The organism is Pilimelia columellifera subsp. columellifera (assembly GCF_039532605.1).
In the GTDB taxonomy this organism is placed as follows: domain Bacteria; phylum Actinomycetota; class Actinomycetes; order Mycobacteriales; family Micromonosporaceae; genus Pilimelia; species Pilimelia columellifera.
Genome location: NZ_BAAARY010000001.1, coordinates 343,098 through 571,602 on the forward strand (window position 1 = coordinate 343,098; position 228,505 = coordinate 571,602).

Annotated in this window: 211 protein-coding genes and 4 tRNA genes (2 of these 215 only partly in view); 117 read left to right on the top strand and 98 right to left on the bottom strand. The window is 70.7% G+C overall.

Going from position 1 to position 228,505, the window contains the following annotated elements:
* Positions 1–684: the 3' portion of a M1 family metallopeptidase gene (locus tag ABD287_RS01610; protein WP_344167037.1), read on the top strand. It extends 672 nt beyond the left edge of the window; the window shows 684 of its 1,356 coding nt (coding positions 673–1,356); the start codon falls outside the window, past its left edge; its stop codon occupies positions 682–684.
* Positions 685–701: 17 nt separating this feature from the next.
* Here ABD287_RS01610 and ABD287_RS01615 read toward each other — a convergent pair whose 3' ends face one another.
* Entirely contained in the window at positions 702–896 is a 195-nt protein-coding gene (locus tag ABD287_RS01615) for a hypothetical protein (RefSeq protein WP_344167039.1), read from the bottom strand.
* Between the two features lie 297 nt (positions 897–1,193).
* Between ABD287_RS01615 and cspE the strand changes: the two genes are divergently transcribed.
* The 3 genes from cspE (at position 1,194) to ABD287_RS01630 (ending at position 5,815) form a co-directional block, all read left to right on the top strand.
* The gene (gene cspE / locus ABD287_RS01620) at positions 1,194–1,397 is read left to right on the top strand and encodes a transcription antiterminator/RNA stability regulator CspE (RefSeq protein WP_344167041.1); all 204 of its coding nucleotides are present in this window, start codon (positions 1,194–1,196) and stop codon (positions 1,395–1,397) included.
* Positions 1,398–1,828: 431 nt separating this feature from the next.
* On the top strand, positions 1,829–4,180 hold the full coding sequence (locus ABD287_RS01625) for a putative bifunctional diguanylate cyclase/phosphodiesterase (protein ID WP_344167043.1): 2,352 nt from the start codon (positions 1,829–1,831) through the stop codon (positions 4,178–4,180).
* A 54-nt stretch (positions 4,181–4,234) separates the two neighbouring features.
* Positions 4,235–5,815, top strand: coding sequence for a GGDEF domain-containing protein (locus tag ABD287_RS01630; RefSeq protein WP_344167045.1), 1,581 nt, complete (start codon positions 4,235–4,237; stop codon positions 5,813–5,815).
* A gap of 19 nt (positions 5,816–5,834) precedes the next feature.
* On the opposite strand, the gene ABD287_RS01635 is transcribed toward ABD287_RS01630, so the two are convergent.
* Positions 5,835–6,455 carry a superoxide dismutase family protein gene (locus ABD287_RS01635; protein ID WP_344167047.1) on the bottom strand — a complete coding sequence of 207 codons (621 nt, stop codon included), beginning with the start codon at positions 6,453–6,455 and terminating at the stop codon, positions 5,835–5,837.
* Between the two features lie 180 nt (positions 6,456–6,635).
* Between ABD287_RS01635 and ABD287_RS01640 the strand changes: the two genes are divergently transcribed.
* From ABD287_RS01640 to ABD287_RS01655, 4 genes are all read left to right on the top strand, one after another.
* Entirely contained in the window at positions 6,636–7,694 is a 1,059-nt protein-coding gene (locus ABD287_RS01640; RefSeq protein WP_344167049.1) for an MBL fold metallo-hydrolase, read from the top strand.
* Between the two features lie 45 nt (positions 7,695–7,739).
* Positions 7,740–8,231 (top strand): DUF5709 domain-containing protein, encoded by a 492-nt coding sequence (locus ABD287_RS01645; RefSeq protein ID WP_425565462.1) that lies wholly within the window; start codon positions 7,740–7,742, stop codon positions 8,229–8,231.
* A gap of 238 nt (positions 8,232–8,469) precedes the next feature.
* Positions 8,470–9,393, top strand: a complete 924-nt coding sequence (locus ABD287_RS01650; protein ID WP_344167053.1) for a helix-turn-helix domain-containing protein — start codon at positions 8,470–8,472, stop codon at positions 9,391–9,393.
* 265 nt (positions 9,394–9,658) lie between these two features.
* Complete coding sequence (locus ABD287_RS01655) at positions 9,659–11,356, top strand: M14 family zinc carboxypeptidase (RefSeq protein WP_344167055.1); 1,698 nt, start codon at positions 9,659–9,661, stop codon at positions 11,354–11,356.
* 92 nt (positions 11,357–11,448) lie between these two features.
* Here ABD287_RS01655 and ahcY read toward each other — a convergent pair whose 3' ends face one another.
* The 3 genes from ahcY to ABD287_RS01670 form a co-directional block, all read right to left on the bottom strand.
* Positions 11,449–12,918: an adenosylhomocysteinase gene (gene ahcY / locus ABD287_RS01660; protein ID WP_344167057.1), complete on the bottom strand. Its 1,470-nt coding sequence runs from the start codon at positions 12,916–12,918 to the stop codon at positions 11,449–11,451.
* Between the two features lie 150 nt (positions 12,919–13,068).
* Positions 13,069–13,359 carry a metal-sensitive transcriptional regulator gene (locus tag ABD287_RS01665; protein WP_344167059.1) on the bottom strand — a complete coding sequence of 97 codons (291 nt, stop codon included), beginning with the start codon at positions 13,357–13,359 and terminating at the stop codon, positions 13,069–13,071.
* Between the two features lie 52 nt (positions 13,360–13,411).
* Positions 13,412–13,834, bottom strand: coding sequence for a four-helix bundle copper-binding protein (locus ABD287_RS01670; RefSeq protein ID WP_344167061.1), 423 nt, complete (start codon positions 13,832–13,834; stop codon positions 13,412–13,414).
* Positions 13,835–14,005: 171 nt separating this feature from the next.
* On the opposite strand from ABD287_RS01670, the gene ABD287_RS01675 reads away from it, so the two are divergent.
* Genes ABD287_RS01675 through ABD287_RS01685 form a run of 3 tightly spaced genes read left to right on the top strand, consistent with a single transcriptional unit; the run spans position 14,006 to position 16,784 of the window.
* Positions 14,006–14,224, top strand: coding sequence for a heavy-metal-associated domain-containing protein (locus ABD287_RS01675; RefSeq protein WP_344167063.1), 219 nt, complete (start codon positions 14,006–14,008; stop codon positions 14,222–14,224).
* The gene (locus tag ABD287_RS01680; protein ID WP_344167065.1) at positions 14,221–14,514 is read left to right on the top strand and encodes a hypothetical protein; all 294 of its coding nucleotides are present in this window, start codon (positions 14,221–14,223) and stop codon (positions 14,512–14,514) included. Before ABD287_RS01675 ends, ABD287_RS01680 begins: the two co-directional genes overlap by 4 nt.
* Positions 14,511–16,784 (top strand): heavy metal translocating P-type ATPase, encoded by a 2,274-nt coding sequence (locus ABD287_RS01685; protein ID WP_344167067.1) that lies wholly within the window; start codon positions 14,511–14,513, stop codon positions 16,782–16,784. The genes ABD287_RS01680 and ABD287_RS01685 overlap by 4 nt, the downstream gene beginning before the upstream one ends.
* Here the strand turns inward: ABD287_RS01685 and ABD287_RS01690 are convergent.
* Genes ABD287_RS01690 through ABD287_RS01700 form a run of 3 tightly spaced genes read right to left on the bottom strand, consistent with a single transcriptional unit; the run spans position 16,777 to position 18,265 of the window.
* Positions 16,777–17,184 (bottom strand): arsenate reductase ArsC, encoded by a 408-nt coding sequence (locus ABD287_RS01690; RefSeq protein ID WP_344167069.1) that lies wholly within the window; start codon positions 17,182–17,184, stop codon positions 16,777–16,779. The two genes, ABD287_RS01685 and ABD287_RS01690, sit on opposite strands and share 8 nt — an antisense overlap.
* Positions 17,181–17,960, bottom strand: a complete 780-nt coding sequence (locus ABD287_RS01695) for an aquaporin (RefSeq protein WP_344167071.1) — start codon at positions 17,958–17,960, stop codon at positions 17,181–17,183. The genes ABD287_RS01690 and ABD287_RS01695 overlap by 4 nt, the downstream gene beginning before the upstream one ends.
* Positions 17,957–18,265, bottom strand: coding sequence for an ArsR/SmtB family transcription factor (locus ABD287_RS01700; RefSeq protein ID WP_344167073.1), 309 nt, complete (start codon positions 18,263–18,265; stop codon positions 17,957–17,959). The genes ABD287_RS01695 and ABD287_RS01700 overlap by 4 nt, the downstream gene beginning before the upstream one ends.
* A 117-nt stretch (positions 18,266–18,382) precedes the next feature.
* Between ABD287_RS01700 and ABD287_RS01705 the strand changes: the two genes are divergently transcribed.
* Positions 18,383–18,853, top strand: a complete 471-nt coding sequence (locus tag ABD287_RS01705) for a cytidine/deoxycytidylate deaminase family protein (protein WP_344167075.1) — start codon at positions 18,383–18,385, stop codon at positions 18,851–18,853.
* A 7-nt stretch (positions 18,854–18,860) separates the two neighbouring features.
* Here the strand turns inward: ABD287_RS01705 and ABD287_RS01710 are convergent, their stop codons facing one another.
* From ABD287_RS01710 to lysS, 3 genes are all read right to left on the bottom strand, one after another.
* A complete protein-coding gene (locus ABD287_RS01710; protein ID WP_344167077.1) occupies positions 18,861–19,559 on the bottom strand; it encodes a 4'-phosphopantetheinyl transferase family protein in 699 nt (232 codons plus the stop codon).
* 75 nt (positions 19,560–19,634) lie between these two features.
* Positions 19,635–21,350, bottom strand: coding sequence for a S8 family serine peptidase (locus ABD287_RS01715; protein WP_344167079.1), 1,716 nt, complete (start codon positions 21,348–21,350; stop codon positions 19,635–19,637).
* Between the two features lie 116 nt (positions 21,351–21,466).
* The gene (gene lysS / locus ABD287_RS01720) at positions 21,467–23,167 is read right to left on the bottom strand and encodes a lysine--tRNA ligase (RefSeq protein WP_344167081.1); all 1,701 of its coding nucleotides are present in this window, start codon (positions 23,165–23,167) and stop codon (positions 21,467–21,469) included.
* Between the two features lie 400 nt (positions 23,168–23,567).
* Between lysS and ABD287_RS01725 the strand changes: the two genes are divergently transcribed.
* Complete coding sequence (locus tag ABD287_RS01725) at positions 23,568–25,247, top strand: VaFE repeat-containing surface-anchored protein (protein ID WP_344167083.1); 1,680 nt, start codon at positions 23,568–23,570, stop codon at positions 25,245–25,247.
* A 123-nt stretch (positions 25,248–25,370) separates the two neighbouring features.
* On the opposite strand, the gene ABD287_RS01730 is transcribed toward ABD287_RS01725, so the two are convergent.
* Entirely contained in the window at positions 25,371–25,898 is a 528-nt protein-coding gene (locus ABD287_RS01730; protein WP_344167085.1) for a GNAT family N-acetyltransferase, read from the bottom strand.
* A 71-nt stretch (positions 25,899–25,969) separates the two neighbouring features.
* Here ABD287_RS01730 and ABD287_RS01735 point away from each other — a divergent pair, with 71 nt between their 5' ends.
* The 6 genes from ABD287_RS01735 to ABD287_RS01760 all read left to right on the top strand — a co-directional run bounded on the left by ABD287_RS01735 (position 25,970) and on the right by ABD287_RS01760 (position 33,645).
* Entirely contained in the window at positions 25,970–26,857 is an 888-nt protein-coding gene (locus ABD287_RS01735; RefSeq protein ID WP_344167087.1) for a fructosamine kinase family protein, read from the top strand.
* A gap of 19 nt (positions 26,858–26,876) precedes the next feature.
* On the top strand, positions 26,877–27,890 hold the full coding sequence (gene moaA, locus ABD287_RS01740; RefSeq protein ID WP_344167089.1) for a GTP 3',8-cyclase MoaA: 1,014 nt from the start codon (positions 26,877–26,879) through the stop codon (positions 27,888–27,890).
* Positions 27,891–28,133, top strand: coding sequence for a MoaD/ThiS family protein (locus ABD287_RS01745; RefSeq protein ID WP_344167091.1), 243 nt, complete (start codon positions 27,891–27,893; stop codon positions 28,131–28,133).
* A gap of 123 nt (positions 28,134–28,256) precedes the next feature.
* Complete coding sequence (locus ABD287_RS01750) at positions 28,257–29,429, top strand: metallophosphoesterase (protein WP_344167093.1); 1,173 nt, start codon at positions 28,257–28,259, stop codon at positions 29,427–29,429.
* Between the two features lie 82 nt (positions 29,430–29,511).
* On the top strand, positions 29,512–32,868 hold the full coding sequence (locus ABD287_RS01755) for a UvrD-helicase domain-containing protein (protein WP_425565463.1): 3,357 nt from the start codon (positions 29,512–29,514) through the stop codon (positions 32,866–32,868).
* 165 nt (positions 32,869–33,033) lie between these two features.
* Complete coding sequence (locus tag ABD287_RS01760) at positions 33,034–33,645, top strand: LuxR C-terminal-related transcriptional regulator (RefSeq protein ID WP_344167095.1); 612 nt, start codon at positions 33,034–33,036, stop codon at positions 33,643–33,645.
* Positions 33,646–33,715: 70 nt separating this feature from the next.
* Here ABD287_RS01760 and ABD287_RS01765 read toward each other — a convergent pair whose 3' ends face one another.
* Together ABD287_RS01765 and ABD287_RS01770 are read right to left on the bottom strand one after the other, a co-directional pair.
* On the bottom strand, positions 33,716–33,979 hold the full coding sequence (locus tag ABD287_RS01765; protein WP_344167097.1) for a Flp family type IVb pilin: 264 nt from the start codon (positions 33,977–33,979) through the stop codon (positions 33,716–33,718).
* A 234-nt stretch (positions 33,980–34,213) separates the two neighbouring features.
* Entirely contained in the window at positions 34,214–34,990 is a 777-nt protein-coding gene (locus ABD287_RS01770; RefSeq protein WP_344167099.1) for a prepilin peptidase, read from the bottom strand.
* A gap of 284 nt (positions 34,991–35,274) precedes the next feature.
* On the opposite strand from ABD287_RS01770, the gene ABD287_RS01775 reads away from it, so the two are divergent.
* The gene (locus ABD287_RS01775) at positions 35,275–35,964 is read left to right on the top strand and encodes an LppU/SCO3897 family protein (protein ID WP_344167101.1); all 690 of its coding nucleotides are present in this window, start codon (positions 35,275–35,277) and stop codon (positions 35,962–35,964) included.
* A gap of 103 nt (positions 35,965–36,067) precedes the next feature.
* Positions 36,068–36,934, top strand: a complete 867-nt coding sequence (locus ABD287_RS01780; RefSeq protein ID WP_344167103.1) for an LppU/SCO3897 family protein — start codon at positions 36,068–36,070, stop codon at positions 36,932–36,934.
* Between the two features lie 70 nt (positions 36,935–37,004).
* Here ABD287_RS01780 and ABD287_RS01785 read toward each other — a convergent pair whose 3' ends face one another.
* The 4 genes from ABD287_RS01785 to moaC are packed head-to-tail and all read right to left on the bottom strand — an operon-like array spanning position 37,005 to position 39,632.
* Positions 37,005–37,427, bottom strand: a complete 423-nt coding sequence (locus ABD287_RS01785) for a molybdenum cofactor biosynthesis protein MoaE (protein WP_344167105.1) — start codon at positions 37,425–37,427, stop codon at positions 37,005–37,007.
* On the bottom strand, positions 37,424–38,632 hold the full coding sequence (locus tag ABD287_RS01790; RefSeq protein ID WP_344167107.1) for a molybdopterin molybdotransferase MoeA: 1,209 nt from the start codon (positions 38,630–38,632) through the stop codon (positions 37,424–37,426). The genes ABD287_RS01785 and ABD287_RS01790 overlap by 4 nt, the downstream gene beginning before the upstream one ends.
* Positions 38,629–39,123 carry a MogA/MoaB family molybdenum cofactor biosynthesis protein gene (locus ABD287_RS01795; RefSeq protein WP_344167109.1) on the bottom strand — a complete coding sequence of 165 codons (495 nt, stop codon included), beginning with the start codon at positions 39,121–39,123 and terminating at the stop codon, positions 38,629–38,631. The genes ABD287_RS01790 and ABD287_RS01795 overlap by 4 nt, the downstream gene beginning before the upstream one ends.
* Positions 39,108–39,632, bottom strand: coding sequence for a cyclic pyranopterin monophosphate synthase MoaC (gene moaC, locus ABD287_RS01800; protein WP_344167111.1), 525 nt, complete (start codon positions 39,630–39,632; stop codon positions 39,108–39,110). The genes ABD287_RS01795 and moaC overlap by 16 nt, the downstream gene beginning before the upstream one ends.
* A gap of 445 nt (positions 39,633–40,077) precedes the next feature.
* Between moaC and ABD287_RS01805 the strand changes: the two genes are divergently transcribed.
* From ABD287_RS01805 to crcB, 4 genes are read left to right on the top strand one after another with little or no spacing between them, the layout of a single operon-like run.
* Positions 40,078–42,588, top strand: a complete 2,511-nt coding sequence (locus tag ABD287_RS01805; protein ID WP_344167113.1) for a putative bifunctional diguanylate cyclase/phosphodiesterase — start codon at positions 40,078–40,080, stop codon at positions 42,586–42,588.
* A gap of 5 nt (positions 42,589–42,593) precedes the next feature.
* Positions 42,594–43,868 (top strand): glycosyltransferase 87 family protein, encoded by a 1,275-nt coding sequence (locus ABD287_RS01810; RefSeq protein WP_344167115.1) that lies wholly within the window; start codon positions 42,594–42,596, stop codon positions 43,866–43,868.
* Positions 43,865–44,251: a fluoride efflux transporter FluC gene (locus ABD287_RS01815; protein WP_344167117.1), complete on the top strand. Its 387-nt coding sequence runs from the start codon at positions 43,865–43,867 to the stop codon at positions 44,249–44,251. The genes ABD287_RS01810 and ABD287_RS01815 overlap by 4 nt, the downstream gene beginning before the upstream one ends.
* Entirely contained in the window at positions 44,248–44,604 is a 357-nt protein-coding gene (gene crcB, locus ABD287_RS01820; protein ID WP_344167119.1) for a fluoride efflux transporter CrcB, read from the top strand. The genes ABD287_RS01815 and crcB overlap by 4 nt, the downstream gene beginning before the upstream one ends.
* A 24-nt stretch (positions 44,605–44,628) precedes the next feature.
* Here the strand turns inward: crcB and dnaB are convergent, their stop codons facing one another.
* The gene (gene dnaB, locus ABD287_RS01825; protein ID WP_344167737.1) at positions 44,629–47,766 is read right to left on the bottom strand and encodes a replicative DNA helicase; all 3,138 of its coding nucleotides are present in this window, start codon (positions 47,764–47,766) and stop codon (positions 44,629–44,631) included.
* A gap of 574 nt (positions 47,767–48,340) precedes the next feature.
* On the opposite strand from dnaB, the gene ABD287_RS01830 reads away from it, so the two are divergent.
* Positions 48,341–50,272, top strand: a complete 1,932-nt coding sequence (locus ABD287_RS01830) for a hypothetical protein (protein WP_344167121.1) — start codon at positions 48,341–48,343, stop codon at positions 50,270–50,272.
* Positions 50,273–50,385: 113 nt separating this feature from the next.
* On the opposite strand, the gene rplI is transcribed toward ABD287_RS01830, so the two are convergent.
* The 5 genes from rplI to ABD287_RS01855 form a co-directional block, all read right to left on the bottom strand.
* Entirely contained in the window at positions 50,386–50,835 is a 450-nt protein-coding gene (gene rplI, locus ABD287_RS01835; RefSeq protein WP_344167123.1) for a 50S ribosomal protein L9, read from the bottom strand.
* A gap of 14 nt (positions 50,836–50,849) precedes the next feature.
* Positions 50,850–51,089 carry a 30S ribosomal protein S18 gene (rpsR, locus tag ABD287_RS01840; protein WP_344167125.1) on the bottom strand — a complete coding sequence of 80 codons (240 nt, stop codon included), beginning with the start codon at positions 51,087–51,089 and terminating at the stop codon, positions 50,850–50,852.
* A 17-nt stretch (positions 51,090–51,106) separates the two neighbouring features.
* Positions 51,107–51,619: a single-stranded DNA-binding protein gene (locus ABD287_RS01845; protein ID WP_344167127.1), complete on the bottom strand. Its 513-nt coding sequence runs from the start codon at positions 51,617–51,619 to the stop codon at positions 51,107–51,109.
* Between the two features lie 96 nt (positions 51,620–51,715).
* Positions 51,716–52,006: a 30S ribosomal protein S6 gene (rpsF, locus tag ABD287_RS01850; RefSeq protein WP_265253751.1), complete on the bottom strand. Its 291-nt coding sequence runs from the start codon at positions 52,004–52,006 to the stop codon at positions 51,716–51,718.
* Between the two features lie 339 nt (positions 52,007–52,345).
* A complete protein-coding gene (locus tag ABD287_RS01855) occupies positions 52,346–53,230 on the bottom strand; it encodes a hypothetical protein (RefSeq protein WP_344167131.1) in 885 nt (294 codons plus the stop codon).
* A gap of 125 nt (positions 53,231–53,355) precedes the next feature.
* Between ABD287_RS01855 and ABD287_RS01860 the strand changes: the two genes are divergently transcribed.
* Positions 53,356–54,132 (top strand): deoxyribonuclease IV, encoded by a 777-nt coding sequence (locus ABD287_RS01860; protein WP_344167133.1) that lies wholly within the window; start codon positions 53,356–53,358, stop codon positions 54,130–54,132.
* On the top strand, positions 54,132–55,985 hold the full coding sequence (locus ABD287_RS01865) for a hypothetical protein (RefSeq protein WP_425565464.1): 1,854 nt from the start codon (positions 54,132–54,134) through the stop codon (positions 55,983–55,985). Before ABD287_RS01860 ends, ABD287_RS01865 begins: the two co-directional genes overlap by 1 nt.
* Here the strand turns inward: ABD287_RS01865 and ABD287_RS01870 are convergent.
* The 3 genes from ABD287_RS01870 to ABD287_RS01880 form a co-directional block, all read right to left on the bottom strand.
* Complete coding sequence (locus ABD287_RS01870; protein WP_344167137.1) at positions 55,932–57,398, bottom strand: glycosyltransferase family 87 protein; 1,467 nt, start codon at positions 57,396–57,398, stop codon at positions 55,932–55,934. The two genes, ABD287_RS01865 and ABD287_RS01870, sit on opposite strands and share 54 nt — an antisense overlap.
* A 101-nt stretch (positions 57,399–57,499) precedes the next feature.
* Complete coding sequence (locus tag ABD287_RS01875; protein WP_344167139.1) at positions 57,500–60,205, bottom strand: transglycosylase domain-containing protein; 2,706 nt, start codon at positions 60,203–60,205, stop codon at positions 57,500–57,502.
* A complete protein-coding gene (locus ABD287_RS01880; RefSeq protein WP_344167141.1) occupies positions 60,202–60,687 on the bottom strand; it encodes a DUF5318 family protein in 486 nt (161 codons plus the stop codon). The genes ABD287_RS01875 and ABD287_RS01880 overlap by 4 nt, the downstream gene beginning before the upstream one ends.
* A 232-nt stretch (positions 60,688–60,919) precedes the next feature.
* Between ABD287_RS01880 and ABD287_RS01885 the strand changes: the two genes are divergently transcribed.
* From ABD287_RS01885 to ABD287_RS01895, 3 genes are all read left to right on the top strand, one after another.
* Positions 60,920–61,531: a PadR family transcriptional regulator gene (locus ABD287_RS01885; protein WP_344167143.1), complete on the top strand. Its 612-nt coding sequence runs from the start codon at positions 60,920–60,922 to the stop codon at positions 61,529–61,531.
* Positions 61,532–61,544: 13 nt separating this feature from the next.
* Positions 61,545–62,624 (top strand): inositol-3-phosphate synthase, encoded by a 1,080-nt coding sequence (locus ABD287_RS01890; protein WP_344167145.1) that lies wholly within the window; start codon positions 61,545–61,547, stop codon positions 62,622–62,624.
* 219 nt (positions 62,625–62,843) lie between these two features.
* A complete protein-coding gene (locus tag ABD287_RS01895; RefSeq protein ID WP_344167147.1) occupies positions 62,844–63,299 on the top strand; it encodes a lamin tail domain-containing protein in 456 nt (151 codons plus the stop codon).
* A gap of 24 nt (positions 63,300–63,323) precedes the next feature.
* On the opposite strand, the gene ABD287_RS01900 is transcribed toward ABD287_RS01895, so the two are convergent.
* Positions 63,324–64,853, bottom strand: coding sequence for a CCA tRNA nucleotidyltransferase (locus ABD287_RS01900; RefSeq protein ID WP_344167149.1), 1,530 nt, complete (start codon positions 64,851–64,853; stop codon positions 63,324–63,326).
* 71 nt (positions 64,854–64,924) lie between these two features.
* Here ABD287_RS01900 and murJ point away from each other — a divergent pair, with 71 nt between their 5' ends.
* The 7 genes from murJ to ABD287_RS01935 all read left to right on the top strand — a co-directional run bounded on the left by murJ (position 64,925) and on the right by ABD287_RS01935 (position 72,700).
* A complete protein-coding gene (murJ, locus tag ABD287_RS01905; protein WP_344167151.1) occupies positions 64,925–66,709 on the top strand; it encodes a murein biosynthesis integral membrane protein MurJ in 1,785 nt (594 codons plus the stop codon).
* A gap of 74 nt (positions 66,710–66,783) precedes the next feature.
* A complete protein-coding gene (locus tag ABD287_RS01910; protein WP_344167153.1) occupies positions 66,784–68,346 on the top strand; it encodes a protein kinase domain-containing protein in 1,563 nt (520 codons plus the stop codon).
* Entirely contained in the window at positions 68,343–69,020 is a 678-nt protein-coding gene (gene sigM / locus ABD287_RS01915; protein WP_344167155.1) for an RNA polymerase sigma factor SigM, read from the top strand. Before ABD287_RS01910 ends, sigM begins: the two co-directional genes overlap by 4 nt.
* A complete protein-coding gene (locus tag ABD287_RS01920) occupies positions 69,017–69,907 on the top strand; it encodes a hypothetical protein (RefSeq protein WP_344167157.1) in 891 nt (296 codons plus the stop codon). Before sigM ends, ABD287_RS01920 begins: the two co-directional genes overlap by 4 nt.
* 177 nt (positions 69,908–70,084) lie before the next feature.
* Entirely contained in the window at positions 70,085–71,017 is a 933-nt protein-coding gene (gene trxB, locus ABD287_RS01925) for a thioredoxin-disulfide reductase (protein WP_344167159.1), read from the top strand.
* A gap of 49 nt (positions 71,018–71,066) precedes the next feature.
* Positions 71,067–71,390: a thioredoxin gene (gene trxA / locus ABD287_RS01930; protein WP_344167161.1), complete on the top strand. Its 324-nt coding sequence runs from the start codon at positions 71,067–71,069 to the stop codon at positions 71,388–71,390.
* 155 nt (positions 71,391–71,545) lie between these two features.
* Positions 71,546–72,700 carry an N-acetylmuramoyl-L-alanine amidase gene (locus ABD287_RS01935; protein WP_344167163.1) on the top strand — a complete coding sequence of 385 codons (1,155 nt, stop codon included), beginning with the start codon at positions 71,546–71,548 and terminating at the stop codon, positions 72,698–72,700.
* Positions 72,701–72,729: 29 nt separating this feature from the next.
* Here the strand turns inward: ABD287_RS01935 and ABD287_RS01940 are convergent, their stop codons facing one another.
* Complete coding sequence (locus ABD287_RS01940) at positions 72,730–73,383, bottom strand: GNAT family N-acetyltransferase (protein WP_344167165.1); 654 nt, start codon at positions 73,381–73,383, stop codon at positions 72,730–72,732.
* 250 nt (positions 73,384–73,633) lie between these two features.
* Between ABD287_RS01940 and ABD287_RS01945 the strand changes: the two genes are divergently transcribed.
* Entirely contained in the window at positions 73,634–74,950 is a 1,317-nt protein-coding gene (locus ABD287_RS01945) for an aminotransferase-like domain-containing protein (RefSeq protein ID WP_344167167.1), read from the top strand.
* Complete coding sequence (locus tag ABD287_RS01950; RefSeq protein WP_425565465.1) at positions 74,947–75,954, top strand: D-alanine--D-alanine ligase family protein; 1,008 nt, start codon at positions 74,947–74,949, stop codon at positions 75,952–75,954. The genes ABD287_RS01945 and ABD287_RS01950 overlap by 4 nt, the downstream gene beginning before the upstream one ends.
* Before the next feature lie 1,316 nt (positions 75,955–77,270).
* Here ABD287_RS01950 and ABD287_RS01955 read toward each other — a convergent pair.
* The 8 genes from ABD287_RS01955 to rpmH form a co-directional block, all read right to left on the bottom strand.
* Positions 77,271–78,542 (bottom strand): ParB/RepB/Spo0J family partition protein, encoded by a 1,272-nt coding sequence (locus tag ABD287_RS01955; protein ID WP_344167171.1) that lies wholly within the window; start codon positions 78,540–78,542, stop codon positions 77,271–77,273.
* 30 nt (positions 78,543–78,572) lie between these two features.
* Positions 78,573–79,715 carry a ParA family protein gene (locus ABD287_RS01960; protein WP_425565476.1) on the bottom strand — a complete coding sequence of 381 codons (1,143 nt, stop codon included), beginning with the start codon at positions 79,713–79,715 and terminating at the stop codon, positions 78,573–78,575.
* A 258-nt stretch (positions 79,716–79,973) separates the two neighbouring features.
* Positions 79,974–80,708 carry a 16S rRNA (guanine(527)-N(7))-methyltransferase RsmG gene (gene rsmG, locus ABD287_RS01965; RefSeq protein ID WP_425565466.1) on the bottom strand — a complete coding sequence of 245 codons (735 nt, stop codon included), beginning with the start codon at positions 80,706–80,708 and terminating at the stop codon, positions 79,974–79,976.
* A 4-nt stretch (positions 80,709–80,712) separates the two neighbouring features.
* Positions 80,713–81,330: a Jag family protein gene (locus ABD287_RS01970; protein ID WP_344167175.1), complete on the bottom strand. Its 618-nt coding sequence runs from the start codon at positions 81,328–81,330 to the stop codon at positions 80,713–80,715.
* Between the two features lie 121 nt (positions 81,331–81,451).
* Positions 81,452–82,369, bottom strand: coding sequence for a membrane protein insertase YidC (yidC, locus tag ABD287_RS01975; RefSeq protein WP_344167177.1), 918 nt, complete (start codon positions 82,367–82,369; stop codon positions 81,452–81,454).
* Positions 82,366–82,644, bottom strand: coding sequence for a membrane protein insertion efficiency factor YidD (gene yidD, locus ABD287_RS01980; protein ID WP_344167179.1), 279 nt, complete (start codon positions 82,642–82,644; stop codon positions 82,366–82,368). The genes yidC and yidD overlap by 4 nt, the downstream gene beginning before the upstream one ends.
* On the bottom strand, positions 82,641–83,048 hold the full coding sequence (gene rnpA / locus ABD287_RS01985) for a ribonuclease P protein component (RefSeq protein ID WP_344167181.1): 408 nt from the start codon (positions 83,046–83,048) through the stop codon (positions 82,641–82,643). Before rnpA ends, yidD begins: the two co-directional genes overlap by 4 nt.
* Before the next feature lie 27 nt (positions 83,049–83,075).
* Positions 83,076–83,213, bottom strand: a complete 138-nt coding sequence (gene rpmH / locus ABD287_RS01990; protein WP_344167183.1) for a 50S ribosomal protein L34 — start codon at positions 83,211–83,213, stop codon at positions 83,076–83,078.
* Between the two features lie 551 nt (positions 83,214–83,764).
* Here rpmH and dnaA point away from each other — a divergent pair.
* The 5 genes from dnaA to ABD287_RS02015 all read left to right on the top strand — a co-directional run bounded on the left by dnaA (position 83,765) and on the right by ABD287_RS02015 (position 89,913).
* Positions 83,765–85,474, top strand: coding sequence for a chromosomal replication initiator protein DnaA (dnaA, locus tag ABD287_RS01995; protein WP_344167185.1), 1,710 nt, complete (start codon positions 83,765–83,767; stop codon positions 85,472–85,474).
* A 672-nt stretch (positions 85,475–86,146) separates the two neighbouring features.
* Positions 86,147–87,280 carry a DNA polymerase III subunit beta gene (dnaN, locus tag ABD287_RS02000; protein ID WP_344167187.1) on the top strand — a complete coding sequence of 378 codons (1,134 nt, stop codon included), beginning with the start codon at positions 86,147–86,149 and terminating at the stop codon, positions 87,278–87,280.
* Between the two features lie 64 nt (positions 87,281–87,344).
* Complete coding sequence (gnd, locus tag ABD287_RS02005) at positions 87,345–88,214, top strand: phosphogluconate dehydrogenase (NAD(+)-dependent, decarboxylating) (RefSeq protein WP_344167189.1); 870 nt, start codon at positions 87,345–87,347, stop codon at positions 88,212–88,214.
* A gap of 12 nt (positions 88,215–88,226) precedes the next feature.
* Positions 88,227–89,354: a DNA replication/repair protein RecF gene (gene recF, locus ABD287_RS02010; RefSeq protein WP_344167192.1), complete on the top strand. Its 1,128-nt coding sequence runs from the start codon at positions 88,227–88,229 to the stop codon at positions 89,352–89,354.
* Positions 89,344–89,913 (top strand): DciA family protein, encoded by a 570-nt coding sequence (locus ABD287_RS02015; protein ID WP_425565467.1) that lies wholly within the window; start codon positions 89,344–89,346, stop codon positions 89,911–89,913. Before recF ends, ABD287_RS02015 begins: the two co-directional genes overlap by 11 nt.
* A gap of 11 nt (positions 89,914–89,924) precedes the next feature.
* Here the strand turns inward: ABD287_RS02015 and ABD287_RS02020 are convergent, their stop codons facing one another.
* Positions 89,925–90,449, bottom strand: coding sequence for a hypothetical protein (locus tag ABD287_RS02020; protein ID WP_425565477.1), 525 nt, complete (start codon positions 90,447–90,449; stop codon positions 89,925–89,927).
* 333 nt (positions 90,450–90,782) lie between these two features.
* On the opposite strand from ABD287_RS02020, the gene ABD287_RS02025 reads away from it, so the two are divergent.
* The 7 genes from ABD287_RS02025 to ABD287_RS02055 all read left to right on the top strand — a co-directional run bounded on the left by ABD287_RS02025 (position 90,783) and on the right by ABD287_RS02055 (position 98,932).
* Positions 90,783–90,989 (top strand): hypothetical protein, encoded by a 207-nt coding sequence (locus tag ABD287_RS02025; RefSeq protein WP_344167196.1) that lies wholly within the window; start codon positions 90,783–90,785, stop codon positions 90,987–90,989.
* Positions 90,990–91,304: 315 nt separating this feature from the next.
* On the top strand, positions 91,305–93,251 hold the full coding sequence (gene gyrB, locus ABD287_RS02030; RefSeq protein WP_344167198.1) for a DNA topoisomerase (ATP-hydrolyzing) subunit B: 1,947 nt from the start codon (positions 91,305–91,307) through the stop codon (positions 93,249–93,251).
* A 225-nt stretch (positions 93,252–93,476) separates the two neighbouring features.
* Positions 93,477–97,127, top strand: a complete 3,651-nt coding sequence (gene gyrA, locus ABD287_RS02035; protein WP_425565478.1) for an intein-containing DNA gyrase subunit A — start codon at positions 93,477–93,479, stop codon at positions 97,125–97,127.
* Between the two features lie 420 nt (positions 97,128–97,547).
* Complete coding sequence (locus ABD287_RS02040; protein ID WP_425565468.1) at positions 97,548–98,399, top strand: DUF3566 domain-containing protein; 852 nt, start codon at positions 97,548–97,550, stop codon at positions 98,397–98,399.
* 177 nt (positions 98,400–98,576) lie between these two features.
* A tRNA-Ile gene (locus tag ABD287_RS02045) sits at positions 98,577–98,653 on the top strand.
* 43 nt (positions 98,654–98,696) lie between these two features.
* Positions 98,697–98,825 (top strand): DLW-39 family protein, encoded by a 129-nt coding sequence (locus tag ABD287_RS02050; RefSeq protein WP_344167204.1) that lies wholly within the window; start codon positions 98,697–98,699, stop codon positions 98,823–98,825.
* Between the two features lie 31 nt (positions 98,826–98,856).
* A tRNA-Ala gene (locus ABD287_RS02055) sits at positions 98,857–98,932 on the top strand.
* A gap of 101 nt (positions 98,933–99,033) precedes the next feature.
* Here the strand turns inward: ABD287_RS02055 and ABD287_RS02060 are convergent.
* Positions 99,034–99,162: a hypothetical protein gene (locus ABD287_RS02060; protein WP_344167206.1), complete on the bottom strand. Its 129-nt coding sequence runs from the start codon at positions 99,160–99,162 to the stop codon at positions 99,034–99,036.
* 823 nt (positions 99,163–99,985) lie between these two features.
* Here ABD287_RS02060 and ABD287_RS02065 point away from each other — a divergent pair.
* Positions 99,986–101,641, top strand: coding sequence for an alpha/beta hydrolase (locus ABD287_RS02065; RefSeq protein WP_344167208.1), 1,656 nt, complete (start codon positions 99,986–99,988; stop codon positions 101,639–101,641).
* A gap of 234 nt (positions 101,642–101,875) precedes the next feature.
* Here the strand turns inward: ABD287_RS02065 and ABD287_RS02070 are convergent, their stop codons facing one another.
* The 4 genes from ABD287_RS02070 to ABD287_RS02085 all read right to left on the bottom strand — a co-directional run bounded on the left by ABD287_RS02070 (position 101,876) and on the right by ABD287_RS02085 (position 103,587).
* The gene (locus tag ABD287_RS02070) at positions 101,876–102,286 is read right to left on the bottom strand and encodes a type II toxin-antitoxin system VapC family toxin (protein WP_344167210.1); all 411 of its coding nucleotides are present in this window, start codon (positions 102,284–102,286) and stop codon (positions 101,876–101,878) included.
* The gene (locus ABD287_RS02075) at positions 102,283–102,561 is read right to left on the bottom strand and encodes a type II toxin-antitoxin system Phd/YefM family antitoxin (RefSeq protein WP_344167212.1); all 279 of its coding nucleotides are present in this window, start codon (positions 102,559–102,561) and stop codon (positions 102,283–102,285) included. Before ABD287_RS02075 ends, ABD287_RS02070 begins: the two co-directional genes overlap by 4 nt.
* Before the next feature lie 128 nt (positions 102,562–102,689).
* Complete coding sequence (locus ABD287_RS02080; protein ID WP_344167214.1) at positions 102,690–103,223, bottom strand: alpha/beta fold hydrolase; 534 nt, start codon at positions 103,221–103,223, stop codon at positions 102,690–102,692.
* Between the two features lie 7 nt (positions 103,224–103,230).
* Complete coding sequence (locus tag ABD287_RS02085) at positions 103,231–103,587, bottom strand: DUF5655 domain-containing protein (RefSeq protein WP_344167216.1); 357 nt, start codon at positions 103,585–103,587, stop codon at positions 103,231–103,233.
* Positions 103,588–103,737: 150 nt separating this feature from the next.
* On the opposite strand from ABD287_RS02085, the gene ABD287_RS02090 reads away from it, so the two are divergent.
* The 7 genes from ABD287_RS02090 (at position 103,738) to ABD287_RS02120 (ending at position 114,225) form a co-directional block, all read left to right on the top strand.
* Positions 103,738–105,528: an HSP90 family protein gene (locus ABD287_RS02090; RefSeq protein WP_344167218.1), complete on the top strand. Its 1,791-nt coding sequence runs from the start codon at positions 103,738–103,740 to the stop codon at positions 105,526–105,528.
* Entirely contained in the window at positions 105,525–108,341 is a 2,817-nt protein-coding gene (locus ABD287_RS02095; RefSeq protein WP_344167220.1) for an ATP-binding protein, read from the top strand. Before ABD287_RS02090 ends, ABD287_RS02095 begins: the two co-directional genes overlap by 4 nt.
* An 89-nt stretch (positions 108,342–108,430) precedes the next feature.
* Positions 108,431–109,027 carry a TetR/AcrR family transcriptional regulator gene (locus ABD287_RS02100; RefSeq protein WP_344167222.1) on the top strand — a complete coding sequence of 199 codons (597 nt, stop codon included), beginning with the start codon at positions 108,431–108,433 and terminating at the stop codon, positions 109,025–109,027.
* Between the two features lie 63 nt (positions 109,028–109,090).
* Positions 109,091–110,428: an acetyl-CoA carboxylase biotin carboxylase subunit gene (locus ABD287_RS02105; protein WP_344167224.1), complete on the top strand. Its 1,338-nt coding sequence runs from the start codon at positions 109,091–109,093 to the stop codon at positions 110,426–110,428.
* Positions 110,429–110,504: 76 nt separating this feature from the next.
* Complete coding sequence (locus tag ABD287_RS02110; protein ID WP_344167226.1) at positions 110,505–111,422, top strand: hydroxymethylglutaryl-CoA lyase; 918 nt, start codon at positions 110,505–110,507, stop codon at positions 111,420–111,422.
* A 94-nt stretch (positions 111,423–111,516) separates the two neighbouring features.
* Complete coding sequence (locus ABD287_RS02115; RefSeq protein ID WP_344167228.1) at positions 111,517–113,046, top strand: acyl-CoA carboxylase subunit beta; 1,530 nt, start codon at positions 111,517–111,519, stop codon at positions 113,044–113,046.
* Positions 113,047–113,070: 24 nt separating this feature from the next.
* On the top strand, positions 113,071–114,225 hold the full coding sequence (locus ABD287_RS02120) for an acyl-CoA dehydrogenase family protein (RefSeq protein ID WP_344167230.1): 1,155 nt from the start codon (positions 113,071–113,073) through the stop codon (positions 114,223–114,225).
* Between the two features lie 315 nt (positions 114,226–114,540).
* Here the strand turns inward: ABD287_RS02120 and ABD287_RS02125 are convergent, their stop codons facing one another.
* Complete coding sequence (locus tag ABD287_RS02125; protein ID WP_344167232.1) at positions 114,541–115,020, bottom strand: MarR family winged helix-turn-helix transcriptional regulator; 480 nt, start codon at positions 115,018–115,020, stop codon at positions 114,541–114,543.
* 56 nt (positions 115,021–115,076) lie between these two features.
* Positions 115,077–115,316: a hypothetical protein gene (locus ABD287_RS02130; RefSeq protein WP_344167234.1), complete on the bottom strand. Its 240-nt coding sequence runs from the start codon at positions 115,314–115,316 to the stop codon at positions 115,077–115,079.
* A gap of 198 nt (positions 115,317–115,514) precedes the next feature.
* On the opposite strand from ABD287_RS02130, the gene ABD287_RS02135 reads away from it, so the two are divergent.
* A complete protein-coding gene (locus ABD287_RS02135; protein ID WP_344167236.1) occupies positions 115,515–116,990 on the top strand; it encodes a glutamate-cysteine ligase family protein in 1,476 nt (491 codons plus the stop codon).
* Between the two features lie 20 nt (positions 116,991–117,010).
* Here the strand turns inward: ABD287_RS02135 and ABD287_RS02140 are convergent, their stop codons facing one another.
* Positions 117,011–118,309, bottom strand: a complete 1,299-nt coding sequence (locus ABD287_RS02140; protein WP_344167238.1) for a hypothetical protein — start codon at positions 118,307–118,309, stop codon at positions 117,011–117,013.
* 239 nt (positions 118,310–118,548) lie between these two features.
* Here ABD287_RS02140 and ABD287_RS02145 point away from each other — a divergent pair, with 239 nt between their 5' ends.
* Entirely contained in the window at positions 118,549–119,316 is a 768-nt protein-coding gene (locus ABD287_RS02145) for a PASTA domain-containing protein (RefSeq protein ID WP_344167240.1), read from the top strand.
* A gap of 9 nt (positions 119,317–119,325) precedes the next feature.
* Here the strand turns inward: ABD287_RS02145 and ABD287_RS02150 are convergent, their stop codons facing one another.
* Positions 119,326–119,811, bottom strand: coding sequence for a hypothetical protein (locus ABD287_RS02150; RefSeq protein WP_344167241.1), 486 nt, complete (start codon positions 119,809–119,811; stop codon positions 119,326–119,328).
* 151 nt (positions 119,812–119,962) lie between these two features.
* Positions 119,963–120,256: a hypothetical protein gene (locus ABD287_RS02155; protein WP_344167244.1), complete on the bottom strand. Its 294-nt coding sequence runs from the start codon at positions 120,254–120,256 to the stop codon at positions 119,963–119,965.
* A gap of 477 nt (positions 120,257–120,733) precedes the next feature.
* Between ABD287_RS02155 and ABD287_RS02160 the strand changes: the two genes are divergently transcribed.
* The 3 genes from ABD287_RS02160 (at position 120,734) to ABD287_RS02170 (ending at position 122,350) form a co-directional block, all read left to right on the top strand.
* Entirely contained in the window at positions 120,734–121,615 is an 882-nt protein-coding gene (locus ABD287_RS02160; RefSeq protein WP_344167247.1) for a helix-turn-helix domain-containing protein, read from the top strand.
* On the top strand, positions 121,579–121,806 hold the full coding sequence (locus tag ABD287_RS02165; RefSeq protein ID WP_344167249.1) for a DUF397 domain-containing protein: 228 nt from the start codon (positions 121,579–121,581) through the stop codon (positions 121,804–121,806). Before ABD287_RS02160 ends, ABD287_RS02165 begins: the two co-directional genes overlap by 37 nt.
* 76 nt (positions 121,807–121,882) lie before the next feature.
* Positions 121,883–122,350 (top strand): hypothetical protein, encoded by a 468-nt coding sequence (locus ABD287_RS02170; RefSeq protein ID WP_344167252.1) that lies wholly within the window; start codon positions 121,883–121,885, stop codon positions 122,348–122,350.
* A gap of 45 nt (positions 122,351–122,395) precedes the next feature.
* Here the strand turns inward: ABD287_RS02170 and ABD287_RS02175 are convergent, their stop codons facing one another.
* The 3 genes from ABD287_RS02175 to ABD287_RS02185 form a co-directional block, all read right to left on the bottom strand.
* Positions 122,396–123,202 (bottom strand): WecB/TagA/CpsF family glycosyltransferase, encoded by an 807-nt coding sequence (locus ABD287_RS02175; protein WP_344167746.1) that lies wholly within the window; start codon positions 123,200–123,202, stop codon positions 122,396–122,398.
* Positions 123,199–124,278 (bottom strand): NAD-dependent epimerase/dehydratase family protein, encoded by a 1,080-nt coding sequence (locus ABD287_RS02180; RefSeq protein ID WP_344167255.1) that lies wholly within the window; start codon positions 124,276–124,278, stop codon positions 123,199–123,201. Before ABD287_RS02180 ends, ABD287_RS02175 begins: the two co-directional genes overlap by 4 nt.
* Before the next feature lie 74 nt (positions 124,279–124,352).
* Positions 124,353–124,438: transfer RNA gene (locus ABD287_RS02185), tRNA-Leu, on the bottom strand.
* A 179-nt stretch (positions 124,439–124,617) separates the two neighbouring features.
* Here ABD287_RS02185 and ABD287_RS02190 point away from each other — a divergent pair.
* The 7 genes from ABD287_RS02190 to pknB all read left to right on the top strand — a co-directional run bounded on the left by ABD287_RS02190 (position 124,618) and on the right by pknB (position 133,434).
* Complete coding sequence (locus tag ABD287_RS02190; protein WP_344167258.1) at positions 124,618–125,406, top strand: FHA domain-containing protein; 789 nt, start codon at positions 124,618–124,620, stop codon at positions 125,404–125,406.
* Between the two features lie 4 nt (positions 125,407–125,410).
* Positions 125,411–125,896, top strand: coding sequence for an FHA domain-containing protein FhaB/FipA (locus ABD287_RS02195; protein WP_344167261.1), 486 nt, complete (start codon positions 125,411–125,413; stop codon positions 125,894–125,896).
* A complete protein-coding gene (locus ABD287_RS02200; RefSeq protein ID WP_344167264.1) occupies positions 125,893–127,323 on the top strand; it encodes a PP2C family protein-serine/threonine phosphatase in 1,431 nt (476 codons plus the stop codon). The genes ABD287_RS02195 and ABD287_RS02200 overlap by 4 nt, the downstream gene beginning before the upstream one ends.
* Positions 127,324–127,395: 72 nt before the next feature.
* Positions 127,396–128,835: an FtsW/RodA/SpoVE family cell cycle protein gene (locus tag ABD287_RS02205; RefSeq protein WP_344167749.1), complete on the top strand. Its 1,440-nt coding sequence runs from the start codon at positions 127,396–127,398 to the stop codon at positions 128,833–128,835.
* The gene (locus tag ABD287_RS02210) at positions 128,832–130,331 is read left to right on the top strand and encodes a peptidoglycan D,D-transpeptidase FtsI family protein (protein ID WP_344167267.1); all 1,500 of its coding nucleotides are present in this window, start codon (positions 128,832–128,834) and stop codon (positions 130,329–130,331) included. The genes ABD287_RS02205 and ABD287_RS02210 overlap by 4 nt, the downstream gene beginning before the upstream one ends.
* A complete protein-coding gene (locus tag ABD287_RS02215; RefSeq protein WP_344167270.1) occupies positions 130,331–131,656 on the top strand; it encodes a serine/threonine-protein kinase in 1,326 nt (441 codons plus the stop codon). The genes ABD287_RS02210 and ABD287_RS02215 overlap by 1 nt, the downstream gene beginning before the upstream one ends.
* Positions 131,653–133,434 carry a Stk1 family PASTA domain-containing Ser/Thr kinase gene (gene pknB, locus ABD287_RS02220; protein ID WP_344167751.1) on the top strand — a complete coding sequence of 594 codons (1,782 nt, stop codon included), beginning with the start codon at positions 131,653–131,655 and terminating at the stop codon, positions 133,432–133,434. Before ABD287_RS02215 ends, pknB begins: the two co-directional genes overlap by 4 nt.
* Here the strand turns inward: pknB and ABD287_RS02225 are convergent.
* The 4 genes from ABD287_RS02225 to ABD287_RS02240 form a co-directional block, all read right to left on the bottom strand.
* Complete coding sequence (locus ABD287_RS02225) at positions 133,354–134,004, bottom strand: aminodeoxychorismate/anthranilate synthase component II (RefSeq protein WP_344167273.1); 651 nt, start codon at positions 134,002–134,004, stop codon at positions 133,354–133,356. The two genes, pknB and ABD287_RS02225, sit on opposite strands and share 81 nt — an antisense overlap.
* Before the next feature lie 74 nt (positions 134,005–134,078).
* Positions 134,079–134,267 carry a hypothetical protein gene (locus tag ABD287_RS02230; protein ID WP_344167769.1) on the bottom strand — a complete coding sequence of 63 codons (189 nt, stop codon included), beginning with the start codon at positions 134,265–134,267 and terminating at the stop codon, positions 134,079–134,081.
* 10 nt (positions 134,268–134,277) lie between these two features.
* Positions 134,278–135,243 (bottom strand): class E sortase, encoded by a 966-nt coding sequence (locus ABD287_RS02235; protein WP_344167276.1) that lies wholly within the window; start codon positions 135,241–135,243, stop codon positions 134,278–134,280.
* The gene (locus ABD287_RS02240; protein ID WP_344167279.1) at positions 135,240–136,049 is read right to left on the bottom strand and encodes a DUF881 domain-containing protein; all 810 of its coding nucleotides are present in this window, start codon (positions 136,047–136,049) and stop codon (positions 135,240–135,242) included. The genes ABD287_RS02235 and ABD287_RS02240 overlap by 4 nt, the downstream gene beginning before the upstream one ends.
* A 222-nt stretch (positions 136,050–136,271) precedes the next feature.
* Here ABD287_RS02240 and ABD287_RS02245 point away from each other — a divergent pair, with 222 nt between their 5' ends.
* From ABD287_RS02245 to ABD287_RS02270, 6 genes are all read left to right on the top strand, one after another.
* Positions 136,272–136,535, top strand: a complete 264-nt coding sequence (locus ABD287_RS02245) for a cell division protein CrgA (protein ID WP_344167282.1) — start codon at positions 136,272–136,274, stop codon at positions 136,533–136,535.
* A 6-nt stretch (positions 136,536–136,541) separates the two neighbouring features.
* Entirely contained in the window at positions 136,542–138,701 is a 2,160-nt protein-coding gene (locus ABD287_RS02250) for a (Fe-S)-binding protein (RefSeq protein ID WP_344167285.1), read from the top strand.
* A 38-nt stretch (positions 138,702–138,739) separates the two neighbouring features.
* On the top strand, positions 138,740–140,074 hold the full coding sequence (locus tag ABD287_RS02255) for a hemolysin family protein (RefSeq protein WP_344167754.1): 1,335 nt from the start codon (positions 138,740–138,742) through the stop codon (positions 140,072–140,074).
* The gene (locus ABD287_RS02260; RefSeq protein ID WP_344167288.1) at positions 140,071–141,117 is read left to right on the top strand and encodes a hemolysin family protein; all 1,047 of its coding nucleotides are present in this window, start codon (positions 140,071–140,073) and stop codon (positions 141,115–141,117) included. Before ABD287_RS02255 ends, ABD287_RS02260 begins: the two co-directional genes overlap by 4 nt.
* Entirely contained in the window at positions 141,104–141,898 is a 795-nt protein-coding gene (locus ABD287_RS02265) for a LamG-like jellyroll fold domain-containing protein (RefSeq protein ID WP_344167291.1), read from the top strand. Before ABD287_RS02260 ends, ABD287_RS02265 begins: the two co-directional genes overlap by 14 nt.
* A 258-nt stretch (positions 141,899–142,156) precedes the next feature.
* Entirely contained in the window at positions 142,157–143,125 is a 969-nt protein-coding gene (locus ABD287_RS02270; RefSeq protein WP_344167294.1) for a C40 family peptidase, read from the top strand.
* Between the two features lie 105 nt (positions 143,126–143,230).
* Here the strand turns inward: ABD287_RS02270 and dcd are convergent, their stop codons facing one another.
* The gene (dcd, locus tag ABD287_RS02275; RefSeq protein ID WP_344167297.1) at positions 143,231–143,842 is read right to left on the bottom strand and encodes a dCTP deaminase; all 612 of its coding nucleotides are present in this window, start codon (positions 143,840–143,842) and stop codon (positions 143,231–143,233) included.
* A gap of 181 nt (positions 143,843–144,023) precedes the next feature.
* Here dcd and ABD287_RS02280 point away from each other — a divergent pair.
* Positions 144,024–144,097 (top strand) — tRNA-Gly (locus ABD287_RS02280).
* A gap of 327 nt (positions 144,098–144,424) precedes the next feature.
* Here the strand turns inward: ABD287_RS02280 and ABD287_RS02285 are convergent.
* The 10 genes from ABD287_RS02285 to ABD287_RS02330 form a co-directional block, all read right to left on the bottom strand.
* Positions 144,425–145,264: a class I SAM-dependent methyltransferase gene (locus ABD287_RS02285; RefSeq protein ID WP_344167300.1), complete on the bottom strand. Its 840-nt coding sequence runs from the start codon at positions 145,262–145,264 to the stop codon at positions 144,425–144,427.
* A gap of 353 nt (positions 145,265–145,617) precedes the next feature.
* Positions 145,618–146,394 carry an ABC transporter ATP-binding protein gene (locus tag ABD287_RS02290; RefSeq protein WP_344167303.1) on the bottom strand — a complete coding sequence of 259 codons (777 nt, stop codon included), beginning with the start codon at positions 146,392–146,394 and terminating at the stop codon, positions 145,618–145,620.
* Entirely contained in the window at positions 146,391–147,488 is a 1,098-nt protein-coding gene (locus ABD287_RS02295; RefSeq protein WP_344167306.1) for a FecCD family ABC transporter permease, read from the bottom strand. The genes ABD287_RS02290 and ABD287_RS02295 overlap by 4 nt, the downstream gene beginning before the upstream one ends.
* Positions 147,485–148,570, bottom strand: a complete 1,086-nt coding sequence (locus ABD287_RS02300) for an ABC transporter substrate-binding protein (protein ID WP_344167756.1) — start codon at positions 148,568–148,570, stop codon at positions 147,485–147,487. Before ABD287_RS02300 ends, ABD287_RS02295 begins: the two co-directional genes overlap by 4 nt.
* A 70-nt stretch (positions 148,571–148,640) precedes the next feature.
* Positions 148,641–149,942, bottom strand: a complete 1,302-nt coding sequence (locus ABD287_RS02305; protein WP_344167309.1) for an MFS transporter — start codon at positions 149,940–149,942, stop codon at positions 148,641–148,643.
* A gap of 85 nt (positions 149,943–150,027) precedes the next feature.
* Entirely contained in the window at positions 150,028–151,314 is a 1,287-nt protein-coding gene (locus tag ABD287_RS02310) for an ATP-grasp domain-containing protein (protein ID WP_344167312.1), read from the bottom strand.
* Between the two features lie 8 nt (positions 151,315–151,322).
* Entirely contained in the window at positions 151,323–152,564 is a 1,242-nt protein-coding gene (locus ABD287_RS02315) for an aminotransferase class V-fold PLP-dependent enzyme (RefSeq protein ID WP_344167315.1), read from the bottom strand.
* On the bottom strand, positions 152,564–153,898 hold the full coding sequence (locus tag ABD287_RS02320) for a pyridoxal-phosphate dependent enzyme (RefSeq protein ID WP_344167318.1): 1,335 nt from the start codon (positions 153,896–153,898) through the stop codon (positions 152,564–152,566). The genes ABD287_RS02315 and ABD287_RS02320 overlap by 1 nt, the downstream gene beginning before the upstream one ends.
* Entirely contained in the window at positions 153,895–155,376 is a 1,482-nt protein-coding gene (locus ABD287_RS02325) for a type III PLP-dependent enzyme domain-containing protein (protein WP_344167321.1), read from the bottom strand. Before ABD287_RS02325 ends, ABD287_RS02320 begins: the two co-directional genes overlap by 4 nt.
* Before the next feature lie 680 nt (positions 155,377–156,056).
* Positions 156,057–156,476 (bottom strand): GNAT family N-acetyltransferase, encoded by a 420-nt coding sequence (locus ABD287_RS02330; protein ID WP_344167758.1) that lies wholly within the window; start codon positions 156,474–156,476, stop codon positions 156,057–156,059.
* Positions 156,477–156,852: 376 nt separating this feature from the next.
* On the opposite strand from ABD287_RS02330, the gene ABD287_RS02335 reads away from it, so the two are divergent.
* The 4 genes from ABD287_RS02335 (at position 156,853) to ABD287_RS02350 (ending at position 159,753) form a co-directional block, all read left to right on the top strand.
* The gene (locus ABD287_RS02335; RefSeq protein ID WP_344167324.1) at positions 156,853–157,341 is read left to right on the top strand and encodes a DUF1842 domain-containing protein; all 489 of its coding nucleotides are present in this window, start codon (positions 156,853–156,855) and stop codon (positions 157,339–157,341) included.
* 10 nt (positions 157,342–157,351) lie between these two features.
* Positions 157,352–157,648: a hypothetical protein gene (locus ABD287_RS02340; RefSeq protein ID WP_344167327.1), complete on the top strand. Its 297-nt coding sequence runs from the start codon at positions 157,352–157,354 to the stop codon at positions 157,646–157,648.
* 165 nt (positions 157,649–157,813) lie between these two features.
* The gene (locus ABD287_RS02345) at positions 157,814–159,082 is read left to right on the top strand and encodes a sensor histidine kinase (protein WP_344167330.1); all 1,269 of its coding nucleotides are present in this window, start codon (positions 157,814–157,816) and stop codon (positions 159,080–159,082) included.
* Entirely contained in the window at positions 159,082–159,753 is a 672-nt protein-coding gene (locus ABD287_RS02350) for a response regulator transcription factor (RefSeq protein ID WP_344167333.1), read from the top strand. The genes ABD287_RS02345 and ABD287_RS02350 overlap by 1 nt, the downstream gene beginning before the upstream one ends.
* A 1-nt stretch (position 159,754) precedes the next feature.
* Here the strand turns inward: ABD287_RS02350 and ABD287_RS02355 are convergent, their stop codons facing one another.
* From ABD287_RS02355 to ABD287_RS02375, 5 genes are read right to left on the bottom strand one after another with little or no spacing between them, the layout of a single operon-like run.
* Entirely contained in the window at positions 159,755–161,707 is a 1,953-nt protein-coding gene (locus ABD287_RS02355) for a hypothetical protein (protein WP_344167336.1), read from the bottom strand.
* A complete protein-coding gene (locus tag ABD287_RS02360) occupies positions 161,700–163,049 on the bottom strand; it encodes a UDP-glucose dehydrogenase family protein (RefSeq protein WP_344167339.1) in 1,350 nt (449 codons plus the stop codon). The genes ABD287_RS02355 and ABD287_RS02360 overlap by 8 nt, the downstream gene beginning before the upstream one ends.
* A gap of 20 nt (positions 163,050–163,069) precedes the next feature.
* Positions 163,070–164,170: a right-handed parallel beta-helix repeat-containing protein gene (locus ABD287_RS02365; RefSeq protein ID WP_344167342.1), complete on the bottom strand. Its 1,101-nt coding sequence runs from the start codon at positions 164,168–164,170 to the stop codon at positions 163,070–163,072.
* Positions 164,167–166,008, bottom strand: coding sequence for a right-handed parallel beta-helix repeat-containing protein (locus ABD287_RS02370; RefSeq protein WP_344167345.1), 1,842 nt, complete (start codon positions 166,006–166,008; stop codon positions 164,167–164,169). The genes ABD287_RS02365 and ABD287_RS02370 overlap by 4 nt, the downstream gene beginning before the upstream one ends.
* A complete protein-coding gene (locus ABD287_RS02375) occupies positions 166,005–167,336 on the bottom strand; it encodes a glycosyltransferase family 2 protein (RefSeq protein ID WP_344167348.1) in 1,332 nt (443 codons plus the stop codon). The genes ABD287_RS02370 and ABD287_RS02375 overlap by 4 nt, the downstream gene beginning before the upstream one ends.
* Positions 167,337–167,785: 449 nt before the next feature.
* Here ABD287_RS02375 and ABD287_RS02380 point away from each other — a divergent pair, with 449 nt between their 5' ends.
* The 3 genes from ABD287_RS02380 to ABD287_RS02390 all read left to right on the top strand — a co-directional run bounded on the left by ABD287_RS02380 (position 167,786) and on the right by ABD287_RS02390 (position 171,245).
* Positions 167,786–168,901, top strand: coding sequence for a PP2C family protein-serine/threonine phosphatase (locus ABD287_RS02380; protein ID WP_344167351.1), 1,116 nt, complete (start codon positions 167,786–167,788; stop codon positions 168,899–168,901).
* Between the two features lie 135 nt (positions 168,902–169,036).
* Positions 169,037–170,896: an acyl-CoA dehydrogenase gene (locus ABD287_RS02385; RefSeq protein WP_344167354.1), complete on the top strand. Its 1,860-nt coding sequence runs from the start codon at positions 169,037–169,039 to the stop codon at positions 170,894–170,896.
* 61 nt (positions 170,897–170,957) lie between these two features.
* Positions 170,958–171,245 (top strand): DUF6458 family protein, encoded by a 288-nt coding sequence (locus ABD287_RS02390; RefSeq protein WP_344167357.1) that lies wholly within the window; start codon positions 170,958–170,960, stop codon positions 171,243–171,245.
* Between the two features lie 23 nt (positions 171,246–171,268).
* Here ABD287_RS02390 and ABD287_RS02395 read toward each other — a convergent pair whose 3' ends face one another.
* A complete protein-coding gene (locus tag ABD287_RS02395) occupies positions 171,269–171,766 on the bottom strand; it encodes a SixA phosphatase family protein (protein WP_344167360.1) in 498 nt (165 codons plus the stop codon).
* Between the two features lie 97 nt (positions 171,767–171,863).
* Here ABD287_RS02395 and ABD287_RS02400 point away from each other — a divergent pair, with 97 nt between their 5' ends.
* Complete coding sequence (locus tag ABD287_RS02400) at positions 171,864–172,088, top strand: DUF6458 family protein (RefSeq protein WP_344167363.1); 225 nt, start codon at positions 171,864–171,866, stop codon at positions 172,086–172,088.
* A 41-nt stretch (positions 172,089–172,129) separates the two neighbouring features.
* Here the strand turns inward: ABD287_RS02400 and ABD287_RS02405 are convergent, their stop codons facing one another.
* Together ABD287_RS02405 and ABD287_RS02410 are read right to left on the bottom strand one after the other, a co-directional pair.
* A complete protein-coding gene (locus ABD287_RS02405; RefSeq protein ID WP_344167366.1) occupies positions 172,130–173,968 on the bottom strand; it encodes an NHL domain-containing thioredoxin family protein in 1,839 nt (612 codons plus the stop codon).
* A 90-nt stretch (positions 173,969–174,058) separates the two neighbouring features.
* Positions 174,059–174,730 (bottom strand): LppU/SCO3897 family protein, encoded by a 672-nt coding sequence (locus ABD287_RS02410; RefSeq protein WP_344167369.1) that lies wholly within the window; start codon positions 174,728–174,730, stop codon positions 174,059–174,061.
* Positions 174,731–175,133: 403 nt separating this feature from the next.
* Here ABD287_RS02410 and ABD287_RS02415 point away from each other — a divergent pair, with 403 nt between their 5' ends.
* Positions 175,134–175,538, top strand: a complete 405-nt coding sequence (locus ABD287_RS02415) for a hypothetical protein (protein WP_344167372.1) — start codon at positions 175,134–175,136, stop codon at positions 175,536–175,538.
* 463 nt (positions 175,539–176,001) lie between these two features.
* Here ABD287_RS02415 and ABD287_RS02420 read toward each other — a convergent pair whose 3' ends face one another.
* The 4 genes from ABD287_RS02420 to pdhA form a co-directional block, all read right to left on the bottom strand.
* Positions 176,002–176,139 carry a hypothetical protein gene (locus ABD287_RS02420; RefSeq protein WP_344167375.1) on the bottom strand — a complete coding sequence of 46 codons (138 nt, stop codon included), beginning with the start codon at positions 176,137–176,139 and terminating at the stop codon, positions 176,002–176,004.
* 260 nt (positions 176,140–176,399) lie between these two features.
* Positions 176,400–177,839 carry a dihydrolipoamide acetyltransferase family protein gene (locus tag ABD287_RS02425; protein ID WP_344167378.1) on the bottom strand — a complete coding sequence of 480 codons (1,440 nt, stop codon included), beginning with the start codon at positions 177,837–177,839 and terminating at the stop codon, positions 176,400–176,402.
* A 6-nt stretch (positions 177,840–177,845) separates the two neighbouring features.
* Positions 177,846–178,835, bottom strand: a complete 990-nt coding sequence (locus ABD287_RS02430; protein ID WP_344167381.1) for an alpha-ketoacid dehydrogenase subunit beta — start codon at positions 178,833–178,835, stop codon at positions 177,846–177,848.
* Entirely contained in the window at positions 178,835–180,004 is a 1,170-nt protein-coding gene (gene pdhA, locus ABD287_RS02435; protein WP_344167384.1) for a pyruvate dehydrogenase (acetyl-transferring) E1 component subunit alpha, read from the bottom strand. The genes ABD287_RS02430 and pdhA overlap by 1 nt, the downstream gene beginning before the upstream one ends.
* 372 nt (positions 180,005–180,376) lie before the next feature.
* On the opposite strand from pdhA, the gene ABD287_RS02440 reads away from it, so the two are divergent.
* A complete protein-coding gene (locus tag ABD287_RS02440; RefSeq protein WP_344167387.1) occupies positions 180,377–180,706 on the top strand; it encodes a hypothetical protein in 330 nt (109 codons plus the stop codon).
* A 12-nt stretch (positions 180,707–180,718) separates the two neighbouring features.
* On the opposite strand, the gene ABD287_RS02445 is transcribed toward ABD287_RS02440, so the two are convergent.
* The 3 genes from ABD287_RS02445 to ABD287_RS02455 are packed head-to-tail and all read right to left on the bottom strand — an operon-like array spanning position 180,719 to position 184,927.
* Positions 180,719–181,438, bottom strand: a complete 720-nt coding sequence (locus tag ABD287_RS02445; RefSeq protein ID WP_344167390.1) for a hypothetical protein — start codon at positions 181,436–181,438, stop codon at positions 180,719–180,721.
* 28 nt (positions 181,439–181,466) lie between these two features.
* On the bottom strand, positions 181,467–183,119 hold the full coding sequence (locus ABD287_RS02450; RefSeq protein ID WP_344167760.1) for a GTPase: 1,653 nt from the start codon (positions 183,117–183,119) through the stop codon (positions 181,467–181,469).
* Between the two features lie 5 nt (positions 183,120–183,124).
* Positions 183,125–184,927 (bottom strand): ABC transporter, encoded by a 1,803-nt coding sequence (locus ABD287_RS02455; protein ID WP_425565469.1) that lies wholly within the window; start codon positions 184,925–184,927, stop codon positions 183,125–183,127.
* A gap of 459 nt (positions 184,928–185,386) precedes the next feature.
* On the opposite strand from ABD287_RS02455, the gene dnaK reads away from it, so the two are divergent.
* The 5 genes from dnaK to ABD287_RS02480 all read left to right on the top strand — a co-directional run bounded on the left by dnaK (position 185,387) and on the right by ABD287_RS02480 (position 189,924).
* Positions 185,387–187,273, top strand: a complete 1,887-nt coding sequence (gene dnaK, locus ABD287_RS02460) for a molecular chaperone DnaK (RefSeq protein ID WP_344167393.1) — start codon at positions 185,387–185,389, stop codon at positions 187,271–187,273.
* Positions 187,274–187,306: 33 nt separating this feature from the next.
* Complete coding sequence (gene grpE, locus ABD287_RS02465; RefSeq protein ID WP_344167396.1) at positions 187,307–187,888, top strand: nucleotide exchange factor GrpE; 582 nt, start codon at positions 187,307–187,309, stop codon at positions 187,886–187,888.
* A gap of 95 nt (positions 187,889–187,983) precedes the next feature.
* Positions 187,984–189,192: a molecular chaperone DnaJ gene (gene dnaJ, locus ABD287_RS02470; RefSeq protein WP_344167399.1), complete on the top strand. Its 1,209-nt coding sequence runs from the start codon at positions 187,984–187,986 to the stop codon at positions 189,190–189,192.
* On the top strand, positions 189,185–189,652 hold the full coding sequence (locus ABD287_RS02475) for a heat shock protein transcriptional repressor HspR (RefSeq protein ID WP_344167402.1): 468 nt from the start codon (positions 189,185–189,187) through the stop codon (positions 189,650–189,652). Before dnaJ ends, ABD287_RS02475 begins: the two co-directional genes overlap by 8 nt.
* Positions 189,653–189,717: 65 nt before the next feature.
* Positions 189,718–189,924: an antitoxin gene (locus ABD287_RS02480; protein WP_344167405.1), complete on the top strand. Its 207-nt coding sequence runs from the start codon at positions 189,718–189,720 to the stop codon at positions 189,922–189,924.
* A gap of 18 nt (positions 189,925–189,942) precedes the next feature.
* Here the strand turns inward: ABD287_RS02480 and ABD287_RS02485 are convergent, their stop codons facing one another.
* Together ABD287_RS02485 and ABD287_RS02490 are read right to left on the bottom strand one after the other, a co-directional pair.
* The gene (locus ABD287_RS02485) at positions 189,943–191,121 is read right to left on the bottom strand and encodes a cation:proton antiporter (protein ID WP_425565479.1); all 1,179 of its coding nucleotides are present in this window, start codon (positions 191,119–191,121) and stop codon (positions 189,943–189,945) included.
* A 62-nt stretch (positions 191,122–191,183) separates the two neighbouring features.
* Positions 191,184–191,675, bottom strand: a complete 492-nt coding sequence (locus tag ABD287_RS02490) for a cation:proton antiporter regulatory subunit (RefSeq protein ID WP_344167411.1) — start codon at positions 191,673–191,675, stop codon at positions 191,184–191,186.
* Between the two features lie 178 nt (positions 191,676–191,853).
* Here ABD287_RS02490 and clpB point away from each other — a divergent pair, with 178 nt between their 5' ends.
* The 5 genes from clpB to ABD287_RS02515 all read left to right on the top strand — a co-directional run bounded on the left by clpB (position 191,854) and on the right by ABD287_RS02515 (position 197,308).
* Positions 191,854–194,463 carry an ATP-dependent chaperone ClpB gene (gene clpB / locus ABD287_RS02495; RefSeq protein WP_344167414.1) on the top strand — a complete coding sequence of 870 codons (2,610 nt, stop codon included), beginning with the start codon at positions 191,854–191,856 and terminating at the stop codon, positions 194,461–194,463.
* Positions 194,464–194,535: 72 nt separating this feature from the next.
* Positions 194,536–195,447, top strand: coding sequence for a hypothetical protein (locus ABD287_RS02500; RefSeq protein WP_344167417.1), 912 nt, complete (start codon positions 194,536–194,538; stop codon positions 195,445–195,447).
* A 1-nt stretch (position 195,448) separates the two neighbouring features.
* Positions 195,449–196,237, top strand: coding sequence for an SDR family NAD(P)-dependent oxidoreductase (locus ABD287_RS02505; RefSeq protein ID WP_344167420.1), 789 nt, complete (start codon positions 195,449–195,451; stop codon positions 196,235–196,237).
* Positions 196,238–196,330: 93 nt separating this feature from the next.
* Positions 196,331–196,873 (top strand): orotate phosphoribosyltransferase, encoded by a 543-nt coding sequence (pyrE, locus tag ABD287_RS02510; RefSeq protein ID WP_344167423.1) that lies wholly within the window; start codon positions 196,331–196,333, stop codon positions 196,871–196,873.
* A gap of 57 nt (positions 196,874–196,930) precedes the next feature.
* A complete protein-coding gene (locus ABD287_RS02515) occupies positions 196,931–197,308 on the top strand; it encodes an ArsR/SmtB family transcription factor (protein WP_344167426.1) in 378 nt (125 codons plus the stop codon).
* A 74-nt stretch (positions 197,309–197,382) separates the two neighbouring features.
* On the opposite strand, the gene ABD287_RS02520 is transcribed toward ABD287_RS02515, so the two are convergent.
* Entirely contained in the window at positions 197,383–198,087 is a 705-nt protein-coding gene (locus tag ABD287_RS02520) for a DedA family protein (RefSeq protein ID WP_344167429.1), read from the bottom strand.
* A 151-nt stretch (positions 198,088–198,238) separates the two neighbouring features.
* Here ABD287_RS02520 and ABD287_RS02525 point away from each other — a divergent pair, with 151 nt between their 5' ends.
* Both ABD287_RS02525 and ABD287_RS02530 read left to right on the top strand, forming a co-directional pair.
* Positions 198,239–199,018, top strand: coding sequence for a CoA transferase subunit A (locus ABD287_RS02525; RefSeq protein WP_344167432.1), 780 nt, complete (start codon positions 198,239–198,241; stop codon positions 199,016–199,018).
* 3 nt (positions 199,019–199,021) lie between these two features.
* Positions 199,022–199,684 carry a 3-oxoacid CoA-transferase subunit B gene (locus ABD287_RS02530; RefSeq protein ID WP_344167435.1) on the top strand — a complete coding sequence of 221 codons (663 nt, stop codon included), beginning with the start codon at positions 199,022–199,024 and terminating at the stop codon, positions 199,682–199,684.
* A 19-nt stretch (positions 199,685–199,703) separates the two neighbouring features.
* On the opposite strand, the gene ABD287_RS02535 is transcribed toward ABD287_RS02530, so the two are convergent.
* A complete protein-coding gene (locus ABD287_RS02535; RefSeq protein WP_344167438.1) occupies positions 199,704–199,934 on the bottom strand; it encodes a hypothetical protein in 231 nt (76 codons plus the stop codon).
* 185 nt (positions 199,935–200,119) lie between these two features.
* Here ABD287_RS02535 and fbaA point away from each other — a divergent pair, with 185 nt between their 5' ends.
* Together fbaA and ABD287_RS02545 are read left to right on the top strand one after the other, a co-directional pair.
* Complete coding sequence (gene fbaA / locus ABD287_RS02540) at positions 200,120–201,142, top strand: class II fructose-bisphosphate aldolase (RefSeq protein WP_344167441.1); 1,023 nt, start codon at positions 200,120–200,122, stop codon at positions 201,140–201,142.
* A gap of 128 nt (positions 201,143–201,270) precedes the next feature.
* Complete coding sequence (locus ABD287_RS02545; RefSeq protein ID WP_344167444.1) at positions 201,271–202,014, top strand: lipoprotein; 744 nt, start codon at positions 201,271–201,273, stop codon at positions 202,012–202,014.
* Between the two features lie 22 nt (positions 202,015–202,036).
* Here the strand turns inward: ABD287_RS02545 and ABD287_RS02550 are convergent, their stop codons facing one another.
* The gene (locus ABD287_RS02550; RefSeq protein WP_344167447.1) at positions 202,037–203,242 is read right to left on the bottom strand and encodes an LOG family protein; all 1,206 of its coding nucleotides are present in this window, start codon (positions 203,240–203,242) and stop codon (positions 202,037–202,039) included.
* A 30-nt stretch (positions 203,243–203,272) separates the two neighbouring features.
* Between ABD287_RS02550 and ABD287_RS02555 the strand changes: the two genes are divergently transcribed.
* Both ABD287_RS02555 and ABD287_RS02560 read left to right on the top strand, forming a co-directional pair.
* Entirely contained in the window at positions 203,273–203,701 is a 429-nt protein-coding gene (locus tag ABD287_RS02555) for a DUF3151 domain-containing protein (protein WP_344167450.1), read from the top strand.
* A 78-nt stretch (positions 203,702–203,779) separates the two neighbouring features.
* Positions 203,780–204,169, top strand: a complete 390-nt coding sequence (locus ABD287_RS02560; RefSeq protein ID WP_344167453.1) for a VOC family protein — start codon at positions 203,780–203,782, stop codon at positions 204,167–204,169.
* Positions 204,170–204,175: 6 nt separating this feature from the next.
* Here ABD287_RS02560 and ABD287_RS02565 read toward each other — a convergent pair whose 3' ends face one another.
* Together ABD287_RS02565 and ABD287_RS02570 are read right to left on the bottom strand one after the other, a co-directional pair.
* Positions 204,176–205,642, bottom strand: coding sequence for a MinD/ParA family ATP-binding protein (locus ABD287_RS02565; protein ID WP_344167456.1), 1,467 nt, complete (start codon positions 205,640–205,642; stop codon positions 204,176–204,178).
* A 40-nt stretch (positions 205,643–205,682) separates the two neighbouring features.
* Positions 205,683–206,642, bottom strand: coding sequence for a diacylglycerol kinase family protein (locus ABD287_RS02570; RefSeq protein ID WP_344167460.1), 960 nt, complete (start codon positions 206,640–206,642; stop codon positions 205,683–205,685).
* A 124-nt stretch (positions 206,643–206,766) separates the two neighbouring features.
* Here ABD287_RS02570 and ABD287_RS02575 point away from each other — a divergent pair, with 124 nt between their 5' ends.
* From ABD287_RS02575 to ABD287_RS02590, 4 genes are all read left to right on the top strand, one after another.
* Positions 206,767–208,062 (top strand): adenylosuccinate synthase, encoded by a 1,296-nt coding sequence (locus ABD287_RS02575; RefSeq protein ID WP_344167462.1) that lies wholly within the window; start codon positions 206,767–206,769, stop codon positions 208,060–208,062.
* 206 nt (positions 208,063–208,268) lie between these two features.
* Positions 208,269–209,183 carry a type IV toxin-antitoxin system AbiEi family antitoxin domain-containing protein gene (locus tag ABD287_RS02580; RefSeq protein ID WP_344167465.1) on the top strand — a complete coding sequence of 305 codons (915 nt, stop codon included), beginning with the start codon at positions 208,269–208,271 and terminating at the stop codon, positions 209,181–209,183.
* A gap of 111 nt (positions 209,184–209,294) precedes the next feature.
* Positions 209,295–210,542 carry a phosphoribosylamine--glycine ligase gene (gene purD, locus ABD287_RS02585; protein WP_344167468.1) on the top strand — a complete coding sequence of 416 codons (1,248 nt, stop codon included), beginning with the start codon at positions 209,295–209,297 and terminating at the stop codon, positions 210,540–210,542.
* 144 nt (positions 210,543–210,686) lie between these two features.
* Entirely contained in the window at positions 210,687–211,205 is a 519-nt protein-coding gene (locus ABD287_RS02590) for a hypothetical protein (protein ID WP_344167471.1), read from the top strand.
* An 87-nt stretch (positions 211,206–211,292) separates the two neighbouring features.
* On the opposite strand, the gene ABD287_RS02595 is transcribed toward ABD287_RS02590, so the two are convergent.
* From ABD287_RS02595 to ABD287_RS02605, 3 genes are read right to left on the bottom strand one after another with little or no spacing between them, the layout of a single operon-like run.
* Positions 211,293–211,748, bottom strand: a complete 456-nt coding sequence (locus tag ABD287_RS02595) for an SCP2 sterol-binding domain-containing protein (protein ID WP_344167474.1) — start codon at positions 211,746–211,748, stop codon at positions 211,293–211,295.
* A 49-nt stretch (positions 211,749–211,797) separates the two neighbouring features.
* Entirely contained in the window at positions 211,798–212,745 is a 948-nt protein-coding gene (locus tag ABD287_RS02600) for a MaoC/PaaZ C-terminal domain-containing protein (protein ID WP_344167477.1), read from the bottom strand.
* On the bottom strand, positions 212,745–214,082 hold the full coding sequence (locus ABD287_RS02605; protein ID WP_344167480.1) for a 3-oxoacyl-ACP reductase: 1,338 nt from the start codon (positions 214,080–214,082) through the stop codon (positions 212,745–212,747). Before ABD287_RS02605 ends, ABD287_RS02600 begins: the two co-directional genes overlap by 1 nt.
* A gap of 141 nt (positions 214,083–214,223) precedes the next feature.
* Between ABD287_RS02605 and ABD287_RS02610 the strand changes: the two genes are divergently transcribed.
* Positions 214,224–215,528, top strand: coding sequence for an acetyl-CoA C-acetyltransferase (locus tag ABD287_RS02610; protein ID WP_344167483.1), 1,305 nt, complete (start codon positions 214,224–214,226; stop codon positions 215,526–215,528).
* A gap of 36 nt (positions 215,529–215,564) precedes the next feature.
* Here the strand turns inward: ABD287_RS02610 and ABD287_RS02615 are convergent, their stop codons facing one another.
* On the bottom strand, positions 215,565–215,915 hold the full coding sequence (locus ABD287_RS02615) for a YbjQ family protein (RefSeq protein WP_344167486.1): 351 nt from the start codon (positions 215,913–215,915) through the stop codon (positions 215,565–215,567).
* 179 nt (positions 215,916–216,094) lie between these two features.
* On the opposite strand from ABD287_RS02615, the gene purB reads away from it, so the two are divergent.
* From purB to ABD287_RS02650, 7 genes are all read left to right on the top strand, one after another.
* A complete protein-coding gene (gene purB / locus ABD287_RS02620) occupies positions 216,095–217,510 on the top strand; it encodes an adenylosuccinate lyase (protein WP_425565480.1) in 1,416 nt (471 codons plus the stop codon).
* 72 nt (positions 217,511–217,582) lie between these two features.
* On the top strand, positions 217,583–218,191 hold the full coding sequence (locus ABD287_RS02625; RefSeq protein ID WP_344167492.1) for a TMEM165/GDT1 family protein: 609 nt from the start codon (positions 217,583–217,585) through the stop codon (positions 218,189–218,191).
* A 176-nt stretch (positions 218,192–218,367) separates the two neighbouring features.
* On the top strand, positions 218,368–218,619 hold the full coding sequence (gene purS, locus ABD287_RS02630; protein ID WP_344167495.1) for a phosphoribosylformylglycinamidine synthase subunit PurS: 252 nt from the start codon (positions 218,368–218,370) through the stop codon (positions 218,617–218,619).
* On the top strand, positions 218,616–219,335 hold the full coding sequence (purQ, locus tag ABD287_RS02635; protein WP_344167498.1) for a phosphoribosylformylglycinamidine synthase subunit PurQ: 720 nt from the start codon (positions 218,616–218,618) through the stop codon (positions 219,333–219,335). Before purS ends, purQ begins: the two co-directional genes overlap by 4 nt.
* A 35-nt stretch (positions 219,336–219,370) precedes the next feature.
* Complete coding sequence (gene purL, locus ABD287_RS02640) at positions 219,371–221,935, top strand: phosphoribosylformylglycinamidine synthase subunit PurL (RefSeq protein ID WP_425565481.1); 2,565 nt, start codon at positions 219,371–219,373, stop codon at positions 221,933–221,935.
* The gene (locus ABD287_RS02645) at positions 221,916–222,689 is read left to right on the top strand and encodes a 2-phosphosulfolactate phosphatase (protein WP_344167504.1); all 774 of its coding nucleotides are present in this window, start codon (positions 221,916–221,918) and stop codon (positions 222,687–222,689) included. Before purL ends, ABD287_RS02645 begins: the two co-directional genes overlap by 20 nt.
* Before the next feature lie 108 nt (positions 222,690–222,797).
* On the top strand, positions 222,798–223,253 hold the full coding sequence (locus tag ABD287_RS02650) for an NUDIX domain-containing protein (protein WP_344167507.1): 456 nt from the start codon (positions 222,798–222,800) through the stop codon (positions 223,251–223,253).
* Between the two features lie 67 nt (positions 223,254–223,320).
* On the opposite strand, the gene ABD287_RS02655 is transcribed toward ABD287_RS02650, so the two are convergent.
* The 6 genes from ABD287_RS02655 to ABD287_RS02680 form a co-directional block, all read right to left on the bottom strand.
* Positions 223,321–224,496 (bottom strand): ABC transporter ATP-binding protein, encoded by a 1,176-nt coding sequence (locus tag ABD287_RS02655; RefSeq protein ID WP_344167510.1) that lies wholly within the window; start codon positions 224,494–224,496, stop codon positions 223,321–223,323.
* Between the two features lie 9 nt (positions 224,497–224,505).
* Positions 224,506–225,333: a carbohydrate ABC transporter permease gene (locus ABD287_RS02660; protein WP_344167513.1), complete on the bottom strand. Its 828-nt coding sequence runs from the start codon at positions 225,331–225,333 to the stop codon at positions 224,506–224,508.
* Complete coding sequence (locus tag ABD287_RS02665; RefSeq protein ID WP_344167516.1) at positions 225,333–226,226, bottom strand: carbohydrate ABC transporter permease; 894 nt, start codon at positions 226,224–226,226, stop codon at positions 225,333–225,335. The genes ABD287_RS02660 and ABD287_RS02665 overlap by 1 nt, the downstream gene beginning before the upstream one ends.
* Positions 226,223–227,497, bottom strand: coding sequence for an ABC transporter substrate-binding protein (locus ABD287_RS02670; protein ID WP_344167519.1), 1,275 nt, complete (start codon positions 227,495–227,497; stop codon positions 226,223–226,225). The genes ABD287_RS02665 and ABD287_RS02670 overlap by 4 nt, the downstream gene beginning before the upstream one ends.
* A 276-nt stretch (positions 227,498–227,773) precedes the next feature.
* Positions 227,774–228,013, bottom strand: a complete 240-nt coding sequence (locus ABD287_RS02675; protein WP_344167522.1) for a phosphopantetheine-binding protein — start codon at positions 228,011–228,013, stop codon at positions 227,774–227,776.
* Positions 228,014–228,029: 16 nt separating this feature from the next.
* Positions 228,030–228,505: the 3' end of a FecCD family ABC transporter permease gene (locus ABD287_RS02680; protein ID WP_425565483.1), read on the bottom strand. 547 nt of this gene lie beyond the right edge of the window; 476 of the gene's 1,023 nt are visible here — the last part of the coding sequence; the start codon falls outside the window, past its right edge; it ends in the stop codon at positions 228,030–228,032.

The window sequence follows — 228,505 nt, forward strand, 5'->3', positions numbered from 1 at the left end:
CCGATCCCGTTACGGGGGGCCGTCCCAGGCCGCCTCGCGGCCCGGTTCCGGCACGACTTCGGCCGCCAGGGGCAGATGATGGCGGTCTTCCAGGACCGCTTCGGGCCGTACCCGTTCGACGAGTACGGCGTCGTGGTCGTCGACGAGGCGCTGGAGGTCCCAGTGGAGGCCCAGGGCCTGTCGGTCTTCGGCGCCAACCACCTCGACGGCCAACGCGGCCATGAGCGGCTCGTCGCGCACGAGCTGGCACACCAGTGGTTCGGCAACAGCGTCACCCCGGCCGACTGGCAACACATCTGGCTCAGCGAAGGTTTCGCCAGCTACGCGGAGTGGATCTGGTCGGAGGCGGCCGGCGGCGAGCCGGCGTCCGTCCACGCCGCCAGGTGGCACGCACGGCTGTCGGCGCTGCCGCAGGACCTCGTCCTGGCCGACCCGGGCGTCCGGCGGATGTTCGACGACCGCCTCTACCGGCGCGGGGCGCTGACCCTGCACGCGTTGCGGACGGTCGTCGGCGACGAGGTCTTCTTCAGCGTGCTCCGCGGCTGGGCTGCCGTCGGCCGGCACAGCGTCGGGACCACAGCGCAGTTCACGGCGCTCGCCGCGCAGCACGCCGGCCGGTCTCTGGACGACTTCTTCGCCGGGTGGCTGTACACCCCGGCGCTGCCGGGGCGCCCGCCACGCTGACGGGCCGCCGGGACCCCTCAGGCGTAGAGGTCGACGCCGCCCGGACGGACCACGTGGGCCATGGCCACCGAAGCCTGCTGGGTGCCCTTGAGCGCCAGCAACAGGTCCGCCTGGGCGTTGGCCTGTGCCTTCTGGGCCTGGGGGTCCGGGGCCTTGCCGACTGCCGGCGTCGTGAAGGCGGCGGACGCGGAGCTGGCTGAGACGGGTGACATGTGACCTCCCGGACTGGCAGTGGCCGCCGCGCGGGGGTGGGCGGCCGATGAGGGAGTGATCGGCGGCCCCGGCGGCGTTCTGAGGGCTTCAGGCGGGGAAACAGTCACCCGGATCGCGCTCGCGGCTGGGCCGGTGGTGGTTCGACGCGACGTCAGGGGCCGACCGCCCGCGTCGCCCGATCGGGCGTCGCCAGAGCTTTGAACCCGATGACTCGCCGTTACTGCGAACCCCGATTCGGCAAGGGAGAATGACTACCGTAGCGTCTGTTACAACACGTTCAACGATTAGGGGTCACCGTGGCAACAGGCACCGTCAAGTGGTTCAACGCTGAAAAGGGCTTCGGCTTCATCACCCCGGACGACGGAGGGGCGGACGTTTTCGCTCACTTCTCCGCCATCCAGTCCCAGGGCTTCAAGGAGCTCCAGGAGAACCAGAAGGTGGAGTTCGACATCGCCCAGGGCCAGAAGGGCCCGCAGGCGGAGAACATCCGCTCCCTCTGACGTTTCGTCAGTAGTTTCACCGAGCGGCGATTTCGGGGCTACGCGACCGCGTGGCCGCCGAGATCGTGCCGGCGTTGCCGGCACGGTGGAGACCAGCAGACGCAGCCCGGCCCGCAGTTGGCGGCCCGGGCTGCATCATGTTGTCCGCACGGGCCCGGCCGTTTGTCCGCCCGAGCCTCTCCAGACGCCACCCCGGCGCGTCAGGATTCACCCGTAAGAGTGAACTTTCGGTCCCGGGCGCTGCGCTACCGAGCCTGGGTCACCGCCAGTGGTCGCGACTCGGGCGCAGACCGGTGTACCGACCAGCGGACTGCCATTGATCAACACCAACCGATATGGTGCGCCCGTGTCAGGGTGATTCATCGGACTTGGACGATGCGGCCGCTCCCGCCCCTCCGGCGCGCGCCGGTCGGGCCGGAGGAGGTCGCGATTTGTCGCAGCGCGTGCCCGCCGTCCGGCGAACCTTTCACCTCGTCGCCGCCGTCCTGCTGGCGAGCGCCGGCGTCGGGTGGGTGCTGACCAGTTTCTGCTCGCCGTGGGCCGCCCCGCTGTGGGGGTGGGCGCCGCCGGTCGCGAGCGCCGCCGTCGCCGCGTCGGCCTGTTGGAGCACGGCCGAATCGCCGGCGCTGGCCCGGACGGGGCGACGGTTCTGGCGCCGGGTCGGCGTCGCGATCGGCGTGATCGGTTGCGGCGGCGTCACCAGCGCGATCGACTGGCTCGGCGGCGCCGACCACCCCACGCTGCACAACCGGCCGGGAACCCTCACCCTTTACGTCCTGGGCGTGCTGATCCTCCTGTTCGCTCTGCTACGACTGCCCAACAAATCCTCGCTGTCGCGGTCCCAGCGGCGGCGGTTCCTGCTGGACATGGCGATCGTCATGACGACGACCGGGTTGTTCACCTGGTACCTGTCGTTCCGTCAGGTCGAGCGGTGGTCGACGCTCACCGGCTGGGCGGCGGCGGCGATGGCGACGCTCCTTCTGGGTTTCGCGGCCACGGTGGCGTTCAGCCGGGTGGCCCTGACCGGTAGTGGCCCGGCTGACCCCCAGGCGTTGCGCGTCCTCGGGATGACGGCGGCGGTGGGGGCGTTCGTCGGATCGTTGTCGCCGCTGATGCAGAACAGCCCGCACCTCAACAACGCGATGCTGTCGATCCCGTGCACCGCGCTGGTGATGGTCTTCGCCGCGGACCGCCAACGGCGGGCGGCCGCGGGGGCGGCGGGGCGGGCAGCCGGACCGCCGCGCGCCTACAGCGTCGTCCCGTATCTGGCGGTGGCCGCGACTGATGTGCTGCTCCTGGCGACGACGTACCACCGCGAGGGCGAGGCGGTGATCGTGGCGTTGTGCGCCGTCGTGATCACCGGGGTGGTGGTGTACCGGCAGATCACCGTGCTGGCCGACAACGCCCGGCTGCTGCGACGGGTGGACGCCAGTATGCGCGACCTGCGCCAGGCGCAGGGGCAGCTGGCGCATCAGGCCCATCACGACAGCCTGACCGGGCTGACGAACCGTCGCCTGTTCGAGCAGCGGGTCCAGGGCTCGTTGACCGCTGGCGAGGCGTTCAGCGTCGCGCTCATCGACCTGGACGACTTCAAGATCATCAACGACCGGCTCGGGCACGGCGCCGGCGACGCCCTGCTGATGACGGTCGGTCAACGGCTCCAGGAGTGTCTGGGGCCGGAACACGTCGTGGCCCGGCTCGGCGGGGACGAGTTCGCCGTCCTGCTGACGGGTGTGTCCACCACCGACGCCTCGCCGGACCTCGACCGGATCGTGGCCGCGCTGCGCCGCCCGATCAGTGTCATCGGCCAGGAGCTCAGCGTCGGTTCCAGCATCGGCGTCGCCGACGGCGCCCCGGGCATCGCCCCCGCCGAGGTGATGCGCCGGGCCGACCTGGCCATGTACGCGGCCAAGGGACGCGGCAAGAACCGCTACGCCCGCTACGACCGGGAGTTGGAGCGGCACGCCAACAAGGAGGCCCGGCTGGCCGCCGACCTACGGCTGGCCCTGGGCCGGGGCGAGTTCTGCCTCGTCTACCAGCCGGTGGTCGCGCTGCCCCACGGCCGGCCGGTGGGCGGGGAGGCGCTGGTGCGCTGGCGACATCCGGACCGGGGCCTGGTGCCGCCGAGCGAGTTCATCGGCGTCGCCGAGCGGACCGGCGTCATCGTCGCGTTGGGGAGCTGGGTCCTACGCGAGGCGTGCCGGGCCGCCAGCGGGTGGCTGGCGAGCCCGGCCGCCGCCTCCGGCCCGTGGCGACTGAGCGTCAACATCTCCGCGCGCCAGCTCCGCGAGCCGACCTTCGCCGCCGAGGTCGCCGCGGTCCTCGCCGAGACCGGACTGCCGCCCGAACGACTCGTCGCCGAGGTCACCGAGACCGCGGTCTTCGACAACGAGCCGGCCGTTGCGGCCCTCACCACGCTACGCGGCCTCGGGGTGTCCATCGCTCTGGACGACTTCGGGACCGGCCACTCATCGCTCGGGCTGCTGCGCACGATCCCCGCCACCGTCCTGAAAGTCGACAAATCGTTCGTGGACAACATCGCCGGAGCGGAGGAGGAGGTCATCGCCACCGCCATGCTCCAACTGGCCAACGGACTACGTATGGACGCCGTCGCCGAGGGGGTCGAGACCTCCGCCCAGGCCGACCGGCTGCACCAGCTCGGCTACCGACAGGCGCAGGGCTTCTACTTCTACCGTCCGGTCGGCGCCGCCGACATGGGGGCGCTGCTCGCCGGGACCGCCGCGATCGCGGCGACCAGCCCGGGAGCAGCCTCGACCCAGTGAGCCAACGCGCCGCCGGGGCTCAGGTCAAGGAGCGGGCCGGCCGATAGACGAGGCATGACAGGACCGCACACGGAGCCGGGCACAGCGGCGCAGCGCCCGGCAAGTCTCGGCGTGACCGAGCTGACGCGGGCGGTGACCGAGCTGGAGCTGGTCCCGTACCACGCCCCACAGGACGCTGAGGCGCCAGCTCAGGACCTGGAGCGACGCGCCCGTGAGCTCGGCCTGGAGTCTCTGGTGGTGCGGGCGAGGCTCATCACCGCGGACGTCCGGGCCCGGATGGGGGACAACGCCGCCCTCGGCCGGGTCGCCCACCAGGCGCTGATCTGGGCCAACGCGCGCGGCGATGTCGAGGTGCAGGTGCGTTGCCAGCGACTGTTGTCGGCCTTCTACGGGCGCCTGGGCGACACGGCGACCTCCCTGGAGCATGCGGTCCGCGCCGTCGAGCTGTTACCGGCGTCCGCGCCGGCGCCGTTGCGGGTCCGCCACTACATGGGCCTCGCCGTCGCGCTGATGCTGGCGCGGTCATTCGACGCCGCCCGGGACCGTTTCGCTGTCACGTTGTCGATGCTCGACGAGCGCGACGACCCCGATGTCCGGGTCGCCGTCCTCAATAATCTCGCGTACCTGGAGCTCACGGCCGGTGACACCGGGGCCGCGATGCGGGCGGCCGACCAGATGCGCGCCGTCGGGCAGCGGCACGGCATCACCATGGACGCCGTGTACCTGGACACCATCGCCAGGGCGCAGATCGGCGCGGGGCGCTTCGCCGCCGTCGAGCTGACCCTGGCCCCGATCCTGGAGTCCGACGACGGGTGCACCGAGCCGCACGACCTGGCAGAGGCCCTGCTCACCCTGGCCGAGAGCCAGCGGCTGGCCGGCGCCCTCGACCAGGCGCTCGGCAGCGTGCGTCGGGCGCTCCACGAGAGCCGACGGCGCGGCATCGAGAGCTTCGTGGTGCGCGGCCTCAGGGAGCACGCCGCCGTGCTGGCGGCGAGGGGCTCCTACGCCGAGGCGTACGAGCAGTTGCTGGCGTTCCACACCGCCCACGAAGCGGTGCAGTCCGCCGAACGTCAGGCCCGCGCCCGCACCCTGCATGCCGCCTTCGCCACCGAGGAGGCGGTGCAGCAGAGCCGCCGATATCGGGAGATGTCGCTGCGGGACCCCCTGACCGGCCTGTACAACCGCCGCTACATCGACGACCGGTTGCCGGCCCTGCTAGACCACAGTCGGCAACGCTTCGGCCACCTCTCCGTCGCGATCATCGACCTGGACCACTTCAAGAGGGTCAACGACGAGGTGTCCCATGACGCGGGCGACAAGGTGCTGGCAAGGCTCGCCACCCTGCTGGAGGCAGCCGTCGGCGGCGACGGCAGCTTCGTCGCACGGCTCGGCGGCGAGGAGTTCCTGCTCGTCCTCCACGCCGACTCGGCCACCGCCGCCCGCGTCTGCCAACAGCTGTGCGACACCATCCGCGCCAAGGACTGGAGCGACCTCGTCGGCACGATGCCGATCACCGCGAGCGTCGGCGTCGCCACCACGTTCGCTGGCGGCGACGCCGCGATCGCGCTGCTGAGCACAGCGGACCGGAACCTTTACCGCTCGAAGGCGAACGGCCGCGACCGGGTGACCGCCTGACCGGCGGCCCCGGCGCGCGTCAGCCTCGGGCCGGCACGTTCAGGCAGGCCAGCCGGGCGCCGGCGGTCCCGGCCTTGCCTGGCTCGGTGCTGGTGGTGGAGGCATGCACGATCACCGACCGGGGCGTGTTGGTGAACGTGCCGCGGTGCTTGGTCGTGACCGTCGCGCCGCCGGTGGCGTCCGTACGGAAGTCCAGCCAGATCTCGTTGGTCGAGTTGGCGTAGCTGGGGTCGACCGACGGCGGCGAAGCGGACGCGGCCGGGTCCGGCGACTGCTGGAAGTGCGGGCCGGCCGCGTCACCGGTCGCCCCGCAGGGCGCGCTGTGGATATGCGCGCCGTAGGCGCGGTTGGCCACGAAGCCGCCGGCGGTCAGCTCGACTGTGGATTCGTCGCCCGCCGGGGTGATCGCCACCGACAGGGTCGCGTTGAGCGGTGCGAGTTTCGGGTCGTAGGTGATGGCAGCGGCGCCGGCGGTGTAGGCGGCGAGCGCCCCGGACGCCACGATCGGCGCCCCGGCGGTGGCGCTGGCGCTCGGCGGCGGCGTGGCGGACCCGGTCGGTTGTGGAGCGTCGTCGTCGCCGCATCCGGCGGCGGCCAGCGGTGCGGCCAGGAGCAGAAGTGCGGCAGTGGCGCGTCGCATGCGATTCTCCCAGGTGTAGAGCTGCTGATGGCGATGCCGCACGGCCCCGGTTGGGGCTCGCGCGGCCGTTGATGACAGTGGGCTACGGCTGTTGAACGACGGTAGCGTGTCGCAGAGATTGTGGCGCGCCGAAGTCCTCCGTGGCGCTCAGAACCCCCGGCCGCGCGCCGATATGGAGGTATGTCCTTGGCCAGCCTGCTCGCCCTCGGCGCTGAGCCCACCGGGGCCCGCGCCGCCCGCATCCGCCACTCCCCACAACACGTCGATGGCAGATTCCGGAACGCGGGCGGGGCCATCCCGTCCGGCGAGCCCGCTGTGAGCGCGTTCGCGGAGTGGCGCGGACGCGGCGCGGCCCGTCCCGACGCCGTGATTCCGGTCGTCCGACCCGACTTCGCCGACCGGCCAGCGGACGGGCTGCACGCGGTGTGGCTCGGCCACGCCGCCGTGCTCGTCGAGATGCAGCGACGGCGGGTCCTCATCGATCCGATCTTCAGCGACCGGTGCTCCCCGGTCGGCTTCACCGGGCCCCGACGGCTGCACCCTTCCCCGCTGCCGCTGGCCGACCTGCCGGAGATCGACGCGATCGTCATCTCGCACGACCACTACGACCACCTCGACCTGCCCTCGATCGTCGCGCTCACCCGCCGGCACGCGGCCCCGTTCCTGGTCCCGCTCGGCGTCGGCGCCCACCTCGAACGCTGGGGAGTGCCGCCGGACCGGATCATCGAGTTGGACTGGCACGAGAGCGCCCGCGTCGCCGGCCTCACGTTCACCGCGACGCCCGCCCACCACTTCTCCGGGCGGGGTCTCACCCGCGACCGGACCCTGTGGGCCTCGTGGGTGATCGCTGGCGGGGAGCGCAAGGTGTTCTACACGGGCGACTCCGGTTACTTCGCCGGGTATGCCGACATCGGCCGTGACCACGGCCCCTTCGACCTGACCCTGATGCAGGTCGGCGCTTACAGTCACGGCTGGCCCGACATCCACATGACGCCCGAGCAGGGACTCCGGGCCCACCACGACGTCCGTGGGGGGCTGCTGCTGCCGGTGCACTGGGCGACGTTCCGGCTGGCTTTCCACAGCTGGGCCGAGCCCGTCCAGCGGCTGGCCGCGGCGGCGGCGTCCGACGCCGTGTCGCTCGTGGCGCCACGACCGGGCGAGCGCCTCGACGTCGACGCGCCGCCGCGGCTGGACGCCTGGTGGGACGCGCTCGTGCCGGCAGGGTTGACGGCCCGTTAGCCGGGGTATCAACAGGTCATGCATTCAGACAGACGCTTCGGCCTGGTGTCTGAGCCGCAGGCCGACGGTCTGCCCGACACCGCCGACCACGACTCCACCGCGTACGACGACATCCACTCGGCCCGCGAGGCCGACGGGCCGAGGCCGGCGGCGTTGCCGGTCGACCACGCCGTCCGGTTGGACGCCTTCGGTGGAACGCCCGCCGAGGCGCGGGCAGGCACGCCGCTGGACCAGCGGCTCGCCCAGGAGCAGCCAGACCAACTGCTGACCGGCCCGGACGCCCGCTGGGACGACGAGGAGCGTCCGGACCACGACGTCCTCGATCCGTCGCCGCGTTTCGACCCCAGCAACCCCGTCTCGATGTACGACCGCCCGTTGGACGATGGCGACGTCGCGCCGATCGGGCGGCTCGCCGCCCCCGACGCCGGCAGCGGCTTCGACGAGGAGAAGGACGAGGTGGCCCGGGACATGGGGCCGTCGGGGGGCGGCCCGACCGTCGAGGAGGCAGCCATGCACGAGACCCACGAGCTGGACTGACCAGACACAGCTCCGCTATCCGCGCACGCCCGGCTCACGCTGACCCGCCCGGGTCGCGCCGAGCACAGTGGACGTGCGATTCCAGAGTGTGGCACCGGTATGGGCCGTCGACAGCGCTTCCGCGCTTCGGCGGCCCCTTTCTGGCGGCGGCCCATGTCTGGCAAGTGCCGTTCCCTCCAGGCTGACAATCCACACCAGTCTATGTAGAGTTCTACGGATAAGTCTGAGGGGGAGTCTGATGGAGCCACATGTGTCGTCCGCGTTGCGCCACGGCCCGTTCCATCACGCGCTGCGCGCCGCCATCAAGGCGCGGGGTCTGCCTCTCGAACGACTGCGTCAGTGTCTCGCCGAGGCGGACATCGCCGTGGGGGTCGCCACCCTCAGCTCCTGGCAGTCCGGACGGCGACGGCCGGAACGGCCCGATTCGCTGCGCGCCGTCGAGATCCTCGAGGAGATTCTCGACCTGCCGGAACGATCGTTGATCGTCCTGCTGGGCGCGCCCCGGCGCCGTGGTCCCGCCCCCCGGCGGGAGCACGGGGCACGGGGCTACGCCGAGCTGCTGGACGCGGCCGATCGGCTTGCCAGGCTTGTCCAGCAGCTCGGCTGCCGGGACGGCCGGCTCCGGGTGCTCAGCGCCCACGACATCGCCTACATCGGCGCGGACAGCTCGCTCGCCTCCCTGGAGACCACCGTGGTGATGGAGGCCGTCGAGGAGACCGACCGTTACGTCGCCTTCTATCAGGGCGGGTCGGGGATCGACCCGACCGGTGGCGGTTCCGTCGAGTTCATCCCGACCGGGAACTGCCGGGTAGGCCGGACCAGGCACGACCCGGCCAACGGGCTGTTCGTCGCCGAGATGCTGCTGGACCGCCGGTTACGGCCGGGCGACACCTCGGTCACCAGGTACCGGGTGACCGACCGCACCGGCGCCGGCGGCGGCGAGTACGTCCGCTTTCTCCGGTTCTCCGCGCAACAGGTGGTCATCGAGGCGCGGTTCAGCGCGGACGCGCTGCCCCTGCGGTGCTGGAGCTTCACTCGCGCCAAGGAAGGCCATCCGGACCAGACCCACGAAGAGGTCACGCTCGGGGCCTACCACGAGGCCCACGTCGTCGGCGCCGACCTGTCCGCCGGTCTCATCGGCATCGGCTGGGACGCCGTCTGAGACGATCGCCGTCCGACGACTGGCGCCGCGTCCGCAGCCGAAGCGGCCGATCGACAGCGGCCGTTGTATTGACATTCGCTCAGCCTTATAGCTGTATAGATGCAGATCGATCGGACTGGGTGTCCCCACCCGGCCGGCCGATCAGTTCCCCAACGGCGAAACACCGCTGAGCGCCTGCCGAAACGACCATCTGTCCCGTCGCCCGCCCCAGGCGTGCCCGGCAGACCGCTCGGCCGACCACAGCGCCTAACCCCCGAGGTAGCTGATGAGCCAGCAACGGAAAAAGTGGTCGCTCGTGGTCGCGGTGTCAGCCGCGCTCACCGCCACCCTCACCGCGCCCGCCGGCGCGGGCCTGCCCCTGCCCGGTATCGACGTCGCCGAACAGCAGCCGGCGAGCGCCGAGCCTGTCACCACCTACGTCTACGGCGTCCAGGCGCCGACCGCGGCCGACGCGGAGAAGCTGGCCCGCCAGGGCTTCGACCTGCTGGAAGACCGGGACGGCGACACCCTGTTCGTCGCCGGCGACGCGGCCGTCGGCAAGAAGCTGGCAGCCGCGGGCTTCCGCGCCGAGGTGTTCGACACGATGCGCCCGTCCTGGGAGAACCCCGGCGGCCTCATCGGCAACCCCGACCCGAAGAACGCGAAGGTCGCCGACACCTTCTACGGCGGCTACCACACCTCGATGGGCCACATGAACCACCTTCAGCAGGTGGCGTCGGCCAAGCCCGACCTGACCAGGATCCACAACCTGGGCAAGACCTACACCGGCAAGTACGACGTCCGGGCGATCTGCATCACCAAGCTCGCCCAGGGCGACTGCGAGCAGCGCAACGACGGCGCCAAGCCGAAGTTCTTCCTGATGACCCAGACCCACGCCCGCGAGATCGCCGCCGGCGAGATGTCGTACAAGTTCATCGACCACCTCACCAACGGCTACGGCTCCGACGCCGAGGTGACCGCGCTGCTGGACTCGACCGAGGTCTGGGTGGTGCCGATCGCCAACCCCGACGGACTCGACATCGTGGCCCAGGGCGCCCGACCGTCGATGCAGCGCAAGAACCGCAACCCCACCGGCGGCAACTGCACCGGCGACAGCGTCGGCGTCGACCTCAACCGCAACAACGACAGCCACTGGGGCGGGGCCGGAACCTCGAAGAACCCGTGCAACGACACGTACCTCGGGCCCAGCGCCAGCAGCGAGCTGGAGAACAAGGCGCTGCACAACGTCTGGGCCAAGATCTTCAAGAAGCAGCGTGCGGGCGGCAACTCTCCCGCCCCGGTCACCGCCACCGGCTACATGCTCTCGATCCACACCGTCGCCGGGATGAACCTGGTGCCGTGGCAGTACGCCAACACGCCGGCCCCGAACGACAAGGCGCTCAAGGCCATCGGCGCGCAGATGAAGTCGTACAACGGGTACCAGACCGGGCAGGCCCCGCAGATCCTCTACGCGGCCTCCGGCGGCCATGACGACTACATCTACGACAAGCTCGGCGTCGCCTCGTCGACCATCGAGCTGGGCGGCGCGGGGCAGTGCGGCGGCACCAACTTCCACCCGCCGTACAGCTGCGTCGAGACGTACTGGAAGGCCAACAAGTCGGTCCTCATGTACCTCGGCAAGATCGCCAAAGCGCCGTACGCGGCCTCGTTCGGCCCGAACGTCCGCTCGGCCGAGATCACCGGCGCGAACCTGTCGGTGACCGTCGACGCCCGCACCTACGAGAACGCGGCGAAGGGCCGGGAGAACGTCGGCGGCGACGCCACGACCGTCGAGTACTCGTTCGATCCGACGTTCGCGTCGGCGTCCCCGCTGGCGCTCAAGCGCTCCGGGGTCACCGCCACCGCGAGCGTGGCCGTCAACGCCGCCGGCCAGCCGGCCGGGCGACGGATGGTCTACGTCCGGGCCAAGGACAAGGCGGGCAACTACGGCCCGACCACCGCAACCTGGATCACCGTGGGCTGATCTCACAACAAGCAAACAGTCAGGGCGGCCGGTACACCCCGGCCGCCCTGACTGTTTTCCAAACCCTGCCCTACGGGGCCTACCTCACTGGATCAGTAGCGGTAGTTCTCCGGCTTGTACGGGCCGTCGACCTCGACGCCGATGTAGTCCGCCTGCTCCTTGCTCAGCTCGGTGAGCGTCGCGCCGACCGCCTTGAGGTGCGCCCGCGCCACCTTCTCGTCCAGGTGCTTGGGCAGCGTGTACACCTCCTTGGCGTACTGGTCCCGCTTGGTGTGCAGCTCGATCTGGGCGATCGTCTGGTTCGAGAACGACGCCGACATGACGAAGCTCGGATGCCCGGTGGCGTTGCCCAGGTTGAAAAGCCGGCCCTCGCTCAGCACCACGATGGAGTGCCCGTCCGGGAACTTCCACTCGTGCACCTGGGGCTTGATCTCGATCTTCTCGATACCGTCGAGCCTCGCCAGCCCGGCCATGTCGATCTCGTTGTCGAAGTGACCGACGTTGCCGACGATGGCGTTGTGCTTCATCCGGGCCATGTGCGTGGCCATGATGATGTCCTTGTTGCCGGTGGTGGTGATGAAGATGTCGCCGGCGGCGACGACGTCCTCCAGCCGCACCACCTCAAGGCCGTCCATCGCCGCCTGAAGCGCGCAGATCGGGTCGATCTCGGTGACGACGACTCGCGCGCCCTGGCCCCGCAGCGACTCCACCGCGCCCTTGCCGACATCGCCGTAGCCACAGACCACAGCCAGCTTGCCCGCGATCATGACGTCGGTGGCCCGGTTGAGGCCGTCGATCAGCGAGTGGCGGATGCCGTACTTGTTGTCGAACTTGCTCTTGGTGACCGAGTCGTTGACGTTGATGCCCGGGAACAGCAGCCGGCGCTCGCGGGCCAGCTTGTAGAGGCGCTTGACGCCGTTGGTGGTCTCCTCGGTGACACCGATGATCGACTTGGCCATCTCGGTGTACTTCTTCGGGTTCGCGACCAGCGAGCGCCGCAGCGTCTCCAGCACGATCCTGTGCTCTTCGGAGTCGTCGGCGGAGTCGGCCGGGACAGCGCCCGCGGCCTCGTACTCCACGCCCAGGTGGATGAGCAGGGTGGCGTCGCCGCCGTCATCGACGATCGAGTCCGGGCCGGAGCCGTCCGGCCAGACGAGCAGCTGCTCGGTGCACCACCAGTACTCCTCCAGCGTCTCGCCCTTCCAGGCGAAGACCGGGACGCCCTGCGGGTCGTCCGGAGTGCCGTTCGGGCCGACGACGGCGGCGGCCGCGGCGTGGTCCTGGGTGGAGAAGATGTTGCAGCTCACCCAGCGGACCTCGGCGCCGAGGGCGACCAGGGTCTCGATGAGCACAGCGGTCTGGGTGGTCATGTGCAGAGAGCCGGCGACCTTCTTGCCGGCCAGCGGCTGCGTCGGACCGAACTCCTCGCGCAGCGCCATCAGGCCGGGCATCTCCTGCTCGGCGAGTTCGATCTCCTTGCGGCCGTAGGAGGCCAGGCTCAGGTCGGCGACCTTGTAGTCGCTGACGCCGCGGGCCACGTCCGGGGTCAGGGTCACGCTCAAGTTCGATCTCCTCCGTCAGCTAGGGCGCCGGGCGCTTGTCGACCTCATCGCGCCCCGTCGTGGAGCCGTCAACCGGGCTTCCCACGCGGGGCGGAGACTACCAGTCTGGGGAGTTGGCCGGCGTTCGTGCCGCGGCGCCGGAACCGCTGTTCAGCCCCGCTTCATGAGCCGGCCGATCGCGGCCATCATCTCCTCGGCGACCTCGTCGGCGCGGCCGGTCCTGGCGCCCTCGTGCATGCAGTGCCGGGCGTGGCCGTCGAGCAGGCCGAGTCCGACCTTGTCCAGTGCGGCCTGGACGGCGCTGATCTGGGTCAGGACGTCTATGCAGTAACGGTCGTCGTCGACCATCTTCTCGATGCCGCGGACCTGCCCCTCGATGCGGCGCAGCCGGGCCGTCAGTTGATCCTTGGTGGCGCTGTAGCCGCGCTGGGGTGCAGTCATGCAGCCATGGTAACGACACCCCGTGGGGGTATGAACGGGGTCGCGAGCGCAGTCAGAGCATCGCTGGTTGGCGCATCGCCGCGAGCAGGGCGCGGCAGGAGCTCGCGCACGCCTGGCAGACCGCGGCGCAGATCCGACAGTGCTCGTGCTGGTCGGCGTGCTGCTCGCACTCGTCGGCGCACGCCACGCAGGCGGCCAGGCACGCCTCCAGCAGGGCGGCGTTGACGACGGCGTCGAAGCCGGTCTGCCGGGAGAGCACGCGAGCGGTGGTGGCGCAGATGTCGGCGCAGATGACGCCGCTGCTGATGCAGCGGGTCAGGTCGGCCACCGACTGTTCGCTGAGGCAGGCGTCCGCGCACGCCGTGCTGGCCTCGCTGCACCCGATGAGGGCGTCGATGGTGTGCGCGAGTTGGGCCCGGTCAAGGTTGACCGGGCCGGGGTAGACGTCCATGAGGCGCAGGGTCGGAGCTGTCATGTCAGGTCCCTTCGGTCCGTGGAGCGTCCGGTCGGCTACCCGCGCCCAGCTCCGAGAAACCACCCAAGGGTGTGTGTGGGTGCAGGGGGGGTGTACCCCTTGGGGGTATTGGTGTTACAGTCGGGTCGAACGCAGGATACCCCCTGTGGGTATTTACCGAAGGAGCACATCATGGATGCGATCACCACTACCTACGCCATCGACGGCATGACCTGCGGGCACTGTGTCAGCGCCATCTCGGCCGCGCTGGGCGAGCTGGACGGGGTCAGCGCCGTCGCCGTGGACCTCGGCGCGAAAAGCGCCACAGTCACCAGCGACCGCCCCCTGGACGTCGAATCCGTCCGCGAGGCCGTCGACGACGCCGGGTACGAGCTGGTCAGCCAGCGATGAACGTGCCGACCAAACTGGGGCTGTTCGGAGCCGCGCTGGTCGTGGCCTTCGGGGTCGGCGCGGGCGCCGGGCGGCTGGTCGGCCCCGTGGACCGTCCGGCGCCCGCCCACACCGGACAACCTCCCGAAATCCCCGGGCACACCGCCCCGCCAGGGCCCCACGACCAGCCCAGCACCCAGGACCAGCCGGACGCCCACAACCAGCCCGGCAGCCATGGCCAACCCGCCGCCGCTGGCCAGGCCGGCGCCGCCGGAGCGGCCGGCGCCCCTGAAGAAGAGGCTCACCGATGAACGCTGGCTCCGCCAGTGACCTGCCCCGGGCAGCGAACCAGATCGAGCTGGCGATCACCGGGATGACCTGCGCGTCATGCGCGTCCCGGATCGAGAAGCGGCTCAACAAGCTCGACGGCGTCGCCGCCAGCGTCAACTACGCGACCGAGAAGGCCACCGTCGCCTACGACGACGTTGTGGCGGTGGACGACCTGGTCGCCACCGTTCACAGGCTCGGCTACCAGGCGCGCGTCCCCACGCCGGCCAGCGCGCCGCCGACTGCTGGCGCGGCGGCGGCCGCCGAGCCTCCGTCGGACGATCTCAGGCCGATGCGGGACCGGCTCGTCATCTCAGCGGTCCTCAGTGTGCCGGTCATCGCCTTCGCGATGATCCCGCCGTTGCAGTTCACCTACTGGCAGTGGCTGTCGCTGACCCTCGCGGCGCCGGTCGTCGTCTACGGGGGCTGGCCATTCCACCGGGCGACCTGGGCGAACCTGCGGCACGGCGCCGCCACCATGGACACCCTGGTCACCGTGGGCACGCTGGCCGCGTTCGGCTGGTCGGTGTGGGCCCTGTTCCTGGGAACGGCCGGTCAGCCCGGGATGCGGCATGAGTTCGCCTTCGCGGTGCAGCGCACCGACGGCGCAGCCAACATCTACTTCGAGGCCGCCGCCGGGATCACCGTCTTCCTGCTCGCCGGGCGGTACTTCGAGCACCGGTCCCGGCGTCGCGCCGGGGCGGCGCTGCGGGCGTTGCTGGAGTTGGGCGCCAAGGACGTGGCGGTGCTGCGCGGCGGTCAGGAGACCCGGATACCGGTGGACCAGCTCGTGGTCGGGGACCGGTTCGTGGTCCGGCCCGGCGAGAAGATCGCCACCGACGGGCAGGTGGAGGACGGCGCGTCCGCGGTCGACGCCGCGATGGTCACCGGTGAGTCCGTCCCCGTCGAGGTGGGCCCCGGTGACCCCGTGGTGGGGGCGTGCGTCAACGCCGGGGGCCGGCTGGTCGTGCGGGCCACCCGGGTCGGGGCCGACACCCAGCTGGCACAGATGGCCAGGCTCGTCGAACAGGCGCAGACCGGCAAAGCCGCCGCGCAGCGCCTCGCCGACCGGATCTCAGCCGTGTTCGTGCCGATCGTCATCGTGCTGTCAGCCGCGACGCTGGGCTTCTGGATCGGGGCGGGCGGGGGCGTGGCGGCCGCGTTCACGGCCGCCGTCGCGGTGCTCATCATCGCCTGCCCGTGCGCGTTGGGCCTGGCCACGCCGACGGCGCTGCTCGTCGGCACCGGTCGCGGCGCCCAACTCGGCATCCTCATCAAGGGACCGGAGGTGCTGGAGTCGACGCGACGGGTCGACACCGTGGTGCTCGACAAGACCGGCACCGTCACCACCGGACGGATGGCGCTGGTGGACGTGGCCACCGCAGACGGCGTCGAGCGCGGGGAGCTGCTCCGGCTCGCCGGAGCTGCCGAGCACGCCTCCGAGCACCCGATCGCCCAGGCCATCGCCGCTGGCGCCGCCGAGGCCGGCGAGCTGCCGGCCGTCACCGGGTTCGCCAACGTCGAGGGGCTGGGCGTCACCGCCACCGTCGATGGGCACGCCGTCGTCGTCGGGCGGGCCCGGCTGCTGGAAGAGCGCGGCATCACGCTGCCGCCGCGGCTGACCGGCGCCCTGGCCGCCGCGCAGGAACGCGGCCACACGGCGGTGGCGGTCGGCTGGGACGGGCGGGCCCGCGGGCTGCTCGTCGTCGCCGACGCGGTGAAGGAGTCCAGCGCGGCGGCGATCGCCCGGCTCCGGGAGCTGGGACTCACGCCGATCCTGCTCACCGGCGACAACGCCGCCGTGGCCCGGACCGTCGGCGCCGCAGTCGGCATCGACGAGGTGATCGCCGAGGTGCTGCCCCAGGACAAGGTTGACGTGATCCGGCGGCTCCAGGGCGAGGGCAGGGTCGTCGCGATGGTCGGCGACGGGGTCAACGACGCGGCGGCGCTCGCCCAGGCCGACCTCGGCCTGGCCATGGGCACCGGCACGGACGTGGCCATCGAGGCCAGCGACCTCACCCTCGTGCGCGGCGACCTCAGGGCCGCCGGCGACGCGATCCGGCTGGCCAGACGTACCCTCCGCACCATCAAGGGCAACCTGTTCTGGGCGTTCGCCTACAACGTCGTCGCCCTGCCGTTAGCGGTGGCGGGGCTGCTCAACCCGATGATCGCGGGGGCGGCGATGGCGTTGTCGTCGGTGTTCGTGGTCTCCAACAGCCTGCGGTTGCGCCGGTTCCGCGCCGACCTCAGGTGACGGCCGGCAGAGTGGCGATGAGGCGCTCGACCCGCTCGCGGATCTGGTCGCGGATGGGGCGGACGGCCTCGACGCCCAGGCCGGCCGGGTCGTCGAGCTTCCAGTCCTCGTAGCGGATTCCGGGGAAGGTGGGGCAGGCGTCGCCACAGCCCATGGTGACAATGACGTCGGCGGCCTGGGCGGTGTCGTGCTCCAGCAGCCGCGGGATCTGGCCGGTGATGTCGACGCCGACCTCACGCATCGCCGCGACCGCGGCCGGGTTGACGGCGTCGGCCGGCGCCGACCCGGCCGACAGCACCCGCACCCGGTCGCCGGCCAGGTGGCGCAGCCAGCCGGCGGCCATCTGGGACCGACCGGCGTTGTGGACGCAGACGAACAGGACAGTGAGCTGGACGGTCATGCGGTCTCCTCGGTCGGGGAGGGGTGCGGGACGACCACGTCGTCGGCGGCGCGGCCGGCATCGGGGTACAGGGCGACGACCAGCCCGAGGCCGACGAGCAGGCCGACGAGTTGGGCGGCGACGAAGCCGGGGACGGACTCCGGGGCGATCCCGGCGAAGGTGTCGCTGAACGCCCGGCCGACGGTGACCGCCGGGTTGGCGAACGAGGTGGACGAGGTGAACCAGTACGCGGCGCCGATGTACCCGCCGACGGCAGCCGGGGCCACCGTGGCCCGCCCGGAGCGGGCCAACGCGAATATCAAGGTGATGAGCCCGACGGTGGCGACGACCTCGCCGAGCCACAGGTGCCCGCCGGTCCGCTCCTTCGTCGACAGGGTGACGGCCGCCAGGTCGAACATGAGGTTCGCCAGCACCGACCCGGCGACCGCCCCGAGGGTCTGGGCGGCGACGTAGCCGCCGAGGTCGGCGGCGTTGAGTCCCGTGCCGGTGCGCCGGCCGAGCCACCAGTCGGCGACGGACACGACCGGGTTGAAGTGCGCGCCGGAGACCGGCCCGAAGGTGAGGATGAGCGCGCCGAGGCCCAGCGCGGTGGCGACGGAGTTCTGTAGGAGCTGGAGGCCGATGTCATCCGGGGAGAGCGTGGCTGCCATGACGCCGGAGCCGACGACGGTGGCGACGAGCATCGCCGTCCCGACGAACTCGGCGAGCAGCCGGCGGGGCAGCGCCGGCGCCTGGGCGGCCGGTAGCGACGCCTGCGGCGCCGGCCGGGTGGTCACGGGCACTCCCGGCGGGCGTCGGTGTTGGCGCGGGCGCGGTCAGCCAGGTCGGTGAGGCGGGTCGCGGCGGCGGCGAACGGCTCGGGCAGCAGACGGTAGTAGGTGAACCGGCCGTGCGGCTCGGCGGTCACGAGGCCGGCTTCGCGCAGGATGCGCAGGTGGCCGGAGATGTTGGGCTGCTTGGCGCCGGTGTCCTCGACGAGGTGGCAGGTGCAGGCCGGGCCGTCGGCGAGCAAAGTGACGATCTGGAGGCGGAGCGGGTCGGCGAGCAACCGCATCAGATCAGGGGCTTCTGATATCAGCACACGATGATACAAGCACGGAGGGCCGCACCTGGCAAGAACGACGCCTGGTGGCGGGCTGGGATACGCTGCCCAGTTCTGGTTAGGCGCCGACTGCCCAACGACCCGACGGAGCCCCCCATGCGGCCACACGACCACGCAGCGGACATCGACGACCGGCGCTGGTTGCAGCGGGCGATTGACCTCGCGCACCGGTGCCCGCCCGCGGACGGCGCCTACAGCGTCGGCGCCGTGATCGTCGACGCCGCCGGCAACGAGATCGCCTACGGCTACTCCCGGGAGACCGATCCTAAGGTCCATGCCGAGGAGTCCGCCATCGGCAAGCTGGCTGGCGACGACCCGCGCCTGGCCGCCGCGACGATCTACAGCAGTCTGGAGCCCTGCTCCCGACGCGCGTCACGCCCACGCCCCTGCGCACAGCTCATTCTCGACGCCGGAATCGGCCGGGTCGTCACCGCGTGGCGCGAGCCCAGCCTGTTCGTCGCCGACTGCCAGGGGGTAGCGACCTTGCGAGCCGCCGGGGCACAGGTCGTGGAGATACCGGAGCTGGCGTCCGCCGCCATGGCGCCCAACCGGCACCTGGGCCTGTAACGGAAGCTCAGCAGATAACCACGATCGCGGTCACCACCAGCCCCGACCCGACGGCGTACCGGCCGGACAACCGGCCCAGGTCCACGCCCTCGAAGCGGGCCGGCGGCGACAGCCGGGCGGTGAAGGCCCCCGCCAACGGGTCGGCGGACGGTGTGAAGACGACCTCCGCCTCCTCGAAGCCCAGCCAGCGCCGGGCCACCGGGAACCACGCCTTGTAGACCGACTCCTTGGCGCTGAACAGCAGCCGGTCCCATGCCGGCGCCGGCTGAGCGGCGGCCATCGCGGACAGGTGGTCCCGCTCGCCGGCCGACGAGACCAGGCCCAGGACGCCGTCCGGCAGCGGCCCGTGCGGCTCGGCGTCGATGCCCACGCTCACTACCTCGGACCGTCGGGCGACGGCGGCCGCCCGGTAGCCGTCGCAGTGGGTGATCGCTCCGACGAACTCGTCCGGCCAGCACGGCTCGCCGCGCTCGCCGCGTGGGATGGGGCCGGGCTCCACCCCGAACTGACGCAACGCCGCACGGGCGCAGGCCCGGGCAGCGGCGAACTCGTCGACCCGTTTGGGCACCGCCTTGGCGACCCACACCGCCTCCTGCGGGAACAGCGCCGCAGGCGCCGGCGGTCCGTACGCCTCGACCGTCGCCACCGATGACGGCAGCAACGCGCGCAGCAACGGCGGACTCTGCCGGGGGAGGTCGTCAGGCACGGCGTCAGCGTAGTCGGAACGGCCGCGCCGCCCGGCCAGACGAACACCGGGCGGCGCGGGTCACTGCGAAAGGCGTCAGCGACGGGCGCCGACCGCCGCGAAAGCGTCCACGATGCCCGAACCGTAGAAGCCGTTGAAGCGTGCCGTGCCCTCGCACAGCGCGTCGAACTCCGGCCCGCGGTCCTCGTTCTTGTATGAGACCAGCGGCGGCGCCGGGCAGGCCCGGGCAGCCGCCGATCGGGTCAGCTGCCGCTCGACGTCGCCGGGTGGCATCGTCAGCCCGCCGAGGTCGGCGTCCCGGGTCCCGAACCGGCTGACGATGAGCGCGGCCACCCCGGCCGCGTGTGGGGCGGCCATCGAGGTGCCCTGTAGATGGGTGTAGTAGCCGCAACGGCCGTCGGCGGCGCAGCGCTTGAAGGCGGTCTCCTCGAATCCGGCGACGATGTTGCCGTCGGCGTCCACAATGCCCTCGGTCTGCAACGCGCCGCGCGGGTACGACGACAGGATCATGTTGCCGGCGGTCCGGTAGGTGGGTGTGCCGAAACCGTCCCGGAAGTGACCGCCGGGCGCCGCGACCGTGACCCGCTCCAGGCCGTAGTTGGAGAAGTCGGCCTTGCGGCTCGACGGGCCCAGCGCCGAGACGCCGATCGCGTGCGGACCCTCCTGCGGCAGCATGAGGCAGTCGGCGTTGTCGACGACCCGCCGGTACGGGGCCACCGGACCGGTGTCCGGGCTGGACTCGTCAACACCCGGCCGGCCCAGGTCGGAATGCTCGTTGCCCATCGCCACGACCATGGTCACGCCGCGGTCGTGGGCGTAGTTCATCGCCCGGGACATCGCGGTGACGATGGCCCGCTGCTCCGCCCGCGCCTCGGCCGAATCGGCCGCGTTCGACCCGCAGTTGTACAGCCACGGGTCGACGAAGAAGGACATGTTCACCACGTCGAGGCCGGCGTCGGCGGCGTAGGTGATCGCGTTGACGACCGGGTCGAGGAAGAAGTAGCCGGAGTCCTGGCCGCCCTTGAGCGCCACCAGGGTGACATTCGGGGCGACGCCGGACAGGCCGAACCCGTCCGCGGCGGCGCCGACGGTACCGGCGACGTGCGTGCCGTGCCCGTTGTCGTCGACGTGCACCGGGTCGACGCAGCCGGCCCACTCGCAGGCGCCGTCGATGGACGGGATGTCCGGGGCGAAGTTGCGCGACAGCGTCGTGTCGAAGTTCGGGGTGAGGTCCGGGTGGGTGGCGTCGACGCCGGTGTCGAGAATGCCGACGGTGACCCCGCGCTCGCCGCGCTCACGCTGGCGGGCCAGGTCGGCGCGGACCATCCTCAGGCCCCACAGCCGCTCGTCCAGCGGGTCCATGCCGACGACCGGGGCGCGCGCCCCGCCGGAGGGGCCGTACCCGGTGGCGCTGCCGGGCCGGACGGCCCCGGGCACGAGGTGCTCGGTCTCGACGCGGTCACGCAGCCGGGGGGCGGCGCCGATGGCCCGGTCGCCGGTCGCGCCGATGAGCGACGTCGCCGCGGCGGCGCGGCGGGCGAAGTCGGAACGACGCGTGGTCACCTGGTAGGTGCCGGCGGCCGCGTTGCGGGCCACCACGGCGCCGCCGGCGGCCTCGATCGCGGTGGTCGCGGCGCTGGCGCTGACCCCGGCCTCGGCGACGACCGTGAAGCGGGTCAGCTCAGCGGCGTCGGTGTGGGTGGGAGCGGCGGCCGATCCACTGGCGCCGGCGAGCACGAGCGCCCACCCCAACGTCCCGGCGGCGATGGCGCGCAGTCGCCTGCCTGCCATGGGTCACGTCCTTCCGATTCGGTGATCACTGACCGAATCGGATACCGCGCGACGGACGCGTCAAACCCACCGTCACCCCCACGGGGCGCCGGTGGGGCCGAAACCACCCGGACGGGTCAGCCGCCGAGCAAAGCGCGCACCCGCTCCGGACCCACCGCCAGCAGCAGGGTGGGCAGGCGAGGGCCGGTCTCCCGGCTCACCAGGAGGCGGTACAGCAGGGCGAAGAACGTCCGCTGCGCGACCTTCAGCTCCGGGGTGGGCCGGGTGTCCAACGGCAGGCCCAGCTGACGCTTGGGCACCCCGTAGACCAGGCTGGTGAGCCCGTCGAGGGACCAGTCGTCGGTGAGGTCGGCGCACAGCATCCGCAATGACTGCCGCTCCGGCTCGCCGAGGCCGGCCAGCAGCGCGACGTCCGGCTCGGCCCGCACGCGGGTGCGCTCCTCGGCCGGGACCTGGGTGAGCATCCAGTGCTGGGCACAGTCCAGCCGGGGGCGCAGCTCGTCGATCGAGCCGATCGGGTTCGCCGGATCCAGGTCGTTGAGGATGCGCAGGGTCTGGGCCTCGTCCCCGGCGGTGACGTCGACGACCGAGGCGATCGTCCGGTACGGCAACGGACGCGGGGTGCGCGGCAGCTCGCCAGCCGCGGTGCCGACCGCCCGCTGGTAGGCCACCGCGTCAGCTGGCGCGGCGGCGCCGTCGGCGACCCTGCGGGCGAGGGTGTCCCACTCGTCGTACATCCGCTGGATCTCGGCGTCGAACGCGATCTTGAAGGCCTGGTTGGGCCGGCGCCGGGCGTAAAGCCACCGCAACAGCGGCGTCTCCATGATCTTGAGTGCCTCGGCCGGGATCGGCACCCCGCCCTTGGAGCTGCTCATCTTCGCCATGCCGGAGATCCCGACGAACGCGTACATCGGGCCGATCGGCGGCTGCCCGCCGAAGACCTCGGACACCAGATGCCCGCCGACCACGAACGACGACCCCGGCGACGAGTGGTCCACCCCCGAGGGCTCGAAGTCGACCCCCTCAAATGCCCAGCGCATCGGCCAGTCGACCTTCCAGACCAGCTTGCCGCCGGTGAACTCCGACAACAGCGCCGTCTCGGCGTGGCCGCAGGCGCACTCGTAGCTCAGCGCCGTGGTGGCGTCGTCGTACGCGGTGATCGTCGTCAGGTCCCGCTTGCAGGCCGTGCAGTACGGCTTGTACGGGAAGTATCCGGCGCCGGCGGCGCCGTCGTCCTCGCTGGCCGCCCCGGAGCCCTCCGCCGCCTCGACCTCAGCCGCCTCGGCGTTCTGTGCCAGCTTCACCCGGCCCTTGGTGCGGTAGCGGTCGAGGACGGCGTCGATGGTCTTGCGCTCGCGCATCGCGAGCAGGATCTGGTCGCGGTACGCCCCGGACGTGTACATCTGCGTCTGGCTGATGCCACGGAACGCGATGCCCAGGTCGGCCAGGGCGGCGATGAGCGGCGCCTTGAAATGCTCGGCCCAGTTCGGGTGCTCGCTGCCCGGCGGGGCCGGCACCGACGACAGCGGCTTGCCGATGTGCTGCTCCCAAGACGGGTCGACGCCGGCCGGCACGCGCCGGAACCGGTCGTAGTCGTCCCAGGAGATGAGGTGCTCGCAGGGCGCCCCGCGGCGCCGGATCTCGTCGGCGACCAGGTGCGGGGTCATGATCTCGCGCAGGTTTCCCAGGTGCACCGGGCCGGACGGGCTGATCCCCGAGGCGCACACGATGGGCGCTCCCGGCTTTCGCGCCTGCGCCCGCTCGATCACCTCGTCGGCGAAACGCGCGACCCAGTCCGCGCCGTTCTCCTTCGTCATGATCGCCCCTAGCTGTGCTCTGGCGGTGCGCCCGCGGCTCCCCGGCCGTCGGGGAGGCGTCCCATTCTCGCGGTGTGGTCCGGTTGTCGTCACGGCGGTATCCGGCCCGTCGCCGTGGGGTCGCCCCGACCGAAACCGGCGATCCGGATACTCCGGGCTGAAGCGGACGGCCGGCGCGCCGTCGGACATCCCGGACCACGGCTGTCGGCCAGCCGGCCCTCGTCCGTCGGGCCGACCGGTGTCGGCCACCTGAGGCGACCGGCGAACAGCCGTGACGAAGTCGTTCGACCGGCCCGGCCAAGGCGACTGAAGCGACGCCGGACCATAGCTTGAACGCGAAACCCTCTCCAAGCTTTGAACCAACACGTCACCCCGTTCGTACCCGGAGAGGTTCTCGAAGATGGCTTTGGCAAACATGATCCGCTCGCGGCACATGGCCACCGCGATGGCGGCGCTGCTGGGCGCCGGGGGCCTGGTCGTCGGTCTCCAGAGCCCCGCCGCGGCCGAGGAGCCCGCCGCCACCGGCAGCGTCACCTCGGGACCGACCCGCTACTCGACCACCACGCTCGGCCGCAAGATGATCCAGATCAAGATGCGCGGCCACTCGACGACCGGCGGCAGCGTCCTGGGCGTCGACACCACCAGCCACGGCCGTCAGCTGGCCTACTGCGTCGAGATGCGCACCGGCGTCCGCAGCGGCAGCCAGATGATCACCGCGCCGTGGTCGTCCTACCCGGGCGCCAACGCCGCCGACCAGTCGCTCTCCCAGATCCAGTGGGTCGTCAACAACAGCATCGACGTCGTCGGCCAGCAGGCGATGGAGAACGCGGTCAGCTCCTGGCTCGCCGCCCAGGGACGTCCACGCCTGGTCAACGGGCTCCAGATCAACGAGGCGCTCGCCGCCACCCAGGCCGTTATCTGGAGCTACACCGAGAGCACCAGCGTGGAGCGGTTCCAGACCACCGACTCGCGCAACACCGCCGACGGCGCGGTCGCCGACTCCATGTCGATCTACCACTACCTGCGGGCGATGGCCGGCAGCAGCAGCGTCAAGACGGGCATGTGGATGTCCGCCGAGGAGATCGCCGGCGCCAGCGGCACCGTCATCGGCCCGGTCACCGTCCACACCACCGGCACGAAGGCCCGGCTCAGCTCGGACCTGCCGGCCGGCGTCACCCTGGTCGACAGCGACGGGAACCCGATCGACGTCAACAACATCAAGAATGGTCAGAAGCTGTACGTGAAGGTGGCCGCGGGCACCGCCGCCGGCAGCGCCCAGATCCAGCTGACCACCGATGACGCGGTCGTCAAGGCCGCCGGTCAGATGTTCAAGGGCCGGTACACCCGGACCCAGACGCTCATCATCGGCACGCCCACCGTCGGCGCGGCGAGCGCCAAGGTGATGGTCCGTTGGACGACCGCGACCACCCCGCCGCCGCCAGCCACCCCGGAGACGCCGACCGCCGGGACGCCGACCGTCACCACGTCGGCCACCGACAAGGCCGATGGCGACAGGCTGATCGCGGGCAAGGGCGGAACCGTCACCGACGTGGTCACGTACACCGGTCTCAAGGCTGGCAAGAAGTACACGCTGTTCGGTGAGCTGATGGACAAAGCCACCGGCCAGTCGACCGGCATCACCGCGACCAGGAAGTTCACGCCGCCCGCCGCCAACGGCACGGTCACCCTGGAATTCAAGGTCGACGCCAACTTCGCCGAGAAGACCATGGTGGTCTTCGAGACGATCCTGCGCAGCGGCAAGGTCATCGCCGAGCACAAGGACATCAACGACGCCGCGCAGACCGTGGTCGTCGACAAGTCGTCCGGCGAGGGCGACGGTGGCACTGACGGCAACACCGGCGGAAATACCGGCGGCGGCTCGGACAACGGCGACGACGGGTCGAACAGCGGCGACAACGACTCGGACGACGACACGTCAGGCGGCCCGAGCCTGCCGGTCACCGGCGCCTCGCTCGGCGGCGTCATCGGCGCCGGCGTCCTCGGTCTGGTGATGGGCGCCTGGATGCTCATCGCGGCCCGCCGTCGCCGGGCCACCTTGGGGGCCGAGCTGGTGCGGTGACGCCACGGCAGGAACTACAAGGCGCGGCAGGAACAGGGACAGCAAGGGGCACGGCAAAGGGCGGCGCTGCCGCGGTCACCACACCGGTGACCGCGGCAGCGCCATGTCCGGCGTCCGGTCGGGTCAGATCCGCAGCATGAGGTCGTGCACGCGCACGCCGTCGCGGCGGTCGGGGCGGCCCGATCCCAGGTCCATCACGAGTTCGAGGGCGGCCAGAGCGTCGAACCCCGCGGCGTGCAGGCAGCGCAGCGCGGCGACGTTACGGGCCGCGGGCGACACTGTCAGGGAGGTCATCCCGCGACCTCGTGCCGCCTCGGCGACCTGCCGCGCCAGAGCCGCGCCGATGCCCGCGCCGCGGGCCGGGGCGGTCACCACGACCGGCCAGACCTCGCCGCCGCGTTCGTGCAGCACCAGGCCGGCGAGGCCCAGGACGTCGCCGCCGGGACCTTCCGCGACCCAGACGCCGGACAGGTCGATCCGGGCCAGGTACTCCTCGATGCCGGCGCCGGCGTCGCCGCCGACCGCCGGGCTGCCCGGGTACTGCCGCTCCTGCTCCTCGGCCAGCTCGGCCCACAGGCGGCGCGCCGCCTGGTGGTCGGTCGGCCGGTACGCGCGTACCGTCACCTGCGCCCGCTCACCAAGCGCGGTCACGCTGCTACCTTGCGTCATCTCGTCATAATGAACCCGATCCGGGCCGCCCGCGCCCGAAGTGGGGAATCGACATGGACCTCGCCTACCTGCGCGCCCACCCCGGCCACCTGCCGACGTTCCTGCTTCACCAGCGGATCCGGGAGACTCCGGTGACCGGCGGCGACACCTGCGTGGCATCCCGCCTGACCCTCGACGACGGGAGCTCGGTCTTCGTCAAGACCTGGCCGGAAAAGTCAGACCGAACCCGGCCGGACGGCTTCTTCGTCGCCGAGGCGGACGGGCTGTGCTGGCTCGCCGACAGCGGAGCCCCCACCCCCGGCCTGATCGCGGGCCTGCCACAACTGCTGGCGCTCGACTGGATCGAGCCCGGGCCGCCGACCGCTGAATCCGCCGCCCGGCTCGGGCACGACCTGGCGGCCATGCACCGCTTCGGCGCCCCCTCGTTCGGGGCAGCATGGCCGGGGTGGATCGGACGACTGGCGCTGGACAACACCCCGTCACCGGGCCCGTGGTCGGTGTGGTTCGCCGAGCGAAGACTGCTGCCGTACCTGCGTGCGTCGGTGGACGCCGGGGCCCTCACCGACGCCGACGCCCGACTGGTGGAGGAGGCCGCCGGGCGCCTCGGCGCCCTCGGCGGCGACGAGTCACCGTCGCGACTGCACGGGGACCTCTGGCCGGGCAACATCCTGTGGGCCGCCGACGGCACGGCACGGCTCGTCGACCCCGCCGCCCACGGCGGACACCGGGAGACCGACCTGGCCAACCTCGCCCTGTTCGGCGGGGCGCCGCACCTGGACCGGCTGCTCGCCGCGTACCAGGAGGCTCACCCGCTGGCCGCCGGCTGGCAGGCCCGCCGGCCGGCGCACCAACTGCACCTGCTGCTCGTGCATACCGCACAGTTCGGCGGCGGGCACCGCGACGCGGTGGTGGCGGCCGCTTCAGCGGCGCTCCGGGGTTGACGCGATACCGTTCAAGGTGATGGCCACCAGTCTGATCGACCAGTACGGCCGCGTCGCCCGGGACCTGCGGATCTCGCTCACCGACCGGTGCAACCTCCGCTGCTCCTACTGCATGCCGGCCGAGGGCCTCTCCTGGCTGCCCGGCCCGGACGTGCTCACCGACGACGAGGTGATCCGGCTGGCCCGGATCGCGGTCCAGGACCTTGGCGTCACCGAGATCCGTTTCACCGGCGGGGAGCCGTTGCTGCGACCCGGGCTGACCGGGATCGTGGCCGCCGTGGCCGCGCTGACGCCACGGCCGGAGATCTCGCTGACCACCAACGCGGTCGGCCTCGCCGGCGTCGCGGACGCCCTCCGGGCCGGCGGGCTGGACCGGGTGAACGTGTCGCTGGACACCCTCGACCCGGACCGGTTCACGACGATCACGCACCGCCGCCGGCTGCCGGACGCGTTGGCCGGGCTGGCGGCCGCCGCGTTGGCCGGGCTGACGCCGGTGAAGATCAACACGGTGCTGATGCGTGGCGTCAACGACGACGAGGCGCCTGAGCTGCTGCGTTTCGCCCTGGAGAACGGTCACCAGCTGCGATTCATCGAACAGATGCCGCTCGACGCCCAGCACGCCTGGCAACGCGACCAGATGGTCACCGCCGACGAGATCCTCGCCTCGCTGCGCTCGCGGTACACGCTGCTGCCCGACCCGGTCGCCCGCGGCGCCGCCCCGGCCGAGACCTGGCTCGTCGACGGACACCTGGACGCCGCCGGGGCGCCCGCCCGGGTCGGCGTTATCGGCAGCGTCACCCGGCCCTTCTGCGGCGACTGCGACCGGACCCGGCTCACCGCCGACGGTCAGGTCCGCTCCTGCCTGTTCGCCCGCGAGGAGACTGACCTACGCGCCGCCCTACGCGGCGACGCCGACGACGCGGAGCTGGCCCGGATCTGGCGGACGGCCATGTGGGGCAAACTGCCCGGCCATGGCATCGACGACGAGACGTTCCTCCAACCCACCCGCCCGATGTCGGCGATCGGGGGCTGAGTGCTCACCGTCCGGTACTTCGCCGGGGCCCGCGCCGCGTCCGGCCGGGCCCAGGAACAGGTCACGGCCGGACGGCCGCTCGACGAGGTCCTCGCCGAGCTGGGCCGTCGACACGGGCCCGCGCTGGGCCGGGTGTTCGAGGCGGCGAGTTTCCTCGTCGACGGCGTCGCCTGCCGTGATCCGCGGGCCCCGCTACCGGCCGGCGCCACCGTCGACGTGCTGCCGCCGTTCGCTGGCGGCTGACCCGGCCAGACCCCCGCCCGCTACCGCGGCGCTGAACAGCGCACCCTGCGCGCAATTGGGGGCAGGTACCGTCTGGGCGAGGCGGCCGTGCTGACGGTCCGCGCGAGAAAGGAACGTTTCCCGGTGCTGGGCTTCGTCGTCTTCATCAGCGTGGTGCTGCTCCTGGTGGCGGGCATCCATCTCTATCTGTGGCAGCGGCTCGTCCGGGACACCACCACTGCGGGCGGACGGGCCCGGCGGGTCGGCTCGTGGGCGGCGTTCGCGCTGGCGGTGAGCGTTCCGGCGTTGCTCATCGGCGGCCGGAGCGGGATCGGCTGGCTGGCCTGGGGGTACGTGTGGATCGCTGTGATGTTCTACCTCCTGGTGGCGTTGGTGGTCCTGGAGCTGCCGATGGCGCTGGCCCGCTGGCAGCTCCGGAAGCGGTCGGCCGGGGCCGCAACGTCGGCGTCGGCGTCGGCGTCGGCGTCGGACCACGATCCGGAGCGCCGGCTGCTGCTGGCCCGTGGAGCGGCGATCGTGGCTGGCCTCACCGCGACCGGCGTCACCGCCTACGGCCTCAGGTCGGCCCTGGGACCGCCCCGGATCGCCCGGGCTCAGGTCCCGATCGGCAAGCTGCCGCGGGGCATGGACGGGTTCCGCATCGCCACCGTCTCGGACATCCACCTCGGCCCGCTGGCCGGACGGGCGCACACCGAGCGGATCGTTGCCATGATCAACCAGCTCGACGCCGATGTCGTGGCGATCGTCGGCGACCTGGTCGACGGCAGCGTCGGGGAGTTGGGTCCGGCGGCGGCGCCCCTGGGCAACCTGCGGTCCCGGCACGGGGCCTACTTTGTCACCGGGAACCACGAGTACTTCTCCGGCGCCCAGCAGTGGATCGACGAGCTGCCACGGTTGGGAATCCGGGTGCTCGCCAACCAACGTCAGGCGATCAACGGCCTCGATCTGGCCGGCGTCCACGACGTGGCGGGCGAGACCGAGGGCATGGGCCCGGACTTCGACGCCGCGCTTGGCGACCGCGACCCGGCCCGGCCGGTGGTGCTTCTCGCCCACCAACCGATCCAGGCCAGCGAGGCGGCCAGCCGCGGCGTGGATCTTCAGCTGTCCGGGCACACCCACGGTGGCCAGATGGCGCCGTTCAACCTCCTGGTGAAGCTCCAGCAACCGGTGGTCTCCGGCCTTGGCGAGGTCGACGGAATGCCGCTGTTCGTCACCAACGGCGCCGGCTTCTGGGGGCCGCCGGTGCGGGTCGGCGCTCCGCCGGAGATCGCCCTGGTGCAGCTACGCAGCGCCTGACCGGCTGGCTCCGAGCCAGGACCGGGACAGGCGTGGGTGTGGCGATCACATGGGCGGGGCGAGCCGTGTGGCAGGATGCGGCGTGCCCCCGCTGCGTGCCGAACCGGTTTCCACTCCCGGCCGCCTCCCCGCCGGTCTCCCGTCTGACGGGTCGCCGCTGGGCCTGGGCCTGCCTTACGTCGCTGACCTGCACATCCATTCGTCCTATTCGCGCGCCTGTAGTCGCGAGCTGACGCTTCCGAATCTTGCCTGGTGGGCCCGGCGCAAGGGGATCTCGCTGCTCGGCACCGGGGATTTCACCCACCCCGCCTGGTACGACCATCTACGCGAGACGCTCATCCCCGCCGAGCCCGGGCTGTACCGGCTCCGGCCACAGGAACAGGCCGATGTCGACCAACGCCTGCCGCCGTCGTTGAGCGCGCGGAGCGAGACCGATGATCCGGCCACCCGGTTCATGCTCCAGGTGGAGATCTCTACCATCTACAAGCGGGACGACCGCACCCGTAAGGTGCATCACCTCGTCTACCTACCGGATCTAGGCGCAGCCGCGCGGTTCAACCAGGCCCTCGGCCGCATCGGCAACCTGGGCTCGGACGGACGGCCGATCCTCGGCCTCGACTCCCGCGACCTGCTGGAGATCGTGCTCACCGCCAGTCCGGACGGATACCTGGTGCCAGCGCACATCTGGACGCCGTGGTTCTCCGCCCTCGGCTCCAAGTCGGGCTTCGACGCCATCGCCGACTGCTACGCCGACCTCGCCGGGCACATCTTCGCGGTGGAGACCGGCCTGTCCAGTGATCCGGAAATGAACTGGCGGGTGTCCAGTCTGGACCGCTACCAGCTGGTCTCCAACTCGGACGCCCACTCCCCGCCAGCGCTGGGCCGGGAGGCGACACAGTTCACCGCGCCCATGGACTACCACGCGATCCGCGAGGCGCTGCGCACCGGCGAGGGCCTGCACGGCACCATCGAGTTCTTCCCCGAGGAGGGCAAGTACCACGCCGACGGGCACCGGGCGTGTGGCGTGAGCTGGTCCCCGGAGCAGACCCGACAGGCCGGCGGGTGCTGCCCGGAGTGCGGCAAACCGCTCACCGTCGGGGTGCTGTCGCGGGTGGAGGCGCTGGCGGACCGGCCGACCGGCCAACCCCGCCCGAACGTCCGTCCGGTGACGTACCTGACCCCGCTGGCGGAGATCCTCGGGGAGATCAACCAGGTGGGGGCACGCAGTAAGACCGTCGCCGGCCGCTTGCGGCATCTGGTCGCCGAGATCGGGCCGGAGCTGACGATCCTCACCGCGGCGCCGGTGGAACGGATCGCCCGCGTCGGCGGCGAGCGCCTCGGCGAGGCGATCGGGCGGCTGCGACGCGGCGAGGTCCAGCGCGTCCCTGGCTTCGACGGCGAGTACGGCTCGATCACCCTGTTCCGGCCGGACGAGCTGCGGAAGGCTTCGGCGGGGCAGACTGAGGCGCTGTTCGACCTCCCGAGCCAGCGCGGCACGACGGCCGCTGGGACCGCGGCGGCGCCCTCCGATTCCGGTGGCGCGGGCACACCGGGTGGAGCGCGCCCGGCGGGCAGCCGCGGCGCGGCTGGCAGCGCGGGAGGCGGTGGGCGCGGGGCGGACGGCACAGGCCGGGGCGCCGGGGTCGCCACCCGGGCACGCTCGACGCAGGAGCACCTCGAACACCGGGCGACGGCGTCAGCGAGGTCGCCGCACGAGCCGTTCGAGCCGATGCTCGCCGGGATGGAGGAGGTCGGCACCGGGCTGCTGGACCGGTTGGACGCCATGCAGCGGGTCGCCGCGTCGGTCCACGGCGGCCCGATGTTGATCGTGGCTGGTCCGGGCACCGGAAAGACCCGGACGCTGACCCACCGCATCGCCTACCTGTGCCGGGAGCTGGATGTCGCCCCGCAGGACTGCCTGGCGATCACCTTCACCCGCCGCGCCGCCGACGAGCTGCGTCACCGGCTGAAGGATCTGCTCGGCGACCCCGCCGACGAGGTGACCGTGACGACCTTCCACTCGCTGGGTCTGGCGTTGTTGCGCCAGCACCCCCAGCGTTCCGGACTGGTCGACGGGTTCGCCGTCGCCGACGACGTCCAGCGGGAGCAGACGCGAGCTGAGGCTGGCGACGACGACGTCCGGTACCGGACCATGCTGCGCGGCCGGAATCTCGTCGATCTGGACGAACTGGTGTCGCTGCCGGTCGCGACGCTCAACGCCGACGCGGACCTGGCCGCCGACGCCCGCGCCCGCTGGCCCTGGATCTTCGTGGACGAGTACCAGGACGTGGACGCCGACCAGTACGCGCTGCTGCGTCTGCTGTGCCCGCCGTCCGGGAACCTCTACGCGATCGGCGATCCAGACCAGGCGATCTACTCGTTCCGGGGCGCGGACGTCGAGTATTTCCTGCGTTTCGGGCACGACTTCACCGATGCCCGGCAGGTGCGGTTGACCCGTAACTACCGCTCGTCAGCGCCGATCGTGGCGGCGGCGGCGCAGGCGATCGGCCCGTGGTCGTTGGTGCGGGACCGCCGGATGGACCCGGCCCGGCTCGATCCGGAGGCGCCGCTGATCGGCCGGTATGCCGCCGCGACCGCCGCCGACGAGGCCGAGTTCGTCGCCCGTGCCGTTGATGAGCTGGTGGGCGGCCTGTCGCATCGTTCATTCGACGCCGGTCGGGTGGACGCCCGAGCGGTGGCGCCGGACGCGGTCTCGTTCGGCGACATCGCCGTCCTGTACCGCACCGACGCGCAGGCGGCGGCGATTGTCTCGGCGTTGGCCAGGGCGAACATCCCGGTACAGAAACGCTCGCACGACCGGCTCCGGGACCGGGCGGGGGTGTCGGCGCTGATCCGGGAGCTGCGCCTTGCCTCCGGCGGCGGTCCGTTGCCGGAGCGGTTGCAGTCGGTGGGTCGGGAGTTGGCCCGCCGGTGCGCGATGCCGACGCTGGACGGCGTGAGCGCTGCCGCGGTGACGGCTGAGCAGGTGTGGAGCGCGGTGGATCTGCTGCTGCCGCTGGCCCGAAGGCGCCGTGACGACCTGGCCGGGCTGCTCACCGACGTGGCGACCGGCGCGGAGGTGGACGCGCTCGATCCGCGCGCCGAGGCGGTCACGTTGCTGACCCTGCACGCGGCGAAGGGTCTGGAGTGGCCGGTGGTGTTCCTGGTCGGCTGCGAGGACGGTCTGCTGCCGCTGCGGATGCCCGGCGACGAGCCGTCCGAGGGCCTGGTGGCCGAGGAGCGGCGGTTGTTCTTCGTCGGGATCACCCGGGCCCGGAACCAGCTGTACGTGAGCCATGCGGCGCAGCGGTTCCGGTTCGGCGCTGAGCGGCAGACCCGGCCGAGCCCGTTCCTGGACGCGATCGACTCCGGCCTGTTCAACCGGCTCGACGACGCCCAGCCGCGCGCCCCGCGGGACCGTCAGCTACGGATGTTCTGACCTCCGACGCGATCCTGCCCCGGATGCCGGCGACCTTTCGGAAATGTCGGTCGTGGGGGTTCTCACGGATTGCGAACAGTGGGATGTCCTCCGGAGGGTCGGAAGCGTTGGTCAACCCGAGCGCGCCGCCCGTCCGCCCCACCGCGCGCCGCCGGAGGAGCTGACATGGTCCGAGTGCTCATCGCCGACCCGCACACGGTGGCCCGACTCGGGTACGCGGCGGCCCTGGCCGCCACCCCGGGCCTGGAGCTGGTCGGCCAGGCCGACCGGGCCGGCGGGGCCCGTCCGCTGGTCGTCACCGTCCAACCCGACGTGGTGCTGCTCGACGCGGACCTGCCTGATGTGGACGGTCTCACGTTCGGCGAGTCGCTACGCTCGGCGCGGCCCAACCTGGGCCTGGTGCTCGTCGGGCCGCCGTCGGACGACATGCTGTTCCGGGCGCTGGAGGAACGGTTCTCCGCATACCTGCCCCGGTCGGCCAGCCTGGACGTGATGATGTCGGCCGTCCGCCACGCCGCCGCCGCGCCCACCTCGTTCACCGCCCCGGACCTGGCCGTCGCCCTCGGCCGTCGGCGCGCGGTGAGCAGCGCGCTCAGCCCGCGGGAGGCCCAGGTCCTGCGGCACCTGTACGTCGGGTCGAACAACGCGTCGATCGCCGACAAGATGCACCTCACCGAGTCGACGGTCCGCACCTACCTGGCCCGGGTGTACGACAAGCTCGGGGTGCGCAGCCGCGCCGAGGCGCTCGTCGCGGCCACCCAACGCGGGTTGCTGTGAGCCATCGTCATCGGTAGGACCCAGGCGGACTCGACGACGGCGCCACGGTCGGGCTGTCTCGCGACGCCGGTCAGGAGTTGAACCCGTCGACGGCGCGCTGGAACAGCTCCGCCACCTGCTCGCCGAAGAGCGCGACGGTGAGGGCGATGACGGCCGCGATGAGCGACGCGATGATCACGTACTCGGCGGCGGTGGCGCCGCGGTCGGACCGCGGTCGTGGTGGAGATCCGGTGCTCATCTGGCCTGTTCCCCCGGCGGTCGGATCGGTTGGGCGGACGTCCCGGCGGGCGGCTGCCCCGCGTTGCTGGTTCAGGTGGCGGGCAGCATCAAGCATGTGGGGAAACCTCCCGAGACGGCCCGGTTTCGGCCGGATGCGGTGGCCGCGACTCAGACGGATGGGGCGTGGCGCTTTCGCCGGCCGCACGTGCCCACCCTGTCGAGAACCGGTCGCGGGCACACTCGGTCAAGGCGGCAGCGATGGCGGCGCTTCGTGCGCGGCGGGTCCGCGGGCTGTTGTCGCCCAACCGCGACAGTCACTGGTCCGAAAGGCCGACGAACGGGTGAGCCGTCAGCCGGCGGGAAGATCGGCCCAGGCATGGGCCGCCACCGCCAGCAGCCAGCCCGCCAGCAACGCCGGCCCCAGCGGCAGCTCAGTGTGGCGGCTGGCCTTCCCCCGCAGCAGGAGCGACAGGGCGACCGGGCCGTTCAGCAGGTGCGGGAGCACCGCGCCCAGCAGGAGCGTCGGCCAGCCGAACCAGCCCAGGGACAGGCCGAGAACCGCCGACAGCTTGACGTCGCCGAGGCCCAGGTTCGCCCCGGGCAGCAGCGCCAACACTAGATATGCGCCGGCCATCACCAATCCGCCCAGGACGGCCCGCTCCAGCGGCGCCCAACCGGCCCCGGTCGCGGCGGCGGCGATGAGCAGCCCCAACTCGGCCACCGCCAGTCTGGCCACGATCGGATCCGGCAGCCGGTGCGCCGCAAGGTCGATGACGGCCAGCAGCAGGCCCACCACCACCATCACCGTTCCGGCGCCCAGCACCAGCAACGACACCACCAGCGTCGGCCCCGTCCCGACCGGCGCCAGCGCCCAGCCGACAACGCCTCCGGCCGCAGCGCCCACAGTTGCGGTCAGCCACCACGGCGCGCCCAACCGGGTCCGGCACCGCCGGCACGCCACGCCCCACCAGCCGCGGGCGCCCGCGGGCAGCGGCGCGGCGCACGCGCCGCAGGCGCCACGCGGCGGCTCCCCGTAAGGCACCGCCAGGCGGTGACCGGGACGGACCGCCAGCGCCCCGGCGACGGCGCCCAGCAGGGCGACGACGAGAACTGACGGCGACGACATAACCGGCAAGGCTAGGCCGCTCCGATGTGGTCAGCCAGCCGCCGCCAGCCCCGGGGTCAGCCCTGCCAACGGGCGCCCGTCGCACGGCGGCGACGTTATCCCCAGGAAAGGGACCAATCGTCAGCCCTTTCTGCTGATGCGGGGAGCCGATCCGTTACGGCCGACGTCCCACCCCCGGGTGACCCACATACGGCGGGAGGACCGCCCCTCGCCTCGCGCACGGCGTCGCGCGGGCACGCTACCGTGACGGGACGCTGGGTCAGACCCGGGAACCAGGAGGACAGATGTCGCACGACGCAGCCTCGCGGGGGGAGCAGCCGAGCGACCTCTCCGACGAGGAGTACCACGAGCCGGCCGACCCCTGGAGCGCCACCGGCGGTCCGATCGTCCCGTGGCCCGCGGCCTCCACCGAGCAGTTTCCCGCCGACGCCGACGGCTACCCCGCCGTCGGCGTCGGCCACCCGTGGCTCGGCGCAGGCCAGGGATCGCCCAGCCAGTCGACGGCGGGCCCCCACCCGACGCCGCCGACCGGCGGGGCGGCGCCGCCCCGCCGCTCAGCCGCTGGTCTCGTCCTGCTCGCGTGCCTGGTGGCGGCGCTGGCCGGACTCGGCGGCGTGGTCGGCCTTTATCTGCTCGGTGATCGCAGCCCCGGAACCGCGCCCGGCGCCAACCCGACCATCGCGGCCAGATACCCGACCGAGGCCACGGTGGAACCGACAGCGTCCGCCACGTCCAGCGTGGATGCCCGGGCCGCGGGCAAGGGCGACTGCCTCGTCAACGACGGCACCGAGAAGCGTCCGGTGATGCGGGTCGCCAAGTGCGGCAAGGGCGCCTTCCAGGTGCTTGCCCGGTTCGACGGCACTAAGGACTTTCGGGGCAAATGCAACGGAAAGGTCAACGGCTACCAATTCTATTATTTCTTCGACACCGAGCCCGACAGCGACGACTTCGTCCTCTGCCTGCGCCGCCGCTGAGTTCGGCAGTACCTGCATCCGCGTGTCGACTCGCCCGATAGCGTTCGCTGAGACGCACACTGTCAGTTCTGCCGGAGCCGGCGACGAGTGAACAGGGAGCCCCATGTCCGAACCGCCTCAGCCGCCGTCGCCGGGTAACCAGCCCGAGGACCCGACAGCGCCGATCCCGCCCCGGCAGGACGAGCCCACCACCCCGTTGCCGCCAGCCGCCGCGGGCGCCGACGAGCCGACGCGGCCCATGCCGCCGCAGCCGCCGCCCAGCCCGCGCGCGCCGCCCATCCCGCCGCAGCCGGCGCCGGCCGCGCCGCCGCTGTACCCGCCGCACCCCGGCCCCCCGCAACCGCCGAGCGCGCCCCAGCCTTACGCCCCGCCGCCCGGCGTGCCGACTGGCCCGCCGCCCGGTAGCCAGCCGCCGGCCTGGGGTGGGCCGCCCCCGCCGGCGGGCCCTCCGTCCTGGGAGGCGCCGCAAGGACAGCCGCCGGGCCAGCCGCCGCTGGGCGCGCCGCCGTTCGGTCAGCCGGACCTGTACGGCCCGCCCGGTCCCGGATTCGGGCCGCCGCCGCAGAAGAGCAAAGCCGGAAAGATCATTCTGATTGTCGGCATCGTCGCGTTGCTGCTGCTCTGCGCCTGCGGCATCGGCGCCTTCTTCCTCATCAGGGAGGGCGCTGACAAGGCCAGCGAGACGATCGACTCGCTGCCATCGCTGGCGCCGACCCCCTCGGCCACCGAGCAGTTCGCAGAGGGCGAGTGTGTCGTCAACGACGGCACACCGACGGACGCCAAGCTCCGGGTCGTGCCCTGCGGACCGGGCGCCTTCGAGATCGTCAAGAAGATCCCGTTCACGATCGATGAGAAGCAGTGCGACCTGCCGTTCCGTGGCGCCGGGCCGGGCAATTACGACTCGACCTACAGCCACAGGGACCCGAACGCCCTGGCCAACTACGTGCTCTGCCTCAAGAAGACGCCCTGACGCGGCGCTGGCCGACCGATAGGCGGACGCCACGGCTGATCGGCCGTGGCGTCCGCCTGTCATCCCCGGATCAGGGGCAGTTGACCCACTCCTGTGTGCCGTCGTTGAACACCTGACGCTTCCAGATCGGCAGCCGCTCCTTGACCAGGTCGACGAGGTCGGCGCAGGCGGCGAAAGCCGCCGCCCGGTGGGCCGTGCTCACCGCCGCGGCCAGCGCCACGTCGCCGATCGCCAGAGCGCCGATCCGGTGGCTGACCGCCACCGCGTAGACGTCGGGGCGGGCGGCGAGCTCCTCGGCGACCTCCCGCAGGATCTGCCCGGCGCCCGGGTGGCCCTCGTATTCCAGCTCGGTCACCGGGCGACCATGGTCGTGGTCCCGGACCACCCCGGCGAAGCCCACCACCGCACCAGCCCGCCGGTCGTTGACGGCGGCCTCATGATCGGCGACACGCAACGGGTCCGTGGTGACCTGACAGATACGGATCTCGCTCATCGCGGCGCCTCCCCTGGCGTCAACGGCAACGGCAACAGCGGAACGGTGTCCCCGGCCCGGCCGGTGGCGCCACCGGCGATAACGGCGAACCCCACCGCCGATGACAGCCCGCGCAGCATCGCCGAGCCGACGTGCCGCAGCGGCCACGCCACCGGCCCGTCCACGCGGACCAGCGAAAGGTGGGTGTCCCCGCCGCGTCCGGGGATCGGCTCGCCCAGCGTGACCTCGCCCAGTGGCGGCGGCGGTCCGCCGCGCAGCCCCGCCAGCAGCGGCGCCACCAGAGTCAGCAGCGCGATAATCGCCGACTGTGGATTACCGGGCAGCCCGGCGACGAACCTGGCCCGCCCGTCCGGTCCGGACACGCTGGCCAGCAGCATCGGGTATCCGGGGCGGACCGCGACGGTGTCGACCAGGTAGGTGGCGCCGAGCCGACGCAGCGCCGGGTGCAGGTGGTCGACCGGCCCGTGCATCGTCCCGCCGGTGGTGCAGACGAGATCGGCTTCGCCCAGGGCGTCGCGAACGGCTGCGACATGGGCGTCGAGGGTGTCGCGGATGGGTGGCGGCGCGGTGGTGGGGTCGGCGCCGAGCCGGCGGAGCCAGGACGGCAGCGCTGGACCCAGGGCGTCCCGGATCCGGCCGTCGCGTGCTGGGCCTTCGGTGAGCAGCTCGTCGCCGAAGACACGGACGGCGACGCGGGGCCGCGGCCGGGCGGAGAGGGTGTCGTGTCCGGCGGCGGCGGCCAGGCCGATGAGGGCCGGCGTGACGTTCGCCCCCGCGGGCGCGAGCTGGTCGCCGAGGGTCGCCTCGTCGCCCGGGACGCGCCACTCGCGGGCGGGTCGTGGGTCTCCGGTGACGCGCCCGTCCGGGTCGCGGTGTGACTCCTCGGTCCGCAGGATCGCCTCGGTCCCGGCCGGGACCATCGCGCCGGTCGCGATCTCCACGGCGACGCCCGCCCCGTCAACGGGCAGCGGCGGCGCCACGGTCCCGGCGAGCACCCGACCGACGACCCGCCACGGGCCTGGCCCGCGGACCGCCCAACCGTCGACGTTGGAGGTGGCGAAGGCCGGAAGATCGGTCCCGGCGCGTAGCGGATCGGCGAGGACGAGCCCGTCGGCGTCGTGGATGGGGACGGCCTCCGCCGCGCCACGGGCCGTAACCCCGGCCCGGTGGGCGAGGTCGCGCGCGCCGGTCCAGTCGACGCTCACCGGGGCTCCTCCGCGTTCGGTGTGGGGTGGTCGCCGCCGCGCAGCTGGTCGACAGCGTGACCGAGCAGCGGTCCGAGGACGGCAAGGCCGTCGCGGACGCCGCCGGTCGACCCCGGCAGGTTCACCACGAGCGTACGGCCGGCCACGCCCGCGATGCCCCGGGACAGCGCCGCGGTGGGGACGCTCGCCCGACTGTGGGCGCGAATCGCCTCCGCGATGCCGGGCAGCTCCCGGTCGAGGACGGCGCGGGTCGCCTCCGGGGTGCGGTCGCTGGGAGAGATGCCGGTGCCGCCGGTGGTGACGACGAGGTCGAAACCGTCGGCGACGGCGGTCCGCAGCGCCTCGGCGACCGGCTCACCGTCCCCGACGACGACTGGCGCGTCGACCTCGCAACCCAGCCGGGCGAGTCCGGCGGCCAGCAGGGGACCACTGCGGTCCTGGTAGACCCCGGCGGCGGCCCGATCGGAGGCGACGATCACCCGCGCTCGCACGGGCGCTCCCACAGTCCGGTCTTGCCGCCTTCCTTGAGCAGCACCCGCACCCGGTCGAGCGTCGCCGCCGGGTCGACCGCCTTGACCATGTCGATGAGGGCGAGCCCGGCGGTGGCCACTGCGGTGAGGGCCTCCATCTCGACGCCGGTGCGGTCGGCTGTCCTGGTGGTGGCGGTGATCTCGACGGTGTCGTCGGTGAGGGCGAGGTCGACGGCGACGCCGTGCAGCGCGATCGGGTGGCAGAGGGGGATCAGGTCCGGGGTGCGCTTGGCGCCCATGATTCCGGCCAACCGGGCGACGGCCAGGGCGTCGCCCTTGGGTAGCCCGTCGCGGCGCAGCAGGGCGATCACCGCGGCGGTGGTGCGCACCTGGCCGGCGGCGACGGCGCGGCGGGCCGAGACGGCCTTTCCGGCGACGTCGACCATATGCGCGGCGCCGCTGGAATCGGTGTGGGTGAGGTGTTCGCCCCGCGCGCTGTCCGGTTCATTCGTCACGTCTTCACTCGTCACGTCGTGATCATACGTACCGGGGCACTGGCGACAGTTCTATGCGACAACGCGTCGTGAACGAGCGGTGACCAGGCGCCCACAAGCCGCGGACGCCCAGGCCACAGCCCAGGAGCTGGGGCCGGGCGGAGGCGTTGTCGGGGTTCCTCTCGCGGACGCGATGGGACCATCTATTGATTACAGGGCGCCATTAGTCGGTAGTCTTATGTAGACAATTTATGACAGATCATGCCGGCTTTATCGGAATCTGTATAAATGGACATTTATCGGTACCCAACGGACCGATCGCCCACTAACGTTCTCCTCGTTGCGAAACAAGGACTTTCCCTTAGCCGCTAACTTGGAGGATTATCATGCGTGGTATTGACTGGGACTGAGCCCGTTGGCTCCCCGCAAAGGAATCTCAATTCCCCGACGAGACACAACCCCTCGGAGCCCGGGCGAGAACGTGACGAGATCGAAAGACGAGGCGACCGACCGGCAGTTACACAGGCTGGTCGGGCTCGTCGCCCTGCTGGCAGTCGTCGTGCTGGGCGACCTCACCCGCCAGTTCGTCAGTCGAGACGTTCACCCACCGTCACCAGCGCTCCTGGCCGCGCTGGTCCTGATTGCGGTTGTGGCGCGCCTAGCGAGCGTACGGGTCCGCCTGCGGACGACCCATTTCTCCATCAACTGGAGTCTTGCCGCCTGTGTTCTCGCACTCAGCACGACGTCGGTGCCGTGGGCAGTAATGACGGCCACGGCCGGTATCCTGATCGCATATGTGGCGCTGCGCCGAAAACCAATTCAGATTCTCTTTGCCGCGTCCAAAGCTGTCGTCGGAACGGCGGCCGGCGGCGCGGTTCTCACCGCTTTCGGAATGCATGCCCCAACAGATCCTCCGCTCGACAACATCGGCGCTGTCATTGCCGCCTACTTCGCTACCGAGATCGTCGACGAACTACTGGGGAACCCCGTTGTAGCACGGGCGAACCGAACCCCGGTATGGCAGTTGTTCGTGTCCTATTGGGACGTCCGCGCGATGTCCCTGGCCGCACGATTCGCCATGGTGATGCTCAGCCTGGCGATCATCACATTCAATAGCGCGCTGCTGTTGTCGCTGCCGCCGCTGGCGTTCAGCCTGCATTTGTGGAATGCGCAGCGTATGCGCGCTCGCGCGGAGAGTGAGACCTGGCAGCGGCTCGCGTCAGCCACCGAAGGCATCAACGACGTCGACCTCGATCGGGTGCTGCGGCTGGGGGTGACCCGGGCCGCTGAGCTGTTCTCAGCCGAACAGGTCGACATCGAGATCCAGCTTCGCGACGCGGCCCGGCTGGTTCGCGGCGACGGCGCCGGAATCATCGTCGACGGTGCAGCGCTGAGCGCCGCGGACGGACTTCCGCACGCCATCGCGGTCGCGCTCAAGGGCAACGACGACACCACCCGCCTGGGGGAGCTACGGCTGCGGTTCCGGGGTGAGGTGAAGCTGTCCGAGCGTGAGCAGTACACGCTGCGCACGTTCGCGTCGGCGCTGTCGACCGCGCTCCGTAACGCGGCCGCGTACACCGAGCTGGAACGGATCGCCGCCGAGCACGCGCACGCCGCCGCCCACGACGCGCTGACCGGTCTCACCAACCGCCGTGCGCTGCTGGACCAGGGCGGCACGATGCTCGCCCGCCGCTCGGAGCACGGCGTCATGGCGCTGCTGCTCATCGACCTCAACCACTTCAAGGAGATCAACGACACCCTCGGCCACGCCGCCGGCGACCTCGTGATCATCGCGGCTGCCCACCGGCTGCTCGCCGCCGCCGGCCCCGACGACCTCGTGGCCCGGCTCGGCGGGGACGAGTTCGCCGTCCTGCTCACCGGCCTGCCCGCGCCCGCCGTCGCCAGCCACCGCGCCGAGGCGCTGCTGGCCGCGCTGCATCATCCGGTGGACATCGAGGGGATGCGGGTCGGCATGGAGGCCAGCGGGGGCGTCGCCGTCGCCACCGGCACCAGCGGCATGGTCGAGCTGCTGCGCCGCGCGGACGTCGCCATGTACCAGGCGAAGCGGGCCGGCGAACGGGTCGCCGTCTACACCCGGCGCCGCGACTCCGTCGAGGTGGGTCGGCGAACGCGCGACGGCGAACGCGTCACCACGACGCTGGACCGACCGTTCGCGGTGAGCTTCCAACCCATTGTCGACCTGGCGACCGGCGAGGTCATCGCCGCCGAGGCGCTGGCGCGGTGGCGGGACGGCGCCCGGCGCCCGGACGATCCCCAGGCGATGCTCGAGGCCGTGGACCGGGGCAGTCTCCTGCCGGAGATGCGTGCGGCGGTGCTCGACCTCGCGCTGCTGTCGGCGGCGAACTGGCGGGACGCCGGCTTCGACATCCCGGTGGCGGTCAACATCGCCCCGCACAGCCTGCTCGACGCCCGCTTCCCGGAACTGGTGCTGTCCCGGATCGCCTGCCACGAGCTGTCCCCGGACCGGCTCATCCTGGAGTTGACCGAGGCCCTGGCCACGACGCAGCTCGAGGTTGTCGGCGGGGTGCTGCGCACCCTGCGCACGGCGGGCGTCCGGCTGGCGTTGGACGACTTCGGCGACGGCGCGGCGTCGCTGTCGATGCTGTCGCAGCTGCCGGTGCACCAGATCAAGATCGCGCCGGAGTTCGTGCACCGGGTCAGCTCGTCTGACGAGGCCAAGGCGGTGGTCCGGTCCAGCGTCGAGCTGGGCCGCAGCCTCAACGTGGCCATCATGGCCGAGGGCATCGAGACGGAGCGCCAGCGCCGCGACCTGTGGGAGCTGGGCTGCGCCGCCGGACAGGGCCAGCTGTTCGGTCGCCCGATGCCGGCCAGCCGGCTGCTCGGCGCCCTGCACCGTGGCTGCGCCGGACGCCCGGGCGCGTTGGCCGAGCCGCTCCACAACGAGGGGTCGGTGGTCCGTATCCCGACCGCACGCCGCGCCAGCCCCCGCGGCGACCGTCTGCCACACTGACCGGCGTGATCCGCAGTGGCTGGTGGCGCCGCGTCGACCGGGCCGGAGGCGGCCTGTGGGCTGACCTGTCGCTGTACGGGGCGGGCGCGGTCTTCGCCCTGGTCACCGCGGCGGCGTCCACCCTCGCTCCGCACCAGGCGTGGGGCCGGATAGCGGCCCCGGTGTACGCGGTCGCCGCAGCGTGCGTGGTGGTCCAACTGGCCAGGCGCGGACCATGGTCCGCGCCGCCGGCCCGGGCGGCGCTGGCGGCGTTGACCTGGATCGGCACGACGCTGGTCCCGCTGGTGGCGCAGGCGGTTCAGCGGTCGGCGGGGAACCCGGCCCGGGCCCAGGAGGAGGTCCCGGTCGTCGAGGACGGTGGCCGCCGCCTCGTCGAGACCGGGACGCCGTACCTGTCCCAGGACGTCATCGCGGGCCTCCCGCCGGTCGAGTGGCTGGTCAGCTACCTGCCGTACCAACCGGGAATGGCGCTGTTCGGACTGCCGCGCGCCGTGGCCGGCGACCTCTGGTGGAGCGATGCCCGGATCTCGTTCCTGCTGGTCACCGCCATCGCGGTCGGCGCCGCGCTGTGGCTGCTACGGGAGGCGCCCGCCACGACGCTGGTCCGGGCCGGTCAGGCGGTGGCGGCGTTGCCGATCTGCGCGCTGACCCTGGCCACCGGCGGCGATGACCTTCCGGTGCTGGGACTGTGTCTGCTGGCCATGGCGCTGCTGGCCACCGGTCGGGTGACGGCCGCCGGGCTGGCGATCGGGGTGGCCGGGTCGCTGAAGCTGCTGGCAGCGCCGGTGATCGTGGTGCTGGCGGTCACCGTCATGGCGCGCCACCGGGCCCGGCTCTGGCGGTTCCTCGCCGGCGCGGTGCTCCTACCCGCTTTCGTCATCGTGCCCGCGCTGGTCGTCGATGCCGGCGCCCTGGTCGACAACGTGATCCGCTTCCCGTCCGGCGACGGTCTGGTCACCAGCCCGGCCCGCTCGCCGCTGCCCGGGCACCTCATCGCCAGCGCTGTCCCGGGGGGTCGGGCGCTCGCCGTCGCGGCCCTGGGCGTCGCCGCCGTGTCCATCGCGGCGCTGCTGTGGCGGCGGCCGCCGCGGGACGCCGCGCAGGCGGCGGCCGTCTGCGCCTGGGGGCTGCTCGCGGCGATCGTGCTGATGCCGGCGACCCGCTTCGGCTACCTGCTCTATCCGGCCGTCCTGGCGTTGTGGGTTCCGGCCCTGGCCGGGGCGGCCTGTCGCGTGACGCCGCCCGGAGGGCGGCCCGCCTCGGCGGCACTGGCGCGATGACGCGTCCGCCGCTGGCGCTGGTCGTGGCTGTCGCCGCCGGCGGCGCGGTCGGCGCGTTGGCCCGTTACGGCGTTTCGGTGGCGGCGCCGGGTCCGTGGGGCACTCTCGGTGTCAACGTGGCCGGTTGCCTGGCGATCGGTGGGCTGCTCCAGTGGCTCGCCGACCATCCGACGTCGTCGTGGTCGCACCGTCTCGCCCGGCCCGCGCTGGGCGTCGGGCTGCTCGGCGGCTTCACCACCTTCTCCACCTACGCGGTGGAGTCGGTGGCGCTGGCCCGGTCCGGGCAGGCGCCGGCGGCGGTGGCGCATCTGCTGGGCACCGCGGTGGCCGCGGTGGTGGCGGTCTGGGCGGGCGCGGCGCTGGCCAGGGCGGGGCGGCCGTGACGTTCATGCTGGTGGCGCTGGGCGGGGCGGTCGGGGCGACGGTCCGCTATCTGGTCGACCAATGGCTACAGGCCGACCGGCCGGTCTGGCTGCCGTGGGGGACGCTGACGGTGAACGTCGCCGGCTCTGGCGTGCTGGGCGCGCTCAGCGGAGTCAGCGCCGCCAGGCCGGGCTGGGTCTGGCCGCTGGTCGCGGTCGGTTGGTGCGGAGCGCTCACCACATACTCGACATTCGGGTTCGAGACGTTGCGCCTGGCCAGACAGGGACGGCTGCTGGCCGCGGTGGCGAACGTGACGCTCAGCCTGGTTCTCGGCGTCAGCGCGGCCGCCGTGGGCTGGTTCCTGGCTTCCTGACTTCGGCGACGGGGAGTTCCCGAATCAGAGTGCCATGTCGACGAAGCGGGACAGGTGCAGCTGCGCCGCCACGGTGATCGTGTCAGTGGGTCCGTTTCGGTGCTTGGCCACGATGAAGTCCGCCTCGCCGGCCCGCGGCGACTCCTTGTCGTAGTAGTCGTCACGGTGCAGCAGGATGACGACGTCAGCGTCCTGCTCGATCGAGTTATGGGCGACGACCCCGTCGGCGATGAAGTTGTGCAGCCCGAGCACCGTCGCGTCGTAGACGTCCTGCTCGCCGATCGGCTCGATCGCGACGACCGGATCCCAGAGCACGTCGTTCGTCGCGTGAATGTCCAGGTCCACGGCGTCCAGAACCTCGACGACCTGTGCCAGGGCGCCGCCGCTGGGAGCGGTCAGCAGCTCCCGCACCCGGTCCCAGGTGACAGCGGCCGGCGCCGCGTCGGCCGGGACGCTGGGTCGGCTCTCCAGAACGGCCCGTAGCGCGACGCACGCCGCCCGGTGGCCGCCATGACCGCCGATCTCCCGGACGAACCTGAGTTGGTCGTCCCGGCCGGAGATCTCCAACGTGGCGCCCGACCGGACCGTCGTGACCCGACCGACGATGCCGAACCGCAGCAGCAGCCTCGCCAGGTCGTCGGCACAGCGACGGCTGGCCGCCCCGTAACGGACCTCGCCGCCGCCGGCCGCCTGGTCGACCGTCACCGACCCGCCCTTGGCCCAGAGGCGCCGCAGGAACAACGCGACCTGCGCGCGGGCAAGACCGAACACCTCCGTCGGCACGCGACCGCCGGTCGTCTCAGCGGCCTGCGCCACCAGCCCGTCCGGGACGATCGTCGGTTCGGTCGGGGCCGGCACGTGCCGGGGCACGGCGATCCGCGACCCGGCGCCCAGCGTCGCCAACGCCCGCCACCCGTCCACGGTGAGGAATCGGTGGTTGGGGGTCGCCTCGACCTGACGTCCGGACGCCAGGCTCATCCGGAACACCGCCTTGCGTCCGCTCGGGAACGCGTGGCTCAACATTCGCGGCACGCAGCGCAGCGTCTCGTCCACCGCCCAGACCGGGATGTTCCGCGCGCCGGTCGCGACCAGCTCGCCAAGGGTGGTCTCGGCGCCGTTGTCGGCCCGCAGCAGCCGGGTCGACGCAGTCAGGCAGCCGGACTCACGGAGGTCGCTGAGCTGCGGACGCTTGTCGGTGCGTTGCTCCGGGCCACGGTTCAGCTGCGACACCGCGATGACCGGGCACTCGACCTCCTTGGCCAGCAGCTTGAGACCACGCGACAGCTCCGAGACCTCCTGCTGACGCGACTCCGTCTTCTTCGGCGACGTCATCAGCTGCAGGTAGTCGACCACGATGAGCTTGAGGTCGTGCCGCTGCTTGAGCCGCCGCGCCTTGGCCCTGATCTCCATGAGGTTCATGCTCGCGGTGTCGTCGACGAACAGCGGCGCCTCGCTGATCTCGCCCATCCGCCGGGCCAGTTTCGTCCAGTCGTCGTCGGAGAGCTGCCCGGAGCGCAGCACGTGCAGCGGCACCCGCGCCTCCGCCGACAGCAGTCGCATGACGATCTCTACCTTGCTCATCTCCAGCGAGAAGATGCAGCTGGCGAGGTTGTTCTTGAGCGAGGCGGAGCGGGCGAAGTCCATCGCCGCGGTGCTGTTGTGGGTCGGAATCATCGATCGTCCGGCCAGGTACAGGTGATCGGCGTTGGCGACGCTGACGCACCGCACCGGCACGCTGGGCACCGGCCGCACCTCGACGATGGTCCGGACGCCGGCCCCCCCGTCGGCCCGGCGGCGGCGCTGGTGCGTGAGCCTTTTGCGCTCCGACCGGAACACGTCGTGGACCGTAGCGAAACTCAGGACGAACGCGGACGTCGACACCGGGCGGCCCCCGGCCGGCGTCGTGTTCAGCGCGCAGCGGTACCCCAGGCCCACGACCAGCTCGTAGACGTCGTCCGCCAGTTCGGCGCAGGTCGTGCGGTACCGGACGTTCCCGGTCGGACCCACCTCCCCGTCGGCGTCGAGCAGTCCGGCGAGCAGGTCCCGGCGCTGGTCCTCGGCGGCGCGCAGGTAGGCGGCCGGGATCCGCCCGCCGCCCAGCAGCGAGCCCACGGCGTACGGCGGGACGGGCAGGTCGTCGCGGCGCGGCAACGCCAGCGGGGCTGCGGTGGGGATGCTGTGGTTGGGCTGGTGGTTCTGGTCGCGCAGCGTCCGCCGGATCTGGGCGGTGGTGCGGACCTGGACGACTGCGGCCCGCCTGGGTCGCCGCGACCGTGTCGACCAGCGGTGGTCCGCGTCCGCGACGATCACCGAACCGTCGGAGAACTCGACCGCGAAACAGGAACGGCCGTGCTGCGTCGCCGTCGCGGCGGTGACTTCGACCGGACGCCCGTCCGCGCCGATCAGCAGGTCCCCGACCCGCACCGCGCCCATCGTGGTCCAGCCGTCCGGGGTCGGCAACGGGGTGTCCAACGCCAGCGCCTTCCCGAGGCCTGGACGGCCGGCGACGATGACCAACTGCCCGGCGTGCAGGCCGTTGAGCAGGCGGTCCAGGTCGCTGAAGCCGGTGGGGACGCCGGTCATCATCCCGCCGGACGCGCCGACCGCCTCAATCTCGTCCAGGGTGGGTTGCAGCATGTCGGCCAGGACGGCGAAGTCCTCGCTGACCCGCTTCTCGGTGACGTCGTAGATGGCCTGCTGGGCCAGGTCGACGATGTCGTCGACATCGCGGCCGTTGTTGCCGTTGGCCCCGTATCCGAGCTGGGCGATCCGGGTGCCGGCCTCGACGAGGCGGCGCAGGATCGCCCGTTCCCCGACGATGCGCGCGTAGTAGGCGGCGTTCGCCGCGGTGGGGACGGCGGCGATGAGGGTGTGCAGGTAGGGGGCGCCACCGATGCGGGCCAGGTCGCCGGCGTCGGCCAGCGACGCGGCGACGGTGATCGCGTCGGCGGGCTCGCCGCGACCGTAGAGGTCCAGGACCGCGTCGAAGACGGTCGCGTGGTGGGGTCGGTAGAAGTCGCCGGGTTTGAGGATCTCGATGACGTCGGCGATGGCGTCCTTGGACAGCAGCATGCCCCCGAGGACGCACTGCTCGGCGGCCAGGTCCTGGGGCGGGGTGCGGTCGTAGCCGGAGTCGGCCGGTCGTCGGCCTTCAGGAATCACCGCTTCGGCACGGTTGCCGCCCGGCTCGTCCCGCCCCGGCGGGCGGCTGGACGGTCGACTCTCTGGTCGGGTCTCGTCGCTGACTGACACCGTGTCCTCCTCAGCCGGCCGGGCTCCAGGCGCGGGCGTCTGAGGCAGTCGCGTCAGACGTGGGGGCGAGTCGAGGACGCGCGTGACCAGGGGTGAGCCGGACCAGGGGTGAATCGCACGAACGCAGAGGCCGCGCGACCACGATAGGAGAGCGACGGCGCCACTGCCAGTCGGGCCCCCGGGCCCCTGTGGGAAAGCTGTGGAAACACGCCGACGAGCCTGTGGATAACCCTGTGCACAACGTGTGGACAAAGAGGTGAACCGCGCCCCACATAGTGGTGTTGACCTGCCGTTTCTTCATACACAGGCTGTGGATGAAGGAAACTTGGCCAGCCTGTGGATAACGTGTCCCCACGATCGGTGGCCGGCGGCTCGCTACCGGCGGCGGTCCGGGCGGACTACGCTTCCCCTCACAGCCAGCGCACCCTGGTTCCTGGCTGTCCAGCCCATTGTCAGATCATCACGAAAGCGAAACGATCCCCTGGTGAGCTACCGAGACTGGGAGGAGGGCCCGTACGCGCGACCGGCCCACCGTTCCGATGACGGCTGGCTCCGCGGTGGCGGCCCGTACTCCACGGATGCGGACAGCACGGACGGCTGGCGACCAACCCGCCGTCCCGGTGACGACAGCTACCGATCGGGCGAGAGTTGGAGCGGCCCGAGCTCAGCTCCCGCCTGGGACGGGCCTGCGCGCCGCGCTCTCTCCGGCCGCGACGAGGACACCGCGTACGTCGGCGAGGTCCTGCCGGCGGTACGCCGCGGCAGCGACGACGGTTGGAGCGGCGGCTTCCGTCCGTCGTCGACCTCCGGCTACCGGGACCCGGCACGCCACGGCGCCGCCGCCTACCAGAGCGACGCCCCTCGCGACGGCGCGCGCGGGCCCTACCGCGCCGACGACTCCTACGACTCCGGCGGCCCCTACGTGACCCCGGAGTCGTACCGGGGCTCGACGCCCCGGCAGGGCGCTGCCCCGTACCAGGCGAGCCCCACGGGTTACCAGTCGGGCGCCCTCGCCGACCCGTACCAGCCGTCCTGGGAGCGTGCGGCGTCGCCACACCCGTGGTCGGACACCGGCGGCCATCGCGCAGCCGAGGACACCTCCACCAGCTACCGCCACCGCGGCCCGAGCCTCGACACCCCGCCCTACCAGGACCGGGGCTACCTGTCCGAGTCGGTTGGTCGAGGCCGTAGCGACGACCACGGCACGCCCGCCGGCTATGCCGAGCCCGGCCACTACACTCCCCGACGCGCCGCGTACGACGATCCCGACCAGCGTGGCGGCCGGTCAACCGACGACTCCGGCGGATACCGTCCGCGCCGGGCCCTCCGCGAAGAGGCCCAGGCGCCGCCGGACCCCGGCTACCGTCCACGGCGCTACAGCGACTCGCCCGACGACTCCCGCGCGTCTGCCTCTTACGGCTCCCGCAACGTGCGGCCGGACGATGGCGGCGGCGGCCCCTACCACTACGGGGTTTCGGACACTGGACCGCTCGCCGAACCGCCCCGGCGGCGTTATCTCCCCGACGACCCGCCTGCCTCGTTTCCCGGGCAGCGGCAGTCGCCTCAGCCAGCGGCTGACTGGCGCACGCCCCCGGTTGATCCGCCGCGGGAGGAGTACCAGCCTCGCCGCCGGCGCCGTGAGGAGCCCGCCCGACCGCCCGAGCCGCCGCCGACGTACCGAGGGTCCTTCCCGCCGCCGGGCCAACGTGCCATCGGCGGCTCGCCCGCGCCCGCGTCCGCTCCCTCCGACGCCCCGACCCGCCGACGTGGACTCCCGGCGCCCCGTGACGGAGACGCCGCTCCGCCTCGTGGCCGCGGCGTTGATCCCACCCGCGGGGCCGGTGGGTACCGCGGCTCGGCCAGCTACGCTCCGGCAACGGACCGACGCGCCGAAGCCCCCGCCGAGCCGCCGTCCCGACGCCCCGACTACCGGCGTGACGCCGGGAGGGCGCGGTCCGCCGCCGCTTCGCCGTCCTACCGTCAGGATGCGGAACGCCGTGCCTCGATGCCCTCGACCCAGAGTCGGATCCGGGCGTACGAGCCGACGGACGAAGCCGCGGCTGAGTCGCCCGGATGGCTGGGTAACTACGGCGCCGCCGTGGCCTACACGGTGATGTGGTTCGCGGTTCCCGTGATCGCCTGGGTGCTGTGGAGCCTCACGCTGGGGCCGGAGGCCCAGGCGAGCTGCGTCAACGGCGCCCGGTGCGCCTCGCAACAGGCAGCGGCGTTGGCCACGCTGGCGGCCAGCCTGCCGAAGATGCTGGGCGTGCTCGTGCTCAGCGCAGGGGTCGCAGTGGTTTTGCGGAAGGTCAGCAGCTCGTGGAAGTCACGGACCGTAGGCTTCGCCGCCGCGGTGGTGGGCGGCGGGCTGGCGACGGTCGCCGTCTCCGTCATCACGGGCCAGCCCCTCGGCTGACGCGGCCGGCCGCCATTGTCCGACTTCGCCCGCTCAGTAATCCCCGTTGCTCACCAGACAGACAGCGGCCGTGTGGAACGGATCCGTTCCACACGGCCGCTGTTCGGCGCTGGTTACTTGGACTTGGTGACGTCCAACGTGAACTTCGCGGTCACCTCGGGGTGCAGCTTGACCGAGACCTGGTAGTTGCCGAGAGATTTGATCGCCCCGGGCATCTCCAGCCGTCGACGGTCGAGCGTCGGGCCGCCAGCGGCGGTGACGGCCTCGACGACCTCGGCAGCGGTGATCGAGCCGAACAGACGACCGCCGTCACCGGCGCGCGCCTTCATGCCGACCCTGAGGTTCTCAAGCTGGCCCCTGACCTCGGTAGCCTGGCCGAGGTCACGGATCTCGCGGCTCTCACGGGCCCGCTTGATAACCGTGACCTGCTTCTCAGCTCCCTTGCTCCACGGCATCGCGAAGCCCTGGGGCAGGAGGTAGTTACGGCCGTAGCCGTTCTTGACCTCGACAACGTCGCCGGGAGTGCCGAGCCCGGACACCTCGTGGGTGAGGATGATCTTCATGTCCGTGCCCCCTCTCAGCGAGCCGTGGTCGTGTACGGCAGGAGCGCCATCTCGCGGGCGTTCTTGACCGCGCTGGCGATCTGACGCTGCTGCTGGCAGGTCACCCCGGTGACCCGGCGGGCACGGATCTTGCCCCGGTCGGAGATGAACTTGCGCAGCAGCGCGGTGTCCTTGTAATCGATGTAGGTGATCCCCTCTTTGTCGAGCGGGTTCACCTTCTTCTTGGGCTTGCGCAGAGCCGCAGCCTTAGCCATGTCGTTTCCTCAGTCGTCTAGAACGGTGGCTCATCGTCAAAGTTTCCACCGGATCCACCGGCTGGTTTGCCGGCTGGCGCGGCGGTCGCCCAGGGGTCGTCGAAGTTTCCTCCGCCGCCGCCCTGGTTGCCACCGCCGGAGGCGCCGAACCCACCGCCACCGGAGCGCGACATCTTCTGCACCTTCGCCGTGGCGTACCGCAGCGACGGGCCGATCTCGTCGACCTCCAGCTCGATGACGGTGCGCTTCTCACCCTCGCGCGTCTCGTACGACCGCTGGCGCAGCCGGCCGGTGACGATGACGCGGGAGCCCCGCTGGAGGGACTCGGCGACGTTCTCCGCTGCCTGGCGCCAGATGTTGCACGCCAGGAACAGCGGTTCGCCGTCCTTCCACTCGCCGGACGCCTTGTCGAGGAACCGGGGCGTCGAAGCGATCCGGAACTTGGCGACCGCGGCCCCGGAGGGGGTGAAGCGCAGCTCAGGGTCGTCGGTCAGATTGCCGACGACCGTGATGGTGGTGTCTCCTGCCATTGCCAACTCCTCAGCACGCTCAGCTCGTTGCTCGACCACCGTTGCACGACGGTCTGACATGAGGCTGATGCTGGTCCGGGGGAGCCGGGCGTCGCGTCAGCGAACGTCCGGCCGGATCACCTTGGTGCGCAGGACGGACTCGTTCAGACGAAGCTGACGGTCCAGCTCGGCGACGGCCTCGGGCGAAGCCTGAAGGTCGATGACGGCGTAGATGCCCTCGGCCTTCTTGTTGATCTCGAACGAGAGCCGGCGACGGCCCCACACATCGAGTTTCTCCACCGAGCCACCCGCGGTGCGGATGACGTTGAGGTACGTGTCCAGCGACGGGGCGACAGTGCGCTCCTCCAGGCTGGGGTCGAGGATCACCATGATCTCGTAGTGACGCAAGACGTACTCACCTCCTCTGGGCTAGTGGCCGCGGCACCTCCGCGGCAGGAGGTCTGGCGTCTGTCCGCCGCACATGAAGCGACGAACCGAGTAAGGATACCGGGGGCCCGGCGCCTACCGCGGGCAGGGCAGTCGCGGCCGGCGACGCCGCTGGCAATGGACGGCGCGCAGTAGGACCGCGGGGCGCTTGGTCCGCATTCCTAGGGTGGGACCTGGGGAGGAACGACCACACCGACGAGCGTGGACACCGCGCCCCGCGGAGACGACAGCGGTCATCGGGAATCGGCGGGACGTGCTCCACGGAACGGAAGCGTCGGCACGAACATCCGATAAGCACCTTTACATGCTACTTGTCCTAGTTGACCGCTGAGCGAGAATAGCACGAATCGCCCCGGTCAGAACCCCTGAGATGCAGATCAGGGCCAGCAGCCCCAGAAGAGTGATCGGCCCGCGGTCAACCACCGGATCCACCGCCGCCATGGCCTCGGCCGGTGGGTTGTTCGGCAGAGTCCGACCAGCCCGGGTCAGCGCGTCACCCATCGGCACGTCCACCGCAGCTCCTCCCGATCCCGCGCCGCCCCCGTTGGACGGTCGCGGACCGCCCACGGGCGCGCGCCCGTCGACAACCTCCGGATTGTCCACGGCGACAGGCGCCGTGTCACCCGCCGTCGGGGCCGGCGACTGCGGCGTGGCGCCCGGCCTGACAGGGCCGCCTCCCGGCGGAGCCGGCGCCGTGCCCTCCGGAGGCGCGCTCCCGGTCGGCCGTGGCGCCGGTGGCTCCACCACCTGCACCCGGACAGTGGCCTGGCTGGTGACCACACAGTGCGGCTTCAGCGACAGCTCGACCGGTCCATGGTGGAACAGCACCTCCGCCACTGCCCGCTTGGCGACCTCGCCGAACGGCTCCCCGTCCAGCAGGAGGGTGGCCCGGTGCCCCGTCCGGTTCCGCACCCGCAGCGTCGTCTCGGCCTGGATGACGACGGTCTCGGTGTCGACGGTCGAGGCGCACCGCAGGCCGAGCAGACTCCCGCCGTTGAAGGTGACGACCCGGCCACCAAGGCCGACCTCGGTCGCGGCGGCCGGGCCGGCTGCGAGGACGAGAAGCACCCCGGCCAGCGACCCGACCGTCGAACGGCCCACCTGACGACGTAACGCGATCCGTGCCACGATCCCACTCCCCAGCTCTGCCTTCTCGTGGAACACCAGCAAGCTGTGCAACGACACGCGTCACTTGCGAGTGACGTGAGAGGGCGTCCGACCGCCCCGGAAAGAAGGGACTTTCTCCGTCGAGCATGGACAAAACACCGGGTTTGGGTACTCCGTCAGTGGGACGCCGTAGGCTCCCAGGCATGCGCATCGGAGCCCATGTCGATTCCGCCGACCCGCTCGCCGAGGCCGCCGCCCGCGGCGCCGACGCGGTCCAGTTCTTCCTGTCCGACCCACAGGGCTGGAAAGCCCCGACGGCCAGGGCCGACGCGGCCGCGCTCACGACCTCCGACGTGGCGATCTACATCCATGCGCCGTACGTGCTCAACGTAGCCACCACCAACAACCGGATCCGGATTCCCAGCCGCAAGCTCATGGTCAGCCACGCCCGGGCGGCCGCCGCCGTTGGCGCCGCCGGGCTCATCGTGCACGGTGGACATGTGAACAAGGGCGACGACCTCGCGGTCGGTTTCGACAACTGGCGCAAGACGTTCGCGTACGCCGCCGACAACGGCGGTCTCGATACGCCCATCCTCATCGAGAACACCGCCGGTGGCGACAACGCCTGCGCCCGGCGGCTCGACGCCCTGGCCCGCCTCTGGGACGCCATCGGCGATCACGAGGTGGGCTTCTGCCTCGACACCTGCCACGCCCACGCCGGCGGGGAGGAGCTGCTCGGGCTGGTCGACCGCGTCAAAGCCATCACTGGCCGGATCGACCTCGTCCACGCCAACAACTCGAAAGACCCGTTCGACTCCGGCCGGGACCGCCACGACAACCTCGCCGCCGGCGTCATCGACCCCGAGGTGCTGGCCGCCGTGATCGCCGCCGCGGGCGCCCCCGCGATCGTCGAGACGCCGGGCGGCGTCGACGGCCAGGCCACCGACATCGCGTACCTGCGCGGAAAGCTCGGCGGCTGATGGCCGACGACACCCCCGACGGACCCCCGGCTGGACCGGTAACGCCCGTGTCTGGCCCTGCCGACCCCAGCGCGAGCGACCCGTTCGCCAGGTTCGCTCCGGCCGCTCCGCAGCCGCCCAACCGCCTCGCCCGGGCCGGCCGCGCCGCCTGGCGGGTGCTCCGACACGAGTGGACCCTGGCCGCGCTCACCAGCCTGGCGCTCGCCGCGCTGATGACCTGGCCGACGTTGCGTCGACCGATGACCACCATCCCCGAGGACGCCATCGACCCGTCCCTACAGGCATGGCAGATGGCCTGGTCGGGCCACGCGCTCAAGACGGATCTGGGCAGCCTGTGGCACGCCAACGGCTTCTACCCCGAGCCGTACAGCTTCGCGTTCTCCGACACCCTGCTCGGCTACGCCCCGGCTGGCCTGGTCGGCGACGGCTCAGTGGCCGCCGTGATGCGCTACAACATCATGTACGTGCTGGCGCACGCACTGGCGTTCCTCGGCGCGTACGCCCTGATCAGGCAACTCGGCGCGGGGCGTGTCGGCGCCGCGATCGCCGGCCTGGCCTGTGGGTTCGCCCCCTGGCGGCTGTCCCAGGCCGGACACCTGCATGTGCTCTCCAGCGGTGGGATCGCCCTCGCGCTCGCGATGCTCGCCCGCGGCCACGGCTGGTCGTTGCGGCACGGTTACCGCCCCGAGCGCCGCCGGCCAGGTTGGGTCCTCGCCGGCTGGCTGGTGGCGGCCTGGCAGCTCAGCCTCGGCTTCGGCATCGGCCTCGGCTTCGCCTACGCGCTCGCCCTCATCGCTGTGGTCGCCGCGGTCTGGTGGACGGTGAGCCGGCTGCGTCGGGGCGCCGCGGCGATGCCGTTCGGCTGGCCGCTGCTCGCCGCCAACCTCGGCGGCGGCCTGGTCTTCGGCGCCGTCGGCGTTCTCATGGCGCTGCCGTACTACGAGGTCGCCGAACTTCACCCGTACGCCAAGCGCACCACCGGGCTGCTCGACATGTACTCACCGCCGCTGCTCGGTTTCGTCACCGCTCCCGAGCACTCCCTGATCTGGGGCCCGGACCACGCCGCGCTGCGGGAGCGGCTGGCCTGGGCGCCGGAGATGGCGCTGCTGCCCGGATTCACCCTGTACGCGCTGGCCCTCACCGGGCTTTTCTTCTCGGTGTGGACGCTGCGACAGCGCCTGTTCCTGGTCGCCGCCGTCCTCGGCACCGGCGCGCTGTCGATGGGCACCCAGTTCTTCGGCGGCGAGTACGGCTACCTGCTGCTCTTCGAGTACCTGCCCGGCTGGGAGGGGGTGCGCACCCCCGGCCGGCTGATGCTGTGGACGACCCTGCTGCTCACCGTGCTGGCCGCCGGCGCCGTCACCGAGATCCTCCGTCGAGCGGCGGCGCTCCGGCACGATCCGGGCACGGCCGGGCTCCATGGCTGGCTACGGCTCGCGACCATCGTGCCGGCCCTCCTGGTGCTCGCTGAGGGCCTGAACACCACGCCACACCCCACCGTCCCGACCGCGCCGGCGGCGCTACGGCAGACCGCCGGCCCGGCGATGGTCCTGCCCAGCGACTTCCGGATCGACAGCTACGTGCTGCTGTGGTCCACCGCCGGCTTCCCGAAGGTCGTCAACGGCAACAGCGGCTTCACGCCCAACAGCCTCGGCACTACCAGGAAGATCATGGAGACCTTCCCGGACCAGCTCAGCGTCGAGCACCTCCGCAAGATCGGCATTCGCTCGGTGGTCGTCCTGCGTGACGAGCTGCCGGGAACCCCGTGGGAACAGATCGCCGAACGGCCGGTCGACCAGCTAGGCGTGAGCCGGACTGAGGTCGACGGCGCGCTTGTCTTCACCGTCACCTGAGCGGTCGTCGGCGCCGTCGCGATCGGCGAGTTCGCCCTCGTCGGGATCCGTGCCGTCGTAGCTGGCCCGAACCGGATCACGCTCCGGCCGCATGATGTCCCGAGCCACCATGACACACAGGACTACCACGGCGCCCATCCGCAGGATCGACGCCAGGACGAAGACCCACTCCGGAAAGACCGTCTTCCCGCCGGCGCCCATGAGCTCGCCGTAGAACGCGGCGAAGTAGCACACCTCGGCGAGCTGCCAGGCCAAAAACGCCGTCCACCGTGGTCGCGCGAGCACCGCCAGCGGCAGCAGCCACAGCACGAACTGCTGCGACCACACCTTGTTGAAGATCAGGAACAGCGCGACGACGAGGAAGGCGACCTGCGCCAGGCGTGGTCGCTGTGGCGCCCGCAGCACCAGCACCAGCACCGCGGCCCAGGCGAAGGCGATGAGCACGTAGGTGAGGAGGTTCAGGGTCGGGATGTCAGCGCCGAGCCGCTTGAACAGCTCCAGCCCGTACTCGCCCGGGCCGGTGGGTAGATGCTCGCCGATGTACCACAGCGTGCCCCAGTCGACGCCGCGCTCGCGGTTGAGCCGTAGGAACTCCGACCAGCCGGTCTGGTTCAACCAGATCACCGGCAGGTTGACCGAGAGCCAGACGACGATTCCCATCGCCGTCGCCTCGATCGCCGGGGCCAGCCGACGGGCCCGTACCGCCAGGAACAGGATCGCGATGAACAGGAAGCCAGGCCACAGCTTCGCCGCGGTGCCCAACCCAAGCAGCAGCCCGGCGAGGAGCGGACGGCGCCTGGCCCAGGCGGCCAGGCCGCCGACGGCGAACACGATCGACAGCAGGTCCCAGTTGACGGTCCCGCTGATGAACAGGGCCGGAGCGAGCGCGAACATCGCCACGTCCCACGGGCGACGTCGCCGCATCCCCAGCAGCAGCGCGATGGTGACGACAGCCAGCACGCTGAGCACGAACGCGTTGACGTTGTAGAACCACATCCCCATGTTGATCTCGGGGTGGCTCTGGCCGTAGGCGTGGATCGGCAGACCGAGCAGGCCCATAAACGCCCCGGTCAGGACCGGGTACTCGACCGGATGGTCCAGGTAGGGGATTTTTCCCTCGTCCAGACCCTCGTTGAAAAACAACGCCAGCACATCGCTGTAGCAGAACCGGGTGTACTGGACATTGTTCGTCCATGCCCCGTCCATGCACGGCGTCTTCTGCACCCAGTGCAGCACCAACGTGAGGCAGCCGAGCGCGAGGACGATCCGCGCCGGAGTCCAGAACCGCCGGGGGGACGGGCCGCCTGGACCGGCGGCGTGCGCGCCGAGCGGACCTCCGATGGCCTCGACCAGCCCGCGGACGAACCCGTCCGTACGCCCCGGATCATCGACTGCCGTACGACGCGCCTTCATTCCCGACATCCTGCCGCATCACCGGCCGCCGCAGCGGAATTGGCGGGCCCGCCGCCGCGCCGCGCGTGGGCACGCGCCCCATCGCCCGTCCCGGGACCGCCTCAGCCGACGTTCCCGTTCCCGTTCCCGTTGCCATTCCCGCCGCCTCCGCCGCCTCCGCCGCCTCCGCCGGGGCCGGGGTCAGTGGGCTCGCCGGGGTTCGGCGCGGGCAGCGTCGGGAACGGCAGCTGCGGCGTTCCGGGGAACCCGGGCTGGTCATCGTCGTCGCCGTCGCCGGGGAAACAGAGCGGCGGGCAAGGGAGCGAAGGCAGGGTCGGACGGGGCGGCTCGATCCCGTCGCCCTTCTTGTCCGGGTTACCGATGTTGGTCGACGGCGGGAACTGCTCGAACGGCTGCCCGGACGACGCCTCGGTCATGAACGCCTTCCAGATCCGGGCGGGGAGCCCGGCGCCAATCATGTTTCCCCCGGTAGCCCGGTCCTTGATGGCGACCCGGGCGCTGTCATCGGTGCCGGCCCAGACCGCCGAGGCGAGTTTGGGCGTGTGGCCGACCATCCAGGCGTCGCCGTTGAGGTCCGGCTTGACGCTGCTGAGTTCCCAGGTGCCGGTCTTGCCGGCGACGTCCCGGCCGTCCTGGAGGCCGTTGCCGTCGTTCCGGGGCACCTGACGCAGGATCTGGTTGACTTCGTCGGCGACCTCGCGGTCGATGCGCTGTTCGGGCTTGAGACGCTCGCCGCCGACGATCTCCTCGAACTTGCCGGTGCTGAGGTTCTTCCGCTCGACCTTGAGCACGAAGTGCGCCTTGTTGTAGACCCCGCGGGCGGCGAAGGTCGCCATGCCGTTGGCGTGGTCGAGCACGGTGACCGGGTACTTGCCGTAGCCCACGTGGTAGTCGAAGAGCTTCCGCCCGGCGTACTCGGTCTCGTTCATGTTGGCGAGGTCACGGGGGCGCATGGTGCCGTCCCGCTCCTGGCTCCACATCGTCCTGATGCCGGCGCGCTTGGCCACATCGACGACCTTGTCCGGGCCGATCTTCTCGGCCACCCCGAAGAAGGGGACGTTGTACGACCGGACGGTCGACTCACGAAGGGTGCAGGCGTTGCTGCCCCGATCGCAGTTCGGACGGAGGGTGCCGGCGTTGGTAATGAGGTTACCGGCGTCGTCCTTGCGTGCGACGCCGCGCCAGAACGTGTTGGCGCTGTAGCCTTCCTGGAGCGCGGCGGCGAGGGTGTAGACCTTGAACGACGAGGCCGCCGGATGCCCGCCGATCGGGTTGCCGTTCTTGTCGAAGTTGAGCCCGGCGTAGTCGGTTTCTGCCCGGTTGGTGTTGGGGCCGCCGTAGTAGGCGACCACCCGGCCGGTGTCAGGGTCGACGGCGGCGAGTCCCACCTTCAGGTTCTTCTGCTGGCTCCTCAGGAAATCGCCCCTGGGGGCGGCCACCCGCTCGGCCGCCTTCTGCGCCTTGTGCTGCAGCGTGGTGGTGACTCGGAAGCCGCCCCGCTGGAGCGCCTGAAGGCAGCCGCCGACCTGGCAGAGGGGCTTCTTGGTCTTCGGATCGCGCATCTCGGACAGCTCACGCGTCACGTAGTTGACCACGATCCCGGACGGGGTCTGCAGCCCACACTCGACGCCACAGGCGCGGTCGTCGAACTCGACCACCTTGGGGTATTTGAGCGTGTTTCGCTGCTCGGGCGCCAGCCAGCCCTTCTGGACCATGCCGTCGAGGACGTAGCCCCAGCGCTCCTGGGCCGCCCCGGGGTTGAGCGTTGGGTCGTAACCCTTGTGCGTCTCGGACGACACCGGCTGCTTGATGACAGCGGCGAGCACGGCCGCCTCGGCCACGCTGATGCGGTTGACCGGCTTTTTGAAGTAGGACTGCGCGGCGGTCTCGATGCTGTAGGCGCCCCGACCGAAGTAGATCGTGTTGAGGTAGTACTCCATGATCGTGTCTTTGGGGAACTTGTCGTTGAGCTTCGACGCGAGGATCGCTTCCCGGGCCTTGCGGGCGTAGGAGATCTCCTTGGTCAGCTCCATCGCGTTCCGGGCGTACTGCTGGGTGATGGTGGAGGCGCCCTGCGTGCTGTCGGTGGTGAGGTTGCTCCAGGCCGCGCGCATGATGCCGACGTAGTCGATGCCGGAGTGCTCGTAGAACTTGCGGTCCTCGGCTGAGGCCACCGCCCGTTCGACATGGTCCGGGATCTGCTTGATCGTGGCGTAGCTGCGGTTCTCCTGCCCGACCTTGGCGATCTCGTTCTTGCTGTCGGAGTACATGAGGGTCGAGGTGAGCGCGAGGTTGTTGAAGTCCTTCGGCACGACCACGGTCGTCGAGTACCAGGTGACGCCCACCACGGTCGCGCCGAGCAGCATGCCGACGACCGAGACGATGCCGATGATCCAGTTGATCCGCCGTCGCCGGCTGTTGGGTTCGCCGCCGAGGCGACGGGCGGCGAGCAGGCTCTGCCCGCTGAGTTTGGTGAGACTGGCGAGTCCGCCGCCGCGGGCGCTTCCAGGGGCGCCGCCGGTCGGACGGCGGCCGACGCTGGCGCGGCCGGCCGGGACCCGCGCCGACGCCCGGGCCGGGCCGTTGGGGTCACCGCCGCGGTCGGCCGCGGGGACGCTCACCCGGGCGCTGGCCCGGGCGACAGCGCGCCCGCCGGCGCCCGGCGCGTAGTTGTTGGGGACGGCGGCGCGCCCGGCGGAGCCCTGCCTGGCGCCGCCGGAGTGGCCGCCGCCGTTTCCTGGCCATGGCTGAGGGTTCTCGGAGCCGTCCGGCCCCGATCTGAACCCGGAGTCACCATAGGAAGTCATTCGTCACACCCTGCCGTCGCGACGGCGCCGTCGCGCCGCGCTGATTGAGAAACCCGGCCGTAGCGTTCAGGCCGTTCATTGATATCTACGTCGATCCGCCGTGGCGAGTTCGATCCGGTCACACGCGTGCCCAGTAGATACTGCTCTATCAGATGATTCCAGCCGCAGCCGCGGCAGACTTCGACCAGGTAGACCTGAAATTCGTCGACCGTCGCGGCGAGCAGGGACAACTCGTCCGGTCGGCGCGCCTGCCCGGCCGACTGTCGAAGCGCCTCCCCATACGCGAATCGGACATATGTCAGGTTCTCGCGGCGGCAGACCGGGCAGCGGAGCTCAGTCTGTTCCCCGTGGAACCTTGCCGCGTTGCGCAGGTAGGGCGAGGAGTCGCAGATCTCGCCCATGGCGACCAGGCCGCGCTGGAAATCCCGCAGCACAGCCCGCTTGGTCAGCGAGTAGTCGACGACCGGCCGCTGCGTGGACATGCGTGAAGGGTACGCGGTCAGAGCACCCGACGCGATATTCGTGACGCTCTGCACGAGACAGGCAACCAGGGGTCACTACCGGCGTGAGCAGGGCCGCTAGTTGCGACATATCTCGACGCGCTCTACCGTGACGATGTATCGGCGCGATACATCGGCCCGCGAGCGTGGGCCGCCGCCGGCCAAGATCACTCCAGCTGTGTCGGAGATGAGCGACCGAGGAGGACCGCCCGCTGTGCTCGAGCTTGCGATCCTCGGACTTCTACAGGAAACCCCGATGCACGGCTACGAGCTTCGCAAGGAGCTGGGCGCCAAACTCGGCGCCTTCCGGGCGGCCATCTCCTACGGCACGCTCTACCCGACGCTACGCCGGATGCGGGACGCCGGCTGGATCGCCGAAACGCCCCCCGCCGCGTCTGCCGGTCCGCTGGACTCGGCCCTCACCAGCAAACGCAGCCGCGTCGTCTACCGGATCACCGCCGAAGGCAAGGAACGCTTCGCCGACCGGCTGTGCGCCGCCGGACCGGAAACCTACGACGACCCCGGCTTCGGCGTCCACTTCACGTTCTTCGCCCGCACCGACACCGCCACCAGGCTGCGCATCCTCGAAGGCCGCCGGCGCCGGGTCGAGGAGCGCCGCGAGGGCCTGCGCAACGTCCTCAGTCGGGCAGCGTCCCGACTCGACGCGTACACGCTGGAGTTGCAACGGCACGGCCTGGACGCCTGCGAACGGGAAGTCCGCTGGCTGGAGGAGCTCATCGCCAACGAGCGCTCCGGCCGCCCCCCGTCGCAACAACCCACAGACCCCACCCCGCCCGGGGACCACCGTGGCGGTCGTCATCAATAAGAGGAGGCACCCGATGGGCTCCGTCCGCGTCGCCATCGTCGGCGTCGGTAACTGCGCCTCGTCCCTGGTCCAGGGCGTGGAGTACTACCGCGACGCCAACCCGAACGACCGCGTCCCGGGTCTCATGCACGTCCAGTTCGGTGACTACCACGTCAAAGACGTGGAGTTCGTCGCCGCATTCGACGTGGATGCCAAGAAGGTCGGCCGTGACCTCGCCGAGGCGATCGTCGCCAGCGAGAACAACACGATCAAGCTGTGCGACGTGCCGCCGAGCGGGATCACCGTCCAGCGCGGGCCGACCTTCGACGGACTCGGCCAGTACTACCGCGAGATCATCCAGGAGTCCGACGACGAGCCGGTGAACGTGGCGCAAACCCTGCGCGACGCTCGGGCCGACGTCGTCGTCGCCTACCTGCCGGTCGGCTCCGAGGAGGCCGCCAAGTTCTACGCCCAGGAGGCGATCGACGCCGGCTGCGCGTTCGTCAACGCGCTGCCCGTCTTCATCGCCTCCGACCCGGTGTGGGCGGACAAGTTCGCCGACGCGGGCCTGCCGATCGTCGGCGACGACATCAAGTCGCAGGTCGGCGCGACCATCGTGCACCGGGCGTTGGCGAAGCTGTTCGAGGACCGGGGCGTCGAGCTGCTGCGCACCTACCAGCTCAACTTCGGCGGCAACATGGACTTCATGAACATGCTGGAGCGCACGCGCCTCATGTCCAAGAAGATCTCCAAGACGCAGTCGGTCACCTCGCAGATCCCGCACGAGATGGGCAAAGGCGAGGTCCACATCGGGCCGTCGGACCACGTGCCGTGGCTCGACGACCGCAAGTGGGCGTACATCCGCCTCGAAGGCCGCTCGTTCGGGGACGTTCCGCTGAACGCCGAGCTGAAGCTCGAGGTGTGGGACTCGCCGAACTCCGCCGGCGTCATCATCGACGCGGTCCGCGCGGCGAAGATCGCCCTCGACCGCAAGGTCGGTGGGCCGATCCTGTCCGCGTCGAGCTACTTCATGAAGTCGCCGCCGCAGCAGTACGCCGACCACGACGCCCACCAGGCCGTCGAGGCGTTCATCAAGGGCGAGATCGAGAGCTGACACCGCACGTAAGGCGGCGGGCGTTCCGGACCGAGCTGGTCCGGGCCGCCCGCCGCCTTACGTGGTGACGGCTTGCGAACGCGGGGTACGTCGTCCGGGGACGGTCGTTCGGCAGCGGCATGGGTCCGACGGCCGGAACAATGAGCATTTTGGTTGATCTGTGCTTTGCCGGGCCGTCAGTAGCGTTAATTCCGTTACGACCTCTGCCGAAGGACTGTCATGCGCCTGCGAACCCTCCTCGCTTCAGCCGTCGCGCTCGTCGCCGCCCTGGGCGGTCTCGCCGCCCCTGCCCCCGCGAGCGCCGCCGCCCCCGTCATCATGATCACAAAGATCTGGTACGACTCGCCCGGAACCGACCGCGGCGCCAACGCCAGCCTCAACGCCGAGTACGTCCAGCTCCGCAACACCACCCGTACGCGACGCTCGCTGACTGGCTGGACGGTGCGCGACACCGCCCGCCACGTCTACACGTTCGGAACCTTCAACCTCAACGCCGGAGCGACGGTCACCCTGCGCACCGGCATCGGCACGAACACGGCGACCAACCGCTACTGGGGGCGTCGGGCCTACGTCTGGAACAACGACCGGGACACCGCGATCCTGCGGAACGCCTCCGGCGTCCAGATCGACTCCTGCGCCTACAACTCGACCCGGTACGACTACCGCAACTGCTGACGGCGTGGCGTCGGCGGGTGGTGGTCAGTCGGCGGTGATGCCTTCTGCGGCGGCCCACCGGCGCAGCTCGGCCTCGGCCGCGTCCCGGTCCAGCGGTCCGTGCTCCAGGCGAAGCTCCTTGAGGTGCTTCCAGGCCCGCCCGACGATCGGGCCGGGCGGCACGCCCAGCAGCTCCATGATGGCGTTGCCGTCAAGGTCGGGCCGGACCCGGGCCAGGTCCTCCTCGGCGGCGATCCGGCTGATCCGGTCCTCCAGCGCGTCGTAGTCGGCGGCGAGCGCCGCCGCCTTTCGCCGGTTACGGGTGGTGCAGTCCGAGCGGGTGAGCTTGTGCAGGCGGGGGAGCAGCTCGCCGGCGTCGGCGACGTAGCGGCGGACGGCCGAGTCGGTCCACTCGCCGCGCCCGTAGCCGTAGAAGCGCAGGTGCAGGGCGACCAGGTGGGTGACCTGCCCGGTGACGTCCTTGGGGAACTTCATCGCCTTCATCCGGGCGCGGGTGAGCCGGGCGCCGACGACCTCGTGGTGGTGGAAACTGACCCGCCCGTCCCCGGTGACGGCCTTGGTGGCGGGTTTGCCGATGTCGTGCATGAGGGCGGCCATCCGGAGCACGAAGTCCGCCGGCCAGCCGTCGGCGCGTTCCAACCGGACGGCGTTGGCCACGACGGTGAGCGTGTGTTCGTAGACGTCCTTGTGCTGGGCGTGCTCGTCGATCTCCAGCTTGAGTCCGGCCAGCTCGGGCAGGAACCGGTCGGCCAGTCCGGTGTCGACCAGCAGCCGTAGCCCGGTGACCGGGTCGGCGCCGCTGAGCAGTTTGACGAACTCGTCCCGGACCCGCTCGGCGGTGATCCGGTCGAGATCGGGAGCCATCGCGTTCATGGCGGCCAGCGTCGCCGGCTCGACGGCGAATCGCAGTTGGGCGGCGAACCGGGCGGCCCGCAGCATCCGCAGCGGATCATCGCCGAATGACCGTTCGGGCGCGTCGGGGGTCCGGATGACCTTGGCTGCCAGGTCTGTGACGCCGCCGAACGGGTCGGTGAACTCGTGCCCAGGCAGGCTGACGGCCATCGCGTTGATGGTGAAGTCGCGTCGGGACAGGTCGTCGTACAGGTTCGTGCCGTACTCGACGAGCGGGTTGCGGCTCACCCCGTCGTAGGACTCGGCCCGGAACGTGGTGATCTCGATCCGCAGGCCGCGACGCATCACGCCGATGGTCCCGAACTCGCGGCCGGTCTCCCAGATCGCCTCGGCCCAGCCGGTGACGACGCGGAGGGTGTCGTCGGGGTGGGCGTCGGTGCAGAAGTCGAGGTCGTCGCCGAGCCGCCCGAGCAGGGCGTCGCGGACCGAGCCACCGACCAGGTGCAGCTCGAAACCGGCGGCGGCGAAGCGTCGGCCCAGCTCGTCGGCGACGGGGGACACCCGCATCAGCTCCGCCACGGCGCCGCGCTGGGCCGCGCTCAGCGGATCGGCGGGGACCGGACGTCCGGCGGCGCCGCGTTGGGGGGACGCCGACCGGGCGGGCGCCGGTGGCGTGGACTGAGGACCGTGAGCGGTGGACATAGAGCATGGAGCCTAATCGGCGCGTCGACCCCGTCACTAAGGTGGGCGAGATCGGCATCAAGGAGGAGCATGTGACCGGCCGCGTTTACCGCAGTGCCCACAGCGACGATCCGGGGCCGATCGCGCCTCCGGCGCGGGGTTCAGGCGCCGGCCCAGCCGGTCCGGCCGGGGCCCCGGCCCCTGGCGTCGGCGGCGCCGGAGCGGTCGGCGGCGCCGGGGTGGACAGCCCCGCCGCCGTCCCGCCTGAGCCGGACGGCGGCGGCACTGCCACCAACAGCGCGGTGATGGCGCTCGGCGGGCTGGTTTCACGTGGAACCGGGTTCGTCCGGACGGTCGCCATCGTCGCCGCGCTCGGCGTCGGTGCCGTCGGCGACGCATACGGCACCGCGCAGTTCTTCCCGTCGATGATCTACGAGTTGCTGCTCGGCGGCATTCTCACCAGTGTCCTGGTGCCGGTGCTCGTCCGACGGCGTAAGGACGACCAGGATGGCGGCGAGGCGTACACCCACCGGCTGCTGACACTGGCGGTGCTCGCTCTCGGCGTCGTCACCCTGCTCGCGGTGATCGCGGCGCCGCTGCTGACGGCGCTGCTCGCTGGCGAGCGCCCGGCGGACTACCAGCGGCTCGTCACCCTGCTGTCGTACCTGATGCTGCCGATGATGTTCTTCACCGGCCTGTCGGCGCTGCTCGGGGCCGTGTTGAACACCCGAGGGCACTTCGCGGCGCCGATGTGGGCGCCGATTCTCAACAACCTCGTCGTCATCGCGATGGCCGGCGCCTTCGTCGTGATCTTCGGCAGCGGTCCTACGATCGGCGAGATGGGCGCGGGCCCGATTCTGCTGCTCGGTGGCGGGACGCTGCTCGGGGTCGCCGGGTCGGCGGCCGGGTTGTGGCCGGCGCTGCGCAAGGTCGGCTTCCGGTGGCGGTGGCGTGGCGGGTTCCGGGAGTTGGACCTGCCCGAGCTCGGCCGGCTCGGCGCGTGGATGTTCTGCTACGTGGCGGTCAGCCAGGTCGGTGTGGTGGTGCTGCTCCGGCTGCTCAACAGCGTCGACAATGCCGGCGACAAGGCCGGCGTCGCCAGCTACAACGTCGTGTACCTGCTGCTGATGATGGCGCACGGCATCATCGCCGTCTCGATCATCACGGCCCTGATGCCGCGGATGAGCGCCGCCGCCCACGACGGACGGTTCGGCGCCGTGGCCGCCGACCTGTCGCGCGGCGCCCGGATGTCGGCGGCGGTGCTGGCCCCGGTCGCCGTCGTCTACCTGGTCCTCGCGCAGCCATTGGTGATAACGCTGTTCCAGTACGGCGCGGTCCGGGCCGACGACGCCGAGCGGATGGCGGCGGTGCTCGTGGTGGCCGCGCTGGCGCTCGTCCCGTTCGCGGTCAGCCAACTGTTCACGTTCGGGTTCTACGCGCTGCCGGACACCCGCACGCCGGCGCTGGTGAACATCCCGGTGGTCGCGGTGCGGGTCCTCGTCCAGTTGGGTCTGTTCTGGGCCTTGAGCAGCAGCCTCACCGCGGTCGGAATCATGATCGGCAACGCGGTTTCCTACGTGCTGGCCGCCGGTCTATCGGCCTGGCTGCTCCGGCGCCGGGTCGGACCGATCGGCCTGCGCCGTGTCGCGGTGACCTTCGGCAAGGTCACCGCGGCCGCCGCCGGCGCGGGGTTGTCGGGCTGGCTGGCGACGATGGCGCTGCCATGGTCCGACGCCCCGACCTGGTGGCAGGCGGTGCTCAAACTCACTGTCGGTGGCGTCGCTATCGCGGTTGGTTACCTCGGTCTGAGCAGGGCGCTACGGATTCGTGAGATCGATGAAGTGGTCAACCTGGTCCGGGCGAAGCTGGGCCGCTGACCGGCTGGAGCGTCCCGTCGGCCGACACGGTCGACCACACGAGTGGACGTATCGACCCCGCCGCGACGGCGGGTATGGTCAGGCAGGACAAAGCGACGCGCCATCAGCGCCGAGGAGGACGGGTGACCCAGGTCGACGAGGGCCACGACGCCACCGAGGCGCAGCAGGCCGCGCCCGGCGCGGGCGCCCCCGCCGCCGGCGACCTGCTGGCCCAACGGTACGAACTGGTCACCCACATCAGCGACGACGCCGCCGGACGCCAGGTCTGGCGCGGTGTCGACGTCATCCTGCGCCGGCCGGTGGCCGTGGTGTTGCGGTACCCGGGCGGGCAGCGGGCAGCCGAGATGCTCCAGGCGGCGGTGGCCGCGAGCCGCGTCGTGCACCCCAACCTCGTCGGCGTGTACGACGCCGTCGACGAGGCCGACCGAGCGTTCGTGGTGCGTGAGTGGGTGGAGGGCGCGTCGCTACGCGAGACCGTCGCCGTCGACGGCACGCTGGACCCGGGCCGGGCGACGACCATCGCGCACGCGGTCGCCGCGGCGGTCGCCGCGGTGCACGCCACCGGAATGGTCCACGGGAACATCCACCCCGGCACGGTCCTCATCGCCCAGGACGGCCGGGTCGTCCTCGCCGACGCCCGGGTCGACCGGGCCACCGACGCCGAGACCGACGTGCGCTGCGTCGCCGGCGTCCTCTACTTCGGGCTCACCGGCCACTGGCCGGAGCGGGAGCTGCCTCCTGCCCCCGGCGCCCCCGACGCCGTTCGGGACACCGCCGGCGCCGTGGTCGCGCCGCGGCAGATGCGGGCCGGGGTGCCCGCCCACCTGGATTCGCTGGCGGTGGAGCTGCTCGACCCCCGCCGGACCCCACCCGCCTCCGATCTGGTCGCCGGCGAGCTGGCCCGCCTCGACACCGTCGGCCCGGACCCGGTCGAGGAGTCCGGGGCGCTGCGGTTCGCCGCCGACACCGGTGAGCTGTTACGGATCCGGGCGGTGCGTCCGGCCGCACTCAAGATCGGTGTCGGGGTGCTGGCCCTCATCCTGCTCGCCACCGTGGGGACGATCGCCGGCCTGCGGCTGTTCGGCAACCGACCAGGCCCGACCGCCGGCGACACCCAGGTCGCCCCGAGCAACGCGCCCTCCGGCGGCGCTGTCGACCCCCGACCGATTCCGCTCAGCGCGAGCCAGGTGCGGATCGTCGACGGGGATCGCGGCGACCGCGGCGAGCTGCGCAACGCGGAGAAGACAGTGGACGGCGATCCGGACAGCGCCTGGGAGACCCACGTCTACCGGAGCCCGCTCACCACGGTGAAGTCCGGGATCGGCATCCTGGTCGATCTCGGCGAGGCGCGCCGGGTCAGCTCCGTCCGGGTGCAGTTCAGCGACGGCGGCGCCACCGCTAGCCTCCTGGCGGGCGACGCCGACCCCGGCAGCTCCGCCGCTGGCGACCAGGAGATTCTGCGGTCGTACCAGGCCCTCACCACTGAACCGGTGGAGGTCGGCGGCGCCTGGGCATTCGGCGACTTCGACCCGCGGGCCACCTACCGGCGCCTGCTGGTGTGGTTCACCGCCCTGCCATCGGACGGTCGCGGCGGGTACTCGCTCGGCGTTCAGGAAATTACGATCGAGGGACCGTGACCAGCTCCGACCCCACTGACGCCGAACTGCTACGGGCCCACGCCGCCGGCGATGGGGACGCCTTCGCGCACCTGGTCCACCGGCACCGCGACCGGCTCTGGGCGGTGGCGCTGCGCACCATGCGCGACCGCCACGAAGCCGAGGACGCCCTCCAGGACGCCCTCCTGTCGGCGCACCGGTCCGCCGCCCGTTTCCGCGGCGACGCCGCCGTGACGACCTGGCTGCACCGGATCGTCGTCAACGCCTGCCTCGACCGGTTACGGCGCCGGCAGGCGCAGCCGGTCGTGCCGCTTCCTGACGGCGCCGACCGACCCGACGGCGAGCCCGGCGGGCCGGAGCCGGCCGCCCCGAGCACCGACCACGATCTCCGGCTGGTGGTGCGCCAGGCGCTCGCCGACCTTCCGGTGGACCAGCGCGCGGCCCTTCTGCTCGTCGACGTCCAGGGCTACTCGGTGGCCGATGCGGCGGCGGTGCTCGATATCGCCGAGGGGACGGTCAAAAGCCGCTGTGCGCGTGGCCGCGCCCGACTCGCCGTCATGCTGTCTGACCTGCGGCCGGGCCAATCCGTGCCGGGCGGGAACCGACCTGCGGCCGAGGGCGTCAGACCAGCATCTGGAGCACGGCGAGGTGGGTCCCCGACCACTGGCGGACCCCACCGGGAGGAGCGGACGTGACGGACTGGGATGTCGAGAGGGGCGAGCCGGCGGCCGGCCTGACCGACGCGCAGTTCGCACTGCTCGTCGACTACGTCGGCGGAGCGCTCGTGGGCACAGCTGACCACGACAGGGTCACGCGGTGGGTGGCCGCCGACCCGTTGTGGCGAGACGCCCACGAGTCGCTGCGCCACGGGACGGCAGCGGTGGAGTCCGCGTTGCGGTCCTGGGGCGCCGAGCCAGAGCCGATGCCGGTTGACGTCACCGAGCGCCTGATGGCAGCGCTCGCGGCGGCGCCTCCCCTTGCCGGCACGGACGCGACGCCGACCGCCCCGATTGTCCCCATCGGGGCGGCCCGGCGTCGCCGGAGGATCACGCCGCTGCGGTGGGCGGCCGCGGGAGCGGTCGCCGCCAGCGTCGCGGCGTTCGGCGGTTTCGTGATGGTCGCCCAGCCCGAGCCGAACGATCAGCAGCCATCGACGTTCGCGGCGCCCAACGCGACGCCGGCCACGACCGAGACGACCGCCGACGCCGGCGTCGCCCCACGGTTCGGGGAGCTGCCAGCCGGCTTGCTGGCGCAGGCCAGCGGCCGTGCGTACCGCGCGGACAATCTCGCCGATGCCGGGCAGGCCGTCCGCGGCGCCACGACCTTCGCCACCGCTGAGGTGGCCCCGCCGCTACGCCGGCTGGCGTCGGCGGGAGGCATGGAGAACTGCGTCCGGGCGCTGGCCGCCATAGTGGCCCCGGGCGCGACCGCCACGGGTGTCGACTTCGCGACCTTCGACGGCAGGCCCGCCGCCGTCCTCGCCCTGGCCGGTCCCGACGGACGGCTCGTCGCGGCGGTGGGCCCCGACTGCGGGCTCGCGGCCACCGGCGCTGATCTGCGCGCGACAGCCCCGCTGAGCTGAGATCGTGCCCGTCCGAGCGCTGAGCCGCGGGCCGGGGCGGTGAAGCGCGCTTGCGTGAGTGACGTCGCCCGCCGTGCGGTGGCCGCGGAAATCCGCGCTCCGTACAGATGACATTTCTGCCCAAGCGCGCCTACGATGTGCGGCGCCAGCCGTGTCACTGACCCAGGGGAGTCGGCATTGTCCGAGATTCGTGACCTGATCATCGTGGGCTCAGGCCCCGCCGGGTACACCGCCGCCATCTACGCGGCCCGCGCCAACCTCAAGCCGCTGGTGATCGAGGGCGTGCAGTCCGGCGGCGCGCTGATGACCACCACCGATGTGGAGAACTTCCCCGGATTCCCCGACGGGATCATGGGGCCAGAGTTGATGGACGCCCAGCGCAAGCAGGCGGAGCGCTTCGGCGCGGAGTTCATCACCGACGACGCCACCGCGGTCGAGCTGGCCGGGGACGTCAAGAGCGTGACGGTGGACGGCGTGACCTACCGCGCGAAGGCGGTCATCCTGGCCACCGGCTCGGCGTGGCGGCCGCTGGGGGTGCCGGGCGAGCAGGAGCTGCTCGGGCACGGTGTCTCCTCCTGCGCCACCTGCGACGGGTTCTTCTTCCGGGGCCAGCACATCGCGGTCGTCGGCGGCGGCGACTCGGCGATGGAGGAGGCCACCTTCCTCACCAAGTTCGCCGCGTCGGTGACGATCGTCCACCGGCGGGAGGAGTTCCGCGCCAGCAAGATCATGGCAGAGCGGGCACTGAAGAACGACAAGATCACCGTGGCGTGGAACAGTGCCGTCGACGAGATCATCGGTAAGGACGGCTCGGTCGTCGGCGCCCGGCTGCGGAACACCGTCACCGATGAGACCCGCGTCCTCGACGTGACCGGTGTCTTCGTGGCGATCGGGCACATCCCGCGCAGCGAGCTGTTCCGCGGCCAGGTCGAGATGGACGGTGACGGCTACGTGATCGTCGAGGCGCCGAGCACCCGGACGAACGTCCCGGGCGTCTTCGCCGCCGGTGACCTCGTCGACCACACGTACCGGCAGGCCATCACCGCCGCCGGCACCGGCTGTGCGGCCGCGCTGGACGCGGAGCGGTTCATCGCGTCGCTGGGCGCCTAGCCCCGCGACGAGGAACATGGGGCGAATGCTCGTCCCGGAGGAGGATTCAGTGGGAGCTATCAAGGACGTCACCGACGCCACCTTCGTCAGCGAGGTGCTTCAGTCGCCGACGCCGGTGCTGGTCGACTTCTGGGCCGAGTGGTGCGCCCCCTGCCGTAAGGTCGCTCCGCTGCTGGAGGAGATCGCCGGCGAGATGGGGGACAAGGTCCGCATCGTCAAGGTGAACACGGACGAGAACCCGGAGACCGCCCGCGCTTACCGGATCATGTCGGTGCCGACGCTGACGGTCTTCAAAGGCGGTCAGCCGGTGCAGTCGGTGGCCGGCGCCAAGCCCAAGGGCGACCTCATCAAGTTGATCGAGTCGGCCTCCTGACGCCTTTCCTGTCGATCGGTTGGGCCCGTCGCGGTGCTTGAGCACCCGGCGGGCCCAACTACATAACGATGCAAAAACGGCCAATTCCTGGGTAGGCCGGTAGGCTGCGGGCACGACGTGCCGCGCGTTGCCGCGCCCGCCGAAGGGAGTGCCGCGTGCGAGTGTTCCGCCTCGGCGACAGCGGACCCGCGATCGTCGAGATCAGCGCCATCCTCGTCAGCCTGGGACTACTGGCCGAACGCGACGCCGACGTCTACGACGCTGAGGTCGTGAACGCCGTGAGCGCGTTCCAACAGGACCGCGGGCTGTCCGTGGACGGCCAGGTCGGACCGGAGACGTGGCGCTCCCTGGACGCCGCCCGGTGGCGCTTCGGCTCCCGGACACTCCAGCACAGCGCCGCGAACCAACCCGTCGGGGAAGACGTCCGCGCCCTGCAGGAGCGGCTGCTGGAGATCGGCTACGACCCGCGCCGCGCCGACGGCGTCTACGGCGCCGACACCGCCCGCGCCGTCGCACAGTTCCAACGCGAGGTCGGACTACCCGCCGACGGCATCTGCGGACCGCACACCCTCACCGCGCTGAGCCGACTCGGGCGCAAAGTCATCGGCGGCCGTCCCCTGTGGTTACGGGAGGCGGAGCGGTTCCGGCAGTCCGGCCCGCACCTGATCGGGAAGACCATCGTCATCGACCCCGGCCACGGCGGGACCGACCGGGGCGTCACCGCCGCCCGCCACGGCACGACGCTCGCCGAGGCCGACCTCACGTTCGACCTCGCCGCGCGGCTCCAGGGCCGGCTCACCGCCGCCGGGATGCGGGCGCATCTGACCCGTGGTCCGGAACCCGGCCGGCCCATCGACGACCTCGCCCGGGCGGACCTGGCCAACACCCTCGACGCCGACCTGTTCATCTCGCTCCACATCGACGGCCACCGCAGCCCCGTAGCCAATGGCGTCGCGGCGTTCCACTACGGCGCCGCGAACGGCATCACCTCGACGGTCGGCGAGCGGCTGGCCGGCCTCGTACAGCGTGAGATCGTGGCCCGTGCCGGGCTCAACGACTGCCGTACCCACGCCAAAAGTTGGGAACTGCTGCGACTCACCCGGATGCCCGCCGTCCGGGTCGATGTCGGCTACCTCACCTCGCCGGTGGACCGCGAACGGCTGGCGTCCGCGCCGTTGCGCGACCGCGTCGTCGACGCCGTCGCCGCCGCCGTCCAGCGGATGTACTACCCGATCGAGCAGGACGTTCCGACCGGCTCGATCGACGTCCGCGCCCTACGAGCCCGCCTCCGGACCCCGCTCAGCAACTGAACCTCGTGCCAGGTTCGCCGGACGCGGCGTCACACCGAGGTGGGGCTCACCGGCCGAACGGGACGCAGCAGCGTCTCGGGGCTCATCGACCCCAGCAGCTTCTCCAACGCGTACTCGACATCGGACTTCCACGACAGGGCCGTCCGCAGATCCAACCGCAGCCTCGGGTAGCGCGGGTGCTGGCGGACCGTCTTGAAGCCCACCGACAGGTAGAAGTCAGCGGGGGCCACGCAGCCAGCCTCCTCGTCGGAGTCGCTGAACTTCGCGTCCCCAAACGCTTCGATGGCCCTGATACCGCGCTTGGTGAGGTCACGGGCCACGCCCTGGATGAGCATCCGCCCCAGGCCGCCGCCAGCGAACGGGCGCACGACGTGAGCGTTCATGAGCAACACCGAGTCGGCGGAGACCGGCGATGTCGGGAACGCCATCGAACGAGGCACGTAGGCCGGGGGCGCGTACATGATGAATCCGGCCGGCATACCGTCGACATAGGCGAGCTTGCCGCACGAACCCCACTCCAGCAGGGTCTGCGAAACCCACGCCTCTTTCTCAAGGCCTGGGTCGCCGTTGACACAGGCGCGCTCCGCGGCCACCGGGTCGAGTTCCCAGTAGACGCACTGCCGGCACGGTCGCGGTAGATCTTCCAAGGTGTCGAGCGTGAGGCTGACTAGTCGACGAGACATTCACGCGTCCCTGTGCAGTAGCGGCGCCTGCGCGTGTTCGGCTGGCTGTTCGGCTGGCCTGCGACCGGCGCCGGCGGGCGACCGGCGCTGGCGGGCCCTTCCACGATGGTACGCCCGCCGAGCCCCTCAGGGGGAGATGTCCAACCGGTCGAACCGGCGCGGTTGCCCGGCCGTGCTACCGACGTGGGAGCGGGCGCGACCCGCATAGGATCGACGGCGCACGTTGGCCGCCCGAGGAGATGACAGTCCTGTGACCGGCACCACGCTCGACGACTACACCGACCGGTACGCCCGCCGGGTCCGGGGCATGACCGCCTCCGAGATCCGTGCCCTGTTCGCCGTCGCCAGCCGACCTGAGGTTGTGTCGTTGGCCGGCGGCGCCCCGTTCGTGGGCGCGCTGCCGCTGGACGCCGTGGGGGAGATGATCGGTCGGCTCGTCTCCGATCACGGGCCGACGACTCTGCAGTACGGCATTGGCCAGGGGACCCCCGAACTGCGCGAGGGCATCTGTGAGGTCATGGCCCTCTCGGGCGTGGACGCCGGGTGCGGCGCATCGCCCGACGACGTCGTCGTGACCGTCGGCGGTCAGCAGGCGCTCGACCTCGTCGCCCGTCTGTTCCTGGACCCAGGCGACGTGGTGTTCGCGGAGGGTCCCACCTACGTGGGGGCGCTCGGCGTCTTCCAGGCCGCGCAGGCCCAGGTACGGCATGTGTCGATGGACGACGACGGACTCGTTCCCGCCGCATTGGAGGAGGCGATCGCAGCCGCGGCGCGGGCGGGCCAGCGGGTGAAGTTCCTCTACACCATCCCGACGTACCAGAACCCGACCGGCGTCACGCTGTCGGAAGCACGCCGCGAGCAGGTCCTCGACATCTGCGAACGGGCCGGGCTCCTGATCGTCGAGGACGATCCGTACGGCCAGCTCGGCTTCGAGACCGAGGCGCCGCGGCCGCTGCGGGCCCGCCGCCGCGACGGCATCCTCTACCTGAGCACCTTCTCCAAAACTTTCGCTCCCGGCCTGCGGGTGGGCTGGATCCTGGCCCCACACGCTGTCCGGGACAAACTCGTCATCGCCAGCGAGGCCCAGATCCTGTGTCCCAGCGCCTTCGCCCAGGCCGCCGTCTCCACCTACCTGCGAACCATGCCGTGGCAGGAGCAGCTCAAAACATACCGGGAGGTCTACCAGGAGCGGCGGGACGCGCTGTTGGAGGCGCTGCTCGAACTCATGCCGCCTGAGATGACCTGGACCCGCCCCGGTGGCGGTCTGTTCGTCTGGGCGACGTTACCGGCAGGTATCGACGCCAAGGCGATGATGCCCCGGGCTATTGCGGCGAAGGTCGCGTACGTGCCCGGCGTCGGTTTCTACGCGGATGGCTCCGGCGCCGGGAACCTGAGGCTCAACTTCTCGTTCCCGACCCCGGAACGCATTCGCGAAGGAGTCCGCCGGCTTGGCGGGGTGATCGAACAGGACCTGGCCACTCGGCGGATCTTCGGCGCCGTCAGCGCTTCCGGACCCGCGCGGCAACGTCGGCCCGGCGCCGACGCCCCCGGGCCGGGCTTGGCATGATCCACCCCGTGGACGCAGCTGAGTGGCTCCCCGATGGCCCGCCGGACCCCGGCGTCGAGGACCTTCGGATCCTGGTTCTGGCAGGCGGACTGTCCTACGAACGCGAGGTGTCGCTCCGGTCCGGGCGCCGCGCCCTGGACGCGCTCCGGGCCGCCGGCTTCGACGCCACGATGGCCGACGTGGACACCAGCCTGCCGACCCGCCTGGCCACCGACCCACCGTCCGCTGTTCTTATCGCCCTCCACGGCGCAGCGGGTGAGGACGGCTCGATCCGCGCGGTGCTGGATCTGTTCGGCGTCCCCTACCTGGGGCCCACCGCGGCGGCTGCCCGCGTCGCCTGGGACAAGCCGACAACCAAGGCGCTGCTGCGGCAGCACGGGCTGCCGACCCCTGACTGGGTCGCCCTGCCGCACGACCGATTCTCCGAACTCGGCGCCGCTGCGGTGATGGATCGGATCGTCGGCCGCCTCGGGTTACCGCTCATGGTCAAGCCCGCCCAGGGCGGGTCCGGCCTGGGGGTCAGCGCCGTACGTGATGCCGGCGCATTGCCGGCGGCGATGGTCGACTGCTTTGCCTACGGCGGCACCGCGCTGATCGAGCAGTTCGTTCCGGGCATCGACATCGCCGTCTCCGTGATTGACCTCGGCGGCGGCCCCCGTGCTCTGCCCGTGGTGGAGATCGTTCCCCACGACGGTCACTACGACTACGCAGCCCGGTACACCCCGGGGCGCACCACTTGGCACGCGCCAGCCAGGCTGAGCGCGGATCTCGCGGAACGCGTCGCCGTGGTCGCCGTCGCCGCTCATGGCGCGGTCAGCCTGCGCGACCTCTCTCGCGTCGACCTCATCGTGACCCCGTCAGGTGCGGTACAGGTGCTCGACGTCAACGTCTCGCCGGGCATGACGGAGACGTCACTGTTGCCGCTGGCGGTCCAGGCCGCCGGGCTGGATCTCGGCGCGACGCTCGGGAGCATGGTCGCGCGCGTGGCAACCCGATCCAGCTGAGCGGTTTCACGTGAAACGCGGCCAGCGGTGTCGGAACAGGGCCACCCGCCTGCGCCAACTTGAGTAGGACAAGCTTGCGCTCAACGCCTGGTTGGGGTTTGGGTGCCGCGGCGGCTGTCTGGGCACCCGCTCGGCCACCACAGCCAAGTTAGTCGAGCGGACCCGCGCGCGAGACGAACAGAGAGCTGGGGCCTTCTTGGCCCGCCGGCGCCTAGCGAGCGACAAGGCTCCGTTTCACGTGAAACGCAACTCCGGGGGCAGCCGATCGGGGTGCGTTACCGCTCCTGCGCTCGCGACCGCTCCGCGCTCGCCGGCAGGCTACCTCGCCCAGCACCTACTTGCCCTGGACATCGAAACTCCGGGAACAGGTCCTTTGCGGGTCGCCCAGCGAAGGGTGGCGCCGACCGCAGTCGGAGCGCGATTTGGCACGCGCGCGCCTGTTCAGCTTGGGGCCAACGCCACCGTTTCACGTGAAACGCAGTACTGCGGCATGCAGCACGTGGACGCCGACTTTGAGGGCGCACCCATGCTTCGCCGATCCAAGGCCGACTCGTTACCGAGGGATGCCGATCTGGGCTGGCCAGCTCGGCCAATCCGACCTCCGACGTCGCACCAACGAGCCTAGGAGCGCGAGGCAGTGCGTCGCAACCCGTCTGAGGTGAAGCGTGTTGGCCAGTCCCAGGCGAAGCAGTAACAGGACCACGGGGGCCGCTTCACGTGAAACGGCCCCCGTCTGAATGGCTACGGCGTGCGCGCCCGATCAAAGCAGCTCTGGAGGCTGGAGCATCGGTGCCCGCACGCATGCTGACTTCACGCCCTGGGTGCGAGCGTCGCCCAGAGTGCGGCGCCCAGAGGTAAGCCCAGCTCTGGCCGTCCATAGTTAGCCTGGCGCTGCTATGCCATCCGCCGGGCCAGCGACGTGTAACTGGTACGAACCTCGTGAGTGTCGACCCCAGCGCTGGACGCCGAGTTTTCGATCGAAGCGTTTCACGTGCAACCGACACCAGCTATGGCCGGAACTCGACGACGGGAAGGTACGACTTTGGGATCTCCGTGGGTTCGTCCACAGCCCCACGAAAGTTATCCACAGGGGTTATCCACAGGGCGAGACCCGTATCCACACCGTGTTTCTCGCAAAACAGGCCTGCCTGTGGATAACCCCTGTGGATAACTTTCGGCTGAGGTCCCAGTGGTGAGCACGACACCAGCCGCCTGGCTGAGGACACTGGGCATGACCCGTGGATCCCGTTCCACGTGAACATCAGACCCCGACACATCGATGTGTCGGGGTCTGCCAGTGGCTGCTGGACGAGCGCCTAGTCGTTGCTGGGTTGCTGGTCCGGGAGCTCCATCACCCGAGCGATGCGTTCGAGATCACCCACCGACCCAAACTCGATCACGATCTTGCCCTTGTTCCGGCCGAGCTCGACTTTGACCTTGGTATCGAAACGCTCGGAAAGCCGATCCGCCCAATCGCTGAGCGCAGGCGCATGAGCCTTTGCCCGACGCCGCGCGGGCGCTGGCCGTGGACCATCCGCGATCGCGAGGGTCACCAGTTCCTCAGTCGCGCGGACGGAGAGGCCCTCGCCCACGATCCGCTGAGCCAACGCCTCCTGCGCGTCGGAGTCGTCCAGGCCCAGGAGCGCCCGGGCATGCCCGGCAGACAGCACTCCGGCGGCCACCCGGCGCTGAACCCGCGCCGGCAGATTGAGAAGCCGAATGGTGTTGGTGATCTGTGGTCGGCTACGGCCGATCTTCCGGGCGAGTTCGTCGTGCGTGGCGCCGAACTCTTCGAGGAGTTGTTGGTAGGCCGCAGCCTCTTCGAGCGGGTTAAGCTGTGCTCGGTGGATGTTCTCCAGTAAAGCGTCGCGCAACATGGCGTCGTCGCGCGTGTCGCGGACGATCGCGGGGATGAACTCCTTCCCGACGGCTTGGGCCGCACGCCAGCGCCGCTCGCCCATGACGAGCTCATAGCGGTCCGGCGCGATTTCACGAACGACGATCGGCTGGAGAAGGCCAACCTCCCGGATCGATGTCTTCAGCTCGTCGAGCGCTTCGTCGTCGAAGACGTGTCGGGGATTGCGGCTGTTCGGGGCGATCGCAGCGACTGGCAGCTCTGCGAACCGCGCGCCAGGAACTGGCGCCAGCTCCACCCGGATCGCATCATCAGGCCGACCCATTTCGGGCCCGCCGAGGCCCAGGGAACCACCAGGGGGCGCATCTTCGACTTGCACCATAAGGCCGTCGGCCTGACGGCCTTCGACTGCCCCGACCTCGGCATGGGTGCCGCGATCGGGGACCATTTGCCCATTGGTCGCCGCCACGGGCCGCGCGCTTGCGGCATCCGCCCTGGCGGCCGACGGCCCACCGTCGCCCGGGGCACCGGCCGACCCGTGGTCGCCCGCTGATGGAACGGCCGCCGGCTCGTCCTCGGGCTCAGCCGGCGTCGGGTCAGCGGCGGGCGCCGGCATCGGATCCACCGAGACCGCCTGCGTGGGCGGTGTGATCACTGAACTGGGCGGGGGCGGCCCGGTCGGGATCAGAGCGCCCAGGCCACGGCCCAGACCACCACGCGGACGGTTTTTCATGCCTTGCCTCCACCTGCCGACCTGACCTGGCTAGTCATTCTTGACGCCCCGCAACGCGATCTCCTGCGCGGCCTCGTAGTAGCTGGTTGCCCCACGCGACGCAGGGTCGTAGGTCATCACGGACTGGCCGTAGCTGGGAGCCTCGGAGACCCGCACGTTCCGCGGAATCACCGAACGCAGGACCTTGTCTCCGAAATGGTTACGCACATCCTGTTCCACCGCGTCGGCCAGTCGGGTTCGACGGTCGTACATGGTGAGCAGAATGGTGGAGACGTCCAGGTGGGGATTGAGGTGCGCCTTGACCAGGTTGATGTTGTTGAGAAGTTGGTTGAGCCCTTCCAGCGCGTAGTACTCGCACTGGATCGGGATCAGCACTTCCTCCGCGGCGACCAGCGCGTTGACCGTCAGCAGGCCCAGCGACGGTGGGCAGTCGATGAGGACGTAGTCGAACTCCTCGGGATACGCCGCGATCGCCCGGGTGAGGCGCTGCTCGCGCGCGACCACGGAGACCAACTCGATCTCAGCGCCGGCCAGGTCAATGGTCGCCGGTACGCACCGAAGGTTGGGAATACCGTCAACCGCCTGTGCCACCTCGATCAACGGCACGTTCTCGATGAGGACCGAGTAGATGTCAGGCACGCCGGCGTGGTGCGGCACATTGAGCCCGGTCGAGGCGTTCCCCTGTGGGTCCAGGTCGATGACAATGACGCGGTTGCCGTGGAGTGCCAGCGCCACGGCCAGATTCACGGTGGTCGTCGTCTTGCCGACCCCGCCCTTCTGGTTGGCAACCGACATGACCCGCCGCCGGGTTGGCCGAGGCATCTCGACGCCGCCACCTGGGTTCCACACCTGCACAGCGCGACGCGCCTCCATCGCCAACGGCGGCTCCTGTCCCGCCTCGGTCGTCGTCGTTTCACGTGAAACACCGCCATCAGTGGCGACGACGGTGGCCGTCGCCTTGGCCGGGGCCGCGGGCCGCAGCGGCAGACCGAGTCCGCGACCGGTCCGGGGCTGGGGAACTGGAACGTCAGCGACCCCGTCCGCCCCGGAGGAGTTCGCGGCGCCAGGGGTAGCGCCCCAGGCGTTACGTCGACGTCCGGTGGCCGCGGGCGCGGTCGCGCTCAGCGACTCGCCATTCGGCTTCGAGACTTTGTCCGATTCATGCACTGTAATCCCTGCCGTTTCGGATGGATCGACACCGCGCTATGCCGGAAGTCGCGCTTCGGGTAGTGGGGTAATGATCGCGACCGACGCGGGTCGGCAGTCGCGGCGTTTTTGCCATCGACGTTCGGCCAGCCTAAGGCTGGCGCCTGGTTCCGGCCATCCTTAGGCCGCCAGACCTACCGGGGCCACAGTCGCGTGGCTCACCAGACATGGAGCGCTCCCTTCTCCCCAGGGCGCTGAGCCGCCCCGGCTGGCCGCGGTCGGTGGTCACCGCCGTCGCCCCCGTCGACCGTCGCGGCCGCCGGACCGCGCTGGCGCTACCAACCGCTCCCGGGCCACTACCACCACCGTTGTCGGTGACGCGACGAGCCCGACGCCGCAGCGCTGGATCGTCGGCGGCCCGCCGCCGAGCCGGGTCACCGCCAACGCGTGCTCGGCGATCTCCCCAGCGGCGGACGCGCCCTTGAGCGCGAGCAGCCTTCCGCCGACCCTGGCCAGCGGAAGACACCAGCCGACCAGCCGGTCCAGCGGCGCGACCGCCCGTGCCGTGACAATGTCCGCGGGGGCGAAGCTGTCGGACAACGCTCCCGATACGCACTCCTCGGCCCGACCACGAAGCACCCGCACCCGCGCGTCCAGACCAAGCGTTGACACCGCCTCCGACAGGAAGGCGGCGCGCCGACCCAGTGGTTCGACCAAGGTCAGATGCAGATCTGGTCGCGCCACGGCCAGAACGATACCGGGCAGCCCCGCGCCCGACCCGACATCAGCAACATATGCCCCATCAGGTAGTAAATCGACCATGACGGCACAATTCAGGATATGCCGGTCCCAGACGCGTGGTGCTTCCCGCGGCCCGATAAGACCACGGAGAACGCCGTCAGTCACCAACAGCTCCGCGTAACGTGCCGCGAGCCGAAGCCGGTCGCCGAACAACTGTTCGGCGACCGCAAGCAGGTCCGCAGGCGGGGCGCCGGGGGACTCCGCGCGAAGGTCCGACACCAGGTCAGGCCGAAGGATGCACGACGATACGCCGACTCGGCTCGACGCCCTCGGACTCGCTGCGCACGCCCTCACTGGCGTTGACGACGTCATGCACGCACTTGCGCTCGAAAGCCGACATCGGCTCCAGTCGGATCGGCTCGCCGGTGGAGATCGCCTTCTCGACCGCCGAACGCGCGACCGTCGCCAGCTCCTTGCGACGGTCGGCACGGTACGAGCCGATGTCGAGCAGGAGCCGGCTCGGCGAGCCTGTCTGCCGGTAGATGGCGAGACGGGTCAGCTCCTGGAGAGCCTCCAGCGTCGCGCCCCGCTGGCCGACGAGGTCGTCCAACCGATCGCCGAGCACCTCGACCACGGGCCGGCCGCTGGAGACAAGCTCGTCGATGTCCCCGTCCATGTCGAGGATGTCGAGGAGCCCCTCGATGTAGTCCGCGGCGATCTCGCTCTGGGCGAACAGCTCAGCGTCGGTGCTGGCGCGACGCGGCCCACCGGCGCCCTGGTCGTCGCTATCCGAGTCATCGGCGTCCTCGCCGTCGATGTCCTCGGCATCGTCTGCGAGCAGATCGTCCTCGGCGACGGCGTCCGGCGTCTCCTCGGCTTGCGCGGCGCTGGTTTCGGTCACGTTGTCATCTCCGTACTCGGTCGGCCGGACCCTCGCCTGGGCTGGTCCGGTTGTCCCCGGGTCGATGTCGCCACCGACGCGGGCAGGTCAGCGTGCCGGTGGACGCCGGCGCGGGCGAAGATCAGCCCTGGCGCTTGCCGCCACCCTTCTTCGGGTGTGCGGGCTTGGCTCCCGGACGAGGCGCCAGCGCCTTGGCCGCCTCGGGATCGGTCGACTTCACCGGGGTCGTGGTCTTGCCGCTGGCCGGCGGCGGGTACTTGCTGAGCACCCACTGCTGCTGCCCGAGCGAGAACAGGTTGTTCACCACCCAGTAAATGATCACACCGATCGGGAAAATTGCCCCGGAGAACAGCAAGGACGCCGGGATGCCGTACAGCATGAGCTTCTGGATCATCCGCTGTTGCGGGTCCTCGCTCCACCCGGTCTTGAGGATCATCTGTTTGCTGGACAGGTACGTGGTGATGATCATGATGGCGACGAGGACCGCCGCGACGATCTTCACAGTCGTGCCGTCGGCGCCGAGCAGGGCGAGGTCGCGCGCCGAGGAGCCGAACTTGCCGGCGATGGGCGCGTTGAAAAGCCTGGCCTGCAACGCGTCCTCAAAGTGGGCGAGGTCCCAGCCGTAGAGGGTCTTGAACTCGTCGCTCTTGCCGGGCTTGAGGAAGTTGAGGACGTGGAACAGGCCGAGGAACACCGGGATCTGCGGCAGCATCGGGATACAGCCGAGCAGCGGGTTGGCCTTCTCCTTGCGGTACAGCTCCATGACCTCGCGCTGTAGGCCCTCGCGGTCGCCCTTGTACTTCTCCCGCAGGGCGGTGACCTGCGGCTGCAATGCCTGCATCGCCCGCTGACTCTTGATGTACTTGACGAACAGCGGGAACATCAGCACCCGCAGCGTGATCACCAGGAAGATGATCGCGAGGATCCACGCCCAGTTGGTGCCCACCACCCGGGTCGCGGGCACGCCGACGGCGTCCCAGAGACCGTGCCACCGCAGCAGGATCCACGAGATGGCCCAGTAGATCCAGTCGAGACTCACTTGACAGCTCCAAATAGATCTGGACGACCACCGGGCCGGGACTGCGGCACAGGGTCATACCCACCAGGGTGGAACGGGTGGCAGCGCAGCAGCCGCCGGAGCGACAGCCCGATTCCGCGAAGCGCGCCGTTCCGGGTGATCGCTTCGAGCGCGTAGGCGCTGCATGTGGGGTGGAACCGACACCGCGCCGGCAGGACCGGACTGATCCAACGACGGTACGCGACGATCGCTCGCACCAGTGGGCCGGCCGGGCGGGTGGCGTCCGGGGCCGTCATCTGCGCCGCCTCCGGGCGCCGCCGGCGAGCGCGGACTGAACGGCCGCCGACACATCCGCTCCCAGCTGCGCTGGCGACGCGGTCGCGGCGGCCGGCAGCGCCCGTACGACCAGCGCCGACCCTGACGGCAGCCATGCAAGCTCGGCTCTGACCAGATGCCGGAGCCGGCGCTTGACCCGGTTCCGGACGACGGCGCAGCCGACGGCCTTGGAGACGACGAAACCGGCGCGCACGTCCGGACTGGTGTCCTGGGTGCACGCCGGTGGCGTCTGGTCGGCGGCGTCGGGCGCTGGCGCGGCAAGCGACAGATGGACGACGACAGCGCCCCGACCGGCTCGGCGGCCCCGTCGGATCGCTTCGGCGAACTCGTCGCTACGCCGCAGTCGTTGCGCTGCGGGCAACACGCTGACTACGCCCTGCCCGGCCGGAGCTTAGGCCGAGAGACGGACGCGGCCCTTGGCGCGACGGGTCGAGAGGATCGACCGGCCGGCCCGGGTCCGCATGCGCAGCCGGAAGCCGTGGGTCTTGGCGCGCCGACGGTTGTTCGGCTGGTACGTGCGCTTGCTCACGTCAGACTCTCCGATTCGTAACCCTGGCGGCGGCGCCTCAGGGTGGTCTGGATCATGGCGCGCGGCCGCTGGCCTGTGGAGGGGGCGGCGGCGCCCGGCTCGCTGCCTGACCGATGCCTCCGGGCGAACCGGGGACAGCGCACAGCAAGCAGGAGACACGATAGCAAAGCCCAGGCAACGCGGGCTGTGCGAGGCGCCCGGACCCTAACGTCCACGCCGCGCCGGCCTGTGGACAACTTTCGACCGCCACGGGCAGGTGCTTCGTCGTGATCGACGACTGCCATGGACCGGCCGGAGGGAATCCGGCGACTTGGCAACCGTAAGATCGGACAAATTAGCCGCGAGAGGTACAAAAATCGTAGCTCACGCGTCGGTCAAAGCACCCGGGCGGACTGCGGTCCCGCCCACCCCCCGCGCCGTGGGGCGCGCCCTGGCCTGTGGATAACCTGTGGACAACAACCAGTGTCACCGCCGATCAGCAGGCGACGACCGCGCCGGGACCGGCGCGTGGCAACACGACTGGCCGGGCCCGACAGGGGGTGGAAAGCGCGGTGACCGACGCCAGAGACCTGGATGCCGTCTGGGAGGCCGCCACCGACACCCTGGCCGATGAGATCATCTCGGCCCAGCAGCGCGCCTATCTGAGACTCACCCGGCTACGTGCTATCGTCGAGGACACCGCGTTGCTGTCGGTCCCCGACGCCTTCACCCGGGACGTCATCGAGTCGCGCCTACGGCCGGCGATCACCGAGGCGCTCTCCCGGATGCTCAGTCGACCGGTCCAGGTCGCTGTCACCGTCCGGTCCCCGGCCGGCCCGCTCGCCGCCCCGAGCGCTCCGGCCGCGGCTGGCGCCGTCGCGCCGCCCAATAGCAGCGTCCGGTCCCAGTCGGGCCGCACCGAACACGGACATCCGGTCGATGCGACCCACGGCGCGCCAACCGGCACCGCTCAGGGCGCCCCCACCGGCCCGACGGGGCAAACCGCGGGAACCGCCCAGGCGACGATGCTCGACCTACCGCAGCAGCAACGGGTCGCGTCGCGCTCGCCAGCCGCCGACACTGCCGCGATCATGGCTGCTGAGCAGGCCCAGGACGTGCTGTTCGGTCCGGGTCTGGTCCCGTCGCAGTCGGGCCGCGACAGCGGCCAGTCCGAGAGCGGCCCGGGCCGGGCGAGCGCTTCGGAAAGGCGGGACGCGGCGATGCGCGAGCTCAGCCGCGGTGGCGCCGACGGCAACCGCCTCAACCCCAAGTACACCTTCGAGACGTTCGTCATCGGCTCGTCGAACCGGTTCGCCCACGCGGCCGCCGTGGCGGTGGCCGAGTCGCCGGCGAAGGCCTACAACCCGCTGTTCATCTACGGACACTCCGGCCTCGGCAAGACCCACCTGCTGCACGCCATCGGCCACTACGCCACGACGTTGGGCAACGCCCGGTCGGTGCGGTACGTCAGCACCGAGGAGTTCACCAACGACTTCATCAACTCCTTGCGCGACGACAAGACCAGCGCCTTCCAACGCCGGTACCGGGACGTCGACATCCTGTTGATCGACGATATCCAGTTCCTGGAGAACCGGGAGCGGACGCAGGAAGAGTTCTTCCACACCTTCAACACCCTGCACAACGCGAACAAGCAGATCGTCATCACCTCCGACCGCGGGCCCAAGCAGCTCGCGACGCTGGAGGACCGGCTGCGGACGAGGTTCGAGTGGGGTCTGCTGGCTGACATCCAGCCGCCGGACCTGGAGACCCGGATCGCGATCCTGCAGAAGAAGGCGGCGCAGGAGCGCCTCTACGCGCCGCCGGACGTGCTCGAGTTCATCGCTTCCAAGATCTCCTCGTCGATCCGTGAGCTGGAGGGCGCGCTGATCCGGGTGACGGCGTTCGCCAGCCTCACCCGCTCGCCGGTGCAGGTGTCGCTGGCCGAGGAGGTCCTGCGGGACTACATCTCCGAGGACGGCGAGTCGCCGGAGACCACCGCCGAGCAGATCATGGCCGCGACGGCTGAGTACTTCGGCGTCAGCCTCGAGGACCTGCGGGGCAACTCGCGGTCCCGGGTCCTGGTAAACGCCCGTCAGGTGGCCATGTATCTGTGTCGGGAGCTGACCGAGCTCTCACTGCCCCGGATCGGGCAGGCGTTCGGTGGGCGGGACCACACGACGGTCATGCACGCCGACCGCAAGATCCGCCAGCAGATGGCCGAGCGCCGCTCGCTCTACAACCAGATGGCCGAGCTGACGAACCGGATCAAGCAGACCTCGTAGCGCGGCGGGCGGCCCGACGGGTCGCCAGGTAGCCCGTTCGGGTGTCCACAGTGTGTCGGCAGTCCCTCCATCAGGCGACGGCCGGTCGTCGCAGGGGCCTGCGCACCAGCCGTCTCGGTGATCAAAAGCTGGCCGACGGGTCTTCACGTTCATGTTTCCGGCCCGGCGACAGGCAGGGTTATCCACAGGTCCTGTGGATAACCCTGTGGATTTCCTGTGGATACAATGTGGATAACTCTGTGGATAACCTGGTGTGATCATGAAAATCGGTTATCCACAGTTGGGGATAAACCCTGTGGATAACCTGTGGATAACCTGTGGACAACCACTGAAGCCTGTGGACAGAGAATCGGCCTGTGGATAACTCGCCGAGTTACCCACAGGATATCCACAGGCTGTCCACAGGCCCGCAACACCTTGACCAGCAAAAACGGCAGTTATCCACAATATCCACAGGCCCTATTACTACGACGTTAGTTTCTTCTAAGAAGAGAAAAGATCAATAACCGGCGTGTGGACAAAGTCGCGGTCGCCGGGATCTTGGGCTTGCCCGGCGACCGAGGGATCGAAACAGACGGGGGGCGACTGGCCGGCCGTCAACGGCTCGCCATAAGGTGCCTAGAGCACCCGGCCCAACCCCGGGAGCGATCACCACCGCAGTCCGGAGGCAGCATGAAGTTCCGAGTTGAGCGCGACGCGCTCGCCGATGCCGTCGCCTGGACGGCCAAGAGCTTGCCCAGCCGCCCGTCCGTCCCGGTGCTCGCCGGCGTGATGCTGCGTGCCACCGACGGCTCGCTCGAGGTGTCAGGTTTCGACTACGAGGTCTCCAGCCAGGTCACCGTCGAGATCCAGAGCGACTCAGACGGCGCCGCCCTGGTCTCCGGCCGATTGCTTGCCGAGATCACCAAGGCCCTGCCGGCCAAGCCCGTCGACATCGCCGCCGTCGGCGCACACCTGGAGCTCCTCTGCGGCAGCGCGAGGTTCACCCTGCCGACGATGCCCGTCGAGGACTACCCGTCCCTGCCGGACATGCCCGCTAGCGCCGGCACCGTCGACGCCGGGGCCTTCGCCACCGCGGTGGCTCAGGTCGCCATCGCCGCAGGCCGGGACGAGACGCTGCCGATGATGACCGGCGTGCGGCTGGAACTCAACGGCGGAACCCTGTCGATGCTCGCCACCGACCGCTATCGGCTGGCGCTACGGGAGATCGAGTGGGCGCCCCAGGACCCTCACATCGACCTGCACGCCCTGGCGCCCGCACGCACACTCGCCGACACCGCGAAGACCCTCGGCCCGGCCGGTGGCGAGGTCACTCTCGCGCTGGCCCAGGGCGGCGCCGGCGAAGGCATGATCGGATTCGCCGGCGGAACCCGGCGCACCACCAGCCGGCTCCTCGACGGCGCCAACTACCCGCCGGTGCGCTCGCTCTTCCCGGACACCCATAACGCCCGCGCCACGGTCTCCGTCGCGGCGCTCGCCGAGGTCGTCAAGCGCGTAGCGCTCGTCGCCGAACGCACCACCCCGGTGCGGCTGAGCTTCAGCGAGGACGGCCTGGTCGTCGAGGCCGGCGGCTCCGAGGACGCCCGGGCCAGCGAAGCGATGGACACCGTCTTCACCGGCGAACCGCTCACCATCGCGTTCAACCCGCAGTACCTGCTGGACGGACTCGCCGCGCTCGGCGTCCCCACCGCCGTACTGTCATTCCTTGACGCTTTCAAGCCGGCTGTTATCTTGCCCGCGGCTGACGACGGCGAGGTTATCCCCGGCTACCGTTACCTGATCATGCCCATCCGGGTCGCCCGCTGACCCGGAGCGCCCAGTTGGGGCGGGTCGCCCGCCGACCCGCCCGGCCCTACGAAGGGAACCGTCGATGCAGCTCGGACTGGTCGGACTCGGCAGGATGGGCGGAAACATGCGCGACCGCCTACGCGCCAACGGGCACGAGGTGATCGGCTACGACCGCAACCCCGCGGTGTCCGACGCGGGTTCCCTGGCCGAGCTCGTTGGGCAGCTTGACACGCCCCGGGTGGTCTGGGTCATGGTCCCGGCTGGCGCCACCGAGGCGACTATCGACGAACTGGCCGAGCATCTGGGCGACGGCGACATCGTCATCGACGGCGGCAACTCCCGGTTTAGCGACGACGCCCCGCGCGCGGAGCGGCTCGGCGCGAAAGGCATCGGCTACGTCGACGTCGGCGTCTCCGGCGGGGTCTGGGGCAAAGAGCACGGCTACGCCCTCATGGTCGGCGGGGACCACGGCCTGGTGAAGCACTGCATGCCGATCTTCGAGTCGCTGAAGCCGGCCGGGCAGTACGGCTTCGTGCACGCCGGCGGCACCGGCGCCGGCCACTACGCCAAGATGGTCCACAACGGTATCGAGTACGGCCTCATGCACGCCTTCGCCGAAGGCTACGAGCTGCTCGACAAGTCCGAGTTCGTCGACAACGTCCCAGGCGTCATCAAGTCGTGGCGTGAAGGCTCGGTCGTCAAGTCCTGGCTGCTCGACCTGCTCGACAATGCCCTCGACGAGGACCCGGAGCTGGCTGGGCTGCGCGGCTGGGCCGACGACACCGGTGAGGGACGTTGGACCGTCGAGGAGGCCATCCGCCTGGCCGTCCCGATGAACGTCATCGCCGCCTCGCTGTTCGCCCGGTTCGTCTCCCGCCAGGACGACTCTCCCGCCATGAAGGCGATCGCCGCGCTGCGCCAGCAGTTCGGCGGACACGCCGTCAAGCGGTAGCGCGCCGCCCGGATGCACGTGCGACGGCTCGAACTGGTCGACTACCGCTCGTACGAGCAGGTCTCGCTCGACCTCGACGCCGGTCCGAGCGTGCTGGTCGGCCCCAACGGCGTCGGCAAGACGAACCTCGTCGAGGCGTTGGGTTTCGTGGCCACCCTGGGCAGCCACCGGGTGGCCACGGACGCCCCGCTGGTGCGGGCCGGCGCCACCTCGGCGGTCGTCCGCTGTGAGATCGCCCACGAGGGGCGGGAGCTGCTCGTCGAGCTGGAGATCGTCCCGGGCAAGGCGAACCGGGCGCGGCTCGGTCGTTCGCCGGCCCGGCGCGCCCGTGATGTCGTCGGGGCGCTGCGCCTGGTGCTGTTCGCGCCCGAGGACCTTGAGCTGGTGCGCGGCGACCCAGCCGAGCGCCGACGCTACCTCGACGACCTCCTCGTCAGCCGCCAGCCGCGCTACGCCGGGGTGCGGGCCGACTACGAGAAGGTCGTCCGGCAACGCAACGCGCTGCTGCGCACCGCCTACCTGGCCCGAAAGACCGGTGGACGGCCAGGTGACCTGTCCACCCTGGACGTCTGGGACGAGCACCTGGCCACCCACGGCGCCGAGCTGTTGGCGGGCCGGCTGGAACTCGTCACGGCGCTCGCCCCGCACATCGGCAAGTCCTATGACGCGGTCGCCCAGGGCGCCGGCGCCGCCACGGTCGCCTACCGCAGCAGCCTCGGCGAGCAGTTGGGCGTCGACCGCGCCCCACTGCGGGCCGCTCTCGCAACGGCGTTGGTCGCGGGTCGGCCGGCCGAGATCGACCGGGGCGTGACCCTCACCGGCCCGCACCGCGACGACCTCGGCCTCCGCCTTGGCGACCTGCCCGTGAAGGGGTACGCCAGCCACGGCGAGTCGTGGTCGTTCGCGTTGGCCCTGCGGTTGGCCGGCTACGAGCTGTTGCGGTCCGAAGGCATCGAGCCGGTGCTCGTCCTCGACGACGTGTTCGCCGAGTTGGACGCCGGCCGTCGGGAACGGCTGGCCCGGCTGGTCACCCCGGCCAGTCAGGTGCTCATCACCTGCGCGGTCGCCGATGACGTTCCGGCTGAGCTACGCGGCGCCCGGTACGACGTGCGTCGCGGCGCGGTGTCGCGTGTCGAGTGATCCCCGCCCGGCGGCCAGGCCCGACCAGGCGACGCCGGAGGCTTCCACGGACCCCGACGCCAGCGGGCCGTCAGGCCCGGAGCTGGCCCGCGCGGTGCTCGACGCGGCCAAGGCCCGCAGGCAGACCACCCCGCGTCCGTCCCGCTACCGAGGCGCGGGCGACTCCCGTCGGCTGCGTGGCTACTCCGGGCCGGGGCCCGACCCGCGGGACCCGGCCCTGTTCGGTGTCGTCCTGCAACGGTTGATGAAGGCCCGGGGCTGGCAGCGGCAGACCGCCGAGGCCACCGTGTTCGGCGCCTGGGAACGGGTCGTCGGCGCTGACATAGCCGCGCACAGCCGGCCGGTCAGGCTCGCCGACGGCGAACTCACCATCGAGGCCGAGTCGACCGCATGGGCCACCCAACTGCGACTCCTCACCGGCAAGATCCTCAAGCAGATCGCAGGCGAGGTCGGCCACAACGTCGTCATCAGACTGAACATTCACGGACCGGCAGCCCCGTCCTGGCGGCGCGGGCCGCTACGCGTGCGGGGCCGGGGTCCCGGCGACACGTACGGATGACCTGACCCCGCTCAGTCCTGAGCGAAGACAGCGAAGCCCTGTTCGGCGCACTGCCGGTAGAACCGGCCGAGGACGGCAAGCTCGGTGCGGGTGAACGCCCAGGTCGGCGGCTCACCGGCCGGGCCACGCATCGCGTCCAGCCTGCCCTCCAGCCAGCGCAGCTGCTGATCCGCCAGCCGCCCCTCGGAAAGCGCCGACCGCATCACCGCGCCGACCGTGGCGAACTCGACGCGCTCCCCGTACCTCTCGTGTCCGGCGACGAAACGTTCCAGACCGCCGGCGATCCAGGCGCATCCGTCCGGGTCGATGACCGGATCCTCGTCCTCGGCCGCCGCCTCGGTCGCGTAGAGGACGCCGTCCAGCCCGAGGAGCAGGTCGACCAGGCCCGTGTAGGCGGCTACCGGCGCGGCCGCCGACCGACCGATGGTCGCCGCGAGCGCCACTGCGGCGTCAGCGCCGCGTCCGACCAGCGCTTCGGCGATCTCGGTGAACTCGGCGAACGCCACGCTGGACGTCGGCAGGTACTGCTCGCCCAGGCGGGGCCAGCGGACGGCGACGTTGTGGAGTTCGGCGGGCGCCGGCTCGGGCCGTGCCTCGGCCGTCGCCGGCGTCCCACCGGCGTTCCCTGACGATGCGGCGGCGGTACTGGAGCTCACCCGGTTCATCCCCTCGACGCGGTTCACGCTGTGCCGCCGGCAGGTTACGACACGGAGCCGACAAACGACAGGCCCGACGACGCGGCACGCCGCAACTCCACGATCGACGACGATTGCCGGAGACCGCGACGGGGTACCAGCCGCGCATCGATCGCGACGCCGACCGACGTCCGGCAGGGCCCGGTCGGCGTCGCGGCTAGAAGGGAGTCCCCCATGCGATACCGCTCCGTCAGCGTCTTCTTCGTCTTGGTTTGGCTGCTCATCGGCCTCCTTGCCGCGGGGCAGCGCGGCTACCTGCGGTCGGCTGACGCCACCTGCGCTGAGGCGTCCACCATCGCCGTCACCGTGCTCGCCGGCCCGCTCAACTACGTCGGGCTTAATCCGGTGATGAAGTGTGAGCTTCCGCAGCCGTCATCTTGATCCGTGCCCGGCCTCCGTGGGGGGTGTTGCGCCCGCGGTCCGCGCGCCGCTACGGCGATCTGAGGTGCCTCGGCACGGGTGCCGCGGGGCGGCAAAGTCCGTCCGGCACAGTAGGATTGCCGAGAACACCAGGATCGTCCGTGCGGGGCTCGTCCCCGCGGGCGTACCACCGAACCCTTACCGCGGGCCTCCGCGTGGTCGGCGCCTGGCGTCGGCCCGGCTCTGTCGGCTCGTCGCCGTCCGCCCGCCCGCCGCCCGCCAAACCCGCACCGCCAGCGGTTGGCCGACGCCGGCGGTACGAGAAAGCGACCGAGCGTGGCAGCGAAGAAGCAGGAGTACGGCGCCGAGTCGATCACGGTGCTGGAGGGCCTGGAGGCCGTCCGCAAACGGCCCGGCATGTACATCGGCTCGACCGGCGAGCGCGGGCTGCACCACCTCGTCTGGGAGGTTGTCGACAACGCGGTCGACGAGGCGCTGGCCGGACACTGCGACACGATCAACGTGGTCCTTCTCGGCGACGGCGGCGTGTCGGTCACCGACAACGGCCGGGGCTTCCCGGTCGACCTGCACCCGAAGCTGAAGAAGCCCGGCGTCGAGGTGGCGCTGACGGTCCTGCACGCTGGCGGCAAGTTCGACGGCAAGGCGTACGCGGTCTCCGGCGGTCTGCACGGCGTCGGTGTGTCGGTGGTGAACGCGTTGTCCACGAAGATGGCCGTCGAGATCCACAAGGACGGTTTCGTCTGGCGGCAGAAGTACGCGTACTCGAAGCCGTCGACGTTGGAGAAGGGCGAGTCGACCACCCGCACCGGCTCCCAGGTGGCGTTCTGGCCGGACCCGGACATCTTCGAGACCGTCGACTTCTCCTTCGAGACGATCTATCGCCGCATCCAGGAGATGGCCTTCCTCAACCGCGGCCTGACGATCATCCTGCGGGACGAGCGGGAGACCTCGCGCGACGATGACGGCAAAACGCGCGAGGTGACGTTCTGCTACCAGGGCGGCATCGCGGACTTCGTCCGGCACCTCAACGGCACCAAGAGCCCGATCCACAGGTCGGTGATCGAGTTCGGCGGCGAGGTCGACGGTATGTCGGTCGAGGTCGCGATGCAGTGGAACGAGTCGTACGGCGAGTCGGTCTACACGTTCGCCAACACGATCAACACACACGAGGGCGGCACCCACGAGGAGGGTTTCCGTTCCGCGTTGACCGGGATCGTCAACAAGTACGGGGCCGACAAGAAGATCCTCAAGGGCGATGAGAAGCTCACCGGCGAGGACATCCGGGAGGGCCTCGCGGCCATCATCTCGGTGAAGCTGGCGAATCCGCAGTTCGAGGGTCAGACCAAGACGAAGCTGGGGAACACCGACGTCAAGGGTTTCGTCCAGAAGGCCGCGAACGAGTGGCTGGTGGACTGGTTCGAGCGCAACCCCGCCGAAGCCAAGATGATCATCTCGAAGGCTTCACAGGCGGCGCGGGCCCGGGTCGCCGCGCAGCAGGCCCGGAAGCTGGCGCGGCGTAAGTCGCTGCTGGAGTCCGGCTCGATGCCCGGCAAGCTGGCCGACTGTCAGTCGACCGACCCGCGCGAGTCGGAGCTGTTCATCGTCGAGGGCGACTCGGCCGGTGGCTCGGCCAAGCAGGGCCGGGACCCGAAGACGCAGGCGATCCTGCCGATCCGCGGGAAGATCCTCAACGTGGAGAAGGCCCGGATCGACCGGGTGCTCAAGAACAACGAGGTTCAGGCGCTGATCACCGCCCTGGGCACCGGCATCCACGACGAGTTCGACATCGAGAAACTGCGCTACCACAAGGTCGTCCTGATGGCGGACGCCGACGTCGACGGCCAGCACATCCGGACGCTGCTGTTGACGCTGCTGTTCCGGTTCATGCGACCGCTGGTCGAGCTGGGGCATGTCTACCTGGCGCAGCCGCCGCTGTACAAGGTCAAGTGGAACAGGCGCGGCGACGACGCCCAGTACGCCTACTCGGACCGCGAGCGTGACGGCCTCATCGCGATCCGACAGGAGACCAAGCCCAACGCCAAACCCGACGATATCCAGCGGTTCAAGGGTCTGGGCGAGATGAACTACCCGGAGCTGTGGGAGACCACGATGAACCCGGGCACCCGCACGCTGCTCCAGGTCACTCTGGACGACGCCGCCATCGCCGACGAGCTGTTCAGCGTGCTCATGGGCGAGGACGTGGAGGCGCGGCGTTCGTTCATCCAGCGCAACGCCAAGGATGTGCGGTTCCTCGACATCTGACGGGTTGTCCACAGGCTGGTGGAGTTATCCACAAGCTCTGTCCACAACGGTTTGCCGATTCCATTGACATTTGTCCGGCTTCTGGTCGGCGTAGAGCGATAAGGGTTCACAGTGACGGAAACACCTGGCGACGAGGAACAGGTCGAGCCGGGCACGGGCGGTCGGCCGAGGGTCGAGCCGGTCGGGCTCGAGGTCGAGATGCAACGGTCGTACCTCGACTACGCGATGAGCGTCATCGTCGGACGTGCGCTGCCTGACGTGCGGGACGGCCTCAAACCGGTCCACCGCAAGATCCTGTACGCGATGTACGACTCCGGTTACCGGCCGGACCGGGGGTACGTCAAGTGCTCCCGGGTCGTCGGCGACGTCATGGGTCAGTTCCACCCGCACGGCGACTCGTCCATCTACGACGCCCTGGTCCGGATGGCGCAGCCCTGGTCGCTGCGCTACCCGCTGGTGGACGGCAACGGCAACTTCGGCTCGCCGGGCAACGATCCGCCGGCCGCCATGAGGTACTGCTTGATCGGAGATGCTCGGGTTCGGACCGTCTTCGGGGGGACCATCCGGATCGCCGACATCGTTCCCGCCGCCGTGCCGGACTCTGAGACCGAGATCGATCTCAAGGTCCGCGACCGCAACGGCGACATCGTCCGTGCCACCCGGTTCTTCCACTCCGGCGAGCATCCGACGCTGAAACTGCGCACCCGGGCCGGTTTCGAGCTGACCGGCACGCACAACCACCCGGTGCTCTGCCTCACCGAGGTCGCCGGCGTGCCGACGCTGCTGTGGAAGCTGCTGGAGGAGGTCGGGCCCGGCGACAGGGTGGCGATGCAGCGGGTGGTGGCGGAGGAGTTCGGCGTCCCACTGATGGAGGACCACGAGGCGGCGATCCTAGCCGGCGCCTTCGTCAGCGAAGGGTGGGTCTCCGAGGGCCGAGCCGGTTTCAACAACGTCGACCCGAGCTTCTTCGGGAGGGTCCTGACGGCCTACGACGCCGTCGTCGGCGGGCCTCGCTCCGTCAGCCAGCGCGTCATCGCGTCCGGGAGCGTCCTGCACGAGCTGGACATCCAGGACCTGACCTCGCTGCGGACCAGCGTCCTCGGAGGCATGGTCGGCTACCGCAGCGCGGACACGTTCGTCCCGGAGTTCGTCTGGCGTGGTTCGGCGGCGATAAAGCGGGCGTTCCTCGCCGCTCTGTTCGAGGGCGACGGCTCGTCTTCGCTGCTGCCCCGTAACACCATTCAGATCTCGTACTCGACGCGCAGCGCCCGGCTCGCCGCCGAGGTCCAGCAGCTCCTGTTGGAGTTCGGCGTGGTGTCGCGGCAGAGCCGCAGCGCCCGGGACGAGATCAAGGTCGTCATCACCAACCGTCGGGACGCCCGGCTGTTCGCCGTGCACGTCGGCTTCCTCGGCCGCAAGCAGGCGAAGCTGGAGAGCGAGCTAGGCCAGGTCCCGGCTTCCAGCACCGCGATGAGCAGCGACCACGTCCCGTACGTCGGAGATTTCGTCCGCGCCCACGGCGCCAGGCGGTGGACCGAACGGGACTGGCTGGTGAAGCACAACGTCGACCGGATCGAGCGGTGGGAGCGCGATCGCGACGAGATCGCCGCGCGGATCACCGAGCCCGGCATCCTCGACGTGGTGGAGCCGTTGGTCGATGGCCGGTTCTACTACGACGAGGTCGTCAGCGTGGCCAACGCCGGTGTGCAGCCGGTCTACAGCCTGCGGGTCGACACCGACGACCACTCGTTCGTCACCAACGGCTTTGTCAGCCACAACACGGAATGCAAGCTGGCGCCGCTGGCGATGGAGATGCTGAAGGACATCGACGAGGACACCGTCGACCTGCAGGACAACTACGACGGTCGGGCCAAGGAGCCCACGATCCTCCCGGCGCGGATCCCGAACCTGCTGGTCAACGGCTCCGAGGGCATCGCGGTCGGCATGGCCACGAAGATCCCGCCGCACAACCTGCGCGAGATCGGCGCCGCCGTCCAGTGGTGTCTGGCGAACCCGGAGGCCGATGAGGAGACCACTCTCGAGGCGCTCCTCGGCATCGTCAAGGGCCCGGACTTCCCGACCGCCGGGCTCATCGTCGGGCAGCAGGCGATCCAGGACGCTTACCGGACCGGGCGCGGCTCGATCCGGATGCGCGCGGTCGTCGAGGTGGAGGAGGACGCCAAGCGGAGGGCGATCCTTGTCGTCACCGAGATGCCGTACCAGGTCAACCCGGATAATTTGGCCGAGCGCATCGCCGATCTGATCAAGGACGGGAAACTCGCCGGCATCGCCGACATCCGCGAGGAGTCGTCGGGTCGTACCGGCATGCGTCTGGTGATCGTGCTCAAGCGGGACGCCGTCGCCAAGGTCGTGCTGAACAACCTCTACAAGCACACCCAGCTCCAGGAGACGTTCGGCGCGAACATGCTGGCTCTGGTCGACGGGGTGCCGCGCACCCTGAACCTGGCCCAGTTCGTCCGGCACTACGTCGCCCACCAGGTCGAGGTCATCGTCCGGCGGACGGCCTACCGGCTACGGAAGGCCGAGGAGCGGGCTCACATCCTGCGCGGTTACGTCAAGGCGCTCGACGCCCTGGATGACGTCATCGCGCTGATCCGGCGCTCGCCGACGGTGGAGGAGGCCCGCGGCGGCCTCATCCAGCTGCTGGACATCGACGAGGTCCAGGCGACGGCGATCCTCGACATGCAGCTGCGGCGGCTCGCCGCGCTGGAGCGGCAGAAGATCATCGACAACCTGGCGGAGATCGAGCTGGAGATCGCCGAGCTCAGGGACATCCTCGCCAAGCCCGAGCGGCAGCGGAAGCTGATCTCGGACGAACTGTCCGAGGTCACCGAAAAGTACGGCAACGACCGGCTGACCCGGATCATCCCGTTCGACGGCGAGGTCTCCATGGAGGACCTCATCGCCCGGGAGGACGTGGTCGTCACCATCACCCGGACGGGTTACGCCAAACGGACAAAAGTCGACCTCTATCGTTCACAGAAGCGCGGCGGTAAGGGCGTGTCCGGCGCGACGTTGCGCCAGGACGACATCGTCAGTCACTTCTTCGTCTGCTCGACCCACAACTGGGTCCTGTTCTTCACGAACAAGGGTCGGGTCTACCGCGCCAAGGCGTACGAGTTGCCCGAGGCCAACCGCACCGCCAAGGGTCAGCATGTGGCCAACCTGCTGGCGTTCCAGCCGGGGGAGCAGATCGCCCAGGTCATCCAGATTCCGCACTACGAGGTGTCGCCGTTCCTGGTGCTCGCCACCCGAAACGGCCTGGTCAAGAAGACCCGTTTGTCGGATTTCGACTCGAACCGCAGCGGTGGCATCATCGCGGTCAACTTGCGCGACGATGATGAACTGGTGGGAGCAGCCCTCATCGGGCCCGAGCACGACCTCCTCCTGGTGTCGAAGCACGCCCAGGCGATCCGCTTCAACGCCACCGATGAGGCGCTGCGTCCTATGGGCCGCGCCACGTCAGGGGTGATCGGAATGCGCTTCGGCGACGGCGACGAGCTCCTGGCGATGGAGGTCGTACAGGACGGAACGGACGTCCTGGTGGCGACTGACGGAGGATATGCGAAACGTACTCCGATGGAGGAGTATCCGTTGCAGGGCCGCGGCGGGAAGGGCGTTCTCACGGCCAAGATCACGGAGCGACGCGGCGCTCTCGTGGGCGCGTTGGTGGTGAACCCGGATGATGAATTGTTCGCTATCACCAGTAATGGTGGAGTTATCCGGACTCCGGTGAAGCCGGTGCGGCGCACGCGCGATCGGAACACAATGGGAGTCAAGCTCATGGACCTTCCGGACGGCGTGAGTCTCGTGGCGATTGCGCGCAACGCCGACGAGCCAGACGAACAGGATTAGTTGATGACGGAGACACAGTCCAAGTCGGGCGCCACCGGGTCCCCGGCTCCCTCGTCGGGGTCGGAGGACACCAAACGCGACCGCCCGAGCTCGGGCCGCGCCCCCGCAGGGGAACCTGCGGAGGCGCCGACCTCGCCCGCGTCCGGCAAGTCCGGCGCGGGCGACTCCGAGGGCGCTGCTAAGCGGCCGTCTCAGCCAGCGCAGTCGAACGGTCGCAACGGCACAGCGGGATCGGACCCCGGGTCCGCGAAGCAGAAGGCGGCCGACCCGTCAGCGACCCAACCGATTCGCACCGGCAACCAGGCTGGCGCAGACCGTCCGTCGGGTGCGGCGTCGGAAGCACCTACCGGCGCTGCCAGGGGGGCAGCGGGTGTCAAAGCCAGCTCCGAGTCATCCGACAAGCCAGCCACCACCAACCCCGTGGCCGCTGAAGCCAAGCCGGGCCCGGCCGAACCTCGGCCGGTGGAACCTAGGCCAGCGGAAGCCGTTCCGACGGTATCTGGAAAAGCGACGGCGGTGGTCACAGGAACCGCTGCCCCTACAGGCGCCGCCGGGAAGCCTGTGACAGCAGCGCCGCCGCCGGGCAAGGCCGCCACGGTCGCCGGGGCGGCCGTCGCCGAGGGACGGGCGAGTGCCACAGCGCCCGCCGCCCCGGCGACCGTCACCGCGGCGGCCACGGCCAGCCCAGCGGCCGGGCCGCGGGCGTCAGCGAGCACCAAGGCGCCAGTCAGACCACCTGGTGAGTCGGTCGGCGCCAGCGTCACCGCGCCGATCCGGATCGCTGCGAAGGCCCCATCCGCGTCGGCCACCATGCCGATACCGACCGCCACATCGACGGCGGGGAGCGCCCGGGTCGCCGAGGCTGTGCGGGCAGCCCGTGGCGCCGCCGGCGCTGCCGCCCGTGGGCCCAGACGGGCTCGGCTGAACCTCAAGCGGATCGATCCCTGGTCTGTGATGAAGCTCAGCTTCGCGCTGTCGATCGTGTTGTTCATCGTCACCATCGTCGCGACATCGGTGCTGTACCTGGTCCTTGACGCCATGGGCGTCTTTGACAAGGTCAACCAGACCCTGGCCGGCCTGGTCAGCGCCAGCGGCGGCAGCGGCGACGCCGGCTTCGCCATCACCGCGAAGGGCGTGATCGGGACCTCAGCCCTCCTCGGCATGGTCAATATCGTGCTGATGACGGCCCTGGCCACTCTTTCGGCGTTCGTCTACAACGTGTGTGCGGACCTCGTCGGTGGCATCGAGGTCACGCTCGCCGAGCGCGACTGATCCACTTCGGGCCGGGGAGTGGTCGCAGTCGGCGACTCCCCCGGCCCGGACCCCGTATCGCCGTGCGGGAAGGCCGTTCGGTAAGCTAGCCTTGCTCGTCGTCACCTGGAAAGCTGCTCGTGACCGGGCAATGTGCGCCGTTGATCCGGACGCCACGGCTTTTCAGGGCGGGTGCAAGGGGCTATAGCTCAGTCGGTTAGAGCGCAGAGCTGATAACTCTGAGGTCGCTGGTTCGATTCCAGCTAGCCCCACCACACACCGCCAGCCAGCGCACCTGACGTTGAGGGGACCCGCGCCATGTGGAAGAAGCTCCTGATCATCGCTGGCGTCATCGGTGCCGCGGCAGCCGTCGCCCGCAAGGCAAAGAACGCGAGCGACGAGCGTGCCCTGTGGCATGAGGCCACGACTGCGCCTGACTACCGCTGACCGTCCGGAGTCCCAGCGCGTTAACTCCATCGGGGCCATAGCTCAACTGGCAGAGCACTGCCTTTGCAAGGCAGGGGTTAGGGGTTCGAGTCCCCTTGGCTCCACCAAAGGTTGCATGGCGCGAAACGCGCTGTCGTCTGTGCTTTACCTGGTCACTGTCGTGTCATCGGTCATCGGTCATCGGTCATCGGTATTCGGAACACGGGCACTACCCGTCGTCGGTGATCTTGATCGCGGCGATGTGCGCTTCGACGGTCGCCTTCTTCTCTGCGGTGGCGCCGCTCGCGATGACCTCGGCCAGGTGTCGGCGAAAACGGGCTCCGTACTCGGTCTGCATGGCGGCCTTCCGGTCGGTGACAGGCTGCGCCGTTGCCGGTTCATCTTGTCGCGTCGGCGGGCAGGGCTGGATGGTGTCGGTGGTTCAGGCGGCGGTGCGGTAGAGGACGACAGGGACACCAACGGCGAGTTCGTCGTGGCCGGTGTGATCGTAGATGACCTGTTGGAGGGCCTTGTCCCAGCGGATCGAGTTGACCTGGTGGCCGGAGGCTTTGCAGGAGCCCTGTCAGCCCACCGCGGGGGTCGGACTCGATCCGGTCAAGGTAGCCGCCGACTTGAAGCCGCGGGCCGGCGCTGTCGGCCGGGACGGCTGCGGCGAGGTCACTGTCGTAGCGGACGGATAGGTCAGTCCGGCGCTGGCGATGGCGTCGTGGAGTGCGGCGGACCGGCTCGGGTTGGGGATTTGCATGTCGGTGTGGCGGGTGGCGTTGCCGACCCTGCGCAGGCACAACCATGTTTGCGAAGATGCAGAGATGTTTCAGCCCGCTCCCACAACAGCACGCGGACCCACCGCACGCGCGAAAACGGCCCCCCTAAGCCGATCCGGCCCACCGGGATCTCACTAGTACACCAAGGATCAAGGCTTTACGGCGATCACCGCGGCCAACACTGCGCGCCGCTGCCACCCAACATGCACATAGCCATGCTCGACGCTCCCAGGTCCCGAAAGGACCCCACCGCGCGCATCAGACTGCAGGGCACCCCCACCGACATGGGGCTGCACAATGACCGGTATCACGATGTCGCATTTCCGACGATCGTCCTGTTGCCAGCTCTTGTCATGGTGTGGTGTGTCCGTCCACTGTTGACGATCCGGAGGAACGATGCGTCCATTCGCTGTCGCACCCGTGTTGGCCGCCGTGTTGGCCGGCACCCTCGCCGCGCCACCGGCCCAGGCCGCCCCACCGCCGACCGCCCACGACACGACCACGGCCGCCGAAGCGCGACGCGTGGACCGGGTGCCCGCGGCGGCGTTGAAGTGGTTCCCGTGCCGGCTCACCTTCGAGTGTGCCACCCTGCCGGTTCCGCTCGACTACGACAAGCCGGAGTTGGGCACCACTCCGGTGGCGCTGATCCGCGCCAAAGCCACCGATCCTGCCAAGCGGATAGGAGCCCTGGTGGTCAACCCCGGCGGACCTGGCGGCTCCGGCATGGACATGGTCGCGCCGAGCTTCCTTGGGCTCCCTCTTGAGCCGTACTTCAGCGAGGCCGTTCGCGAACGTTTCGACATCATCGGCTTCGACCCGCGTGGGCTCGGTGAGAGCGAGAACATCCGCTGTCTGCGCTCGGCCACCGAGCAGAACGAGATGCTCGCTCCGATGAACGCGGGTGAACCCTTGACGCCGGCGGCCGAGCAGGCGTGGATGGGCGCCGCCACGGCGTTCGGAAAGGCGTGCGCGAAGAACGCCGGCAAGCTCGCCGGTCGCATCCACACCGCCCAGGTCGCCCGCGACATGGACGTGCTGCGCCGAGCTTTGGGCGAGGCTAAGCTCAACTACTACGGCATCAGCTACGGCTCGGTTCTCGGGCAGTACTACGCCAACATGTTCCCGGACCGCTTCCGCGCCCTGGCCATCGACGGCATCATCGACGCGGACGACTGGGTGGGCCCGAGAAAGGGCGCGGTGACCCCGCTGATGCCCCGGATGGGCAGCGCGCAGGCGACCGTCGACTCCCACCAGGCGCTGTGGAAGCGCTGCGCCGAGGTCGGCGCCGGGCGATGCCCGCTGCTGGCGCACGGCGACCCGGCCGTGGTCTTCGACCGTGTGGCGAGTCATCTGCGTGTGCAGCCGGTCGAGATCGAAGGCATGCGGATCACCTACCAGAACTTCACCAGCATGGCGATCTTCCTGATGTACGACCCGTCCACCGCGACCATGTTCGCTGAGATCACCGCCGGCCTGTACGAGCTGATCTCCGCCGAGGCGACGGAACGGGGCCGGGAGCGGACCACCCGGGCGCTGCGCACGGCCGCCGAGTTGCGCGCCGGTTACGAGAACGCGATCGACCTGACCGGCGGCGTGGCCTGCGTCGACGGCCGCCACCCCAAGCTGGACACCATGCCGGCTCACGGGGCCGACGCCGAGAAGGCGTACGGGCACGTCGGGCGAAACTTCAGTTGGCGGGTGGCGATCTGCGGCAAGGGCGCCTGGAAGGTCGCAGGCAAGGCCGTGTACGCCGGGCCGTTCGACCGGCGCACCGCCGCCCCGGTGCTGGTGGTGGGCAATACCAAGGACCCGGTGACGCACGTGCGGAACTCAGCGAGCGTCGCCGGCCAGTTGCCTGGCAGCTACCACCTGGTGAGCGACAACTGGGGTCACGGCGCCTACCCGAACTCCAGCTGCGCCGCCGAGCGCATCGACCAGTACCTGATCTCCGGCACGAAGCCGGCGCCGACCGGGTGCGTGGGCGACGTGCAACCGTTCGATGAGGAAGGCGCGCCGAGCAACCGGTTCCGGATGCCGTCCCTGCTCGGCTGATCGTCGGCTCCGGGTGGCCTCGCACAGGCCACCCGGACCCCGAGCACCGGTCACGAGTCGGGTGCTGCCTGGCTTCTGGTTTCTGGTTTCCGTTTAATACCCGGGCGGCGCGGGTGGACGCTGTGGTGCATGAGTAGCGACGATCCGCTGCTTGACCGAGCTGGATTGGCGCGACAGCACGGGCCGATGCTCGGGTTCTAGGCGTCATGTGCGGTATGAAAGCAGAAGGTTCGGCTAGTTTTGTCCGGGGCTTGCCACCGGCAATCCGGCATCCTCCGCGCATGCGAGTAGTCGCCGGTCGTAGGTGACGAAGGCGACTAACGGCGCCCCGGACTCGTTGATCAAGACTTGGGCGGTGGCGAGGTGGATGGCGTCGAGGCTGCGTAGCGCTGGCTCAGCGAAGGCGGCCGCAGTCGCGCGAACCGTGCTGTCGATCTCAAGTCGGAAGAGTCGTCCGACGGTCGCTGGTACGCCGATGAGGGCTTGCGGAGCAGATCGACGTATAGCTCTTGGGACTTCCACCTCGACGAGAGCAGAGCAGACGAGCGGTACGTCGTCGTGGGCGTTGAGCCAGGTCACGAGGTCGGCGCTGTGTGCTTCTTGCCTGACCAGCTTTACGACAGCGGCGGAGTCGAGGTAGATCACCAGCGCTCCTCGTCTCGTGCGGCGGCGAGTGTGGCAGCCACCTCCACGTTCTCCTCGCCAAGCCTCGGTGGAAGAGGAACGGCCCCGCCGCCGGTCGGAGCAATGGCCCGCCCAGCGGCCACCAGTTTGGCGAGCAAGGATCTGTCGTCGCCTACGGGGACGAGTCGGGCGATCGGATGCCCGCGGTCGGTTATCTCCACGGTCTCGCCACCGCTCACCCGAGCCAACACCTGGCTAGTGTTCTGGTTCAGTTCCCGGACCCCGATACGTTCCATGCCAACGAGTGTAGAACGGCGTGTTCTACACCAACAGAGCTGCGGGACCGCTTGTTCTAGCCACGGAGTCCGGCTCGTTGGTCCGGACGCGCTCGACGATCGTCTCCGGCAGGCAGGTCCCCCGGAGCTCACCGGACTCTGCCGGTGGGGTCCGTCTCGACGCGGTCCATCCAGTCGGCGAGCAGTGCGTTGACGATTCCGGGCAGTTCGATGAGGAGCCCGTGACCGCCACGGTCCAGCACTACGTGCGTGGATCGTGGCAGTTGGCCGTACTGACGCCACTGGTCGTTGAAGCCGAGCGCGTCGTCCTGGCGCCCGGTGATGATCAGGGCGGGCCCGGGATAGGTCGAGGCCAGCGGGAACGAGCCGGGATAGTTGGCGGCGATCCGCGCCACCACCACGTCATCGGTCACGGAGCGCTGCACTTCGTTACTGAACCGCCGTACCGATTCGGCGGTCACGACGACCGCTGTATCGGGTTCGCCGGAGACGCTGGGTTCGCGGTAGAGGAGCCGGTGCTCCGCCACGTCACGGCGTCCGGGCGGCAGCACCATCGGGACCAGCAGCGCCAGCCCAGCGAGGCGGTCAGGCTCAGCGGCGGCGAGGCCGGCGGCGAGATATCCGCCGTACGAGCCGCCGCTCACCGCGTAGCGGCCGGGCACGCCGACGTCACCGCGCCGCCTGCTGCGCCTCTCGTATCCATCCCGCAACCTCGTCGTCGACGTTGTCCGGCCCGTCGACTTCGAGGTGGTGCATCCAGACACGGCCGGCGGGATGGGCGATCTGCTTGAAGCGCGTCGAGGCGATCTGCCGGTCCAACGCGATCGCCAGGACCGTCTCGGTCGCCGGCTTCCGCAGGTAGGCGCCCGGCAGCCAGATGTAGGCGAATCCGCGTCGCTGCCGCAGCGACACCTGGCTCTTGCCGACTCTGACCTCGACCGGGCCGTCCCGTCGGGCGATGGCGAGCGCCTTGTCGAACACGGCCCGGCTGGTCGGGTGACCGGCGAAGAACGACTGCAGGTCCATGACTGTCCTCTGTGATCTGGCAGGCTGTTCCGCCCTGCCGGCCGGCCATGGTGAGGTTGCTCTGGCGCCGGAAGCGGGGACGCCGGAAGGTGTCCGGTCCGGGTACTGTCGCCGTCTGGCGAGGACAGTTCGACAGTCAGGACACGGTTTGTGAGCAACACCTTCCAGGTCGACCTGCGTGGGATGGTCGACCTGCTCAGTCACCACCTTTACGGCAGTCCGCGGGTGTATGTGCGGGAGTTGCTGCAGAACGCCGTCGACGCGGTCACCGCGCGTCGGGAGCAGCAGCCTGGCGCGCCCGCCCAGGTGTGGATCGAGCCGGCGGACGGCCCGGGCGCCGGGGTGTTGCGGGTTCACGACACCGGGATCGGGCTCACCGAGGCGCAGGTCCACGAGTTGCTGGCCACCATCGGGCGTAGCGGCAAGAGGGATGATCTCGGTTTCGCCAGGCACGAGTTCCTGGGCCAGTTCGGCATCGGGTTGCTGTCCTGCTTCATGGTTGCCGACGAGATCCGGGTGCAGACCCGCGCCGCTGACGGCCGGACGGTGTTGTGGACCGGCCATGCCGACGGCCGTTACGAGGTGGCGCCCGCCCCGCCTGGCCAGCAGCGGAGGGAACAGGGCACGACCGTGACGCTGACGCCTCGGCGGGACGCCGAGCATTGGTTGACCAGCGCGACGGTCACGGAGCTGGCCCGCCTGTACGGGTCGCTGCTGCCGGTGTCGGTGCGGGTCGGCGATGAATTGGTGACCGGTGGTCCACCGCCGTGGGCGGGTGATCCGGGGGATCGGCGCGAGCGCCTGGTCGCCTACGCGCAGGAGGTCTTCGGTTTCACCCCGTTCGATGTGATCGCCTTGTCGGCGCCGGCCGCGGGGTTGTCCGGCGCGGCGTTCGTGCTTCCCGCGCCGTCGAATCCGGCGTCGCGTTCGGGGCACCGGGTCTACCTGAAGCGGATGTTGTTGTCCGACGGCGCTGAGGGGGTGTTGCCGGAGTGGGCTTTCTTCGCCCGGTGCGTCGTGGACGCTGGCGCGTTGCGGCCGACGGCGAGCCGGGAGGCGTTGGCTGACGACGGGCTGTTGGAGGCGACGCGGGAGGCGCTCGGTGACCAGCTGCGGTCCTGGCTGGTGCGGTTGGCGACGGTCAACCCGTCGAAGCTGGGGGAGTTCCTGCGCGTTCACCACCTCGGGGTGAAGGCGTTGGCGTTGCATGATGACGAGATGCTGCGTTTGGTCGAGCGTTTCTGGCCGTTCGAGACGAACGTCGGTCCGATGACGTTGGCCGAATTCCGGGCCGAGCACGAGGTGGTGCGGTACTCGGCGACGGTGGACGAGTTCCGGCAGGTCGCGGCGGTAGCCGCGGCGCAGGGTCTGGCGCTGGTCAACGCCGGCTACACCTACGACGGTGATCTCATCGCCCGGCTGCCGGAGCTGGACCGGTCGACGTTGGTGGAGCGGCTTGAGCCCAGCGATCTGGCGACCCGCTTCGACAGCATCGACCCCGGTCTGGAGCTGGCGGCGCAACCGTTCCTGGCGGCGGCGCAGTCGGCGTTGGCCGAGCCGGGTTGCGAGGTGGTGTTACGCGCCTTCGACCCGGTGTCGTTGCCGGCGTTGTACCTGGTGAGCCGGTCGGCGGAATTCCGCTCCTCGTTGACGCAGACTCGGGGGCGGGTCGATGACGAGTGGGCGCAGGTGCTCGATGCGATCGCCTCGTCGACCCCGGCGGACCGCCCGCAGTTGGTGCTCAACCACCGCAGTCCGCTGGTGCGTCGGATGGCCAGCCTCGCCGATCCGGCGCTAGTCGGGATGGCGGTCCGTGGGTTGTACGGGCAGGCGTTGCTGATGGGTCACCATCCGATCCGGCCGGCGGACGCCGCGCTGATGAACAGTTCGCTGCTCGGCCTGCTGGAGCGGGCCGTCCTGACCGACAGGGGAGATCGGTGACATCGGACCAGATCAGGGGCCTGCTACAGGAGGCCAACGCGATGCCGTACGGGCCGTCGAAGGTCGCCGCGGTGGAGCAGGCGATCCGGCACGCCGACGCCGACGGCGACGACGAGCTGCGGTTCATGGCCCGGATGCTGGCGACCGACTCGTACGAGCACGGCGGCGAGCCGGCGAAGGCGTTCGTCACGTTCTCGTGGTGTCTGGCGGAGTTCGACGCGAACCCGGGCCGGTTCGACCGGTCCGTCGACGGCCATCTCCGGTGGCAGTTCAAGTACGTGACGAACGCGCTGCCGCGGTTCCCGCAGTTGCCGCTGGCGCGGACGTTCGCGGTGCTCGACGACATGGAGCGGCGGTACCGGGCCGGCGGGCACAGTCTGCACGCGGTGTACGCGCAGCGGTGGTCGGTGGCCCGGCATGTCGGCGACGTGGCTGCCGCCGACCGTTGGTTCGACAGGTGGTCGGCAGCCGCGCCGGACGAGAACTCCGACTGCGCGGGGTGTGACCCGACGGGGAAGGTGTGGCACCTGCGGGACCGGGGCCGGTGGGAGGAGGCGGTGGCGCTCGCGGACCCGGTGCTCGGCGGGGAGCTGACCTGCGTCGAGCAGCCGAAGGCGATCCTCACCGCGCTGCTGCTGCCGTATCTGCGGACGGGGCGGCTGGACCATGCCCGGGTGGCGCACCTGCGTGCCTACCGGTCCATGCGCGATGACATCGGGGATCTGGGCGGCATCGCCGAGCACCTCGATTTCTGCACGGTGACGGGCAACGCGGCGCGCGGGCTGGAGATCGTCCGCCGGCACGTGGACTGGTTGGACCGGGCGCCGTCGCCGTTCAGCGCGATGGGTTTCGCGGCGGCGGCGGCGCGCGTGTTGGCTCTGGCGGCCGAGGCTGGTCAGGGCGAGGTGCCGGTGCGACGTGCTGGCGCGGATGTTCCCGTGACGGAGCTGGCCAGGTCGCTGGCGGCGCAGGCGCGGGAGTTGGCGGCGCGGTTCGACGCCCGTAACGGCACCGGCCACCAGGGCGAGCGGATCGAGGGGGTGCTCACGGCCGTCAAACTTCTCGACCTGTCGTTGTCGGCGTCGGGGGCAGTTGCAGGATCGCCGGGCCGGTCCGCATCGGCGGCGGCGCCGGTGGTGCCGGACGGCGTGGACCCGATGGACCTCATCACCCAGGTTGAGCAGTCGCGGCGCGCTGGTCGTGGTCAGGAGGCGGCGGCCCTGTTCGCGGTGTTCGAGCAGCGGTTCGGCGCTGCGGACCTGGACCGGGCGGTGGCTGCCCGGCTCGAGGACGAACGTGGGTACCGGCTGGCCGGCGTCGGCGACATCGAGGCCGGCGCGAAGCACTGGTCGACGGCGCGGGAGCTGTACCGGGCGGTGGGCGATGAGCCGCGAGCGGCGCAGGCCGCCGGGGCGTTGGCGCTGGCGTGGTGCCTGATGGGGCGCTCGGAGGAGGGCCTGGCGGGCCTGACGCAGAGCGCCGAGTACCTGGCCGAACACGGTGAGCCCAGGGCGCGGGCGGTGTCGCGCCTGCGGCTGGCGCACGCGTACGCGGTGGCGCAGCGGCTGGACGAGTCGTTGGCGGAGTTGGCTCGGGCGGACGTCATCGCTGGCGAGACGGGTGTGCCGTCGGTCCTCGCCGACGTGGCGCTGCTCCGGGCCCAACTGCTGGCCCAGGCGGACCGGTTGGACGAGGCCCGGGAGGCGGCCTTGAAGGCGCGGGACCTCTACCGGACCCTCGGCGACGAGGATCTCGCGCGGGCGTCGCTGCTGCTGGGCGAGTTGGCGCCCGAGGGCGCCGACGAGGAGCGGCTGGCGGCGTTCGAGGAAGCGGTCCAGGTCGCGTCCGGCGAGGAGCTGGTCGTCGCGTTGGTCGCGCGGGCCCGGGCGAAGCGGGCGCTGGACCGGGCCGGGGACGCGGTTGACGATCTGGTGGAGGCGTTGGGCCTGGCGAGCGCCGCGGGTCAGCTGGAGCAGGCGGCGCTGCTGCGGCTGGAGCTGGCGGATGCCTATTTCGCCGCCGGCCGTCCGCTCGACGCGGCTGAGGTGGCCGAGGAGGCGTTGCCGGTCCTCGCGGCCGCCGACGTGACACCTGCCGTCGACCAGGCGCGTTACCTGCTCGTCGGCATCTACCGGCAGCTGGACGAGAACGACCGGGCGTTGGCATTGCTGGAGGTGCTGGCCGAGCGGCTGTCGGGCTTCGACCAGCTCGCCGACGCGGCCCGGATGCGGGAGGAGGCCGGCGACCTGCTGTACCGGGTGGACCGGGACGCCGAGGCGGCCGCGCGGTTCGGCGACGCGGCCGCGGCGTTCGGGGCGGCCGAGGATCGGTTGGGGGTGGCGCGGGCGCTACGTCGGCGGGCGGTGTCCTGGCACTGGGCGCAGCAGCCGCAGCGGGCCCGGGAGGCGCTCGCGGAGGCGGACCGGGCGGCGGCCGCGTTGCCGGTCGAGCTGGCGGACGAACCGCCGGTGGTCTGGGAGCGGGCGATGCTCGGGTATGACGCCGCCCGGGTGCTGGTCGGCGCCGGGGATCTCGCGGAGGCGCTGGAGCGGCTGGCGGCAGGTCCGGACGCGTTGCGGGGGATCGGGGCGTTCGGCGAGGCCGCGGCCACCGAGTTGCTCATCGGCGAGGTCCTGCTGCGGTTGGAGCGGCCGGCCGAGGCGGAGTCGCTGCTGCGGCAGCTCGTGGGCGGCCTGCCCCGCGACGCGGCCATGCTACCGAACGCGGCGTGGCTGTTGGCGCAGGCTATTCAGGCACAGGGCCGGCCCGACGAGGCGGCCCTGCTCCGGGACGAGTACGGGCTGACCGAGTGACCAGAACTTGTTTCACGTGAAACATCGCCGGGCCCGGCGGCGGTGAACGATCGTTTAGTCATCCGGAGGGCAGCCGCTACCCTGGCGGGGTGACCACGACCGATCAGCCCCGCGCCGCCTCGGCTGGCCGGCGACGCTCGCGTCGGGACGAGATCCTGGACATCGCCGTCGGCCTGTTCGCCGGTCGCGGCTACCACGGGGTCTCGATGGACGACATCGGCGCGGCCGCCGGCGTCACCGGGCCGGCCCTGTACCACCACTTCGCCGGCAAGGAGGCGATGCTCGCCGCCGCGCTGGTGCCGGTAAGTCAGGGCCTGCTGAGCGGCGGTCGGGACCGGGTGGTCGGCTGCGACGGGACGCCGCGGCAGACCCTGGAGTCGCTGGTCGACTTCCATGTGGCATTCTCGCTGGCCAACCCGGCAGTGATCGCGCTGCACCTCAACGAGTTGGACCGGCTGCCTGAGGAGCCGCGCCGGGAGATCCGGCGGCTCCAGCGACTCTACGTCGAGGAGTGGGTGGTGGTGCTGGCCGCGCTGCGCCCGGACCTGACACCGGCGGAGGCGCGAGTGTTGGCGCACGCGGCGTTCGGTCTCATGAACTCCACCCCGTTTCTCGGCGGCGAGGTCGACCGGGACCGGCTGGCCGAGCTGCTTCGCGCGGCGGCGCTCGCCGCGCTGCTGGGCTGATGTTCCGGCCGCCGCATCCCCCGCGGCGGCCGGCGGACAAGAAATGACAGGAGAGGCACAAACATGATCGAGTCGGTGCTGGTCGCCAATCGGGGCGAGATCGCCCGTCGGGTGATCCGGACGGCCAGGCGGCTGGGTATCCGGGCCATCGCCGTCTACTCCGAGGCCGACGCCGATCTGCCGTTCGTCGCCGAGGCTGACGAGGCGGTCTGTATCGGCCCCGCGAACCCGGCGCAGAGCTACCGGGACACCGAGGCGGTCCTGGCGGCGGCGAAGAAGACCAAGGCCGCGGCGATCCACCCTGGCTACGGCTTCCTGTCGGAGAACGCCGACTTCGCCCGCACCGTCGTCGAGAACGGCTTGGTCTGGATCGGACCGGACCCGGACGCGATCACCGCCATGGGCGACAAGATCAACGCGCGGAACCTCATGGGCCTGTCCGGGGTGCCGGTGGCCGCCGGCACCGACCACCCGGTCGCCGACATCGAGCACGCCGTCGCGGCGGCGGCCGGCATCGGCTACCCGATCATGGTGAAGGCGGCGGCCGGCGGCGGCGGCATGGGCATGGCGGTCGCCGAGGACGAGGACGGTCTGCGCGCCGAGTACGACAAGATCAAGGGCTTCGCCGAGCGGATGTTCGGCGACGGTTCGGTCCTGCTGGAGCGGTACTTCCCGCGGGTGCGTCACATCGAGGTGCAGATCCTGGGCCTGGCCGACGGCCGGGTGGTGGCTCTGGGCGAGCGCGAGTGCTCGGTGCAGCGGCGGAACCAGAAGGTCGCCGAGGAGTCCCCGTCGCCGGCGGTGTCGCCGGAGCAGCGGGCGGCGCTGTGCGCGGCGGCGGTGCGCGCCGGCGAGGCCGTCAACTACCGCAACGCAGGCACTGTCGAGTGCCTGCTCGACCCGGCCACCGGCGAGTTCTTTTTTCTTGAGATGAACACCCGGCTCCAGGTCGAGCACCCGATCACCGAGCTGGTCTACGGCGTCGACCTGGTCGAGGAGCAGTTCCGGGCCGCGAGCGGACTGGCCCCGAACTTCGACCCCGATGCCCTGACGCCGCGCGGCCACGCCATTGAGCTGCGGGTCAACGCCGAGGACCCGAAGCGGTTCCTGCCTGGCCCGGGCGCGATCAGCGTCTGGACCGAGCCGACGGGCGAGGGAGTGCGGGTCGACTCCGGGTACGTGGCGGGCAACATGGTCACGCCGTTCTACGACTCGCTGATGGCCAAGCTCATCGTTTTCGGCGCCGACCGCGCCGAGGCGATCGAGCGGGCGAAGGCGGCCGTCGAGGGCTTCGTCATCGAGGGCCCGAAGAAGAACCTGCCGTTCTTCGCCGAGCTGCTGGAGAACCCGGAGTTCGTCAGCGGCGACTACGACACCGGCATCGTCGGCCGGATGCGCTGAGCCGGGGAGCCCGGGCCGGGAAGCCGCCCGGCCCGGGTCCGGTTGTGATTGTCAGGCGATGGCGAAGGAGTCGGTGATGTTTGAACTGCCGAGCAGGGTGTCGATCCGCGAGGTCGGCCCGCGGGACGGCCTGCAGAACGAGGCGCCGGTCGCCACCGAGGCCAAGGTCCGCCTCATCGACGCCCTGTCGGGCACCGGGGTGGGGCGGATCGAGGCGGTGTCGTTCGTGCATCCGAAGGCGATCCCGCAGATGGCTGACGCTGACGAGGTGTGGACCAGGGCGACCAAGGCCGACGGGGTGCGCTACTCGGCGCTGGTGCCGAACTCGCGCGGCGCGCGGCGGGCGCTGGCGCACGGTTTCCGTGAGATCGAGGTCGTCGTGTCGGCCAGCGACACCCACAACCGCAGGAACGTGAACCGGTCGACCGACGAGTCGTTGGACGACATCGCCGCACTTATCGATCTCCTGCACGGCGCCGGCGCCACCGCCGAAGTGATCATCTCGACGGCGTTCGGCTGCCCGTTCGAGGGCGACGTCGACCCGAAACGGGTCGCGGCGATCGTCGACCGGGTGGTCGCCGACGGCGCCGACCGGATCGCCTTCGGGGACACCACCGGCATGGGAACCCCGCGCCGGGTGCGGGAGTTGGTGTCGCTGACCCGCGACCGCCAGGCCGACATCCCGCTGCTGCTGCACTTCCACAACACCCGCGGCACGGCGTTGGCCAACGTCCTGGTGGCGTTGGAACTGGGCATCGTCGAGTACGACGCGAGCGTCGGCGGCCTGGGCGGCTGCCCGTATGCGCCGGGGGCGACGGGCAATGTCGCGACCGAGGAGGTCGTGCACATGCTGCACGACATGGGCATTGAGACCGGCATCGACCTCGACAGGCTGGTCGAGGTGGCCGAGTTGGCCCAGGAGATCGTCGGCAAGGAGCTTCCGTCGGGGGTCCTTCGCGCCGGCCCGCGTACTCGGCTGACCGCGATGTCCTGACCAGCCGGTCCGATCCACGTCCGCGAATTGGGGGCCATGCCGAGAAATGGGCTAACCTAACGATCGTTCAAGTCTTTCGGGGAGGGTGGAGCGGGTGACGCTCGACAGGGACGCGCTGGAGCAGTTGCGTAAGCGCATGGTGGCCGGCGGCGCGGAGAAGTACCACAACGCGAACGCGGCCAAGGGCAAGCTGTTCGCGCGTGAGCGGGTGGCGTTGCTGGTCGACGAGGGCAGCTTCGTCGAGGACGGCGTCTACGCCAACGCCATGGCCGAGGGTCTGCCCGCCGACGGCGTCATCACCGGCACGGCGGCGGTCGACGGCCGTCCGGTGGCGCTCATGGCCAATGACTCCACGGTCAAGGCCGGATCCTGGGGCGCCCGCACCGTCGAGAAGATCATCCGAATCATCGAGCGGGCGTACGCGACCGGCGTCCCGATGGTCTACCTGGTCGACTCGGCCGGGGCCCGGATCACCGACCAGGTCGACCTGTTCCCCGGCCGCCGCGGCGCCGGCAAGATCTTCTGGAACCAGGTGCGGGCGTCGGGCTCCATCCCGCAGGCGTGCGCGCTGTTCGGCCCGTCGGCAGCCGGTGGCGCCTACATCCCGGCCTTCTGCGACGTCGTCGCGATGGTCGACGGCAACGCCAGCATGTACCTGGGCTCGGACCGCATGGTCGAGATGGTCACCGGCGAGAAGACGACGCTGGAGGAGATGGGCGGCGCGAAGGTGCACTGCACCGACTCGGGCGTCGGTCACTTCCTGTGCAAGTCCGACGCCGAGGCGATCGAGACGGTCCGGCGCTACCTGTCGTACCTGCCGAGCAACTGGGAGCAGCAGCCGCCGAGCGCCGAGGCGAAGCCGGCCGGCAAGGGCGACCTGGCCGCGCTGGTCCCGCCGACCGAGCGTCAGGCGTTCGACATGCGCCGTTACATCAAGGCCCTGGTCGACGACGGATCGTTCTTCGAGACCCAGGCGCTGTTCGCCAAGGAGCTGACCACCGGTTTCGCCCGGCTCAACGGCGAGGTCGTCGGCGTGGTGGCGAACAACTCGTTCTTCAAGGGTGGGGTGCTGTTCGTCGACTCCGCCGACAAGGCGGCCCGGTTCGTGCAGTTGTGCGACGCGTTCAACGTGCCGCTGCTGTTCCTGTCCGATGTCCCCGGCTTCATGGTCGGCACAGCGGTGGAGAAGCAGGGCATCATCCGGCACGGCGCGAAGATGATCACGGCGATTTCGGAGGCCACCGTGCCGAAGGTCTGCGTCGTGGTGCGCAAGGCGTACGGGGCGGGTCTGTACGCGATGGCCGGGCCGGGCTTCGAGCCGGATGCCACGATCGCCCTGCCCACCGCGAAGATCGCTGTGATGGGCGCGGAGGCCGCGGTGAACGCCGTCTACGCCAACAAGATCGCCGCGATCGCGGACGAGGCCGAGCGGGCTGCGTTCGTGGCGGCCCGGCGGGCCGAGTACGAGACCGACATCGACATCGTGCGGCTGGCCAGCGAGCTGGTCATCGACACCATCACGCAGCCCGAGCAGCTGCGCGACGAGCTGATCGCCCGGTACGCGGCAGCGCGCACCAAGGATCGCTCCTTCTCACGGCGCCGGCACGGCGTCACCCCGGTCTGACGCCAGCAGCACAGGAGGCACCCCATGGATTTCCAGCTCTCCGAGGAGCAGAAGGCGCTGCGCGAGAGCGTGCGCGACTTCGCCCGCAAGGTCGTGGCGCCGGTCATCGCCGAGCACTACGAGAACAAGACCTTCCCGTACGAGATCGTCCGGGAGATGGGCCGGATGGGCCTGTTCGGTCTGCCGTTCTCCGAGGACGCCGGTGGGATGGGTGGCGACTACTTCACGCTGTCGTTGGCGTTGGAGGAGCTGGCCCGGATCGACTCGTCAGTCGCGATCACCCTGGAGGCGGCCGTCTCGCTGGGCGCGATGCCGATCTACAGGTTCGGCACCGCTGAGCAGAAGGCCAGGTGGCTGCCCAAGCTCATCGCCGGCGAGGCCCTGGCCGGCTTCGGCCTGACCGAGCCCGGCTGTGGCTCGGACGCCGGCGGCACCCAGACCCGGGCGGTATTGGACGAGTCGACCAACGAGTGGGTCATCAACGGCGCGAAGGCGTTCATCACCAACTCCGGCACCGACATCACCTCGCTGGTGACGGTCACCGCGGTGACCGGCATGAAGGCCGACGGGTCCAAGGAGATCTCGACGATCATCGTCCCGTCCGGGACGCCGGGCTTCCACGTCCAGCCGGGCTACTCGAAGGTCGGTTGGTGCGCTTCCGACACCCATGAGCTGGCCTTTGACGACTGCCGGGTGCCGGCCGGGAACCTGCTCGGCGAGCGGGGGCGGGGCTTCGCCCAGTTCCTGCGGATCCTGGACGAGGGTCGGATCGCCATCGCTGCGTTGTCGGTGGGTCTGGCCCAGGGCTGTGTTGACGAGTCGCTCAAGTACGCCGGGGAGCGGCACGCGTTCGGCCAGCCGATCGGCAACTACCAGGCCATCCAGTTCAAGATCGCTGACATGGAGATGCGGGCGCACCTGGCCCGGCTCGCCTACTACGAGGCGGCGTCGCGGATGATCGCTGGCGTCGGTTTCAAAAGGCAGGCCGCTATCGCGAAGCTGTTCGCTTCCGAGGCGGCGGTGGACAATGCCCGCGAGGCCACCCAGGTGCACGGTGGCTACGGGTTCATGAACGAGTTCGCGGTGGGCCGGTTCTGGCGGGACTCGAAGATCCTGGAGATCGGCGAGGGCACCTCTGAGGTGCAGCGCATGATCATTGCCCGGGATCTGGGTCTGTAAGCGAACCCACTGCGCCCTACGACATAGTGGGCAGCGCGGCCTGCCGTTCCCCCGAGACGGCTGGCGCGCGCTGCCCACGTCCGCGCGTGGCCAGCGAAATATCCCCCGAGGAAGCTCACCTGCTGAAGACTCGCCACGCGCCTGTGGTGCCTTCCTCCGTGCACGTTAGCCCTGAATTGCCGGGCGACAAGCCCGATTTGCATAATTTGCCTACCCCGATCGGGTGATTGCGATCTTGGGCGGGTCGGCCGTGGGCGGCAGGTTGGCGTACCCGTGGCGTCGCCCAGCACGGATCAGTGTCCCCGGCGCGCGAGGCTACCGGCGTGGGGTGGCGCCGGAGGTGGCCGCGGGCGCCACCGCGTCGCGGATGACCCGTAGCGCCGCCAGGGTGGTGGCGAGCTGCCCGGCGGGCAGCCGGCCGGTGAACCATTCGTGGATCAGGTCGAGGTGGCCGGGGAGGGTCTCGTTGAGTCGTCCCATGCCGGTGCTGGTGACGACCGCGTATGAGCTGCGGCGGTCGTGGGTGCAGGCCCGGCGGCAGATGAGGCCGTCCCGTTCCATCCGGTCGACGACCCGGGTCACGCCGCTGGTGGATAGTGAGGTCTGGGCGGCGAGGTCGGTCATCCGCAGTTGGTGCTGGTCCGAGCGGCTCAGCCGCAGCAGGACTTCGAATTCGACCATAGACAGGCCGTGCTCGGCGAACTGCTCGGCCAGCCGGGCGTGGAGGCCGGTGTAGGCCTCGACGAAAAGTCCGAACGCCGTGATGCGCTCGTCGTCGAAAAGGTTGGTGGACATACCTCATCCTAACAATACTTGATAGGTGGACATTTGTTGCACATATAGTTGTACAGTCAACTAGCCCGGCGCCTCATGGTGGGCAAGCTGAGGACCCGACCGCCCCAGCCGTCGTAGCCGAGATCGGGGCCGCCAGCATCGACGCCGGCGTCGCCGACCGCGACACCCACCCTGCGCAGCCCCACCTTCCTCGACGTCGAGGAGCACAGCACCCGAGGCTCACCTTCCGCAGCGGCGGGCTCACCGCCGCTGGCGACGGCGGGTTCACCCTTGCGGGCGACCTCGCCATCCGACACCTCACTGTGCTGTCCGTCGCCCTGGTGTCTGGTCCCACTAAAACGGGTAGAAGCATCGGAGGAGTGGCGACGCTGCGCATGTGGGCGCATACCGAGAGCTGATATCTGTCGGGTTTGTCCCTAGCTTCCGCGGTGACGCCCTCCTAACGTGGAGGGTCAGCAACGCGGGGGCTACTCCGCGGCCGGCGGGAGGGTCACATGGGCAAGGACATCACCCGGCGGGCGTTCACCCGGGCCGATCGCACCCGGTACCGCCACAAGGTCCGCCAGTGCCTCGATGTCTTCGCGCTCATGCTCGACGAGTTCCAGTTCGACGCCGACCAACCCACGACCGGGCTGGAGGTGGAGCTGAACCTCGTCGACACGCACGCCGAGCCCGCCATGCGCAACGAGGAGATCCTCGCCCACCTGTCCGACCCGGCCTTCCAGACCGAGCTTGGCCAGTTCAACATCGAGCTCAACGCGAGCCCGAGGCTCATCGGCGGCCGCGGATTCGACGACTACGGGCGCGACCTGTCCGACAGCCTGGCCCGGGCCGCCGACCGAGCCATGAAAGCGGACAGTCGCATCATCCTGGTGGGTATCCTGCCGACCCTCACCACCAGCCACACCGTGGTGGAGAACCTGTCCGCCAACGACCGGTACCGGGTGCTCAACGACGAGATCGTCGAGACCCGGGGCGAGGACATCCCATTGGACATCCGCGGTGTCGAGGAGCTCCGCGAGTCCGCGGACTCCATCGCGCCAGAAGCCGCGTGCACCAGCCTCCAGCTGCATCTGCAGGTCGCCCCGGACAGCTTCGCCTGCTACTGGAACGCCGCCCAGGCGATCGCCGCCGTTCAGGTGGCCGTCGGCGCCAACTCGCCTTTCCTCTTCGGCCGGCGGCTCTGGGCGGAAACCAGGATCGCGCTGTTCGAACAGGCGACGGACACCCGCGCGGACGAGCTCAAGGCCCAGGGCGTCCGCCCCCGGGTCTGGTTCGGCGAGCGCTGGATCACCTCGATCTTCGACCTGTTCGAGGAGAACGTGCGGTACTTCACCCCGTTGCTTCCGATCTGCGACGAGGAGGACCCACTCGCTGTTCTGCGGTCAGGCGGAGTTCCCCAGCTCAACGAGCTGCGGCTGCACAACGGCACCGTCTACCGGTGGAACCGGCCGGTCTACGACATCATGGACGGGCGCCCGCACCTGCGGGTCGAGAACCGGGTCCTGCCAGCCGGACCGACCGTCGTCGACATGCTGGCCAACGCCGCCTTCTACTTCGGACTCACCCGTTATCTGGCCGAGGACGACCGGCCGGTGTGGACGCAGCTTCCCTTCACCACCGCCGAGGAGAACTTCCACGCCGCCGCCCGGCAGGGGCTCGGCGCCACCATCCGGTGGCCCAGAAGGGGTCAGGTCGGCGTCGTCGAGCTGGTCCTGGACACGATGCTGGAGCAGGCAGCCGAGGGGCTCGACCGCTTTGGCGTGGCCAGCAACGTCCGGGACCGGCTGCTCGGAGTCATCGAGGGGCGCTGCCGGACCGGTCGCAACGGGGCGATCTGGCAGTCCGAGATGGTCGCGGCGTCCCAGAGCCGAGGCTTGGACCGGGACGCAGCGCTCCGGGCCATGCTGCAGCGGTACAGCGAGCTGCAACGCACGGATGTGCCGGTCCACCTCTGGCCGGTGGAGTAGGGCCACGGCCTGGCGTCAACTCACGCGTCCGCCCCTTCGGCGTCGGACTCGTCGTCGGTCGACTTGTTGGCGCGACGGGCCCGTGGCCGACGCGGGGGCGTGGCCTTCGGGGTATCGGCGTCTGCCGCCGACTCGACATCGGCCTGACCCTCGGACGGGGCGCCGGCCATCAGCGAGCGGTCAGGGTCGGCGCCGTCGGCGAACAACGGCCCGCCGGGCCTGCCCGGGGCCGATGGCGCGGTCGGCTTCGTGTCGGGCGTTGACTCCGGCGCCGCTGATTTGCCGAGACTGAATCGCATCCGTGGCAGCGCCCGCTTGGAACCAGGCGACGAGGGCGCTGGCCCGTCGGCGTCGACGGCCGCGTCGACGGCTGGGGTCGGTAGTGTTCGGGGGGCCCGCCGTGGTCGGGCGGCGGCTGGCCGCCCTGCGGGCCGGCCCGGCCCGCGTTCGCCCTGGAACGCCACCGCGAGGACCGAGCCGGCGAGGCCGGCGAGCACAACGTACGGCGCGACAAGGTAGGCCGACAGGTGGGCGGTCTGGACGCCGAAGGCGCTGGGGCCGGCGGCCAGATACGCCGACGCGATCAGGAACGGGCCCGCGGCGCCGGAGATCGCCGCCCCGAGGCGGTGCCGACCGGGCCGACCTGCCGCCAGGACCCCGATGAGGACGGCGCCGCCGATCGCCAGCGCCGTGCCCGGCAGGTGCATGTCGCGGAACCAGCCGTCATCGGCCGAGACGCCCATTGGCCAGCCGGCGAGCGCCACCGGCGCCGCCTGGGAAAGCGCCCCGGCGACAACCGCGACGACCGTGACCAACCAGGCAAAGCCGACGGTGCCAAGGAGATTGCGGGCGATCGGGGGTGACCGCAGCGCGGCCGCGGCGACGACGAGACCGACGAGCAGGCCGGCCAGTCCGTATGCCGCGGCGGCGGTCATCGGTGGCAGCCCGCCCGCGTGCCGGGTGGCCCGCGCCGGCGCGGCGATCAACGCCACGGGCAGCAGTGTGCCGGCAGCGGCCGAGGCCAGCAGCACGAACCGCCACAGGCCATCGGAACCAGCGGCGACGGGGCGGCCGTTGCTGTCGCTGACCGCGGGTTCGTGCAGACGTGTGGACCGGTCGGCGATGAGCGCCCCGAGGACGACGGACGCGGCGGCGACCCACGTTGCCCAGGCGGCGTTGCCGGCCCAGGCGGTCTCATCGGCCTGTGGTGGCCAGGTGATGATGCCGAGGCCGTATGCCAGGCCGAGTTGTGCTGCGCCGGCGCCGGCGGCGACTGCGACTGCGGTGTTTATTGGTCCACGCCACTGTCTGCCACCCATGCGGGGGAGCGTAGCGGCGGCGTTGGGCTCTGGCGAACTCCTCAAATACCGCGCCAAGGGGCAACCACTGGCACCCGTAACATCTGGGCGTAGCTGCCAGTTTGCGTCTTCTGCAAATTGCGACGGACAACGCTCGACAGCCCGAGAGTCCGCTGGATCGGGTGAAATCGGGCTGATGCTGGGGACGTCGGGCTACTTTGAGGGCGAGGCTTTCGCGGTGGAGGCATCAGGAGGCGTTGATGGCCGGCAGTGAGCGCGACCCCGACGGCGAGCAGCCTGACCGCCCCCGGTGGGCAGCCGACGACACCGCCGCCGTACCTCCGATCCGGGACAACCCCGCCGGCGCCGCTCCAGGCGGGCCGCCCGACGACGACGCCACCCGCGCTCTGCCGCCGATCGGGGACGGCACCGCGGTGCTCCCGCCGGTCGCCGACGACGGCCCCTGGCAGGCGCGCGCGGAGGTCCCGCAGCGCAGCGAAGTCACCGAGCAGACCCAGTGGACGGAGTCCGAGCCGGCGAACGACCGCTGGTGGCTGCCGCTCGTGCTCGGGCTGGTCGGCCTGATCCTGCTGGGGCTCGTCGGCTACGGACTGTGGCTGTTGTTCGGCGAGAACGACGACCCGGCGACCCCCGTGGTCAGCCCGTCGGCGACCGCCGCCCCGACGTTGTCGCCGACCCGCTCGCCGTCCCCGCCCCCGTCCCTGTCGGCGCCGGCATCCCAGACGGCCGCCCCGCGGGTCGTCGTTCCGGACGTCACCGGGTTGTCCCGCGCGGAGGCGCGAGAGCGGCTGGAGGCGGTGGGGCTCGCCTACCAGCTGCGGTACCGGTCCACCGGCGAGGTCGACCCGGGCACGGTGCTGGAGACCGATCCGGCGCCGGGCGCCCGGGTCTCCCGGGACGCGGTGGTCACTCTGGTGATCGCCGAGCGTCCGCCGGCGACCAGGCCGTCGACCACCTCGCCGCCCGCGTCGTTCGCGCCCGAGGAGCCGGTCACGCCGACGCTGTGACCGCTGGTGTCACCAGTGGCGGCGACGCTGACCCACCAGGGCCAGTCCGATCAGCGAGATCGTCAGCCCGAACGCTCCGGTGTAGACGAGCGATCTCCGTGAGCTGGCGTCGACCATCGGCCCGGATGACAGCGGCGGCTCCTGCTGGGCGGTTACGGGGCCCGGCGTCGCGGACGGACTCGGCGCCGGGGCCGGCGGTGACGCGGGCGTCGGCCGGGTGACCGCCCGCGGGGCGCCCGCCTTGGGTCTGACCCGCGCCGCACGGGCGTCCGGGGCTGATCGCGTCGGCGGCGTGGTCGGACGCGCCGACGGCGAACCGGTGGCGTCAGGGGCGCCGGTCGGGGGCTCCACGCCAGGGGTCGGGGAGGTAGCGGCCGGCCCGGACGGGGCGGGCGGCCAACTGGGCGTCGGCTGTGCCCGGGCCGCGCCCGCTCCGGCGGTGAGCAGGCCGACGACGGTGGCCACGATGACGACCACGACGCGGTTTAGACGCATGACACCGCCCGGTTGGCGCGGGGTCCGAATTGATGCGTGGGGCCTGGGAGGGCTGTTTCTGATGCTACGGGCGTCGGGAGCCTGTCAGCGGGGAAATTGACGAGCCGGGCACAGCCGGCCCGGCGGGGCGCTGATACGGGTTGGCTGCTGGCTAGCTGACGCAGAGTGTGCGCGGACGGGACGCGGTGGCGCGGCTCGTGCGGCGGACGGCCCGGGCGCGTTGCTCGGCGCCGACTGACACCTGCCGCAGCCCGTCGACACGGACGAAGATGGAGCGGCGCTCGACGGCGTCGCCGGCGGAGTTGAGCGCATAGCCGTCCAGCCAGGCCCAGCCGTCGTAGGTGGGCCAGTCGTGGACGCGAATGACGCGGAACAGCAGCGGGGCCACGAACTGGACGCTGGCGGAACGGGTTACTTCGAGCACATCACCGGATCGGGGTAGCACCTGGACTCCTGTCCCGAACTGTCGTCGCGTGTTGCCGGGGGTTGAACACGGGCTGCGGATCGGGGGTTGGTCAGGCCGGCCGAAGGCGTTTGTCCCCTGCCGGTGCGGTTGGCTGACCCGACCAACACCCGTCTACTCCGCGGCTCACCCGCCGACGCAGCCTTGGGCGCGCATGTGTCGGCGGGGCTTTTTCCACGGAGCGTCTGTGACGGGCGACGTCCGTGCCCGAACTCTCCGTAGTGGCAGTAGTTTCACATTGTCGCTTCTGCCAGGCATTTACCTGTTGGGAGCCATTAAGGCAGCCCAAAAACGAACAATGAGTGACCTTTGCCCTACGGACAGCTTGCATCACGAACATGATCAATGCAAGTTGCATGGTGCAGATTCCATGCTTTGAAGGCGACATCTACTCCGTTCGGTGGTTGATGGGCTGTGTCCACCGACGTAACACTGATCCCGAAGCCGGCGGAGGTGACCGTGACCGAACGACGCAGCCCGACCATTCGGCGTCGTCGACTGGGGGCTGAGCTCCGTCGCCATCGCGAGGCGGCCGGGGTGACCATCGACGTCGCCGCCTTCCGCCTCGAGTGCTCGGCGTCAAAGATCTCCCGGATCGAGACTGGCCACAACTCCGTCACCCCCCGGGACGTCGCGTCGCTGCTGGCCATCTACGGGATTAACGGCGTTGTCGCCGACGAGCTGGTCGAGATCGCCCGCCAGGCGCGGCAGAAGGGTTGGTGGCACCCGTACAGCGCCATCCTGACCGGCGCATATGTGGGACTTGAGGCGGCGGCCTCGTCGATTCGGGCCTATGAGCAGCAGGTCGTCCCAGGTCTGCTGCAGACCGACGACTACGCCCGTGCCATGATCCGCGCCGCCCGCCCGAACATCACAGTGGACGAGGTCGAGGCGCGGGTGCGAGTCCGATTGGGACGCCAGTCGTTACTGAGACAGGACGACCTGCTCAACCTGTGGGTGGTGCTCGACGAGGCGGTGGTGAGTCGCCCAGTCGGCGGGGACGCCGTCATGCGGTCCCAGTTGCAGCGCCTGTCACAAGCCGCGGAGCGTCCGAACATCACGCTCCAGCTGCTGCCCTTCTCGGTCGGAGGGCATGCGGGGATGGATGGATCATTCGCCATCCTGCGCTTCCCGGAACCGGGCGACCCGGACGTCGTCTATGCCGAGAACGCCACTGGTGGGTTGTTCATCGAAAAGAGCGACGAAATGGACAAGTATCAGGACATTTTCCGGCACATCCGCGCGGCGGCCCTCAGTCCGGACGAGTCAGCCGCCCAGCTTGCCGAACTGGCAAAGGAGCCACTGTGGAACTTGAGGCCAAAGGATTCCGCGTCAACCTGAGCAACGCCAGGTGGTTCAAGAGCACCCGGAGCGGGCCCAACTGCGACAACTGCGTTGAAGTCGCCTTCGTCGACGGCGCCATCGCCGTGCGGGATTCAAAGAACACCGCCGGTCCAGCCCTGCTGTTCACGCCCGACGAATGGGACGCCTTCGTCGGCGGCGCCAAGGACGGCGAGTTCGACCTCGGCTGATCCCCCCGCCCCTCGCGTACCGGTGCGGCCGACACCCCTGGCGCACCGGTACGCGTCTCACAGTGAGGCAGGCCCCATGACCGCGGACAGTTTCGGCGACGAGCCCGCCGGCGCCCAGGCCGCCGCCTATGGCGGCTTCAGGGGTTTCGACGATCACGAGCCCCCGCGTCCCAAACGATCGCAGGCGGTGGTGAACGGCGGCCGAGCCCGGGTGCCCGAGCAGCTCAGCGTGTCCGATCCGGCGCCTCGCGTCGCCAAGCCTGCCGTCGAACGCCCCGATGACCGAAAGGCGCCGGAGCGACCCGGCGCCGACCCCGCCGGGCTGCAAGACACGTTGCCGGAGTTCGTCGCAGGCGGGTGGGACGGCAGCGGCACGGTAGCTGCGCACCCGCTCCTACGCGGTCTGCTGCTCGAACTCCCGCCCAAGGGCGCCGCGCTGCCGCCCGGCTGGCTGGACCGCTGGTTCGATGCGGCCCGCTCGATTCTGGAGCTGCTCTACGCCAACGGCCAGGCACCTACCGCCGACGACTCCCGGCGAGGCTGACCAGCTACCAACTGGCGCCGTGGTCCAGGATCGGTAAGGCGCCGTTCAGACCGCGAAGCGCGACGGTCGCTCGGTCGCCGCCGCCGGCGGGGCGGCCCGCCACACCCCCACCTTCTGCGCGGCGAGCCTGGCCAGATACGCCGGATTGAGCAGGACGTACCGGCGCCACAGCCGCCTGGGTTCCAGGCCCAGGCGCCACAGCCACTCAAGACCGTGCCGCTGCATCCAGGCGGGCGGGTTCCGCAGCTGGCCGGCGTGGTAGTCGAACGCGGCGCCGACGGCCATGAGCGGCATGTCCAGCAGCGACCGCATCGCGTAGGCGAAGATCTCCTGACGCGGGCAGCCGAGACCGACCAGGACCAGGCGGGCGCCGGAGGCGCTGATCCGGGAAGCGATCGCGGCGTCCTCGCCCGGCGCCACGTCCCGGAACTTGGACGCCTCCACCCCGGCCAGCTTCAGCGCCGGGAACATGTGCTCCAGGCTCGGCACGAGCCTGGCCAGGGTCTGGTCGGTGGAGCCGTACAGATACACCGGCAGACCCTCGTCGGCGCAACGAGCCAGCACGCGCAGGGTCAGCTCCGGGCCGTAGACCCGGTCGGCGAGACCGGCATCGTGCAGCAGGTTCAACGCCCAGCGCACCGGCTGGCCGTCCGGAGTGACCAGGTCGAAGCTGTTCAGCCGGGCGTTGTGCGCGGGATCGAGCACGCCGGTCATGACGCCGTGGACGGCCAGCGCCGTCATGGCGAAGGGCCGTCGGTCCCGGGCCGCCGCGATGATCCGCCCGGCCGCCGCGTCGTAGTCGACGATGTCGACCAGGACGCCGAGGACATTGCGTTTGCCGCCGACGGTCACGAGCCGGACCCGGGAACCCACTTGTCGACGTTCGCCTCGTGGATCTCCCGCATGATCATCGGAACGTCGTAGACCTGTTTCCAGTCCGGGTAGTCGGCCTGGAAGGCGGCGTTGGAGCCGATCCACCACCGGTGGTCGCCGATCCGGTTGGCCTCGTGGTACTCGGTGACCATCTCGTTGCCGGTGATCTCCTGGGCCAGGGCGAACGCCTCCAGGTGCGAGGTGTTCGAACGCCGCCCGCCGCCCATGTTGTAGACCGCGGCTGAGCGTGGGCTCCGGAAGAACGCCTCGAACGCCGAGACGACATCATGGGAGTGGATGGCGTCGCGGACCATCTTGCCCTTGTAGCCGAAGATCTTGTAGAGCCGACGCTCCATGTTGCACCGCATGACATACGCGAGGAAGCCGTGCAGTTCGGTGGCGCTGTGCGCCGGCCCGGTGAGCGTCCCGCCCCGGAAGCAGGCGGTCCTCATGTCGAAGTAGCGGCCGTACTCCTGCACCATGACGTCCGCCGCGACTTTGGAGGCGCCGAAGACCGAGTGCAGGCACGCGTCGATGGACATGTCCTCGGCGATGCCGTTGAAGTACGGGTGGTCCGCGGCCAGCTCGTACCGGGTCTCCTGCTCGATCAGCGGCAGGCTGTTGGGCCGGTCACCGTAGACCTTGTTCGTCGAGCAGTGGATGAACGGGGCGCCCGGGCAGTGGTCCCGAACGTTCTGGAGCAGGTTCAACGTCCCGGTGGCGTTGACGTCGAAGTCGGTGAAGGGGTCCCGGACGGCCCAGTCGTGCGAGGGCTGGGCGGCGGTGTGGATGACGACGGCGATGCTACGGCCGTACCGGCTGAACAGACCCGCCAACGCCGCACGGTCCCGGATGTCGACATCGTGGTGGGTGTAGACCTCGCCCAGGTCGCTGGTGAGCCGGACGACGTTCCAGGCGGTCGACGCCTCGGCGCCGAAGAACTGGCGCCGCATGTCGTTGTCGATGCCGACGACGTCGAGGCCGAGCGAGGCGAAGTGCCGCACCGCCTCGGAACCGATCAGACCCGCGGATCCAGTTATCAGCGCGACAGCCACGCGACCACCCCTCGGCAGACAGGCCCGAATCATACGACAGCAGGACCCGGCGAGAACCGGGCCCTGCTGTCGGCTGGTGGGGATGGGGGGAGTTGAACCCCCACGTCCTTTCGGACACACGGACCTGAACCGTGCGCGTCTGCCATTCCGCCACATCCCCAGATGTGGATCGCTCGTTGAGGCTAGCTGACGCGGTTCCCGTGGAATTTCCAGGCTCGCGGGAGCGCCGGCCCACAAGGGTTGTAGGACCCCAGAGCGATGCCGAAAAAGACTAGCACGATGCCGTCGGAGCGAACGCGGGGCATAGTCGAGTCGCCGGGAGGCGGTCGCGCCCTGACCATGAGAGCGGTCAGCGGATACCATCAGGTCCGCGGAACCGAGGAGGAGCCGGTGAGTGTGCTACAGCGCTTCGAGAAACGCCTTGAGGGAATGGTCGAAGGGGCCTTCGCCAAGGTGTTCAAGGGGGTCGTCCACCCCGTGGAGATCCTCACCGCCATGCAGCGGGAGGCAGAGGCGCACAAGGCCATCCTGGCTGGTGGGCGGACCCTGGTGCCCAACCGGTACGTGATCGACCTGTCGCCGTACGACCACAGCCGGCTCGCCCCGTACGCGGCGGCGCTGGCCCAGGAGCTCGCCCAGTCCCAGGCGGAGTTCATCGGCGAGCAGGCATGGACGGTGTACGGCGACGTCATCGTCGAGGTGGAGCGCGGCGACGGGCTGGACACCGGCATGTTCCGGGTCACCGCCGAGGTCTACACCGGCGGCGACGTCGCTCCCGCGCCGTCCGGCTATGACGAGGCGCCCTATCAGCCGTACGACGCCGGCGGTTACCAGCAACCCGCCGCCCCCGCCGCCCGCCTGCTGGGCGCGGACGGCCGTAGCTACCCGCTCCAGCCCGGCTCCACCGTCATCGGCCGGGGCGACCAGGCCAACATGCGGCTGCCGGACGTCGGCATCTCACGCCGGCACGCCCGGCTCGACTACGACGGCAACCAGGCCGTCCTCACCGATCTGGGTTCGACGAACGGCACGACGGTGAACGGCCAGCGTGTCTCGGCCGTCTCGTTGAACCCCGGTGACATCATCCAGCTCGGGACGACCACCCTGACGTTCCGTCTGGACGGCTAAGACCTTGCCCGAGATCGTCCTGACCGTCGCCCGTTTCGGATTCCTCATCCTGCTGTGGATCTTTGTGTTCACCGTGGTGGGAGTGATCCGGCGGGACCTGTTCGCCGGCGGGCGGCCCAGCCGCCTGGTGGCTGCCCCGCGGACCGCGGGGCTGTCGTCGCCAGCCGCTGGCCAACCGGTCAAGACCAAGAAGGGACGCGCCGCGCACCAACTCGTAGTGACCGCCGGGCAGCTCGCCGGCACCCGTATCACCCTCGGAGAAGCGCAGATCACCATCGGCCGGGCGGAGGACTCCACGCTCGTGATCACCGACGACTACGCATCAGCCAAGCACGCCCGGCTGGTGCCCCGCGCGGGGCAGTGGTTCATCGAGGACCTCGGCTCCACCAACGGGACCTACCTCGACCGGACGAAGGTGACCGGCCCCATGCCCGTTCCGCTCGGCGTGCCGATCCGCATCGGCCGGACCGCATTAGAGCTGCGCCCATGAGCCTCACCATGCGCTACGCCGCGCGTAGTGACCGTGGCCTCATCCGCGACGGCAACCAGGACTCGGTCTACGCCGGCCCGCGGCTGCTCGCCGTCGCCGACGGCATGGGCGGGATGGCGGCCGGTGACGTCGCCAGCAACATCGTCATCGCGGCGATGGCTCCGCTCGACGAGGACGTGCCGGGGGAGGCTCTGGTCGACGCCCTCCGCGGGGCGATCGACACCGCCAACATTCAGCTCCGGGAGACCGTCGCGGCGAACCCGCAGCTTGAGGGCATGGGCACGACGCTGACGGCCATGCTGTTCTCCGGCAGCCGGATCGGCCTCGCCCATATCGGCGACTCGCGGGCCTACCTGTTGCGCGACGACGATTTCGCCCAGGTCACCAAGGACGACACCTACGTCCAGATGCTCGTCGACGAGGGTCGGATCAGCCCGGAGGAGGCCGGCAGCCACCCGCAGCGGTCGCTGCTCACCCGGGCGCTCGACGGTCGCGACGTGGAGCCGGAGTACTCGGTACACCAGGTCCTGTCCGGCGACCGCTACATGATCTGTAGCGACGGCCTCTCGGGTGTGGTGAGCGCCGAAACCATCGCCGACACCCTCGCCCAGTACCCCGATCCGGACGAGTGCGTCGAACGGCTCGTCCAGCTGGCGTTGCGGGGGGGCGGGCCCGACAACATCACGGTGATTGTCGCGGACGCCACCGACCAGGACATCGTCGAGTCGACCCCGGTCGTCGGGGGCGCCGCCGCCACCGACCGCGGGATGGCCACCGCGGCTGACATCTCGACACCGGCGGCGCGCGCATCGGCGCTGACCCAGCCCCGTCCGGCCGCGCCGGAGGCCGCCGCGGCCGACAGCGGCGCCGACGTCGACCCGCCGCGACGTTCCGGTGGGCGCCCCGTGCTGGCCACGGTGCTGGTCCTGGGCCTGCTCGGCGGCGGTCTGTGGGGCGGGTGGAGCTGGGCGCAGAGCCAGTACTACGTGGGGACCACCGAACGCGGTCAGGTGGCGGTGTTCAAGGGCGTCCCGGCCGATATCGGCGGCTGGCGCCTGTCCAGCGTTCACGAGACCAGCGACACCAGCATCGAGGAGCTGACCTCGGTCGCCCAGGACCAGGTGCGAGGCGGCATCGCGACGGACAACCGCCGCGAGGCGGTCGACATCATGCGCCGGCTCATCAGCGAGGAGCCTGGCAATCCCAACCGCAAGCCGCCGTGTGAGCCGACCGCCAGCGCGTCGCCCACCGAGGTGCTCAAACCGGCCCCGTCGACATCGCCGCTGGCGCCGACGGTCGGCGGCAGCGGCGCGAGGCCGCCCGCTGGCGCCACGCCCAGCGCGACCCCTGACGGCCCGTCCGACTCACCGGCCACGGTGAGCCCCGGTCCGCCCGGCGAGCCGGCAGACTGCCTTGAATCCAAGTAGCCGAGCCGGGGCGCCGCGCGCCCGGTGGGTCCGGTGAGCGCGGCGTCGGCGGCGCTGGCCAGCACCGGCGAGATGCCGGCGGTGCGGCCGTCACGCGTCCGCCGCAACGCCGAGCTGGGGCTGTTGCTGTTCGCGATGGCCCTCGTGGCCGCCTACGGGGCCACCGTCGAGGCGACGATGCTCGGCGAGGTCACCGCCGACTTCTGGGTTCCGGCCGCGATCCTGACAACGGTGTTCGTCAGCATCCACGTCGCGATCCGGTTTCTGGCCCCGCAGGCCGATCCGGTGCTCCTGCCCGCGGTCGCCCTCCTCAACGGCCTGGGCGTCGGCTTCCTACGACGGCTTGACCTGGCCGAGGTCCCGGTCGCCGAAGGAGCGGAGCTGACGACGTTCGCCGGCACCGGCGGGCGGCAGCTCGCCTGGACCCTGGCGGCCGTCGTCGGCGCCATCGTCCTGCTGGCTGTCGTACGGGACCACCGGGTCGTCTCCCGGTACGCGTACACCCTCGGCCTGGCCGGGATCGTGCTGGTGATGATTCCGGCGGTGCTGCCGCCCAGCATGTCGGAGATCAACGGCGCCAAGCTGTGGATCATCGTGGGTGGCTTCACCATCCAGCCGGGCGAGTTCGCCAAGCTGGCGCTGTTGTCGTTCTTCGCCTACTACCTGGTGCGCAAACGCGAAGTGCTGTCGTTGGCCAGCCGCCGGTTCCTCGGGATCGACTTTCCGCGCGGGCGCGACCTCGGGCCGGTGCTGGTGGTGTGGCTGGTCAGCCTGCTGGTGCTGGTGTTCGAGAAGGACCTGGGCACCTCGCTGTTGTACTTCGGCATGTTCGTCGTCACCCTCTATATCGCCACCGAGCGGGTGAGCTGGCTCATCATCGGCCTGGGGTTGTTCTTTGGTGGCGCCGTGTCCGCTTACTACCTCGGCAAGCAGCTCGGCGGACCGTTCGCCAACTTCGTCGTCCGGGCCGACACCTGGCTCGACCCGTTCGCCGACCCGTTCGCCAAGGGCTTCCAACTCAGCCAGTCGCTGCTCGGGTTGGGCACCGGCGGGCTCTTCGGCGCCGGTCCCGGCGGTGGTCAGCCCACCAAGATCCCCGAGGTGCACAACGACTTCATCTTCGCCGGCATGGGCGAGGAGATCGGCCTGTTCGGGCTGACCGCCCTGCTGACTCTCTACCTGCTCATTGTCGTCCGAGGGTTGCGGATCGGGCTCGCGGTCCGGGACTCGTTCGGCAAGCTCGTCGCCGGCGGCCTGGCCTTCACTCTCGGCCTCCAGGTCTTCGTGATCATCGGCGGCGTCACCAAGCTCATTCCGCTCACCGGGCAGACCACGCCGTTCCTGTCCGCCGGCGGCTCCTCCCTCATGGCGAACTGGCTGCTCGTCGCCGTCCTGCTGCGAATCTCGGACGCGGCCAACCAGACCGCCGGCGGCCCGCCCGTCCGGCCCGCCGGCGCCGTCGGCCCGCCAGTCCAGTTGCACGCCGCGAATACTGAGGTGATCCGGCCGTGAACGCTCCGCTCCGACGCGTCGGCGTCGTGCTGCTCGTGCTGTTCGGGCTGCTGTTCGTCAACCTCAACTGGGTGCAGGTCTACAAGGGCGAGGAGTACCGCACCAGCCCTCTCAACGCGCGGGTGCAGCTGGCCGAGTACAAGCGGCCGCGCGGCGTCATCGAAGCCCAGGGCAAGGGTCTGGCCAGCAGCGTCGCCACCGACGGCGAGTTGAAGTACCTGCGGAAGTACCCGTTCCCGAGCACCTACGCGCACGTCGTCGGTTACAAGCCGGTCAACATGGCCGCGACCGCCGTCGAGCAGGCCGAGAACGAGTTCCTCGCCGGCGAGAGCGACCAGCAGTTCGCCGAGCGGTTCCGCAGCATGGTCACCGGCAAGGAGACCAGCGGCGGCAACGTGCTGCTCACGTTGTCGCTGCGGACCCAGCAGACGGCCTTCGCCGAGCTGTCCCGCAACCAGGTCGGCGCCCGTCGCGGGGCGGTCGTCGCGCTCGACCCTCGGACCGGCGCCGTCCAGGCGATGGTCTCGTTCCCCAGCTTCGACCCCAACCCGCTGGTCAGCCACAACACCCGAGCCGCCCAGGCGGCCTTCGACAGACTCGCCGCCGACCCGGCGCGCCCGCTCACCAACCGCGCGGTAGCCGAGACGCTCCCCCCGGGCTCGACCTTCAAGGTGATCCTCGCGGCGGCGGCGCTGGAGAGCGGGGTCGCGGCCACCACCCGCATCCCCGCCGGGCCGGCGTACCAGCCGCCACAGACCACCCAGGTGATCCGCAACGCGCACCCCAGCATCTGCCCGGAGGCGCAGGTCACCCTGCTCAACGCGCTGACCGAGTCCTGCAACACCGGTTTCGCCCAGCTCGGCGTGCGACTGGGCGCCGACCGGGTCAAGGCCAAGGCGCAGGCGTTCGGTTTCGGCGACGAGGAGCTGACCGTCGGGCAGACCGGCGGGCCGGGGATGCCGGTCGCGGCCAGCCAGACCGGTGAGATGGCGCGGCCCCAGGGCGGCGCCGACCCGGCCGCGTTGGCGCAGTCGTCGATCGGTCAACGCGATGTTCGGATGACCCCCCTGCAAGGGGCGATGATCGCCGCCGCGGTGGCCAACGACGGCCAGCAGATGCGTCCGTACGTCGTGCAGCAACTGCTGGCGGCCGACCGGCGGCCGCTGCACACCGCCGCTCCGCGGACGCTCCGCGAGCCGGTGGAACCGCAGGTCGCCGCCGAGCTACGGAAGATGATGGTGTCCGTGGTGCGCAGCGGCACCGGCGGCAACGCCCGCATCGACGGCGTCGAGGTCGGCGGGAAGACGGGCACCGCGCAGACCGGCGTCGCCGCCGACCACGGCTGGTTCATCGGGTTCGCCATCCGCGATGGGAAACCAGTGTCGGCGGTCGCCGTGGTGCTGGAGAACGCCGGATCCGGGGGCAGCGGCGAAGCCACCAGGATCGCCGGGCGGGTCATGCGCGCGGTGCTCGCCGACGGCCGGGGAGGAAACTGATGTTCAGTCCCGGAGTGCTGCTGGGCAGCCGGTACCGACTCGACGAGCGGATCGCCGGCGGCGGGATGGGCGACGTCTGGCGGGCCACCGACGACGTGCTCGGCCGTACCGTCGCCGTGAAGATCCTACTGCCGGCGTTGTTGGACGAGCCAGGCTTCGCCGAGCGGTTCCGCGGCGAGGCCCGGACCATGGCCACCATCAACCACCCCGGCGTCGTCGACATCTACGACTACGGCAGCGACGACCACGTCGCGTTCCTGGTCATGGAGTACGTCGCCGGCGACGCCCTGTCGCAGACGCTGTCCCGGGTACGGCGGCTCACCCCGGCCCGCACCATGGCGCTCATCGCCCAGGCGGCGGAGGCGTTGCACGCCGCGCACAGCAAAGGCATCGTCCACCACGACGTCAAGCCGGGCAACCTGCTCGTTCGGCCCGACGGCACCCTTGTCCTCAGCGACTTCGGGATCGCCCGCTCCGCGCTGGTCGGTCAGTTGACCGTGGCCGGCGCGGTGCTGGGAACGGCGTCCTACATCTCCCCCGAGCAGGCCGCCGGGCAGGTCGCCACCCCGCTGTCGGACGTGTACGGGCTCGGCATCGTCGCCTATCAGTGTCTGTCCGGCCGTCGACCGTTCATGGGCGACAATCCGGTCGAGATCGCGATGAAGCACGCCAGCGAGCCGCCGCCTCCGATGCCCGCCGACATCCCGTCACCGATCCAGGCGATCGTGCAGCGGGCGATGGCCAAGGCGCCGACGGACCGGTGGCCCTCGGCTGCGGCCCTCGGCGCGGTCGCCCGGCAGGCGGCCGCGGCGGCCGCGGGAATGACGAGCCCGCGCACGTCCGGGCAGGCTGGCGTTGTCGGCCGGTCCCGGCCGGCCGGGACCGCGGCGTCCGGCGCGCGGCGTCCCGCGTCCGGCCAGGTCGCAGGCGATGTCCGGTCGGCTGCCCCGCCGCAGGTCACCGCGCCGCCACCCCGTCCGGCCGCGCTGCCACCCCGTCCAGCTGCGCCAGCGCCCCGTCCGGCCGCGCCGGCCCGACCTCCCCAGCAGTGGCAGGCTCCGGCCGCCAGCTACCGTCAGCAGGTTGTTCCGCGCAACCCGGCGCGCCGGCCCACGCCGGCTCTGCGGCCCGTGGCCGGCGCGGCGGCAAGTTCCGGTGGCTTGCGGCGATGGCTCATCGTGACCGTCGTGCTCGGTGCGATCGCGCTGCTGGCATGCGTCGGAGCGGTCACATTCTCCGCGTACCGGAGCGTGGGTGGTCTGCCGGGCACGTCGGGGCAGGGCATAGTGGGCATGGACACGACTGAAGGATGGCGGACGAGATGACGGCGCAGGCCCGCCTGCTGGGTGGCAGGTACCAGGTCGGCGAGCTGCTCGGCTACGGCGGCATGGCCGAGGTGCACCGCGGGCGTGACCTGCGTCTGGGTCGGGACGTCGCCATCAAGCTGCTGCGGCAGGACCTGGCGCGCGACCGTACCTTCCAGGAGCGTTTCCGGCGGGAGGCCCAGAACGCCGCCGCCCTCAACCATCCGGCGATCGTGGCCGTCTACGACACCGGCGAGGAGCACGCGCCGACCGGCGAGACGCTGCCGTTCATCGTCATGGAGTTCGTCAACGGCCGCACCCTCAAGGAGGTCCTGACGGCCGAGGGTCCGATCATGCCGCGCCGGGCTCTGGAGATCGTCGCCGACATCTGCGCTGCGCTGGAGTTCAGCCACCGGCACGGCATCATCCACCGGGACATCAAACCCGGAAATGTCATGCTCACCCAGAACGGCCAGGTCAAGGTTATGGACTTCGGGATCGCGCGGGCTCTGGCCAGCGGCGCGACGACGATGACCCAGACCAGCGCCGTCATCGGCACCGCCCAGTACCTGTCGCCGGAGCAGGCCCGCGGCGAGGCCGTGGACGCCCGGTCGGACGTCTACGCGGCCGGTTGTGTGCTGTTCGAGCTGCTGTGCGGGAACCCGCCATTCGTCGGCGACAGCCCGGTGGCGGTGGCCTACCAGCACGTGCGCGAGGACCCCACGCCGCCAAGCTACCTCAACACCGAGGTCGGCCCGGACATCGACGCCATCGTGCTCAAAGCTCTCGCCAAGAACCCGATCAATCGGTACCAGAGCGGCGCCGAGATGCGCGCCGACGTGTTGCGGGCGGCGGCGGGCCGTCCGGTTCTGGCCACCCCGATCCTCAGCCAGGACGAGACCGAGCTGCTCACCGCAGCGGGCGGCCCGCAGGGCGCGCAGGTGGGAGACCGTCGTCGTCGGAAGGCTTCGGCGTGGGTGTTGGCGACGCTGAGCGCGCTCGGCGTGCTCGCGTTGCTAGCGCTCACCATCGCGCTCTTGGGCGAAGGCGAGACGAAGAAGCAGCAGCAGCAGCAGGTTGCGGTGCCGAACGTCGTCGGGATGCTGGGGTTGCAGGCGGAGAGCATCTTGAAAGAGAGTGGTCTCCGGTATGTGGAGGGCGATCCGGTTCAGGAGGCCGACTGCGCCCTGAAGGCTGTGGCGCGGCAGTCGCCGGAGGCCGGGGCCTCGGTCTCCAACGGCACCGAGGTCACGGTGCAGCTGTGCCTGGGCCCGAACACGGTGAAGGTGCCGGGGAACCTGGTCGGGCTGTCGCGGCAGGAGGCCGAGAACCAACTCGCGTCCCGGAAGCTGAAAGCAAAGATCGCCCTGGTGGACAGCGAGCGGACCAGGGACACCGTTGTCGCGGTGCCCGACCAGGGCAAAGAGGTTGCCGTCGACGCCATCGTCGAGCTGAGGGTCTCCCTTGGGAACCTGCGCGAGGTTCCCAACGTCATCGAGCTGACCGAGGCTGACGCTGTTGAGAAGCTGCAGAACGAGGGCTTCAGGGTGTTGGTGGTCCCCGGCGACCAGGTGTCGAACAACGCCGGCACAGTCTCCGCGCAGACGCCGAACGCGAACAGGATCGCCAAGTCCGGTTCGCTGGTGCGGATCACGGTGCTTCAGCCGGCGGCCGAGCCACCCACCCCGACGCCCGGCCCGACCGGGACGCCGGGCGCGCTACGCGCTGGCGAACGCGGCGGTGCGGCGGGCCTCGACCTCGGCCGCCAGCCTTGGAGCGCGTTCCTGCGCATCGGGTGAACCGCAATCCGCCAACCAGTTCGCCAGCATGAGGTGCCCGCCCTGGGTCAGCACCGACTCAGGGTGGAACTGCACTCCCTGTAGCGGCAGCTCGCGGTGGCGCAGCGCCATCACCAGCCCGGACTCGGTCCAGCCGGTGACCTCCAGCTCGTCCGGCACAGAGTCCCGACGGACGGTCAGCGAGTGGTACCGGGTGGCCGTGAACGGCTCGGGCAGCCCGGCGAGCACGCCGACCCCGGCGTGGCGCACCAGCGAGGTCTTGCCGTGCAGCAGTTCCGGCGCCCGTTCCACGGTGGCGCCGTAGGCTGCGCCGATTGCCTGATGGCCAAGGCAGACCCCGAAGATCGGCATGGTGTCGGCGTAGGCCCTGACGACCTCGAGGCACCGCCCAGCGCTTTCCGGCGCCCCTGGGCCGGGGGACAGCATCACACCGGCTGCCCCGCTGCGACCGACGTCGGCGACGGCGAATTCGTCGTTACGCCACACCTCGCACTCGGCGCCGAGCTGTCCCAGGTACTGGACGAGGTTGTAGACGAACGAGTCGTAGTTGTCGATCACGAGGACGCGCACGGCGTCAGCCTACTGCCCCGACCGTCGTCGGTCACCGCCCGAACGCCGTAACCGTGGACCGCGCGGCCGTCCGGTCACTGGGTGACCGTGTCCGCCGCGCCGCCGCCCTCGGTGACCTGGACGTCGTCGAAGGGAAGCAGTGGCTCGGCCCACGGGAACACCACGTACCAGAGCAGGGCGACAGCCCCGGCGAGCAGGATCGCCGACCCGATGAGCTTGCCGGGCCGTCCGCCGGGGAGGTGGTTCCAGATCCATCCGTACATGGCGGCCCGTCTAGTCAAGCGCCGCGGGGCGTCCCGCGGACCGGGGTTGGCTGGAGGTGTGGGTGGCGTGCACGATCAGGCGTTCGTAGTTGTCCCACTTCGGGTTGCAGGTGGTGATGGTGAGCAGCTTGCTGCCCCGGTCGAAGCCGGGCGGACGGGCGTTGACGACCTCCACCGCGGTCGGTTTGACGATCTTGCTGCGCGCGACGGTGTAGACGTGCCAGTCCGTCTGGGTCTCCACCACGATCGGGTCGCCGACCCGCATGTCGTCCAGGTCCCAGAACGTGGAGCGGACGCGGTGCCCGGCGATGGAGAAGTTGCCGGTCTCGCCGGGCATGGCGCTCTTGGGGTAATGCCCGGGAGCGAACTCGATGTCCTTCGGGTCGACCCCCTCGACGACCACCCAGCGCTTGTCCAGGCGGGGGATGTGGAGCCGGGCGACCGCGCCGCCCGGCGGCGGCTTGCCGCTCGGCTTGGCCGGAGCCGTCGCGCCCGCCGGCACGTCCCACTGCTGGCTGAGCGCGGTGTCGAGGTCACTTTGGGCGGCATCGACGATGGCGGTCTTGCCCCAGACCTCGTAGCCGGCGAAGAGCAGAATCACCATACCGACAGTGATCATGAGTTCACCGAAGCCGCGGATGGCTGCCCGGATCATCGAGGCCGGGCTGGCGCGGGTGAGCTCGGAGTGGACGCTGCGGTAGTCGCTCTGTCCGCCGATCGGCGCCACCGCCGGCGGTCCCGCCGGCGGGACCTCGGCAGCGGCGATGGTGGCCCGCCCGCGAGCCGGCTCAGCGGACGCGGCGGCGCCGTCGGGATCGTCGGGGCCGGTCGGTGAACCCGGCTGGCTGACGCCGAGCCCGGTCACCCGCGGATCGGTGTCCGGTGGCGCGCCCGACGCGGTGGGGCCGGGCGACGGGTCTTGGCCACCGCTCGCGCCGCTGGCCCGGTGCCGGCCGCCGTTGTTGTCACTGGTCATTGCCCTGCCACCGTCGCCTCCTGCAGGCCGGCGGCCTGGTCGAAGCCGGGCAGCCGGATGTCGCCGTGGGTGGTGACGTCGTAGCCGAGGCCGTACGCGTCAACCGCCGCCCGGTACCGATCGATCTGGTCTGAGTTGTCCAGGGAGCGTGAGAGGGCTCCCGGGTCGCCGATGGCGGTGATGGCGAATGGCGGGGAGTGGACGCGCCCGTGTAGCAGCAGCATCGATCCGGCGCACAGCACCCCGGTCGTCGAGATCACCCGCACCCCCATGATTGACATCGCTTCGGCGCCTCCGGCCCACAGCGCGTTCACCACGGCCTCCACGTCCTGCTGGTGGACCACGAGGTCGTTCGGATTGACGTCTTTGGGCAGCTCAGCGCTGCTGGAGTGCGGAGCGTCGTTCAATCGTACGGTCACTCCTGGACCATGAACCGGGGTGAACGCGGCATCAGCCTCAAAACGGCGGGCGCGCGCCTGCTCCTGGCGGATCGGAAGGTCCGTCTGGGCGATTTCGCTGGTCTGGGCCAGGACGGCCGACCGCAGCTCGGTGGCCCGCGCCTCGGACCGGGCCAGCTGGAGACGCAGCTCGTTGATCAGCTGCGCCTTCTCCGGTCGACGGTCCTCACGCAGAGAAGTGCCCTCGGCGGTGGTGGCCGAGGTGGTGAAGATGAGACCGGCGGCCAACGCGATGAGCGGCACCCCCGTGGACCAGCCGGGCCGCCAGCGGGCCGGCCGGGGCGTCAGCGCCCTGGCGAAGCGACGGCCGGCGGTACGCCACGAGGAGGCGCCAGACGTGTACTCCATGCGTCGTCTCCCTCTCGCCGACCGCCGATGCACAGCGAGTTCCGGACCTGGTCGGGTGTCCGCTGGTGCTCAGCGGGCCGAATATGACTACGCTATCCCCTTGAACATTATTCGCCGCCACCTCTGATCTGGCCCGCGGTGAGCCGCCGCCGGTCGGTGGCGGACGGCGGCGGGCCCCTGCCGGTGGTGGTGGTTCGCCCGTTGCCCCCTCAGGAGAGCGCCGTGCCCAAGTCTCAGGTCCGCAAGAAGAAGGTCTACACGCCGCCGCCGGACGTGCGGTCCTCTGGCACAGCCAAGAGCAACAAGCCCAGCCCGGTCTGGCTGCCGGCCACCGCCGTGGGGCTGATCCTGTTCGGCATCGCCTGGCTGGTCGTTTTCTACCTGTCCGAGCAGCAGTACCCGGTCGCGTCCTGGAAGTACTGGAACCTGGCGGTCGGCTTCGGCGCCATGGTCAGCTCGCTCGGCCTGCTGTCCCGCTGGCGTTAGTCCTCGATGGGAAGCCTCCAGGTAGCCGCCACCGTGCTGGCGGCCGCGATCACCGCGGTCGCGGTGGTGTTGGCGGTACGCGCGGTCGCGACGATCACCGCTGTCGTGCGGACGGGTCAGCCGGACCGTTCCCGCACCGGCTCGCCCGCGACACGGCTCGGGGTGATGTTGTCCGAGACCGTCGGCCACACCCGGATGCTCAAGTGGAGCCTGGTCGGCGCGGCGCACTGGTTCGTCATGGTGGCGTTCGTGCTGCTATCGACGCTGGTGCTGGAGGCTTACTTCGAGGTTGTCGACCCGGCTGGCCACCTGCCGCTGGTCGGCGACTGGCCGCTGTACGGGCTGCTCACCGAATGGGTGGGCGTACTCGGCCTGGTCGGTATCGTGGTGCTCATCGGCATCCGACTGGTCAATCGACCGTCGCGGCCCGGTGGCCTGTCCCGGTTCACCGGCTCGACAATGTGGCAGGGCTACTTCGTCGAGTACGTCATCGTCGCGGTGCTCGTCTGCGGTTTCGTGATCCGCGGCCTACAGGCGGCCACCGGGCACTTCCCGCACCCGCAGTGGGCGGCGCCGCTGACCCACGCGCTCGGTGACGTGTTGCCGCCCAACGAGTCGGCGATCAGCCTCGTCGCGCTCCTGAAGATCGCCATTTCGATGACGTGGCTCATCGTCATCAGCCGCAACGTCACCATGGGCGTGGCCTGGCACCGCTTCCTGGCCTTCTTCAACATCTTCTTCAAGCGGGACCCGGAGAAGCGGGCCGGGTCGGGTCTGGGCGCGTTACGCCCGATGACGTCTGCCGGCAAACCGTTGGACTTCGAGGAGGCCGACCCGGAGACCGACCAGTTCGGCGTCGCCCAGGTCGAGCAGTTCACCTGGAAGGGCCTGCTCGACTTCTCCACCTGCACCGAGTGCGGTCGCTGCCAGTCGCAGTGTCCGGCCTGGAACACCGGCAAGCCGCTGTCGCCGAAGCTGCTCGTGCTCAGCCTGCGGGACCACGCCTACGCCAAGGCGCCGTACCTGCTTGCCGGGGGCGGCAAGGACGCCGCCGGCGAGGAGAAGGGGACGCCCGAACAGTTGGCGAGAGTCGACGCGCTTGCCCTGGCCGAGGCCGAGCGTCCGCTCGTCGGCGGCGAGAGCCAGCTGGGGATCATCGACCCCGAGGTGCTGTGGTCGTGCACGACCTGTGGCGCGTGTGTCGAGCAGTGCCCGGTGGACATCGAGCACGTCGACCATATCGTCGACATGCGGCGGTACCAGGTGATGATCGAGTCGAGCTTCCCGTCCGAGGCCGGCGTCATGCTGCGGAACCTGGAGAACAAGGGCAACCCGTGGGGCTCCCCGCAGAACACCCGCGAGGACTGGACCAAGGGCCTCGATTTCGCGGTGCCCCGGGTCGGCGATATTGACGACTTCGAGTACCTGTTCTGGGTCGGCTGCGCCGGCGCCTTCGAGGACCGGGCCAAGAAGACCACCCGCGCGGTGGCCACCCTGCTGCACGAGGCGGGGGTCACGTTCGTCGTCCTCGGCGAGGGCGAGACCTGCACCGGCGATCCGGCCCGGCGGATCGGCAACGAGTTCGTCTTCCAGATGCTCGCCCAACAGAACGTCGAAACGCTCAACGAGGCGTTCGGGGACCGACCGCCGGCCAAGCGCAAGATCGTCGCGACCTGCCCGCACTGCTTCAACACGCTCGGCAACGAGTACGGCGAGCTGGGCGGCCACTTCGATGTCGTCCACCACACCGAGCTGCTGGCCCACCTGGTGGCCAACCGCAGGCTGACGCCGGTCACCCCGATCGACGGCGGCGTCACCTACCACGACCCCTGCTACCTGGGTCGGCACAACCGGGTCTTCACGCCGCCCCGCGAGGTGCTCACCGCCGCCGTCGGCGGCGTCACCGAGATGCCCCGGAACACCGAGCGTTCCTTCTGCTGCGGCGCCGGCGGCGCCCGGATGTGGATGGAGGAGCGGATCGGCAAGCGGATCAACGTCGAGCGGGTCGAGGAGGCGCTGTCGACCGGCGCCAGGACGATCGCCGTCGGTTGCCCGTTCTGTCACACCATGATCGGCGACGGGGTCACCGGCAAGGGGGTCGCCGACGAGGTGGAGGTCGTTGACGTCGCCAACGTACTGCTGCGTGCCGTCCGGCCGTCGCCCTGAGGTGACCGGCCATCGATGACGTTCTGCTGACCACCCTCCTGCCGCTGGCGGGTTTCCTGCTGCTCACCGGGGGCAACGCCTTCTTCGTCGCGGCCGAGTTCTCGCTGGTGACTGTCGACCGGCCAGACATCGACCGGCGGGCCAGGGGAGGCGACAAACGCGCGAGGTCCGTCCGTCGGGCGCTCCAGGCGCTGTCGTTCCAGCTCTCCGGGGCACAGCTCGGCATCACTCTGACCGCGCTGCTCACCGGCTACCTCGCCGAGCCGGCCCTCGACGACCTCCTGCGCCCGCTGCTGCGACCGGTCACCGACGGTGGCGGCGACACGGCCGTGGGCATCCTCGCCCTGGTCATCGCCACGCTCGTGTCGATGCTCTTCGGGGAGCTGGTGCCCAAGAACGCCGCCTTGGCGCACCCGATGCGGTTGGCGCTGCGGACGGCCGGTCCACTGCGCACCTTCTCGACGTTGTTCGCCTGGCTGATCCGCGGGCTCAACGGCGCCGCCAACCGCATCGTCCGCCGGCTCGGCATCGAGCCGCAGGAAGAGCTGGCCAACGCCCGGTCCCCGGAGGAGCTGGGCCTGCTGGCGGCCATGTCGGCGAGGGCCGGCGCCCTGCCTAACGACACCGCCATGCTGCTGCAACGGACCATCCGGTTCGCCGACAAGCGGGCCGCCGAGGCGATGACGCCCCGGGTCGACGTCCTGGCTCTCAAGGCCACCGCGACGGTCGCGGAGCTGCTGACCGCCGCACGGGAGTCCGGGCACACCCGGTTCCCGGTGTACTCGGAGACCGTCGATCAGATCACCGGCGTCGCCGGCGTGCCCGAGGCCCTCGGCGTGCCGTTGGCCAGGCGGGCCACGACCACCGTCGGGTCGGTCGCCCGGGAGGCGGTGTACGTGCCCGAGAGCCTGGACCTGGACGCCGTGTTGGCGCAGCTCCGGGCCGCCGGCGCGGATCTGGCCGTCGTCGTCGACGAGTACGGGGGCACCGACGGCGTCGTCACCGTGGAGGACCTGGTCGAGGAGCTGGTCGGCGCGATCGCCGACGAGCACGATCTGGACTCGGACGGGCCGTTGTTCGGCCATCCCGACGGGTACGACCTGACCGTCCCCGGCGGCGAGCGCGCCTACCTCGTCGACGGGGTGCTGCGCGGCGACGAGCTGACCGAGCACACCGGATTCCGGCTGCCCGAGGGGCCCTACGAGACGCTCGGTGGGTTCCTCCTCGCCCGCTTCGGACACATCCCCGCGCCTGGGGAGACCGTCGAGGACGAGGGCTGGGAGTTCACCGTCGTCGAGGTGGAGCGGCATCGCATCGCCCAGGTGCGGGTGGTGCGTCCGGACGACCCGGCCGTGGCGGGGGGCGAGTCATGACCAATCTCGCGATCACCGTCGTGCTGTTGGCCGGGAACGCCTTCTTCGTCGGGGCGGAGTTCGCGCTCATCGCCTCCCGGCACACGGTGATCGAGCCGCTGGCGGTCACGTCCCGGCGGGCCCGGTGGGCGTTGGCGGCGATGAACAACATTCCATTGATGATCGCCGGCGCGCAGCTGGGGATCACCGTCTGTTCGCTGGGTCTGGGCGCGATCACCGAGCCGGCGCTGGCCGAGCTGCTCGAAGGGCCGTTCCACGCCGCTGGGCTGTCTGAGCAGGCGGTGCACCCGGTCTCGTTCGTCATCGCGCTCGGGGTGATCGTTTTCCTGCACACGGTGCTCGGGGAGATGGTGCCCAAGAACATCACGCTCGCCGGACCGGAGCGTTCGGTGTTGTGGCTCGGCCCTCCGATGCTCGGGTTCTGCCTGATCACCAGGCCGTTGCTGGCGGCGATGCGGTGGGCCGCCCGGAAGGTGCTGCGGCTGTGGCGGATCGAGGCGACCGACGCGGTCAAGACAGTGTTCACGGCCGAGGAACTGGCCGGGCTGGTAAGTCAGGCGCGCACCGAGGGTCTGCTCGACCAGCGGGAGCACGCCCGGATCAGTGGAGCGTTGGCGCTGAATCAGCGCACCGCCGCAGACGCGCTCCGCCCCTGGTCGGCGGTGATGACAGTGGCTGACGACGTGTCGCCGGCCTCGCTGGAGGTGCTGGCCACCCGTACCGGACGTTCCCGCTTCCCGGTGGTTAGCAGGGACAATCGGCGGGTATTGGGTTTTGTGCACATCAAGGATGTATTGGGCTATGACGTGGCTGATCGTCGGGCGCCGGTTCCCGCTGGCGTCGTGCGTCCGCTGGCGGTCGTCCCGCCGGACCGCACCCTGGCCGAGCTGCTGCTCGGGATGCGGCGGGAACGCCGCCACATGGTTTTGGTCAGCGACGGCCGGGCGCCGCTGGGGGTGGTCACGCTCGATGACGTCCTCACCGCCGTCGTTGGGGCCGCTGACGCGGCTGCCGCGCGGACTGGCGACCGTGGCGCGGGCTAGGGCCGCCGGCGCCGGGCTCGCCGCCCTGGCCGGGCTGCTCGGGCTCGTCGCCGCCGCCACGGCCGCGTGCGGCGGGTCACCGCCGGTGGCCACGCCCGACCCGCCCGGCGCCGCCGCGACACCGCCGGAGACCACGGACGGCCGCGCCGAGGCCGCGCTGGCCGGGGCGACGCCGTCGACCGTTGTCTTCACGTTCGACCGGGCTCGTCCCCTCGCCGTGGATCGGGGCCTGCGCCAGGTGGCCAGCGGCGGCGCGCAGGTGCGTTTCGTGCCCTCTCCGACGGGTCTGGCCGCCCAGTTCCCGCCCCGGTGTCGCGTCCGTAAATGCCCCAGGGCCATCCTCGAACACAACAACCCCGCCGCCTTCAACTCCGGCTTGCGCCCGATCCGGTTCGGAGCGTCGGTGCTCATGACGCGCGCGGACACCGCCCCCGGCGCCAACGTCGTCCAGAAGGGCTACTCGACCAACGGCGGCAGCCAGTTCAAGCTCCAGGTCGACGGCGGCGCCGGCCGACCCAGCTGCGTGCTGGCCAACGGCAGGGCGATCTACCGGCTGGTGGCGCCGGTCACCGTCGCCGACGGCCGGTGGCACCACCTCGCCTGCCTGCGTAGCGGAGGCCAGTTGCTGATGACTGTCGATGGCTCTACCTGGCGTCGGCCGATTCCAGCGTCGTTGGCCCTGCGCAACAACCAGCCGCTGCGCATCGGAGGAAAGAACGCCCTGGCCGGGAATGACCAGTTCGCGGGCCGGGTCGACAACGTTTTCGTCACCCTCTACTGAGCCGTCCACAACCGATCCGGCTCGTCGCGCTGATCGACGGATAGCCATGTCGGGCTTGCGACCTTGACGGCTCATGCCTAGCCTTAGGCCCCGTCGAGTCGGATGTCGGCGCCCACCCCAAGGCGCGCCACGGCTCGCCACCGCCGCGACCATCGTCGTCGCCTCCCTCCCACATGGCGGTGTCACGCAGCAGAAGGAGTGCGGACCTCGGTGGCTGTTGAGCACCGGCGGCGCGTCCTACACGCGTACCCCCGAACCATGCGGGCCCTGCTCGCGGCGCTCACCGGCGCCGCCACGCTGATCGCGGTCGGCCCCCTCCCACAGGCCACCGCGAATCCGCCAGTGGCCGAGATCGAAAGGCAGATCGACCAGGCATGGAACCAGGTCGAACCAGTCATCGAGGAGCACAACCTCGTCCGGACGAAGCTCAAGGAACGGCGTAAGGCCGCCAACAAGTACGCCAAGGAGATCGCTCCGCTGTCGGTCAAGGTCGATGCAGCGATGGGTAAGGTCGGCGAACTCGCCACCGTCCGGTACAAGGGCGGCAGCGCCGGCGCGATGAACGCGATCCTGGAAACCGGCTCTCCGACCGAACTCATCCAACGGCTCGGCGTGCTCGACCAGTTCGCCCGTCGCCAGGCTGCCAGCGTCCGCGACGTCACCCTCCTCCGCGACCAGCTCGCCGCCAAGAAGGCGCCGCTGGACGCGATGGTCGCCGAACTGGCGCGGACCGAAGCCGAACTCGCCGCGAAGGCGAAGAAGATCGACGCCGACATCAAGAAGTTGGAGAAGTTGCGGCTCGCCGCCTACGGCACGGGCGGCGGCACCGGGTCGCTGCGGCCAGTGCCGTGCCCGACCAACTACCCCGGCGGCGACGCTGGCCGCGTCATCCGGTTCGCCTGTGCCCAGATCGGCAAACCGTACGTGTGGGCCGCCGCCGGGCCGGGCTCCTTCGACTGCTCCGGCCTCATGCTCGCCGCGTGGCGACGTGCTGGGGTCTCCCTGCCGCACAACGCCGCGGCGCAGCGTCGTGCCATGGGCAACATCAGCAAGGACGAGCTACGGGCCGGCGACTTCGTCTTCTACTACGGCGACCTGCACCATGTCGGTATGTACGCCGGAAAGATCAACGGCACCCACTGGGTGGTGCACGCCCCGCAGAGCGGCGACAGGGTGCGCATGGTCGAGATGGACAAGATGCCGGTGCACAGTTACGGCCGCCCCTGACCCTAGGTCCGATCAGCACCGCCGGCCTGACCTGCGGCGAAGGTCGGGCCGGCGGTTCAGGCGCGTTGACGCCGGCCGGCCCCGGACTGCTTGGCTCCGCCCCGCTCAGGTCGACGGGGCGCTGGCGTCAGGCGCGGCGTCCGTGGTCGGCCAGGTGCGCCAGTTACGCCAGGCGCGGCTCGGCGTCGGACCCCGCTGACCCTGGTACCGCGAGCCGTACACCGCCGACCCATACGGGTGCTCGGCCGGCGACGACAGTCGGAAGATGCACAACTGTCCGATCTTCATGCCCGGCCACAGGGTGATCGGCAAATTGGCCACGTTGGACAGCTCCAGCGTGACATGCCCGGAGAACCCAGGGTCGATGAACCCGGCCGTCGAATGGGTGAGCAGACCCAACCGTCCCAGGCTCGACTTGCCCTCCAGCCGGCCGGCGAGCTGGTCGCCGAGCGTGATGACCTCAAGGGTCGACGCCAGCACGAACTCGCCAGGGTGCAGCACGAACGGCTCGCCATCGGGGACCTCGACCTCGCTGGTCAGATCATCCTGTTGCAGCGCCGGGTCGATATGCGTGTACAGGTGGTTGTTGAAGACGCGAAACAACCGGTCGAGGCGCACGTCGATGCTCGACGGCTGAACCAACGCCGGCTCGAACGGCTCCAGCGCCAGCGAGCCCGCCTTGATCTCGGCGACGAGGTCACGGTCTGAGAGCAGCATCCGACCAGATTAGCGAGGAGCCCGCACGCGCCGGCAGCTGGCCCGTCCCCCTTGGGTCTGTTGGTATGGCGTTCAGTCTCTGCGCTTTCAGCCGAGATCAGCGGCCGGCGTCGGCCAGACCCGACACATGCCGGGTGGCGGGCGGCATCGATGGTTTGAGTCGGGTAGAGTGATGCCGCTCGCGGGTGTAGTTCAATGGCAGAACATCAGCTTCCCAAGCTGACAGTGCGGGTTCGATTCCCGTCACCCGCTCCACGAAGAAGCCCCAGGTCAGCGCCCATGCCGGCCCGGGCTTCACTCATGAACGTGGATTCTTCGTTTCGATCCTGCCCGTTGCGTGCCCGATCGGGCTTTCTGTGCGACTTCAAGGCTGCCGGGCAAGCGGGCCGCACGCGCCGCCGCCAGGGCGCGCGGCTGCTCGTCGCTCGGCCGCCGGCCGTACTCCGCCAGGTTCTGGAGCAGTCGTTAGACCGGCACCACAAGTGGCCGCCGCGCATGACCACCCCGGCGGCTTCGTCTACTCGGCCGACACGCCGACCCCACCCCGTGCCGCCGGCGGTTCAGGCGCCACGGATCCCCGCACTACGTAGCCTTGCGCCCGATGTAGACCGCGGTCAGATGCGGACGTGTCGCGATGCCGCCGAGTCGTTCGTTCACCAGGCCGCTCATCGTGTCCAGCACGCGCAACCGTTCGTCATCCGGCAACTGCCGGATGGTCATCATCGAGCTGAACAGCGCCCGCACCTGATCGGCAGCCATGGGTAGATCCCACGGGATCAACTCCGCGCTGACGTCGACCAGACCAGCGCCACGGCGTAGATCCTCGCACCGAGCATCTGTATCGAGCTGGAACCCTGTCCCGCGGCGCTGATTGCCGGGCTCGAACCCCAGCACGGCATTCGCCGCAGCAAGCAAGGGATCTTCCCGGTATGGGTCAGAGAACACCGTCCACCAGATCGCCCCCCAGCCACCGGGCCGCAGGGCCCCGCCCAACTTCGGCAAGGCAGTCGACTGGTCCAGCCAATGGAAGGATGTCGCGGCTACGACCGCATCGAACCCGTCGCCAACATCAGCCTCCTCGAACGGCGCTCTCACCAGCTGCACCTCTGGCATGACGCGGCCGAGGTGTTCAGCGAAACCCTGGTCCGGCTCCACGGCGACCACCCGGGCTCCCACGGCTACGAGATGCCCAGTCACCAGCCCAGACCCCGGCCCGATCTCCAGCACCCGACTACCCGCTCCAACAGCGCACTTCGAGCGCAGCACCTCATACACTCGCGCCGGATAATCCGGCCGCCCATCTCGGTAACCAGCAGCGTCAGCCCCGTACGTATGACGAGCCAGCTGGCGCAGCGCATCGAAGCTCGTCCCGTCTCCACTGGCGTGCCGGCCCGACTCCATGCCGCAATCGTAGGGAAACATCCCCAGGACTCGACCACGCGGACCTGTGCCGTTAGCCACACCGTTCAGCACCGAGCACCGTCTAGCGGGATGAGTTCAGTGTGGACCGCGCCGCCGTGGTGTGCTCGATCCAGGGGCCATGAAGGGCACTGACGGTCAACTTCGGCACGCCCTGTAGCTGGCGGCACGCTGGTCGATCGGTCCACAAGCTCGGAGCCGCATGCTGCCGGTGCTCCTCCCAAGCTGACAGCGCGGGCTCGATTCCCGTACTCGCTCCGCGGTTTCCCCGTTGACAAGCCCGTGGTGACCCCCGTGAGGGCGCTATGAACGTCCGGGCATCGCTGGTGGATCTGACCGGCTGGCGCTGGCGGTCGTCATCCCACTCCTGCCACGTCCGCGGGTACGACGGCGCCGTGTCCGGCGGTGGTCACCGCGCCTACGCCGGGATAGAGGTTGCCGACCAGCTCCGCGGTGATCACCGTCGATGGCGCCCCCTCAGCGAGCAGTTTGCCGTTGCGGCCGAGCGCGAGCACTCGGTCGCAGAACCATCGGACGTGGTTGGGGTCGTGGGTGCAGACCAGCACGGTGCGGCCCTGCCTGGCGAGGTCCTGGACGGTACGCCAGACCCACATTTGGTTGCCAAAGTCGAGGCTTGCGGTGGGTTCGTCGAGCAGCAGCACGTTGCAGTCCTGGGCCAGCGCGCGGGCGATGAGCGTCAGCTGGCGTTGTCCACCGCTGAGGGTGTGGTACAGCCGGTCGCCGTCGCCCGCCAGCCCGACTCGTTCCAGGACTCGTTCACAGTGCTCGATGTCGCTGCGCCGGGGGCCGAACACCCCACCCAGGTGCGGTGTCCGGCCCATCAGCACCATGTCCCGCACTGTGAAAGGAAACGGACTGGAGTGCTGCTGCGGCACGTATGACACGCGGCGGGCTACTTGGGCGGGCCGTAGCCGGGTCAGATCGGTGCCGTCGAGCATTACTCGACCTTGGTGCCGCAGGTGGCCGAGGATGCACCGGTACAGCGTCGACTTGCCCGTGCCGTTGGGACCGAACAACGCGCACAGCTCCCCGGGCCGCAGGCCGAAGCCGACGCCGTCGAGGACAGTCCGGGAGCCGTAGGCGAAGGAGATGTCGCTTACCTGCATTGTCATGAGGCGGCTCCGAGACGCGTGGCGCGCGAGCGCAGCAGGTAGATCAGGTATGGGGCGCCGATGACCGAGGTAATGATCCCGATAGGCACTTCGCCGGTGTGGATGGTGCGGGCCAGGTTGTCGCAGGCCATCACGAAGACGGCGCCCATGGTCGCGGAGAGCGGGAGCAGGAACCGGTGGTCGGGTCCGACGAGCAGGCGTGCCGCGTGTGGCACGAGCAAGCCGACCCAGGCGATGATGCCGGAGACGGACACGGCCAGCGCGGTCAATGCGGTGGCGAGCACGATGATCCGCCGACGCAGTGGCTCAGGGTCGACGCCGAGGGATCGGGCCTCGTCGTCGCCGAGGCTGAGGATGTTGAGCCGCCAGCCGTAGCGGAACAGTAGCAGGCATCCGACGATGGTGGCGGGGACCACGATGGCGACATCGTCCCAGGTGGCTCGGTAGAAGCCTCCCATGATCCAGAAGACGAGGCGGCGTAGTTGTTCGTCGGTGCCGGCGTACTGGAACAGCGAGAAGACCGCGGAGAAGAAGGAGCCGACGACGATGCCGGCGAGGATGAGTGTGACGGTCGGTCGTTCGCCGCGCACCCGGGACAGGGTATAGGTGAGCCAGACGGCGACCATGCCGAACAGGAACGCCATCACCTGGAGCGATAGGGGCACGTCCACCATCACCGCGAGGCCGGCGCCGAACGCCGCGCCGGCGGACACGCCGAGGATGAACGGCTCCACCAGGGGGTTGCGAAAGGTGCCCTGGTAGGCGGTGCCGCTGGTGGCCAACGCGGCGCCGACCGCGCCGGCGAGCAGCACCCGGGTCAGGCGTAGGTCCCACACCACGGCGGTGTGCAGATTGTCCGCGTCGTCGGTCAGTCCAGTCTTGGCAGCGAGCACGGCGAGCACGTCGGGCACTGGGATGACGTAGGCGCCGACAGCGATCGAGACGATCGCCACGATGGCGGCGAGCGCGGTGGTCGCGGCCAGCAGGATGATCCGGCGGCGGTTGCCGGTGACCACGGCGCGTGGCGTGGCGGAGGCCTCGGCCGGGGCTGCCCCCGTCGAATCGGCGGGGGCCACTGCGTCGGTCTGGCTCACTTGACTTCCAGGTCGCCGACGTGTTTCTGGGCCTCGATGGCAGCGCGGGCGCCGGCGTCGTCGAGGCCGTAGACGTCGCGGTAGAAGGTGACTTCCTCGGCGGCGACGTCGACGTCGGCGAACCGGTCCGGGTAGGCCAGCTTGGCCATCTTCAGCAGGGCGATCGGGGTTTCGATGGTGGCGCGCCACTCGTCGTAGCCGAGCGCGACCAGGCGCTTGGTCTTGATCGCGCGCATCTCGGCGAGGTTGGCCCAGTTCAGGCCAGCGTGCTTACCACCGTAGATCAGGTTCAGGTCCAGGTAACCTTCGTGCCCGGCGACGATCATCGCGTCCGGGTCCAGAGCGAGGAGCTTCTCCTCGCTGAGGGTGATGAATGTGCCGCCACCGGCGACATTACGGGCGCCGACGATTTCGGTGAGCAGGTACGACTGGATGCTCTTGGCGCCCATGACGTTGTTGGTGGTGGCGAAGTAGGCGACCGGGGTGCGCTCGGCCGCCGGGATGTCCTTGGTGCGGTCGGTGACCCGGGCCAGGCCCGTGTCGAGTCGCTTGACGAGCGCCTCAGCTTCCTTCTGCTTGCCGAACACCTCGCCGGTGATGGTGATGTGCTGCCAGGCGGTCTTGATGTCGGGCTGGTCGAAGTTCGACGGAGAGAGCAACACGACAACCGGCAGGCCCAACGACTCGATCTTGGTGATGACCTCCTGGTGCATCTTGCGGTTCTCTTCACTGGCCACCCACGCCTCGAGGAAGACGACGTCCGGGCGCAGCTTGGCGAGTTGTTCGTAGTTGACGCCGCTCCACGGTGAGCCGAGTTCGGTAGCCTTCTCGATGGACGGCACGAGCTTGCCGCGGTAGCCCATCTTCTTGGTGGCGCTGTCCACTCCGACCAGGGCGCCGTCGACGCCGAAGATCCGCATGGACTTGGTGATCAGGCCTTCCCACTCCAAAACCACTACCCGGTCCGGGTTCACCGGGACCTGCACGGTGCGTTCCCAGTGGTCCTTGATGGAGATGTTGCTCGCCGCCCTGTTCGTGTCGGCGGGCGCGGCGCTGGAGGTGCAGGCCGCGAGCGCGGCCACGGCCGTCAACGCGAGCAGCGTACGGATAGTCCGACGCGTTGGGTATGACTTCAACCTGGGTTCCTTCCGGTTATTGCTGGGAGGTCTGCGCCTCGGTCACGGACCGGCGTGGACTGAGTAGTCCGGGCCAGGCGGCGAGCGCGACGGCCACGGCGGTGGCGAGTGCGCAGGCGCCGAATCCGCCGACCGCACCGGTCGGTCCGTCGACGACGACACCGGCGGTGGCGGAGCCGAGGGCGGCCATGGCGAGGTTGACGGTGGTGAACCAGGTGTAGGACTCGGTCAGCATGGAGGCCGGCGCGATCTGCGCGACCAGCCCGGCCTGCACCGTCATGACCGGGGCGATGACCGCGCCGGTCAACACCAGGACCACCCCGAGCACGAGGCTGCTCGGCGCGGGCATCCACGCGGCGTAGCCGAGCGCGAGACCGCCCAGCAACCAGGTCAGTTGCCGGGTCAACGGTGTGTGCCAGGTCCGCGAGCCGTACCAGAGGCCGGCGGCGGCGCTGCCGAGGCTCCACACAGCGATGAGCACACCGGTGACCGCCTCGGCGTGCTCACCGTCGTGGGTGGTGGTGAAGGCTGCGACCGCCACCGGCGAAGCGCCGAAGGAGAACGCCACCCCGGCCGCGCACGCCAGCAGGGCAGGCATGCCGGGCACCCGCAGCGGCCCGAGACCGCGAGTCGGCGCTCCATCGTTGGGCCGTATTCGCCGCAGGGCAAACCCGCGAGTCAGCGCCGTGGTTCCCGCCGCCGCGCAGGCGGCGGCCAGCACGATCGCCGAGGCCGGTCCGCTCACATCGGGCTGGGTGCCGGTCAGCCGGGCGATCGGATCGGCGATGAGCATCGCCGCCGACAGCAGCAGCGGCCCGATCACGTAGATCAGCTCGAACAGCGTCGACTCGGCGGCCATCGCCGTACTACGGACGGGTTCCTTGCCGGTGCCCTCGGCGGTCAGGGTGGTCCAGGCCGCTCGCAGCGCTGGGCTGGTGGCTGGGAACAGGGCGCCGGATACGGCTGCCAACATGCACAGCAGCGGCAGCGGCTGCCGGGTGATGACGGCGGCCAGCAGCGCGAGTTGGGCGGCGGCGTAGGCACAGCCGTACCAGGGCAGCACCCGGGCCGGCCCGAACCGGTCGGCGAGCCGTCCACCGACCGGGGCGGCGACCGCCGTTGCCAACGAGATGGCGGCCGCTACCAGGGAGGCGGCGGTGAACGAGCCGGTGGTCTCGCGGATGAGCAGAATCCAGGCGAGCACGGTCACGCCCTGCCCGAGCCTGGCCACCACTCCACAGATCAGCAGCCGGGGAGCGCCGGGCAGCATCCACAGTTCCCGATACCGCGACGATGCGGTGGCCTGCACGGCGGTCATCGGGCGCCGCCTGCGGTTACGGTGGTGACGTACGTGATGGCGTACCGGTCGCGCCAGCGGTGCGGCGCCCCGATGTGCGGTCGGCTCATGTGCCCGGTCCGATTGGCTGCACGTCGTAGAAGCCGTGCCCGTCCAACCAGTTGACCGTGGCGAGGTCACGGGCGACCACGGTGGGATCCTGGTGAGACAGGATCACTGTCATCGGCTCGGTGGTGTCGTCGACGGTGATCGGCAGCAGTTGGCCGGGCTGAACCGCGATCTGGACCTCGTGCAGGCTCTCCAGGGCGCGGACCTGCTCCAGCAGGGGGTAGCCGCGCAGGGTGCCGGTGACCGGTGAGGTGAGGAACGCCATCGCCACGTGCCTGCGCACCCGCTGCGGGGTGTCGATCTCGGCGAGGAACGTGGCCGGGTCGAGGTAGGCCTGCACGGTGCGTTCCACCTGCGATTCGCCGAGCGCCAGTAGCGCCTGCGCGGCGGTGTCCGCCCCGCACAGCCGGACACCGACCTCGACGAGACGAGGCCCCTCGCCGGTGAGCATGATCTCGTGGTGCGCGGGCCCGTGGCGCACCTCGAGGGCGTCCAGCACGGCGGCGGCGTAGCCGACCAGGACCTCGCGTTCAGGCGCGTCCGGCGGCACCAGCACGGCGGCGGCGATCCGGTCGCGGACGCCGTTGGCGGAGATCTTGACGTAGCGCCATAGGTCGGTGACCCGGTGGCGCCCGTCGCGGCTGACGGTGTTGACGACGTACTCGGTGCCGCGTAGGTATTGCTGGGCGACCACGCCTTCGTTGCGGTTGGAGAAGATGTTGACCGCGTTCGCGGTGGCCTCGTAGGCGGCGGCCGACTGCTGCGGGGTGTCGCAGAACGCGACGTGGTCGTTGGCGGCGCTGCGCACGGGCTTCACCACTGTGCGGCCGCCATGGTCGGCGTGCCAGCGGACGAGTTCGTCGGCGTCGGTGACCAGCAGCTGTGGGGTCACCGGGAGGCCTGCGGCGCGTATCGCCTCGATCTGCTGGTACTTGTCGCGGCGGGCGGCGCTCAGCTTCGTTCCATTGCTGGTCAGCCCGAGCGCGGTGCTGACCTGGTCGGCGAGTTCGACGCCGAGCTCCCCGCCGGTGACCACGGCCACCGGCTGATGGGCGGCGACGGCCTTCACGGTGAGTTCCACATCGCCGGTGTGCACGATGGTGTCGGCGAGCAGGCCGTCGCTGCCGTCGTCGTGGGCTTGGTAGAGGTAGGGAACTTCGACGGTGCTGCGCAGGCGCACCACGCGGCAGCCGGCGTCGGTGAAGGCGCGGGCCAGGCGCATGGTCGGGGCGTACACGTCGACCATGACGACAGTGCGCGGGCCGGAATGGTTGAGAGCGGTCACGTCGGTCCTTACCGGTGGCTCGGGGTGGGTAGCGAGGCATCGAGGCGCTGCAGCACCTCGAGCAGGGCGTCGATCTCCTCGATGGTGTTGTAGGCGTGCAGACTGACCCGCACCGACGTTTCCCGTTCACCGGCCGGGCCCTGGCAGTGCGCGTTGGCGCGCACCATCAACCCGTGCTCGGCGAGCACGAACCCCAGGTCGGCCGAGCTGATCTCGGGCCGCCGCAGGGACACCAGTCCGTGGCGTCGCTGAACGGTGGAACCGAGGGTGAGGCTGTCCTGGCAGCCCAGCACCTGGATGCCGGGGATGTGGTGCAGGCCGTCGGTCAGCCGGGCGCCCAGCGCGACCGTCCAGTCGGCGATGCGTCGCAGATCGGTGGCGTCGAACCAGTCAACGGCGGCGATCAGGCTGACCAGTCCAGTGGTGTTGGGGCTGCCGTCCCAGCCGCGGTGCTCGTAGCGGGGACCGCGGGTGTTGCGTGCCCACAGCGCGCCGACGCCGGGCAGCGCCATCGCCTTGTGCCCCGAGAAGGCCAGGAAGTCGACGTCGAGGTCGGTGACCGACACGGGCAGGTGCCCGATGCTCTGCGCCGCGTCCAGGCAGATGAGCACCTCGTCGCCGACGACCCGGCGGATGCGGTGCACATTCATGTCGACGCCGTAGACATGGTGCACATGCGTGGCGGCGACCAGCCGGGTGCGCTCGTTCACCAGGCCGGCCAGGGCGGCGATGTCGTAGTCACCGGATGGCTCGTACGGCATCGGCACCAGGCGTACGTGCACGCCGTGGCGCTCAAGCGTGTCGCGGGCCTCGGTCCACGCGGTGACGTTGGCGAGATGGTCGGCGTCCGGCACGATGATCTCGTCGCCGTCGGTGAGCAGGGCGGGTAGCCAGTCCAGGGCGATGCGACGCAGCGCCTCGGTGGTCCCGCTGACGAAATGCACGCCGGAATGATCCGGGTGCGGGTCGTCGAGCAGCTCCCGAACACGATCGGCGCAGCGCTGCACCAGCGCGGTGCTCTCGTTGGCCCACCGGTAGGTGCCGCGCCCGGCGTTGGCGTTGGCCGTGATCAGGTAGTGGTGGACGGCGTCGAGGACGGCTTGCGGTTTCTGGGCAGTCGCGGCGCTGTCCAGGTACGCCTGCTGGCCGGCTGCGCGCAGGATCGGGAACTGCTCGCGCACATTGCGCTGCCAGTCGGCGAGATCAGCGAGCACCTGATCGGGGTGTGACGCGTGGGTCGTGGTCGACATCAGGCACGCACCAGCGGTGCGCCGGCGTCGCGCCACGCCACCACACCGCCGTCGAGACTGCGCACGTCACGGTGACCCATCAAGGACAACAGGGCGGCGTAACGGCGGGACTTCTCCCCCACCGGGCAGACCAGCATCACCGGGCGCTCGCTGCCGAACGGCATGCCACCGTGCAGCAACTCGTCGAAGAGCTCGTCGACGATGTTCACCGACCCTTCGATGTGGGCGACGCCGAAGGCGAAGGTGCCGCGCAGGTCGACGACGAGCGGCTGCGCATGCGCCATCCACTGTCGTGCCGCGTCGACGTCCATGGCGGGGGCCGCGGAGGCCTGCTCGTCGGTGACGGTGGAGACGGAACCGGCGCGGGCCTGCTGGTTGAGTAGTTCGGGGCGGCGCCGGCGCAGGTAGCTCATGTAGCTCTCGACCCGGTCGCAGACGATGAACACCGCGGTGCGCCGCCGCGGCGTGCCTTCGGCCGCCAACTCGGCGTCCACCGCCCGTAGGTGGCGCACCGCGCCGGCGTACGCGCCGCCGCCGGTCGGTCCGGCGAGGATGCCGCAGCGGCGGACCAGGTCGAGGAGCCCGTCTATCGCCTCGTCGGCGGTGACGGCTTCGATGGTGTCGTAGTTCTCCGGGTCGAACAGGCCGACCTCATGCACCTCGTCGATGTTGCGGATGCCGGGGATGAAGTCGGACTTGCCCGCCACCAGGCCGACGACGGTCACCGACGGGTCGTGCGCCCGCAACGCCTGGGCGGCGCCGGTGGAGGAGCCGGCGGTGCCGACGCAGGCGATGAAGTAGTCGGGCGCCCGGCCGTCGAGGTCCTTGATGATCTCCGGGCCGGTGCCGTCGATGTGGGCCTGGGCGTTGAGCGGGTTGTAGTACTGGTCGGTGTGCAGGTACTGGGATCCGGCCTCGCTGATGGTGCGGTGGATGCGGGTCAGCGGGTCCTCGGTGTTGGTCGGGTCGAGGCACTCGGCCTGCCCGGGTAGTTCCTCGATGGTGGCGCCGAGCAACAGCAGGAGGTCCTTGATCTCGGGCACCTTCATGCGGTTGGTGATGCTGGTGAACGGCAGACCGTGCATGCCGGCGATGACGGCGAGGGCCTTGGCGGTGTTGCCGCTGGAGAGTTCCACGACGGTGGCGCCGTCGGCCTGCGCGCGCTTCAGGTGCGGCTCCGCCATCCGCCACGCGGCCCGGTCCTTCACCGACCCGAACGGATTGAGCAGTTCCAGCTTGGCGTACAGGTCGATGTGGGTCAGGCCGTGCACGGCCGGGTCGATGCGTACGAGTGGGGTGTCGCCGATCGCGTCGGTGATGGTTTCGTATCTCATGCCGCAACCTCCGGGGCAGTGACGCGGACGTCGGTGCTGGGCGGCATCGCCGCCTCGGCGATGTCAAGGGGCCAGTACTGCTGGTCGAGGCGCCACCGCCAGCGGGAGCCGTCGTGCCAGGCGGCGACGGTGCGGGCTACCGGTTGGTGCAGGGCGTGGTTGGCGCTGAAGTCCATGAAGTAGCCGGCGGTGTTGACGAACGCGAGGGCATCGCCCACCTGTGGGAGGGTGGGCAGGTAGACCAGCCGGCGGGTGATCAGGTCGGCTTCCAGGCACAGGTTGCCGAGCAGATAGACGGGATGGCCTGGCCCCTGTTGCAGGTCGGCGTCGGGACGGGCCGGCACCAGGAGGGGGTCCATCATGACGCCGTGCTCTTCGAGGCTGACGTCGCTGGCGTTGCAGTCCAGGCGAACCAGATGCACGCCGTTGCCGGTGGCTCGCACCTCGAGAACCCGGGCCAGCATCGCCCCGGCTTGGTCGAGCAGCGCACGGCCGGGCTCCACCCACAGGTCGTAAAGGTGTTCCTGTAGCAGGGTGGCCAGGGTGCGCCCGCCCATGCCGGCCGCCGAGGTGGCGAGCAGCTCATCCAGGTAACGCGGCCCGGACAAGGGCCGGTAGGCCGGGTACAGGCCCAGCCCGCCGCGCAGCTTGCCGGCCTCGGCGCGCCAACCGTAGCCGTGCCCGCCCCAGGTCAGTTCGGCGCGCCGGCCCAGCACCGCCTGCGCCAGTTCGCTGGTCCAGGCCTCCCACTGGGCGCCGTCGGCGAGGTAGTCGACGCCGAACCCGCCACCGATGTCGATGACGCGGGGATGCAGGCCGTACCGGTGCGCGCCGGCCAGCACGGCCAGGCACGCTTCCATGGCGGTTGCCTTCTCGGCCAGACCGATGGTGTCAAGGTGATAGGCCACACCGACGAACTCGACGGCGTCACTGGCGTCGGCGATGGCCCGCAGGACCCGGTCGGCGTCGGCGGCAGGGAGGCCGAACCGGCTGGGCCGTGACAGAACAGTCGAGCCGGCGGACGTGAACGCGGACAGCCGCACCAGCGTGGGCACCGGCTGTAGCCGGTGCCCACGCACCAGCTCGACGAGATCGTCGAGCTCGCCCCAGGAGTCGATGTTGACGGTGATGCCGCTACGCGCGGCGAGCCACAGCAGTTCTCGGGTCTTCGGCCCGGTCGCCATGATCTGTTGCGGGGTGAAGCCAGCGCCGAGCGCATGCTGCAGCTCGCCCAGGCTGGCGATGTCGATACGGCCGGTAGTGGCGGCGAGGCGCCGGATGAAAGCCGAGGAGCGGTTCGCCTTGTGCGCGTAGAACACCTCGCCGCGCAGGTGGTGCTTGCGGTACACGTCTCGGAACGTCTGTACGTTGTGGGCAATCCGATCGGGGAGCACTACGTTGAGCGGTGACCCCAGAGCGTCGAGGAGGTCGTGCGTCAGTTCGGGTCGAGCGAGCAGGTCGACTAGGTCGTCCTGCACGCGTGGCTGTAAGTACAAGGGACTGTCCATCGATCTTGATCGATCCAGCGCCGTCATAGCCGGAAACGGTAGCCGTTTACAGCAACACTGTGAAGGCCGGACTCCTGTCAGGACCGTGAGGGCTTGCACAGTCGAGGCCGCAACCAGCCGGCGCTCCGATGTGGCCGGTGATAACGCCGTACGCGCGCTACACCCCCATCGGGGCCGAAGAGGGCGATTGCGGCGGACCAGCTCGTGCGAGGCGTCGAGCAATGTCGCCGACTCACCCTTGGCGACACCCGTATCGGTGCGGTGATCCAGAGCGTCACATCGGCGTCCGCTACCCAGCACGACGGTGACCTTTGAACACCGAATTGTCGGCACGGACATAGGGCACCTCCTCAAACTCGCGCGTGGGCCGCGCTCGGCGGACGCAACCGCCACCGGCTGCAACGAAACACCTGGGGCCAACTCGCTCAGTCAGCGCAGGATGTGGCGTACCGACCCCTCAGCCCCACCTTACAATGAAAACCGTTTCCAACAAGGTGATCCCTGTTCGTGTTCCTGCAGACGAGGGAAGAACACCTGGCAGTTCCGAAGCGGCGCACCTTTCGCGCGCGAACACCCGGCACCGGCGAGCCCAGTGGAAGGCTTGGTCTCCACCGCCGGGCTGACCCGGGTGGAAGCGCTCGTCACCCGGCTCAATCCATGTGCCCGGCAGATCCAGGCCGTCTTCGGCCGAGGCTCTCCCACTGGGTCTTCGTCAGGGCGTACTCCACCTCGCCTTGCTCGTGCCCGGGGATGGGGTCCGGCCACGCTCGGTGGACGGTGCGGACGTGTCGCAGGTCGGCTTTCTCCATCACCCGCCGAGATCCTGTGTTGACGGCCATCGTGGTGGCGGTGACCCGGCCGACCCCCAACTCGGTGAAGCCTTTGCGGATGAGCGCCCGTGACCCTTCCGTCGCGTATCCCTTGCCCCACGCCGGACGCCGTAGCCGGTAGCCCAGCTCGATCCCGGCTTCGGTGTCGCTGTCCGCGGGCGGCTCGTCGCGGGGCGGCCGGAAGTGGAACCAGCCGAGGAACTGATGTCGTCGGGCGTCGGCCGGCCTCCGCTGAGGTATCGCATCACTTCAGGGTCCCCGTCCAGGGCGACGATATTGTCCACGTCGTCCTCGGTGAACCGGCGTAGCGCGAGCCTGTCGGTTGCCAGGAAGATCTGCATTCGAGCATTCTGGCGGTTCGTCGACGTGTCGCCCAGGGAGTTTTGGGCCATGCCGCGCCGGTCATCGCGGATGGCTTTTCCGAGCAGGCCGTACGTCGGAGGGCGCGGGGCGCGGTGCGATGGCTGAGTGGTTGTGGGACTGGCGGGATTGCTGGTGGCGCCTGTTGCGCCAACGTCCGAGTTTTCGGGAGCAGATTTCATGTTTTCCGCCCGGGGCGCCGGGAGCGCTGCTGACACTGGGTGCATCAAGGACCACGGCCAGAACGGAGCATCGTATGAGCGCACCGACCGTCAAGCCGAGTCCCGCCAGCTCTCTCGTGGGGGCGAAGGCCCCGCGCGCTGGCCTGTTCATCGGAAGCTGGACGATCGACGCCCGCCAGCCAGGAGCGCCCACAGTGGCGCTGCACTGCACCTTCGACGCCTCGTCCGGCGCTGTGCAGGGCCTGGCTCATCTCATCCAGGCGGTGAGCCCGCCGCTGGACGTGTCGAGCCGCTCGGAGGGTGACTTCACCTACCTGTCCGTCATGCCCGACAGCAGTCGGGTGTTGGTGACGCTCACCGGCTACCCGGTGTTGCAGTGGCGGACGCATGGCGGCGTAGGCCCGGCGCAGCTTCCCAACCTGCACGTCCGCATGTTGCTCGACGCCGATTGGCAGCGTGGCGCCGCCACGGTTCGGTACCTCAGTTCGACCGGCGGTTGGCTCCAGGTGGAGTCCGCGCCGGTGCAGGTAGCCAGTGATGTCACGATGGCCGGCAGGCCGTGAAGGAGAGTCAATGGACACCGTGATTCTGACCCCCGAAGAGGTTACGGCCTCCTACCGGACCGGCGTGCTCAGCATTGAGGTCTCCGGGCATGAGGATGGCGTGACCGACATCAGCATTGTCAGCGCCGCGGCGGCGCCGGTCACGCCGCCGCCGTTCCGGGTGCAGGGGCAGCAGTCGCCTGCGATCGGCTACTTCCCGTACCGGGTCGAGGCGAGCTTCCCGATGCCCGAGGACCCACACGAGATCGCGGTCGAGAGTCCGATCGGGACCCAGATGATCCCGGTGCGTTCGCTCACCTCGCACTGACCTGACGCGCCCACCCCAGCCGCCGTCACCGGACCGCCATCCGGTGGCGGCGGCGCCCCGTCCTGGCGTGGCTTCGTTGGGCGTGGCCCACGAAAGAGGGAATTCGCGGTTCGACCAAAGTCACAAATCACCTGATAATTAACGCCTGCTCGTTAGGCTCGCGCGATGAACCCGTCACCGCGAACCGCCCTCGACCTGCTCTGGCGCGCGGAGATGACGCTCTTCGCTGCTTTGCTCATCTTCGGCACGGTCTGGGCGATCCCCGGCGGGGCTCCGTGGTGGGCGGTGACACCCGTCGGCGCCGCGGTCGGCTGGTGGCTGGTGGTCGGCGGCCCGCACGGCCCGGCCCGCGAGTTCCGTCCCCGTCACCCGGCGGACGCCCGGCGCTCGTTGCGCTGGCTGACCGGCCTGACCTTTGGCTGGTTGACCCTCACCGCGCTCTCCTCGATCTTCGCCTGCCTGGGGTTGGTGCTCCTGCTGCTCGCTCGGCAGCTGCTGCCCCGCCGTGGCGGCCACCTCGCGACAGCGCTCCTGGTGGCCGCCGGCGCCACAGCCCTGGCGCTCCACGCTGGAGAGGTCACCGCGCTCGTCCTTCTCGGCCCGTCGGCCGCTGCGGCGGCCGCATGGCTCGTCGGCGCCGTCCAACACCGGCTGCGGGACGAGGTCACCCAGCGGGCGACGCTGACGGCGGAGCTGGCCGCGGCCCGGGACGAACTGGCGGCCGCACACGGTGAGTCGGACGTCCTCGCCGAGCGCCTCCGGCTGGCCCGGGACGGCTACGACGCCATCGCCAACCAGATTGTCGACGCCGCGCTGCTGCTGCGCTCGTCGGCGCCCCACGCCTCAGGCAGCGCCATCGCCAACGGCGTCGGCAGCGACCAGCTCGCGCGCGCGGCCAACGAGTCTGTCGCCGAGGCCGTCGTCGCCAGCAGACGACTGGTTTACCAACTGCGCCCGACCGGCGCCAGGGATCAACCGCTGGCCGAGGCCCTGGGTCGGCTCGTCGAGCAACGGTCCCGGTTCGGCGCCGCCATCGACCTGGAAGTCGACGGCGAGCCCTACCCGGTCGCCCCGGACGTAGCGGTCGCGTTGTTTCGGGCCGCCCAGGGCGGGCTCGGCAACGTCGTCGCCCACGCCAACGCGAACCGGGCCCGGGTGACGCTCACCTACCAACCCGACCGGCTCAGCCTCGACGTCGTCGACGATGGTCGGGGCTTCGACCCGGCGTCGCCCCGCAGCGGGGCCGGCACGGGTCGGGGGCTGGCGGCGGTCCGTCGTCGGCTGTCCGATGTCGGCGGCGTCCTCACGATCGAATCGGAGCATGGCGGCGGGACGGCGTTGTGCGCTGCCGTGCCGCGCGGCGCGCCGGTCGACCTACCCGTCGAGCCGGAAGCCGCCGTCGAGCCGGAAGCCGCCGTCATGGCGGTGAGCTGATGCGGCGATCCCGGGTGCTCATCGTGGACCGGCGACCGGCGGTGCGGTCGGCCCTGCGCACCGCGCTCGCCGGCGCCGACCGGTTGGCGGTGGTCGGCGAGGCCGGCGGCGCCGACGACGGGCAGGAACGGGTCCGTGAGCTGACACCGGACGTGGCGCTGGTGAGCGTGGCCGGCGGCCCCGACGGCGACGGGGTGTCGGTGGTCCGACGGCTCCTGGAGGTGGCGCGACCGCCCAGAGTGCTGGCCCTCACCGCCTACGACGACGAGCGCGCCATCCTGCGCGCCGTCGACGCCGGGGCGATCGGCTGGCTGTCCAGGGACGCCGAACCGACGGAGTTGGCCCGCGCGGCGCTGGCGGCAGCCAACGGGGAGTCGGTGTCGCCAGCGGCGCCGGCCGGCGCGGGCGCGACCGGCCACGTCCCGGCGGCCCGCTGGCCGGTGAGCGCGGCCCCGGCCCGCCGGCCCGGGGCCGCTACGGCGTTGACGCGGCGGGAACGGCAGGTGCTCCGGCTCATCGGTGACGGGCTGCCGAACGCCGCCGTCGCCGCCGAGCTGTTCATCTCCCAGGAGACCGCCCGGGCCCACCTGGCGTCGTTGTTCGCGAAGCTGGGCGTGGACAGCCGGGCGGCGGTGGCCGCCGAAGCCCGTCGGCGGGGACTGATTCGCTGACTCAACGCGTCAGCGAGCGCAGGAACAGCGACTCGACCGCCGAGCTGCTCGCCACCACCCCGCTGTCGGTGAATTCGGTCAGCTCGACGCCCGCCCAGTCGGCGATCGGCAGCCCGGCCACCGACAGGTGCCGGTAGCCGCCGCCGGGGCCGACGCCGAAGCGGTAGACCTGGTCGGGGCTGACGCCGTACCGGGGCATGTCGATGAACGGGGCGTCCGATCCGAGCAGCTGTTTGCGGAGCCGGTTGCGGTGGAAGACGTTGTCCGGACCGGTCGCGCCGGACCATTTGACAGCCTTGCGGCCGGCCGCCCACCAGATCGGGTGCCAGTCGGCCGCGTCGGGGACGTTGTCGCCTTCGTCGCCGCAGTTGCTGTCGCAGCTGGCCGGCCGGTGCGCGTACGGCACGACGACCTCGTTGCGCTCGAACAGGTTGTGGCGTTCCCAGCCGCCGTGCAGGTTGAGGTCGGAGTCGAAGCTGTTGCCGATGGCCACGTTCCCCGAGGCTGACCACTGAAAGGTGAAGTGGCGCAGGCCGCGGGTGGTGTTGCCGGCGTAGACCGAGTCCCAGACCCGGGAACCGCGCAGGTACCCGTTGCCGCCCTTTCCCTTGTTCCAGGCGCCGTGCAGCTCGTTGTCGGTGATCGTGAGGCGCCGGGCGACCTCGGTGACGATCGGGTGCGAGCCGGTCATCTCGGTGCGGACGTTACGCACCCACGAGTCGGCAGCCCACTTGAACACCACACCGTGCAGGGCCGCCCTGGGTTCGAGGTTGCCGTAGTTGTGGCGGGCGCGGTCGGCGGGCACGCCGGGCAGTTCCTGGGTGACGGTCAGGTTCTCGATGCCGACGCCGAGGACCGGGTCGACCAGCGGGGTCAGCTTCGACGGGTAGACGGTTCCGTCGATGGGTAGGGAGCCGTCCGAGGTGGAGTCTACGGGGACGTCGTACTCCAGGGGCTTGTCGAGGGTGACGGTCCGCTCGGCGGCGTCGATGTCCACGACCGTGAAGACCTGTTGCCGCATGTGAAGGTTCCGCAACGGGTGCTCGGTCGGGGTGGTGTGCATCTGGTCGTAGAAGCGCCGGCTGTTCGCGGCCATGATGTTGACCAGCACGCCGGGGCGCAGGCCGTCGAGCCTGGCCTTCGCGTGCAGGCGCACGGCGCGGGCGCCGGCGCGGGCGGCGTACCCGTGGTCACCGGGACGTGAGCCCAGTTGCAGGCCGCTGACCCAGTGCTGGTTGACGCTGCCTTCGTACAGGTCGCGGCGGTTCGCCGGCGCGGCCGCGTGGGTGGCGACGTACCTGGCGGCGACGGCCCGGGACTGCACCCGAAGCAGACCCCGGCCGGGCCAGATCCAGCCGCCGTTGGCGTCCTGGTGCTGCATGGCGTCGGGTTCCCAGCGGGAGCCGTCGGCGCTGAGCGTGTCGTAGCGGGTCGCGGGGTCCGGCCGGAAGATCAGTCGGGTCTGCGGACCGGCCCCGCGCAGCAGCAGGTAGTCGGCGTCGATGCCGAGCTGGCGGGTGATGAGCAGCGCCCCGGGCGGCAGGGCGATGAGCGACATCCGGTCGTGGCCGCCCGACGGCGAGCAGGTTGCGGCGATCCGGTCGATGGCCCGTTGCAGCCCGCCGGTGTCGTCCAGGCCGTCACCCGGGTGGACGCCGAACTCGTCGGCCAGCTGGGCCGCGGTGATCCGGCACCGCGGCTCGGGCCGGATCGCCGCGTCGCCGGGCAGGGCCGCGCCGGCCCGGTAGCCGGCGCGGGACCAGTCGTAGCCGGCGCCGCTGTCCCGCCGGTTGCCGGCGTCGAGCCGCAGCCCGGTCAGCGCCGGGCCGGGCGCCTCGGTCGCCGGGGCTCCGGGCGCGCCCGCGGCGGCCGGGGCGGCGAGCCCGCCGGTGGCCAGCAGCGTGACGAGCGCCGCCGGCCACCGACGCGGCCCGGCCGGTCGGCCGTCAGACATGGGCAGGGCGCCCGAGCGCCCGGTACTCCCAGCCGGCGGCCTGCCAGCGGATCGGGTCGAGGGCGTGCCTGGTGTCGAGCACCCGGCGGTGGGTCACCACACCGCCGACGACCTCCGGGTCGATCTCCCGGAACTCGGTCCACTCGGTGAGCAGCAGGACGACGTCGGCGTCCCGGGCGACATCGAGCGCGTTCTCCCCGTACCCCAGCTCCGGGTGGGCCCGGCGGGCGTTGTCGAGCGCCGCCGGGTCGAAGATCCGCACCTTCGCGCCGGCCCGGTGCAGCGTCCGGGACACCGCGAGGGCCGGGGCGTCGCGGATGTCGTCGGAGTTCGGTTTGAACGCCGCCCCGAACGCCGCCACCCGGACACCCTGCAACGACCCGCCGACGATCTCGCGCACCAGGTCCACGGCCCGGACCCGGCGCCGGTGGTTGATCTCGTCCATGTCGTGCAGGAACGCGACGGCCCGGCCCACGCCCAGTTCCTCGGCCCGGTGCGCGAACGCCCGGATGTCCTTGGGGAGGCAGCCGCCGCCGAAGCCTAGCCCCGGCTGGAGGAACCGGCCGCCGATCCGGGCGTCGTAGGCGAGCGCGTCGGCCAGGTCCCGCACGTCGGCGCCGGTGGTCTCGCAGATCTCGGCCATCGCGTTGATGTAGGAGATCTTGGTGGCGAGGAACGCGTTCGCGGCGACCTTGACCAGTTCGGCGGTCGCGAGGTCGGTCTCCTTCACCGGCACGCCCTCGGCGATGACCGGGGCGAAGGCGTCCCGCAGCCGGCGCCTGGCCCATTCGGACGCGACGCCGAACACCAGCCGGTCCGGGGTGAGCGTGTCGTCGACGGCGAAGCCCTCGCGGAGGAACTCGGGGTTCCAGGCCAGCTCGACCTCGTCCCCGGCCGGCGCCAGCTCCCGCAGCAGGCTGGTGAGGCGGCTGGCGGTGCCGACCGGCACGGTCGACTTGCCGACCACCAGCGCCCGGCGCCGCAGGTGCGGGGCGAGCGCCGCGACGGCCGCGTCGACGTAGGTGAGGTCGGCGGCGGGTGAGCCGGCCGTCTGTGGGGTGCCGACGCAGACGAAGTGCACATCGCCGAACTCGCCGGCTTCCGCGAACGAGGTCGTGAAGCGCAGCCGGCCCGAGGCGAGCGCCTTGGTGAGCAGCTCCGGCAGGCCGGGCTCGAAGAACGGCAGCTCGCCCGCGCTGAGCATGGCGATCTTCCGCTCGTCGATGTCGACGCCGAGCACCTCGTAGCCCAGGTAGGCCATGCACGCGGCGTGGGTGGCGCCCAGGTAGCCGGTGCCGATGACGGTGAGGCGCGGCGCGTCCGGGGCGGGGGTGTGGCCCATCAGTGGTCCTCCATTGTGGATCAGTTGGGTGGGGGTGGGGAGCAGGTGACGTTCGACAGGCCCTTCTCGGCGCCGGTCGCGCGGTTGTCGCAGGTCACCTTGTTGTCGAGGGCGGGGGCGAGCTTGAATGCCCAGCCCGGCCCGTTGACGGTGGCGTCGTTGCCGGTGAAGACGTTGCCGCGACCCCAGCCGTCGACGATCGAGTGGGTCTGGAAGCCGTCCTCGGGGGAGTTGCGGCCAGTGTTGCCGCGGATTACCCAGTTGTTGCCTTTGATGTCGACCCAGGAGTCGGCGCCGGTGTGCTTCAGCCGGCCGCCGTCGAAGGTGTTGTCGACGACCTGTCCGTCGCTGGTGCCTTCCTTGACGTCGACGGCCTCAGCGGTGGTGGCGGTGATGGTGTTGCCGCGCACCGTGTTGCGGTCGCTGCGGTCTGGTTGGCAGCGGGTGATGTCGCACCAGTTGGATTTCGCCGTGCCGATGTACACGCCTTCGCCGAACTTGGCCCGCCGCCGCCCGGTGTCACGGATGGTGTTGCCGTCCACGACGTTGTCGGTGCTGAACGCGCGCAGGTGGATGGCCTCGTCGCCGGTGGCCTCGATGGTGAGTCGGTGGATGAGCACTCCGCGGACCTTGTCGGCGACGACGCCCTTCTGGGTGTTGCGCACGGTGAAGCCGATGAGCCGCCAGTAGCTGGCGCCGTCGAGGTGCAGGCCGTAGCCGCGGGTCGGCCCGCCGCCGTCGAGAACGACCTCGGCGCTTCCGCACAGGTGGACGGGGTTGGTGGGCGTGCCGGCGGCGCGGGCCACGAAGCGGCCGGGGTACACGCCGTCGCGGAGTTGGATCGTGTGCCCGGGGCGGGCGGCGGCGAGGGCGGCCACCAGCGCGGTGGCGCTGTCGACGGTGACGTTGGCCCGGGGACAGCCGATGACGCCAGCCGGCGCCGGCTCGTCCGGTGTCGCCCCAGGGGCGTTGGCGTCGTTGCTGGTGGCGGGCCTGGCTGTCGGCTCGGGCCGGGACTCGGCGGTTGGCATCACCGTCACGACGACGGCGAGCGCCGCCAGGCCCGCCAGCACGCCCCCGCCCCAGACGAGGCGACGCCGGTTCGCCCAGGCGGGCCTCATCCGAGTCGCTTCTGTTCGACGGACCGCCGCGCGGGCGCGCTGTGACGGGCGGGTCCGCCCAGGGCCGGGATCTCGCCGGGGGGAGCGAGGTTGAGCGGCAGGGTCCGGGCGTACGGGTGGGTCCCGACCTCCCGGCGCCGGCGCGCCCCGGCTACCGCGGTGGCGACGATGATGAGCAGCACCCCGGCCCACAGCATGGTGGTCGGGCTGGCGTAGTGGCGCGCCCGCTGGACGAGCGACATGTCGCCTGTGCCCTCCTGGGTGGCGTTCTCGCCGATGTCGACGGACCCGACCGCCCGGGACACGTCCACGGCGGTCGGTCCCTGGACGGTGAGGGTGTTGTCGGCGATGGCCACCCCGGCGGCCTGGCCGACGAGGGAGATGCCGTGGCTGGTGGCCCGTTCCACGGTGTTCCCGGTGATCCGTGCGGCGGAGTCGCGCAGGTAGATCCCGTTGCCGCCGCCGGTGACGTTGTTGCTGGTCACCGCGGCTTCGCGGACGCCTTCCCGAAGGGAGATGCCGTGTCGGCGTGGCGCGGTGATGGTGTTGCCGCTCACCGCGAGTCCGTTGGTCTGGAGGGCGACGATGCCCATGTCGCCGCCGGTGATGTCGTTGTCCTTGATGGTGATGTCGACGCCGCCGAACAGCTCCACGCCGTGCCTGGCGTTGTCGCGGGCGGTGCTGCCGGCGACGGTGTTGCCGCCGCGGTGGGGGACGACCGGCTCGGCGAGCAGGACGGCCTGCGGGTTGGCTTTCGGCGGGGTCTGGCCCTGGAGCCGGAAACCGCTGCCGCCGTTGCGTTCGGCGACGCAGCGCTGGAACGCGATCTCGTGGGTGGCTTTGGCGAGCAGGAACCCGTCGCCGCCGTTGTCGCGGGACACGGTGCGTTCGATGGTCGCGTCGGCGACGTATCGGTGAAGCACGACGCCGGCGTCGAGGCTGTTGGCGACGACGCTGTCGGTGACGCTCACTCCCCGGATTCCGCTGATGAACAGACCGTACGCGTTTCCGGTGATTCTGGTGTGCCTGATCTCGCCGTCGCTGGGGGTGGACTGTCGAGTGAGGAACCGTTCGTCGGGGGCGAGCAGCGGCACCTTGCCGGACTTGTCGGCAGGGGTCGCTTTGGCCGGCGTCGGGTCGCCCAGGTCGGGTCGGTCGCCGCCGGTGAGGCTCAGGCCACCGGTGCGGCCGGCCCCGAAGCCAAGGTCGGCGAGGCCGGCGTTGCTGATGGCAAGGCTGCCGCCGGTGGCGCGTAGGTAGGCCCGGCCGTCGGCGAGCCGGGGGTCGGGCTGTTTGGTGGTCCGGCCCCAGCTGGTGACCTGCGCGGGGGCGGTCTCGGTTCCGGTGATGCGCAGCGATCCTTCGGAGACGATGCTGGCGTAGCCGTCGGCGTCGCTGGCCAGCCGGAGGATGAGGCCACGCTTGTCGCTGAGGGTGAGCACGGCGCCGTGGGCCACGTAGACGTGCTCGGCCAGGAGGTACTCGGCTGGTCCGAGCTTGCGGACGGTGGTCGGGGCGAGCGCCGCGAGGTCTCTCATCGTGTATCCCCTGGACCGGGCGGTGAGCACCAGCGTCCGGCCGTCGGGGCCGTCGAGCCGGTACGGGCTGCGCCATTCGTTGCCGCGGCGAGGGGCGGCGGCGCTGACGGCGCGCAGCGTCTCCAGTCGACGGTCCTCGGCCTCGACGAGCATCGCCTGCTGTTCGATGTCGCTGGCGTCGGGCGCGGCCGGCAGCTCGGCCGTGGTCACGGCGCCGGCGAGGGCGGGGATGGCGAGCAGTCCGAGTCCGGCGGCGGCGGACCCGCGTCGGATCCAGCGGCGTCTGTCGGTGTGGCTCATGCCTGGGCCTCCGCGATGTCGTGGCGGCGTGCGCCGGGGTGGTCGGCGCCGTTGACGGCTTGTCGTGGCGTCGGGGGGGCCGCGACGAGCAGGGTGTTGGAGTTCTGGCCTTCGCCGCCGACGGTGAACGGGTCGCGGGTGAGCCAGCCCTGCTTGTTCATGGTCGCGAACGCGTACAGCTTGATCGGCAGGGCGATGAGGATGACGACGACTGCCAGCAGCGGCAGCAGCAGGATCTCGCCTGGGTGCCTGCGTAGGTGGGACCAGCCCCGGATGCCGCGTCCGAGCAGCAGCCAGGCCAGCACCAGGCCGATCCCGGCCGGGGTGAGCTGGAGCCGGGAGAACAGCAGGTAACCGAGCGTCATGCCCATGGTCGCCGGGGTGAGCAGGATCTGCAGGACGGTGAGCTTGGTGACCAGCGGCGCGCGCCACAGCCAGCCGTTCCACAGGGCGGTGAGGTAGCAGCGGTAGGAGTTGCGCGACCACCGGACCCGCTGTTTGACGAACGCCCGGAAGGTGGACGGGAACATCGACAGCGCCCGCGCGGTGGGTTGGTGCACGGTCTTGAAGCCGGCGGCGAGAACCAGCCAGGTGAGGCGCCCGTCGTCGCCGGCTACGCAGCGGCGGCCGAGGAAGAACTCGTCTTCCAGGTGGGGCAGCAGCGGGGTGATGACCGACCGCCGGTAGGCGGCGGTGCGTCCGGACAGGCAGGCGACGGCGCCGGCCTGTCCCATCGCGGGAACGTAGTCGTAGTAGCGCAGGTTGACCAGCCAGTCGGCGATCCGACGCCAGACGCTGCTGGTCCGCTGGTACACGTTCTGCTGGGTGCCGACGCCACCGACGGCGGGGTCGGCGAAGGGCATCTGGACGGCGTCGAGCAGTCCGGGCGTCCACCGGGTGTCGGAGTCGACGAGGACGACCAGCTCGCCGCTGGCTGCCCGGATGCCGACGCCGAGCGCGGAGCGCTTGCCCCGGTGGACGAACGGCATGACCCGCACCCGGGGGTCGTCGACGGCGGCCAGCCGGGCCTGTACCTCGAGGTCCCCGACATCCGGCACGATGATGATCTCGTACGGGTCCTGGGCCAGCCAACTGTCCAGGCATTCCAGCAGGATGTCGGGGTCCTCGCGGTAGGCCGGCACGACGACCGAGACGGTGGCCCGGTAGCCGGAGCGGATCGGCCTGGCCCGGCGGGAGAGGACGACGCGGTAGAGCCAGACCAGCCAGACGAAGACGCCGGCGGCGCCCAGCGGCATCAGCTCCCGCAGGTTGCCTTGTCCGAGTGTCTGGCTGACCCAGTTCCAGGCGGTGTCGGAGAAACCGGACACGCTGTCGCGCCCCCTCGCTGGTGTCGTCTGTTCGTGTGACGGTGCGACTGCCTCAACGAGGGCTGTGCGGTCAAGACACCTAATGTGGAGCGTTGTTCACTCCGCCTCACACGTTCGGAGGTGTCGTTATCGGATATAGCGCTGTTTTCGGACGGAGGCTGGTCGCGGGGTCGCGAATCCCTGCGCATCGCCCCGCCGCCGGGCTGGTTGAGGTCGGTCCCGGGGCGGGCGGCGCCTGCTCCGGGACCGCGACGGCGCTTGCGGGGTCGGCGGACCGGGCGGGCGTGATGGCCGGACCGGCGGGGCGCGGACGCCATCCGGGCGCCGGTGACGGCTCGCGCGGTCGAGCTGGGCTGGCGGCCCGGACGCGACGCGGCGGAGTTCATCCCCGTCGCCGGCCAAACCTCGTTCTGAGACGCCCCGGGATCAGGCATGCTGATGCCAACGTCATGCGGATCTCACCGGCGGGTCGTCGCCCGCTCAGCCCAGGTTCCCGCGCCGGACTCGGCGCGGCTGCCGCCCTGCTCGCCTGTGTTTCGCTGTTGGAGCTGGCCGACGGCCGGGAGCCGCACTACGTCGGGCTGATGGCGGCCGCGCCCTTCCTGGCGGCGGCCTTCGCGAGCTGGCCGGCGGTGCTCGCCGCCGGCGCCGGGGCGACGGCGCTGGGCATCGTGTTTGCGCTGGCCGGCGGGGCGTTCGAGCCGGCGTCGGTGATCAATGTGCTGGGCGTCGTAGTAGCCACTGGCATCGCCGCCGGCGTGGCCACGTTGCGTCAGCATCAGGCCGAGCGGATTACCGAGCTGACCAAGCTCGCCTCAGTGGCCCAGCAGGCGGTGCTGCGTCCGTTGGGGCCGCAGGTGGGGACGCTGCCGGTGGCCGGGCGGTACATTTCGGCTACCGCCGCCGCCGACATCGGCGGGGATCTGTACGAGGCGCTGGACACCCCGTACGGCGTCCGCATGATCATCGGAGATGTGCGCGGCAAGGGCCTGGAGGCCGTCCGGCTGGCGAGCATCGTGTTGGGCTCGTACCGGCACGTCGCTTACGAACGGGCCGACCTGCGCGCCATCGTCTCGGACCTGGACCGGGCGGTGGCCCGTTCGGTCGGGGATGAGGACTTCGTCACGGCGGCGCTCGTCGAGGAGCGTGGCGGGACGTTGACAATCGTCAACTGCGGGCACCCGGCCCCGTTGCTGTTGCGGCGTGGCAAGGTGATCACCCTGGACCCGCCGGCCCCGGCGCCGCCGTTGGGTTTCATGCCCGTGGTCCGTCCGCGGGTGGAGCGGCTGGAGCCGGGGGACCGGTTGCTGCTGTTCACCGACGGCCTGGGCGAGGCGCGGCGGGACGGCAACTTCTTCCCGACCGCGGAGCGTGCCTGGCGGCTGCTGGGACATGGCCGGGTCGACGACGGACTGGCGTCGCTGGAATCCGCCCTGACCGACTGGGTTCACGGCCAGCTGGACGACGACATCGCCCTGGTGCTGATGGAGTACACCGGCCCGCAGTCCTCGATGACCGTTCCGGCGGTGCCCAGTTGGGAGGTCGAGGCGCCCAGGGGCGCGTGATCTCGGCGGGTCGCGCCGGTCGGGCGGCGCCGGCGTCGGGTTTTGTGCCCCGTCGACCCTTGCCGCTTGCGATTGTTAGCACCTACAGTTGAGTTACCTACGGGTAACAAAACTTCTCGCAATCGGGGGATCACGATGAGTCACTATCGCAGCAACCTTCGTGACCTTGAGTTCAACCTCTTCGAGGTTTTCGGCGCCGAGCAGGCCTTCGGCCGCGCGCCCTACGGCGACCTCGACGCCAGCACCGCCCGGGACGTGCTGGCTGAGGTCGACCGCCTCGCCCGCGAGGACCTAGCCGCCAGCTTCGCCGACAGCGACCGCAACCCACCGGTCTTCGACCCCGCCACCCACACCGCGCCGCTGCCCGAGTCGTTCAAGCGCTCCTACCGCGCCTTCATGGACTCCGAGTTCTGGCGGCTCGACCTGCCAGCGTCCCTGGGCGGCACCCCGGCGCCGCGCGCCCTGTGGTGGTCGGTCGCCGAGCTGATCCTCGGCGCGAACCCGCCGATCTGGATGTACGCCTCCGGCCCGTCGTTCGCGCACATCCTGCACGCCGAGGGCACCGAGGAGCAACGCCGCTGGGCCAAGGTCTTCGTCGACCGACTGTGGGGGTCCACGATGGTCCTCACCGAGCCTGACGCCGGATCCGACGTCGGCGCCGGCCGAACCCGGGCGATCCCGCAGCCTGACGGCTCGTGGCACATCGAGGGCGTCAAGCGGTTCATCACCTCGGGCGAGCATGACCTGTCCGACAACATCATCCACTACGTGCTGGCCCGCCCCGTCGGCGTCGAGGATGCCGGCGGTCCGGGCACCAAGGGCCTGTCCCTGTTCATCGTGCCGAAGGTCCACTTCGATCCGGAGACCGGCGAGCTGGGCGAGCGCAACGGCGTCTACGCCACCAATATCGAGCACAAGATGGGGCTGAAGGTCTCCAACACGTGCGAGCTCACCTTCGGCGAGCACGGGACGCCGGCCAAGGGCTGGCTGCTGGGCGAGCGGCACGACGGCATCCGCCAGATGTTCATGATCATCGAGTATGCCCGGATGCTCGTCGGCACCAAGGCGATCGCCACCTTGTCCACCGGTTACCTCAACGCCCTCGACTACGCCAGGCAACGGGTCCAGGGCGCCGACCTCACCCGCTCCGCCGACAAGGCCGCGCCGCGGGTCACCATCACCCACCACCCGGACGTGCGGCGCTCGCTGCTGCTCCAGAAGTCGTACGCCGAGGGCTTCCGGGCGCTGATCCACTACACCGCACACTGGCAGGACCGGGCCGCCGTGGCCGAGGCCGACGGCGACGCACGGGCGGTTAAGCAGGCCCGCCGCATGGTCGACCTGCTGTTGCCGTTGCTCAAGGGCTGCGGTTCGGAGCGGGCCTACGAGCTGCTCGGGCACGAGGCGTTGCAGACCTTCGGCGGCTCCGGGTTCCTGCAGGACTACCCGCTGGAGCAGTACGTCCGCGACGCCAAGATCGACACGTTGTACGAAGGAACCACCGCGATCCAGAGCCTCGACCTGTTCTTCCGCAAGATCGTCAAGGACGGCGGACGGTCGTTGCTCACCGTGGCCGGCGAGATCCAGGCATTCCTCGACCTGGAGACCGGCAACGGCCGACTCAAGGATGTCCGGCAGGCGCTGGCGTCCGCCCTCGGCGATCTCCAGACGATCATCGGGACGATGACCGGCTGGCTCGGCGAGGCTCAGGAGGGCGACGAGCGGGCCCTGTACAAGGTGGGTCTGCACTCGCGCCGGTTCCTGCTGGCGGCCGGGGATGTCGTGGTGGCCTGGCTGTTGGCGCGACAGGCGGAGGTGGCGCTGGCCGCCCTCGGTCAGGGGCCGGACCGCCCGGCCGATGTCCACTTCTACGAAGGCAAGGTCGCTGCGGCGTGCTTCTTCGCCCGTGAGGTCCTGCCGCGGTTGGCCGCTGACAGCGTAATAATCGAACAGGCTTCGTTGGGGCCGATGGAGATGTCCGAGGACGCATTCTGAAACTGCCCATTCTGCCGGTCCGCCACGAGTTACTCTGGCTTATCGGCATAAGGAGTGCAAAATGGGCATAGGTGGAGGCATTTTCCTTATCGCTTCAGGGGCGATCCTGGCGTACGCCATCGACGTTGATCTCGAAGTCCTCGACCTGAAGACGACCGGATGGATCCTGATTCTGGCCGGCGTTCTTGTTGAGTTTCTCACCATCTGGTACCTAGTCAGCCGCCGACGGCGACAGCCCCGGGCGGCGTCCGCGACATCAGTCCTGGAGGAGACCCGGCTGGCGCACGGTCACGCCATGGTGGACCCTGAGCCGGTGGAAACCCACGTCCGTCCCCCGCGGGAGCCCTGACCCACCGTCCTGGGTTAGGCGGCTCAGCCGCGAGCGGTGTGGCTCAGCGCCAGCTCAGCGTCGCCCGATCCGAGGCGGGACCACTCGACACGCGGCCGGTGCACCGCCAGTCCGCAGGTGCGCAGCCCGTCGCCGCCGGCCGCCGACGGCGCCAGCAGCGTCGACAGCAACGAGATCCCGGGATTGTGGCCGACGAGCAGGACCGTGCCGACACCCGCATCCACCTCGCGCAGCACTCCCAGCAGATCCGACGCCGACGCCTCGTAGATATCCGGCACGTACCGCGCCGTAGGCGACGCCGCGTTGCCCAGCGCCACGGCGACCCCGTGCCAGGTCTGCCTGGTGCGCCGCGCCGGCGAGCACAGGACCAGCTCCGGTCGCAGGCTGTTCTTCACCAGCCAGGCGCCGGCCGCCGCGGCGTCGGCATGGCCCCGGGGGGTGAGCGGGCGATCCGCGTCGGGCAGATCGGTCGGTCGGTCGGCTTTCGCATGGCGCAGCAGGACGATGGTTGCGTCGGTCATGCCACAAGCTTGCCTGATTACCGATGACACTGATGGGTATCACCCCTGTCAGGGCGGCGACCATCCCGGCGTCGCGCCGCGTTGAGGAGGCGGGATCGTGGGCATCGGAGCAAGCATTTTTCTCATGGTGGTGGGGGCGATTCTCGCTTTCGCGGTCAACGCCGACGCGGGTTGGCTCGATATTGAGGTCGTTGGCTGGGTCATGCTGGTAGCGGGGGCTGTCGGTTTTCTCATCACGCTGTGGTATCTCCAGCGTTCGCGGGAGGGCCGGGTGGTGCGGCGATCGGAGACGACCATCGACGATGCCCCGCCCACGGTCTGAGCGGGGCCGGTAATCCCGGACGCGCTACTTCCTGGTCGGCGCTATTCGGCGGCGAGGCCGCGCAGGATCAGAGCGAGGCGGTCGACCCCCCCTGTCGTCACCGCGACCGGCACGCCCCAGTCCTGCCGGGTGAGATTGCAGACGCCGTGCTCGGCGTCGAGATCGCAGGTCGCGGCCTGCGCGACAACCTGAAGCACCCCCGACTCGACCTCCGGGTTGATGAGCAGGTCACGGGTCAGGTCCGGACCGACGCCGGCGCCCCCGAGCAGCAGCTCCGGTGGGGACGACGACACCTCCAATCGCGTCGGCGGGCCGTAGCTGTTGTCGAGCTTCTGCCCCGGCGGCGCGGAGAAGACGATCTCCAACCGGACGCGGCCGGCGCCGATCTCGGTCGCCGGCCGCTCCGTGCGGCGCCGTACGTCGTGGGCGGCGCTCGCGGCTCGCAGCGCCCCCGGCGCCAGCCGAACCACCCGGTGCGCCGCCGACTCGACCACCAGCACGGACCCGTCCGCCGCCAGGGCGACGTCGCTCGGCTCGGCCAGACCGATGTCCACGGTCGTCACGGCGCCGTCGGCGTACCGGCGGATCGCCCCGTTGTAGGTGTCGGCGACCAGCACCGACCCGTCGGCGAGCGCGCAGACCCCGAGCGGGTGCTGCATGAGCGCCTGATCGGCAGGGCCGTCGGCGTGCCCGAAGTCGAACAGTCCCTGCCCGACGACGGTGTGCAGCACCCCGTCGGTGACGTGCCGCAGCGCGCTCGTCTCGCTGTCGGCGATCCACAGTCGAGCGCCGTCCGGGCTCACCGACAGGCCGGACGGCTGCGCCATCCACACATCAGGGATCGGACCGTCCCGCAGCGCCTCCACCGTCGTCCCCGCGTACACGCCGACTGTCCCGGCCGCCGGCTTGAACCACCACAGTTGGTGGATGCCGGCCATCGCGATGATGACCTTGCCCTCGTACCAGGCCACGTCCCACGGCGACGACAGATCGGTGTCGAGCGCCGCCCCCTCGGACGCGGAGCCGCCGGCGCGCCACTGGCGTCCGGCGCCGGCAATCGTGGTGACGACGCCGTCAGCGAGCCGCACCCCGCGTAGCAGATGGTTGACGGTGTCGGCGACCACGATGTCGTAGCCCACGGCAGCCGCGACCGACGCCGGCAGCGCGCACATGCCCTGCGGCTCATTGAAGGTGGCGGTGTCCGGGGGGCCGTCGGCGCGCCCGCGCCCGCCGGTTCCGATACGACGTCGGACGGTGGCCGCGTCGGCGTTCAGCTCCACCAGGCTGTGCCGGGCCGAGTCGCTGACCAGCGTCGCACCGCCGGCCGTGACCAGGGCCTTGCCCGGGAAGCGCAACGCCGTCGTGGCTGCCGGCGGCGGCACATACGGGCCGTCGCCGCGCCGCAGCGTCCCCCGCGCCTCGTGGGCGACCGCCAACTCCTCGACCAGACGGCTCAACCCGTCGGCGTGGCCCTCGCCGGCCATCGACGCGACGAGCTGCCCGGTCGGGTCGATGACCGAGAGGGTTGGCCAGGCGTGGGCGGCGTACTGCTGCCAAGTGATCAGCTCTGGGTCGTCGAGGACCGGGTGATGGACCCCGTACCGTTCCACCGCCGCGGCCAGCGCCTGCGGGTCCCGCTCATGCTCGAACTTCGGCGAGTGCACGCCGATGACCACCAGCACGTCCTTGAACCGCTTCTCCAGCGGGCGCAGCTCGTCCAGGACATGCAGGCAGTTGACGCAGCAGAAAGTCCAGAAATCCAGCACGACGATCTTGCCGCGGAGATCAGCGAGAGTGATCGTCCGGCCGCCGGTGTTGAGCCACGCCCGCCCGCGTAGCTCAGGTGCGCGGACCGGGGCCTGAGGCGCGGAGGAGCTCATCGGGACATTCTCGCCGACGCCCAAAGACCGCCCGCCGCCCGGGGCGGGCGGCGGGCGGTCTCGCAGGACGAACGCTGCTCGCCCCGGCGGTCAGCCCTTGGCGGGCTTGAGGCACAGCACGGCCTTGTTGCGCAGCTCGGCCGACGGCTGGCCAGGGTCGGGGCAGTTGGACTGGCTGCCCACCCGGCTGACGATCTTGAAGGCTCCAGGCTCGCCACAGCTCACCGGCACCGCGTCGCCCCCCTGCTGGCGCACGCAGGCGTCAACGCCGTACCGGTCCGCCGGCGCCAGCGCCCAGGTCGCGGCGAAGGGCACCACCAGCAGCAGAATCGCCGCCCCGAGCACCGCGAGCAGCACCCGTCCGTTGCGAACCTGTGGCGTGATCTCGGCGTCGTTCTCAGCCGCGGCCGGCTTGCCCACTGTCGGCATCGCCACGGTCGCGACGCCGGTCGCGTCGTGCGGGCCCGACTGCTGACCGGGGACGACCGGTTGGGTCGGCGCGACAGTCGCGCCCGGTTGCGGCGCTGGTCCGACAGCGCCCGGTTGCGGCGCTGGCCCGGTCGCGCGGGCGACGGCCCACCCTGGCTGTTGGGCCGGCCCGCCGGCCAATCCGGCCAGGGCGTGCTCACCGGTACGCACGTCGCCGTGTTCGTGGACAACGGGGAGCTGTTCGGTGCGCCGGGCGTCGACATGGTGGCCGCCCAGCTGCTCGGCGGGCCAACCGGCGGGGCCGGCAGGGCGCTCCGCCTCGCGCCGCGGCACGCCAGCGTCGTCGGGCTGTGCGGCCCACGCCGGTGCGGCCGCGGCCGGTTGTGCTGGACGCCCGTACACGCGACCGGTCGCCGTGGTGGACGGTCCGCCCTGCGAAGTGGCGAAACCGGCCCCGGGCTGCCGGGGGTGGACGGACCGAACCGTGGTCCGGCCATCGGGGCTCAGTTGCTGGTGGCGCCCTGGATCGGGCAGCGCGCCCGGCCCACCCTGGAGGGAACCGTAGCTGTGCCGCGTCTCCTGATCAGGCTGTGGCGGACCGGCGGCGGACGGCGGGGCCGGCGTCGGTTGGGGGGCGGCCGGACGGCGGGCGGCGTCGAGTGATGGGTTGCCGCCGGAGGGTGTGAACGCCCAGCCGCGGACCGAAGGTTCAGGAGGATGCCCAGGGGGCGGGACGGTGGTCCGCTGGCTCGGCACTTCGGGCGAGCTGGCTGGCCCCGGGGGGCGAGCCGGGGCCGACCACGGCGAGAAGGGGATGCCGTTCGGGGCGTTCGCCGTGGAATCCTCGAACCCGTTCCGTTCCGTCAACCCGACCTGTGTCGTGGCCGGGGTTGTCGCCGACGGGCGCTCGGCCCATGGCGGGCTGGCTGTCGGCGTGGCTGGCCGGGCGGGCGGCGCCTGCGGATCCTGGGGGGCCTGGGCGGCGAACCGCGGGGTCGTTGGCTCGTCGGTGTGCCATCGTGGCGCGGCGGAGGTCGCGGGTTGGCTCAACGGCGGGAGGACCTCGGTTCGCTCCGGCGACGGGAACGGCGGCAGTTCCGTCGGCTCGAAGGTCGCGGGATCGTCGTCGGGGCGTCGGTGAGTCACGGCAGGGAACGCGTCGTGGCGACTGGCGTCATCGGACCGTGGCGGTGTCGCGGGTTGCGCTGGGGCGTCCGGGTAGCGGGGGTGCTCGGACGTCATCTGACCTCCTCCATCAGAGCCGACATGGGGAGTCGTCGTCCACAGCGAACTGTGGAAGACGACGCGTCGACGGTGCGTCGCCACCGGGGTGAACACAGTGTCCGTTCGAGGGGCGGGGCGTCGCGGTGACCGGATTGGCGGCTGATCACACCGTACCGGGCGGAGGGCGCCTACGGAATTCAGGTCCGCGTGCGGCCCGGGCCGCTGCCGCGTTGTCCGAGGGAAAGCCGGTTAGTTCAGCGCGGGCGGGCGAATCGCGGTAGGTGAAAGGCCCCGACCGGGTCTCGCCCGGTCGGGGCCTGGAATGCTCGCTGGTGTCGGTGATATGGCATTCATGCTTCGTCCGCTACCGCCGGCGCGCGTCAGCGCATGTTCTGGGTCAGGATCACCTGAAGCTCGTGACGCAGGGCGGGGGTCTTGGCCGAGCTGAGCGCCCGCTCGATGGCGCGCGAGCGCCGGGTGGCCTGACGACGGTCGCGGAGGCGGGTGATCATGCTCATTGTGGTGGTCCTTCCGGTCTTCTTTTCCGAGGTCCGGTGTCTCTCGGGTGACTCCATTCAACCGCAACCCATTGGGAGGATGCCAACGATTATTAGGTGAGTTGGGACACTCGCCGACTAATCGAAGGTTTAGGTAGACGTTCACCAATGTTTTGTAAGTCACATTGCAAAGCCAACAAATGCCTTCGAAATGGCGCAGAAAACGGGCGGCCGGCACGGTGGACGAACCCCGCGTCGGCCGCCGTGGCCGTGCCTGTGGATCAGCCCCAGGCGAGCAGCGCCGCCTCCGGGTCGGCGAGGAAGTCGCCGATGTCACGGATGAACTTCGAACCCAGCTCTCCATCGACGTGCCGGTGGTCGAACGACAGGCCCAGCGTCGTCACCTGCCGCTTCTTGATCTTGCCCTTGTGTACCCACGGCGTCGCCCGGATGGCGCCGAAGGCCAGGATCGCCGACTCGCCCTTCGGGATGATCGGGGTGCCGGTGTCGACGCCGAAGACGCCGACGTTGGTGATCGTGAAGGTGCCGTTGGCCATGTCCGCCGGCGTCGTCTTGCCGTCCTTGGCGGTCCGGACCAGCGAGGTCATCTCGTCAGCCAGCTCCCGCAGCGACAGGCGGCCAGCATCCTTGATGTTCGGGACGATGAGCCCACGCGGCGTGGCCGCGGCGATGCCGAGGTTGACATACTCCTTGACGATCACCGCCTCGTCGGTGAAGGACGAGTTGACCAGCGGGTTGCGCTTGAGCGCCAGCAGCGACGCCTTCGCCACCAGCAGCAGCGGGGAGACGCGGACGTCCTTCCACTCCCGGTTGGCCTTGAGCCGCTCGATGGCCTTCATCGTCCGCGTCACGTCGACCGTCAGGAACTCGGTGACGTGCGGGGCGGAGAACTTCGAGGACACCATGCCCTCGGCCATCATCTTGAGCAAGCCCTTGACCGGGATCCGCTGCTCGCGGTCCGGGCCGAAAGCTGGCGCGCTGGCGGCAGCCGCGAGCGGCGCCCCCGTCACGGCCGGAGCCGAGGCGGCGCGCTGCACGTCGTCGCGGGTGATCGAGCCCTGCGGCCCAGTCCCGGACAGGATCGTCAGGTCGATGCCCAGGTCACGGGCCAGCTTGCGGACCGGCGGCTTGGCGAGCGCCTTGCCGCCGTCCGGGGACAGGACGGTGCGGGCGACGACCGGCGCCGGCGCGACAGCGACAGGGGCGGCCACAACCGGCGTGGCCACAACCGACGCGGGAGCGACGGCCGGAGCCGCCGCAGCGGCGGCTCCGTCGCCCTTGCGGGCACGGCGCTTCGTCGAACCGATCTTCGGGCCGGTGCCGACCAGCATCGGTCCGCCGGTGTCCGGCTCCGGCGTCGTCATGCCCGGCTCCTGGAACCCCTCGCCGGCCGGCGCCGGGGGGGCGTCGATCGGGGCGTCCGGGGTGGCCGGGGCCGCCAGGTCGCCGCCGGACGGTTCGGTGTCGATCGCGATGATCGACGTGCCGACCTCGACCGTCGAGCCCTCCGCGAAGTGGATGGCGTGGACCTTGCCGGCCCACTTCGCCGGGATCTCCACCGCCGCCTTGGCGGTCTCGACCTCGACCATCGGCTGGTTCAGCTCGACCAGATCGCCGACCTTGACGTACCAGGTGAGGATCTCGCCCTCGGTCAGGCCCTCGGCCAGGTCGGGAAGCGGGAACTCCTTGATGCGCGACATTTCAGCTCACCATCCGAAGGAGCGGTCGACCGCGTCGAGGACGCGGTCCAGATCGGGCAGGTACTCCTCCTCGACCCGGGCGGCCGGGTAGGGGGTGTCGTAGCCGGTGACCCGCAGCACCGGGGCCTCCAGCGAGTAGAAGGCCTCCTCGGTGATCCGGGCGGCGATCTCCGAGCCCATGCCCAGGTTTCCCGGGGCCTCGTGGACGACGATCGCGCGGCCGGTCTTGCGGACCGAGGTCAACGCCGGGCCCAGGTCCAGCGGCGACAGCGACCGCAGGTCGATGACCTCGATGTCGCGGCCGTCCTCGGCCGCCGCGTTCGCCGCGTCCAGGGCGGTACGGACCATCGGGCCGTACGCGATGAGGGTGGCGTCCGTGCCCTCGCGCAGCACCCGGGCCGCGTGCAGCGGGAAGGCGGTGTCGACCGTCAGGGACGTGTCGACCTGTCCCTTCTCGTAGTACCGGCGCTTGGGCTCGAAGAAGACGATCGGGTCGTTGCTGGCGATCGCCTGCTGGATGCCCCAGTACGCGTCGCTCGGCGTCGACACCGCGATGACCTTGAGGCCAGCGGTGTGCGCGAAATACGCCTCCGGCGACTCCGAGTGGTGCTCGACCGCGCCGATGCCGCCGCCGAACGGGATCCGGATGACCATCGGGATGTTGAGGTGCCCGTTCGAGCGGTAGTGCATCTTGGCGACCTGGCAGACGATCTGGTCGTAGGCCGGGTACACGAAGCCGTCGAACTGGATCTCGACGACCGGGCGGTAGCCGCGGATCGCCAGCCCCACGCAGGTGCCCACGATGCCTGCCTCGGCCAGCGGCGAGTCGATGACCCGGCTTTCGCCGAAGTCCTTCTGCAGGCCGTCGGTGATCCGGAAGACGCCGCCGAGCTTGCCGATGTCCTCGCCCATGAGAATGACCTTGGGGTCGTTCTCCATCGCCTTACGCAGACCGGCGGTAATCGCCTTGCCGATCGTCATGGTCTCGATGGCCATCAGTGAGCGCTCCCCTCGAACGAGGCGTGGTAGCGGGAGAACTCCTCGCGCTGGGCGTCGACCAGCGGCGAGCCGTTCGGGTATACGTTGTCGAACATCGAGACCGGCTGCGGGTTCGGCATAGCCAGGGTGCGGTCACGCAGGTCCATGGCGACGGTGTGAGCCTCGGCGTCGACGGACGCGAAGAACGCCTTGTCGCCGACCTTCTGCTTCTCCAGGAAGGCTCGCATCCGCAGGATCGGGTCCTTGGCCTTCCACTCCTCCAGCTCCGCCGACTCGCGGTAACGGGTGGGGTCGTCGGTGGTGGTGTGCGGGCCCATCCGGTAGGTGAACGCCTCGACGAGGCTCGGGCCGTTGCCGTTGCGGGCGTGGTCCAGGGCCTGCTTGGCCACCGCGTACGAGGCGAGCACGTCGTTGCCGTCCACCCGGACGCCCGGGAAGCCGTAGCCGCTGGAGCGCTTGTACAGGGGGACGCGGGTTTGCCGCTCGGTGGGCTCTGAGATGGCGAACTGGTTGTTCTGGACAAAGAAGACGATCGGGGCGTTGAAGACGCCCGCGTAGACCATCGACTCGTGTACGTCGCCCTGGCTGGTGGCGCCGTCGCCCATGAACGCCATGACGGCCTCGCCGTCGTCGGAGCCGGTCCTGCCGTCGAAGTTGATGCCCATCGCGTAACCGGTGCCGTGCAGCGACTGGGCGCCGATGACGATCGTGTACATGTTGAACTTGTACTTGTTCGGGTCCCATCCGCCCTGGTCGACGCCGCGGAAGAGGCTCAGCGGCATGATCGGGTCGATGCCCCGGCAGTACAGGACGCCGTGTTCCCGGTACGTCGGGAAGGCCATGTCCTGCGGGCGCATCGCCCGCCCGGCGCCGACCTGGGCGGCCTCCTGGCCGGCGAGGCTGGCCCAGATGCTCAGCTCGCCCTGACGGCAAAGCGCGTTGGCCTCGGTGTCCAGCTTGCGGACGATGACGAGGTCCCGGTAGAGCCCGCGGTACTCCTCGTCGGAGAAGTCGACCGAGTACTCGACGCCGTTGGCGCCGGTCGACTTCTCGATCCGCTCGCCTTCGGGGGTGAGCAGCTGCACGAGCTCCGGCTCGGCCAGGGTGGTGCCCCGGCCAGCGCGTGAGCTGGCGCGCCGCGGTCGGGCTGCGTCGCCCTTCGCCATCCGTCTCTCCTGTCTGGGTTCGCGTCGGCCATGGGGTTTCCCGACCACGCAGGTTGTGCGCCTGGCGGCTGGGCGCCGCACAGGGTCTCCCGCCGCGTTCCGACCCGGGTCGGGACCGTCACGAGGGGCGCCCGGGCTAGGCCGGGTCCAGGGAGCGTAAACGACCAATGACCTGGCACAAAGCCGCGTCGTTGACCGTCCCGCGGGTGGCCGACCTCGCTGGTCCGGGAGTACCGGTCGGCATCGGTCGGGTGGCCGGGTAGCACCATCCTCGCATCACTGGTCGCCGGGCTGCGCCAGGGCGTCGATGGGCTAGCGGGAATATGGCGGTATCCGACATAGCAAGTTAATTGTCCGGGTTACCATGAGCCCATGCGGAAAGTCGCACTGCCATTACTGAAGGTGACCGGCGGTGGTCCGTCCGCCGGCCTGGTCGGTTCGACCCGCCGATACGTGCTGCTGGTCACGTTGCTGGCCGTCCTCGCCACCGCTCCGCTCTACGTCGCGCTCAGCTTCGGGGTCAACGCCCTCGGCCAAAACGCCACCAGCCAGACAACGACGCCGTTCATCCGAAGCCCGAACGACGTCCCGATCGTCATCGTCGGCTCCCGGCCGCAGGCACGGGGCGTCGAGAGCGCCGCCGGCTGCCGCTCCACCCCGTACCTGCGGTGGCGCGCCCTCGACGAGCACTGCCTGCGCTGACCCCTCCGGCGGTCAGGCCGCCGGCGACGGCGAACCGGAACGGGCCAGGTCAGGCACCCGACCCAGCAACGAGAGCCGGGCGACCACGAGCGCCCGGTCGGTCCCGAACGACTCCCCGGACGGCACGTCGTTGGACCGGTCGGTGGCCCGCCACCACGCCGCCATCCACTCCGGGAACTCCGATGGCATCGAGCCAGTCGTCCACAGCCCGGCCGCCGCGCACTCCTGCTTCAGCCCGGCGACGAAGACGCTCCCGGATGGGATCACCGACGCCTCGCGGACCAGCCCCACCGTCCGGTCGACCACCACCGCCACCGCGTGTTCCGGGCCGCCCAGCCCCGGGTCGTCGTAGGCGAACGTCGCCACCCAACCGGTCATCGCCCCAGCGTCGTCGCCGTAGGCGAGCGTCGCGGTCGGACGGACCTGCCCCACCGCAGGCAGCCAGGCCGGCTCGTCACCGATCGAAACATCAGACGCCCCGGGGGCATCCGGCATGAGCACCGAGAAGATCCGTCGGGCCGTCGCGGCGGCCGGGGTCCGCCGCCGGGCTGTCGCCGTGAGGAAACCGCCGACGAACTGCCGGGTCGCGGCCGCGCGGTCGCCAGTGGACAGTGTGTACACGCTGCCAAGCAGGGCGCTGGCGACCAGTTCGGCGTCCAACGCGCAGGGGGCGTCGGGGAGACCCTCGGCCGCGGCGAGCACGGCGTCGTACGGCGTTCGCGGAGTCGGCATCTGTCGAGAGTAGGCCCCGACCACCCGATCAGCGTGCGCGCCGCTCCGCCGCGGTGAGGGCTTCGCGCGTCTGGGCGTACGCCTGTAGGACCTCGCGGACCGGGGCGACGACCTGCTGGCGCGCCACCTCGATCACCGACGCCTGCAACCGCTTGAGCGCCCGACGCCGGGCACGGGCGGCGCCGAAACGCACCAGCGGGCGGCCGAGCATCGCCAGCAACAGGCCCAACACGACGCCGCCTGCGGCGACCGCCACCGACAACGGGACGACGCCCGCGGCCGGCGCCTCCAGCCGGGGCAGCGCCAGCGCGCGCACGACATAGTCCGCGATGAGCCAGCCGACGCCCAGCAGCACCGCGAGCGCCCCGAACCACTGCGCCGCCCGCCACACCCGCCACCACAACGGCCGGCGGTCCAGGTCCAGGTCCGTCCGGGAGATCGCCTGGTCCAGCGCGTCCGGCAGGTCTGCCAGCCGGGACCGGGCGCCGGCGAGCACGGCCGCCGGCCACGGGGTCGGCAGGGACTCGGCAGCTCGCTCCGCGATCTCCCGTACCGCCAGCGCCGCCGCGGCGTGCTGGGCCGGCTGCGGCGCCGGCAGCGAACTGGCGCCACGTCCGCCGTCGCCACCCAGCCGCAGGTCCCGCAGCGGGTCCCTACGGAAGTGCCGCAGCCAGCGCAGGGGCGGCCAACCGGTCGCCGCCAGCGCCCGGGCGCGGTAGGACCGCTGGGCAGCCTCCGCGACCGCGCCGACCCCGGCCGCGGCCGCCAACGCCTCGGCGAGCCGCCGGACGCTCGCGCGGTCCACGGCGTCCTCGGCCACCGCGGGGCCCACGAACGGGCGCAGCCCCTGCACCGACACGTCGACATCGGCGGCCAGTCGCAGCAGCGCCGCCTGGCGCGCGGAGACCGTCCCCTCCAACGCGGCGCGCAGCGGGCCGAGCCGTCCCGGGTCGGTGGCTGCGGTGGCCAGCACCGGCACGTCGCCCAGCCCGTTGGCGGCCAGCAGCCCGGAGAGGTCGGCCACCACCCGGTCGGTGTCGGCCGGGGAGAGCCGGTCGGCCTGGTTGAGCACGACGACGGTGACGTCACGATGGCTGGCGAACTGGCTCAGGTACGCCTGGTGCAGCGTGCGGTCGGCGTACTTCTGCGGGTCGACCACCCAGACGACGAGGTCGACCAGGTTGAGGAGCCGGTCCACCTCGACGCGGTGCTCCGGGGCGACCGAGTCGAAGTCGGGCAGGTCGAGCAGGACCAGCCCGCGCAGGGCGGCCTCGTCGTCGCCGTCCAACGGGCTTTCGCGCACGAACCGTTGACGCGGGGCGACACCGATCCAGTCGAGCAGGTCGCTGGCGCCGTCGATCGGACCCCAGACGCACGCGTGCGCGACGCCGGTGGTGGGCCGGCGTACCCCGACCCGGGACAGCTCCAGGCGGGCGACGGCGTTGAACAGGCTCGACTTGCCGCTGCCGGTGGCGCCGGCGAGGGCGACCACGGTGTGGTCCCGGGACAGCTCCAGCCGCCGGCCGGCCCGTTCGAGGACGGCGCGGGGACCGCTCAGATCAGCCTCGTCGAGGTGCGGGCCGGACAGGCGCAGGAAACGGGCGATCGCGTCGATCCGGGCGCGGAGAGCATCCACGTCGGGACGCCGCGGGTCCGGCGGGGCGTGGCGCGCGGAGAGCATGGCGGTCACTCGTCGCCTTCCCAGGCTGGCAGGGGCGCGGCGCCGTCGGCGCTGAGCCCGGCGTTGGCCCGCGCGGCGGCGACCGCCGTCCCGGCGGTCCGCAGCTGAGCGGAACGGGCGGCCGCGACGCCGCGTTCGGGCAGCAGCTCCGCGAACGGGTCGAGCTCCGCGCGCAGCAGGGCGTTGGTCCGCAGGTCCAGGTCGAGGCGGGCCTTCTCGGCCAGGGCGCGGATCGCCTGGTCGCCGAAGATCGCCTCAAGCACCTTCTGGCCGGCGATAGTGACGCCGCCGGCGGCGGCGACCTCGGCGCCGGTCGGCACGAACGCCGTCGACGCGAACACCGCGATCATCACGGCGAGGCTGGTGGCGTTGACCGCGTAGGCCGCCCCTCGCGCCCTGGCCCGCTTGTCGGCGCCCTCGGAGCGGACCAGCTCCAGCACCGCCCGCTGCCAGTCCCGGACCAGGCGCTCGACCCGCGCGTGGAGGTCGGCCGTCGGGGCGGTTGGCGCGGCATCGAGCAGCGCGACGCCCACCGGGTCGTGCCGCCAGGCCTGGCGCGCCTGTTCGACGGCGTCGGCCGCCGCGCCGCGCAGCAGGGCGGACAACCCGCTCTCCATGGCGCCACGGAGCTGTCGGCCGGGGGCGGGGCGCCCGGTCAGCGCGGCGACGACCCGGTCCCTGGCCCGGCCGACCTGGGCCTCCAGGTTCCGGACGAGATCGCCGCTGCCGACGAAGTCCTGCCAGCGGGCCAGCACCTCGCCACGGAGCAGCGCGCCGTCCTTCACCGCGTGGGCGACGCCCTCGCGGGCGGCCTGCCGGGCGACATTGACCTTTTCGGTGAGGGTGGTGGCGGCCGCGTGCTGGTCGGCGGCGGCGGCGGCGAGGAGGTCCACATCGGGCCCGAGCGCCGCCAGGGCGCCGTCGAGGGTCTGCCGGACGACGCCCGCGCGCATGTCAGCGTCCTCGGCGAGCTGGGCCAGCCACTGCCGTAGCGGCGCGGTGTCGGTCTCCGGGAGCAGGCCCTGCCCGTCCATCCCGGTCTCAGGCACGACGAACAACGGCGCCGACTCCAGGCCGTTGGCCACGAGCATCTCGCGTAGGTGTCCGGCGACCTCGGCCTGGGCCCCGGCCGGGGTGCGGTCGAGCACCAGCGCGATGACGGCGCCCCGGCGCCGGGCGGTGCTCAGCAGCGTCCAGGGGACCGCGTCGGCGTACCTGGCGGCGGTGGTGACGAAGAGCCACAGGTCTGCCGCGGCCAGGAGCTGGCCGGCCAACGCCCGGTTGTCGTCGGCGACCGAGTCGATGTCCGGCGCGTCGAGCAGCGCCAGGCCTGCGGGGAGCGCGGGAGCGGGGACGAGCTGCACGGCGCCCGGCTCGGCGGTCGGCGCGTTGACACGGGTCAGGTCGGGGAGGAGGTCGCCGGTGCGGAACCAGGCGGCGTCATCGGGGTGACAGACCAGCACCGGGCAGCGGGTGGTGGGCCGGAGCACGCCGGAGGCGGTCACCGGCGCCTGGACCAGGCTGTTGACCAAAGTCGACTTTCCGGCCCCGGTGGAGCCGCCGACGACGACCAGAACGGGCGCGTCCAGTCGACGTAACCGGGGCAGCAGGTAGTCGTCGACCTGGTGGACGAGGTGGCCGCTGAGATCGCGGGCGGGCGCGGCGCTTGGGGTGGTCAGCGCGAAGTCCACTGAGGCGATGACGCTGCGTAATCCGTCCAATGCGGCAATCAGGGCGTCCGGAGGGCTGCCCGGCGGTAGGCCGGTGGCGCCGTCGCGACTGGCCGGCGGCGGCGTTTGGGCAGGCACGGAATCGTCCGGCGCGGTGGTGGTGGGGTCAGGCACAGTCGTGTCAGCGGGTGTTGGGGTGGCGGTAGGGGGAGTGGCGCACACGGCATTCGCGTCACCGGGCGTTGTCACGGGTTAAGCGTGCATCATCCAGGGGACACGGACAACTCAGCCAGGACGACAAGTGATCCCCGTATCCTGCGGTGAACAGGGCCTTTTGTCTGGTATTGAGAGGTTTGAGGGAGACAAAACCCTCCTTTCGTGGCGTTGGCTGGCGAGTAAAGCCAACGCCCTCGACGCTTACTTGCGTGTGACGGACTCAACTCCGGGTTGACGGGAGGCGCGTCCGTGGCACTATTGAGTCACATTCACTCAACTTGGCGTCCGGCCCCACCCGAGCCAGGGTCCCGTCCCGCCCCGGCGTGACGAGACCCGCTCCGCGAGAGCCCACCGGCGCCGTCGATCTGGAGGCACAGAGACATGGCAAGAGCGGTCGGCATCGACCTGGGAACGACGAACTCCTGCGTCAGCGTTCTCGAAGGCGGCGAGCCCACCGTCATCGCCAACGCCGAAGGCTCGCGCACCACGCCCTCGATCGTCGCCTTCGCCCGCAACGGCGAGGTGCTCGTCGGCGAGGTCGCCAAGCGGCAGGCGGTGACCAACCCGGACCGGACCATCCGGTCGGTCAAACGCGAGGTCGGCACCAACTGGACCGTCGACATCGACGACAAGAAGTACACCGCGCAGGAGATCTCCGCGCGGGTCCTCATGAAGCTCAAGCGCGACGCCGAGGCGTACCTGGGCGAGACGATCGCCGACGCGGTCATCACCGTTCCGGCCTACTTCAACGACGCCCAGCGCCAGGCCACCAAGGAGGCCGGCGAGATCGCCGGCTTCAACGTGCTGCGGATCGTCAACGAGCCGACCGCCGCGGCCCTGGCATACGGCCTGGACAAGGGCACCAAGGAGCAGACCGTCCTGGTCTTCGATCTCGGCGGCGGCACCTTCGACGTCTCGCTGCTGGAGCTGGGCGAGGGCGTCATCGAGGTGAAGTCGACCTCCGGCGACAACCACCTCGGCGGCGACGACTGGGACCAGCGGGTCATCGACCACCTCGTGAAGACCTTCCGCGGTCAGCACGGCATCGACCTCGGCCAGGACAAGATGGCCCTCCAGCGGCTCCGCGAGGCCGCCGAGAAGGCCAAGATCGAGCTGTCGGCCTCGTCGACCACCAGCATCAACCTGCCGTACATCACCGCCGGCCCCGAGGGCCCGCTGCACCTGGACGTGAGTCTGTCGCGCTCGGAGTTCCAGAAGATGACCCAGGATCTGCTGGACCGCTGCAAGCACCCGTTCGAGCAGGCGATCAAGGACGGCGGGGTCAAGCTCGCTGACATCGACCACGTCATTCTCGTCGGTGGATCCACCCGGATGCCGGCCGTCACCGACCTGGTCAAGCAGCTCACCGGCCGCGAGCCGAACAAGGGCGTGAACCCGGACGAGGTCGTCGCCGTCGGCGCCGCCTTGCAGGCCGGGGTCCTCAAGGGCGAGGTCAAGGACGTCCTGCTGCTCGACGTCACCCCGCTGTCCCTGGGCATCGAGACCAAGGGCGGCATCATGCACAAGCTGGTGGAGCGCAACACCACCATCCCGACGAAGCGGTCGGAGATCTACACCACCGCCGACGACAACCAGCCGTCGGTGCTCATCCAGGTCTTCCAGGGCGAGCGGGAGATGGCCGCCTACAACAAGAAGCTCGGCACGTTCGAACTGACCGGCCTGCCGCCGGCGCCGCGGGGCGTCCCGCAGATCGAGGTCACCTTCGACATCGACGCCAACGGCATCGTCCACGTCTCCGCCAAGGACCTGGGCACCGGCAAGGAGCAGTCGATGACGATCACCGGCGGCTCGGCGCTGCCGAAGGACGACATCGAGCGGATGATGCGCGACGCGCAGGACCACGCCGACGAGGACAAGCGCCGCCGCGGGGAGGCCGAGACCCGGAACGTGGCCGAGCAGCTCCAGTGGCAGACCGAGAAGTTCCTGGCGGAGAACGGCGAGAAGCTCGCCACGGACGTCAAGGACGAGATCAACGAGGCGCTGGGCGAACTGCGCGGGGCGCTCGGCGGCACCGACATTGAGAAGATCAAGTCGTCGCACGAGAAGCTCGCGATGGCCTCCCAGAAGGCCGGTAGCGCGCTCTACGAGCAGAACGCCGCCGCTGGAGCCGCTGGCGAGGGCGCTGACGCCGGGGGTAGCGCCGGGGGTGGCGCCGCCGGCGCGACCGGCGCCGCCGGAGCTGGCGCGGCGGGCAAGGCCGACGATGTCGTGGACGCAGAAATCATCGACGATGACACCAAGAAGTGACTGGTCGGATCCGACGTGGACGGAGGCGCCTGAGTGAGCGAGCACGGCACGCACGCCGGCGATGACCCGGCGGCTGAGCGGGTGGTGATCCGCGACAACCGGAAGATCCACCCCGACGGCGGCGGCCGGCACGCCGCCGGGGGGGCTGATGCCCAGGAGGCGGGGGAGCCCGGCCCGCTGGGTCCGGAGGTGGGCGCGCTGCGCAGCGAGCTGGACGAGCGCACCCGGGACCTGCAACGGATCACCGCCGAGTACGCCAACTACCGCAAGCGGGTGGACCGGGATCGTGGCCTGGCCGCGGAACAGACCACCGGAGCTGTCCTGCTGGCCCTGCTCCCGATCCTGGACGACCTGGACCGGGCCCGCGATCACGGCGACCTGACCGGCCCGTTCGCCTCGGTGGCCGAGCAGCTTCAGGTCACGGTCGGCAAGTTCGGGCTCACCGCGTTCGGCGATAAGGGCGATCCGTTCGACCCGACCCGGCACGAGGCGGTCACGCACCTCACGTCGGCGGAGGTCAGCGAGTCGACCTGTGTCGAGGTGATGCGGCGCGGCTACAGCCTGGGTGAGCGGCTGCTGCGTCCGGCCCTGGTCGCGGTCGCCGACCCTCAGTAACGAACTCGTCAGGTCGATCATGGTCTGCGTGCCGCGCGGTGTTCCACGCCGCACGCGGACCATGATCGACAAGGGTGGCGCCGGGAGGTGAGCGAGTGAGCAGCAAAGACTGGCTGGAGAAGGACTTCTACGCCGTCCTCGGCGTGCCGAAGTCCGCGTCCGCTGACGAGATCAAGAAGTCGTACCGGAAGCTCGCCCGCGAGCTGCACCCGGACCGCAACCCCGGCAACAACGCCGCCGAGGAGCGGTTCAAGTCCGTCTCCGAGGCCTATGGCGTCCTCTCCGACGAACGGCAGCGCAAAGAGTACGACGAGATGCGCTCGCTGTTCACCGCCGGCGCGTTCCGTCGCAATGCCGGGGCCGGTCGCGCCAGCGCGGCCGCCGGCGCCGGGGGCGCGGGTTTCGACCCGAACGACCTTTTCGGGGGCACTGCCTCGGCGTCCGCCCGCGGGTCGACCTTCTCCGACCTGTTCAGCTCGATCTTCGCCGGCAACGCCGCGCCCCCCGGCGCGCCGCCGCCCGCGTCCGACCGTCGGCGCGGCCCGGCGCGCGGCCGTGACGTGGAGACCGAGGTCTCCCTGCCGTTCGCCGACGCCGTCCGCGGCACCACCCTGCCGTTGACCCTGCGCTCGCCCGGAGTCTGCGAGACCTGCAACGGCAGCGGCGCGAAGCCCGGCACCACCCCGCGCCGTTGCCCCCAGTGCCAGGGCGCCGGCCTGGTGAGCCGGAACCAGGGCTCGTTCAGCTTCACCGAGCCGTGCCGGGACTGCCAGGGCGTCGGCACCATCGTCGAGGACAAGTGCCGGGAGTGCCGCGGCACCGGAGGGGTCACCAAGTCCCGGTCGTTGACCGTGCGGTTTCCGCCCGGCGTGGCCGATGGTCAGCGGATTCGCCTCGCGGGTCGCGGCGAGCCGGGGGCCCGTGGCGGCCAGGCGGGAAACCTGTACGTCACCGTGCGGGTGAAGCCGGACCCGCTGTTCGGCAGATCTGGCGACGACCTCACCCTCACCGTCCCCGTCACCTTCGCCGAGGCGGTCCTCGGAGCGGACATCAAGGTGCCGACACTCGACGGCGCCGTCACCGTCCGGGTGCCCCCGGGCACGCCCAGCGGGCGCACCCTGCGCGCCCGCGGGAAGGGCGTGTCACGGCGGGACGGACCGGTAGGAGACCTGCTCGTCACGCTCGAAGTGACCGTGCCCACCAAGATCGACGATGCGGCCCGGAGCGCGCTGGAGACATTCGCCGCCAGCGCCCCGGCGGCGCCGCGTGAGCATCTGGAGGCGAGGTTGCACCGGCATGGCTGAGCTGTCGGACCGTGGCCGGTTCGCCTTCTCCGTGACCGTCGAAGCGTCCTCGGACGCCAAGGTGCTGCTCATCTCGGTCGCCGCCAGACTCGCCGGCATGCACCCGCAGACGCTGCGGCAGTACGACCGGATGGGGCTGGTCCAGCCGGGTCGGGCCGCTGGCGGAGGCCGCCGTTACAGCGTCCGCGATGTGGCGCTGCTGCGGGAGATCCAGCGGCTGAGCCAGGAGGACGGCGTCAACCTCGCCGGGATCAAGCGCATCATCGCGCTCGAACAGCTGGTGGGCGAGCTGAACGACCGGGTCGCCGAGGTCGAGGCCGACCTGCGCCGGGCGTACGACCAGCTTGCGCGGTTGCAGACGGCGGGTCCCTTTCCGCGCCAGGAGCTGGTGCAGGTTCCGCACGGCCGGGGAGCGTTGGTGGTGTGGCGTCCGCGTCAGCACCGTCGTCCCACGGGGTGAGCCCGGCAGCGGGCGGAAGGGCTCAGGCTAGCGTTGGGTAGAGGCGACATCACCTGGAGGCGATCATGGGCCTGTTCAACAAGCTGACCGACATGGCGAAGAAGAAGCTCAAGGAGGACCCAGCTCTCCTGGCCAAGGGCGTCGAGGCGGTCGGCGACAAGTTCGACCAGGCGACCGGCGGCAAGTACGCCAAGCACACCGACAAGGCTCAGGATCTGGCCAAGCAGAAGCTTAAGGGGAAGCCGGGCCAGGGCCAGCCGCCGCAGCACTGACAACGTGCCGGGCCGGCGCTAGGCGGTCGGCTTCGGGCGTCCGCCGGACGGCTCCGGCGTCGGCGTCGGCTCCGGCGTCGGCAGGGAGGGCCTGGTCCGGTGCGCGGCCATCCGGCGCTTGAACCAACGGGTGTCCGGGATCCGGGACAGCAGCGGCGCCGTCACCACGGTGATGAGCACGTAGGCGGTGGCCAACGGCGCGAGGTTCGGGTGCGCGGCGGTGGCCAGCGCCGCGATGACGATCGAGAACTCGCCGCGCGGCATCAGCGCCAGGCCGGTGCGCCACTGGCCGGGACGGGCGATGCCGGCCCGCCGGGCGGCGAGCATCCCGGTGACAACTTTGGTGGCCATGCTGACGACGGCCAGGATGAGCGCGGGCAGGAGCACCGCCGGCATATCAGCCGGGTTCGCCTTCAGACCGAAGAAGACGAAGAAGACGACTGCGAACAGGTCCCGGAGCGGGGCCAGGATCTGGGTGGCGCTGTGCGCGACCTTGCCGGACAGGGCGATGCCGACCAGGAACGCGCCGACCGCCGCGGACACCTGGAGCTGCTGGGCCACCCCGGCGATGAGCAGGCTGAGCCCGAGCACGCCCAGCAGGAGCACCTCGGGATCGTCTGGCGAGATCATCTTCGAGATCGCCCGGCCGTACCGGATGGCGATGACCAGGACGAGCAGCACCGCCGCGACGGCGATCCCGAGCGAGATAGCGCCCTTGACGACGCCGAGACCGAGCAGCAGGGCGCTGAGCACCGGCAGATAGAACGCCATGGCGAGGTCTTCGATCACCAGGATCGACAGGATCACCGGCGTCTCGCGGTTACCGACCCGGCCGAGGTCGCCGAGCACCTTGGCGACGACACCCGAGGAGGTCACCCAGGTGACGCCGGCCAGGGCGATCACCGCGACCGGGCCCCAGCCCATGACGAGACCGAAGACGGCTCCGGGGGCGGCGTTGAGAACGGCGTCGATGAGTCCGGCCGGCGCGGCCGCCCGGAGGTTGCCGATCAGCTCGTCGGCCGAGTACTCCAACCCGAGCATGACCAGCAACAGAACGACGCCGATCTCGGCCCCGATCTCGATGAAGCCCTCGCTGGCGGCGAGCGGGTGGATGCCGCCCTGACCGAAGGCCAACCCGGCGAGCAGGTACAGCGACACGGGCGAGATGCCGACCCGGCGGGCCAGCCGACCGAGCATTCCCAGGCCGAACAGCAGCGCCCCGACCTCGATGAACAGCAGCGTGGTGTCGTGTTGCACGCTCAGGCGTCCGAGGTGAGGATGGCGCTGGCCGCGTCCAGCCCCTTGCGCGTTCCTACCATGACCACCACGTCGCTGGCCGCGAAGACGAAGGACGGCCCCGGCGAGGGGATCACCTCCTGGTTCCGTAGCACCGCGACGATCGAGACGCTGGTGCGGGTCCGGATGGAGGCGTCACCGAGCTGACGGCCGACATAGGGGGAGCTCGGGGTCAGCGGGGTGTGCTCGGTGAGCAGCCCCGAGGCCTGTTCCCGCAGGGTGGCCAGCTGCTCGACGATGAGGGACCCGCCGAGGAAGCTGGCGAGCGCGTCGGCCTCTTCGGTGTTGAGGGGGATGGTGGCGACGCAGGCGTCCGGATCGTCCTGGTCGTAGACGACGAAGTCCCGCCGGCCGTTGTGGTGGGTGATCACGCCCACTCGGCGGCCGGAGCCGGTGACCAGGTCATGCCGGACCCCGATGCCGGGGAGATCTGTCTGCTCAATCCGTACCTGCACGGCTCCCACCGTAGCCCAGCGGACAGGGGGTGCTGGAATCGCTTCGCGCGACCACTCAGGCGGGCAGGCTGTGCGGGGCGTCACGGACCGAGCGGCGGACACCGTTGAGTTGAGCGGAATAGGCTCAACTCTGACCGTGTCGTACTGAGCGGAATGTGCCTCACCCCAAGGGGAGCCGATGAACGCCGAACGCTTCACCACCAAGAGCCGCGAGGTCATCACCACCGCCGCCGCCAGCGCCAAGCAGCGCGGACACGCCACCGTCGAGCCGTGGCACCTGCTGCTCGCGTTGCTCGACACCGGCGGGTCGACCGCCACCGCGCTGTTGCGCTCCGTGGGGGCCAACGCCGCCGACGTGCGCCGCGCCGCCGTCAAGGCGCTCGACGGGCTGCCGTCCGCGCAGGGCGCCAGCGTCGGCGAGCCCACCCTGGCCAGGGAGTTCGTCAATGCGCTCGGCGCCGCCGAGGAGGTCGCCCGTCCACTCGGCGACGAGTACGTCTCCACCGAACATCTGCTTGCCGGCCTGGCGAAGAGCCCCGGCGCGGTCGGCCAGGCCCTGGGGGCGGCCGGCGCCACCGACCAGCAGCTCATCGCCGCCTTCCCGACGGTCCGTGGCGGGGACCGCAAGATCACCACGCCGGATCCGGAGCAGACGTACCAGGCGTTGGAGAAGTACGGCGTCGACCTCACCGCCGGCGCCCGCCAGGGCAAGATGGACCCGGTCATCGGCCGGGACTCCGAGATCCGCCGGGTGATCCAGGTGCTGTCCCGACGGACCAAGAACAACCCGGTGCTCATCGGCGAGCCGGGCGTCGGCAAGACCGCGATCGTGGAGGGCCTGGCCCAGCGGATCGTCGCCGGCGACGTGCCCGAGTCGTTGCGCGACAAGCGCCTGGTCTCGCTCGATCTCGGCGCGATGGTCGCGGGCGCCCAGTACCGGGGCCAGTTCGAGGAGCGGCTCAAGAGCGTCCTGGAGGAGATCAAGGGCTCGAACGGCCAGGTCATCACCTTCCTGGACGAGCTGCACACTGTCGTCGGCGCCGGCAGGGGCGAGGGCTCGATGGACGCCGGCAACATGCTCAAGCCGATGCTGGCCCGAGGCGAGCTGCGGATGGTCGGCGCAACCACGCTGGACGAGTACCGCGAGCACATCGAGAAGGACCCGGCGCTGGAGCGTCGGTTCCAGCCGGTGCTCGTCGGCGAGCCGACCGTCGAGGACACCATCGGCATCCTGCGCGGCCTCAAGGAGCGGTACGAGGCGCACCACGGCGTCCGGATCACCGACGCCGCGCTCGTCGCCGCCGCCGCGTTGTCGGACCGGTACATCGCCGACCGGTTCCTGCCGGACAAGGCCATCGACCTCGTCGACGAGGCCGGATCCCGCCGTCGAATGGAGATCGACTCGCGCCCGGAGGAGATCGACGAGCTCCAGCGGGGTGTCGACCGCCTGAAGATGGAGGAGCTCGCGCTGGCCAAGGAGCACGACCCGGCCTCGGTGGACCGGCTCGCGAAGCTCCGCCGCGACCTGGCCGACCGGCAGGAGGAGCTGGCCGCGCTCACCGCCCGCTGGGAGTCCGAGCGGGCCGGCCTCAACCGGGTCGGCGAGCTGAAGAAGGAGCTGGACGACCTGCGTGGCCAGGCTGACCGGGCCCGACTCGCCGGTGATCTGGCCCGGGCGTCCGAGCTGGTCTACGGGCGGATCCCAGAGCTGGAGCGGGAGATCGCCGACGCGGCCGCGCACGCCGTCGAGCTTGAGCCGATGGTCAAGGAGGAGGTCGGCGCCGATGACATCGCTGGCGTCGTCGCCTCCTGGACCGGCATCCCCGCGGGTCGGTTGCTGGAGGCCGAGACGGCCAAGCTGCTGCGGATGGAGGAGCTGCTCACCTCGCGGGTGATCGGCCAGGCGACCGCCGTCCACGCGGTCGCCGACGCGGTCCGCCGGGCCCGGGCTGGCGTCGCCGATCCGGACCGTCCGACCGGCTCGTTCCTGTTCCTCGGGCCTACCGGCGTGGGTAAGACCGAGCTGGCCAAGGCGTTGGCCGAGTTCCTGTTCGACGACGACCGGGCCATGGTCCGGATCGACATGAGCGAGTACGGCGAGAAGCACTCGGTGGCCCGGCTCGTCGGCGCCCCGCCCGGTTACGTCGGTTACGAGGAAGGTGGCCAGCTCACCGAGGCGGTGCGCCGGCGGCCGTACTCGGTGATCCTGCTCGACGAGGTCGAGAAGGCGCACCAGGACGTCTTCGACATCCTGCTCCAGGTCCTCGACGACGGGCGGCTCACCGACGGCCAGGGTCGGACCGTCGACTTCCGCAACACCATCCTCATCCTCACCTCGAACCTGGGCTCGGCCGCCCTCACCGACCCGACCATGACCGACGAGCAGCGCCGTGAAGCTGTGCTGGCGGTGGTGCGTGGCCACTTCAAGCCCGAGTTCCTCAACCGGCTCGACGACGTGGTCGTCTTCGCCGCGCTGACCGGGGCGGATCTGCGCGCCATCGTCGACATCCAGATCGACGCCCTGCGTCGGCGGTTGGGGCAGCGGCGGCTGGACCTGGAGGTGGCCGACGCGGCGCGGTCGTGGCTGGCCGAGCACGGTTTCGACCCCGTCTACGGGGCCCGGCCGCTGCGCCGGCTGGTCCAGACGGCTATCGGGGACCGGCTGGCCAGGGCGCTGCTGGCCGGTGAGATCCGGGACGGGGACACCGTGCGGGTGGACCTCGCCGACAGCAAGGACGGCCTCACGGTGTTTCCTGGCCGTCCACAGCCTGAGTCCCCGGTCGGATAGCCGACGCTCGGCGCCCACGGGGGCGACCATTGGCTACGGTGAGCGGCGAACGCCGAACGAGAGGGATCTCCCATGACGTATCCATACCCGGGCACGCCGCAGCCGGCCGTGCCGCCCCGTCCGGCGCGCCCAGGTGTGGTGACCGCATCGAGCGGGTTGCTGTACGCGAGCGCTGTCATCCAGCTCATCGGCGCCGGGGTCGCCCTGGCGTACATGGGCACGATGACCCAGGCCATCGAGGACGCCACCGCTGGGACGCCCGGCGCCGACGCGGTTGGCGCGATGTCCAGCCTCGCCTTCATCGGCGCCACCCTGTTGAGCGCGGTGGTGGCGCTCGGGCTGGGCCTGCTCGCGTACTTCAACTCCCGCGGCCGCAACGGCGCCCGGATCACGACCTGGGTCGTGGGTGGCCTGTTCTCCTGCTGCGGCGGCATCGGCGCGGCCTTCAACCTCTCCGGCCTCGCCGAGAGCATGCAGAAGGCGAACGCGGACGCCACCGGGCAGCCTGACATCAACGAGGTCATCACCGAGGCCATGCCGGGCTGGTACATGCCGTTCAGCAACGTGACCACGGTGCTGGTGGTGCTGGCGATCCTGGCCGCGGTGATCCTCCTGGCGCTGCCGCCGGCGAACGAGTTCTTCCGCAAGCCGGTGGAGCAGTGGCAGCCCCCGTACGCCCAGCCCGGTTACCCCCAGCCGGGCTACCCGCCTGCCCAGCACGGCTACCCGACCGCGCCGCAGGGCTACGGACCGCAGCATGGTTACGGTCCGCAACATGGTTACGGCCACCCGGGCGGCGATCTTGACCAGCCCGATCAGGGCCAGCACAGCGACCCGGGCCAGCAGTCTGGCAGCCCCTGGTCCGACCAGGGCGGGTCCCCGGGCGGCGGATCGTCGAGCGACGGGCCGTCCGGCGGATCGTCCGACTCAGGCGGATCCTCGTCTTCGTCTTCGTCTGATTCCGGTTCCGGAAGCTCCTCCTGACGTGGTCGGGCGTACGGCTCTGATCACCGGCGCCACCGCCGGAATCGGAGCGGCGTTCGCCCGCCGTCTCGCCGCCGATGGCCTCGCGCTCGTCCTGGTCGCCCGGGACGAGGCGAGGCTGTCTACGTTGGCGCGGGAGCTGCGGTCGCGGCACGGCGTGGACGTCGAGGTGTTGGCGGCGGACCTGGCCGACGATGCCGGCTGCGCGTCGGTCGAGGCGCGGGTGGCGGATCAGCGCAACCCGATCGATGTTCTGGTCAACAACGCTGGACTGGGGCTGCGTGGGTCAGTGCTGCGCAACCCGGTGGAGCAAGAGGAGCATCTGCTGCGGTTGAACGTCCGGGCGGTGCTGAGGCTGGCGCATGCCGCGCTGCCCGGGATGACCGAGCGTGGCGCTGGCGCGATCATCAATGTGGCGTCGGTGGCGGCGTTCACGCCGATGACGGGCTCTACCTATCCGGCCAGCAAGGCGTGGGTGGTGAACTTCAGCGAGTCGATCGATCTGCTGGTGCGTCCGCGTGGGGTGCGGGTCCTGGCGCTGTGTCCGGGTCTGGTGAGGACCGAGTTCCACGAGCGCGCGGGCATCACGACCGACGCGATGCCGCAGCGACTGTGGTTGGACGCCGGCTGGCTGGTCGACCGGGCGTTGCGGGACCTGGAGCGGGGGCGCCGGGTGAGCATCCCGTCGCTGCGCTACCGGGCGCTGGTGTCGTTTCTGCGATACGCGCCACGCCGGCTGGTGTACCGAATGAGTAGTTCGGCCCGCAAAAGGACACGACGCGAAGATTAGCAACCGGATAACCGGACCCCCTGTGTTTGTTCGGTCACTCTGATGGTGGGGGTCCGCACCCGCTACACCCCCTTGTGTGAGTACCCTTTCGCCATGGACCCCCGCGACGATCTGCGCAAATACATCAACGACCTGGCCGTCGTCCACGGGTCGGTCGTGCTCTCCTCGGGGCGGACGGCCGACTACTACGTCGATCTGCGTCGGGTGACTTTGCACCATGCGGCCTCCCCGCTCGTTGGAGAGGTGATGCTCGATCTCACCGAGGACCTGGACTACGACGCGGTCGGTGGCCTGACCCTGGGCGCCGACCCGGTGGCGGTGGCGATGCTGCACGCCGCCGCCCGCACGGGGCGCCGTCCGCTGGACGCCTTCGTGGTCCGGAAGTCGGAGAAGACCCACGGTCTGCAACGCCGGATCGAGGGGCCGGATGTGAAGGGACGCCGGGTGCTGGCGGTCGAGGACACCTCTACCACCGGTGGCAGCGTGCTTACCGCCGTCGAGGCGTTACAGCAGGCTGGGGCTGAGGTGGTTGGCGTCGCGGTCATCGTGGACCGGGGCGCGGGTCAGGCGGTGCAGGGCGTGGGGTTGCCCTACCGTTCGGCCTTTACGTTGGAGGAACTCGGCCTTACGGCCTAGAAAAATGCCGGATCGGACCTGCTGATATGCAGGCAGGTCGATGCTGTTGGTGGAAGGATGGGGTTCGTGGGAACTGCGTTGGCCGAAGTGACATTGCCTCAAATCTCGCCGCTCGCCGGTGAGCCGATTGAGCGAGCTGATGCTGAGCGGCTCGCTGGAGTGTTGAAGGCGCTCGCCGATCCGGCGCGTCTTCGGCTGCTCAGTCTGATCCAGGCGGCGCCCGGAGGTCGGGCGAACGTCGCACAGCTGACCGAACCGCTGGGTCTGTCCCAGCCGACGGTCAGCCACCACCTGCGAATCCTCACCGAGTCCGGCTTGCTGGACCGGGAGAAGCAGGGTGTGTGGGCGTACTACCGTCTGGTGCCGGCCGCGATCGCGACGATCGCTGATCTGCTCACGCCGCCGCGCAAGCGGGCGACCAAGAAAGCTCGTTGACCCGGGCGCGCTTCTGCGTGACCGAAACACTCCGCGCGACGTCGTTCGTGACGCGCGGAGTGTTTTGGCATGTGTCAGCTGTTGTTAGAGATCATTCTCCGCTGCCGCCGCTCCTTGAGAATCTCGATCACGATCGGCGCCACCGAAATGATGATGATCAACGCGACGGCCGGCAGAATAAATTTGTCGATCTCTGATGGCTCAATGATCTTGGTGATCTGTCCCGACAGGAGATAACCGGCCAAGATGATCCCATCGGTCCAGAGCACTGCGCCCACGACATTCCACAGCAGGAACTGCCGGGTCGGCATGTGGAGCATCCCGGCCACAGGGTTGAGGAAGGTCCGGACGATCGGAATGAACCGGGCGAGCACTACGGCCTTCGCCGGCCCGTACTTGTTGAAGTAGAACTCGGCCTTCTCCACGTACTCGGCACGGAACAACCGTGACTCCGGCCGCTCGAACATGCGACGGCCGTACCTGAAACCCAGATGGTGGCCGAGCTGTGCCCCGATGATGGCGCACAGCGGCGCGCCGATGAGCAGGCCCGGCAGCGACAGTGTCGTCCCGACCGCCTCCTGGGCGATCGGCGACGCCCCGATTCCCGCGAGGAACAGCAGCGAGTCGCCGGGTAGGAAGAACCCGAGGAGCAGGCCGGTCTCGGCGAACAGGATCGCCCAGATGCCGATCAACCCGAAGGTCTTGATCAGCGCCTTGGGGTCCAGCGGGTTGACTGCCAGATGTTCGGCAACGGCTCGGGTGTTCTCGGCGGTGTCCACGACGAAATAGCCTACCCAGCCTCGCTGCGGTGGCCATCAGGCGAACATCGGCGGTGGGCAACCGGTCGAACACAGGGCGAACCTGACCGTACCCGTCAGGCTGGCTCTCCCGATAGAGTCACGGCGTCGCACATCTGAAGGAGGGACCCCTATGGACAAGGTCGTCCACAGCGCCACCGATGCGGTCGCCGACATCCCCGACGGCGCCACGTTGGCCGTCGGGGGCTTCGGGTTGTGCGGCATCCCGAGCGTGCTCATCCAGGCGCTGCTCGCCCAGGGCACCACCGACCTGTCCGTCGTATCGAACAACTGCGGCGTTGACGACTGGGGCCTGGGCCTGTTGCTGCGCGAGAAGCGCATCCGCCGGATGACCAGCTCGTACGTCGGCGAGAACAAGGAGTTCGAGAGGCAGTACCTGTCCGGCGAGCTGGAGGTGGAGCTGACCCCGCAGGGCACCCTGGCCGAGCGGATGCGCGCCGGCGGCTCCGGCATCGCCGGGTTCTTCACCCGCACCGGCGTCGGCACCCAGGTCGCCGACGGCGGGCTGCCCTGGCGGTACGGCGCAGACGGCAGCATCGCGGTGGCCTCGCCGCCCAAGGAGGTGCGCGCGTTCGGCGAGCACGAGTACGTGCTCGAAGAGGGCATCAGCTGTGACTTCGGCCTGATCCGGGCCTGGCGGGCAGACCGTCAGGGCAACCTGGTGTTCCGTGACTCCGCGCGCAACTTCAACCCGCTGTGCGCCATGTCCGGCAAGACCACGATTGTCGAGGTCGAGGAGCTGGTCGAGGTAGGCCAGCTGCCCCCCAACGACGTGCACCTGCCGGGCATCTTCGTCCAGCGGGTCGTCGTTCTCACCCCGGAGCAGGCCGCCGCGAAGCGCATCGAACGCCGCACCGTCCGTCCCCGTCCCGCCGCGACCCCGGAGGTCTGAGCCATGGCACTGACCCGCGAGCAGATGGCCGCCCGCGCCGCCGCCGAGCTGACCGACGGCTCCTACGTCAACCTCGGCATCGGTCTACCCACCCTCGTCCCGAACTACGTGTCCGAGGATGTGGAGATCGTGCTCCAGTCCGAGAACGGCATTCTCGGCGTCGGCGCGTACCCGTTCGACGGGGACGAGGACGCCGACCTCATCAACGCCGGCAAGGAGACCGTGACGATCCGCCCCGGCGCGGCGTTCTTCGACTCGGCGACCTCGTTCGGGATGATCCGCGGCGGCAAGGTCGACGCGGCGATCCTGGGCGCGATGCAGGTGTCGGCCGCGGGCGACATCGCCAACTGGATGATCCCCGGCAAGATGGTGAAGGGGATGGGCGGCGCGATGGACCTGGTGCACGGCGCCAAGCACGTCGTCGTGCTCATGGAGCACAACGCCCGGGACGGCTCGTACAAGATCGTGAATGACTGCTCGCTGCCGTACACCGGCCTGGGCGTCGTCCAGCGGATCATCACCGACCTCGCCGTCATCGATGTCACCGCCGACGGGCTGGTCCTGCGGGAGCTGGCGCCCGGCGTGACCGTGGACGAGGTCCGCTCGAAGACCGAGCCGGCGCTCACTGTCGAGGGCGACATCCCCGAGATGTCGATCCCAGCCTGAGGCGCCGGGGGTCGGGACGTCAGCGGTAGTCGTCGTCGTCCAGGCCGACGATCATCGACTGCTCGTGGGCGTCCCACTCGCTGGCGTCCTCGGGCAACGGGTGGGGCTCGTCGGTCTCCTCGGAGGGGTTGGCCAGGATCGCCTGCTCGAACAGGTCGGCCTCAGGCGCCTCCGGGTCCTGTCCGGCCAGCTCCAGCCGCTCCTCAAGGGCAAGAGCTTCGAACGTGAGATCCTCTTGCGGCTGCGACATTGCTGACCCCCGGTCGTGATCCCGCTCGCGCGGGACGTGCGAGAACGCTGCCGTACCCCACGGTACGGCGAGACTTCCCGGTATGCGGACCGCTCGAGCATTCCGTCGCGCCGGAAATGGCATACTGCCGGCGGAAGAGACACCCGCCCGGGCGACCCGATTCGTGGTAGTTAAGGAGAGCACCGATGGCCATTGCTTCCCCTGAGGTCTACGCCGAGATGCTGGACCGCGCCAAGTCCGGCGCGTTCGCGTACCCCGCGATCAACGTCACCTCGTCGCAGACGCTCAACGCCGCGCTGCGCGGCTTCGCCGAGGCGGAGAGCGACGGCATCATCCAGGTCTCCACCGGCGGCGCCGAGTACCTGTCCGGGTCGACCGTCAAGGACATGGTCACCGGCTCGGTGGCCTTCGCCGCCTTCGCCGCCGAGGTCGCCAAGAAGTATCCGGTGAGCATCGCGCTGCACACCGACCACTGCCCCAAGGACAAGCTGGACGGGTTCGTCCGGCCGCTGCTGGCGATCTCCAGGGAGCGGGTGTCGCGCGGCGAGAGCCCGCTGTTTCAGTCGCACATGTGGGACGGCTCCGCGGTGCCGCTCAAGGAGAATCTGGAGATCGCCCGGGGGCTGCTCGCCGAGGCGGCCGCCGCCAAGATTGTGCTCGAGATCGAGGTCGGGGTCGTCGGCGGCGAAGAGGATGGCGTCGAGAACGCCATCAACGAGAAGCTGTACACAACCGTCGAGGACGGTCTGGCCATGGTCGACGCCCTCGGCGCCGGCGAGAACGGCCGGTACATGGCCGCGCTCACGTTCGGCAACGTGCACGGCGTCTACAAGCCGGGCAACGTCAAGCTCCGCCCGGAGATCCTCAAGGAGATCCAGGACGCCGTCGGCGCCCGACTGAGCCGGGAGAAGCCGCTGGACCTGGTCTTCCACGGTGGTTCCGGCTCGCTGCTGTCGGAGATCCGCGACGCGGTCGACTACGGCGTGGTGAAGATGAACATCGACACCGACACCCAGTACGCCTTCACCCGCCCGGTCGCGGCGCACATGTTCGCCAACTATGACGGGGTGCTCAAGGTGGACGGCGAGGTCGGCAACAAGAAGCTGTACGACCCGCGCGCCTGGGGGAAGGCCGCCGAGCAGGCGATGGCGGCCCGGGTCGTCCGTGCCTGTGAGGACCTGCGCTCCGCCGGCGCCAAGATCAAGTAGTCCGATCGGACGGCGGTCCCGGGGTGCGCTGTGGCGGACCGGCTCAGCGGGCGTGTGACGAACGTCGGAGTGTCGGATTGCGGACAGCTCCGATGACATCGACGCACTACTGTTCCACCGTTTGTTCGGTGGGACTGGTGAAGGCGGCGACGATGAAGCGGATGCGACTCCTGACTGCTGCGGTGGCGGGGGTGATCGCCATTTCCGGGTGCGGCAAGGACGAGGGTCCCGCGCGCGCGACCGGTGGCGCTCCGGGCGCCTCAGCCGCACCGTCCATCAGCGGGCCCGCGAGCGACCCCGACGGCGCCGGCGCTGGCGCGGCGCCGCTGCCGGACCAGCGGCGGGGCAAACCGTGGTGGGACGAGACCAGGCCCGCCGCCGCCGGTGATCCGGTCGGCCCGAAGGGCTCGACCTGCGAGCTGCCGGTCTCGTTCGCCGCCCCCAAAGACTGGAAGATCAAGAAGACCACCCTCGACGGCGGGCCGCTCGACGACCTCGCCAGAGAGGGCGGCTTCACGGTCGCCTGCGAGATCGACGCCAAACCGGCCGGTGTGCTGGGCCTCATGCAGGTGTTTCGCCAGGACGAACCGGGAGCTGAGCTCAAGGCCGCGGTCGACGGGCACCTGAAGGCGCAGGAGGGTGTGGTCAAACGTCAGGACCGCACGGTGACGGCTGGCGGCCTGCCCGCGCTCGAGGTCAGCTACGGGTCCTACTCGAAGGTACTTGAGGTGACTCGACTCAAGCGGGCGCTTGCCGTCCAGCTGCCGAACAAGGAGATCATCCTGCTGTCCATCGGCGGCTTGGACGAAGAGGAGCACCTCGGCCTGCTGAGCGGGCTGCGGTTGGCGCACGCGGGGATGAGGTCCACCTGAGCGGCCGGCTTCACCCGGCAGGTCAGGGGCGCGGCGCGACGCCGGTAAGGACGGCTACCGCCTCATGGACGTCGTCGGTGACGTGCACCGACGTGGACAGGTCCCCGTACGGGGAGAGCTGGAACAACGGCGTCAGCAGGGACTGGATCGGGAGAGTGGATGTCCAGAACTCCCGATCGAGGAACACGTACGGGCCGCTGGCGCCGTCAGTGGCATAGAACGTCTTGGTCGCCGCCTGGAACACCTCCTGAACAGTGCCCGCCCGCCCGGCGGCGAACACGATGCCGCCGCGCGCCAGCCGCAGGATCGTGTCCTCGCGGATCGCGTTGGAGAAGTACTTGGCGATAGCGCCGGCGAACAGGTTCGCCGGCTCGTGCCCGTACAGCCAGGTCGGAATGGACAGTCCCCCGCGCCGTGCCCAGGCGTCCGGCCCGGCGTCGGCGAGCGGTGGGAACTCCGCCCGCACCCGCAGCGCCGCCGCGGTGAACGGCTCATGGTCGTGAAAGTTCGGCGCCGAGGCCAGGATGTCGGTGGCGTGGGCCAGCTCGGCGGCGGTCCGCGCGGCGAAGAAGGCCCCCAGATTCGCCGCCTCCATCACCCCGGGGCCACCGCCAGTGACGATGAGCTTCCCGGCACGGGTCAGCTCCCACCCCAATGTCGCCGCCATCTTGAACGCGTTGCTGCCGCGCGGCTCGGCGTGCCCGCCCATGACGCCCACCACCGACGCCGGACCGTGCCGTGCCAGCCAGCCGCGGGTGGCGTCGGCCAAAGCGTTGTCGATGCCGTGGTCGTGCATCCGTTGCGCCAACGCCTCCCGGACCTGCGGCGTCGCCCCGCCGCTGGCGCGGAAGTGCTCGTACACGGCGGTGTCGAGCATGCCGGCGAACCCGCCGACCGCGAACCCGCCGGCCAGCTCGTCGGCGGTGTACAGATGGGTCGGTTGACTGGCGTAGGGGGCCTGTGGGAAGCCGGGCACGACATGCGCTCCGCGACGGACCAGGTCGGCCTCCACATCAGTTGAGGCGAACCGGCAACCCAGGAAGAGCGCGTCGGTCAGGTCGCAGCCGCTGAGGTCGGGGGCGTCCGGCCCGTCCAGACGCAGCCCCTGGACGGTGAGGCCGGCCAACGAGCTGCGGGCCAAGTGCCCGGACAGCTCGGCGATGGTCTCCACCTCGCGGTCGGAGGTGTCGTGCAGGGCGACGACGTCGCTCGGCGGTGGAGTCGGCATGTGGTCATCCTGCCTGGTTCAATGGGCCGTATGCAGAACCTCCTCCCTCCGCCGCCGGCCACCCTGCTCACCGCCGACGCCGCCGCTGACTCCGCGGTCGCCGAGGCCACCCGCCTGGACGTCGACCACGCGTACGCCGCGGCGGCCGGTCAGCACCCCACGAGCAGCGCCGCGTGGGCGGCGCTGGCCGAGCGGGCGTTCGAGGCCGATCAGCCGGTCGCCGCGTACGCCTATGCCCGGACCGGCTACCACCGGGGCCTGGACCAGCTGCGCCGCAGCGGCTGGAAAGGACACGGGCCGGTGCCGTGGTCGCACGAGCCCAACCGTGGCTTCCTGCGCTGCCTCAGCACCTTGGCCCGAGCCGCCGAGAGCATCGGCGAGGCCGACGAGGCGGCCCGGTGCGCGCAGTTTCTCCGAGACTGCGATCCGGTGGCCGGTGACGCCCTCGGGAACGCCTGACAGCTGCCCACCCGTGGCGGACACTGCCACTGACGGCCCGCGCCGACCGTGGCGCGGCATCAGCGAGGGGAGCTCCGCATGCGCATGATCTTCATCAACCTGCCGGTGAAGAACCTGAAGCGGTCGATGGACTTCTTCAGCGCGCTCGGATTCAGCAACAACCCGGAGTTCACCGACGAGACGGCCGCCGCCATGGTGATCGAGGAGAACATCATCCTCATGCTGCTCACCGAGCCGAAGTTCCGGGACTTCATCACCACCGAGATCGCTGACGCCCACCGCACCACCGAGGTGCTCAACTGCATCTCGGCCGGGACCCGGGAGGAGGTCGACGCGATGATCGCGACGGCGATCGCCGCCGGGGGCAAGCCGTGGCAGCCGACGTCCGCCGAGGGCCCGATGTACGGCGGCAGCTTCCAGGACCCGGACGGTCACGTCTGGGAGGTCCTGCACATGACCCGGGGCTGACGCCGGTCACAGTCCTTCGGCGACCGCCGCCCCGATCGTCAGCCACGCGTCGCGTGACGCCTGGGAGAGCTGGCCGTACCGGACCGGCTCTCCGGAGTCGACCAGCTTCTCGTACGGGGCCAGCAGGACCGCCCTGGTGCGGGCCGCGAAGTGCGCCTGGATGCCCGGGAGATCGATGTCCTTGCGGGTCGGGGGCATCGACACGACGGTGATCGCCTGTCGGACGAGGCGTTCCCGGCCGGTCTGCTCCAGGTGGTCGAGCATCCGGGCGGCGGGCTCGGCCGAGTCGTTGCGGGCTGACATCGTCACGACGAGCTGGTCAGTGGCGTCGATGGACGCCTGCCAGTTGTCGGCCCGGACGTTGTTCCCGGTGTCCACGAAGATCAACTTGTAGAACCGGGAGACGACCTCGCGGAGCTCGCCGAACGCGTGCGCGGTGAGCATCCCGCCGGCTGTCGCGGACTCGTCCGAGGCGAGGACGTCGAACATCCCCTCGCCCTGGGCGCGCACGTACTGCGACAGGTCGCCCACCCGTCCCTGGGCGCCGGCGAACTGGCCGAGATCCCGTAGCAGGTCCCGCACCGTCCGGGAGTGGAAGTCCTGCTGGGCCCGCATTCCCAGGGTGCCCTGGGTCTCGTTGTTGTCCCACGCCAGCACGTAACCGCCACGCCGCTGGCCGAAGGTCATCGCCAGCAGGAGCACAGCCACCGTCTTGCCGGCGCCGCCCTTGGGGTTCACCACCGTCACCTGGCGCAGGCCGCCGAAGTTGCGACGGACCATCTCCACGTACCGCCGCTGCTCCTGTTCCCGGGCGCCCGGACCGAGCTTCACCAGGCCCAGCGTCGCCTTCCTGAGCGCCGCCCGCGGACCGGTGTTCGCCAACGGGTCCGGTGGCCGGGCCGCGCGGCGTCGGGCGAAGTCGTCGGCGGTCGGCACCCGGACGACGCCAGGCGCCGTGGGCGGCGGCTCGGACCGGGTCTGCGGGTCGGCCTCGGCCACCGGCGGCGCCGTGGGCGGCTCGGCGGCGGTCCGCGGCGCCGGAATCCTGCCGTGCGGGTGCGGGTGGGCGGGTCCGGTGGCCGTGGCGGGGTCTCGGTCCGTCGGGACGTCCGGCCGGGGCCCGTCGGTGAACGGCCATTCCCGGGGCGGGGCGAGCCATGCGTCCACCATCGACCCGTCGTCGTCGGCGGCGTGCGACGCTCGGCGCGATCCGGTGGCCGGCGGCTCGGGTGAGCCGGAGGCGGCCGGACCGCACTGGCGTCCGGCGGCGGGCGGCGCCGTCCCTTGCGGCGGGAGGCTCCACGGGGAATCGGACGTCACCGCGCTCCGGCCGCGGAATCCGGTAGGCGCGGGTCCGGTGGGTCGCAGCTCGTCGTCGGCGTCCGCGGCCAGGTCCGGCGGCCACAGCCCCGGCTCAGTCGGTTGCCGACGCGCCGCTGGCACGTACACCTGCTCCGGATACGGATCTTCCACGATCTGGCCTCCCCTCGCCGATGCCAGCCTGACACAGCGGTCAGCTCGCGTACACCGCCCAGGCGCCGGCCTCCATCCACCATGCACGTTTGCGGCGCAACGTGCCCGACACGCCATCGTCGACGAACGGCAACCCGTCGGCGGACGGGGTCACCGAGACCGCCCGGCCCCGGGCCCGCCGGATCTCGACCCGTGGCCGACGGCGTCCGAACAGGCCCCTGGCGCGGGCGGGCACCGCCACCGCGACGTCCACCAGGCCGTCGGCGGCATCCGGCGCACTGATCACCGGAACGCCGGAGACGGTGGCGTAGCCGGCGCCGTTGACGATCGCCGCCGCCAGCACCGGGTCGGCGCCGTCGGTGAGCACCGCGTCGTCGACCTCGACGCGGCCGTGCCACGGCAGCGAGCGTCCGGCGCCGTCGGCGGAGCCGATCAGGGCGCCGTCGAGGGTGACCGACCCACCGTCGGTGCGCAGCAGGTCGACCCGGCGCATCCTGCCGGCCAGCGCTGCGGCGGCCACCGCGGCCGGGTCGCGCGGCAGTCCGAGCTGGGTGGCCAGGTCATTCGGGGCGTCGGCGCCTGCCGGGTCCAGCGGCAGGACGCCGATCGGCGGCAGGTCCGGCACGGTACGGGTGGGCGATAGGTCGGCGGGCCGACGGCTAGGCGGCGGCGCGTAGCGGCGCACCATCCGGCGGACGACCGCCCGCACCTGTCCATCGGCCGCCGCGGCGACGATGAGGCGGGGACCGGTGACTCCCGGCCAGGTCAGGCCGTCGGGTCGGGCCGGGCCGTCGAGCCGGGCGATGACGGCGTCGATATCGGCGTCGGAGCTCGCGGTGATCGTCTCCACCCGGGCGCCCGCGGCGGTGAGCGCGTCCGCGCACGCCAGGACCGGCACCCGCTGTTTGGGCGTGCCGCAGCCGGCGTCGTCACCGCAGCAGCCGCCGGCGCAACCGCCGCCGACGTCGTCGCCGAGAGTGAGGATGACGACGTCGTCCACGGGGGGCCTCCTAGCTGCGGGGGATGGCTGTGCCACCAGAGATCGCCGGGCTTGTTAGCCTGGCACATCGGGCTCGCCAAGCGGTCGCCACCTGGCGCCCGGGCCCCCGGTGAGGTGGGGAAAGATGCCAGCGATCGTGCTCCTGGGCGTGCAGTGGGGCGATGAGGGCAAGGGCAAGGTCACCGATCTGCTCGGAGCGCGGGTCGACTACGTGGTGCGGTTCTCCGGCGGCAACAACGCCGGTCACACCGTGGTCACCCCGGACGGCCAGAAGTACGCGCTGCACCTGATGCCGTCCGGCGCTCTCTCGCCGAACGCGACCATCGTGATCGGCAACGGCGTGGTCATCGACCCGAAGGTGCTGCTCACCGAGCTGGACGGGCTCGCCGCGCGCGGCGTCGACGTCTCCAGCCGCCTGAAGATCTCCTCCGACGCGCACCTGATCATGCCGCACCACCGGGCGTTGGACCGGGTCGTCGAGCGGTACCTGGGCTCGGCCCGGATCGGCACCACCGGCCGCGGCATCGGCCCCGCCTACGGCGACAAGGTCGCCCGGATGGGCATCCGGGTGCAGGACCTGCTCGACCCGGGCATCCTGCGCAAGAAGCTTGACATGGCGCTGCGGGAGAAGAACCAGACCCTCACGAAGATCTACAACCGCAAGGCCATCGAGCTGGACGCGGTCGTCGAGGAGTACCTGGAGTACGCGCAGCGGCTGCTGCCGTACATCGTCGAGACCCGCGCCCTGCTCTGGGGCGCCCTCGACCGCGGCGAGACCGTCTTCCTCGAAGGCGCCCAGGCCACCATGCTCGACATGGACCACGGCACGTACCCGTTCGTCACCTCGTCGAACCCGACCTCCGGCGGCGCCTGCGTCGGCGCCGGCATCCCGCCGACGGCGATCACCCAGGTCATCGGGGTCTCCAAGGCGTACACGACGCGCGTAGGCGCCGGCCCGTTCCCGACCGAGCTGCACGACGAGACCGGCGAGCGCATCCGCAAGATTGGCGGCGAGTACGGCACGACGACCGGCCGGGAGCGCCGCTGCGGCTGGTTCGACGCCGTCGTCGCCCGGTACGCGGTGCGGGTGAACGGCATCACGGACCTGGTCATCACGAAGTTGGACGTGCTGTCCGGACTGGACACGGTGCCGATCTGCGTGGCGTACGAGGTCGACGGCAAGCGGGTCGACGAGATGCCCACGACGCAGACCGAATACCACCACGCCACCCCCGTCTACGAGGAGATGCCGGGCTGGTGGGAGGACATCTCCGAGGCCCGCGTCGACGCCGATCTGCCGCCGAACGCCCGCGCCTACATTGAACGGATCGAGCAGCTCTGCGGCGCCCGGGTCTCACTGGTCGGCGTAGGCCCCGGCCGCGAGGAGAACGTCACCCGTCACCCCCTCCTCCCCGCCTAACCCACCCCACCCCGTCCCACCCTTCCCCAGCCCCCGGGTTCTCGGCGTTGATCATGACTTCTGCGGATGAATCACGGCCGATTCATCCGCAGAAGTCATGATCAACGCTCCGGGGTTCCGGGGTGGGGTTTCCACAGGGGGGCGGGTTATCCACAGGGCGGGGGTGTGGGGGTTCGGGGTTGGGGTGGTTGGCGCAGGGTGGGGGGATGGATGGTCAGGAGCGGGCGCGGCGGCTCGCGGCGACTCAGGACCGGGTCATCACCCGGGCGCAGTGTTTCGCCTGTGGGTTGGACCGGCACACGGTCGATCAGTTGGTGGGCTCTGGCCGGTGGCGGCGGATAGCTCCGCGCTGCTATCTCGTCGGCGCGGACGACCCCAGTAGCTTGGCCCGGGTCAGGGCGGTGAGCCTGTCGCTGGGCCCCGAAGCTGTCGCGGTGCTGGGTACCGCCGCTGAGCTCTACGGGTTGCCGAGGCCGCCGGGATCGACCCTGGTCCACATGTCGCTGCCGCCGGCCCGGGCGCGTCGACTGCGGCATTTCCAGGGCCTGCGCCTGCACCAGCTGGCGTTGCCAGCCGACCGGGTCGGCGCCGCGTTCGGGATCCCGGCCACGACCCCGCTGGCGACGCTGGCTGATCTGCTCCTGCGCTGCGACCGTGACAGCGCGGTGAGCGCCGTGGACGCGGCGCTGCGACAGAAGGTCATCGGCGCTGTTGATCTGGCGCTCCTGCCGTCGATGCTGCGCGGTCGTCGGGGCGCCGTGGCGGCGCGGGCCCGGCTTCGGCTGGCGGACGGACGTGCCGAGTCCCGGTTGGAGACCCGGGTGCGGTTGCGCCTGCTCGATGCGGGTCTGACTGCTCCGGTCCTGCAGGCGCCGATCCGCGACGACAACGGCCGGCTGGTGGCACGCGCTGACTTCGCCTGGCCGCAGGCGCGGTTGGTCGTCGAAGCGGACGGGGCGGCGTGCCACAGCGGACCCGAAGCTGTCTTCGCTGACCGCGTTCGTCAGAACCGCATCGTCAACGCCGGCTGGCGCCTGCTCCGTTTCACCTGGCAGGACCTAACTCCCCCCACCCAGATCCCCACCCAAGTCCACCGCGCCCTCTCCCAGACGCTGCGGTGATCATGACTTGTGCGCGTGAATACGACCCAATCCGCCCGCAGAGATCATGATCAACAAGGCTCGGGTTGGTGGGGTGGGGGAGGGGTCGGGGGGTGGGTAGGGTGGGGGACTGTGCGCGTATTTCTTCTTGGCGGCGGCGGGCGCGAGCACGCGCTCGCCCTCAGCCTGGCCGATGACCCCAGCGTCGAGCGGCTCGTCGCGGCCCCCGGCAACCCCGGCATCGCCGAGGTCGCCGAGTTGCGCAGCGTCGACCTCACCGACCCCCACGCCGTGGCGGCCGCGGCGACCGAGATGAGAGCCGACCTCGTCATCGTCGGGCCGGAGGCGCCGCTGGTCGCCGGCGTCGCCGATGCCGTCCGGGCTAAGGGGATCGCCTGTTTCGGGCCTGACGCGGCAGCGGCCCGGATCGAGGGTTCCAAGGCGTTCGCCAAGGACGTCATGATCGCCGCCGGGGTGCCCACTGCCCGGGCGTTCGCCTGCGGGAGCGCTGACGAGGCGGCGCGGGCGCTGGACGAGTTCGGCGCGCCGTACGTGGTCAAGAACGATGGGCTCGCCGCAGGCAAGGGTGTCGTCGTCACCGACGACCGGGCGGCGGCGTTGGCCCACGCGGTCGACTGCGGTCGGGTCGTCATCGAGGAGCACCTGGCCGGGCCCGAGGTCTCGCTGTTCGTGGTCACCGATGGCCTCGCCGCCGTGCCGTTGGTCCCCGCCCAGGACTTCAAACGCGTCGGCGACGGCGACACCGGCCCGAACACCGGCGGCATGGGCGCCTACGCGCCGTTGCCGTGGGCGCCGCCCGGGCTGGTGGACGAGGTCATGCGGACGGTGGTCCACCCGACGTTGGCCGAGCTTCGGGGCCGGGGCGCACCGTTCGTCGGGCTGCTCTATGTCGGTCTGGCGCTCACCGCCCAGGGCCCCAAGGTCATCGAGTTCAACGCCCGGTTCGGCGACCCGGAGACCCAGGTGGTGCTCGCGTTGCTGGATTCCCCCCTGGGGGAGCTGCTGCACGCGGCCGCGACCGGCACGTTGGCTGAGCACCCGCCGCTGCGTTGGCGTGGCGGGGCGGCCGTCACCGTCGTCCTGGCCAGCGAGGGCTACCCTGCTTCGGCCCGCGTCGGCGACGAGATCACCGGGGCGGACCGTCCGGGGGTCATCCACGCGGGGACGACGCGCACGACCGATGGCGCCCTCGTGTCGGCTGGCGGCCGGGTGCTCTGCGCGACGGCGACGGCCGGCGATCTGGCCGGCGCGCGTGACGCCGCGTACGCGCTGGTCGGGCAGATCGACCTGCCGGGCGGCCACCACCGCTCCGACATCGCGCTGGCGGCCGTACGTGGCGAGGTGGCTGTCCCGGCCTGACCGTCGGCCGGGCCGCGCCGTGCGCTCCGGGCGCGGACGGGGTTGGGCGGCGGTCCGGCGTATCAGCGGCGAACCGGCCTTCTCCTACCTTCGTCGGCCACCACCAAGCAGCAGGTGGTGGCCCGAGGGGAAGAGGAGATCGCAGTGACCAGAACCAGGAAGGCGATGCTCGGCGCCGCCGGCGCGGCCGCCATCATGCTCACCGGCACCGCGGCAGCAGCGGCGCTGACCAGCAACACCGGCACGTTCACCGAACGCCAGTCGTTCTCCCGCAACGACGGCGTCCAGAACATCACCTCGACGGCGTTCACCGACGTGGCCCGGGTCGCGGTGCGGATCCCGCCGGGAACGCGGCGGATGATCGACGCCCGCTACACGGCCGAGACGATGTGTTCGGGGGCGAGCGCCGGCTGGTGCTCGTTGCGGATCATCGCGACCCGTACGAGCGCGCCAGGGTTCACCGTCGAGCTGAACCCGGCCGCCGGGACCAACTTCGCGATCGACTCCACCGACGGCAGTTGGGAAGGGCACGCGATGGAGCGCAGCTCCAACTATCTGCCCGCCGGAAACTATGTCGTCAGCACCCAGGCGGCTGTCGTGAACGGGGCGACCTCGTTGTGGCTCGACGACTCGCACATGGCCGTCGAGGTCATCCGGCCCTGACCTGGGACGGCAAATGAGCGGGAGCGACGGCGCGGTTGCGACCGGCGGCGGGGCGGCCACACCAGACGGTGGCCGCCCCGCCGCCGGTCATGCCTTGGGCATGTCGAACAGGCTCGCCGCGTGGGCGGCCAGGCCCAGGTCGCCCTTGGCCTTCACCTTCCCGGTCATGAACATCATCATCGGGTTGCCGGCCCTGGTGATGACTTTGAGGAAGTCGGTGGGCGCCATGGTCAGGGTCAGCCGTGGACTGTCGGTGGTGGGCGTGCTGCTGGAGACGCACCTTCCACCACTGATGGCGACCTCGTACACGTCCGCCCCGCCGTCGGGGCGGCCGGTGAGGACCCAGTGGATGACGGCCTCGGTGTCGCCGGCCCTGTCGGCACGGAACAAGGCCGGCAGCCGGCTGAAGATCCCGTCGAGGATGGTCTTGCGGCCGTCGCCAGCCATCACCTCCCTGATCCGGGAATCCGGGGTGTCCTTGATCAGCCGCGCGAACTGCTGGGGGTCCAGTTTGTTCAGGGTCGCCGCGTCGAATTCCGTCATTGAGCTGTGCCCTCTCCCGAATGCGTCGGCTGCCACGGTACTGCGGTCGTCATCGGGCCTCGGACGGCGTGGTCACAGCGCCCCGCAGGTAGGGGCGCCCGGTGGCCGGATCGAAGACCACCAGGCGCCACCCGTCGCCGGCGGTCTCCGCGACGAACGCGGCGGCGCCGGGCAGCAGCACGGGCGCCGTGAAGGTGACGTCGTAGCGGAACCGATCGGGCAGCCGGCCCGCGCCTAGGGCGCTGAGGCTGCGGGCGGCGGTCCACATGCCGTGGGCGATCGGTCGGGCGAAGCCGAACAGCCGGGCGCCGACCAGCGAGGTGTGGATGGGGTTGCGGTCGCCGGAGACGTCGGCGTAGTCCACGCCGATCCGGGGCGTGAGCCGCCACTGGGCGCTCGGCGTCGGGGGACGGGGCGGTTGGGGGTCGCCGCCGGCGCCGCCGGCCTCCCGGTGGGGCGTCGCCTCGGGGACCCCGCCCGTCGGCGGGCGGGACCGTTCGCGACGCAGGTAGGTGGAGCGGCCCCGCCATACGGGCTCCCCGCTGACAAGAGCCTCGGCGTGCACGTCGAACTGTCGGCCCCGGTCGTGCGGTCGCAGGCCGTCGGCCCACACCCGCAGCTCCAGCGGCTCGGCGGCGTCGACGGGGCGTAGAACGTCGATCCGGTTGCCCAGGTGCACCAGCCCGATCATCGGCATGGGGAAGTCGTCGTCGGACATCAGCCGCATCGCCAGTGGAAACGCGAGCACATGCGGATACGTGGCGGGCAGGTGGTCGGTGAGCCCGAAGCCGCACACCCGGTCGTAGGCGGCGAGCCGGGCCCGGTCGACGGCGACGCCACCCAGGCTGAGAATGGTGTCGGGCAATTTGTCGGGGCGGTCGCGTTCGCCGGCGCCCCAGCCGAGCCCGCCGCGGCCCACCGGCAGCGGCAGGGCCCGGGTGACCGCCCGGCGGTAGATCGACCCGAGCGCCGGCATCTCATCCAGCTCGATGATCATCACGCTCCCATCAACGCCTGTCCGCAGACCCGGATGACGTTCCCGGTGACCCCGGACGATCCGGGCGCCGCCAACCAGGCGACGGTCTCGGCGACGTCGACCGGCAGGCCGCCCTGGGAGAGGCTGGTGAGCCGGCGGCCGGCCTCGCGCAGCATGACCGGCACAGTCGCCGTCATCTCGGTTTCGATGAACCCGGGCGCGACGGCGTTGACGGTCACCCCCAGGTCGGCCAGCGTCGGCGCGGTGGCCCGCACCAGGCCGATGACGCCGGCCTTGCTGGTGGCGTAGTTGGTCTGGCCGCGGTTGCCGGCGATCCCGGAGATCGAGCTGACCCCGACGATCCGGCCGCCGTGCGGCAGGAGACCGCCCTTGAGCAGCGCTGAGTTGATCCGTTCCGCGCTGCTGAGGTTGACGTCGATGACGGTGTCCCAGGCGTGTTCGTCCATCCGTCCCAGCGTCTTGTCCCGGGTGATGCCGGCGTTGTGAACGACGATGTCGACCCGCCCGTGCCTACCGGTGAAGTGCTCGACGAGCCGGTCCGGGGAGTCGGCCGCGGTCAGGTCCAGCTGGAGCGCTGTGCCGGCGACGGAGTTGGCGACGGTCGCCAGCGCCTGGCCGGCCGCGGGCACGTCGAGGGCGACGACGTGGGCGCCGTCGCGGGCCAGCACCGCGGCGATGCTGGCGCCGATCCCCCGGGCGGCGCCGGTGACCAGGGCGACCCGGCCGTCCAGGGGGCGGTCCCAGTCGGCCGTCGGCGTCGCCTCGCCGGCTCCGACGGTGACGACCTGGCCGGAAACGTAGGCGGACCGTCCCGACAGCAGGAACCGGAGCGTGGACTCGGCCGCCCGTTCCCCGCCGGGCGCGACGAGCACGAGCTGGGCGGTGCTGCCCCGGCCGAACTCCTTGCCGACGCTGCGGACGAAACCTTCCAGCGCCCGTTGAGCGGCGGCTTCCCGGGGCGTTCCGCACGCCGCGAACGGTGTGCCGAACACGATCACCCGGCCGCTGGGGGTCAGCGACCTGGCCCGTGGGTGGAAGAAGTCGTACAAGGCCCGGAGCCCGGCGGAGTCGGTGATGCCGGTGGCGTCGAAGATCAGCGCGCCGGCGCCGGGATGGGTGTCGTCGGGGCCGAACAGGGTGACGTCCGTGGCCCGCAACAACTCACGCAGGGGCTCGACGAGGCGGCCGCCGGGGGCGGCGCCGAGGTGGGCCGGACCGGGGAGCAGCTCGTCGCCCGGCGTGTGCCGACGCAGCCGGGGCGGGTCGGGAAGCCCCAGACGCTTGACGAGCGCCCGTCCGGGGCCGGAGTTCGCGAAGGTCGCGTACCGGTCGCTCATACAGGTAGCCTACTGGTGGGTAAGGTCCAGGCAAGGCTTAACACCGGGGAGACTTGTCCCCGAACGGGGCTCCGCTACGCCCCTTCCCTCCAACGGCGCTCAGCCGTCGTGGAGACGTAACGTCGTACCGAAGGGGGCCCCGTGCCGCGCTCCGCCCGCCGCGTCGCCATCATCGGCGGCAACCGCATCCCGTTCGCCCGGTCCAACGGGCGGTACGCCGCCGCGTCCAACCAGGACATGCTCACCGCCGCCCTGGACGGGCTCATCGCCCGCTACGGGCTCGCCGGCCAGCGCCTGGGGGAGGTCGTCGCGGGCGCGGTCCTCAAACACAGCAGGGACTACAACCTCACCCGCGAGTGCGTCCTCGGGTCCAGGCTGGACCCGGCGACCCCCGCCTACGACCTACAGCAGGCGTGCGGCACCGGTCTTGAGGCGGCGATCGGTGTCGCGAACAAGATCGCCCTCGGGCAGATCGAGGTCGGCATCGCCGGCGGCGTCGACACGACATCGGACGCCCCGCTCGCGCTCAACGAGGACATGCGGCGCACCCTGCTGGAGATCAACGCCGCCCGCTCGATCGGCGACCGGCTGCGCGCGGCGACCCGGCTACGACCCACCCAGCCGTTCCGGCCCGAGGCGCCGCGCAATGCTGAGCCGCGGACCGGCCTGTCGATGGGCGAGCACGCCGCCGACACCGCCCGGCGCTGGTCGATCAGCCGTGAGGCCCAGGACGCGCTGGCGCTCGCCTCGCACCAGCGGCTCGCCGCCGCCTACGACGCGGGCTTCTTCGACGACCTCGTCACCCCGTACCTGGGCCTGGCGCGCGACCAGAACCTGCGCGCCGACACGTCGCCGGAGAAGCTGGCCGCGCTGCGTCCGGTGTTCGGCGCCCGGGGCCCGCACGCCGCCGAGGCCACGATGACGGCCGGAAACTCCTCGCCGCTCACCGACGGGGCTGCTGTCGTCCTGTTGGCCTCGCCGGAGTGGGCGGCCGCCCACAGCCTGCCGGTCCTGGCCTACCTGGACGACGCTGAGACTGCGGCGGTTGACTTCGTTCACGGCGCCGAGGGCCTGCTCATGGCCCCGGTGTACGCGGTCCCGCGGCTGCTGGCGCGCAATGGCCTGGCGTTGGCCGACTTCGACTACTACGAGCTGCACGAGGCGTTCGCCTCGCAGGTGTTGGCGACCTTGGCCGCGTGGGAGTCGCCGGAGTTCTGCAAGGAGAAGCTGGGCCTGGACGCGCCGTTGGGGCGGATCGTCCGGGACCGGCTGAACGTCCACGGTTCGTCGCTGGCCGCCGGACACCCGTTCGCCGCCACCGGCGGCCGGATCGTCGCGACGCTCGCGAAGCTGCTGTCCCGGCTCGACAAGCCGGGCCGGGGTCTCATCTCGATCTGCGCCGCCGGCGGGCAGGGCGTCACCGCGCTGCTGTCAACCCCGCGCTGACCGAGATGGTCCAGCGTTGACCGCTCCCGTGCCGGCTCAGCCCGCGGCGGCGACAGGGGCCGCGTGCGCGCCTGACGGCTTGACCGCGACCACTACTGCCGTCCCGTAGGCGCAGATCTCGATCCAGGCCGCGGTGAGGTCGCGGTGGTCGAAGCGCATCCCGACGACGGCGTTGGCGCCGCGGTGGCGGGCGTTCTGGGCCATCCGCTCGACCGCCTCCTCCCGCCACCGGGTGAGCGACTCGAACATCTTGGGGTTCGTTCCGCCGTGAAGCGACTTGATGCCCTCCGCGAACGGGTTGTTGGAGCGCGCGGTGATGCCGATCACCTCGCCGAGGACCTCGCAGATCTCGTAACCGGGAAGGCTGTCCGTGGTAGCGACCAACATGTCCGAACGGTACCGACGCCGCGGCCGCTATAGAGCCTTTTCCCGCTATTGTCGGTTTTTGGGACGATCAATTACTTAGAGTGATGGTGGCTGTGGTTGTTGCGTTCACCGGCGCCTCCCGGCGCGCGTCCAGGGGTCGTCGGAGCCGTGCAAGGATGTCGGGCGTGACCAAGCCAGCCATGCCCAACGTGCTCGCCGCCCGCTACGCCTCGGCCGACCTGGTCGCTCTGTGGTCGCCGGAGGAGAAGGTCCGGACGGAGCGCCGCCTCTGGCTTGCCGTCCTACGCGCCCAACGTGACCTGGGAGTTCCGCTGCCGGACGGGGTCGTCGAGGCGTACGAGCGGGTGCTCGACAACGTCGACCTCAACTCCATCGCCGCCCGCGAGCGGGTCACCCGCCACGACGTGAAAGCCCGGATCGAGGAGTTCAGCGCCCTCGCCGGCCACGAGCACATCCACAAGGGAATGACGTCCCGTGACCTCACCGAGAACGTCGAGCAGCTCCAGATCCGCGCGTCGCTGGAACTCGTCCGCGACCGCATGATCGCCGCGATGGCCCGCCTCGGGGCCCGCGCCGCCGAGTACTCGGATCTGGTCATGACCGGGCGCTCGCACAACGTCGCCGCCCAGGCGACCACCCTCGGTAAGCGGTTCGCCTCCGCCGCCGAGGAGATGCTCATCGCCCATGAGCGGATAACGGACCTCATCGACCGCTACCCGCTGCGCGGCATCAAGGGCCCGGTCGGCACCGCCGCCGACCAGCTCGACCTCTTCGACGGCGACGAGGAGAAGATCCGGACGCTGGAGCAGCGGGTCGCCGAGCACCTGGGCTTCAAACGGGTCCTCGACAGCGTCGGGCAGGTGTACCCGCGCTCGCTGGACTTCGACGTGGTCGCGGCCCTCGCCCAGGCCGCCGCCGGTCCGTCCTCGTTGGCTACGACGATCCGGCTCATGGTCGGCCAGGAGCTGGCCACCGAGGGCTTCAGGAAGGGCCAGGTCGGCTCGTCGGCGATGCCGCACAAGATGAACACCCGTTCGTCGGAGCGGATCAACGGTTTTGCCGTGATCATCCGGGGCTATCTGTCGATGGTCGGCGAGCTGGCCGGCGACCAATGGAACGAGGGCGACGTGTCGTGCTCGGTGGTCCGCCGGGTCGCCCTGCCGGACGCCTTCTTCGCGTTGGACGGCCTCTTCCAGACCTTCCTCACCGTGCTCGACGAGTTCGGCGCCTACCCGGCGGTCATCGCCCGCGAGCTCGACCGGTTCCTGCCTTTCCTGGCCACCACGAAGATTCTGGTCGGCGCGACGCGTCGTGGCGTCGGCCGCGAGGTCGCCCACGAGGCCATCAAGGAGCACGCGGTGGCGGTCGCGCTGGCGATGCGGGAGAAGGGCGCTACCGAGAACGACCTCCTCGACCGCCTCGCCGCCGACGAACGGTTGCGGCTGACCCGCGCCGACATCGACCTGCTGGTGGTCAGCCGGACGGCGTTCATCGGTGCGGCGGCATCGCAGATCGAGTCGGTGCTGCGGCGGGTCGGCGAGGTCGTCGACGCCAATCCGGTGGCGTCGATGTACGCGCCGGCGCCGATCCTGTAGCCGTTGGGGGGGTAGCGCTGTAGCCGTGGGGAGTGGCGGTCCGGTGGCGGGCGCCGTGGCGAAGGAGCTGTGATGGACGCCGTTCTCATCGCGTTGACGGCATTCGTGCTGATTCTGCCGGTGGAGCTGCCGGACAAGACCTTCGTCGCCACCCTCGTGCTCAGCACCCGCTATCCGCCCCTGCCGGTCTGGCTCGGCGTCGTCGCCGCGTTCGGCGTCCAGTGCCTCATCGCCGTCACTGCCGGCCACTGGCTCGGCAAGCTGCCGCAGTTGCCGGTGTCGCTGGCCGCCGCCGCGCTGTTCCTGGTCGGGGCTGTCGTGCTGGCGCGTGGGGCCAGGAGCGCCGACGCGGAGGAGGCTGAGCAGGAGGCCGAGTTCTCGGCCAAGGTCGCCGGCGGCGCGAAAGGGTGGCGGGCCGCGGCGGCCAGTTTCGTCGTCCTGTTCACCGCTGAGTGGGGCGATCTGTCGCAGTTCCTGGTCGCCGGTCTCGTGGCCAAGGGTCAGCCCGCCGTGCCGGTGTTCTTCGGGGCCTGGGCGGCGCTGGCGACCATCTCCGGCCTGGCGGTGTTGTTCGGCCGGGTGCTGCTCGCCAGGGTGCGGCTGGCCATTGTCCGGTACGTGGCCGCCGGGGTGTGCGCAACGCTCGCGGTGATCACCGTGGTGACGGCGTTCACGTCCTGACCAGGGCAGTCACCCTGCCGGTGCAGAACTCGCCCGTCCGGGTAGGCTGGGCCCGGTTCAATCAGCGCCCAACCCGCAGTTACGCAGGACCAACACGCCGGACCGGCGCGGCGCGGGGATCAGACGCCGTGCGCCGGCAACGCGCACCGCGCAGGACGTAGTCAGGAGTACCGCCAGTGGCTCGCGTCGTCGTTGACGTCATGCTCAAGCCCGAGATCCTCGACCCGCAGGGTCAGGCCGTGGCCAACGCCCTGCCGCGGCTGGGCATCGCCGGGGTCGCCTCGGTGCGGATCGGCCGGCACGTCGAGATCGAGTTCGATGGGGACGTCGACCTGGAGAAGGCCCGCGAGATCGCCGACAAGCTGCTCGCCAACCCTGTCATCGAGGACTTCGAGGTCTCGGTTCAGGAAGCTGGTCTGGGCACGTGAGCGCGCGCGTCGGTGTAGTCACCTTCCCCGGTTCGCTCGACGACGGCGACGCCGCCCGGGCCGTCCGGTTGGCCGGCGCGGAAGCGGTGCGCCTGTGGCACGCGGACGCCGACCTGCACGGCGTCGACGCGGTCGTCCTGCCTGGTGGGTTCTCGTACGGCGACTACCTGCGCTGCGGCGCGATCGCCCGGTTTGCCCCGGTCATGCAGACCTTGGCGGACGCCGCCCGGGGCGGCCTGCCGGTCCTCGGCATCTGCAACGGCTTCCAGATTCTGTGCGAGGCGCACCTGTTGCCCGGCGCGCTGACCCGCAACCAGCACCTGCATTTCCGTAACCGGGACCAGATGCTGCGGATCGAGTCGACCGCGACGGCGTTCACCAACGGCTTCGAGCCCGGCCAGGAGATCCTCATTCCGGTAAAGAACGGCGAGGGCTGCTACGTCGCTGACGAGCGCACCCTCGACGAGTTGGAGGCGACCGGCCGGGTCGTCGCCCGCTACCTGCAGGGCAATCCGAACGGCTCGCAGCGCGACATCGCCGCGATCGCCAACGAGGCGGGCAACGTCGTCGGCATCATGCCGCACCCGGAGCACGCCGTGGAGGCGTTGACCGGTCCGTCGCTGGACGGGCTGGGCTTCTTCACCTCGGTCCTCACGCATCTCGCCGGCACGGCCGCCCTGCCAGCCGGCGCCAACGCCTCGGGAGTCTCCGCATGACCACCGAACCCGCAACCCCGCAGCCGGCGCCGCCGGTGGTGGTCGAGGGACCGGCCGTCGACCAGCCCCCGGCCGTCGAACAGCCCGCCGCGGGTGGCTTCGCCGACGTGGCCATCGATGCTGAGCCAGCCGATGTGGACACGGTCGAGCGCGCCGCCGGCACCCCCGAGGAATCGCAGCCGTACGCCGAGTTGGGCCTCCAGGACGACGAGTACGAGCGGATCCGGGAGATCCTGGGCCGTCGTCCCACCCAGGCCGAGCTGGCCATGTACTCGATCATGTGGAGCGAGCACTGCTCCTACAAGTCGAGCAAGGTGCACCTGCGCCAGTTCGGGGAGAAGGCCCCCAAGAGCGACCGGATGCTCGCCGGCATCGGCGAGAACGCCGGCGTCGTGCGGATCACCGACGAGTTGGCGGTCACCTTCAAGGTCGAGTCGCACAACCACCCGAGCTTCGTCGAGCCGTACCAGGGCGCGGCGACCGGCGTCGGCGGCATCGTCCGCGACATCCTCGCCATGGGCGCCCGTCCGGTCGCGGTGATGGACCCGCTGCGCTTCGGCGCGGCCGACCACCCCGACACCGCGCGCGTCTTTCCTGGCGTCGTCGCCGGCATCGGCGGCTACGGCAACTGCCTCGGTCTGCCCAACATCGGCGGCGAGGTCGTCTTCGACCCCTGCTACCAGGGCAACCCGTTGGTGAACGCGTTGTCGATCGGCGTGCTGCCGGTGTCGCGACTGCAGAACAAGGCTGCCGCGGGCGTCGGCAACGTCGTCATCCTCATGGGCGCCAAGACCGGCCGCGACGGTATCGGCGGCGTCTCGGTGCTCGCCAGCGCCACCTTCGACGAGGAGAGCGAGCAGCGTCGCCCGTCGGTGCAGGTCGGTGACCCGTTCATCGAGAAGCTGCTCATCGAGTCCTGTCTGGAGATCTACGACGCGGGTCTGGTCACCGGCATCCAGGATCTCGGCGGCGCCGGCCTGACCTGCGCGCTGACCGAAACGGCGGCCGCCGCCGGCACCGGCATGCGGGTGGAGCTGGAGAAGGTTCCGCTGCGCGAGGCGTCAATGGAGCCGCACGAGATCCTGGCCAGCGAATCCCAGGAGCGGATGCTGCTCATCATCGAGCCGGCCAAGCTCGACGCGGTATTGGCGATCGCCGACAAGTGGGGCGTGCTCGCCACCGCGATCGGCGTTGTCACCGAACCGGACCCCGATGCCAAGTCCGGCCGGCTGATCATCACTTGGCGTGGGCAGATCGTTGTGGACGCTCCCCCCGGGTCCCTGGCCGACGACGGCCCGGTGTACGCCCGGCCGATGCGCGAGCCCTCGGACCTCATCCTGCTCCAGGCGGACCGCGCCGAGACCCTGCCCCGTCCGGCCACCCCGGGCGAGCTGCGGCAGACCCTGCTGACGATGATCGGGTCGCCGAACCTGTGCGACAAGTCCTGGGTCACCGAGCAGTACGACCGCTACGTCCTGGGCAACACCGTGCTCGCCCAACCAGAGGACGCCGGTGTCATCCGCATCGACGAGGAGTCCGGCGTCGGCGTCGCCATCTCGCTGGACGGCAACGGCCGGTACGCGCGCCTCGATCCGTACAACGGGGCGAAGCTGGCGCTGGCCGAGTCGTACCGGAACGTGGCCGTCGCCGGCGGCACCCCCATCGCGGTGACGAACTGCCTGAACTTCGGCTCGCCGGAGGACCCGGGCGTCATGTGGCAGTTCGCCGAGGCGGTACGCGGTCTCGCCGACGGCTGCCAGGAGCTGGGAATCCCGGTCACCGGCGGCAACGTGTCGTTCTACAACCAGACCGGCTCGGTCGCCATCCACCCGACGCCGGTGGTCGGCGTGCTCGGCCTGGTCGAGGACGTCAACGCCCGGGTTCCGATGGGCTTCGGCTCGGATGGCGACGTCATCATGCTGCTCGGCGAGACCCGCACTGAGCTGTCTGGCTCGGAGTGGGCCTGGGTGACCCACCAGCACCTCGGCGGCCAGCCGCCGAAGGTCGACCTGGCGGCTGAGCGGGCGCTGGCCACGCTCATGGGACAGGCGGCGAGGTCAGGGCTGGTGAGCACCGCCCACGACCTGTCCGACGGCGGCCTCGCCCAGGCGTTGGTCGAGTCGTGCCTGCGGCGTGGTTTCGGCGCCCAGATCGCGCTGCCGGAGGGCCTTGACCCGTTCGTCCAGCTGTTCTCCGAGTCCACTGCCCGGGCGGTGGTGGCGGTGCCGCGCGGCCACGAGAAGGCCTTCGCCGCGCTCTGCGACGAGCAGGGCGTACCGTGGTCGGCTCTCGGCGTCGTCGATTCGGCGAGCAGGTCCCTGTCCTTCCGTGACCTGTTCTCGGTGAGCATGGACGAGCTGCGCGAGGCTCACACGGCGACGCTGCCACGCCTGTTCGGCGCCGCCGCGACCGACGCCGGCGCCGAGGCCGACGACGCCGGCGCCGTGGCCGCGCCTTCGCCGAAGGCGGCGGAGACCACGACCGACGCCGAGCCCGCGACCGGCGCCGACGGCGAGCCCGCCGAGCCGGAGCCGGTCCAGTCCGCTGACGCCCCCTCGGCGCCTGGCGGGACGGACCAGGATGGCGACGCGCGCGGCTGACCCCACCTACGGCCAGGATGGCGCCGGCGTCCGCTTCGACTGGGGCGTCGCCGGCGCCGCGGCGCTCTCCAAGGGCTGTCGGGCGCTGGTGGTGGTCGATGTCCTGTCGTTCACCACGGCGGTGGACATCGCCGTCAGCCGCGGAATCCGGGTGCACCCGTTCCCCTGGGGGGCTCAGGCCCACGAATATGGGCGTCGCGTGGGCGCGGCGGTCGCTGTCGGCCGCGGCGCCGGCGACGCGGAGCACCCGTGGACGTTGTCCCCGGCCGCGCTGGCCACCGCGCCGTTCGTGGAGAACCTTGTGCTGCCGTCGCCGAACGGATCGGCGATCTGCGCCACCGCCAGCGCGACCGGGCTGCCGGTGCTGGCCGCCTGCGCCCGCAACGCCGGGGCAGTGGCGCGGTGGCTCCGCTCGCACGGTTTCGGCGCCATGGACGCCCCGGTCGGCGTGGTCGCCGCCGGCGAGCAGTGGCCGGATGGTCGACTGCGACCATGCGTCGCCGACCTGCTGGGCGCCGCGCTGGTCCTGGACGGTCTGGTGGATTCGCCCGGTGGACTCTCCGTGGAGGCCGCCATGACTGTGGCGACGCTCGCGGCCCGGCCGGACGTGTCGGCCGCGATCCGGGGCTGCGTCTCGGGTCGGGAACTGGCCCAGCTCGGGTACCCGCTCGATGTCGAAGCGGCGGCCGCGGTGGGGGTCTCCGAGGTGGCGCCGTTGCTACGGGACGGGGCGTTCCACCCCGCCGTTCGCTAGAGCGTGTCTCGCGGATGATGGAGTGTGGTCAGGGCCGCGCTCGTGCGATCCACGAGTCGTCGACCATCCACTTCTGGATGCCCTACGCGGCGAGCAAAGGACGTCACCGTGACGATTCGCCCGCCGGCCGCCCGACCACATGCCTCCTCCGGGGCGGTCTTCTTTGATGAGCGCGGCCACCTGTTGTTGGTTGACCCTGTGTACAAGCCGTATTGGAATCTGGTCGGCGGCGCGATCGACGCCGGCGAGACGCCTCGGTCGGCGTGCGCACGGGAGGTGCATGAGGAGCTGGGGGTCCGGTTCCCGATCGGCGACCTGCTGGTCAGCGCCTGGCTGACGTTCCCTGATCGGCAGCATTTCTACTTCGTCTTCGACGGCGCGACGCTCACCAGTGCGGATATCGATGCCATCCGGCTCGACCCCGCGGAGCTGGGCGCGAAGAGGTTCGTGACCGCGGATGCTGCGAGGGTCTTGGTTCCGCCGTGGCTCGTTCCGGTCATCGACGCCGTGCTCGACGCCCGCAGCACGGGTGGGCAGCGGTATCTGGAACTGGACGGCAGGTAGCGGCCGAAAGCCGCAGCGTGAATCTGTAGCCGCGGTCCTCGTGGCGTCAGTGGCGTCCGGTCGACGGTCAGGCGCCCAGCCGGGCGCCGGTGTCCGGATGGAACAGGTACAGCCGGCTGGCGTCCACCCAGATCCGTAGCCGGTCGCCGACCCGGGCGGCGGACTGGCCGCCGAGCCGGGTGACCAGGCGGTTGCGATTGGAGTCCAGAGCGGCGCCGCCGATCTCCGCGTTCAGTTCGGCCAGCTCCGCCGACTCGACCCGGTCGCCTTCCACGCCGACATGGACGTAGGTGTCGGAGCCCAAGGACTCGACCATCTCCGCCTCGGCCTCGAACTTTGCCCCTGGGGCACGCGCCGTGTCATCGACGAGCCGGGAGTCCTCGAAGTGCTCCGGTCGCAGCCCCACCACGACGCGGGCCGGCCGGCCCGCCGCGTCCCAGTCACGGGCGAGCGGGGCGGACATCGGCAGGTCACCCAGCGGGCAACGCACCCGGCCCTCCTCGGCCATCCCTGGCAGGAAGTTCATCGCCGGCGATCCGATGAAGCCGGCGACGAAGAGGTTCACCGGCCGCTCGTACAGCTCCCTCGGCGCGGCGACCTGTTGCACGGCGCCGGATCGCATCACCACCACCCGGTCTCCGAGCGTCATCGCCTCGACCTGGTCGTGGGTGACGTAGACGGTGGTGGTGCCCAGGCGACGCTGAAGCCGGGACACCACGGCCCGCATCTGCACCCGAAGTTTGGCGTCGAGGTTGGACAGCGGCTCGTCCATGAGGAAGGCGCGCGGTCGGCGGACGATGGCCCGGCCCATCGCCACCCGCTGCCGCTGGCCGCCGGAGAGGTTCGCCGGCCGGCGGTCCAGCAGGCTCTCCAGCTCCAGCAGGGCGGCGACCTCCGCGACCCGCGCGGCGACCGACGGCTTGTCGAGCCTGGCCAGGCGCAGCGGGAAGGCGATGTTCTCGGCGACCGTCAGGTGCGGGTAGAGGGCGTAGGACTGGAACACCATCGCGATGTCGCGCTCGCGGGGGGCGCGCTCGTTCACCCGCTCACCGCCGATCAGCAGGTCGCCGGAGGTGATGTCATCCAGCCCCGCGACCATGTTGAGCGTGGTCGACTTGCCGCAGCCAGACGGCCCGACCAGGATCACAAACTCGCCGTCGGCGATCTCCAGGTCCACATCGCGCACGACCGCCGTGCCGTCCCCGAACATCTTGGACACTTTGCGCAGCACGATGTCGGCCATCGCTACCCCTCAGCCCTTGACCGCGCCGGACGTGAGTCCCGCGACGATCCGCCGCTGGAACACGAGCACGAACACGATGATCGGAATGGTGATCACCACGGCGGCCGCAGAGATCGCCCCGGTGGGGTCCTCGAACTGCGATTCGCCGGTGAAGAACGACAGGGCCACCGGCACCGTCCGGGAGCGCTCCGTCGAGGTCAGCGACACCGCGAACAGGAAATCGTTCCAACAGAAGATGAAGACGAGGATAGCGCTGGTGACCAGACCCGGCGCGGCCAGCGGAGCGATCACGCGGCGGAACGCCTGGCCAGGCGTCGCGCCGTCCATCGTGGCGGCCCGCTCCAGGTCCCACGGGATCTGCCGGAAGAACGCCGACAGCGTGTAGATCGCCAGCGGCAGCGCGAACGTGATGTAAGGCAGGATCAGCCCGGGCCAGGTATCGAACAGACCGAGCCGGCGCTCGATGTCGAACAGCGGCGAGATCAGCGACACCTGCGGGAACATCGCCACCAACAGGGAGACGCCGACCAGCAGCCGCCGCCCGGGGAAATCCAGCCGCGCGACGGCGTACGCCGCCAGCGCCCCGAGCACCACCGCGACGAGCGTGGCGATCAGGGCGATCCCGATGGAGTTGACCAGCGCCTGGACGAACTGGTCGGTGCGGAAGATCGCCCGGTAGTTGTCCAGGGTCCACTCGCGTGGCACGAAAGCGCCGTCGCCGAGCGTGGTTGGGGTCTTGAGCGAGAGGGAGGCGATCCACAGCACCGGCGTCAGGGCGAAGACCAGGACGGCCAGGTCGAGCAGACCCCAGCGCCAGCGGGCCGCGGTGTCGGACATCAGCGCCGCTCCTCCCCGTCGCCGCTGGGGGCGGCGGCGCCGAACAGCCTCACGAAGACGAGGGCGACCAGCGCCACCATGATGAAGATCAGGACCGACATCGTGGATCCGATGCCGAGGTTCAGTCCCTTGATCAGGTTGTTGTAGGTGGTCATCGAGACGGAGGAGGTCTGGTTGGCCCCCGACGTCAGCACATAGATGTGGTCGAAGACGCGGAACGCGTCCAGGGTGCGGAAGAGCAGCGCGACCAGGATCGCCGGCCGCATCGCCGGCAGGGTCACCCGGGTGAATCGCTGCCACGCCGTCGCTCCGTCGGTGGCGGCGGCGCGCAGCAGGTCCTCGGAGACCAGCGCCAGGCCCGCCATCAGCAGCAGCGCCATGAACGGTGTGGTCTTCCAGATCTCGGCCAGCATGATCACCGCCAGGGCGCTGGCGCGTTCGGTCAGCGGGTCCCCGTTGGCGAAGGCGTTGGCCAGGTAGCCGGTGCCCGGCGTCCAGGCGTAGCGCCAGGAGAACGCGGCCACGACGGTGACGATCCCGTACGGGATCAGCGCCACGGTGCGGACCAGGCCCCGGCCGACCAGGGTGCGGTGCATGACCAGTGCCAGTCCCATGCCGAGCACCAGCTCGACGGCGACCGTGACCACCGTGATCAGCCCGGTGACGCTCAGCGCGGTCCACCAGGCGTCGCTACTGAGGACGGCGGCATAGTTGTCCAGGCCGACGAAGCGGCGCTGATCGGGGAACTTCAGGTCGAAGCGCTGCAACGACAGCCAGAAGGAGTAGACGATCGGATAGCCGGTGACGGCGAGCATGACCAGTGCGGCTGGCGCGCAGAGCAGCCAGCCCAGCCGGCGCTCGTCCCGCCGTCCCCGCGACAGGCGCGTGCTCACGGCAGCACCCCCTTGGAGTCCAGGGCGGCCTGGACGGCGTCGCGTAGCTCCTCGACGGTGTCCGGGCCGATACGCGAGGGCGGGGAGAGCGCGGCGGCCAGGACGGTGGAGACGTTCTGGTAGGCCGGGGTGAGCGGTCGGTTCGCCGCGTCGCGCAGCTCGGCCAGGATCGTATCGCGCATCGGGTACGCCTCGGCCATCTGCGGGTCGGCGTAGACGCTCTCGATCGTCGGCGGCACGCCGTCGTTGATGGCCGAGTGCTTCTGGTGCGCGGCGCTGCGCAGACACAGCGCCGCCTCGAACGCCTGGGCCGGGCGCCGGCTGTACCGGCTGACCGCGAGGTTGTATCCGCCGATGGTGACCCGGCTGGGCCGGCTATGGTCCAGCGCCGGGAAGCGCGCCCAGCGCACCTTCGCCGCCAGTTCTGGCGCTCCCTCTCTCATCGCCGGGTAGACGAACGGCCAGTTGAGCTGGAACGCCCCGCCGCCGGACTGGAACTCCAGACGTGCCGCGTCCTCCATGGCGTTGCTGAACGACGGGCTGGTCACGCCGGCGGTGGCCAGCCGTCGCAGGGCGTCCGCGGCCCGCTCGACCGAGGCGTCGACGACCACCCGGGCGCCGGGGTCCGGGACGAGTTGGCCGCCGGCGCTGGCGACCAGGGTGTTGAACAGCACGACCAGGCCCTCGTACTGCGCACCCATCGTGATCACCCGGTGGGTACGCCCCTGCGCCTTGAGACGCAGGGCCGTGTCGATCATCTCGTCCCAGGTGCGCGGCGGGCTGGTGACCAGGTCGGCGCGGTACCAGAGCAGCTGGACGTTGGTGTTCTTTGGCGCGGCGTAGAGGGCGCCGCGGTACGTCGCGGACTCCAGCGGCCCAGCCAGGGTGCCGCGGCGCGCCTCCGCCGCGGAAGCGTCGTCCCACGGGCGGATCCAGCGGGCGCCGGCGAACTCGGCAGTCCACGTGACGTCGAGCCCCAGAATGTCCATGCTGGTGTCGGCGGCGGCCAGCCGCCGCACCATCTGCACGCGCTGGTCGTCGGCTCCACGCGGAAGCACCCGGTGGACGATCCGGTACCGGCCGCCGGCCTGCGCGGTGCAGGCCGCCACGACGGCGCCCAGGTTCTCCTCGGGAGCGTAGTACAGGTTGATCGTCGGCAGACCGTCGTCGGCCGCGCCGCCGCAGCCGGCGAGGGCGACCACAGTGGCCGCGGCGAGGGCGGCCGACGCAGCGCGGCGGCGCAGCGTGCTGGCGCTACCCGGTCGGCCCATCACCTGGCCTCTCCGCCGGCCCGGCCCCTGCGGGCCATCCCGGCATTCTCTCCGTCACCTACCCGTTGACGCAGCCGTGACGCACGGGCCAGGCCGCCTGCGGCGGTAGCAGGACGTGCGCCGGCACGGGCACCGATACGGTGGCGTACGTCGATGCCTTGCGCCTGAGTATAGGGAGAGACGCTCGATATGGGGCGATTCGATCATGCTCTGCCGTTCAGCCCGTGCCTCGGCGCGACGTGCCATGGCGTCCGAGGCCGGCCGACGGCGCGCGGCTCAGCGCTTGACCAGGCCCGCCCGTTCGAGCGCCGACGCCCAGCCGCGGATGGTGGGCGCCTCGGCCAGGTCGGCGAAGCTGATCTCGGCGCCCCGGGCCCGCCACCCTTCGACCAGCGTCATCACCCGGACCGAGTCCAGGCCGTGATCGAGCAGGTCATCGTCGACGTCGATCTCATCGGCGGCCACCCCCAGCGCCGTCGCGATCTGCTCCCGCAGCTGGTCCATCAGCTCACTCACTAATCCGCTCCTTTCCTCAGCCACGGCCCGAGCGCCACTCGCGTAGCAGCAACCAGGCCAGATACACCCCGCCGATGGCGCCGGTCACGACGCCCACGGGCAACTCGACGGGCGCGGTGAGCCGCTGCGCGACCACGTCGCCGACCAGCAGCAGCAGACCCCCCATAGCGGCCGCCGGCAGCATTCCGGGGCCGGTGGACCGGGTCAGCCGGCGGGCCACCTGGGGAGCGACCAGCGCGACGAACGCCACCGGCCCGGCGCAGGCGGTGGCCACCGCCGTCAACGCGACCGCCACCCCCAGGGCCGCCAGACGTACCCGGGACACCCGGACGCCGAGGCCGCCGGCCAGTTCGTCGCCCACCTCCAGCATGGACAGCGTCCGCTGCAACGCCAGCGCCGCCGGCAGCAGGACCGCCAGCGCCGCCCCCATTAGCGCGGCCTCGGGCCAGCGTCGCTCGTAGAGGCTGCCGACGACCCACATGGTGGCCAGCT

Coding starts and splice junctions, on each gene's coding strand:
- ABD287_RS01615 (WP_344167039.1), bottom strand. CDS start 896: ATGTCACCCGTCTCAGCCAGCTCCGCGTCCGCCGCCTTCACGACGCCG.
- ABD287_RS01630 (WP_344167045.1), top strand. CDS start 4,235: ATGACAGGACCGCACACGGAGCCGGGCACAGCGGCGCAGCGCCCGGCA.
- ABD287_RS01635 (WP_344167047.1), bottom strand. CDS start 6,455: ATGCGACGCGCCACTGCCGCACTTCTGCTCCTGGCCGCACCGCTGGCC.
- ABD287_RS01640 (WP_344167049.1), top strand. CDS start 6,636: ATGTCCTTGGCCAGCCTGCTCGCCCTCGGCGCTGAGCCCACCGGGGCC.
- ABD287_RS01650 (WP_344167053.1), top strand. CDS start 8,470: ATGGAGCCACATGTGTCGTCCGCGTTGCGCCACGGCCCGTTCCATCAC.
- ABD287_RS01655 (WP_344167055.1), top strand. CDS start 9,659: ATGAGCCAGCAACGGAAAAAGTGGTCGCTCGTGGTCGCGGTGTCAGCC.
- ABD287_RS01665 (WP_344167059.1), bottom strand. CDS start 13,359: ATGACTGCACCCCAGCGCGGCTACAGCGCCACCAAGGATCAACTGACG.
- ABD287_RS01670 (WP_344167061.1), bottom strand. CDS start 13,834: ATGACAGCTCCGACCCTGCGCCTCATGGACGTCTACCCCGGCCCGGTC.
- ABD287_RS01675 (WP_344167063.1), top strand. CDS start 14,006: ATGGATGCGATCACCACTACCTACGCCATCGACGGCATGACCTGCGGG.
- ABD287_RS01680 (WP_344167065.1), top strand. CDS start 14,221: ATGAACGTGCCGACCAAACTGGGGCTGTTCGGAGCCGCGCTGGTCGTG.
- ABD287_RS01685 (WP_344167067.1), top strand. CDS start 14,511: ATGAACGCTGGCTCCGCCAGTGACCTGCCCCGGGCAGCGAACCAGATC.
- ABD287_RS01690 (WP_344167069.1), bottom strand. CDS start 17,184: ATGACCGTCCAGCTCACTGTCCTGTTCGTCTGCGTCCACAACGCCGGT.
- ABD287_RS01705 (WP_344167075.1), top strand. CDS start 18,383: ATGCGGCCACACGACCACGCAGCGGACATCGACGACCGGCGCTGGTTG.
- ABD287_RS01715 (WP_344167079.1), bottom strand. CDS start 21,350: ATGGCAGGCAGGCGACTGCGCGCCATCGCCGCCGGGACGTTGGGGTGG.
- lysS (WP_344167081.1), bottom strand. CDS start 23,167: ATGACGAAGGAGAACGGCGCGGACTGGGTCGCGCGTTTCGCCGACGAG.
- ABD287_RS01725 (WP_344167083.1), top strand. CDS start 23,568: ATGGCTTTGGCAAACATGATCCGCTCGCGGCACATGGCCACCGCGATG.
- ABD287_RS01735 (WP_344167087.1), top strand. CDS start 25,970: ATGGACCTCGCCTACCTGCGCGCCCACCCCGGCCACCTGCCGACGTTC.
- moaA (WP_344167089.1), top strand. CDS start 26,877: ATGGCCACCAGTCTGATCGACCAGTACGGCCGCGTCGCCCGGGACCTG.
- ABD287_RS01760 (WP_344167095.1), top strand. CDS start 33,034: ATGGTCCGAGTGCTCATCGCCGACCCGCACACGGTGGCCCGACTCGGG.
- ABD287_RS01765 (WP_344167097.1), bottom strand. CDS start 33,979: ATGCTTGATGCTGCCCGCCACCTGAACCAGCAACGCGGGGCAGCCGCC.
- ABD287_RS01770 (WP_344167099.1), bottom strand. CDS start 34,990: ATGTCGTCGCCGTCAGTTCTCGTCGTCGCCCTGCTGGGCGCCGTCGCC.
- ABD287_RS01775 (WP_344167101.1), top strand. CDS start 35,275: ATGTCGCACGACGCAGCCTCGCGGGGGGAGCAGCCGAGCGACCTCTCC.
- ABD287_RS01780 (WP_344167103.1), top strand. CDS start 36,068: ATGTCCGAACCGCCTCAGCCGCCGTCGCCGGGTAACCAGCCCGAGGAC.
- ABD287_RS01785 (WP_344167105.1), bottom strand. CDS start 37,427: ATGAGCGAGATCCGTATCTGTCAGGTCACCACGGACCCGTTGCGTGTC.
- ABD287_RS01815 (WP_344167117.1), top strand. CDS start 43,865: ATGACGCGTCCGCCGCTGGCGCTGGTCGTGGCTGTCGCCGCCGGCGGC.
- rplI (WP_344167123.1), bottom strand. CDS start 50,835: ATGAAGATCATCCTCACCCACGAGGTGTCCGGGCTCGGCACTCCCGGC.
- rpsR (WP_344167125.1), bottom strand. CDS start 51,089: ATGGCTAAGGCTGCGGCTCTGCGCAAGCCCAAGAAGAAGGTGAACCCG.
- ABD287_RS01845 (WP_344167127.1), bottom strand. CDS start 51,619: ATGGCAGGAGACACCACCATCACGGTCGTCGGCAATCTGACCGACGAC.
- ABD287_RS01860 (WP_344167133.1), top strand. CDS start 53,356: ATGCGCATCGGAGCCCATGTCGATTCCGCCGACCCGCTCGCCGAGGCC.
- ABD287_RS01865 (WP_425565464.1), top strand. CDS start 54,132: ATGGCCGACGACACCCCCGACGGACCCCCGGCTGGACCGGTAACGCCC.
- ABD287_RS01870 (WP_344167137.1), bottom strand. CDS start 57,398: ATGAAGGCGCGTCGTACGGCAGTCGATGATCCGGGGCGTACGGACGGG.
- ABD287_RS01875 (WP_344167139.1), bottom strand. CDS start 60,205: ATGACTTCCTATGGTGACTCCGGGTTCAGATCGGGGCCGGACGGCTCC.
- ABD287_RS01880 (WP_344167141.1), bottom strand. CDS start 60,687: ATGTCCACGCAGCGGCCGGTCGTCGACTACTCGCTGACCAAGCGGGCT.
- ABD287_RS01890 (WP_344167145.1), top strand. CDS start 61,545: ATGGGCTCCGTCCGCGTCGCCATCGTCGGCGTCGGTAACTGCGCCTCG.
- ABD287_RS01895 (WP_344167147.1), top strand. CDS start 62,844: ATGCGCCTGCGAACCCTCCTCGCTTCAGCCGTCGCGCTCGTCGCCGCC.
- ABD287_RS01900 (WP_344167149.1), bottom strand. CDS start 64,853: ATGTCCACCGCTCACGGTCCTCAGTCCACGCCACCGGCGCCCGCCCGG.
- ABD287_RS01910 (WP_344167153.1), top strand. CDS start 66,784: ATGGTCAGGCAGGACAAAGCGACGCGCCATCAGCGCCGAGGAGGACGG.
- ABD287_RS01940 (WP_344167165.1), bottom strand. CDS start 73,383: ATGTCTCGTCGACTAGTCAGCCTCACGCTCGACACCTTGGAAGATCTA.
- ABD287_RS01950 (WP_425565465.1), top strand. CDS start 74,947: ATGATCCACCCCGTGGACGCAGCTGAGTGGCTCCCCGATGGCCCGCCG.
- ABD287_RS01955 (WP_344167171.1), bottom strand. CDS start 78,542: ATGAAAAACCGTCCGCGTGGTGGTCTGGGCCGTGGCCTGGGCGCTCTG.
- yidD (WP_344167179.1), bottom strand. CDS start 82,644: ATGACGGCCCCGGACGCCACCCGCCCGGCCGGCCCACTGGTGCGAGCG.
- dnaN (WP_344167187.1), top strand. CDS start 86,147: ATGAAGTTCCGAGTTGAGCGCGACGCGCTCGCCGATGCCGTCGCCTGG.
- gnd (WP_344167189.1), top strand. CDS start 87,345: ATGCAGCTCGGACTGGTCGGACTCGGCAGGATGGGCGGAAACATGCGC.
- recF (WP_344167192.1), top strand. CDS start 88,227: ATGCACGTGCGACGGCTCGAACTGGTCGACTACCGCTCGTACGAGCAG.
- ABD287_RS02025 (WP_344167196.1), top strand. CDS start 90,783: ATGCGATACCGCTCCGTCAGCGTCTTCTTCGTCTTGGTTTGGCTGCTC.
- gyrA (WP_425565478.1), top strand. CDS start 93,477: ATGAGCGTCATCGTCGGACGTGCGCTGCCTGACGTGCGGGACGGCCTC.
- ABD287_RS02050 (WP_344167204.1), top strand. CDS start 98,697: ATGTGGAAGAAGCTCCTGATCATCGCTGGCGTCATCGGTGCCGCGGCA.
- ABD287_RS02060 (WP_344167206.1), bottom strand. CDS start 99,162: ATGCAGACCGAGTACGGAGCCCGTTTTCGCCGACACCTGGCCGAGGTC.
- ABD287_RS02065 (WP_344167208.1), top strand. CDS start 99,986: ATGCGTCCATTCGCTGTCGCACCCGTGTTGGCCGCCGTGTTGGCCGGC.
- ABD287_RS02075 (WP_344167212.1), bottom strand. CDS start 102,561: ATGGAACGTATCGGGGTCCGGGAACTGAACCAGAACACTAGCCAGGTG.
- ABD287_RS02085 (WP_344167216.1), bottom strand. CDS start 103,587: ATGGACCTGCAGTCGTTCTTCGCCGGTCACCCGACCAGCCGGGCCGTG.
- ABD287_RS02105 (WP_344167224.1), top strand. CDS start 109,091: ATGATCGAGTCGGTGCTGGTCGCCAATCGGGGCGAGATCGCCCGTCGG.
- ABD287_RS02110 (WP_344167226.1), top strand. CDS start 110,505: ATGTTTGAACTGCCGAGCAGGGTGTCGATCCGCGAGGTCGGCCCGCGG.
- ABD287_RS02120 (WP_344167230.1), top strand. CDS start 113,071: ATGGATTTCCAGCTCTCCGAGGAGCAGAAGGCGCTGCGCGAGAGCGTG.
- ABD287_RS02125 (WP_344167232.1), bottom strand. CDS start 115,020: ATGTCCACCAACCTTTTCGACGACGAGCGCATCACGGCGTTCGGACTT.
- ABD287_RS02135 (WP_344167236.1), top strand. CDS start 115,515: ATGGGCAAGGACATCACCCGGCGGGCGTTCACCCGGGCCGATCGCACC.
- ABD287_RS02140 (WP_344167238.1), bottom strand. CDS start 118,309: ATGGGTGGCAGACAGTGGCGTGGACCAATAAACACCGCAGTCGCAGTC.
- ABD287_RS02145 (WP_344167240.1), top strand. CDS start 118,549: ATGGCCGGCAGTGAGCGCGACCCCGACGGCGAGCAGCCTGACCGCCCC.
- ABD287_RS02150 (WP_344167241.1), bottom strand. CDS start 119,811: ATGCGTCTAAACCGCGTCGTGGTCGTCATCGTGGCCACCGTCGTCGGC.
- ABD287_RS02170 (WP_344167252.1), top strand. CDS start 121,883: ATGACCGCGGACAGTTTCGGCGACGAGCCCGCCGGCGCCCAGGCCGCC.
- ABD287_RS02190 (WP_344167258.1), top strand. CDS start 124,618: ATGAGAGCGGTCAGCGGATACCATCAGGTCCGCGGAACCGAGGAGGAG.
- ABD287_RS02200 (WP_344167264.1), top strand. CDS start 125,893: ATGAGCCTCACCATGCGCTACGCCGCGCGTAGTGACCGTGGCCTCATC.
- ABD287_RS02205 (WP_344167749.1), top strand. CDS start 127,396: ATGCCGGCGGTGCGGCCGTCACGCGTCCGCCGCAACGCCGAGCTGGGG.
- ABD287_RS02215 (WP_344167270.1), top strand. CDS start 130,331: ATGTTCAGTCCCGGAGTGCTGCTGGGCAGCCGGTACCGACTCGACGAG.
- pknB (WP_344167751.1), top strand. CDS start 131,653: ATGACGGCGCAGGCCCGCCTGCTGGGTGGCAGGTACCAGGTCGGCGAG.
- ABD287_RS02230 (WP_344167769.1), bottom strand. CDS start 134,267: ATGTACGGATGGATCTGGAACCACCTCCCCGGCGGACGGCCCGGCAAG.
- ABD287_RS02235 (WP_344167276.1), bottom strand. CDS start 135,243: ATGACCAGTGACAACAACGGCGGCCGGCACCGGGCCAGCGGCGCGAGC.
- ABD287_RS02240 (WP_344167279.1), bottom strand. CDS start 136,049: ATGGAGTACACGTCTGGCGCCTCCTCGTGGCGTACCGCCGGCCGTCGC.
- ABD287_RS02250 (WP_344167285.1), top strand. CDS start 136,542: ATGGGAAGCCTCCAGGTAGCCGCCACCGTGCTGGCGGCCGCGATCACC.
- ABD287_RS02260 (WP_344167288.1), top strand. CDS start 140,071: ATGACCAATCTCGCGATCACCGTCGTGCTGTTGGCCGGGAACGCCTTC.
- ABD287_RS02270 (WP_344167294.1), top strand. CDS start 142,157: ATGCGGGCCCTGCTCGCGGCGCTCACCGGCGCCGCCACGCTGATCGCG.
- dcd (WP_344167297.1), bottom strand. CDS start 143,842: ATGCTGCTCTCAGACCGTGACCTCGTCGCCGAGATCAAGGCGGGCTCG.
- ABD287_RS02285 (WP_344167300.1), bottom strand. CDS start 145,264: ATGTTTCCCTACGATTGCGGCATGGAGTCGGGCCGGCACGCCAGTGGA.
- ABD287_RS02290 (WP_344167303.1), bottom strand. CDS start 146,394: ATGACAATGCAGGTAAGCGACATCTCCTTCGCCTACGGCTCCCGGACT.
- ABD287_RS02305 (WP_344167309.1), bottom strand. CDS start 149,942: ATGACCGCCGTGCAGGCCACCGCATCGTCGCGGTATCGGGAACTGTGG.
- ABD287_RS02315 (WP_344167315.1), bottom strand. CDS start 152,564: ATGTCGACCACGACCCACGCGTCACACCCCGATCAGGTGCTCGCTGAT.
- ABD287_RS02320 (WP_344167318.1), bottom strand. CDS start 153,898: ATGAGATACGAAACCATCACCGACGCGATCGGCGACACCCCACTCGTA.
- ABD287_RS02335 (WP_344167324.1), top strand. CDS start 156,853: ATGAGCGCACCGACCGTCAAGCCGAGTCCCGCCAGCTCTCTCGTGGGG.
- ABD287_RS02340 (WP_344167327.1), top strand. CDS start 157,352: ATGGACACCGTGATTCTGACCCCCGAAGAGGTTACGGCCTCCTACCGG.
- ABD287_RS02345 (WP_344167330.1), top strand. CDS start 157,814: ATGAACCCGTCACCGCGAACCGCCCTCGACCTGCTCTGGCGCGCGGAG.
- ABD287_RS02350 (WP_344167333.1), top strand. CDS start 159,082: ATGCGGCGATCCCGGGTGCTCATCGTGGACCGGCGACCGGCGGTGCGG.
- ABD287_RS02355 (WP_344167336.1), bottom strand. CDS start 161,707: ATGTCTGACGGCCGACCGGCCGGGCCGCGTCGGTGGCCGGCGGCGCTC.
- ABD287_RS02360 (WP_344167339.1), bottom strand. CDS start 163,049: ATGGGCCACACCCCCGCCCCGGACGCGCCGCGCCTCACCGTCATCGGC.
- ABD287_RS02365 (WP_344167342.1), bottom strand. CDS start 164,170: ATGAGGCCCGCCTGGGCGAACCGGCGTCGCCTCGTCTGGGGCGGGGGC.
- ABD287_RS02370 (WP_344167345.1), bottom strand. CDS start 166,008: ATGAGCCACACCGACAGACGCCGCTGGATCCGACGCGGGTCCGCCGCC.
- ABD287_RS02380 (WP_344167351.1), top strand. CDS start 167,786: ATGCGGATCTCACCGGCGGGTCGTCGCCCGCTCAGCCCAGGTTCCCGC.
- ABD287_RS02385 (WP_344167354.1), top strand. CDS start 169,037: ATGAGTCACTATCGCAGCAACCTTCGTGACCTTGAGTTCAACCTCTTC.
- ABD287_RS02390 (WP_344167357.1), top strand. CDS start 170,958: ATGGGCATAGGTGGAGGCATTTTCCTTATCGCTTCAGGGGCGATCCTG.
- ABD287_RS02395 (WP_344167360.1), bottom strand. CDS start 171,766: ATGACCGACGCAACCATCGTCCTGCTGCGCCATGCGAAAGCCGACCGA.
- ABD287_RS02405 (WP_344167366.1), bottom strand. CDS start 173,968: ATGAGCTCCTCCGCGCCTCAGGCCCCGGTCCGCGCACCTGAGCTACGC.
- ABD287_RS02420 (WP_344167375.1), bottom strand. CDS start 176,139: ATGAGCATGATCACCCGCCTCCGCGACCGTCGTCAGGCCACCCGGCGC.
- ABD287_RS02425 (WP_344167378.1), bottom strand. CDS start 177,839: ATGTCGCGCATCAAGGAGTTCCCGCTTCCCGACCTGGCCGAGGGCCTG.
- ABD287_RS02430 (WP_344167381.1), bottom strand. CDS start 178,835: ATGGCCATCGAGACCATGACGATCGGCAAGGCGATTACCGCCGGTCTG.
- pdhA (WP_344167384.1), bottom strand. CDS start 180,004: ATGGCGAAGGGCGACGCAGCCCGACCGCGGCGCGCCAGCTCACGCGCT.
- ABD287_RS02440 (WP_344167387.1), top strand. CDS start 180,377: ATGCGGAAAGTCGCACTGCCATTACTGAAGGTGACCGGCGGTGGTCCG.
- ABD287_RS02445 (WP_344167390.1), bottom strand. CDS start 181,438: ATGCCGACTCCGCGAACGCCGTACGACGCCGTGCTCGCCGCGGCCGAG.
- ABD287_RS02450 (WP_344167760.1), bottom strand. CDS start 183,119: ATGCTCTCCGCGCGCCACGCCCCGCCGGACCCGCGGCGTCCCGACGTG.
- dnaK (WP_344167393.1), top strand. CDS start 185,387: ATGGCAAGAGCGGTCGGCATCGACCTGGGAACGACGAACTCCTGCGTC.
- ABD287_RS02475 (WP_344167402.1), top strand. CDS start 189,185: ATGGCTGAGCTGTCGGACCGTGGCCGGTTCGCCTTCTCCGTGACCGTC.
- ABD287_RS02480 (WP_344167405.1), top strand. CDS start 189,718: ATGGGCCTGTTCAACAAGCTGACCGACATGGCGAAGAAGAAGCTCAAG.
- ABD287_RS02485 (WP_425565479.1), bottom strand. CDS start 191,121: ATGCTCGGTCGGCTGGCCCGCCGGGTCGGCATCTCGCCCGTGTCGCTG.
- clpB (WP_344167414.1), top strand. CDS start 191,854: ATGAACGCCGAACGCTTCACCACCAAGAGCCGCGAGGTCATCACCACC.
- ABD287_RS02500 (WP_344167417.1), top strand. CDS start 194,536: ATGACGTATCCATACCCGGGCACGCCGCAGCCGGCCGTGCCGCCCCGT.
- pyrE (WP_344167423.1), top strand. CDS start 196,331: ATGGACCCCCGCGACGATCTGCGCAAATACATCAACGACCTGGCCGTC.
- ABD287_RS02515 (WP_344167426.1), top strand. CDS start 196,931: ATGGGGTTCGTGGGAACTGCGTTGGCCGAAGTGACATTGCCTCAAATC.
- ABD287_RS02525 (WP_344167432.1), top strand. CDS start 198,239: ATGGACAAGGTCGTCCACAGCGCCACCGATGCGGTCGCCGACATCCCC.
- ABD287_RS02530 (WP_344167435.1), top strand. CDS start 199,022: ATGGCACTGACCCGCGAGCAGATGGCCGCCCGCGCCGCCGCCGAGCTG.
- ABD287_RS02535 (WP_344167438.1), bottom strand. CDS start 199,934: ATGTCGCAGCCGCAAGAGGATCTCACGTTCGAAGCTCTTGCCCTTGAG.
- fbaA (WP_344167441.1), top strand. CDS start 200,120: ATGGCCATTGCTTCCCCTGAGGTCTACGCCGAGATGCTGGACCGCGCC.
- ABD287_RS02550 (WP_344167447.1), bottom strand. CDS start 203,242: ATGCCGACTCCACCGCCGAGCGACGTCGTCGCCCTGCACGACACCTCC.
- ABD287_RS02555 (WP_344167450.1), top strand. CDS start 203,273: ATGCAGAACCTCCTCCCTCCGCCGCCGGCCACCCTGCTCACCGCCGAC.
- ABD287_RS02560 (WP_344167453.1), top strand. CDS start 203,780: ATGCGCATGATCTTCATCAACCTGCCGGTGAAGAACCTGAAGCGGTCG.
- ABD287_RS02575 (WP_344167462.1), top strand. CDS start 206,767: ATGCCAGCGATCGTGCTCCTGGGCGTGCAGTGGGGCGATGAGGGCAAG.
- ABD287_RS02580 (WP_344167465.1), top strand. CDS start 208,269: ATGGATGGTCAGGAGCGGGCGCGGCGGCTCGCGGCGACTCAGGACCGG.
- ABD287_RS02595 (WP_344167474.1), bottom strand. CDS start 211,748: ATGACGGAATTCGACGCGGCGACCCTGAACAAACTGGACCCCCAGCAG.
- ABD287_RS02600 (WP_344167477.1), bottom strand. CDS start 212,745: ATGATCATCGAGCTGGATGAGATGCCGGCGCTCGGGTCGATCTACCGC.
- ABD287_RS02605 (WP_344167480.1), bottom strand. CDS start 214,082: ATGAGCGACCGGTACGCGACCTTCGCGAACTCCGGCCCCGGACGGGCG.
- ABD287_RS02615 (WP_344167486.1), bottom strand. CDS start 215,915: ATGTTGGTCGCTACCACGGACAGCCTTCCCGGTTACGAGATCTGCGAG.
- purB (WP_425565480.1), top strand. CDS start 216,095: ATGCCCAACGTGCTCGCCGCCCGCTACGCCTCGGCCGACCTGGTCGCT.
- ABD287_RS02625 (WP_344167492.1), top strand. CDS start 217,583: ATGGACGCCGTTCTCATCGCGTTGACGGCATTCGTGCTGATTCTGCCG.
- ABD287_RS02645 (WP_344167504.1), top strand. CDS start 221,916: ATGGCGACGCGCGCGGCTGACCCCACCTACGGCCAGGATGGCGCCGGC.
- ABD287_RS02655 (WP_344167510.1), bottom strand. CDS start 224,496: ATGGCCGACATCGTGCTGCGCAAAGTGTCCAAGATGTTCGGGGACGGC.
- ABD287_RS02660 (WP_344167513.1), bottom strand. CDS start 225,333: ATGTCCGACACCGCGGCCCGCTGGCGCTGGGGTCTGCTCGACCTGGCC.
- ABD287_RS02670 (WP_344167519.1), bottom strand. CDS start 227,497: ATGGGCCGACCGGGTAGCGCCAGCACGCTGCGCCGCCGCGCTGCGTCG.